The organism is Streptomyces sp. NPDC043996, assembly GCF_056435225.1.
In genome coordinates this window covers 147,354-344,718 of sequence record NZ_JBWKEY010000011.1, presented here as the reverse complement: position 1 = coordinate 344,718, position 197,365 = coordinate 147,354, and the positions used below count along the sequence as shown (strand labels likewise).

The 197,365-nt window shown below is 70.8% G+C and carries 121 protein-coding genes and 4 pseudogenes (1 of these 125 running past the window's edge); 74 read left to right on the top strand and 51 right to left on the bottom strand.

Going from position 1 to position 197,365, the window contains the following annotated elements; genetic code table 11:
• The first annotated feature begins 1,702 nt into the window (after window positions 1–1,702).
• The 15 genes from AC07A4_RS28295 to AC07A4_RS28225 all read left to right on the top strand — a co-directional run bounded on the left by AC07A4_RS28295 (window position 1,703) and on the right by AC07A4_RS28225 (window position 39,867).
• Entirely contained in the window at window positions 1,703–2,548 is an 846-nt protein-coding gene (locus AC07A4_RS28295) for a 3-hydroxyacyl-CoA dehydrogenase family protein (protein ID WP_478603663.1), read from the top strand.
• Window positions 2,549–2,617: 69 nt separating this feature from the next.
• On the top strand, window positions 2,618–3,682 hold the full coding sequence (locus tag AC07A4_RS28290; protein WP_478603660.1) for an HAD-IIIC family phosphatase: 1,065 nt from the start codon (window positions 2,618–2,620) through the stop codon (window positions 3,680–3,682).
• A gap of 13 nt (window positions 3,683–3,695) precedes the next feature.
• Window positions 3,696–3,968, top strand: coding sequence for an acyl carrier protein (locus AC07A4_RS28285; protein WP_478603659.1), 273 nt, complete (start codon window positions 3,696–3,698; stop codon window positions 3,966–3,968).
• Complete coding sequence (locus AC07A4_RS28280; RefSeq protein ID WP_478603656.1) at window positions 3,961–5,112, top strand: acyl-CoA dehydrogenase family protein; 1,152 nt, start codon at window positions 3,961–3,963, stop codon at window positions 5,110–5,112. Before AC07A4_RS28285 ends, AC07A4_RS28280 begins: the two co-directional genes overlap by 8 nt.
• Window positions 5,109–15,218 carry an amino acid adenylation domain-containing protein gene (locus AC07A4_RS28275; RefSeq protein WP_478603653.1) on the top strand — a complete coding sequence of 3,370 codons (10,110 nt, stop codon included), beginning with the start codon at window positions 5,109–5,111 and terminating at the stop codon, window positions 15,216–15,218. The genes AC07A4_RS28280 and AC07A4_RS28275 overlap by 4 nt, the downstream gene beginning before the upstream one ends.
• Complete coding sequence (locus tag AC07A4_RS28270) at window positions 15,215–16,456, top strand: ACP S-malonyltransferase (RefSeq protein ID WP_478603650.1); 1,242 nt, start codon at window positions 15,215–15,217, stop codon at window positions 16,454–16,456. The genes AC07A4_RS28275 and AC07A4_RS28270 overlap by 4 nt, the downstream gene beginning before the upstream one ends.
• A complete protein-coding gene (locus tag AC07A4_RS28265; protein ID WP_478603648.1) occupies window positions 16,453–21,030 on the top strand; it encodes a beta-ketoacyl synthase N-terminal-like domain-containing protein in 4,578 nt (1,525 codons plus the stop codon). Before AC07A4_RS28270 ends, AC07A4_RS28265 begins: the two co-directional genes overlap by 4 nt.
• A gap of 13 nt (window positions 21,031–21,043) precedes the next feature.
• Window positions 21,044–25,729, top strand: coding sequence for an SDR family NAD(P)-dependent oxidoreductase (locus AC07A4_RS28260; RefSeq protein ID WP_478603645.1), 4,686 nt, complete (start codon window positions 21,044–21,046; stop codon window positions 25,727–25,729).
• Window positions 25,726–32,550, top strand: a complete 6,825-nt coding sequence (locus AC07A4_RS28255; RefSeq protein WP_478603643.1) for an amino acid adenylation domain-containing protein — start codon at window positions 25,726–25,728, stop codon at window positions 32,548–32,550. Before AC07A4_RS28260 ends, AC07A4_RS28255 begins: the two co-directional genes overlap by 4 nt.
• 44 nt (window positions 32,551–32,594) lie before the next feature.
• Window positions 32,595–35,801 (top strand): non-ribosomal peptide synthetase, encoded by a 3,207-nt coding sequence (locus AC07A4_RS28250; RefSeq protein ID WP_478603640.1) that lies wholly within the window; start codon window positions 32,595–32,597, stop codon window positions 35,799–35,801.
• A complete protein-coding gene (locus AC07A4_RS28245) occupies window positions 35,776–36,555 on the top strand; it encodes a thioesterase II family protein (RefSeq protein ID WP_478603638.1) in 780 nt (259 codons plus the stop codon). Before AC07A4_RS28250 ends, AC07A4_RS28245 begins: the two co-directional genes overlap by 26 nt.
• Before the next feature lie 3 nt (window positions 36,556–36,558).
• The gene (locus AC07A4_RS28240) at window positions 36,559–37,233 is read left to right on the top strand and encodes a 4'-phosphopantetheinyl transferase family protein (protein ID WP_478603636.1); all 675 of its coding nucleotides are present in this window, start codon (window positions 36,559–36,561) and stop codon (window positions 37,231–37,233) included.
• A gap of 63 nt (window positions 37,234–37,296) precedes the next feature.
• Complete coding sequence (locus tag AC07A4_RS28235) at window positions 37,297–38,286, top strand: ABC transporter ATP-binding protein (RefSeq protein ID WP_478603635.1); 990 nt, start codon at window positions 37,297–37,299, stop codon at window positions 38,284–38,286.
• Entirely contained in the window at window positions 38,279–39,076 is a 798-nt protein-coding gene (locus tag AC07A4_RS28230) for an ABC transporter permease (RefSeq protein ID WP_478603633.1), read from the top strand. The genes AC07A4_RS28235 and AC07A4_RS28230 overlap by 8 nt, the downstream gene beginning before the upstream one ends.
• A 50-nt stretch (window positions 39,077–39,126) precedes the next feature.
• Window positions 39,127–39,867, top strand: a complete 741-nt coding sequence (locus AC07A4_RS28225; RefSeq protein WP_478603631.1) for a methyltransferase — start codon at window positions 39,127–39,129, stop codon at window positions 39,865–39,867.
• A 327-nt stretch (window positions 39,868–40,194) separates the two neighbouring features.
• Here the strand turns inward: AC07A4_RS28225 and AC07A4_RS28220 are convergent, their stop codons facing one another.
• A complete protein-coding gene (locus AC07A4_RS28220; RefSeq protein ID WP_478603628.1) occupies window positions 40,195–40,851 on the bottom strand; it encodes a response regulator in 657 nt (218 codons plus the stop codon).
• Entirely contained in the window at window positions 40,848–42,038 is a 1,191-nt protein-coding gene (locus AC07A4_RS28215; RefSeq protein WP_478603625.1) for a sensor histidine kinase, read from the bottom strand. The genes AC07A4_RS28220 and AC07A4_RS28215 overlap by 4 nt, the downstream gene beginning before the upstream one ends.
• A 62-nt stretch (window positions 42,039–42,100) precedes the next feature.
• Here AC07A4_RS28215 and AC07A4_RS28210 point away from each other — a divergent pair, with 62 nt between their 5' ends.
• The 4 genes and pseudogenes from AC07A4_RS28210 (at window position 42,101) to AC07A4_RS28195 (ending at window position 45,184) form a co-directional block, all read left to right on the top strand.
• Window positions 42,101–42,901: an ABC transporter ATP-binding protein gene (locus AC07A4_RS28210; RefSeq protein WP_478603622.1), complete on the top strand. Its 801-nt coding sequence runs from the start codon at window positions 42,101–42,103 to the stop codon at window positions 42,899–42,901.
• The gene (locus AC07A4_RS28205; protein ID WP_478603620.1) at window positions 42,898–43,686 is read left to right on the top strand and encodes an ABC transporter permease; all 789 of its coding nucleotides are present in this window, start codon (window positions 42,898–42,900) and stop codon (window positions 43,684–43,686) included. The genes AC07A4_RS28210 and AC07A4_RS28205 overlap by 4 nt, the downstream gene beginning before the upstream one ends.
• A gap of 103 nt (window positions 43,687–43,789) precedes the next feature.
• A pseudogene (locus tag AC07A4_RS28200) lies at window positions 43,790–44,157 on the top strand (transposase); the annotation flags it as partial.
• A gap of 745 nt (window positions 44,158–44,902) precedes the next feature.
• Window positions 44,903–45,184 (top strand): hypothetical protein, encoded by a 282-nt coding sequence (locus tag AC07A4_RS28195; RefSeq protein ID WP_478603618.1) that lies wholly within the window; start codon window positions 44,903–44,905, stop codon window positions 45,182–45,184.
• Between the two features lie 191 nt (window positions 45,185–45,375).
• Here AC07A4_RS28195 and AC07A4_RS28190 read toward each other — a convergent pair whose 3' ends face one another.
• The 4 genes from AC07A4_RS28190 to AC07A4_RS28175 form a co-directional block, all read right to left on the bottom strand.
• On the bottom strand, window positions 45,376–45,843 hold the full coding sequence (locus AC07A4_RS28190) for a MarR family transcriptional regulator (RefSeq protein ID WP_478603615.1): 468 nt from the start codon (window positions 45,841–45,843) through the stop codon (window positions 45,376–45,378).
• A 62-nt stretch (window positions 45,844–45,905) separates the two neighbouring features.
• Complete coding sequence (locus AC07A4_RS28185; protein ID WP_478603613.1) at window positions 45,906–47,216, bottom strand: SgcJ/EcaC family oxidoreductase; 1,311 nt, start codon at window positions 47,214–47,216, stop codon at window positions 45,906–45,908.
• 116 nt (window positions 47,217–47,332) lie between these two features.
• On the bottom strand, window positions 47,333–47,971 hold the full coding sequence (locus AC07A4_RS28180) for a hemerythrin domain-containing protein (RefSeq protein ID WP_478603611.1): 639 nt from the start codon (window positions 47,969–47,971) through the stop codon (window positions 47,333–47,335).
• A gap of 286 nt (window positions 47,972–48,257) precedes the next feature.
• Window positions 48,258–49,145, bottom strand: coding sequence for a LysR family transcriptional regulator (locus AC07A4_RS28175; protein WP_478603609.1), 888 nt, complete (start codon window positions 49,143–49,145; stop codon window positions 48,258–48,260).
• A gap of 215 nt (window positions 49,146–49,360) precedes the next feature.
• Between AC07A4_RS28175 and AC07A4_RS28170 the strand changes: the two genes are divergently transcribed.
• The gene (locus AC07A4_RS28170; protein WP_478603607.1) at window positions 49,361–50,488 is read left to right on the top strand and encodes an FAD-dependent monooxygenase; all 1,128 of its coding nucleotides are present in this window, start codon (window positions 49,361–49,363) and stop codon (window positions 50,486–50,488) included.
• A gap of 150 nt (window positions 50,489–50,638) precedes the next feature.
• On the top strand, window positions 50,639–51,622 hold the full coding sequence (locus AC07A4_RS28165) for a helix-turn-helix transcriptional regulator (RefSeq protein WP_478603604.1): 984 nt from the start codon (window positions 50,639–50,641) through the stop codon (window positions 51,620–51,622).
• Window positions 51,623–51,953: 331 nt separating this feature from the next.
• Here AC07A4_RS28165 and AC07A4_RS28160 read toward each other — a convergent pair whose 3' ends face one another.
• Window positions 51,954–52,994 (bottom strand): serine hydrolase domain-containing protein, encoded by a 1,041-nt coding sequence (locus tag AC07A4_RS28160; RefSeq protein WP_478603601.1) that lies wholly within the window; start codon window positions 52,992–52,994, stop codon window positions 51,954–51,956.
• An 853-nt stretch (window positions 52,995–53,847) separates the two neighbouring features.
• On the opposite strand from AC07A4_RS28160, the gene AC07A4_RS28155 reads away from it, so the two are divergent.
• From AC07A4_RS28155 to AC07A4_RS28115, 9 genes are all read left to right on the top strand, one after another.
• Entirely contained in the window at window positions 53,848–54,510 is a 663-nt protein-coding gene (locus tag AC07A4_RS28155) for an HAD family hydrolase (RefSeq protein ID WP_478603599.1), read from the top strand.
• Window positions 54,507–55,208, top strand: coding sequence for a ribulose-phosphate 3-epimerase (gene rpe / locus AC07A4_RS28150; protein WP_478603596.1), 702 nt, complete (start codon window positions 54,507–54,509; stop codon window positions 55,206–55,208). The genes AC07A4_RS28155 and rpe overlap by 4 nt, the downstream gene beginning before the upstream one ends.
• A gap of 50 nt (window positions 55,209–55,258) precedes the next feature.
• Window positions 55,259–56,092: a mycofactocin-coupled SDR family oxidoreductase gene (locus AC07A4_RS28145; protein WP_478603594.1), complete on the top strand. Its 834-nt coding sequence runs from the start codon at window positions 55,259–55,261 to the stop codon at window positions 56,090–56,092.
• Window positions 56,093–56,121: 29 nt separating this feature from the next.
• Complete coding sequence (gene tal, locus AC07A4_RS28140; RefSeq protein ID WP_478603591.1) at window positions 56,122–57,345, top strand: transaldolase; 1,224 nt, start codon at window positions 56,122–56,124, stop codon at window positions 57,343–57,345.
• Complete coding sequence (locus tag AC07A4_RS28135; RefSeq protein ID WP_478603589.1) at window positions 57,342–58,586, top strand: MFS transporter; 1,245 nt, start codon at window positions 57,342–57,344, stop codon at window positions 58,584–58,586. Before tal ends, AC07A4_RS28135 begins: the two co-directional genes overlap by 4 nt.
• A gap of 23 nt (window positions 58,587–58,609) precedes the next feature.
• Window positions 58,610–58,918 carry an antibiotic biosynthesis monooxygenase family protein gene (locus AC07A4_RS28130; protein ID WP_478603586.1) on the top strand — a complete coding sequence of 103 codons (309 nt, stop codon included), beginning with the start codon at window positions 58,610–58,612 and terminating at the stop codon, window positions 58,916–58,918.
• 294 nt (window positions 58,919–59,212) lie between these two features.
• Window positions 59,213–59,458: a hypothetical protein gene (locus AC07A4_RS28125; protein WP_478603584.1), complete on the top strand. Its 246-nt coding sequence runs from the start codon at window positions 59,213–59,215 to the stop codon at window positions 59,456–59,458.
• 1 nt (window position 59,459) lies between these two features.
• Window positions 59,460–60,653 (top strand): JmjC domain-containing protein, encoded by a 1,194-nt coding sequence (locus tag AC07A4_RS28120; RefSeq protein WP_478603582.1) that lies wholly within the window; start codon window positions 59,460–59,462, stop codon window positions 60,651–60,653.
• A gap of 182 nt (window positions 60,654–60,835) precedes the next feature.
• Window positions 60,836–61,447, top strand: coding sequence for a CAP domain-containing protein (locus AC07A4_RS28115; RefSeq protein ID WP_478603579.1), 612 nt, complete (start codon window positions 60,836–60,838; stop codon window positions 61,445–61,447).
• A gap of 123 nt (window positions 61,448–61,570) precedes the next feature.
• Here AC07A4_RS28115 and AC07A4_RS28110 read toward each other — a convergent pair whose 3' ends face one another.
• Window positions 61,571–62,041, bottom strand: a complete 471-nt coding sequence (locus tag AC07A4_RS28110; RefSeq protein WP_478603577.1) for an NUDIX hydrolase — start codon at window positions 62,039–62,041, stop codon at window positions 61,571–61,573.
• Window positions 62,042–62,219: 178 nt separating this feature from the next.
• Between AC07A4_RS28110 and AC07A4_RS28105 the strand changes: the two genes are divergently transcribed.
• The 5 genes from AC07A4_RS28105 to AC07A4_RS28085 all read left to right on the top strand — a co-directional run bounded on the left by AC07A4_RS28105 (window position 62,220) and on the right by AC07A4_RS28085 (window position 69,148).
• Complete coding sequence (locus tag AC07A4_RS28105; protein WP_478603574.1) at window positions 62,220–63,716, top strand: MFS transporter; 1,497 nt, start codon at window positions 62,220–62,222, stop codon at window positions 63,714–63,716.
• A gap of 200 nt (window positions 63,717–63,916) precedes the next feature.
• Window positions 63,917–65,152, top strand: coding sequence for a serine hydrolase domain-containing protein (locus tag AC07A4_RS28100; RefSeq protein WP_478603571.1), 1,236 nt, complete (start codon window positions 63,917–63,919; stop codon window positions 65,150–65,152).
• 180 nt (window positions 65,153–65,332) lie between these two features.
• Window positions 65,333–66,253, top strand: coding sequence for a trypsin-like serine peptidase (locus tag AC07A4_RS28095; RefSeq protein ID WP_478603568.1), 921 nt, complete (start codon window positions 65,333–65,335; stop codon window positions 66,251–66,253).
• A 259-nt stretch (window positions 66,254–66,512) separates the two neighbouring features.
• Window positions 66,513–67,922 (top strand): MFS transporter, encoded by a 1,410-nt coding sequence (locus tag AC07A4_RS28090; protein WP_478603566.1) that lies wholly within the window; start codon window positions 66,513–66,515, stop codon window positions 67,920–67,922.
• Window positions 67,919–69,148 carry an FAD-dependent monooxygenase gene (locus AC07A4_RS28085; protein ID WP_478603563.1) on the top strand — a complete coding sequence of 410 codons (1,230 nt, stop codon included), beginning with the start codon at window positions 67,919–67,921 and terminating at the stop codon, window positions 69,146–69,148. Before AC07A4_RS28090 ends, AC07A4_RS28085 begins: the two co-directional genes overlap by 4 nt.
• 60 nt (window positions 69,149–69,208) lie before the next feature.
• On the opposite strand, the gene AC07A4_RS28080 is transcribed toward AC07A4_RS28085, so the two are convergent.
• From AC07A4_RS28080 to AC07A4_RS28065, 4 genes are all read right to left on the bottom strand, one after another.
• A complete protein-coding gene (locus tag AC07A4_RS28080) occupies window positions 69,209–69,895 on the bottom strand; it encodes a response regulator transcription factor (protein ID WP_478603560.1) in 687 nt (228 codons plus the stop codon).
• Window positions 69,892–71,229, bottom strand: coding sequence for a sensor histidine kinase (locus AC07A4_RS28075; protein WP_478603557.1), 1,338 nt, complete (start codon window positions 71,227–71,229; stop codon window positions 69,892–69,894). Before AC07A4_RS28075 ends, AC07A4_RS28080 begins: the two co-directional genes overlap by 4 nt.
• A 7-nt stretch (window positions 71,230–71,236) precedes the next feature.
• On the bottom strand, window positions 71,237–73,477 hold the full coding sequence (locus AC07A4_RS28070) for an MMPL family transporter (protein WP_478603555.1): 2,241 nt from the start codon (window positions 73,475–73,477) through the stop codon (window positions 71,237–71,239).
• A gap of 216 nt (window positions 73,478–73,693) precedes the next feature.
• The gene (locus AC07A4_RS28065; protein WP_478603552.1) at window positions 73,694–74,719 is read right to left on the bottom strand and encodes a LuxR C-terminal-related transcriptional regulator; all 1,026 of its coding nucleotides are present in this window, start codon (window positions 74,717–74,719) and stop codon (window positions 73,694–73,696) included.
• A gap of 258 nt (window positions 74,720–74,977) precedes the next feature.
• Here AC07A4_RS28065 and AC07A4_RS28060 point away from each other — a divergent pair, with 258 nt between their 5' ends.
• Window positions 74,978–75,610 carry a hypothetical protein gene (locus tag AC07A4_RS28060; protein ID WP_478603550.1) on the top strand — a complete coding sequence of 211 codons (633 nt, stop codon included), beginning with the start codon at window positions 74,978–74,980 and terminating at the stop codon, window positions 75,608–75,610.
• 85 nt (window positions 75,611–75,695) lie between these two features.
• Here the strand turns inward: AC07A4_RS28060 and AC07A4_RS28055 are convergent, their stop codons facing one another.
• Window positions 75,696–76,607 carry a LysR family transcriptional regulator gene (locus AC07A4_RS28055; RefSeq protein ID WP_478603548.1) on the bottom strand — a complete coding sequence of 304 codons (912 nt, stop codon included), beginning with the start codon at window positions 76,605–76,607 and terminating at the stop codon, window positions 75,696–75,698.
• Between the two features lie 70 nt (window positions 76,608–76,677).
• On the opposite strand from AC07A4_RS28055, the gene AC07A4_RS28050 reads away from it, so the two are divergent.
• From AC07A4_RS28050 to AC07A4_RS28015, 8 genes are all read left to right on the top strand, one after another.
• The gene (locus AC07A4_RS28050) at window positions 76,678–77,751 is read left to right on the top strand and encodes an NAD-dependent epimerase/dehydratase family protein (RefSeq protein ID WP_478603545.1); all 1,074 of its coding nucleotides are present in this window, start codon (window positions 76,678–76,680) and stop codon (window positions 77,749–77,751) included.
• A gap of 14 nt (window positions 77,752–77,765) precedes the next feature.
• On the top strand, window positions 77,766–78,650 hold the full coding sequence (locus tag AC07A4_RS28045) for an aldo/keto reductase (RefSeq protein WP_478603542.1): 885 nt from the start codon (window positions 77,766–77,768) through the stop codon (window positions 78,648–78,650).
• Window positions 78,651–78,781: 131 nt separating this feature from the next.
• Entirely contained in the window at window positions 78,782–78,979 is a 198-nt protein-coding gene (locus AC07A4_RS28040; protein ID WP_478603540.1) for a hypothetical protein, read from the top strand.
• A 76-nt stretch (window positions 78,980–79,055) separates the two neighbouring features.
• Window positions 79,056–81,083, top strand: a complete 2,028-nt coding sequence (locus AC07A4_RS28035; RefSeq protein ID WP_478603537.1) for a PE-PGRS family protein — start codon at window positions 79,056–79,058, stop codon at window positions 81,081–81,083.
• Between the two features lie 14 nt (window positions 81,084–81,097).
• Window positions 81,098–81,370, top strand: coding sequence for a hypothetical protein (locus tag AC07A4_RS28030; protein ID WP_478603535.1), 273 nt, complete (start codon window positions 81,098–81,100; stop codon window positions 81,368–81,370).
• Window positions 81,371–81,582: 212 nt separating this feature from the next.
• A complete protein-coding gene (locus AC07A4_RS28025; RefSeq protein WP_478603533.1) occupies window positions 81,583–84,213 on the top strand; it encodes an AfsR/SARP family transcriptional regulator in 2,631 nt (876 codons plus the stop codon).
• A gap of 64 nt (window positions 84,214–84,277) precedes the next feature.
• Window positions 84,278–84,964: a hemerythrin domain-containing protein gene (locus AC07A4_RS28020; protein WP_478603531.1), complete on the top strand. Its 687-nt coding sequence runs from the start codon at window positions 84,278–84,280 to the stop codon at window positions 84,962–84,964.
• Between the two features lie 77 nt (window positions 84,965–85,041).
• The gene (locus AC07A4_RS28015; RefSeq protein WP_478603529.1) at window positions 85,042–86,343 is read left to right on the top strand and encodes an ATP-grasp domain-containing protein; all 1,302 of its coding nucleotides are present in this window, start codon (window positions 85,042–85,044) and stop codon (window positions 86,341–86,343) included.
• A 56-nt stretch (window positions 86,344–86,399) separates the two neighbouring features.
• Here AC07A4_RS28015 and AC07A4_RS28010 read toward each other — a convergent pair whose 3' ends face one another.
• From AC07A4_RS28010 to AC07A4_RS28000, 3 genes are all read right to left on the bottom strand, one after another.
• Window positions 86,400–87,599, bottom strand: coding sequence for a cytochrome P450 (locus AC07A4_RS28010; RefSeq protein WP_478603526.1), 1,200 nt, complete (start codon window positions 87,597–87,599; stop codon window positions 86,400–86,402).
• A 95-nt stretch (window positions 87,600–87,694) separates the two neighbouring features.
• The gene (locus tag AC07A4_RS28005) at window positions 87,695–101,392 is read right to left on the bottom strand and encodes an amino acid adenylation domain-containing protein (protein ID WP_478603523.1); all 13,698 of its coding nucleotides are present in this window, start codon (window positions 101,390–101,392) and stop codon (window positions 87,695–87,697) included.
• An 857-nt stretch (window positions 101,393–102,249) separates the two neighbouring features.
• The gene (locus AC07A4_RS28000; protein WP_478603520.1) at window positions 102,250–102,510 is read right to left on the bottom strand and encodes a hypothetical protein; all 261 of its coding nucleotides are present in this window, start codon (window positions 102,508–102,510) and stop codon (window positions 102,250–102,252) included.
• 255 nt (window positions 102,511–102,765) lie between these two features.
• Between AC07A4_RS28000 and AC07A4_RS27995 the strand changes: the two genes are divergently transcribed.
• The 4 genes from AC07A4_RS27995 to AC07A4_RS27980 all read left to right on the top strand — a co-directional run bounded on the left by AC07A4_RS27995 (window position 102,766) and on the right by AC07A4_RS27980 (window position 133,366).
• Window positions 102,766–128,205, top strand: coding sequence for a non-ribosomal peptide synthase/polyketide synthase (locus tag AC07A4_RS27995; RefSeq protein ID WP_478603518.1), 25,440 nt, complete (start codon window positions 102,766–102,768; stop codon window positions 128,203–128,205).
• Window positions 128,206–128,821: 616 nt separating this feature from the next.
• Window positions 128,822–129,526 carry a thioesterase II family protein gene (locus tag AC07A4_RS27990; RefSeq protein ID WP_478603515.1) on the top strand — a complete coding sequence of 235 codons (705 nt, stop codon included), beginning with the start codon at window positions 128,822–128,824 and terminating at the stop codon, window positions 129,524–129,526.
• Between the two features lie 19 nt (window positions 129,527–129,545).
• Window positions 129,546–130,376 (top strand): SDR family oxidoreductase, encoded by an 831-nt coding sequence (locus tag AC07A4_RS27985; RefSeq protein WP_478603512.1) that lies wholly within the window; start codon window positions 129,546–129,548, stop codon window positions 130,374–130,376.
• 38 nt (window positions 130,377–130,414) lie between these two features.
• Window positions 130,415–133,366 carry a non-ribosomal peptide synthetase gene (locus AC07A4_RS27980; RefSeq protein WP_478603509.1) on the top strand — a complete coding sequence of 984 codons (2,952 nt, stop codon included), beginning with the start codon at window positions 130,415–130,417 and terminating at the stop codon, window positions 133,364–133,366.
• A 62-nt stretch (window positions 133,367–133,428) separates the two neighbouring features.
• Here the strand turns inward: AC07A4_RS27980 and AC07A4_RS27975 are convergent, their stop codons facing one another.
• Together AC07A4_RS27975 and AC07A4_RS27970 are read right to left on the bottom strand one after the other, a co-directional pair.
• Window positions 133,429–134,130, bottom strand: a complete 702-nt coding sequence (locus tag AC07A4_RS27975; protein ID WP_478603684.1) for a response regulator — start codon at window positions 134,128–134,130, stop codon at window positions 133,429–133,431.
• Window positions 134,131–134,156: 26 nt separating this feature from the next.
• Complete coding sequence (locus AC07A4_RS27970) at window positions 134,157–135,392, bottom strand: sensor histidine kinase (protein ID WP_478603507.1); 1,236 nt, start codon at window positions 135,390–135,392, stop codon at window positions 134,157–134,159.
• A gap of 177 nt (window positions 135,393–135,569) precedes the next feature.
• On the opposite strand from AC07A4_RS27970, the gene AC07A4_RS27965 reads away from it, so the two are divergent.
• From AC07A4_RS27965 to AC07A4_RS27940, 6 genes and pseudogenes are all read left to right on the top strand, one after another.
• Window positions 135,570–136,547: a RimK family alpha-L-glutamate ligase gene (locus AC07A4_RS27965; protein ID WP_478603504.1), complete on the top strand. Its 978-nt coding sequence runs from the start codon at window positions 135,570–135,572 to the stop codon at window positions 136,545–136,547.
• 136 nt (window positions 136,548–136,683) lie between these two features.
• Entirely contained in the window at window positions 136,684–137,286 is a 603-nt protein-coding gene (locus AC07A4_RS27960; RefSeq protein WP_478603501.1) for an exonuclease domain-containing protein, read from the top strand.
• A gap of 176 nt (window positions 137,287–137,462) precedes the next feature.
• A pseudogene (locus AC07A4_RS27955) lies at window positions 137,463–137,636 on the top strand (alcohol dehydrogenase catalytic domain-containing protein); the annotation flags it as partial.
• Window positions 137,637–137,840: 204 nt separating this feature from the next.
• Window positions 137,841–138,026 (top strand): hypothetical protein, encoded by a 186-nt coding sequence (locus AC07A4_RS27950; protein WP_478603689.1) that lies wholly within the window; start codon window positions 137,841–137,843, stop codon window positions 138,024–138,026.
• Window positions 138,001–138,117, top strand: a pseudogene (locus tag AC07A4_RS27945) (hypothetical protein); the annotation flags it as partial. The gene AC07A4_RS27950 and the pseudogene AC07A4_RS27945, both read left to right, overlap by 26 nt.
• An 83-nt stretch (window positions 138,118–138,200) precedes the next feature.
• A complete protein-coding gene (locus AC07A4_RS27940) occupies window positions 138,201–138,398 on the top strand; it encodes a hypothetical protein (protein ID WP_478603687.1) in 198 nt (65 codons plus the stop codon).
• Window positions 138,399–138,457: 59 nt separating this feature from the next.
• On the opposite strand, the gene AC07A4_RS27935 is transcribed toward AC07A4_RS27940, so the two are convergent.
• The 5 genes from AC07A4_RS27935 to AC07A4_RS27915 form a co-directional block, all read right to left on the bottom strand.
• Entirely contained in the window at window positions 138,458–139,090 is a 633-nt protein-coding gene (locus tag AC07A4_RS27935) for a DUF2461 family protein (protein ID WP_478603498.1), read from the bottom strand.
• Window positions 139,091–139,104: 14 nt separating this feature from the next.
• Window positions 139,105–139,308, bottom strand: a complete 204-nt coding sequence (locus AC07A4_RS27930) for a hypothetical protein (RefSeq protein WP_478603495.1) — start codon at window positions 139,306–139,308, stop codon at window positions 139,105–139,107.
• A gap of 146 nt (window positions 139,309–139,454) precedes the next feature.
• Window positions 139,455–140,084: a DUF6629 family protein gene (locus AC07A4_RS27925; protein WP_478603493.1), complete on the bottom strand. Its 630-nt coding sequence runs from the start codon at window positions 140,082–140,084 to the stop codon at window positions 139,455–139,457.
• Window positions 140,085–140,140: 56 nt separating this feature from the next.
• Complete coding sequence (locus tag AC07A4_RS27920; RefSeq protein WP_478603490.1) at window positions 140,141–141,148, bottom strand: erythromycin esterase family protein; 1,008 nt, start codon at window positions 141,146–141,148, stop codon at window positions 140,141–140,143.
• A gap of 146 nt (window positions 141,149–141,294) precedes the next feature.
• Entirely contained in the window at window positions 141,295–141,690 is a 396-nt protein-coding gene (locus AC07A4_RS27915; protein WP_478603487.1) for an effector-associated constant component EACC1, read from the bottom strand.
• An 82-nt stretch (window positions 141,691–141,772) separates the two neighbouring features.
• Here AC07A4_RS27915 and AC07A4_RS27910 point away from each other — a divergent pair, with 82 nt between their 5' ends.
• Window positions 141,773–145,075, top strand: coding sequence for a caspase, EACC1-associated type (locus AC07A4_RS27910; protein WP_478603484.1), 3,303 nt, complete (start codon window positions 141,773–141,775; stop codon window positions 145,073–145,075).
• 33 nt (window positions 145,076–145,108) lie between these two features.
• On the opposite strand, the gene AC07A4_RS27905 is transcribed toward AC07A4_RS27910, so the two are convergent.
• From AC07A4_RS27905 to AC07A4_RS27895, 3 genes are all read right to left on the bottom strand, one after another.
• Window positions 145,109–146,668 carry a PTS ascorbate transporter subunit IIC gene (locus tag AC07A4_RS27905; protein ID WP_478603481.1) on the bottom strand — a complete coding sequence of 520 codons (1,560 nt, stop codon included), beginning with the start codon at window positions 146,666–146,668 and terminating at the stop codon, window positions 145,109–145,111.
• Window positions 146,669–146,698: 30 nt separating this feature from the next.
• Window positions 146,699–147,541: a PTS sugar transporter subunit IIAB gene (locus AC07A4_RS27900; protein WP_478603478.1), complete on the bottom strand. Its 843-nt coding sequence runs from the start codon at window positions 147,539–147,541 to the stop codon at window positions 146,699–146,701.
• A gap of 87 nt (window positions 147,542–147,628) precedes the next feature.
• Entirely contained in the window at window positions 147,629–148,321 is a 693-nt protein-coding gene (locus AC07A4_RS27895; protein WP_478603475.1) for a helix-turn-helix domain-containing protein, read from the bottom strand.
• Between the two features lie 281 nt (window positions 148,322–148,602).
• Here AC07A4_RS27895 and AC07A4_RS27890 point away from each other — a divergent pair, with 281 nt between their 5' ends.
• Complete coding sequence (locus AC07A4_RS27890) at window positions 148,603–149,967, top strand: cytochrome P450 (protein ID WP_478603473.1); 1,365 nt, start codon at window positions 148,603–148,605, stop codon at window positions 149,965–149,967.
• Between the two features lie 67 nt (window positions 149,968–150,034).
• On the opposite strand, the gene AC07A4_RS27885 is transcribed toward AC07A4_RS27890, so the two are convergent.
• Window positions 150,035–151,123 (bottom strand): ABC transporter substrate-binding protein, encoded by a 1,089-nt coding sequence (locus AC07A4_RS27885; protein ID WP_478603471.1) that lies wholly within the window; start codon window positions 151,121–151,123, stop codon window positions 150,035–150,037.
• A gap of 353 nt (window positions 151,124–151,476) precedes the next feature.
• Here AC07A4_RS27885 and AC07A4_RS27880 point away from each other — a divergent pair, with 353 nt between their 5' ends.
• The 3 genes from AC07A4_RS27880 (at window position 151,477) to AC07A4_RS27870 (ending at window position 157,895) form a co-directional block, all read left to right on the top strand.
• Window positions 151,477–153,513 (top strand): WD40 repeat domain-containing serine/threonine protein kinase, encoded by a 2,037-nt coding sequence (locus AC07A4_RS27880; protein WP_478603468.1) that lies wholly within the window; start codon window positions 151,477–151,479, stop codon window positions 153,511–153,513.
• A gap of 70 nt (window positions 153,514–153,583) precedes the next feature.
• A complete protein-coding gene (locus AC07A4_RS27875; RefSeq protein WP_478603466.1) occupies window positions 153,584–155,707 on the top strand; it encodes a WD40 repeat domain-containing serine/threonine protein kinase in 2,124 nt (707 codons plus the stop codon).
• Window positions 155,708–156,089: 382 nt separating this feature from the next.
• Window positions 156,090–157,895, top strand: a complete 1,806-nt coding sequence (locus tag AC07A4_RS27870) for an ATP-binding cassette domain-containing protein (protein ID WP_478603463.1) — start codon at window positions 156,090–156,092, stop codon at window positions 157,893–157,895.
• 11 nt (window positions 157,896–157,906) lie between these two features.
• Here the strand turns inward: AC07A4_RS27870 and AC07A4_RS27865 are convergent, their stop codons facing one another.
• Both AC07A4_RS27865 and AC07A4_RS27860 read right to left on the bottom strand, forming a co-directional pair.
• Complete coding sequence (locus tag AC07A4_RS27865) at window positions 157,907–158,410, bottom strand: DinB family protein (protein WP_478603460.1); 504 nt, start codon at window positions 158,408–158,410, stop codon at window positions 157,907–157,909.
• 32 nt (window positions 158,411–158,442) lie between these two features.
• The gene (locus AC07A4_RS27860; RefSeq protein WP_478603457.1) at window positions 158,443–159,069 is read right to left on the bottom strand and encodes a methyltransferase domain-containing protein; all 627 of its coding nucleotides are present in this window, start codon (window positions 159,067–159,069) and stop codon (window positions 158,443–158,445) included.
• 106 nt (window positions 159,070–159,175) lie between these two features.
• On the opposite strand from AC07A4_RS27860, the gene AC07A4_RS27855 reads away from it, so the two are divergent.
• Together AC07A4_RS27855 and AC07A4_RS27850 are read left to right on the top strand one after the other, a co-directional pair.
• Window positions 159,176–159,748: a helix-turn-helix domain-containing protein gene (locus AC07A4_RS27855; protein ID WP_478603456.1), complete on the top strand. Its 573-nt coding sequence runs from the start codon at window positions 159,176–159,178 to the stop codon at window positions 159,746–159,748.
• Between the two features lie 175 nt (window positions 159,749–159,923).
• Window positions 159,924–160,685 carry a hypothetical protein gene (locus AC07A4_RS27850; protein WP_478603681.1) on the top strand — a complete coding sequence of 254 codons (762 nt, stop codon included), beginning with the start codon at window positions 159,924–159,926 and terminating at the stop codon, window positions 160,683–160,685.
• A 49-nt stretch (window positions 160,686–160,734) separates the two neighbouring features.
• Here the strand turns inward: AC07A4_RS27850 and AC07A4_RS27845 are convergent, their stop codons facing one another.
• Window positions 160,735–161,859 (bottom strand): PLL family lectin, encoded by a 1,125-nt coding sequence (locus AC07A4_RS27845; RefSeq protein ID WP_478603454.1) that lies wholly within the window; start codon window positions 161,857–161,859, stop codon window positions 160,735–160,737.
• Between the two features lie 366 nt (window positions 161,860–162,225).
• Here AC07A4_RS27845 and AC07A4_RS27840 point away from each other — a divergent pair, with 366 nt between their 5' ends.
• Together AC07A4_RS27840 and AC07A4_RS27835 are read left to right on the top strand one after the other, a co-directional pair.
• A complete protein-coding gene (locus tag AC07A4_RS27840) occupies window positions 162,226–163,068 on the top strand; it encodes an endonuclease/exonuclease/phosphatase family protein (RefSeq protein WP_478603452.1) in 843 nt (280 codons plus the stop codon).
• 101 nt (window positions 163,069–163,169) lie between these two features.
• Window positions 163,170–163,940, top strand: a complete 771-nt coding sequence (locus AC07A4_RS27835; RefSeq protein ID WP_478603450.1) for an alpha/beta fold hydrolase — start codon at window positions 163,170–163,172, stop codon at window positions 163,938–163,940.
• A 26-nt stretch (window positions 163,941–163,966) separates the two neighbouring features.
• Here the strand turns inward: AC07A4_RS27835 and AC07A4_RS27830 are convergent, their stop codons facing one another.
• Together AC07A4_RS27830 and AC07A4_RS27825 are read right to left on the bottom strand one after the other, a co-directional pair.
• Window positions 163,967–164,311 carry a DUF1036 domain-containing protein gene (locus tag AC07A4_RS27830; protein ID WP_478603448.1) on the bottom strand — a complete coding sequence of 115 codons (345 nt, stop codon included), beginning with the start codon at window positions 164,309–164,311 and terminating at the stop codon, window positions 163,967–163,969.
• Between the two features lie 13 nt (window positions 164,312–164,324).
• Window positions 164,325–164,546 carry a hypothetical protein gene (locus AC07A4_RS27825; protein WP_478603447.1) on the bottom strand — a complete coding sequence of 74 codons (222 nt, stop codon included), beginning with the start codon at window positions 164,544–164,546 and terminating at the stop codon, window positions 164,325–164,327.
• Between the two features lie 495 nt (window positions 164,547–165,041).
• Here AC07A4_RS27825 and AC07A4_RS27820 point away from each other — a divergent pair, with 495 nt between their 5' ends.
• Window positions 165,042–166,052 (top strand): serine hydrolase domain-containing protein, encoded by a 1,011-nt coding sequence (locus AC07A4_RS27820; protein WP_478603445.1) that lies wholly within the window; start codon window positions 165,042–165,044, stop codon window positions 166,050–166,052.
• Here AC07A4_RS27820 and AC07A4_RS27815 read toward each other — a convergent pair.
• On the bottom strand, window positions 166,033–167,685 hold the full coding sequence (locus tag AC07A4_RS27815) for a PucR family transcriptional regulator (protein WP_478603442.1): 1,653 nt from the start codon (window positions 167,683–167,685) through the stop codon (window positions 166,033–166,035). The two genes, AC07A4_RS27820 and AC07A4_RS27815, sit on opposite strands and share 20 nt — an antisense overlap.
• A gap of 2 nt (window positions 167,686–167,687) precedes the next feature.
• Between AC07A4_RS27815 and AC07A4_RS27810 the strand changes: the two genes are divergently transcribed.
• Both AC07A4_RS27810 and AC07A4_RS27805 read left to right on the top strand, forming a co-directional pair.
• The gene (locus tag AC07A4_RS27810) at window positions 167,688–167,885 is read left to right on the top strand and encodes a hypothetical protein (protein WP_478603439.1); all 198 of its coding nucleotides are present in this window, start codon (window positions 167,688–167,690) and stop codon (window positions 167,883–167,885) included.
• Window positions 167,886–167,889: 4 nt separating this feature from the next.
• Window positions 167,890–169,257, top strand: a complete 1,368-nt coding sequence (locus AC07A4_RS27805) for a S41 family peptidase (RefSeq protein ID WP_478603436.1) — start codon at window positions 167,890–167,892, stop codon at window positions 169,255–169,257.
• Window positions 169,258–169,306: 49 nt separating this feature from the next.
• Here AC07A4_RS27805 and AC07A4_RS27800 read toward each other — a convergent pair whose 3' ends face one another.
• The 5 genes from AC07A4_RS27800 to AC07A4_RS27780 form a co-directional block, all read right to left on the bottom strand.
• Window positions 169,307–169,573, bottom strand: a complete 267-nt coding sequence (locus AC07A4_RS27800) for a hypothetical protein (RefSeq protein ID WP_478603433.1) — start codon at window positions 169,571–169,573, stop codon at window positions 169,307–169,309.
• A gap of 47 nt (window positions 169,574–169,620) precedes the next feature.
• Window positions 169,621–170,142: a P-loop nucleotide/nucleoside kinase family protein gene (locus AC07A4_RS27795; protein ID WP_478603430.1), complete on the bottom strand. Its 522-nt coding sequence runs from the start codon at window positions 170,140–170,142 to the stop codon at window positions 169,621–169,623.
• A gap of 75 nt (window positions 170,143–170,217) precedes the next feature.
• Window positions 170,218–170,727 (bottom strand): RICIN domain-containing protein, encoded by a 510-nt coding sequence (locus tag AC07A4_RS27790; RefSeq protein WP_478603428.1) that lies wholly within the window; start codon window positions 170,725–170,727, stop codon window positions 170,218–170,220.
• 316 nt (window positions 170,728–171,043) lie between these two features.
• Window positions 171,044–171,757 (bottom strand): GNAT family N-acetyltransferase, encoded by a 714-nt coding sequence (locus AC07A4_RS27785; protein WP_478603426.1) that lies wholly within the window; start codon window positions 171,755–171,757, stop codon window positions 171,044–171,046.
• Window positions 171,758–171,812: 55 nt separating this feature from the next.
• A complete protein-coding gene (locus AC07A4_RS27780) occupies window positions 171,813–173,876 on the bottom strand; it encodes an ATP-binding protein (RefSeq protein ID WP_478603424.1) in 2,064 nt (687 codons plus the stop codon).
• Window positions 173,877–174,048: 172 nt separating this feature from the next.
• Between AC07A4_RS27780 and AC07A4_RS27775 the strand changes: the two genes are divergently transcribed.
• Both AC07A4_RS27775 and AC07A4_RS27770 read left to right on the top strand, forming a co-directional pair.
• Entirely contained in the window at window positions 174,049–175,125 is a 1,077-nt protein-coding gene (locus AC07A4_RS27775; RefSeq protein WP_478603422.1) for a PP2C family protein-serine/threonine phosphatase, read from the top strand.
• 79 nt (window positions 175,126–175,204) lie between these two features.
• A complete protein-coding gene (locus AC07A4_RS27770; protein WP_478603419.1) occupies window positions 175,205–175,540 on the top strand; it encodes an SCO4225 family membrane protein in 336 nt (111 codons plus the stop codon).
• 36 nt (window positions 175,541–175,576) lie between these two features.
• Here the strand turns inward: AC07A4_RS27770 and AC07A4_RS27765 are convergent, their stop codons facing one another.
• From AC07A4_RS27765 to AC07A4_RS27750, 4 genes and pseudogenes are all read right to left on the bottom strand, one after another.
• The gene (locus AC07A4_RS27765; RefSeq protein WP_478603416.1) at window positions 175,577–176,665 is read right to left on the bottom strand and encodes a hypothetical protein; all 1,089 of its coding nucleotides are present in this window, start codon (window positions 176,663–176,665) and stop codon (window positions 175,577–175,579) included.
• A gap of 204 nt (window positions 176,666–176,869) precedes the next feature.
• Window positions 176,870–177,253: a peptidase inhibitor family I36 protein gene (locus tag AC07A4_RS27760; protein ID WP_478603413.1), complete on the bottom strand. Its 384-nt coding sequence runs from the start codon at window positions 177,251–177,253 to the stop codon at window positions 176,870–176,872.
• Between the two features lie 377 nt (window positions 177,254–177,630).
• Window positions 177,631–179,040, bottom strand: a pseudogene (locus tag AC07A4_RS27755) (S8 family peptidase); the annotation flags it as partial.
• Window positions 179,041–179,566: 526 nt separating this feature from the next.
• Window positions 179,567–182,347: a helix-turn-helix transcriptional regulator gene (locus AC07A4_RS27750; RefSeq protein WP_478603410.1), complete on the bottom strand. Its 2,781-nt coding sequence runs from the start codon at window positions 182,345–182,347 to the stop codon at window positions 179,567–179,569.
• A 148-nt stretch (window positions 182,348–182,495) separates the two neighbouring features.
• Here AC07A4_RS27750 and AC07A4_RS27745 point away from each other — a divergent pair, with 148 nt between their 5' ends.
• A complete protein-coding gene (locus AC07A4_RS27745) occupies window positions 182,496–183,068 on the top strand; it encodes an ATP-binding protein (RefSeq protein ID WP_478603407.1) in 573 nt (190 codons plus the stop codon).
• 24 nt (window positions 183,069–183,092) lie between these two features.
• Here the strand turns inward: AC07A4_RS27745 and AC07A4_RS27740 are convergent, their stop codons facing one another.
• The 3 genes from AC07A4_RS27740 to AC07A4_RS27730 all read right to left on the bottom strand — a co-directional run bounded on the left by AC07A4_RS27740 (window position 183,093) and on the right by AC07A4_RS27730 (window position 184,570).
• On the bottom strand, window positions 183,093–183,833 hold the full coding sequence (locus tag AC07A4_RS27740; protein WP_478603406.1) for a cation efflux transmembrane domain-containing protein: 741 nt from the start codon (window positions 183,831–183,833) through the stop codon (window positions 183,093–183,095).
• A complete protein-coding gene (locus AC07A4_RS27735; RefSeq protein ID WP_478603403.1) occupies window positions 183,833–184,168 on the bottom strand; it encodes an ArsR/SmtB family transcription factor in 336 nt (111 codons plus the stop codon). Before AC07A4_RS27735 ends, AC07A4_RS27740 begins: the two co-directional genes overlap by 1 nt.
• A 120-nt stretch (window positions 184,169–184,288) precedes the next feature.
• Window positions 184,289–184,570, bottom strand: a complete 282-nt coding sequence (locus AC07A4_RS27730) for a hypothetical protein (RefSeq protein WP_478603401.1) — start codon at window positions 184,568–184,570, stop codon at window positions 184,289–184,291.
• Here AC07A4_RS27730 and AC07A4_RS27725 point away from each other — a divergent pair.
• A complete protein-coding gene (locus AC07A4_RS27725) occupies window positions 184,500–185,708 on the top strand; it encodes a tetratricopeptide repeat protein (protein ID WP_478603399.1) in 1,209 nt (402 codons plus the stop codon). The genes AC07A4_RS27730 and AC07A4_RS27725 overlap by 71 nt on opposite strands.
• Window positions 185,709–185,738: 30 nt before the next feature.
• Here AC07A4_RS27725 and AC07A4_RS27720 read toward each other — a convergent pair whose 3' ends face one another.
• Both AC07A4_RS27720 and AC07A4_RS27715 read right to left on the bottom strand, forming a co-directional pair.
• On the bottom strand, window positions 185,739–186,293 hold the full coding sequence (locus tag AC07A4_RS27720) for a hypothetical protein (RefSeq protein WP_478603396.1): 555 nt from the start codon (window positions 186,291–186,293) through the stop codon (window positions 185,739–185,741).
• Window positions 186,294–186,425: 132 nt separating this feature from the next.
• The gene (locus AC07A4_RS27715; protein ID WP_478603394.1) at window positions 186,426–187,271 is read right to left on the bottom strand and encodes an alpha/beta fold hydrolase; all 846 of its coding nucleotides are present in this window, start codon (window positions 187,269–187,271) and stop codon (window positions 186,426–186,428) included.
• Between the two features lie 217 nt (window positions 187,272–187,488).
• Between AC07A4_RS27715 and AC07A4_RS27710 the strand changes: the two genes are divergently transcribed.
• Both AC07A4_RS27710 and AC07A4_RS27705 read left to right on the top strand, forming a co-directional pair.
• The gene (locus tag AC07A4_RS27710) at window positions 187,489–188,658 is read left to right on the top strand and encodes a serine hydrolase domain-containing protein (RefSeq protein WP_478603391.1); all 1,170 of its coding nucleotides are present in this window, start codon (window positions 187,489–187,491) and stop codon (window positions 188,656–188,658) included.
• 200 nt (window positions 188,659–188,858) lie between these two features.
• Window positions 188,859–189,521 carry a molybdopterin-dependent oxidoreductase gene (locus AC07A4_RS27705; RefSeq protein WP_478603388.1) on the top strand — a complete coding sequence of 221 codons (663 nt, stop codon included), beginning with the start codon at window positions 188,859–188,861 and terminating at the stop codon, window positions 189,519–189,521.
• A gap of 7 nt (window positions 189,522–189,528) precedes the next feature.
• Here the strand turns inward: AC07A4_RS27705 and AC07A4_RS27700 are convergent, their stop codons facing one another.
• The 4 genes from AC07A4_RS27700 to AC07A4_RS27685 form a co-directional block, all read right to left on the bottom strand.
• Window positions 189,529–190,371 (bottom strand): aminoglycoside 6-adenylyltransferase, encoded by an 843-nt coding sequence (locus tag AC07A4_RS27700; protein WP_478603385.1) that lies wholly within the window; start codon window positions 190,369–190,371, stop codon window positions 189,529–189,531.
• Between the two features lie 110 nt (window positions 190,372–190,481).
• Window positions 190,482–193,796 carry a S8 family peptidase gene (locus tag AC07A4_RS27695; RefSeq protein WP_478603382.1) on the bottom strand — a complete coding sequence of 1,105 codons (3,315 nt, stop codon included), beginning with the start codon at window positions 193,794–193,796 and terminating at the stop codon, window positions 190,482–190,484.
• A 358-nt stretch (window positions 193,797–194,154) separates the two neighbouring features.
• On the bottom strand, window positions 194,155–194,532 hold the full coding sequence (locus AC07A4_RS27690; RefSeq protein WP_478603379.1) for a nuclear transport factor 2 family protein: 378 nt from the start codon (window positions 194,530–194,532) through the stop codon (window positions 194,155–194,157).
• Window positions 194,533–194,553: 21 nt separating this feature from the next.
• Complete coding sequence (locus tag AC07A4_RS27685) at window positions 194,554–195,993, bottom strand: FG-GAP repeat protein (RefSeq protein WP_478603376.1); 1,440 nt, start codon at window positions 195,991–195,993, stop codon at window positions 194,554–194,556.
• Between the two features lie 259 nt (window positions 195,994–196,252).
• On the opposite strand from AC07A4_RS27685, the gene AC07A4_RS27680 reads away from it, so the two are divergent.
• On the top strand, window positions 196,253–196,837 hold the full coding sequence (locus AC07A4_RS27680) for a sigma-70 family RNA polymerase sigma factor (protein WP_478603374.1): 585 nt from the start codon (window positions 196,253–196,255) through the stop codon (window positions 196,835–196,837).
• On the top strand, window positions 196,834–197,365 hold the 5' portion of the coding sequence (locus AC07A4_RS27675) for an anti-sigma factor (protein WP_478603372.1). It continues 224 nt past the right edge of the window; 532 of the gene's 756 nt are visible here — the first part of the coding sequence; its start codon is at window positions 196,834–196,836; the stop codon falls past the right edge of the window. The genes AC07A4_RS27680 and AC07A4_RS27675 overlap by 4 nt, the downstream gene beginning before the upstream one ends.

The window sequence follows — 197,365 nt, the reverse complement described above, 5'->3', positions numbered from 1 at the left end:
CAACAACCGACTCATCCGCACTGCACCATGCACCTACAAGATCCCGCTCACCGAACTCTTGACATCGTCATCGGGGCCTTAACTTCGTGGGATTGGTCGATCGAGCGCCTGGGCTCGCACCCCGTCGGCCCCGTGTCAGCACCCGCAGGGTCAGGACGCCGGTCTCCCGACACGCCGAACGACAGGAGGACGACCGCCCCGAAACCAGCCGCACCGACACCAGCCGCACCGCCACACGCCTCGGCGTCACCATCCTCGAGCCCGCCGATCCCAGCCCCCACTGCCCGCCGCCTCCCGCGACGACCGGAACACTTCCCTGGTCAACGCCGTCGGCCCCGGCCTCTACACAGCCACCGAGTGGGTACCAACACCCCTACCAGCAGCGGAAATCCGTGGACTACCCGGCCGTGGGTCAAGGTCCCTCTGCTGAGACCAATGGTTCGCCCGCCCGGACCACTGGACACAACCGCACCGGAGCCCCCGCCCCCGACGAGGGGGTCGCCGCGGAAGACCCCTTGATCTCTACCGCCGGGCTCAACGGACTACCCGTGGCTTTTCGTGCTGGACGGAAGCGCCAGAAGTCCCGTCGCCGCAGTTCAGCAGGCACCCTTTCGCATTCCCTGTCCACGGGACGGCCGTCAATCGGTGGATCCAGGCTGATCAGCTCCAAGTGGTCTCATTTGGTGCGTCGCCGGCGGCAGAGGAAAGTGGCGGCGAGGCCGATGGAGGCGAGGGAGCATTCCGGTTTGCGTTCGTAGCATCGGTGTAGGGGGCGGGATTCGATCGGCCAGGTGACGTAGTCGTCGCCAGGTCTGCGTGGAGCTTGCCAGCCGCCCGAGGTGCCGGCCGCGCCGCGAGCGGATCGGCGGGAGGCCCTGCCTCCGCGGCTCGAGTGCCGGGTTGTCGTGGGAGGTTGGCGCCGGGAGTGCCCAGCGACACGGGTGGGCCGGTGCGTTCGGTGACGGGTCGGTCTTCGAGTCGATCACGCACCGCGACGCGACCGGTCCGGCTCGCCGTGGGTACCGAGGTCGTCCCGGACAGGCCGTTGCAGCTTGGCCCACACCCCGTTCTGGACCCTTCGGTGCAACGGCGGTGGGCGGTCGGACCGGAAGGCCCGAACATCGACGTCACCACCCTATGGAAACACTTCCATAACTCGTCCGGCACCAGCCGTTTCACCACTTCCATGCCCCTATTGCGAAGTGAAGCGGTCGCCAAATGAGATCAGTCCAAGCTAAGCGGAAGATAGTCCAACCCTTGCCCAATCCTTTGCGTTGTGCTTCTGTACGTCTTGGCTGCCGCGGACAATGGCATTGAAGAGGGTCCTCATTGGTGCGGTTGCGGCAGCTCCGTAGTCGGATGTGACTCAGTAGTTAAGGGGGTAACTCTGAGGTCATATGACACGACGCCAAGTGCGCCAAATCAGGTGCACGCGTCCTGCGTAACCGCGAAGTGGGCGAAGAACCGTCGCTGGTGCCGCCGCCAACGGCGCTGCTGTGCCACGTGATCTCGGCGGCGAAGTGACATAACCCCGTGCAGCACTGGTGGTCACCAGTGGCCGGGGAAACGGGGGAAGTACTCGAACATCGGGCCATGTCTCCGTTCCGTTGTGCGGAACAAAAAACTCCCCTTGAGACATCCAGCGCGGTGCGGTGCCTGGAGGCACGCGCGCTGCCGAGAGGCCCGTGAGGTGATGAGGAACATGTCGACAGTCGCAGTGATCGGCGCAGGCGTGATGGGCAAGGATGTGGCAATTACTTGCGCCGCCCACGGATACGACGTTGTCTTGGTGGACCGGGACGGCGGCGTTGTTGCCGCGGCGCCTCAGCAGATGCGGAAGTCGTTACGCCGGTATCGGATGATGTCGCCGACGGTGGCCGGCTGGGACTCGGCGGAGATCCTCGGCCGCATCCGCGTGACTACCGACGACGACGCTCTCGACGAGGCGGACTGGGTGGTCGAGAACATCGTGGAGAACGTCGACGCCAAGGAGCAGGTGTACAGCCGTCTCCGTGCGGTATGCCGGGAAGACGTGCAGGTCGCAGTCAACACTAGCTGCATCTCGATCACCAGGATCGCTGCGCTCATGCCGCGGCCGGACCTTGTCGTCGGCATGCACTTCATGAACCCGGTGCCGCTGCTCGGGGGCGTCGAGGTGATTCGCGGTGTGCACACCTCCGACCAGACGGTGAAAGCGGCAGAATCATTTGCCGCCACGATGGGCAAGCAGGCGATCGTAGTCAACGACTCACCTGGATTCGTGTCCAATCGCTTGTCCCACCTGTTCATGAACGAGGCAGCCTTTCTCGTCCAGGACTCGGTGGCTGGGCCCGAACAGATCGATGCCGTTTTCACCCTCGGCTATGGACATGCGATGGGCCCACTGGCCACTGCCGATCTCATCGGACTGGACACCGTCGTCGACTCGCTGGCCGTGCTCTACGACGAGTTCCAGGACTCGAAGTTCAGATGCTGCCCGCTGCTCAAGAAGATGGTCGCTGCGGGGCAGCTAGGACGTAAGTCCGGACAGGGCTTCTATGCCTACTGATTTTTTACCGTACCGATGAACCGAAAATTACGGGGGTCACGTGAATACGATGCGTCCGAGGTCGGCGCGATGACACAGTCGATCGCCGGCCAGTCGGCCGAGGCGGTGACGACGGTCAAGTGCGTCGTATGGGACCTCGACGACACGCTTTGGCACGGCACATTAGCTGACGGTGACGACGTAGTACTGAAGGACGGCGTGGCCGAACTCGTCCGGGCCCTCGATGCGCGCGGGATCCTGCAATCGATCGCGAGCAGGAACAACCATGACGACGCCGTGCGAAAACTGAGCGAGTTCGGCATTGCCGAGTACTTCCTGCGCCCACAGATCAACTGGAACAGCAAGTCCAGTTCGATCGCCGCGATCCGGGAGCAGTTGAACATCGGTATCGACACCATCATGTTCGTCGACGACCAGGCCTTCGAGCGTGACGAGGTGGCGTTCGTCCATCCCCAGGTGGAGACCGTCGACGCGGCGGAGTACCGCGGTCTCGCATCGGCCCCCCGGCTGTCGCCGACCGTGGTCACCGACGACGCGCGGCGACGGCGGCTGATGTACCTGGCGGACGAGGCGCGTACCGAGTCGGAGGTGGCGTACCAGGGACCGCGGGAGGACTTTCTGCGCAGCCTCGGCATGGTGTTCTCGCTTTCCCTGGCCACCCAGGAGGACCTGGCCCGACTGGAGGAACTGACTCGGCGGACCAATCAGTTGAACTCGACCGGCATCCACTATTCGTACGACGACCTCGAGCGACTGCTCGACGATCCCGAACACGACCTGTGGGTGTGCGAGCTGGTCGACCGCTACGGTTCCTACGGCAAGATCGGCATGGCGCTGGTGGCGAAGGACGACCACCGCTGGACGATCAAATTGTTGCTGATGTCCTGCCGGACAGTGTCCAAGGGCGTCGGGACCGTACTGCTGTCCGCGCTCATCCAGCGCACCTCCGAGCAGGGTGTCCGCCTCTTCGCGGACTTCCGTCGCACCGACCGGAACCGCCAGATGCTGCTCACCTACCAACTGGCGAACTTCCAGGTCGTGTCCTCCGACGGCGCGAACTACCTGTACGAGAACGACCTCAGTGTCCACCACGGATACCCCGACTACATCGTGGTCAACGTCGATGCCGAGTGAGGCGGTCAGCGATATGACGAGCGAAACGGAGACGGACGCAGCAGCCGCGATCCGGGCCTACGTGCGACAGCACATGTCCACGTTGGGCGAGGCAGACCTGCACGACGACGACAACATCTTCGAGAAGGGCTTCGTCACCTCGGTCTTCGCCATGCAGTTGCTGGACCATCTCGAAACCACGTTCCGAGTGGAGATTCCCGATGACTGCATCACCCTGGAGAACTTCAGTTCGGTGAACCGGATGGCCGTGATGGTCGGCACGCTGACGGATGGCAACGATGGCTGACACCACCGGGACCGTCGCACTGGCCCGCGCAGCGGCGTTCTCCGCCGCGCTGGCGCCGCGTGCCCAGGAGTTCGACCGCACCGAACGCCTCGCACCCGACGTGATCGACGAGATGGCCGCGGCCGGTTTCCTCGGCGCCGCCATTCCCGTCCGGTGGGGTGGGCTCGGTCTGGACCCGTTGGCTTACGGGGAGTTGACCGAGACGATTGGCAAAGCCTGCTGCTCGACGCGGGCACTCCTGACCGTCCACACCTCCCTGATCGGGGAGACGCTCGCCGCGCGCGGCTCGGACCGGCTCAAGGACAAGTACCTCCCGGACCTGGCCGCCGGGCGGCGCATCGGCTGCTTCGCGCTGTCCGAGCCCGGCGCCGGCTCCGACGCGGCCTCAGTGTCGACCACGTACGTGAACAAGGGCGATGTCTTCGTACTCAACGGCGAGAAGAAGTGGATCTCCTTCGCCGGTCTCGCCGACGTGTTCCTCGTCTTCGCTTCCGACAACGGCGCGGTCAGTGCGTTCATGGTCGACCGGGCCACCGACGGGGTCGAGGTCCACCCGATGTCGGGCCTGCTCGGCAACCGGGCGACCCATATGGCGCGGGTCTCGTTCACTGACGTGGCGGTGCCGAAGGAGAATCTCGTCGTCGGCATCGGCGTGGGGTTCGGGTTCGTCGCCAACACCGCTCTGTTCTTCGGCCGGTACAGCATCGCTTGGGCCGGGGTGGCCATCGCGCAGGCGGCGTTGGAACAGATGTGCGCGTACGCGACGAGCCGGGAGCAGTTCGGCGTGAAGATCGGCGCCCATCAGTTGGTGCAGAAGATGGTGGCCGACGCTGTGACCAACGTCGCCGCCGCCCGTGAGCTGTGCCGCCGGGCCGGCCGGTCGCGGGTCGAGCGCAGCACCGATGCCGTCATGAACACCAACGTGGCCAAGTACTTCTCGTCGACGATCGCCCAGCAGGTCACCTCGGACGCGGTGCAGGTGCTCGGCGGCAACGGGTGCTGGTCGGAGTATCCGGCGGAGCGCCTTTTCCGGGAGGCGAAGATCCTCGAAGTCATCGAAGGAACCTCGCAGTTGCAGCAGATTCTGATCGCCGACCACGGCTACAAGTCGTTCGCAGGGGGATACGGGGGCAGCCTGTCATGACGCGCACCGACGACGCGAGGGGCATACGCCCGCACGGCAACGTACCCCCACATCCCTGGATCCTCGGCGCCGAGACCGACGACACGCTGCGATCCTCGGCACGACGGCTGCGCCGGTACGTCGAACAGGCCGGCCCCGACCCGTGGGCCGTGGGCCGCGCGCTCGCGGCGACGGACCCGCCGCACAGGCATCGTGCGGTCGTGTGGGGTCACGGAGGTGACGTCACAGCCGCACTGACGGCGCTGGAGCACGGCCGGCCCCATGCGCACGTACTCCAGGGCACGGCCCCGCAGGAGACCGACCCGGTGTTCGTCTTCCCCGGTCAGGGTGCGGTGTTCCCCGGTATGGGCGCCGCCCTGCTCGAATCCTCGCCGGTCTTCTCCCGTCGGCTCGGCGAGTGCGCCGAGGCGCTTGAACAGCACGTCGACTGGTCGCTGCTCGACGTGCTGCGCGGCGAGGGCGCCGCTGGACAGGAAGCCGGCCCCGAAGTGGTCGAGCCCGCATTGTTCGCCGTCATGGTCTCGCTGGCCGAACTCTGGCAGTCCCACGGCGTCCGCCCCCGCGCCGTGCTCGGATTCAGCCTCGGCGAGATCGCGGCCGCCTGCGTGTCCGGCGCCCTGTCGCTGGAGGAGGCCGCACAGGTCGCGGTGCTCTGGAGCCGGGCGCACGTTCCCCTGGTGGGTCAGGGGTCGATGGCCATCATCGGGCTCACCGCGGACGAGGTCGCAAAGCGGTTCGGGCCCTCCGGGGCGGGCCTGGACCTCGCAGGACGGCTCGCACCGCGCTCCGTGGTCGTGGCCGGCACCACGCCGGCCATCGAGGAGACGATCGCGGTCCTGCGCGAAGAAGGCACCTACGCCCAGAGACTCTCGGTCGACTTCCCGGCACACTCGCCGCGGGTGGAGGGGCAACGCGAGCACCTGCTCGCCTCTCTCGGTGTCGTGGCCCCGCGCGCCACCGGGCTCCCGTTCTACTCCAGCGTGACCGGGGGGCGGATCGATACCGCCGGCCTGGACGCCGAGTACTGGTACAGCAATCTGCGACAGCCCGTGCTGTTCGAACAGGCGGCTCGGGCGGCCCTGGCCGACGGGCACCCGGCACTGCTGGAACTCAGCGCGCACCCGGTGTTGCTCACCGCGATGAACGAGATCGTGGGCGGTGACGCGACGCCAGTGATCGGCACACTGCGCCGGGACCAGCAGGGGCTGGACCGGTTCCGGGCGTCGCTGGCCGAGGCGTACGTACGTGGCGTCACCGTCGACTGGCGCCCGGTGTTCGAGGGACGCGGGGCAGAGATCGACCTGCCCGACCTGGGTACCCCAGCCATCGACGAAGCCCTCGTGGTCGAGGCCGGCCCCGAACCCGGCCCGGCGGGGGCGGGCGACCCGGTGGACACGGTGTGCGCGCACATCCTCGGTGAGCTGGGCTTCGGTGCCGCCGCGGAGCTGCCATCGCCGGCACCGGGTGCCGCCGCCGTGGCGACTGACGCCGCCGATCCGAGCCTGTTCGACCTGGGATTCGACTCGATCCAACTGGTCCGGCTGCAGACGCGGCTCCAGCGCCACCTCGACGTGACGCTGGAGAGCACCTGCATCATCGACCATCCCAGGATCGGGGCACTGGTCGGCGAGATCCGGCGGAGGCTGGATGGCCGGACCTCGGGCCTGTCCCGTACTGACGCGTCGGCGCCGGCCGCCGCACCGGTGCCGAGGAAGGCCGCGGCGTCGAGGGTGCCATCGACCGAGCGCGTAGCCGTGGTCGGGATGTCCTTCCGGCTGCCCGGCGGAATCCGGACCCGGGAACGGCTCTGGGACGTACTGAGCCGCCAGGAGGACGTGGTCACCGACATCCCGGCCGACCGGTGGCCGCAGAGTCCGCTGGATCTGAGCGAGGTGACCACCACTCAGGGCGGGTATCTGCCCGACGTCGACCAGTTCGACCCGCTGTTCTTCAACATCTCGCCGCATGAGGCCGAACAGATGGATCCGCAGCAGCGGCTGCTCCTCGAGCTGACGTGGGAGGCGTTCGAGGACGCCGGCATCGATCCGTACGCGGCGGGCGACAACGGCCGGGTCGGCACGTTCGTAGGCATCTACAACAACGACTACCGGCAGGTCGGCAAGGATCTGGGCTACTCGCACGAGGCATACGCCTACACCGGCAACATGGCGAACGCGGCCGCCGGACGGCTCTCTTACGTGTACGGCTTCCGCGGTCCGAGCATGGCGATCGACACCGCCTGCTCCTCGTCGCTGTACGCCCTGCATCTGGGTACCCGAGAGCTGAAACAGGGTAGCTGTGACCTGGTCGTGGCGGCCGGGGTGAACCTGATCCTGAGCCCGGAGGGCCACCTGTCGTGGTCCCGGCTTCGGGCCCTGTCGCCGTCCGGGCGGTGCCGGAGCTTCGACGCCGGTGCCGACGGCTACATCCGCAGCGAGGGCGGCGCGGTCGTCGTGCTCAAGCGGCTCTCCGACGCCGAACGGGACGGCGACGGCATCCTGGCCGTGCTCGGCGGTTCGGCGGTGAACCACAACGGCCACAACGGTGGGTTCACCGTGCCGAACGGGACTGCTCAGGCCGGGGTGATCGAGGAGGCCCTCGCCGAGGCGGGGCTCGGGATCGAAGACGTCGCCTATGTCGAGGCACACGGCTCGGGGACGCCGATCGGCGACCCGCAGGAGATCAACGCCCTGGCGCGGGTCTTCGCCGGTCGCTCGACTCCGCTGCGGGTCGGCAGCGTCAAGTCCAACCTCGGTCACCTGGAGTCCGCCGCCGGGATGGCGGCGCTGTGCAAGATCGTGGTCTCACTCGAGCATGGCCGCCTGCCGGGAACACTGCACTTCCGTGCCGGAAACCCGATGGTGGACTGGGCATCGATCCCGATCGAGGTCGTCGGCAGCGAGATGGCGTGGGAGCCCAGCGGTGGCCGCCGGCGTGCCGGCATCAGTTCCTTCGGCATCAGCGGGACCAACGCCCACCTGATCGTCGAGGAGTACGTCCGGCCCCAACCGGCCCTCGCCCCGCTCGACGCGTCGCCGCCCGACCTGCCGCGGTTGCTGCCGGTGTCCGCGGGCTCCGACCGGGCGCTGTGGACCGCCCTGGAGAACCTCGCCGAGTGGAGTTCCCGGACACCGGCTGAGGCGGCTGACATCGCCCGGACCCTGGGCGCCCGGCGAAGTCTCCGGCACCGCGCCGCACTGGTGTGCGCGGACGTCTCCGGCATCCCGGCCGCCGTCGGGACCGCGGTGGAATCCCGATCTTTGACAGCTTCCGGGCGCGGCGGTGCGCAGGAGGTGTTCGTCTTCTCCGGCCAGGGCACGCAGTACCCGGGGATGGCGCGGGAGCTGTACGACCACGCCGAGGCTTTCCGGCACGAACTGGGCGCACTTGACGACCAGTTCCGCAGGGCGGGCGACATCGCGCTGCTGGACATCATGTTCGGCGACGACGCGGACGCGTTCCGGTCACCGCTGTACTCCCAGCCGATGATCTTCGCGGTGGAACTGGCACTGGCCCGGTACTGGACGACGCTGGGGGTGACCCCGGTCGCCGTCATCGGGCACAGCATCGGCGAGTACGCGGCCGCCTGCTTCGCCGGCGTCATGGGGCGTGAGGACGCGGTCGACCTGGTGATGCACCGGGCCCGCGTCATGGAGGACACGCCGCGCGACGGCTCGATGGCGACCCTGCTGTGTTCGCTGGACCGCGCCGAGGAACTGCTCCGGCCGTTCCCGGACGTGAGCGTGGCCGCCGTGAACGCACGGGAGAACGTCACCGTGTCCGGGCTGACCGACAGCGTCAACGCCGCCCTGAGGGCTGCGCGCAAGCAGCGGATCTTCGCCGAGCGTCTGGACGTGTCGCATCCCTTCCACTCCGCCCAGATGGCCCGAGGCGCCGAGCACTTGCACGAGCTGATCCGCGATCGCCGCTTCGATGCTCCCACGATCCCGTGGATCTCCGCCCGGACCGGAGCACCGGTGGGACGCGACAGCACGATCGACGCCGCGTACTGGAGTCGCCATCTGGTCGAGCCCGTCATGTTCCGGGCGGCCGTCGGGTCGGCGTACGGCGCCGGTCTGCGCACCTTCGTCGAGATCGGCGCGATGGCGACCCTCGGTGGCCTGATCGCCCAGGAGTTCCCCGACGAGGTGCTGGTCCTGCCGAGTCTGCGCAAGGGACGTTCGGACGTCCGCCAGTTGCTCGAGAGCGCCGGCCGACTGTGGGAGCACGGCCGCGATCTCGCCTTCGACCGGCTGCCGGGAACGCCCGGACGGCTGGTGCGGGATCTGCCGCACACCCCGTGGGACCGGCAACGAATCTGGTATCCCGACCGCACCGGGAAGGGCTGCGACGTCGTGGAAGCCGACGCTCAGGAGGCAGAGACCACCGCACCGGGCCCCGCGGCCGATCGGGCCCCGGTCCTCGAGTTCGTCAAGCAGGCGCTGAACCAGGTCACCGGAGTCGCCATCGGGGAGATGGAGGAGTCCCTCGAACTGTTCTCGCTCGGGGTCGACTCCCTCATGCTCGTCCAGATGGGCAAACGCGTCGAGAAGGAGTACGACGTCGACATCCCGATCAGGATGTTCTTCGAGTCGCTGCACACCCTCGGTGCGTTAACCGACTTCGTCCTTCGGCACCGGCCCGTCGAGGCGACGGCGAGCGCGGCTCCTGAGCCGATCGCCGCGGCGGCGGCCGGTAGTGCGGCTCAGACCTCGGCGAGCGGTGCGGCGGCCGCCACGGCGGCCACCCCGGACAGCAGCGGTGCAGGCGGTGGAGCAAGTGCCCCCGTACCGGGCCTGGAGGGGGTCATCCGTTCCCAACTGGCGCTGATGGAGCAGCAGTTGCTGGCGCTGACAGGGGCCGCTGGCACCCCGGCACCCGACGCCGCGGCACCCGGTGCTCCGCCGGTACCGGTGCGGACGAAGCAGCAGCCGGCCAAGAAGGTGGGGACGTACTCGAACAACATCGCGCTCGCTGCCGACCGGCTCACCGACGAGCAGAGCCGGTTCGTCCGTGACTTCGTCGTGAAGTACACCGCCAAGACCCACCGGTCCAAGGTCTACGCAAGCGAGCACCGGGAGACCCTGGCCGACTGGATCGCGTCGCTCAACTTCGACCCGAGCCTGAAGGAAACCGTCTACCCGGTGGTCTCGGCCCGATCCCAGGGCGCCTTCTTCTGGGACCTGGACGGCAACGAGTACCTCGACACCGCCATGGGCTACGGGGTGCACTTCTTCGGACACCAGCCCGATTTCGTCGTCGACGCGGTGCGTGACCAGCTCGAGCGCGGATACGAGTTGGGGCCGCAGAACCGGCTGGCCGGCGAGGTGGCCGAACTCGTCCACGAGCTGGCGGGCGCCGAGCGGGTGGCGTTCTGCAACACCGGGACCGAGGCCGTCATGGTGTCGGTACGACTGGCACGAGCTGTCAGCGGCCGCGACCGGATTGCCCGGTTCACCACCTCGTTCCACGGAGCTTACGACGCGGTGCTCGCCGAAGCCGACGGTTCGGACAGCATGCCGATGTCGATCGGCATCCCGCAGTCGATGGTCAACGACACGATGGTGCTCGCCTACGGGAGCCCCGAGGCCCTCGCGCGGCTCCGGGAACACGGCCATGAGCTGGCCGCCGTCCTGGTTGAGCCCGTGCAGTCGCGCAACCCCGGCTTGCAGCCGCGGGAGTTCCTGCGGGAACTGCGGGAGATATGCACGGAACACGGGATCGCTCTGATCTTCGACGAGATGATCGTCGGGTTCCGGATCGAGCTGGGCGGCGCCCAGTCCTACTTCGGCGTCGAGTCCGACATGTCGCTCTACGGCAAACTCGTCGGCGGCGGCATGCCGATCGGCATCATCGCCGGGAAGAGCCGGTACCTGGACGCCGTCGACGGCGGTGCCTGGTCCGACGTCGACGACTCCAAGCCGGCCGTCCCAACGACCTTCTTCGCGGGCACGTTCTGCAAGCACCCGTTGACGATGGCGGCGTGCAAGGCGGTCCTGACCCGCTTGCAGAAATCCGGTGCCGAGGAACTGCCCAAGCTGAACCGGTTCACCGAGGAGTTCGCCCAGCGCGCGAATGACTACTTCGAGGCGGCCGACGTGCCCCTGAGGGTGGGCCACTTCTCCTCGCTGTACCGCTACGAGCCAATGGCCGCCGCGGACATGGCCGGGCTGTCAAGGACGCTGAACCTGTTCTTCAAGCTGATGTCCTACCACGGCGTCTACGTGTGGGAACGACGCACGGCGTTCTTCTCGTTCGCGCACACCCGGGAACACCAGGACCGGATTCTCGAGGCGATCCGCGTGAGCGTGGAGGCGCTGCGCGCCGGTGGCTTCGACTTCCGCCGGGCGGCGTCGTCGCCGGCCGAGGCGACACCGGCCGAGGCGACAGCGGCCGAGGCGACAGCGGCCGAGGCGACGTCGTTGCAGGAGAAGGGGGTCTACGTACTGTCCCGCATGCGCGGCGGCAACGAGGCCTACCAGATCCTCGCAGGACTGCGCTTCGCCGGCCCGCTCGATCCCGACGCGGTGCACCGGGCGTTCGCGGCCATCGCCGCCAAGCACCCGAAGCTGCGGGGCCGGTACGAGATCGACGGCGCCGAGATCCGAGCCCATGTCGAGCCGCACGTCACGGTCGAGTCCCACCTGTTCGACCAGCTCCGGTCCCCGGAGCTGAGCACCGAGGACATCAGGGCGGCGATGAACGCTCCGTTCGACCTCGACACGGCGCCGCTGTGGCGGTACGGCATCGTGATCGACACCGAGGGCTTGTACCACCTGGTGCTCTCGTTCCATCACATCATCGCCGACGGTGCCTCGCTGGAGATCATCCTGGATGACCTCGCCACCCACCTCACGCACGGCAGACTGGTCGAGGAGGAGCCCACCGCCGGGTACCAAGCGCTCGTACGACTTCAGTCCGAGGTGGCCGACCGGCCCGAGTACGAGCGGCACCGGCAGTGGTGGCTGCGACAGTTCGCGACTCCGCCGGAACCGCTGGACGTCCCGTCCGACGCGCCGTATCCCGTGGTGAGCGACTTCGCCGGCCATCATCACTACTTCGAGATCGACAGCGACCTGCATGAGGCGGCCACGGTAGTGATCCGGCGGCACAGGACGACGCCGTTCGTCTTCTACCTGTCGTTGTGGTCGGTGCTGCTGTCCAGGGTCGGCAAGAGCACGGACCTGTGCATCGGTGTGCCGATGGATCAGCGCATCCTCGGCTCGTTCGAGCGGACGGTCGGCATGTTCGCCCAGTCGCTGCCGCTACGGATCAGCCCGACGCCGGACACGCGGGTCAGCGAGCTGCTTGTGCGGGTCCAGGACACCAGTCTCGCCGCCATCGATCACTCACTGTACGCGTACGAGACGCTGGTCCAAGAACTGAATCTCACGCGTGACTACGGCCGCAACCCCCTGTTCGACGTGAACTTCACGTTCACCAACGCCCGTACGCGCGCACACCGGTTCGGCGAGGTCACCGGCACGACCGAGGACTTCGGCGGCGACCGCTCCATGGTGGCACTGAACCTCGAACTCACCGAGCGCGATGGCGGGCTGTACGGCGACTTGAGCTTCGCCGCCTTCTACGGCCGGCAGCGTGCCGCCGAGCTGATGGAGCAGTACCGGGCCCTCATAGCGCAGGTGGTCGCCGATCCCGACCGGACCATCGGGGAACTGCCGCTGCTTGACGACACCGCGCGGGACAAACTGCTGGCTTGGGGGGCCGGGCCGGTTCGCAGCGAACTGCCGGGGCTGACCGAGCTGTTCGAAGAGGCGTTCAAGAAGCACGCCCAGCAACCGGCGATCCGTTTCCGCAGCGAGGATCTGACCTACGAACACCTGGCGCAGCGGGTCGACCGCTACGCCGGACTCCTGCAGGCGCAGGGTGTGGGAACCGGGGACGTCGTCGGACTGCTGTTGCCGCCCTCACCGGACCTGGTCGTCGCGATGCTCGCGATCAACCGGGTCGGGGGTGCCTGGCTCCCGATGGACGTGACGAACCCGCCGGGCCGGCTCCGGTCGGTGATCGACATCGCCGCACCGGTGAAGGTCGTGTGCTCGACGGAGCTTGCCGTCGCTCTGGAGCTGGGAGAGCGAGCCTTGCAGGTCACCGAGGAGTACCTGGCGGCGGCCCAGCCACCGACGGTGGCCCCGGCCGAGGCCGAGGGCCTCGCTTACACCATCTTCACGTCTGGCTCCACAGGCGCTCCCAAGGGTGTCATGGTCACCAATTGCTCCCTGGCCAACTTCCTGTGCGGCATGCCCGACCCGCTCGGCTGGGTGGAGAGCCAGACGGTGGCGTGCCTGACGACGCCGTCGTTCGACATCCACCTGCTGGAGACCCTGTTGACCCTGACCCAGGGCGGCACCGTGGTCGTCGCCGAGGAGACCGATGCGCGCACGCCGACGGGCCTCGCGGCATTCCTGCGCGCCAACGAGGTCGACTACCTCCAGTTGACGCCCACGCGACTGCGCCTGCTGTGCAGCGATCCGCAAGCGGCCGCCGTCCTGGGCACCCTGAAGAAGATCTTCGTCGGCGGCGAGGCGTTCCCGGAGAACCTGCTGGCCGGCCTGAGGTCGCACGAGTCGTTGGAGATATACAACGTCTTCGGGCCGACGGAGACCTGCATCTGGTCCAGCGTCAAGGACCTCACCTCCGACACACCCGTAAGCATCGGGACGCCGATCGCCAACACGACCTTCTACGTGCTCGACGACAACCTTCAGTTGGTCCCGGAGGGCGCCGCCGGGAACCTGTGGATCGGCGGGCTCGGCGTCTCGCCCGGGTACCTCGACCGGCCGGATCTGACCGAGGACCTGTTCCGGGACGATCCGTTCACCGGCGGCCGGATGTACCTGTGCGGTGACCAGGCGTACTGGAAGGACGGCGAGGTCCATTGCCTCGGGCGCATCGACAACCAGGTGAAAGTCCGCGGCTACCGGATCGAGCTCGAGGAGATCGAGCTGGCGATGGCCGGACACGACCTGGTCGCAGGGGCGGCGGCGATCGTCCGGGAGATATCGCCCGGCAACCACGTCATGGACGGCTTCTATCAGGTGCGCGACGGAGCCGCCCTCCGTCCTGACGACCTCAAGCGGTTCCTCGCCCGAAGCCTGGCCGACTACATGCTTCCCGCCACGCTGACGGAGGTGCCGGACATCCCGACGACAACGAGCGGCAAGGTGGACCGGTCGGCGCTGGCACGCGTCGATGTGGCCGACGCCGCCGACGAGCCCGACGTCGGCAACGAAGGCACCCGGTCGCGCGTCGACGAGCCGGTGGTGGCCGCGTGGAAGAAGGTGCTCGGCAATATCCCGATCGGCTACGACGACAGCTTCTTCGACCTCGGCGGGAACTCGTTCAGCCTCGTACTCCTGCTGGAGGAACTGAACACCGCCTTCCCGGACATGCTCGACGTGAGTGACCTGTTCGCCAACCCCACGATCGGGCGGCTGCGCAGCCACCTGGCGACCGAGTTCGCCCGGCGCGCCGGCAACGACGGCCTCGTCGAGGCCGCGATCCCGGTCCCGGCCCCCTGGCAGGCCGACCAGGGGGCGGTCGCCGGACGGGTCGAAACGACCTTGCCGGACCGGATCCGCGACACGCTGAACCGGCTGCGGGACGCCACCGGCGACTCGGACGCCCCCTTGCACGCGGCGTTCGCCGTCACCCTGGGCAAGCTGCTGGACCGCGACGAGGTCACCCTCGGCGTTGTCCGGCCCGCCGGCGATGTGGTGCTGGCCCCGCTCGCACTGGCCGGCAAGACCGATCTGGGCGAGATCGTCAAGGAGTACCGGAGCCACGTCCACTCCGGCGGTCAGATGGTGGATCTGCGGCACGTGCCGCCCACCCGGCCCGGCGTCGGGGCCGTCACCGTCGCCTGCCGTACCAGCGGCACGCAGGCTGACACGACCGAGTTGCTCCGGCACTTCGACATCGTGCTCGCGGTGGACTCCCGCACCGAACGGGCCACCGCCAACATCTCCCATACCCGGACCGTCGACGCCGCACAGATGGAACTGCTCCTGAGCAGCTACATCAAGGTGCTCGGAGTCGTGGACGCCGCCGACTCGAACGCATCGAAGAAAGAGGACCGAGCATGAACAACCTGGTGATCGTGTTCCCCGGTCAGGGCTCCCAGTTCACCGGCATGGGCCGGACCTGGTTCGACACCCACGAGAGCGTCCGTGACCGTTTCACCCAGGCGTCGGAGATCGTGGGCTACTCGCTGGAGGAGCTCTGCTTCTCGGCGCCGCCGACAGAGCTGACGAAGACCCGGCACGCTCAGGTCGCTCTGCTGGTGCTCGGCTACTCGATGCATGAGGTTCTGACCGCGCAGCGCAAGCTCCCGGTCGCGGCCATGGCCGGGCACAGCCTGGGTGAGATCACGGCGCTGGCGTCAGCAGGGGTGCTGAGCTTCGAAGACGCGGTCCGGCTTGTCAAGGTGCGCGGCGAGGCGATGGAGGTCTGTGCCACCGAGAACCGCACAGGCATGATCGCGGTCCGGATGCCGGTCGCCGAGGTCGAGAAACACGTCGACGAGTTCAACGGCGCGAGCCACGACGTCCAGATCGCGAACTACAACGCCGAGGACCAGACGGTACTCTCAGGCACCCTGGACGACCTGAAAGCGATGACCTCCTACCTGGAGGAGCGGGACCACCGGGTCGTCCGCCTCAACGTGGCCGGCGCGTTCCACAGTACGTACATGGCCAGTGCCGTGCCCGCCTATGCCGAGGCGATCGGCGAGATCGAGTTCAGCGCGCCGCAGGTGCCGGTGTACTCCACCATCACCGGCCACGTCTACGGCAGCGCCCAGGAGATCCCCGACGCGCTCGCCCGCCAGCTGACCAGTCCGGTCCGGTGGAGTTCGGTCGTCTCGACGCTGGCCGCCCAGGACGTGAGCCTGTGGTTGGAGTCCGGACCGAAGAAGGTGCTGACGAAGCTGATCGGCGGCGTGGTCGGCTCGGAGGCCGTCTACAGCCTCGACGAGGACACCGCCGAGGCGTACGCGGCAGTTGACCGCCTGATCGCGGCGAAGAAGGCCGAACCCGGACTGGCGGGGTTGTGCATGGGGGCGGCCGCGGCGACGCGGAACCGCAACTTCGACGACACCGAGTACACCGCGGGCGTGCTGGCGCCCTATCGCGCACTCCAGGAACTGAACCGGATGGACAAGGACGAACTCACCGAGGAGCAGAAGCGTTCCGCCGTGGAACTGCTCCTGACGATCATGCGGACCAAGAGGGTTCCCGAGGCCGAGCAGAGCGACCGGATCGCGTCGATCCTGCGCCGGACCGGTGACGCCCTCGAGCCGACATCTGGAGGGTCCACCGCATGACGTCCCTGCTCGGTCTGGATGATCTGGACCTGTCCCGCACCGACTCGGACGACGAGGTGCGCATCACCCGCTCCGGCATGGAGCGGACGACTGCCCCGGTGGCCATCGTCGGGATGAGCGGCCGCGCCGGCGAGGCGGCGAACCTCGACGAGTTCTGGTCGATGGTCCTGCACGGCGAGCAGGGGTACCGCGCCCTGTCCAAAGAGCGCCGTGCCGACATCGACGCGTTCCTGACCGCCCGCGGTGCGCCACTGCCGGAGACCGACGAGCGCTACATCGGCGGCACGCGGATGCCGTCGGTGGCTGAGTTCGACCACAGGTTCTTCTCGTTGTCACCGCTCGAGGCCAAGACCATCGACCCCCATCAGCGGATCTTCCTGGAGACGTCGTGGGCCGCACTGGAGGACTCCGGCTACCTGAGCAAGGAGATCCGGGGCGAGAAGGTCGGCGTCTATGTGGGCATGTCGGCCGACTTCGGGATGGCCTACCGCGCGATCGTCCAAGGGATCGCGCCCGACGCCCCGGAGATCGCCGTCGCCGGCAACATCGCGTCGATCATCGGCAGCCGACTGGCCTACATGCTCGATCTACGGGGCCCATCGATGCTCGTCGACACGGCTTGCTCGTCCGGGCTGACGGCGGTGTACGTGGCCTACCGCGCGATCCAGGCCGGCGAATGCACCATGGCGCTGGCCGGCGCCGTGAACTGTGACCTGTTGCCGCTCGTGGCTGACGAGTCCGGCATCGGCATCAAGTACATCCGCGACAACGCCGCTGCCGACGGACGCACCCGGACGTTCGACCGACGCAGCGACGGCACCAGCGCCGCCGAGGGGTGCTTCGCCTTCGTCCTCAAGGATCTCGACCGCGCCCGTCGCGACGGAGACACCATCCACGCGGTCATCATGGGCGGCGCGGTCAACCAGGACGGGGCTTCCAACGGCATCACGGCTCCGAATGTGGCGGCGCAGGCCGACTTGATCGAGGCGGCCCAGGCCGACGCCGGTGTCACGGCCGACCAGATCAGCTTCATCGAGGCGCACGGCACGGCCACGAAACTCGGTGATCCGGCCGAGATCGGCGGCATCGAGCGGGCATTCTCCCGCCAGACCTCGCGGCGGCAGTTCTGCGGTATCGGTACGGTCAAGACGAACATCGGCCACATGGACAATGCCTCGGGCCTGGCCGGTCTTGCCAAGCTCGTGCTGTCCCTACGCCACCGGACTCTTCCGGCAAGCCTCCATTTCGCCGAGCCGAACCCGAACATCAACTTTCCGCAATCGCCGGTGTACGTCAACGACCGAACGGTCCCGTGGCCCGGCGGCGAACAGGAAACGCGCTACGCGGGGATCAACAGCTTCGGGCTGAGCGGCACGAACTGCCACCTCATTGTCCGCAGTGCCGACCCCGCCCCGGTCCGGGAAGCGCCCCGGCGGACGGGCGAGTGCTTCTTGCTGCCTCTGAGCGCTACGGGCCCCCGGGGCCTGAGCAGGCTCGCGCAGCTTTACCGTGACTTCGTTCTCAGCGCCGACGTGGAGCCGTCCGACTTGGCCTTCACCGCTTCGGTCGGCCGTCTGCACCATCGTTGCCGGGCCGCGTTCGTCTTCGAGGACCTGCAAGAACTCGCCGGCCATCTCGGTACGTTCGTGGACACCACCGGCATCCCCAGCGCCTGTGCCGACGTGAGCCAGGGCGAGTTCCGGCTGGTGCTGGGTGACAGTGAGAAGCGCGACGCGCGTGACGTCACCGAGAGCGAACGCGCGAAGCTGGACCGGGAGGCGACGGCCCTGGTGGCCGAGGTGGACGCCGGTCGCGGCCTGGTCCGCCGACTCGCCTCGCTCTATGTCCGGGGTGCGGAGATCGACTGGCGCGCAGCGATGTCCGAGGGGGCGCGCCGGGTGCCACTGCCGACGTATCCCTTCGAGCGGACCCGGTGTTGGATCGAGGCCGACCGTACGAGCGCCCGGAGTGGCGGGCTGCCGGCAGCGGCCGATGTCGTGCACATGTGGGATCGGGACGTCGTCATCCATCGGCTGCGCCCCGATGACCACTGGGAACTGGCTGAGCACCGGGTCCACGGGGTCAGCGTGCTGCCCGGGACGGGACTGGTGGAGATGATCGTCGCGGCCGCGCAGCAGCGGGGTCGCAGTTCCGCCGGGCTGACCCTGCGGAACGTGGTGTTCGAGACGCCGCTGGCGGTCGCGGACGGCGACGAGGCCGAGGTGCACGTCATCATCGCTGGTGATGACGACATCGCCGACGCCGTCATCACCAGCCGCTCCGCCCATGGCACGTGGGTGCGGAACGCGCGGGCCGAACTCGCCCTTGCCGACCCCGGTCCCGGCGAGCTCCTGCCAGTGGATGACCTACGGCGCCGGCTGAGCCGCTCGATCCCGGAGCCTGACGGGCCGGACCAGTCGAAGGGACTGAAGGCCGGCGAGCGCTGGAACGTGAGCCTGCACGACGCCCTGACCGACGACGAGTCGGCCGAGATCCTGTACGACCTGGAGCTTCCGGCGTGTTACCAGGACGAGATCGGCGACTACGTCCTGCACCCGGCGCTGTTCGACGCAGTCATCAACGCGCCGAGCAACCATGGCGACGACGAGCGGCTGTACCTCCCGTTCTCCTACGGCGCGCTAACCGTCCACGGCCCGCTCCCGGCCCGCGTCGTCGCACACTTCCGGAAGCGGCCGGAGTCGATCCCCGGTCGGTTGTACGCGTTCGACATCCGGGTCGCCGACCCTGACGGCCGCGTCGCGCTGACCGTCGACAACTACTGCCTCGTGTCCGCGGCCGACCTCGATCTGGGGGACTCCTCGGAGTACGGCTACGTGCAGGAGTACCGGCGGACGACGCAAAGCCCGGCCGCGTCGCCCGCAGGCAACGGCACGCGCGCCGTGCTCCTGTGCGGCGACTTCGGGGACGCGTCGGACGGTTTGGGGCGCGCGGTCGAGGCGGCCGGTTACACCCCCGTCCGGGTGGCCGGGCCCGCGGTCGGCGACCCGGACGAACCGCTGGGCGGGGTCACCGAGTTCGCCTTCGGACTGCTGTCGTCAGTCCCGGCGGCCGACACTTCGCTGGCCGAGCAGGTGTCCGGGCCGATCGACCGGGCGGTGTCCATGCTGGGCCGGATCGCGCAGGCCAAACCGGTCGTGCACGGCCACCTGGTGGTCGTGACCCAGGACGCCCTCGCGGTCACCGGCGACGAGACGGACCTCGATCCGGGCCAGGCCGGCGTGCTGGGCGCCATGCGGGTCGCCGCGCTGGAGTACGCGTCGTTACGGATGCGCTGCGTCGACAGCGACGCGCACACCGCGCCGGAGACCCTGGTCGCCGAGGCCGCCGCGATCGATCGGCCGCCGTTCGTGCTCTACCGCGACGGGCAACCGTACGAACCGACCATGAGCAAGCACACCCTCGCGGTCGAGTCCACGCCGTCGCCCGTCGCTGCCGCTGACGGCGTGATCGTCGTCTCCGGCGGCACGGGGGATCTCGGCACCGCGGTGACCGAGTACCTGGTCGGCCACGGTGCGCGCCGGGTTGTCCTGCTGGGATCGCCGGGCGCCGGCACCGAACGGGCGGAGTGGGAACGGTGGTCCGGCGAGCTGGACGCCTTCGAAGTGCTCCGGGTCGACCTCGGCGAACAGTCGGCGGTGCTGAACGCCGTTGACGGCGTCAGGCGGCGGCACGGCCGGATCTCCGGCGTCCTGCACCTGGCCGGTCGGCCCGGCAGCGGGTTCCTCTACGCCAAGAGCGCCGAGCAGTTCGCCGACGTCTACCGGCCCAAGGCGCTGGGGGGTGTGTACCTGCACGAGGCTACGCGCGCCGACGACTTGGACTTCTTCATCACGTTCTCGAGCATCTCCGGTCTGGATCTGGCTCCCGGGCAGACCGACTACACCGCCGCCAATCTCGTCCTGGACAGCCTGGCACAGTACCGGCGCCTGCACGGGTTGCCGGCGATGAGCGTCCAGTGGCCCGCTTGGCGGGAGACCGGGATGGCCTGGCGGCTGGGCGCGGTGGCGGAGGACGAGCGCTTCCTGCCCCTGGACACCGACGAAGCACTCGACGTGTTCGGTGCACTGCTGGCTCGGTCCGACCATCCGGCGATACTCATGCCCGGCCGGATGCGTGCCGCGGGGCCGGCGTCGCGGCCCGAAGCGCAGCGCGGGCCGTCACTGACGAGCACACGCACGGTGACGTTGCACGGCCTGGACACCATCGGCGACGTCGAACGCGCGGTCGCCGCGATATGGGGCGCCACGCTGGACATCACCGAGGCCGACGCCTTTGTGAACTTCGGCGAGTTGGGCGGTAACTCGCTGCTGACTTCGCAAATGTTCAGGCACTACGACGAGCGATATCCAGGAATTATGGATATAACCGACCTGTTCAGATTCACTACGATTGCCGAACAGGCAGCGTATATCAGGTCGCGACTCGACGTCGGGGGTGCTGGGGCCGGGGAGTCGCAGTCGGAGATCGCCAGCGATAGGGACAACATTGACCAACTGCTGGACATGTTGACCGAGGGAACCCTCTCTGTCGAAGAGTCCAAGGGTCTCCTTTAGGGGTGGGGTTCAGATGGACAACGTAAAGTCTTTTATCCTGCAGCAGCTCGTGAAGAAGCAGATTGGCAAAGCAGAGGCCAAGGCGCTGTTGGTCGAGTTGACCGAGGGAAAGCTGCACCAGGACGTCGCCGTGATCGGTTTGGCCGGACGTTTTGCGGAAGCTGATGGAGTCGATGAACTCTGGGAGCTGCTCAAGATCGGGAAGTCATCGATCCGCGACTATCCGCAATTGCGGAAGGATGATCTGAACCAGGTTCTGCGAGACCCGCGCTATTCTGAGCTGCTGCTCGGCAGGGTGATCGATGAGGCAGATCTGGACAAGATATATGCGCGCACCGGGTACTTGGAACGGATCGACCAGTTCGACGCGAGATTCTTCGGGATCCCGCCGATCGAGGCGGACTACATGGACCCCCACCAGCGGGTCGCCCTCGAAGTTGCCTACGAAGCGCTCGAGAACGCCGGATACGGCGGCACGAGTGTCAAGGGGAGCAATACGGGAGTGTTCCTCGGTCGTGACTACACGAACCACTCGTATTACCGCATGGTCTCCGAGGAGAATCCGATGCAGTTGTCCGGTTCGTGGGAAGGCCTGGTGGCCAGCCGGATCTCCTACCTGCTGGATCTCAAAGGACCGTGTCTCATGCTGGACACCGCGTGCTCGGCGGGCAGCGTCAGCATCCATCAGGCCATCCAGTCGTTGGTGCTGGGCGAATGCGACATGGCGTTGGCCGGCGGACTCAACCTGACGACGCTCGGCGAGACGACTGCGGAGTACGGCGCGGGGCTGAGCCTGGACAGCGTGATGTCCGATGACGCTGTGCGCACTTTCGACGCCCGTGCCTCCGGGACGCAGTGGGCCGAAGGCGCCGGCATCGTCCTGCTCAAGCCGCTGAAGCGGGCGCTGGCCGATCGCGATCACATTCGGGCTGTCATCAAGACCTCGGCCATCAACAATGACGGCGCCTCCACCAGCATCACCGCGCCCAACGCCCTGATGCAGGAGAAGGTGATCCTCGACGCGTGGGCGAAGGCCGACATCGACCCGGAAACGATCAGCTACGTGGAGGCGCACGGCACCGGCACGGTGCTCGGCGACCCTATCGAGATCAAGGGCCTGACCAATGCCTTCCGCCGGCACACCGCACGCCGGCAGTTCTGTGGGGTCGGTTCACTGAAGACGACGATGGGCCACATGGTGGCCGCATCGGGGGTGGCGTCCCTTGCCAAGGTCGTGAAGTCGCTGGAGACGCGCACCTTGGCACCCTCCGGAAACTTCGAGGAGCCCAACCCGTACATCAACTTCCCCGACAGTCCGCTGTACGTCAATGACCGGCTGGGGCCGTGGGAGGCCGGCGACGGTCCGCACCGTGCCGCCGTCAACTCGTTCGGATTCATCCGCACGAACAGTCACATGGTGCTGGAGGAAGCCCCCCGGTACCGCAGCGAGGAGCAGTCACAGGAACGCTACTTCTTCACCGTCAGCGCCAAGACCGACGCAGGGCTGCGGGAACTGCTGGACCGGTACGCCACCATGCTGGCCGACTCCCCCTGGTCACTGGCCGACATCTGCTATACCTCCAACACCGGACGCGGCCATTACGAGCACCGGGTACTGGTGGTCGCCGCGACGAAGGAGCAGCTCGCCGAATCCATAGACCGGCTGCGACGGCATGGCCTCGGAAGTTCCCCGGATCAGGGAATCTTCTACGGTGTGCACGCCGTTGTGAGCGAAAAGAAGGATGCCCCGGAGCCGGGTGACATCACCGCCAGGGACGCCCGGCGGCTCGCGAAGTCGGCGAACGCCCTGATCTCCGATATCCAGTCCGACGGGGCCGGCGTTGCCGACCTGGGCAATGCGTACATCCGTGGCGCCGATATCGACTTCGGACCGTACTACGACGGCGAGGCTCGGCGACGTGTGCCGTTGCCCACCTATCCGTACGAGAAGGCCCGCCACTGGGCCAAGCCGGTGAAGACACACGTCGAAAGAACTCCGACCGTCGAGCGGGCCCACCCGCTGCTCGGCGCGGAGGTCAGCCGGTCGGATTCGCGCGTCGTATTCGAGAACACGCTGTCGGTGGATCGGCACTGGGTGCTTTCGGACCACCGGATCGGACACACTTCGGTTATTCCGGGAACGACGTATCTCGAGATGGCCCGCGCGGCGTACGCCGCGGTGGAGAACACGCAGCGGATGCAGTTCGACAACGTCTTCTTTCTCGTTCCACTGGCCGTACAGGACGGGGTCGGTGCCGTCGTGCAGACCCGCCTCGTGCGCGGAGACAGCGACTATACGTTCCAGATCGCCAGCCAGCGGAACGGTGAATGGATCGCGCACGCCGAGGGCCGGGTCGGCCCGGTCGGCAACCACCAGCCCAGAACTGTCGACATCGAAGCGTCCAAGAGGGCGGCCGTCGAGGTCGAGGACCCGTACCCCTTCGCGGGAGACACCGGGGTATTCCAGTTCGGTCCGCGCTGGGACTCCGTCCGGACGGTGTGGAACCACGAGGCCGGCGCACTCGCCCTGCTCCGGCTCCCCCGGGACATCGATGCCGAGACCGAGGCTCTCGGTTTGCATCCGGCCAAGCTGGACAACGCGGTGAATCTCATCTCGCAGGACAGCGGGCACACCTACCTGCCCTACGTGTACAAGCAGTTGGTGCTCCATGGGCGCATGCCGGAGACGTTCTACACGTCGATCCGTGTCGCGCGGGACAACGGCGAGACGATCACCTACGACGTCGTCCTCGTCGACGAGGACGGTCGTCCGTTCGCCGAGATCACCGACTACACGGTCAAGAAGGTCGACTGGGAGAACTTCAGCCTCCAGGGCCCGAGCCGGTTCCTCAAGGTGGGCTGGAAGCCGACGTCGAACAGCGCCCCCGCGCCCAGCGCCCCCGGGAGCGAGAGCGTGGAGTGGGCCGTGGTGGTACTGGACACCACGGCAGGCCGGCAGGTGGTCGACGCGGTGAAGGCCGACGGACATCACGTCGTACCGTGCTACCTCGGCGAAGAGTCCGATCCCGACCGCCATCTGTTCGCGCCGGACCCGGACGGCGTGCGACTGCTGTGCGAGCGGCTGTTGCGGGAGCGGGTGCAGGGCATCGTGTTCGGTACGGACTTCGCCGCGGGCGCCGGACTGTCGCACGAGGAGCGCCGATCCTGCGGTGTCGACGCGCTGTTCGAGCTCTACCAGGGCCTCGGGGCGCATCGCGTGAAGCTGCCCCGCGGCCTGAAGGTGCTCGGAAAGAACGCCTGGTCGGTCGTGGCCGACGACGCGATGACCGACCCCTACTCCGCCGCCACGGCTTCCCTGGCGCTTGTCATCGGGCAGGAACACCTGCCGGTCGACGTGGTCGACGCACCCGCCGATGGGGACGTGCCGCACCTCGTGCGCGAACTCCTGAGGGGCGAGGGGCCGTCGCCGCGGGCCGTCCGCGGCTCGGAGACGTACGCACGGCATCTGGCCTACGCCGAGGCTGAGAAGGCCGTCGAGCCCTTCGAGGGCGGGACGTACCTGATCACCGGAGGTGCGGGTGGTCTCGGCCTCGCCATCGCCTCGCAGATGGCCCGCCAGGGCGCCGAACGCGTCCTCCTGGTCGGCCGGTCGGAGCTGAACGAGCAGAAGAGGAAGAGCGTCGAGGCCATCGGCGTGGCCGAGTACCAGCCGTGTGACGTGTCGCGGCCCGCCGCGGTCCGTGACCTGGCCGACCGCCTCCGCGCCGACGGGGTGCGGCTGCGGGGCATCGTGCACGCGGCCGGCGTCGCCGGTGACGGCTTCCTCGCGACCAAGAAGCGGGCGGCCTTCGACTCCGTTCTCGCGCCCAAGGTGGACGGGAGCGTGGCCCTGGTGGACCTGGCGAGAGAGCACCCCGAGGCGTTCCTGGTCTTCTTCTCGTCGATCACCGCGATCATGGGTGGCCCCGGTCAGAGTGACTACTGCGCCGCCAACGCCTTCATGGACTCGCTCGCCGTCCGGGCCCGCGCCGAGGGCGTCCCCGCGCTCTCGGTCAACTGGCCCACGTGGACCGACGTCGGGATGGCGGCCGACTACGGGATCGGGGCCCACGACGCGCCCTTCACCGCGGTGTCGGCAAAGGAAGGGGGGGTGTGGCTGTCCTACTTCCTCAAGAACCCCGCCGCCGGTGTCATCCCGGCGCAGTTCAACCTCGCTGTGTTGAAAGACCAGTTGGGCGGCCTGCCCTTCGAGATCCCGTTGGACGTGGCCGAGGCGGCCGAGAACTTCGGTACGGCCGCGGCGGCATCGGACGGGGCGCCGGTGGAGGTGCGTCTCACCGGCCTGTCCGACCCGTCCCCGGTCGAGTCCCGGGTGGGCGCGATCTACGGAGCCGTCCTCGGCCTCGCCGAAGTGGACGCCCATGCCGCCTTCCAGGAAATGGGCGGAAACTCCCTCATGTCGGCACAGGTGCTGTCGAGGATCGAGGAGGACTTCCCGGGCACGGTCGATATCGCGGACCTGTTCTCGTACGCCACCGTCGCCGACCTCGCCGGCCACATCAGCGGGCAACTCGGCGAGGAGTCGGCTGACATGGCAAACCAGGGATCCTCCGACGGCGGTCAGGAAGAAACGGCGGACGTCGGCACCGGCCTGGCACTCCAAGAGGCCCTGAAGGAGATCGGCGACTCGGAGCTGCTCTCGGTCTTCGGCGACATCGAAGGCGAGGAGCGGCCGTGACTGGTGCGACCCGGCAGGCGCGGAAGAAGGAACTCCTGAAGTACCTGCTCCTCCAGGTGCAGCGGAAGGAACTCGACGCGGATTTGGCGAAGGACTTCATTCGGGCCATCGGGCCGGCCCAGGAGGAAACGGATGACCCGATCGCGGTCGTGGGCATCGCCTGCCGACTGCCGGGTGCGCCCGACAAGGAGACATTCTGGAGCAACCTCGTCGACGGTCGCGAGTCGATCGGTGACTTCCCGGAGCTGCGGGTGGAGGATCTCCGGCGCATCGATGGCGGGGCCGCGTATGTGAAGAGGGGCGGCTACCTGGACCGGGTCGACCTCTTCGACCCGGAGTACTTCGGTATCCCCCCGAAGGCCGCCGAGGAACTCGACCCGTATCACCGGAACATGATGGAAGTCCTCGTCGAGACGATGGAGGACGCCGGCTATTCCAGGAGTGATCTGCACGGGTCGAAGACCGGAATCTTCGTCGGCAACGATCACACGCACCGGTTGATGAAGTCCTATCTGCCGTTCCTGCCGGAGATGGACTTCGCCGCGGTCTCAGGGTCGTGGTCCGGCATTCTGGCCAGTCGGCTGTCGTACCACCTGAACCTCCGAGGTCCGGCCACCGTCCTCGACACCGGGTGTTCGTCCGGTCTGATCGCGCTGGACGTGGCGACGAAAGCCATCCGGCAGGGTGACTGCGACACCGCATTCGTCTGTGCGATCAACCTCCTTCTCCAGCCGCTGGGCCTCGGGAACGAGACCGAGTCCGACTTCGCCCGGGTGCGGGCGTTCGACGCCGCAGCGAACGGCACGGTGTGGAGCGAGGGGGTGGCCGGTCTTCTCATCAAGCCGCTGTCACGCGCACTCGCTGACCGGGACCACGTCTACGGCATCATGATCGGCAACGCGGTCAACAGCGACGGCCGCAGCAACGGCATCACCGCCCCGAACGCCCGGTCCCAGCAGGAGCTGCTCATCAGCGCCTGGAAGCGGGCGGGCATCGCACCGGAGTCGTTGTCCTACATCGAGGCGCACGGTACGGGAACCTCCCTGGGTGACCCGATCGAGATCAAGGGACTCAAGGGCGCCTTCGGCGCCTTCACGAACCGCAAGCAGTTCTGCGCCGTCGGCTCGGTGAAGACGAACGTCGGTCACACCGTCGGGGCCGCGGGTCTGGTGTCGCTGATCAAGACCCTCCTGTCGTTGGAGCACGGCGTCATCCCGCCGTCACTGCACTTCGACGTACCGAACGCCTACGGTGATCTCGCCGACTCGCCGGTATACGTGAACGACCGCCTCGGCGTCTGGGAGGAGGGCGAGACCCCTCGTCGCGCCGGAGTGAGCAGCTTCAGCCTGACGGGGACGAACAGTCACGTGGTGCTGGAGGAGGCGCCGGCCGCGGCACGGCGGTCGGGCACCGGCCACGGTCCGAACCTCTACCCGATCTCGGCGCGGAGTGAGGACCTTCTCGTCAGGACGGTAGCCGTGCATCTGTCGGCGCTCGAGAACCACCCCGAGTACCGCCTCGACGACGTGTGTTTCACGATGCAGGTGGGTCGGGAGCACCAGCCCTTCCGCGCGGTCATCATGTGCGACGACCGCGCGGGACTCGTCGAAGGGCTGCGGCGCTTGCTGCGTCCGTGTGACGAGCGGGCGTCCCGCGACGACGTAGTCGTGCGGCGTGCCGACCTCGATTCCCCCGTGGCCGACACCGTGCCGTGGGGTCCGGGCGCTACCGCGCCCCAAACTGCCGGAACCAGTCGGCGGACCGATCTCCCCGACCGTTTCCGGCACCTTTCGGACGCCGCCCAGCGGTACCTCGAAGGCCGTGACCGCCCCTTCGCGGCTCTGGAACGGGACGCCGAGGTCCGCCGGGTGCCGCTCCCGCCCCAGATGTTCGACCACGCGCGGTACTGGAACGAGAGCGTGCGCGCGGCACCGGCCGCGACTCCCGTGGCTGAGCCGGAGTCCGGCGCGGACGACTGGGTCCGTGAGATCCTGGAGCAGCCGTCGCCGCTGGCGGGGGAACCGGACCCGGATCCGCACCGGCGCGTGATCGCGCGGGTCTGGTCCGACGTCCTCGGCTACCCGACCGTCCGCGGCGGTGACGACTTCTTCGCCATGGGCGGGGACTCGGTGTCGTCCATCAAGATCGCCAACATTCTGAACGCGCAGCTCGACCTCGACATCCCCGTCGGCGCGTTGCTGGCCGAACGGTACTTCGACGACTTCGTCCAGGTGCTCAGCCAGAGTTACGGGCTGACCGATGAGTACCTGCTCCAGCGGTCGAACAGCCAGTCCCGGAGCGTACCGCGGCGCGAGACCGTCGTCGGGACGTACGAGTTGCCCCTCACCGCGTCGCAACGCGGCATCTTCTGGTCCAGTCAGCTCGACGAGCAGTCCCTCGCCTATAACGAGACCGCGCTGACCATGCGGCAAGGCACCATCGACATGGCGCAGATGCAAGCCAGCATCCGTGCGCTGGTGCGCCGACACGACAGCCTCCGGTCGACCTTCCATCTCGTTGACGGTGAGCCGCTGCAACGTGTCCACGCGGAGGTTCCGGTGACGATCGACCATCGGCGGCTGGTCGGCCCCGCCGACGGGGAGACGCACGAGGACAGGGCGCGGGAACAGATGAAAGAGTTCGTGCGGCCCTTCCATCTGAGCGAGGGGCCCCTGTTCCGGGTCGGATACTTCGAGTTCGACGACGACGTGAGCTGCGTGGCAGTCGACTTCCACCACACGGTCATCGACGGCATGTCGATGGGAATCCTGCTCCGCGACTTCTCGATGATCTTTGACGCCGTGGAGCCCCCGCCGCTGGCACGGAGCTACCGGTCAGCGGTCCTTGAGCTCCGCGAACGGCAGAGCGGCACCGAGGTGGCCGCGCACCGGGACTACTGGGTGAGCAGGTTCGCCGACGGAGTGCCGACGCTCCAGCTCACCACCGACTGGCAACGGGCCGACGTCATCACGGGTTCCGGGGCGTCCCACTTCGCGGAGCTGGACGCGCGGACGCTCGAGGAGGTCAAGCGCTACGCGAGCGGGCACGACCTCACCCTCTACACCGTGCTCCTGGGCGTGTTCCAGCAGCTGCTGTCCCGGATGAGCGGGCACGACGACATCGTGGTCGGTGCTCCCGTCATGGGCCGGCCGGACCTGTCGTACCAGGACCTCGTGGGGATGTTCGTCAACACGCTGCCCCTGCGCATCACCGCTGTTCCAGAGTCGAGCGTCGATGAGTTCTTCACGGACCTGAGGTCCACGGTCCTTGGCGCCTTCGAGCACCAGATCTGTCCGCTGGAGTCGATCATCGAGGAGATCGCTCCGCCGCGGGAACCCGGACGCCGTCCGCTGTTCGACGTGTGCTTCGTGCACCAGAACGTGGACATGGGTCTGGACCGTGCGGACGGCCAGGTCATTCGCTTCGACGACGGCAGCACGAAGTACGACATCACCCTCAGTACCCGGGTGGTCGACGACCGGCTCCTGATGAAGTGGGAGTACGCGACCGACCTGTTCACGGAGGAGACGATTGCGCTGTACGCGGATCGGTACGTGACGCTGCTGCGCTCCTTCCTCTCCGCCCAGGACGATGCCGCGCTGGGCACCCTCGAGTTGATGCCCTCGCGGGAGGTCGAGCGCATCCAGCAGCTCGCGACAACACCGGCCTCGGCACCCGACACGGTGGGCGTGGTCGGTCTGTTCGAACGGCAAGTGGCGGCCGACCCGGAGAAGACGGCACTGATCATGGGCGATGAGCGGATGTCGTACCGCGAGCTCAACATCCGTGCCAACCGTGTCGCGCACGGCCTGACTCGGCAGGGCTCGACAACCGGCCGACCGGTCGCACTCCTGATGGACCGCTCCTTCGACATGGTCGTCGCGATACTCGGCGTTCTCAAGGCGGGCGGGCACTACCTGCCGTTGAGTACCGACTTCCCGGCCGAACGCCTCGCGATCATGGTGGACGACTCGGGCGCGGACACCCTCGTAGCCTCGGCCGGCCGGGTGGCCCAAGCCACTGGGCTCGCGTCCGAAGGGGTTCGGGTCACGGACCTCGACTCCTGCATGGGATCGACCGGCGAAACCCGTGACCCAGGCCTGCCGAGCAGAAGCGACGACCCGATCTACATCATGTACACATCCGGGACCACCGGGGTCCCGAAGGGGTCGGTCATCCGACAGCGAGGTGTACTTCGCGTCGCCCGCCCGTCGACCTTCGCCCAGCTCGACAGCAGCGACGTGTTCCTCACGCTGTCGGACTACTCGTTCGACGGTTCGGCCTACGACATGTTCGGCGCACTCACCAACGGTGCCTCCCTCGTGATCATGGACAAGGCGGATGTGCTGGATCTCGACCGGCTCAGCACGGCGATCGAGCAGCACGAGGTCACCAGCTTCTTCCTCACGGCCGCGATGTTCAACGCGTTGATCGACCACGCGCCGGAACGCCTTGGCAGCATCCGCATGATGATCTTCGGCGGCGAGATGGCCTCCCCGCCACACGTCAAGCGAGCGTTCGACATGCTCGGAACCGGACGGATCGCCAACGGATACGGTCCGACGGAGTCAGCGGTCTTCGCGGCGGTGCACCGGTTCGACAGCTTCGACGAACGGGACGCGATACCCATCGGCCGGCCCATCGACGACACCTCGCTGTGGGTCCTCAACGAGAAACTGCAGCTCCAGCCGATCGGTGCGCGGGGGGAGCTGTACATCGGCGGCAACGGGCTGGCTGACGGCTACCTCCGTCAGCCCGAGTTGACCGAGGAACGTTTCGTCACCTCGCCGGCCGTTCCGGGCCGGCGACTTTACAAGACCGGTGACCTCGTCACCCTCAAGAACAACGGGCTGCTCTACTACACAGGGCGCATCGACGACCAGATCAAACTGCGCGGGTACCGCATCGAGCTCGCCGAGATCGTCCATGTCGCGTTGGAGCAGCCGTACGTCCAACTGGCGCATGCCGGAACGTACGAGAGCGGTGAGGGCGGCCGCAGCCTCTGTCTGTGGGTGCGGTACGCGGAAGGGTTTGAACCCGACGACGCGCGACTGCGGTCAGCGCTGGAGCGGCACCTGCCGCCCTACATGGTGCCGGCGTTCACCGTCCCCATCGACGAGATCCCGTTGAACAAGAACGGCAAGGTGGACGTGGCGGCGCTGCCGCGTCCTGAGGTCTCGTCCAAGGCAGAGTCGAACGGCCCGACCACCGACGTGCAGCGGCGGATCGCCGCCGCCTGGTCCCACGTGCTCGGCAGTACCGTGGAAGATGTCGACGCCAACTTCTTCGCACTCGGCGGCGACTCGATCAAGGCCATCCAGATCGTCTCGGCGCTCAAGCAGGCCGACATCCCAGTCCAGGTCGGCGATCTCCTCGAACACCTGACGGTCCGCGGCTTGGCGGAAAAGGCCGCCGGCGGTCCGCGGGGTCGGCGTGAGATCCCGGTCTACGATCAGGCGCCGGTCACCGGTCGCATCATCCCGAACCCCATCCAGCAGCAGTTTCTCAGCGACATCGACAACCACGGCAGAGTATTCACCCAGTCGATGCTGATCACCTTCGCGGAACCGGTGCCCGAAGACCGGTTGGTGCATGCCGTGACGCGTCTGACGCGATATCACGACCTGCTCCGTGTCCGGATCGACGACCACGGTGGCCTCCTGATCCGGGATCCGGACGCGGAGCCGTTGGTTCATGCCGAAGCAGCACGTGAGGGACTGGCCGAGGACGGCCGATCGGAGTATCTGCGGGCGTTGCAGGCGCATGTGGAGGTGCGCGGCGGGCCGGCTGTTGCGGTGGCGACCGGGCTGGGTGAGCAGGGCGAGCAGTGCGCCTTGGCGGTACATCACCTCGCGGTGGACGTGGTCTCCTGGGGAGTCCTGGTGGAGGACCTCCTGGCGTGCCTGGCGGACCCGGACGTCGAGTTCGCGCCCAAGTCCATGCCGTTCTCGGAGTGGGTCGCCGAGCTCGCGAGGTATACGCAGGACGGCGGCTTCGGCTCGCAGGTGCCCTACTGGACCGAACTTGCCCAAGCAGCGAGTGACGTCGCCGACCTGTTTCCCGAACGGGAGGTCGTGCGCAAGGACACCGTCGCCGAGGTGATCCGCTTCGACGAGGCCGAGGTGGGTGGTCTCCTCGACATCGCACGGGACGTCTATCAACTCGATGCCGGCCAGCTTCTCGTCGCCGTCATGGCCCGTGCACTGGGCTCCTGGAAGGGACAGAACCGGATCCTGTTCACCCTGGAAGGTCATGGCCGCGAACCGTTTGCCGGTGACCACGACCTCAGCCGCACAGTGGGGTGGTTCACCAGTTCCTTCCCCCACCTGGTCAAGGTCGAGGACGGTGTGGACGGCACCCTCGATGCGATCCGACGTTCGTTCGAAAATCTTCCCGACAAAGGATTCGCGTTCGGCGCACTCCGGTGGTTCGACTCGAATCCCGGCGCGGAAAAGGGCCTGCTGGCCACTATTCGCCCACAGGTCAGCTTCAATTACTTGGGCGACCAAAGCAGGCACGCTGCCGATATCCAGGTCCTGCATCTCCCGGCGGACGTAACAGTTGCCGAGGACTACCGGTCGCCGTTTGTGCTGGACATCAACGCGTTCCGCAACGACGGGGACATTCTGGTAGAGGTCAGGTATCCGGCGACCTGGCGTGCCCGCGGCGACGGCCACGACCTGACTGCGGTCATACGGGCGACATTCCGCGAGATCCGCGACGCCGCCACGGCCGCTGATCGCATGGCCATGCGCACCTCGACGTCGGTTGACAAGAACGTTCTCGACAGCGTCCTCCTCGACGTACTCGGCGAGAACTGAGGTCCGACGACGATACGACACGGTGCACACAGGGAGCTTGATTCATGATTGAAAAAGAGAACATTCAGTCCATTTCGGGCCTGGCGGCAATGCAGAAGAGCATGTTCTTCAGCTATGCCGTGGACACGAAGACAGATGCCTACGTGGAGCAGTTCGACTTCACCGGCAGTGGCCCGCTGGACGTCGATTGTCTGAGCACCGCGCTGGGTGCGCTGTCTCAGCACTACAGCGTGCTGCGAACGGTCTTCTCCTTTCAGAACACCGACGACCCGTACCAGATCGTTCTCAAGGAGTGGGCGCCCACCCTCGAGGTCATCGACTACAGCAAGCTGCCTGACAGCGGACCGTCGATCGCGGCGTTCAAGAGGGCCGACCGCACCCGCGGATTCGATCTGACCAAGGATGTTCTGCTCCGGGCAACGTTGCTCAGGACCGGCGAGGAAAGCTGGCACCTGATCTTTACGTTCCACCACATCATCTTGGACGGCTGGTCGCTGGGTCCGCTTTTCGGCACTCTGTTCCGTTATTACGCCGAGCTGATTCGCACGGGCGAGTTTGAGCAGCGGTACGAAGCACGCCCGTACAGCGACTACATCACGTGGTACGAATCGCAGCGCAGCGACGACGCGCAGCAGTACTGGGCGGACATGCTCGAAGGCTACGAACGGACGGCATCGCTGATCCCGGATCAACCGCACCCTGGTCAGCAGCCCGACGGATACCGGGGGGTCAACCATCGATTCACTCTGACCGATGAACTCCGCGAAGGCCTCAAGCGGTTCGCCCAGCAGGCCCACCTGACGCAAAGCGCCGTATTCCAGGCAGCCTGGGGTGTCGTACTGCAGAAGTTCACGTACTCCGAAGACGTTGTGTTCGGCACCGTCGTGTCAGGCCGCAGCATCGACCTCCACGGTATCGAGGACATGCTCGGCCTGTTCGTGAACACTCAGCCGTTGCGGGTAACGACTCAGGCGAATCAAGACTTCATCGGCTTGTGTCGAGCCGTATACGACTCCTACCGCCGAGCCAACCCTTACGAGTACTTTCCGCTCTACGAAACACAGCGGCTGAGCCGGCTGAAGAGTGATCTGCTGGATCACTTCATCGCGTTCGAGAATTATCCCCTCTCGGACCAGATGCAGACGTTCGGCAGTGACCTGGCAGATGGCCTGCAGTTCGAGGGCGTTGATGTCATCGAACGGACCAGCTATGACCTCGCGATCACGGTCAACCCTGGTCACGATTTCGCGGTCACCTTCACTTACAACGCCAACCGCTACTCGTCCACGTTCATGAAGACGCTGGAGCGCAGTCTTGTGCGCGTGCTGTCGTCGGGCATCGTCAATCCGACCGTTCCCGTGCGGGAAATCGCGATTGCGGATCATGCCGGTCGATCCGTTCCGGCTGACCCAGCACTTTCTCCGCCGTCGATACCACTCGACTCATCGCTGATCTCCGTGTTCAAGCATGTCGTCGAGAGGCGCGGGGACAAGACCGCCCTCGTGTGGCACGACAAGGAGTACACATACCGCACGCTCGATCGCTGGTCCGATGCCGTGGCATGGCAACTCAGCGAGCTCGGAATGGGCGCCGGGCAGGGTATCGGTCTCCTTGCGGACCGCCGACCGCACATGATTGCGGCGATGCTCGGCATCCTGAAGATCGGTGGCCATTACGTGCCGATCGACACGAAGGACGCCACGTCTCGCGTCGAGTACATCCTGTCCGACGCGGGCGTTCCATTGGTGTGCACGGTGACGGACTTCGTTGAACAAGTCCCGGGGCCTGTGAAGTCGGTCCTGGTTGACGAACCCGCCGGGGAAGTTCCCGCTTTCCAGTGGTGTCACGAGGCAGATGCCGCCTACCTGATGTACACGTCGGGATCCGCTGGCAACCCCAAGGGCTGCGTGATCACACACCGCAACATCGTGCGCCTGGTCTCCGACCAGACGTACTTCGACTTCGACCACGAGCAGGTCATGCTGCAGAGCAGCTCGCCCGCATTCGACGCCTGTACGTTCGAGGTGTGGGGATCACTACTGGCCGGCGCGAAGCTGGTTCTCCCTGACGAGCTCGACATTCTCGACGGCGACCGGCTGCGCGAGCTGCTCAAAAGGCACCAGGTGCGAAGCATGTGGCTCACATCGCCGCTGTTCAACCAACTGTGTGACCACGATCCTACGACCTTCGCGTCGCTGGATCACCTGTTGATGGGCGGGAGTGCGCTGTCTGTTCCGCACATTGCGAAGGCTCGCCGGGCGTGTCCAGATCTGCGGATCACCAACGGGTACGGGCCCACCGAGAACACTGTCTTCTCCACGACTCACGCGATCGTCCAGGACGACCTGCTGGGGAGTCGCATCCCCATTGGACGCGCCTTGGCTCACTCGACAGCGTACGTCCTCGACTCCGGCCTCAACCTGCTTCCTCGCGGTGCGGTCGGTGAGTTGTGCGTGGGGGGAGAAGGGGTGTCCGCCGGCTATCACAACCGTGCCGACTTGAACGATGCCCGGTTCATCACCTCGGCGGCGCTGCCCGGCGAGCGGATTTACCGCACCGGCGACCTCGCCCGGATGTTGCCGGACGGGGCATTCGATTATCTCGGCCGTGTGGACGACCAGGTGAAGATCAACGGGTTCCGGGTCGAGCTGGGCGAGATCGAGAGCGTTCTGCAGTCCCTCGACACAATCGAGGACGGCGTCGTTATTGCCGTGGACAACGGCGGTGAGAAGCGGCTCCACGGATACTACGTTGCCGCCCGGCCCGTATCCTCCGAGAGGATTCGGCAGGAGCTGACACACGCGCTGGCCGGCTACATGATTCCCCCCGTCCTGGTTCCGATCGACCGCCTACCGCTCAACAAGAGCGGAAAAGTAGACCGTCACCGCTTGAAAGATCTGCGTCTCGAGCCCGACACCGAACAGGAAGCACCCGGATCCCGTGATTCGTCGTGGGCCGAGCAGCGGCTGCACGACATCGTGGCCGATGTCCTTTCCAGCTCAAAGGTCGACGTCCACCAGGATTTCTTCGATCTCGGAATCACTTCCCTGAATCTCCTGGCCATCAACAACCGGCTGCGCAAAACATTGGGACACAGTCTTCCGATACGACTCTACTTCGAGCACAACTCGATCTCCTCACTGGGAGCCCACATCGAATTTCTGACGAAGAAGAAAAGATCCGCCCCGGACTGGAACCCAGTGGATACTGAGGATGTAAAAGGTCATGGACAGAGGGATGGCGGTAAGTGAAATGGAAAAGATTCCGATGCTGTGCTTCCCGCACGCCGGTGCCGGCAAGCTCTACTACAGCAAGTGGCGCCCTGCGTTCACCGGCGTCATCGATTTGAATGTTGCCCAGTATCCGCTCCGGGAGCAGAAAATGCGAATCCCCATGCCTCCCACGGTTGCGGAACTGGCCGAGAACATATTTGCAGAATTTGCCGATGCATTCCGCCGGACGTATGCGATCTGGGGGCACAGCATGGGCAGCACCATCGGCTATGAGGTCGCTCGGTTGTGTCAGGACCGGTTGAACAATCCACCGTTGGCGTTCTTCAGTTCCGGCGCGTCAGCGCCTTCCAGGGCACGATTTGCGCACGTAGCGGAGCTTGATACGAGCGAGGGCTTCAGCGATGTCCTCTGGCGCTACGGCGGAGTATCGAAGGAGTACCTGCGGGACTCGGACTTCATGAAGTACATCGCACCGATCATCGAAGCCGACCTGCGGTTGATGGGTGGGTATCAGGATACGACGTTCGACAAGCTGCGCTGCCCGGTAGTGCTCATGATGGGCCGCAGCGATACGGCAACCACCGATATGTGGCAGCGCTACACAGATCACCCCCTGGAGGTCACGGAGTTCGACGGCGGGCACTTCTTCCTTGATGAACACCGGAGTGCGATGGCGTCGCTGATGGAATCCAAGGTCGTGTCCTTGTCTCCGGGCGGCGAGGGGGCGGCGGAGCGCGGGCGTGAAACCGCGGCCCTGCCAGAGATACGGTGACGGGTGCCTGACGTCCTTGCGTTTGACATCGGCGGCCTGCGGGACCAGGACCTCGAGCGGTTCGAGACGGCGGTGTCGGCAGAGCGACGCGCTCGCGCGGCGAAGTACTGGTTCCTCGACGACCGCAAGCGATGCCTGGCCGCTGGCGTGCTGTTGCGGTACGCGGTGAACAAGCGGCACGGTGTGCCGGTGCGCGAACTCCACGAAGCGAAGGGCGCACACGGCAAGCCGTTCCTCCCCGATCACCTGGGCGTTCATTTCAACCTGTCACATGCGGACGGGTGGGTGGTATGCGCAACGAGCGCGAATTCTGTCGGGGTCGATATCGAGCGAGTGGATGAGCGTCCGGTTGGAATCGCCCACAGGTTCGCGTCATCCGAGTATGCCTACGTCTGGAATGGTGCAGAAGAGGAGCGTCCGCGCCGCTTCACTCGGATCTGGACGCTGAAAGAGGCTTGCATAAAGTACGTCAGCCACGGTCTGCGTATACGCTTGGACTCGTTCAATGTGTCCGTGGATGACGTGCATCCGCAGGGTCTCGACCATTCCGGTAAAGAGCCCCCATTTCTGACGCAGGCGGTTCACGGCGACGACTACTACGTCGCGGAATGCTGCGAGGATGACACCGCACTGGCGATTGAGACGGTACCGCTTGACGAGCTTCTTTCGGTCTGCTGATGAGAATCCAAGGCTCCCACTCGATGTGGAAGTGCCATCGAGCCACGCGTGCAAAATGAGAACGTGAGGATCGCGATGAGTGATGTAGTACTTGAAGTCGGGGGCGTCACGAAACGGTTCGGCGATGTCGTCGCCAACGACGACGTGGGGCTTCGCGTCCGGGCCGGCGAAGTGGTCGGGTTGCTCGGCCACAACGGAGCCGGGAAGTCCACCCTGGTCTCGCAGATCGTCGGACTGCTCAAACCCGACAGCGGATCGATCCGGGTGGCGGGAGTGGATGCCGTCGCCAACCCGGGAACGGCGCGCCGCGCGGTGGCACTTCAGCCCCAGAGTCAGGCACCGCTCGACGGGATAAGTCCGGCCACGGCGATCGAGCTTGTCGCTCGGTTACGCGGACTTTCCCGCGCCGAAGCCAAGTCGGCGACGCTGGCACTGGCCACCGAGCTGGACATCAATGAATGGCTTGGCCGGCGGGCCATGCCCAACGGCGGGGGTATATCCAGTGGCGTCCGGCGGTTGACGGCATTCGCCATGGCGGCTGTCGGGCCTGTGCCGCTGTACGTCCTCGATGAGCCGACCAACGATGTTGATGCCGGTCGACGGCGACGCTTGTGGGACACGGTGCGCCGACTCGCGGACCAAGGGGCCGGAGTGCTGCTCGTCACCCATAACGTGGTCGAAGCAGAGCGCGTGGTGGACGAACTCGTCGTGCTGAACCACGGGAAGGTCGCCGCTGCCGGCTCGCCGAGTCAACTTCGCGGAGCGAGCGACGAATTCCTGAGGCTGGAGTTGTCATTGCCCCCGAACGGATCAGACCCTTCCGAGTCCGGCGATGGCATTCCGATTCCCATCACGCGTCGAGTACGTGCCGGACGGCGAGTACTGCTCACCCACAATGCTGCCGATGCCGAAGTCGCAGTTGCCTGGGCGACCACACTCCGCGCGCATCAGCGCATTGAGGGGTATGCCTTGTCCCCCGTCACTCTCGAGGACGCGTATCTGGCCATCACAAGCGCAGCCGAAGCCGTCACGGAGGAGCCCGCCCATGTCTGAGCAGACGGTTGCCGCGTCCGGTGAGCGAGTAGCTGTTGAGATCCCGGCGCAAATCAGCTTCGGAGCGATCAATGTGACCATTTTGCGTTGGACGCTGAGCGGGACCGGGGCGATGCTTCCGCTGTTCGTCGTAGCGCAGGCAGTCCTCGCCGCCGGTGTCATCATCGGCTTCGGTCTCCTTATCCCGAACCTTGACTCCGCCGCCGCGCAGTACTTGTCCTCGGGTGCGCCAACGGTGCTGATCATGGCTATCGGACTGGTCATGGTGCCTCAGGGCACATCGCAGTCGCGCATGAATGGGGCTTTCATGTACCAGCGCGCGCTTCCGGTGCCTCGCAGCATCCTCATGTTGAACGACCTGATCGTATGGCTGGTCATGGCGCTGCCTGGTGTTGCTGTCGCCGTGATCGTGTCGCTGGTGCGGTATGACTTCGCCTTTTCATTCAACTGGCCCCTTCTGGTGGGGGGATCGGTTCTGGCCGCGTTGATGGCGATTTCCATGGGTTACGCGATGGGTGTGATGCTGCGCCCGATGCCAGCCCAACTTCTCTCCCAGGTGCTGGTGTTCTTCGTGCTGCTGTTCTCGCCGGTCATATCTCCAGAGAGCCGGTTCCCCTCGTGGCTCCAGTCAGTCCATGAGGTACTCCCGATCCAGTCGGCCGGCGACATGATCCGCGCGGGTCTGTTGTCGGACACCTTCAGTACGGGATGGCAGGACGCGTTCGTCGTGGCCGCGTGGTGTGCGCTGGGGCTCCTGATCAGCGTTCGTGCCCTCGTCCGAAGGGGCTGACGTTCGGTTGTCAACGCTGGACCGGTGACGGCAGAAAGAAGGAGATTGCAGTGGAGAAGACACTCGCCGAGGAGATCGGCGCTTGGTTGCTGTCGGAGATGGACTCGCGGCCGAAGAAGCGATCCACCACGTATCTGCTCGGAAAGCATTGGGAGGTACTGCCCGAGGTATGGCCGCCGGATCCTGTGACCCGACTGTTCACCACGTGGTTGCCGTTCACCGCGGGCAGCCGGTTCCTTGAGGTGGGCTGTGGTGCGGGCATGACCTGTGTCGTTGCCGCAAAGCACAACTGCGCATCGGTGGTGGGCCTGGACATCAATCCCCGCGCGGCTGAGAACACCCTGCTCAACGCCCAGCGGCACGGCGTGGCCGACCTCGTGACGGCGCACACCAGTGACGTGTTCGACGCTCTCAACGGCAGTGCGAAGTTCGACATGATCTTCTCGAATCCACCGCAGATCAAGACGCCGATCGGGCGGGAGCACAGCACGGGGGCCGAAGCCGCAGCGCTCGACCCGGGATTCACGATGCACCGCCGGTTCTTCCGGGACGTGGGAAAGTTCCTGGCCCAAGAGGGCAGGATCTACATGGGTGCGAACGAGGCAGTGGGCGACGCACCCGAGCTGGAGCGCATCGCCGTCGAGGCTGGCTTCGTCGGCCGGAAGCTGCGTACCGAGCCGGTCCAGATACCGGCTGCTCTCATCAGCTCGGCTCCCGCGGTCAGGGAGGCCGCCGATGAGCACGGAATCCTGCACCTGGACGTCAGCATGTTCGAGTTCAGACGTCCCTGACTGCGCCTTGGTTCCTTGCAGGTCAGTAGTGAACGTGGGGAGGCTGTCCGATTCCGCAGGGCGGCGAGACGCAGAGGCGCCTGATGAAGCAGTGTTCACCCCTGCCGGGCAGGCATCGCATCCCTAGGGCCCTTCTGGTGGATCTCCGTGGGAGAAGGAGCGGCGTTCGGTGCGTGCTCTCGGCGTGCCGGACGGAAGTCCTCGAATGGGGCCTCCCCTGCTCGAGCGGAGCCGAGAGCTTGGGGAAGGAGCTACTTGGGCTTTCGTCCGGTGCGGCGAGAGGGCGTGCCGGGCGACGCGACGCCACGGAGATCCACCAGAAGGGCCCTAACCAAGCATTCCTTCGCGAATGGCTCGCAGTACGGCGTTGGTGCGGTCACGGGCTCCGAGCTTCACCAGGATGGAGGAGATGTAGTTCTTCACCGTGCCCTCGGCCAAGCGCACCAGTTCGGCGATCTGGCTGTTGGAGTAGCCTTCTGCCACTAGCCGCAATACCTCGATCTCACGGTCTGTGAGGTCTTCGACGACGACCCCGGCGGCGCCGCTGGGCTGTGCTCCGGACCGGATGAACCGCACCAGCCGATCGGTGATGGAGGGGCCGATGAAAGTACCGCCGGAGGCCAGCGACTCTACGGCCCGGGAAAGCTGGTCGACCGTGACGTCCTTGAGAAGGTAACCCTTGGCCCCGGCGCGCATGGCGTCGAGAACCAGGGCGTCGTCGTCGAAGGTGGTCAGCACCAGAACAGGGATCTCGATCCCCTGCTCGTACTGCTTCTTGAGAAACCAGAGCCCGTCATAGACCGGCATCCGGAGGTCGAGCAGGACGACGTCCGGGCTGTGGGCAGTGCATGCCTGAAGTGCCTCGGCACCGTCGCATGCCTCACCGATCACTGCGATGCCGGCAAGTTCAAGCAGGGTGCGGATGCCTTGGCGGACCAGGGTCTGGTCATCGACCACCAGTACGCGCGGATCGGTGACTGTCACTTCCGCGGTCGCCGATCATGTGTCGTCGGCAGCCGGGCCTCCACAGTGAACTGTGGTGTGTTGCGGATGGTCAGGTGTCCGCCGAGCGGCTTCAGGCGCTCTTTCAGCCCGGTAAGACCGTTTCCCATGGTGATGCTACGTGGCGTCGTACCGTCATTGACGCCTCTCAGGGTCAGCGTGCCGTCCTCCAGTTGCACCGTGAGTGCCAATTCAGCGGCCCTGGCATGCTTGATGGTATTGGTGATGATCTCTTGAGCCACTCGTACCAGGACTGCTGATTTCTCTTCGTCGGCTTCCACCTCGGCGTCAACCTCTACGTGTATCTCCAGGCTGGGCACAGCGCGGGCCAGCCGTTCCAAGTCCTGCTGCAGGTCGGCCTGGCTGGGCACCCGCAGCTCCCCGACCGAGCTGCGCAGATCGGCGAGCACGTCCTTGGCCATGCCCCCGGCGCGCCGGAGATGTTCCAGCACGGCAAGACCTTCGCCGTGCTGGGCGGGCTCCTTCTCCAGGCGGTGCTGGGCAGCCGTCAGTTCCAGGCTGAGCACAGTGAGCTGGTGGCCGAGCGAATCGTGGAGCTCCCGGGAGATGCGCAGTCGCTCGGAGGCGGCAGCGGACTCTTCCAGCAGCACTCCTGCCGCTTCCAGTTCCAGATTCTTCTGCTCCATTTCGGCCCGGAGCAGGGCTTCTCGCGACATCGCATAGGCGGTGGAGACCACGGCCAGATGAACTATGAGATAGAAGACCACAGACGCGATCGTCTTGATGAGATCCGCGCCGACGGACCACACATACGCAGAGGTCACCAGGCAGTTCAGCGACACCACACAGAGAACCCACCCCATCGGAACCAGATAGGTGCCCATCGCGGCGATCACGATCAGCAACGTCACGACCATGCTGCCGCTGGACGACACGGTCATCAGCAGCACCCAGGAGGTGAGCACAGCACACCCGTAGCACAGCAACTGGCCGGTGCGGCCGGGCAATCGGCTGACCGACAGGTTCGTGGCGACGAACCACGCCGCCAGAATGGTGGACCATATCCAGGCCGGTATCGCGAGTTCATCCATGGCCAGGGTGAGAACGCCAATGACCAGACTGAGCCCCACAATCGCGTGCCGAGCGAAGTCGTCGGCGCGGCGTCCGTCCTTGTGGCCGACAACCACATTGACCGGAGTGTGACTCATAGCGATCGAGCCTACCTGAGTCCGGGGACGGCCCACAGGTGCCGAAAGTCATGCTCGAGGTCATGACCGTCGGCACCTGCCTGCGGCAGACCAGGCGCACAAGACTGGTCAGCATGAGCAGCGAGACCAGGCCTCTGGCCATCGACGCACAACATCTGGTCAAACGGTACAAGAACAGGACAGTAGTCGACGACATCAGCCTGCAAGTGCCTGTAGGGGAGACCTTCGGTGTGCTGGGAACCAACGGGGCCGGCAAGACCACGACCGTGGAGATGATCGCCGGGCTGCGCCGGCCCACGAAAGGCAGTGTGCGGATTCTAGGCCTGGATCCCTTCAGCGACGGGGCCGAAGTGCGTCAGGTGCTCGGCGTCCAACTGCAGGAGGCCAACCTGCATGATGCCCTGACCACTCGTGAGCTGGTGGATCTCTACCGCAGCTTTTACCCCAACCCCCTGGCTGCCGACCGGGCCCTCGCCATGGTGGAGCTGCAGGACAAGGCCAAGACCAGATTCAGCAGGCTTTCCGGGGGACAGAAGCAGCGGCTCTCCATCGCCCTGGCGCTGGTCGGTCAACCTCAGGTGGTCATCCTCGATGAGCTCACCACCGGGCTGGACCCGAAGGCGCGACGCCGGGTGTGGGCGACCATCGAGTCGTTGAAGGATCAGACGGTGATCCTGATCAGCCACGCCATGGACGAGGTGGAACAGCTCTGTGACCGGGTGTTGATTATCGACGCCGGCCGCATCATCGCTCGGGGCAGCCCGGCGGAACTCAAAGCACAGGCTTCGGCCGCCACCCTGGAAGATGCCTTCGTGCGTCTGACCGGCAAAGCGCTTCTGGACGAGGAGGAAGAATACCGATGACCACCACCACGACGACACCTCCTGTCCACGCCATTCGGCCAGGGATCCGAGCATGGCTTCGGATGATCCAGGCCGAGGCAAGGATGACCACCCGGGACCCCGCGAACGTCATCATTCCACTAGCTGTTCCTGTGCTGCTCCTGGTGATGAATGGCCTCTCGCTCAAAAACCCCGACGAAGAGGTCCGGCCCGGTGTCACCGTTCTGGACTTTCACGCGGTGCCAGTGGTCCTGTCCCTGGTGGTGACCATGATCGCGGTGATGAACTTCCCCGGCTACCTGGCCACCTATCGCAAGACCAAAGTACTCCGCCGACTGGCCGTCACCCCGGCATCTCCCGCGATGGTGCTGGTGGCTCAGATGGTGGTCACTTTCCTCCAGATGCTCTTCGGCATCGCCATCGCTGTCGGGATCGCCATCCAGTTCTTCAACGCCGGCCTGCCCAGTGATGTGCTGGTGGCTGTGTTGGTCCTGCTCGCCCTGTGTCTGGCGATGTACTCCGTGGGCATGATCGTGGCATCAGTGGCTCCCACACCCAACGCGGCGGTCGCCCTTGGCTTGGTCGGCTTCTTCGGTATGGCTGCACTCGGCGGCATGTTCGGCCCCATGGAGAACCTGCCCGAGCGGCTGGCCGAAATCGGCTCCTGGCTCCCCTTCGGTGCTGCCGTCGAAGCCTTCCAGTCCACACGGGTGGGCGAGACCGTAGCTTGGGAGAACTGGGCCAGCCTCGGAGTCACGACTGTGCTCGGCGTCGCTGTGGCTTCCGCACTCTTCCGCTGGGAATGAGCACGGAGACGTCGCTGACCGAACGCCACCACCACCACGGGCCCAGTCTACTGCTCGAGTTGGTCTCGTTCGATGTGATCGTCGCTTCGCTGGGGGGGGGGACATGGAAGTGGTGGAACGGCTGGTGCCGGACGAGTTATGGGAATTGTTCATACGGGTAGTGCCGTCGGCACCGACGCGGCCGCAAGGCGGTGGCCGACGGCGGTACGGCGACCGGGAGGTACTCGCCGCGATCATCTTCGTGGCCACCACCGGGTGCGCCTGGCGGCAGTTGCCACCTGTGTTCGGGCCGTCCGGACCGACCGCGCACCGCCGTTTCACCGAGTGGTCCAGGGCCCGGGTGTGGACCAAGCTGCACCAACTGATCCGAGATCATCTCGGCTCCCACCGTGAGCTGGACTGGTCGCGGTGTGCGATCGACTCGGTGCACATGCGGGCACTGAAGGGCGGGAGCTGACAGGCCCGAATCCTCACCCCCTGGCCTCGATCTTTCGGGACGGCTCGTCCCTCTTGCCGGCGGGCTGTTTCGGATTGCTGGCGCCCATGCGGGCAGGGCGAGGGCCCGGCTGTCGCATCGAGTGGGCGGTTCCACAGCATCGGACAGGTCAGTCAAGTACGGCAGGCGTCGCTGCGAAGAGATCACGGCATGAAACGTGCAGGTCACCGCCCGGCCCTACGGGACACCGCTCTGGTTCTCCCGTCTGGTTCTCCCGCGCGACACCCGGCCGGACTCACGACCCAACGTCAGCCCGCGCGCACGCCCTTCGAAGCGGCAGACGAGGTCACGCGGGTCTCGTCCTCTTTGATCCCGCGACTCGTCCGGGTTCAATCCCGGGACAACCTTGCGCGTGGGTGGCGCGGCGCGGCATGTTCGCCGAGCGGGGGGGCGGCGTGTGGAAGGCGTGGAATCCACAACACCGAGTCCTCAGGGGACAGAACGAGTACGACATGCGTGTGCTGTCCCTGGTCTGCACGTTGAGTCCGTTGGGTCCTTCCCCCAAGAGGCACGCCCGACGAGGTGGCCCGCGGCATCGAACTGCTGCTGGACGCCGACTACATGGCCGGTCAGGTGCTGTCCGTCGACGGGATGTCGATCTCGTGACCCCCGTTTTCGGCGGGCTCCAGGATCGCCACACACTCCGCATGATGCGTCATAGGAAAGACGTCGACTTCTAACAGCGAGCTTCGAAGGCAGGCCCTGCTCAGGCAGCGTCAGGTGCGCCATCCGCTCCCACGCCACATCCGTCAGCTCACCGCGACGGCACTTCCTGGGGAGAATCTGGGGAGTTTCGACGGTGCTGGGGAGCGCGTGGGGAGAATCGACCGCGTAACGCAGCACTATCCTGGAAAGACGCTGAAAGACGTATCTGCCCATGTCAAGAACGGGTGCATGGGCATCAACGCTGGTCAGCTCCATCAGGAAGACGACTTCAAGAAGATCCCGTCGCCCACCAACGTCGCTCTTCAGGTGTCCTCACCAGCCCAGCAGCACACCTGACACCCCATCAAAAACATACGTCGGACGAGTGTCACGAGGGTCATGTCAGCGTCGAGGTATCGCCCGCCACGCCCGCACTGCATCAGCACAGGCCATCGCCCGCAGGCGGCACCTCGCCTCCGTCACGTGGTGAGAGCCAGCGCGCGGATGCCCGGCCCCGAGGGGCCGGGCATCCGGGCTTTGTCGGTGTGTCAGGGCATCGTTCCGCCCGCGTTGCGCATCAGCTGCTGGAGCACCTTCAGCGTGGTGACGTAGTCCGCGTCGTCGATGCCCTCGTGGAGGGCGGCGCGGATCGCGGGGGCGTTGCGCGCGAGGTCGACGCGGGCCTGTTCCCCCTCCTCGGTGAGCCACAGCCGGTCCGCCGCGTCCCGTCTCAGCCAGCCGCGCTCCACGAGCGCCACGGACTCCACCGCCAGGTCGTCCTCGGGCCTGATGTAGGAGGCCATGGCCGTGCGCAGCTCGGGCAGGGTCATCCCCTCGCCGTCGGGCGAGAGGTCGTTCGCCGACAGGTTGCGCAGCAGCCAGAACTGGGGCTGGGTGTAGCCCTTCTCCTCCTGCCGGGCCCGGGTGAACGCGATGAGCGCCTCGTAGGCCATACCGGTCCAGTAGGCGGCGGGCTGTCCGGCGAGTTCGGCGTCGGTCATCTGCTGGGTCGTCACGGGGTGGACTTCCTTCCTGGTACTTCGGGTTCGTATGCCTGTGTCGCGCGCCGTGCTGGTCGTCAGTCGACCGCGAGGGTGTTCTGGGCGGCGCCGACGCGCCACGTGCCGTCCTCCTTGACCAGGACGTAGAACGGGCGGCCCTCGGGCCGGTCGGCGATCCGGGTGCCGTCGGGGCTGACCGGCTGCTGGCGGACGTTCACCGCGGCGACGTCGGGCCGCAGGAACAGCACCCGCTCGACGTCATAGACAGCGGTGGACTCGGCCGTCGCGCCGGGCAGCACCTTCCCGGTGAAGGCCGCGATCTCCTCGTAGCCCGAAAGGCGCTTGCCGTGACCGGTGGTCCACACCGGGTCCTGCCGACGGAAGACACTCAGGAACCGGTCGACCAGCTCGTTCTGCTGGGCGTGCTCGACCTCGGCGACCAGACGGCGGATCGCGGCCACCTCGGCGTCGGTCTCCGGGCCTTCGGGGGCACCGAACACCTCGACCGGCCGGTACGAGCCCGAGGTCAGCTCGGCCACCGCGCTCGGCCGCTCCGGCCGCCAGCCGAGGGCGGTGCGGGCCGCGGCGCCGCTGACGCTCTGGTCGAGAGCGAGCGCGTCCGCGAACAGCGCGCCGAAGACCTCGGCGGCCTGCTCCACCGGCACCACCTGCGGGGCGGCGAGCACTCCGGCCGCGCGGCCCGCGGCCCGGGCGAGGTCACGGACCGGGACGGCCGCGTCGCCGACGCCGTGCCAGGTGGTGCCTGCATCGGCCCGCTCGGCGGCGGTCACGAATAGCGCGGCCAGGTCGTCCACGTGGACGGTCGGCCAGCGCACGCCCTCCTCGCCGTAGTACTCGGGCACTCCCTGCTGGCGGGCCCGGTCGGCCAGGATGGCGGGGATGCCGCCGCCACGGCCGTACACGATGCCGGGCCGGACGACGACCGCGCGCACGCCCTCGGCGGCCTCGGCGAGGACCCGCTGCTCGATCCGCGGGCGGTAGCCGACGATGCCGATCGGGTTGGTGGGGGCCTCCTCGCTGACCTCCTGGGCGTCGCCGGTGGCGCCGAGGACCCAGACGCCGCTGGTGTAGACGAGGGGACGGCCGGTACCGCGCAGCGGAGTGGCGAGCGCCTCGATGACGGCGGTGTCGACGTCCTCGTCGCCGCTCGGGGGAGCCAGGTGGAGCACGGCATCGATCTCGGGGGTCACCGCGTCGGCCAGCGATGCCGGGTCCGCGGTGTCGCCGACCAGCTGAGCGTGCCAGCCGCGGCCGGGCTGCGGCTCGGCGCCGCGGGTGACCGCGACGACCTGGTGGCCAGCGGCGATGAGGTGGTCGGTGACGGCGGAGCCGATGTAACCGGTGGCACCGGTGAGTAGAACGTTCATTACATTCCTGTCGTGAGGAACGAGATGCCGCATCTCGCTTGATGGTGTGCTGACTTGTTTCGAATCCGCGCGGGGACTCGTCTCAGAGGTTGGTCATTGGCGGGGGAACGTGGCGGTCAACTCGGCCCGGCACGCCATTGGTCGAGCCCCGCGTAGGCGGGCTGCCATCGATCCGCGTACGCGCGGTGCGCGGACTCGGGCAGGACCTGTGTCAGAACGGCGGTCACAGTCCGCTCGGCGGCGCCGTCCAGGAGCCACGGCAGGATCCGGGCGGCGTCGGCCTGGATCCACTGGGCGTGGAAGCGCCCGAAGCGCTCCCACTGCTTCTCCCCCAGGGCGGTCTGGACCAGCGGGAAAACGACCTCCTCCTCATGGCGGAGATGTCCGCGAAGGCCGGTGACCAGCGAGCCGGTGAGCTCACCGAACAGGTCCTGACCGACATCGGGGTCGGCCAGTGCCTGGTCGATCGCCGTGAGCAGGCGGCCGAGCACGGCGTGCTCGGCCTCGATCGCCTCAAGGCGCGCCAGGGGGAAGGGGCGGCCGCGCAGGGCCTCGCGGAGCAAGGGCCACAGTGCCTCGTCCTCGGCGGCGTGGTGGAGGTGCAGCGCCTCGCGGAACAGCTTCCAGCCCGTGGTGCGCACGACGTCCCGGGGATCGGGACCGGCGCGGGTGGTGGCGCGGGCGAGGCAGCGCAGCTCCCTTCGTAAGGCGTCGTGCGTCGCGTACATCACGGTCATGTCGAACCTGTCTGGCACGTCTGTCTGACTCCTGGCTCGGGGAACCCGATGAGCCCGCGTCAGGCAGTGGTGTCATGACTGTTTCCTCCAGAACAGGGCAGCGTGACGCCACGCCTGACGGAGCGGGGCATCATGGGAGAGGCGGCCGGGCGGGGATGGCCGGGGGAACCAACGCCCCCGACGAGCGGCCTGCCCGGGTGCCTCAAGCCTCCCGTGGGGGCAACGTCTGGATCAACACAGGTTTCGTGCGTTCATCGATAACTCGACGGTTATCGGAGTATGGCGGCGGTGCTTGAGCGGCGCCTCAGAACCGTGTGGGGCCCAGTTCGCGGACCACATCGGCGAGGGCACTGATCAGCTCGTTCTCTCCCTCGCTCCGCCAGACCAGAGCGTAAGACAGGGATGGCATGTCCGTGATGGGTATCCACCGGATGTTCGGCATGCCCCAGTACCGAGTGACATGGCCGGGAAAGCCGTGGATGATCTCGCCCATGCCGATCTGGTTGATCAGCTCCGCCGCGTTGTTCACGATGCGCCCGCGCTCGATCGGCCGCCCCTCGTGCGTGTGGAAGGGCAGGTAGCTGTCCTCCCAGTAGTCCGGCATTTCAGGGGCGACGGCGTGCTGGAAGTCGGCGAACACCTCCAGCCGCACCGACGTCCGCTGGGCGAGCTCGTGGTCGGCGGCCACGGCGAGGACGCGCGGGTCCACGCTCAGGACCGGGCCGACGGTGAGGCCCGGCTCCTCCACGGGCAGCCAGGTGACGAGCACATCCATCTCACCGTCACGGAGCCGGCCGAACGGGTCGACGTACGTCAGTTGGCGAACCTCCAGCGCCCACCGTGGATGACGCGCGCGGAAGGCCTTCCAGTACGGGTGTATGTCGACGATGTTGAACGGCATCATGCCGACGCGCAGCCTGCCGGTGACACCGCTGGCCGTCAGCCGGGCGCGTTCCAGGGACTCGTGCAGGCCCGCGTAGACCGGCTGCAGGTCATCGCGCAGCTGGCGGCCGACGTTGGTCAGGCGCACGGTGCGGCTGGTGCGCTCGAACAGCGGGGCGCCGATGCGCCGTTCCTGCTTCCTGATGGCCTGGCTGACCCGCGCCTGGGAGACCATGAGCCGTTCGGCACTCCGGCCGAAGTGCAGTTCCTCGGCCAAGACCAGAAAGATCTCGATGTCCCGCAGTTCCATCACACGCCCCCGTGTCCTTCTCCGCCGACGGCCTAGAGACCGCCGAGCCGCAGAAGTATATGTTGATCACCGCTGCGCACGCAGGCGCGGCGGTGGGACCCGCGCCCCCGCCGGACGACCGCTTGCCGACAGCGGATGACCGCCGCCCGACGCGGACAAGGCCGAGCGCCCACGCGCCCTACGGTTCCGGGGAAAACGGCGCTCTGGAGGCGTACATGAACAGCTGTGGCGATGCGCGGACGGCCCTGATCGTGGGTGCGGGAGTGGCCGGCCTGACAGCGGCCATCGCCCTGGCACGCGGCGGATGGCGGGTGGAGATCGCCGAGATCCACCCGCCTCGGGCGGATTCCGGCTGGGGCTTGTGCCTGACCGGACCTTCGCTGCGCGCGCTGGACGAGGTGGGACTCGCGGACGCGTGTCTGGCCGAGGGCTACGGCATGCGCACGGTCACGCAGGTGGAGGTGGACGGGGAGCCCGCGGGCGAGGTGCGGTTGCCGCGCCTGATCGGTCTGCGGCGCCCGGCGATGGTCGGCATCGCCCGCCCCGCACTGCACCGCGTCTTGTACGCGGAAGCCGAGCGGTGCGGGGCGGTGGTACGCCACGAAGTGACGGTCGCCACGGTGGATCAGGAGGGGGAGCTGGTCCGGGTGCGGCTGTCGGACGGGACGGTCCGGGAGGTCACACTCCTGGTGGGCGCGGACGGGATCCGCTCGTCGACGCGGGACCTGCTGCGGCTCGCAGCCCCGCTCGTCTTTCACGGGCAGATGGTCTGGAGGGCCCTGGTGCCCCGGCCGCCGTGGGCCACCGGAATCCATCACTTCGCCGGGAAGTCCGCCACGGCCGGACTCGTGCCCCTCTCCCCCAGGCAGGCGTACGTGTTCCTGACGGAGAACGGAGCGGAGCGGACCGCCCTGCCCAATGCCGCACTCGCCCCGCGCCTGCGCCAGCTCCTGCGCACGTTCCCCGGCCGGGTGGAGGAGATCCGCTCCCTGGTGTCCGCGTCGGAATCGGTGGTACGCCGCCCGGTCCTCACGGCACTCCTGAAGGGCGCCTGGAGCAGGGGCAGCGCCGTGGTCATCGGCGACGCCGCGCACGCGCCCGCACCGCAGCTGGCCAGCGGCGCCGCCCTGGCCATCGAGGACGGGCTCGTCCTGGCCCAGGAACTAGGACGGCACGGCTCCGTCGGCACGGCGCTCCGGGCGTTCACCAGCAGACGCGCGCGACGGTGCCGCACGCTCGTGGAGACCTCCGAGGCGATCGTCGGCCTGGAGCAGGCGGGGCGCTACCAGGAGACGTACGCGCTGACCGACTCCTGCCACCGGCTCATGGCCGAGCCCGTGTGACCCCCTCCGACGCCAAGTCCCACAACGACGCCGCCCCGGGGCTGTTCGCGCCCCCGCCGCCCGTCCGGGCCAAGCCGCTGCTCCGGCCTGCCTGTCCACACCCCGCGGGCATCCCTGACAATGGGCTGCCAGGGAGGTGACCCCACCGTCGTGCCGACGCCGCTGCGCAACCACCTCATCACCAGTTCCCCGAACCCCGCCGACCTCCTCAACGCCGCGACCCGCCTGTTCGGCGGCTCGATCACCAGATCGCCTCTGGACGAGCTCGGCGGCGACGGCGTCCACGAACTGCGCGGCGTCGCCGCGCACGACTTCGCGGTGGGCTATTTCGTCTCGCCGCTCGGCGTCCGCGTCGCCTCGGCCGGGAGCCGTGCCCGTCGCTCCTACTTCGTCAACATCGGTGTCTCCGGCGCCCTCTCGGCCTCGTGCGGCACCCTGCGGGCGACCCTCGACGGGGCGACGGCGGGAGTCGCCAACCCCGGCGACACGCAGGAACTACGGCCCCTGCGCGGTCGGCGAACCCGGTTCTTGGGCCTACGGATCGACGCCGCCCTAGTCGACCAGGAATACGCCGTGCTGACCGGGCATCCGCCAGTGTCCACCGTGCGCTTCGACTTCGCCCTCGACCTGGCCAAGCCCAAGGGCCGGGCGGTGCGGCTCCTCGTCCGCTCCCTCCTCGAACAGCTGGACTCCGAAGACCCCCTCTTCCAACGCCCGGAACTGCGGCGCAGCCAGCTGCGTTGCCTCGTCACCGCCCTGCTCCTGGCCCAGCCGCACTCCCACACCGGCGCACTGCACGACGGTCCGCGCCCCGGCTACCCGCGCCCCTTGCGGGAAGCCCTCGCGTTCATCGAAGCGAACCTCCCCGAGCGCATCAGCCTCGACGGCATCGCCGCCGCAGCGGGCTGCAGCCCACGCACGCTCAGCTCCGCGTTCCGCGACCGCCTCGGCCTCTCGCCCATGGCCTACGTCCGCAACCTGCGGCTGGACCGCGTCCGCCAGGACATCCTCGCCTCCACCGACCCCGTGGGCGCGATCGCCTACCGGTGGGGCGTCTCCCACCTCGGCCGCTTCGCCAGCCAGTACCGCGACCGCTTCGCCGAGCTCCCTTCCGACACCGCGCGCCGCAGGTAGAGAGCGGCAGCCTGCCGCCGCTCGCCATGCCGCCGTACGCACATCTCCCTGTGGTGAGACCGCACGTGCACCCCGCCTCGCCCCCGGAAGTCGGCGTGCTTCCTGGCACACCGGGTCCTCGACCAGGATCTCGTCGTCGGCGACGTCGAAGTGCTCGTGCAGCAGCGTGAGACCGAAGCGTCGCAGTGCGCCGTGCCGCTCCAGGACCACCCGCACCTCGTCGACGCACGCCTGATCGGCGGCTGAGGCGGGTTCAACGTCATCGATGTCGGGCAGCTTCGGCAGCGAGGTGTTCGCACGCACCCCGAGCCGAAGAGCGTGCAGCCGCCGCTCAGGAGGGCGGGCAGAAGACCGCCTCCACCGCCTTGCCCACGTCGAGCTCCACGGCGCTGGGGTTGGCGCTCAGGGTGAACGACACCGCGAGCTGGCGGCGGCCGTCCGCTGAGTAGAGGGTCATGGCGAGGGAGCCGGGCGCCAACCCGCCCGTGACGTAGAAATCGTCGCCGCAACCGCCGCGGCCCTTGCCTCGGGTCTGCGCGGCGCTGGGCAGCCGGTCGGTCAGTACGCGCTGGAGTTCCGGCGGCAGCAACTTCCCCTGGCTGAAGGCCCGGTTGAAGGCGCTCACGTCGTGCGCGGTGGAGACCACACCTCCGGCCGCACCGGTGAAGCTGGCGTTGAACCGGTCCACGTCGCGCAGCCTGCCGTCGGCGTCGGGGTAGTAGCCGTGGCCGTGCGGCCCCTTGACGCCGTCCGGCGGCTTGACCATGAGGTAGGTCTTGGTCATCCCGAGCGGGCCGAACAGGTGCGTGTCCAGCTCGATGGCCAGGTCACGCCCTGTCACCCTCTCGATGATCATGCCGAGCAGGGTGTAGTTGGTGTTGGAGTAGGACCACTTCTCGCCCGGCTCCCCGGTCCGGGGCCGACCACGGCTCCACCGCACCAGGTCCAGCGGCTGGTAGGGGGTCGTGAAGTCGAAGACGTCGAACGAGGGCTCCCCCTCGCTCCCGTCCGGGTTCGGCTTGCCCGCGTACCAGTCGGGGATGCCGGAGGTGTGCCGGAGCAGCTGCCGTACCGTGATCTCGTCGGCCCGCGCCACCAGGTCCTTCTCCACCACCACCGGCAGCAGGTCGCTGAGCTTGTCATCCACCCCCAACTCGCCCTTCTCGACGAGCTTCAGCACCACGGTGGCCACCATCTGCTTGGTCTGCGACCAGATCCGGAAGCGGGCGTTCGCGGGTATCCTCCCGCCCCCGCCGTCCAGCAACCGGGAGCCCGCGCTGCCAAGCCCGACGGACCTCCCGTCGACGTAGGCCCCGCCGACGACCCCCACCACCCCGGGAACCCTGGCCAACTCCTCCATCGCCTGCTGCACGCTCCCGACCCGCGCCGGGGCGGCCGTAGCAGGCCCGGCATGGGCGGCCATCATCAGCACCGCGACACTGGCGGCCAGACCGGCCCGCCTGAGTAACGGACGAACATTCCTGTACGGCACCACGCACCCCGTCCCGCGATCACCCTGTGGAGCCGGGGTCACCCTGCCCTCGGCACGGACCGCCGCGGCCCGTACCTCCATGGAAAGCCGGAGATCGTTCCGGCGGCGTATGCGCTTTTCGATACGCCCGCGATACGTCTGCGATACGCCTCCCTTACGCCCGCTGGTCCCCGGCGGGACACCCACAGGACGCCCGCGATACACCCAATCCCCGCCATCCCCACCACAGCGCCACCCCCACCGCCCACACCATCCCCAACCTCCAGACACAGCGGCACCGAGCTAAACCTCAAACGACCCACGGATATGTGGGAGTATCACCAAGACCCGCTGAGTAAGGGGCGGCGACGCTCCCCGCCTTCGTGGACAACGGCGCTGGTCAGCCCATAACCCGGCCCTCGCAAGACCGTTCGCCACGGCCCGCCCCGACAGCACTCAGAACAGGCGCCGTTGCCCCACCAGGGCCGCCATCGCTCCCGCAAAGTTGCTGCCCGTTATCGGGCTTTCGGAGCCCGCCGAGCCTCCGCGCGCGGCGGGCCGGGCGCCCGGATCCAGCCTTCTTCGAATCGGTCATAGCCGAAGAATCCGCTGTCGCTGATCTTGAGTTCGCAAGTCGGCGGCGTTGCACGGAGCAGAAGGGGAACGGCTGATTCCCCTACGCAAGATCAACAGCCGCCCCGCGTAGGGTGCATATGCCAGCTACCAGACCCCCCTTCCCCAGGAAGGCATGTGCATGGTCAAAAGCGCGATCTTATTCGATCTGGACGGCACGCTCGTCGACTCCTATCCGGACGCCGAGGACTGCTGGGGCGAGTGGGCCCAATCGGTCGGCGTGGGCGCGGAGTTCGACCTGAACCGGTTCTACGGGCAGAAGCGCAGCGACATCGTACGGACGATGCTTCCGCACCTGTCCGAGCAGGAGATCCTCGACCACGCGGAACGCGTGCGGCTCGCCGAGCGGGAGCGCGTCGCGAAGGTGGTGGCACTGCCCGGCGCGGCCGAGTTGCTCGACGCGCTGCCCCGCGACCGCTGGTCCATCGTCACCTCGAACGACACGGAGGTGGCACAGGCGCGGCTGCGCAGCGCGGGCCTGCCCCTCCCCGACGTACTCGTCAGCGCCGACGACGTCGCTCTGCCCAAGCCCGATCCGGAGGGGTTCCTGCTCGCCGCGCGGAAGATGGGCGTCGACCCCGCGTCCGCGGTGGGCATCGACGACTCCCCCATGGGCATCGCCGCGGCCAGGGCCGCGGGCCTCACGACGATCGCCGTGCGCTTCCGTACGCACGACGACAACGCACTGCGCGAAGCGCACGCCGTGGCGGACGGCGTGGGCTCCATCGCTTTCCAGGTCCTCCCCGACGGCATCTCCCTCAAGATCCCTGGAGCCGAGCTATGACCCTGCGCATCTCGCCGAGCGTCCTCGCGGCGGACTTCACCCGGCTCGCCGAGGAGGCGGACGCGGTGGCCAACGACGCCGACATGCTCCATGTCGACGTGATGGACAACCACTTCGTACCCAACCTCACGGTGGGGCTCCCGGTCGTCGAGTCCCTGGTCAAGAACGTGCGCTTGCCCCTCGACATCCACCTCGGCATCGCCGACCCCGACCGCTGGGCTCCGGACTACGCCGAGTCGGGGGCGGGCAGCGTGACGATCCACGCGGAGGCCACCCACTCGCCGGTCCGCACCCTGCGGGCCATCCGCGCGGCGGGCGCCCAGGCGGGCCTCGCGCTCAGCCCCGCCACTCCCTTCCTGCCCTACGAAGGGCTGCTCGGCGAGGTCGACACGCTCCTTGTGATGACCGTCGAACCCGGCTTCGGCAGCCAGAAGTTCCTCGAGTTCACGCTGGACAAGGTCCGCCAGGCGCGCGAGGCCATCGACTCCCTGCGGCGCGTGAGCGGCCAGGAGATACCCCTGTGGCTCCAGGTCGACGGCGGTGTCAACGAGTCCACCATCGCGCGCTGCGCGGAGGCGGGAGCGGACTCCTTCGTGGCCGGCTCGGCCGTCTACGCCGCGGAGGACCCGGCCGCCGCCGTGCGCGCCCTGCGCGCCAAGGCCAAGGACGCACGGCTGGTCACCACCGAAGCGTCCTGAGCACCCCCACACCCCCCCCACATATCCGGCACATTGGAAGGAACCATCGCATGGGACGCGTAGAGGGCAAGGTCGCCCTGATCACCGGTGCCGCACGCGGGCAGGGTCGCTCGCACGCCGTCCGGCTGGCGCAGGAAGGCGCGCACATCATCGCCTCCGACATCTGCCAGGAGGTCGGCAGCACCCACTACACGCTGGCCACCAGCGACGACCTGGAGGAGACCAGGCGGCTCGTCGAGAACGAGGGCGGGAAGATCCTCACCGTCAGCGCCGACGTGCGCGAGCCCGAGCAGGTGCGGGCCGCCGTCGACGCCGGTCTCGCGGAGTTCGGCCACATCGACGTGGTGTGCGCCAATGCCGGGATCGGCTCCCTCGGACGGGCCTGGGAGCTCTCCGACAAGCAGTGGAACGACATGATCGACGTCAATCTGACCGGAGCGTGGAACACGGTACGGGCCGTGATCCCGCACATGATCGAGGCCGACCGCGGCGGTTCCATCATCTTCACCAACTCGGTCGCCGGCACCCTCGGACGGCCCAACATGGCGCACTACGCGGCGTCCAAGCACGGCCTCGTGGGCCTGATGCGCTCCCTCGCCAACGAGCTGGCGCCCCACTACATCCGGGTCAACAGCATCCACCCGGGCAACGTCGACACCGACATGGTGCAGAACGTCACCGGGCGCAAGCTGCTGCTTCCCGACGTCGAGGACCCCTCCCGCGAGGAGTTCGCCGAGGCCGCCGCCGCGCTGAGCGTGATCCCCGTTCCCTGGGTCGAGTCCATCGACGTCAGCAACGCCGTGCTGTGGCTGGCGTCCGAGGAGGCCCGCTACGTCACGGGCGCGACCCTGCCGGTGGACGCCGGCGCCGCGATCAAGGCCTGAGACCGTACCGGCGAGGAGACAGCACGTCCATGACGAATCGATTCAGCGAATCATTGGGTGACCCCTTAAAGCAGTTGAGTGAGCACGGCGTGTCGATCTGGCTGGACGATCTCAGCCGCGAGCGTCTGGACTCCGGGAATCTCGCCGCCGTCATGCGGGACAAGGCGGTCGTCGGCGTCACCACCAATCCGTCCATCTTCCACCGGGCCATCGCGGGCGACTCCGGCTCGGCGTACGAGGAGCAGCTGCGCGACCTGGCCCTGCGCGGGGTCACCGCGGACGAAGCGGTCCGCGTGCTGACCACCGCGGACGTGCGCGCGGCGGCCGACATCCTGCGGCCGGTGTTCGACCGCACCTCGGGGCACGACGGCCGCGTCTCGCTGGAGGTCGACCCCCGCCTCGCCCACCAGACGGAGGCCACGGTCGCCGAGGCCCGGCAGCTGTGGTGGATGGTGGACCGGCCCAACGTACTCATCAAGATCCCCGCCACCCGGGCGGGACTCCCCGCGATCACCCGGGCCATCGCCGAGGGCATCAGCGTGAACGTGACGCTGATCTTCTCGATCGAGCGGTACCGGGCGGTGGCGGACGCCTATCTCAGCGGCCTCGAAGCGGCGCTCGAAGCGGGCCTCGACCTCTCCGGAATCGAGTCGGTGGCCTCCTTCTTCGTCTCCCGGCTCGACACCGAGACCGACCGGCGCCTCGAGCGGATCGGCGGCGAGAAGGCCCTCGCGCTGCGCGGCCGGACCGGCCTCGCCAACTCCCGTCTGGCCCACGAGGTGTACGAGGAGATCACCGCGTCGCCGCGGTGGCAGGCGCTGCGGGCGGCCGGGGCCAATCCCCAGCGCCTGCTGTGGACCTCGACCAGCACCAAGAACCCCGACTACCCCGACACCTGCTACGTCACCGGCCTGGTGACGGCGGGCACGGTCAACACCCTGCCGGAGCAGACCCTGGACGCCGTGGCCGACCACGGCGAGATCCAGCGAGACACCGTGCGGGGCCTGTACGCGGAGGCGGCGGAGGACTTCGCCGGTCTCGCGGGGGTCGGCATCGACTACGACGACGTCGTGGAGGTGCTTGAGGCCGAGGGGGTCGAGGCGTTCGAGAAGGCGTGGCAGACCCTCCTCGACAGCGTGGCGAGCACGCTCGTCCGCCTGGGCGAGGAAGCGGCCGCGCCCCGGCCGGATGGGGAAGCGTCCGCGCGCCGTGTACGACCGACCGGCAGTGGAACGGACGCGGGAGCACGATGACCGTAGCCGCATCGGCGGCTGAGACCGGGCCACGGGTGTCACGGGCATTCGTGGTCCGGCTCGGTCTCGGCTACCTCGGCCTGTACAGCGCGGTCCTGTCCGTGGCCCTGGTGACCCTCGCCCTGCGCGTCGAGGACGTCGACCCTGGGCACAAGGAGACCAGCCTCGCGGTGGTGGCCAGCCTCGGGGCCCTGGTGGCCCTGCTGGCCAACCCCCTGGCCGGGCGCCTCTCGGACCGCACGTCCTCGCGGTTCGGGCGGCGCAGGCCCTGGCTCGTCGGCGGGGTCATCGGTGGCACCCTCGGCCTGGCTGTGATGGCCGTGGTCCCGTCGATCGTCGCCGTCGCCGTCGGCTGGTGTCTGGCGCAGCTGTGCTTCAACGCGACCATCGCCGCGCTCGCCGCCACCGTGCCGGAGCAGGTGCCGGTCGCCCAGCGCGGCCTGGTCTCCGGCGTCGTGGGGTTCAGCCAGCGCCTCGCGGTTCCCATCGGCATGGGAGCGGCCGCCCTGTTCTCCGCGGGTGCCGCCGGGTTCCTGGTGCCCGCGGCGGTGGCGGTCGTCGTCATCACCCTGTTCGCCGTACCCCTGCGCGACGCGAGCGCGCCGGCGGGCCAAGCACCGTTCTCCACCCGGGAGTTGCTCGGCAGCTTCTGGACCGACCCGCGAAGCCACCCGGACTTCGGCTGGGTATGGCTGACGCGGTTCCTGGTGTTCTTCGCGGCGGTCGCACCCGTTCCGTACCTCGCCTACTACCTCACCTCCGAGCTTGACGTCTCCGATGGCGAGGTGGCGGGCACCGTCGCGCTGCTGACCACGCTCAACTACGGTCTCAGCGGCGTGACGGCGGTGCTGTGCGGCTGGCTGTCCGACCGGATCGGCCGCCGCAAGCCCTTCGTGACGGCGGCCGCCGTGTTCCTCGCCGCGGGCCTGGCCCTCCTGGCCACGTCCACCACACTGCCCTGGACGTACGTCGCCCAGGCCCTGTTGGGCGTCGGCTCCGGCTTCTACTTCGCCGTGGACATGGCCTTGGCCACCGCCGTCCTGCCCAACTCCGACGACGTCGGCAAGGACCTCGGCGTCATCAACAGCGCCGACGTCCTGCCCCAGTCCATCGGCCCCGCCCTCGCCCCGCTGCTGCTCGCGCTGGGCTCGGGCCACAACTACACGGCCCTTTACCTGTTCACGATGGTCGTGGGCCTCCTAGGAGCCCTCACGGTCACCCGCATCAAGACCATCCGCTGACCACCCCCCTCACTGGAGAAACCGTGATCTACGAATACGCCTACCTGTACATCACCCCCGGCCGGGAATCCGAGTTCGAGCAGGCCCTCCTCGCGGCGAGCCCCATCCTCAAGTCCGCGGAGGGCTGCCAGTCCGTCGAACTCCACCGCGATGTGGAGACCGAGGGCGCCTATCTGCTCCGCGTGGGCTGGGCGACCCTCGAGGACCACGTCGAGAAGTTCCCCAAGAGCGAGCAGGCCCCGAAGTTCGCCGCGGCCATCGAGCACTTCTTCGACCGCGAGCCCACCCTGCGCCACTTCGCCTCCCAGCCGGTGGGGACCACCGGCGGCTGAGCCCGGCACGCGAGTGGGGACGTCTCGCCGTCGGAGGCTCCGGCGGCGGGCCGGTCCCGGAGGCCGGCGCGCGGCAGCCGTGGCGCCTCTGCTCCGCCGGTGGTTCCAGGCGCGGTGGCCACGCCGCCGTCCCGGCCGGTCCCTGTCGGAGGTCGGCGCTCACCGCCGCCGCCCTGACAGCCTCCAATTCGACGCGCTCGCACGGTGACCACGCGAGCAACGGCACTTAGCATGGCATCAGTTGATCCTGCCGCTGCCTCCACAGGCCTCCTGCGATCCGACGGAGAGTTGACTGTGATCGATGTTCCTGATGTCCCACCCGCCGTGGTCCACGTGGTCGAGGGTTTGCAAGGGCAGCACACGGCACGTCCGGCCGGTCTGATCGACGGCTCGCGCAACGACGAGGTCATCACGGTCCATGTCTTCGGTCCGATGACCGTGACGACGACCCCGGGCATCGCGGACCTGTACGCCCACCGGCCCGCCTCACTCGTCAGCAACGTCGGCGAAGACGACTCGACGGACCCGTCGGAGGGGTGAGGTGACGACCAGTCACCCCTCGGCCGGTCTGGACTTCGACGACTGGTTCTCACCGCTGAGCCTTGCCGAATTCTCGCGGTCGGTCCTCGGCCGCGAGGCATACGTCACCCCGCCGCGCGAGGAGCTCGCCGAGCGGCTCCGGGACGCGTTGGGCGTGCACTCCGTCGCCGAGGTGCTTACCAAGCAGGTCCAGAAGGTGTTCGCCTGGTTCTACGCCCCCGACGGCCAGAACAGCTCCGCGGCGATCCCGGCGACGAGCGCGCAGCGCTTCTACGACGCCGGCCTCACCTTGTTCATCCAACAGGTCGCCGAGTTCGCCCCGTTCGAGCGCGAAGTCGCCCGTACGTTCCGGGTGACGGACAAGTCGGCGAAGTGCCAGCTGTTCTGCAACCGGCCGGGCGCCGCCACCAGGGTGCACTTCGATCCGATCGACGTGATCACCGTGCAGCTGACCGGCCGGAAGGTCTGGCGGGTGGCCCCCAACGCGTTCGCGCCGCTGCCGCTGGAGGGCTGGGGCCCCCACCAGCCGGTCTACCCCAACATGCGCAACTACGTACAGGGCACGCCGCCGGTCCGCATCCCGGATGACGCCATCGAGTACGTCCTTGAGCCCGGGGCGGTCTTGCACGTACCCCGGGGCTACTGGCACGAGACCACTTCGGACCAGGATTCGATCTCGCTGCACGTCCTGCTGATTCCCCCGCTGCGGGTCGACTTCCTGCTCGCCTCGCTCAAGAACGAGCTCCTGAGGCAACCGCTGTGGCGCGAGGCCGTGTACGACGTCGAGGCCCCTGAGGTGACAGCGGCCAGGCTGGCGGACGACCGGGAAGCCCTCCGGGTGGCACTGGACCGCCTTGACTGGCGAGATCTGTCCCGCACCCCCGTGGCCGAGCGTCCCGTCGGCCCCGGCGTCAAGTTCGTCCGCGCCGGTCAGGCCGCGTTCGGCATCGACGAGGTGACCGGGGACACCGCCACGATCTCGGTGACCGCCTACGGCTTCCACGAGACGCTGACGTCGACCACGCGGATCGACCGGCGGCTGCTCCCCGTCGTCGAATGGCTCGGCTCCATGCCGACCGGCGCCGCACTGGACCTCGCCGACGTGACACGGCGATCGCCGGAGCTGTCCGAGGCCGACGCGCGAGCACTGCTGCTCCTGCTGGAACGAGCCAGGCTCATACGCCGCGTGGTCTGAACGGGCACCGCCTCGCCAGCCCTCCCCTCCCCGGACATGCCCTCCTTCACCAATGCCCGCCACCACCACACCCCCCGCACGAGCCGCCCCGAAAACATCCGCGAAAAAGTGTTGTCCCCAGACCCTCCGCCCGGTCTCCCCTACGTCGGACCGACCGACGATCACCACAGAGCGGAGCGGACATGCACCTGGGCACAGACACCAACGACCACACCGGCGGGGAGCGCGGGCGGCACGGGCGGAGTCGTCGCGGACTGAAGGTTCGCGTCCTGGCGGGCGGAGCCGTCGCGGCCGCGGCCCTCGCGTCGGTGGGCACGTTCGCCCTCGCGGACACCACCGGTGACCAGAAGCCGGGCGCCGCCGCCCCGCAGGCCGAGAAGACGCCGATGCAGACCGCGTCGAGCAAGACCGCGCGGTACCAGAAGCGGCTTCTGGTCCTGGTCAACGCCGAGCGGAAGAAGGCGGGCTGCAGGCCGCTGCGCCTCGACCGGCGCGTGCAGGCCGCCGCGCAGGCCCACGCCAAGGACATGGCGGCGCGCGACTACTACGACCACACCAGCCCGGAGGGCAAGAGCGCGGGCGACCGCATGCGGAAGGCGGGCTACCGCGCCGGGGCGTGGGGCGAGAACATACACAAGGGGCCCAAGGGCCCCAAGACCGCCATGCGTGACTGGATGCGCAGCTCCGGGCACCGCGCCAACATCCTCAACTGCGCGTACAAGGACTTCGGCGCCGGAGTCAGCCTGAAGGCCAACGGCCCGTGGTGGGTCCAGAACTTCGCCACCAAGCTCTGACACCGCGACACTCAGGCCCGGGTGGGTTCGGGGGCTGGCCGTGCGGCCAGTCCCGAACCTGCCCGGGTCATCCGCTCCCCCGGCCAACACCCCTTCGTCGGCGCACGGTTCCGTCGGCGGCGGTCAGTGCTGGATCAGGCCACCGACCGGCACGGGAGCAACGCGGCCGGTTGCCGGAGCGGTCCGCGCCAGCGTGAGTCCGACATCAACCAGCGACGACCGGCACAGGTGGGCGACGTCGGGCAGCGGAGTCCAAACGGACTCAGCGGTGTCGCCGTTCGGCTCGGGCCGGAGTCGTCCGCCGGTGACACGGACCCGGTAGAACACGCCGATGTTCTGGTGCTCGGTGCCGGAACGGGCCTCCGCCGCGGGGATCACCCTTGAGTCCACGCCCAGCAGGCGTTCGACCACCGCTTCGCAGCCGGTCTCCTCGGCGAATTCCCGGAGCACCGCGTCGAACGGGTCCTCCGCGTGCTCCACCCCTCCGCCCGGAAGCGTCCAGTTGGACCCGCCCTCCGGGGGCACGTGACGCGCGAGCAGTACGCGCCCGTCCTCGATGCATACGGCGTACGCCGCCAGCCGGAAACTCCTCATTCCCACCCATCCCTCCGGTCTCCACGGCGCCCACGGTGCCCGCACGGTGCCTCAGTGACTTCAAAGTGCCTTCTTCCGTCTCCTGCCCCGCTGCCGCAGGATGCCATTGGTTACGAGAAGGAACTGGCCATCAATGGCGTAACCGCTACCGCTACCGCCACGCACCGAAGGAGTCTCCATGGGCGCCCGCGCCTGGGCACTACTGCTGGTCCTCTGCGGAACGATCTTCCTAGAGGGCGCCGACATCGCCATGCTCGCCGTGGCCATCCCCAGCATCCGGTCCGACCTGGATCTTTCGACCGGCACCGCGGCCTGGGTGATCAGTGCCTACGTCCTCGGGTACGCGGGCTTCACCCTGCTCGGCGGCCGCGCGGCGGACCTGCTCGGCAGGCGGCGGATGTTCCTGACCTGGCTCGGGGTCTTCCTCCTGTTCTCCGGGCTCGGCGGCTTCGCCACCGAGGGCTGGATGCTGGTCGTGGCGCGGTTCGTGACCGGGGTGGCCGCGGCGTTCATGACGCCCGCCGCGATGTCCATCATCACCACCTCCTACGCGGAAGGGCCGGACCGCGACCGGGCGCTGCTGATCTTCGCGGGGACGTCCGCGGGCGGCTTCTCGCTCGGCCTGGTCGTCGGCGGGCTGCTCACCGAGATCGGCTGGCGGTGGGCGTTCTTCGCGCCGGTGTTCGTCGCGGGCATGATCCTCGCGGCGGCAATCCGGCTCATCCCGAAGCAAGCGCCGAACGGCGCGGACAGAACCATCGGAACCACGCGCACGCGCGGCGCCCTCAAGGGCTTCGACCTGCCGGGAGCGGCCGCGGCCGCGGGCGCCATGCTGCTGCTCGCCTTCAGCATCGTCCAGCTCGAACACGGCTTCGACGACTGGCCGTTGACGGCCGCCGCTCTGGCCGCGGGCCTGCTGCTCGTCGCCGCCTTCGTGCGGATCGAGCGACGTGCGGCGCAGCCACTGGTGCGCCTGGGGATCTTCCGTACGGGGTCGGTGGTGCGGGCCGGACTCGGCGCGCTGCTGTACCTCGGGGCCTTCATGGGCTTCCAGCTCGTCCTGACCCTCTACCTCCAGGACCTGCGCGGCTGGCCGTCCTGGCAGGCCGCCATCGCGATGGTCGTGCTGGGCTGCGACGTGGCCCTGTCGCCGACGCTCACACCGCGCCTGGTGCGGCGGTTCGGCAACACACGCGTGATCCTCGGCGGCTTCCTGATGGCGTTCGTGGCGTACGTCCTGTTCCTGCCCGTCGGCATGGACTGGCCGTACCTGCTGATGTTCCCGACGCTGCTCCTTGCCGGAACCGGCTTCGCGCTCACGCTCGGCCCGCAGATGATCGCGGCGACGGACGGCGTGGCCGAGCGGGAACAGGGCCTGGCGAGCGGCCTGCTGCAGACCGCCACGCAGTTCGGCGCCGCGATCGGCATCTCCGCGGTGACGGCCGTCATCGGCCTGGTCTCGACGGGCTCCCACGCGGGCGCGGGCGCCGAGCCGGACCTCACGGCGTTCCGCTGGGCGCTGGTCGTCCCGGTGGTCATGGCGGCCCTCGGCGTGGTTGTCGCGGCGGTCGGGGTACGCAGGGGGACGGGCAGGGACGGCAGGGTTTCCCAGCCGGTCGCGGGCAGCACTCGGCCCGCCGCCTTGAGCGGGTCCGCGGCTTCTCGGAGTACGTGAAGTCCGTGGCGGCAGCGCCCACCCAGCCCGGAGCCACCGCGTGGGCAGAGTCCGCGAACGTACGCCAGGCGTGTGCGCCCTCTTCAGGTGCGCCGGGCGGCGTCGACACGAACGGGGTGCTCCGCTCGCGCCGTACCGGTGTGCCAACCGTCGCCGGGCAGCATGAGTCTCTCCGGTGAAAGGGTGAGAGGGAGGTTCCCATGGCCATGCGCACGCTATGGACCACGCTGGCCGCCGTCGTCGCGGCGGCCTCGGTGGTCGCCGCGACCGGGCTTGCGGCCCCATCGGCAGCGGCGGAGGCGGCGGTCGCGACGGCGGTACCTGCCGGTTCGGATCGGGCGGTACCCGGCGGATCGGATCGGGGGCACGAACAGACCCGGGCCGCACTGGACTTCGCCGTCCGGGAGGGGGTGCCCGGCGTCCTGGCGCGGGCGCACGACGCGCGCGGCACCTGGCGCGGCTCCGCCGGGGTCGCCGACCTCCGTACGGGGCGCCCGCCCTTGTCGGCCGACCGGTTCCGGGTGGGCAGCGTCTCCAAGGTGTTCATCGCGACGGTCCTGCTCCAGCTGACGGCGGAGGGCAGGCTGAGCCTGTCGGACACCGTGGAGAAGTGGCTGCCCGGCGTGGTCCGGGGCCACGGCCACGACGGCCGCGCGATCCGCGTCAGGCAGCTCCTCAACCACACCAGCGGCGTCTACGACTACACCGAAGACCCCGGCCTGCACCTTCAGGGCATCCAGTACCTGACCCACCGCTACGACACCTGGACGCCTGAACAGCTCATCGCGCTCGCCATGAACCACAAGCCGACGTTCGCCCCCGGAACCGGCTGGAACTACACCACCACCTCCTACGTGCTCGCCGCGATGATCATCGAACGGGTGACGGGCCACACCTACGCCGCGGAGGCCGGACGGCGGATCTTCACACCCCTCGGACTGCACGCCACCTCACTGCCCGGCACCGCCACGACGATTCCCCAGCCGAGCGGGCGGATGTACACCAAGTTCCCCGACGACCCTGAGCGAGCGGTCCACGACATCACGGAGTTCAACCCCTCCTGGGGCTGGTCCGCGGGCGAGGTCATCACAAGCCCCGCCGACCTCGACCGCTTCCTGACGGCCCTGATGCGCGGAAAGCTGCTGCCCAAGGCCCAGTTGGACGAGATGACGACCACCGTCCCCTCCCCCGACTTCGGCGACGGCCAGGAGGACGGCCTGGGCATCTTCCGCGCCACGCTGCCCTGCGGCGAGGTGATCTGGGGGCACACCGGCTTCATGCCCGGCTCGCAGAGCATGGCCTACACCACCCGGGACGGCCGGCACCGCCTGGTGGCCAACTTCAACACCGACTGGGCCGGGGACACCGATGCCGCCGCGTATGTGCTCCTCGCGGAATTCTGCGGAACGGTCCCGCCTGCCGCAGCGAACCGGTAACCAGTGACCCACCACCAGCGCCCAACAGACGGAGGCCGAGCCCACCGCCTGCCAGACCGTCGTACCCATGTGTCACAGAACGTCAACAGCGCCAACCGCACAGCCGGTTCGCCCCTCTTATCTCTCGCAGCGCGGGCGGACCGCCCGTTCACCACCGCATCAGTCGAGGAGACATCCGTCATGCCCGAGACATCCACGTCCACGAGCCGGACCCTTCGGCACCGGGCCGCAGGGCTCGCCGTGGTCACCACGGCCCTCGCCCTCGCCGCCCCGGTCCCGGCGATGGCCGCGGTCGAGCAGGCCGGGGCCGCCTCGGCCGACCCGGTCTCCGTCATGACGTACACCGCCAAGGAACGCCGGGACGCGCTCGCCTACTGGACGCCCGCGCGGATAGCAGCCGTCGGGAAGTCCGTGGACCTCGGGCCGACCGGGCCGAAGGCCAAGCCGTGGCGGGGCACCACCCTCAAGACGGTGGGCCGGCTCTTCTTCGTCAACGCGGGCGGCGCCGACACCTGGTGCACGGCCACCGCCGTGAAGAGCGCCAACCGCTCCGCGGTGATGACCGCCGCCCACTGCGTGCGCCGAGGCTCCTCGCCCTACAACACCAACACCACGATGGTGTTCGCACCCGCTTACCACAACGGCAAGACACCGTACGGCGCGTTCGCGGTCCGTACCGTCGCGTCCCCGCGCAGCTGGGAGACGGACTCCACCAACGACGTGTCCGCGCTGACCGTCGACGCCGACAAGAGCGGCAAGAAGCTCACCGACGTCGTGGGCGGTCAGGCCATCGCCTTCAACCGCCCGGTCGGCGGCGCCATCTCCTCCTTCGGCTACTCCGCAACCCGCCCGCAGCGAGGCGAGCGGCTCCTGCGCTGCGTGGGTACGGCGAAGAAGGAGCACGGCCAGCAGTTCATCCCCTGTGACATGTCCGGCGGCTCCAGCGGCGGCCCGTGGCTGGCCGACTTCGACGCCACCACGGGCAAGGGCGTCCTGGTCTCGGTCAACAGCTCACTGGACTCGCTGACACCGACCAAGATGTACGGAGAGGTGCTGCGGGCCACGGCCAAGAAGGTGTACGAGCGGGCGCAGCGACGCTGACGCGGGGGCGCGGGGGCCGGGCTCCCGGCCCGCGTCGGCCCGTAGTGCGTAGGCACCAGGACACCTGAAGTGCTGGTCCAGGCGCACCAGGAGAAGACGGGGGCGGGGAACGATGCCCGGCCGGACGCCGGGAGGAAGGGTGGAAGACGCGTGGATCTCACGCGTCTCCCCCTGTGCCGCACGGCGTCTGGAGTGATCAACAGATGGCTATGTTTCCCCGCCCGGCCGGGCAGGCCCCCGTCCATGCTCACCGCCCACGGTGAACGGCACGGCCCCGCCCGTCGCCGTGGTGTCCCCGGTCCGCGTCGGAAGGCTGTCGATCGGTGCCCTCGGCGTCCTGGCACTCGCTCTCGGCACCCTGCAGTCCGTGGTGGACCCCGCCCTCCCGCAGCTGCAACGTGAGTTGGGGGTCAGCCCGGCCGAAGGGGCGCTGATCGGCAACACCTTGCTCGTCACCGGCGCGGTCGTCGCACCCGTAGCGGGCAAACTCGGCGACCGCTACGGTGGAAAGCGGGTGCTGGTCTGGCTGATGGCCGTGGTGTCGGCCGGTGGTCTGCTGGCCAGCCTCGCGCCCAACCTACCGGTGTTGTTGCTGGGGCAGGTCTTGCAGGGCGTCATGGTGGGTGCGCTGCCCCTCACCTTCATCCTGGTGCGCGAACATCTCCCCGCACGAGCGTCACAGGTGGCGATCGGCCTCGTCATGGCGCTGTTCACGGGCGGCGGCATGGTGGGGACGCTGATCGCCGGGCCGCTCGCGGAAGGTCTTTCCTGGCACTGGATGTTCGCGCTGCCGACGCTCGCGGTCATCGCGACGACGCTGGTCGTGGCGCGGCTGATGCCACATGATCCACCGGTCTCGTCGGATCACCGGATCGACTGGCCCGGCATGCTGCTCCTGAGCGGCACCTTGCTGACGTTCATGCTCGGGCTCGTGCGGGTGACGGGCGCCGGCCTTTCGCCCCTCGCGGTCGCCGCCCTCGTGGTGACCGTGGCCGCGCTCGCGACCGGCTGGGTCGCCGTCGAGCGCCGGGCGGCCTCGCCCATGATCGATCTGCGCATGCTGGCGAAGCCCGCGATGTGGCACTCATGCGTACTGACCCTCGTCATCACCGCCAGTCTCGGGATGGTGACCTTCCTGCTCCCGCAGCTGTTGGCGCTCTCTGCCGACGGGTACGGCTTCGGGCTCAGCACCACCGACATCGGCCTCGCCCTGCTGCCCGGCGCCATCGCCGGGGCGGTGAGCGACTCGGTCGGCGGGGTCGCGGCGCGGCGTTTCGGTCTGCGGACCGTGCTCGTCGTGGGCGCCGTCGTCACGGCGGCCACGACGATCGCCCTGGTGTCGCTGCACAGCGCGGCATGGCAGCTCGTCCTCGCGAAGGCGCTCACCGCGATCGCCGCGGGCATCGCCGCCACGGCGCTGCTCATCCGCGCCGCCACCGCCGTCGACGCCAAGGACACCGGCATCGCCACCAGCCTGCTCGTGGTGACCCGCGTGATCGGCGTCGCCCTGGGCGTCCAGACCGGCGGCGCGATCCTCGACGCCGGGGCCGACGCGACGACGGGCCAGCCCACCGAGTCGGCCTTCGCCACCGGCTTCGCCATCGCCGGGCTCATCGCCGCCCTGTCACTGCTCGTCGTCCGCATCACGAAGAAGGGAACCCGGACATGACACGCACACCCACCAGTCCGTGGCCGATTACGCGCACGAACGAAAGGCGCAGGATTCTGATCTCGGGGGCCAGCATCGCCGGACCCGCCCTTGCCTACTGGCTGCACCGGTCCGGATACGCGGTCACCGTGGTGGAGAAGGCGGGCGCGCTGCGCGACGGCGGCTACCCGATCGACATCCGCGGTACCGCGACGGAGGTGGTCCGGCGCATGGGGATACTGCCGCGGCTGCGGGACGCGCACGTCGGCACGCGTCGCTCCACCTTCCTCAACGCCGACGGCAGCACGGTGGCCTCGATCTACGAGCGCGGCGCCGCCGACCGCGCCGAGGGACAGGACCTGGAGGTGCGCCGCGGGGATCTGGCCGCGACCCTCTACGCGCTCGTGCGCGACGACGTGGAGTTCCTCTTCGGCGACTCCATCGACACCCTCGACCAGTCCGGACAAGAGGTCGACGTCACGTTCCGCGGTGGGCGACAGCGCACGTTCGACCTGGTCGTCGGCGCCGACGGCATGCACTCCCGCACCCGGGAGTCCGTGTTCGGCCCCGAAGAGCGGTTCCACCACTACCTCGGCCACTGCTTCGCCATCTTCACCATGCCGAACACCTTCGGGCTCTCCCACGAGCTGATGATGTGGAACACCCCGGGGAGGGCCGCGGTGCTCTACGCCGTCGAGGACACCGACGAACTGCACGCCTTCCTGAACTTCCACCGGCCAGAACCGCCGCTGTACGCCCTCCGCGACCCCGACGCCCAACGGGACCTGGTCGCCACGGTCTTCACGGGCGCGGGCTGGGAGGTCCCGAACATGGTCAGCGCCATGTGCGTCGCGGACGACCTGTTCTTCGACACGGTCGGTCAGATCCGCATGCCCCGCTGGTCAAGCGGCCGCGTCGCGCTCGTCGGCGACGCCGCGTACGCGCCCTCGTTCCTCACCGGACAAGGCTCGAGCCTCGCCCTCGCCGGTGCCTACATGCTCGCCGACGCCCTCACCACGCACCGGGACCACACCACGGCCTTCGCCGCCTACGAAGGCAGCGTCCGCGGGTTCGTCACCATGAACCAGGCACTGGTCGACAAGGGCGAGGCCGCGCTCTTCCCCACCACGGCGCGGGCCCTGGAGCAGCGCAACGCCATGCTGCGCGGCCTCACCACCATGCCCGCCGCGACACCGCGACCGGCCCACTCCGCCCTCGCGCTGCCCGCGTTCGCCCCGATGCCGTGACCTGACACGGCGGCCGCAGGACGGGCGGCGTCGGCCAGCCGGGCCCACCGGTGGGTGGCGTCAGCGGTCGGCGCCGCCGTCGGGGGCGGCGTGGGCGAGGCCCGTCCGGTAGGCGATGACGACGAGTTGCGCCCGGTCGCGGGCCTCCAGCTTCGTCATGGCGCGCTGCACATGGGCGCGGACGGTGAAGGGGCTGAGGAACATCCGCTCGGCGATCTCCTGGTTGGACAGGCCGGTCGCGACCAGCGCCACCATCTCGCGTTCGCGCGGGGTGAGCACGGCGAGCTGCGCGGAGCGGTCCGGCGGGGCGCCTTCCGGCGTGGCCAGGAATCGGGCGACCAGGGAGCGCGTGGCGGCCGGGGAAAGGAGCGTGTCGCCGTCGGCGATCGTGCGTACGGCGTCAAGGAGGTCCTCGGCGCCGATGCCCTTGCCGATGAACCCGCCGGCGCCCGCGCGCAGCGCCTGGGCGACGTATTCGTCGGTCTCGTACGTGGTGAGGATCAGGATGCGGCTGGCCCGCAGTTCCGGGTCCGCGCAGATCTGTGACGTGGCGGTGAGGCCGTCCACCTCGGGCATGCGGATGTCCATGATCACCACGTCCGGGTGCAGCTCCCGCGTGAGTCGCACCGCTTCCCTGCCGTCGGCGGCCTCGCCGACCACGGTGATGTCGTCGGCGGAGTCGAGCAGCAGCCGGAAGGCGCCGCGCAGCAGGGCCTGGTCGTCGGCGAGCAGCACGCGGAGGGTCATGGCGCGCCCCCGGCCTCGCGGTCGCCCGTACTCCCGTCGTCCTTCGCTTCGTCCGGCATGCGTCCCTCGATGGTCGTGGCTCCGTCAGTCATGCGCGTCGTGTCCTTGGCGGGCGGCAGCGGCAGTTGGGTGGAGACGAGGAAGCCGCCCTCCGGGCGCCTGCCCGCGGAGAGGTGTCCCCCGACCGCCGTGGCGCGTTCACGCATCCCGATGAGACCGTAACCGGGCGGGCGGTCCCCCGCCGCGACTGCGCCCGGCGCCTCGGCTGAGGCTGAGGTCGGCGTCGTCCGGGCGCCCCGTCCGTCGTCGGCGACGGTGAGGGTGACGCGGTCGCGGTGCCAGGCCAGGCGCACCCGGGCGCTTCCGGTACCGGCGTGCTTGGTCACGTTGGTCAGCGCCTCTTGGACGATGCGGTAGGCGGTGAGGTCCACCCCCGGCGGCAGCGGCCTGGCCACGCCCTCCTGACGTACCGTCACCTCCAGGCCCGCGCGGCGGAAGGACTCCAGGAGCGTGGGCAGTTGGGAGAGGCCGGGCGCCGGTTCGGCGGAGGCGGCCGCGTCCCCGGACTGACGCAGCAGTCCGACGGTGGCCCGCAGGTCGTCGAGCGCGTCGCTGGTGGTCTCGACCAGCTCCTTGAGGCTTTTGCGGGTCTGTTCCGGGCGGGTGTCGAAGAGGTGGGCGGCCACCGTGGCCTGCGCGTTGGCCAGGGTGATCTGATGGGCCACCAGGTCGTGCAGTTCCCGGGCGATGCGCACGCGTTCCTCGGCGACCCTCCGGCGCGCCTCGCTGTCCCGGCTCTCCTCGGCCCGCAGCGCGCGCTCCTCCACGGCCGCCAGATAGGCCCGCCGGTTCCGCACCGAGCGGCCGAGCACCCCGGCCACCAGCGGGAACGCCGCCACCGCCCCCACCCTGCTGGCGTCCTTCCAGGAGAGGGCCCCGAACAGGGGGGTGGCGGCGAGGAGCAGCGCCCCGGAGACGAGCGACACCGCGGTCGCCACGCGCCGTTCGCTGCGCATGGTGAGCGCGTAGGAGTACGCGGTGATCACGGCGGGGGCCACGATGAGCGGGCTGAGCAGGAGGCCCAGGGGCGGCACGAGCATGCCGCACGCGGTCGTGACCGCCATGGCGGCCAGGGGCGCCCGGTGCCGCGCCAGCAGCGCGGCGCTGGACACCACGGCGATGACGTAGGCGGCGAAGGACGGCGGCGTTGGCGCGCTGTTGTCCTCCTTCAGCACGCCGCCGAGCAGGCAGAGCGAGAACGCCGTCGCCACGACCGCCGCCTCCCGCCATCGCGCGCCGCGTGGTCGCGGGCCGCCGCCCTCCGTGTGCGTCATGACCGGCTCAGGACCGGTGCCGGCCGGCGGGGAACGGCACCGCGGCTTCCGGCGCGGTCGCGGGGGCCGGGACGCGCGTGCTCAGCCTCTCGCCCTCGATGTCCACGTTCGGCAGCACACGGTTCAGGATACGGGGCAGCCACCAGGCCCGGTGGCCGAGCAGCGCGAGGACCGCGGGCACGATCGCCATCCGCACCACGAAGGCGTCGAAGGCGACGGCGGCGGCGAGGCCGACGCCCATCGTCTGGATGGTCGGGTTGCTCATCCCGATGAATCCGGCGAAGACGCTGACCATGATGACCGCCGCCGCGGCCACCACGCGTCCGCTGTGCCGGAACCCGCTGACGATGGCCTCGCCCGGGGACGCGCCGTGGACGTAGGCCTCTCGCATCCGGGTGAGGAGGAAGACCTCGTAGTCCATGGCGAGGCCGAAGACGATGCCGATGACGAGGATCGGCATCAGCGACATGACGGGACCGGTCTGCTCGATGCCGATGACGTCCGCCGCCCAGCCCCACTGGAAGACGGCGACGAGGACGCCGAAGGCGGCGCCCACTGACAGCAGGAAGCCGAGCGCGGCCTTGACCGGGACGAGGACCGAGCGGAAGACGACCGTCAGCAGGAGCACCGCCAGGCCGATGACCACGGTCAGATAGGGGATGAGGGCGTCGGACATGGCTTCGGAGATGTCGATGTTCATCGCGGTCTTGCCGGTCACCAGGACGCCCGCGCCCGTGTCGGCCTCGATGCCGGAGGCCGCGCCCCGGAGCGCCTGCACCAGGTCTTTCGTCTCGCCGCTGTTCGGCGCGGTCCGCGGTACGACGGTGAGGACGGCCGTGTCCTTGGTCCGGCTGAGCACCGGATCACCGACCGACGCGACGCCGTCCACGGCCCGTACGGTCTTGGCGACCCGGTCCGTGGTGGAGCGGGTGTCCCCGGAGTCCGAGGTGTCCACGACCACGGTCAGCGGGCCGTTGAAGCCGGGGCCGAAGCCCTCTGACAGCAGGTCGTAGGCGCGGCGCTGGGTGGTCTCGACCGACTTGGACTCGTCTCCGGGCAGGCCGAGTTCGAGGCTCAGGGTCGGCAGGGCGACGGCGCCGAGGCCGAGTCCGGCGATCATCAGGACGGCCACGGGGCGGCGCAGCACGAACCGTGCCCACCGGGTGCCGAGCCCGGGCCGTCCGGTCTCGGCGGCCTCCGGGTGCGGGCTTCCGGGACGGGCGGCCTTGCGGACGGCGCGGGACAGCACCCGCTCGCCGAAGGAGCCGAACAGCGCGGGGACGAGGGTCAGCGCGACGAGTACGGCGAGGGCCACGGCGCCCGCGCCGCCCAGGCCCATCTTGGTGAGTTCGGGGATTCCGACGACCCCGAGGCCGACCAGGGCGATGAAGACGGTCGCTCCGGCGAAGACGACGGCGGAGCCCGCCGTGCCGACGGCCCGCCCCGCGGCCTCCTCCGGTTCGCTGCCCCGGGCGCGCTCGTCGCGGTAGCGCGAGGTGATGAAGAGCGCGTAGTCGATGCCGACCGCGAGCCCCAGCATCAGCGCCAGGATGGCCACGGTGGACGTCAGGCCCAGCGGCACGGCCAGCGCGGAGACCAGGCCGAAGGCGATGGCCACGCCCACGAAGGCGGTCAGCAGCGACAGTCCGGCCGCGACCAGCGACCCGAGGGTGACGACGAGCACCACTGCCGCCACGACCACGCCGACGATCTCCGTCGTACCGCCCGGTGCTTCTTCCGCTTCCAGCGCCGAGCCACCGATCTCCACGGTCAGGCCCGTGTCCCGGCCCTGGCTCGCGGCGCCTTCGAGGGCGCTCTTCGTCGACGCGGTCAGATCGACGGCGTCCGCGGTGTAGGTGATCGTGGAGTAGGCGATGGTGCCGTCCTCGCTGATGGCGCCGGTCTCGTAGGGGTCGGCGGTCGAGGCGACCTGACCGCCCCGGTCCAGCAGGCCGAGCGCGTCCTTGACGGCTGCCTTGTTCTCCCCGGCCGTCACCCGCTGTCCGTCCGGGGCCTGGAACACCAAGCGGGCCTCGGCGCCTTGGGAGTTGCCCTGCGGGAAGCGCTCGTCAAGGAGGTCGAACGCCTGCTGCGACTCGGTGCCGGGCATGGAGAGGCCCTCGTCCTCCGCCGCCGGTGCCACGGCCGCGGCGACCATGGCCAGCAGCAGGGCGCCCAGCCAGGCACCTCCCACGAGCCGACGCCGCCGGAAGGCCCACCGTCCGATCCGGTACAGGAATATGGCCACTTGTCGATCACTCCAGACGCCGTGAGGCACAGGGGGAGACGCGTGAGATCCACGCGTCAACCACCCTTCCTCCCGGCGTCCGGCCGGGCATCGTTCCCCGCCCCCGTCTTCGTCTGGTGCGCCTGGACCAGCGCTTCAGGTGTCCTGGTGCGTACGCACTACGGGCTGGGGCGGGGCTTCACGGGGCCGAGGCGGACTCCCCCGGGCCGACGGCGCTCAGTAGGTGAGGCTCGCGATGAGTTCAGCGCGGCTGGTGACCCGCGTTTTGCGGTAGACGGCCTTGAAGTGGTCGTTGACGGTGTGCGCGGACACGTCCAAGCGGCGGGCGATCTGTTTGACGGAGAGACCTTCCAGCGCGCGTTCGACGACTGCCCGTTCTCGAGGGGTGATGCCGTACCAGGCGGCGATGGCGGGAAGGAGCACCTCGGCACGGGCCGGTTGGATGGTGACCGCCACCTCGCCGTCCGCTGGCTCCCCCAGAGGCTGGGCGTGCATGGCGACCCAGCCCCGAGCGGCGAGGCCCCGGCACACCACGGGCCCGCCGGTCTGGCGGGCCCGTTGGGCGATGTCCCACACGGGGTCGAGGATTTCCTCACCGCCGTGGGTTCGGTCGTGCGTCAGGGAGCGCACGGCTTCACGTCCGCTCGGAGTGATCGCTGTGATGCCGTTGTCGGGGCCGAGAACGATCAGGCCGGGTGGGAGATCGCTGCGCGCCGACCCGAGCGGGGTGGCGGCGACGAAGCGCCTGAGCAGGCCGGCGAGCGGCTGGGACAGGTTCGCGGCGTGTGCGGTGTCGGCGGGTGAGAAGGGTGTGCGGCCTCGTTCACGCAGCAGGATCAGCGTGCCCCAGGTCCGGCCGCCGTCAGTGAGCTCGACGCGTAGCTCGCTGGCGAATCCCTCGTCCCGCATGATGCGCAGCTGGGCGCTGTGCCGGGGGTCGGACATCCCGTGAGTGAGCACGCGGACAACACCGGTGTGCTCGCGCCCGCTGTCGGCGCGCCCGCTGTCGGCGCGCGCGGTGTCGCTGACGATCCGGCGCAGCGCCCGCGCGGAGTAGCAGTTGTTCGCGCTGCCGAAGCAGCCGGCGCGGGTGACGGGATCCATCCCGAACAGGATGTGTCCGTCGTGCGGGAGGACGCGCCCGACCAGGCCCGAGACCAGGTCGCCCAGTTCGGGCACGGTGCCGGCCTCTGCGGCTGCCGCCGTCGCGGTGCGGCGGATCGACTCAACGCCCGCGGTCATGCGAGCAGCGTGGCACAGGTCAACCCCCGAGTTCTCGGGATTCCCGGCTGTTGGGGTGCGAGGGATATTTGTCGACCAGCGGGCCTTGATGCCGTCTCGACCGTGTCGTTCGGCACCGCTCGGGGGAGTGGCTCGCCGTCCATCGGTACGTCGATCGTGCGCCGGTTCCTCCCGGCGCACGCCGGGAGAAGCCGCGCGCCGCGTGCGTGGATGCGCCACGCACGCGGAGGACGTACTGCCGTACAGACAGGGGGACATGTGATCAGCAAGACCAAACGCTGGTGGTCGTTCGGTGCCGCGGTGGCCGCGCTGGCGATGGCAGGGAGCTCGCTGACGACCGCGGAGGCGCGGGCGGTGGCCTTCCGTGACTTCCGGGTCGGCGTCCAGCTGGCCGATGACGCGGGCAGATCCGGCTTCGGGGTCGAACGGTTCACCAACTACGCCAACTTCGAGAACAGCGCCTCGCCGTGGGCCGGTGACAGCAACTACTACGACCCGGACGCGATGTCCATCAATCTGGACATGACACCGTTCAGGACCTTGCGGGACCTGGACTTCCGCATCGGGGCGCAGGCCAACGACAACAACGCCGAGGAAGGGCCGGTCCATTACACGCCCTGGGCCAGTCAGGGCGGCGGCCAGACGGACCTCGTCACGGACGCCAACGGGCACGATCCCGACGGCTACCGGGTCTTCCTCGACGTCCGCGAGTGGCCCGGGACCTACCGGCTGAACAACTTCCGGCTGTCCGTCGAGGCGTTCGACAACGGGCTCTACGGCGTACGGCAGTACACGCCGTGGGCCCACCAGCACGGCGGCAGGAGCCCGTACGCGATCGACGCCAACGGCTACGACCCCGACGGCTTCCGGTTCGGTCTCGAAGCCTACTGATTCCATGGTGCCCGGCCCCTGTGACGGGGGCCGGGCGTCGCCACGAGCGAGGCCGCGAGGTGGGAACCGGCCGCTCCGGGCGGGATCAACGCCCCAGGTGCTGCCGCGCGGCCTCCTCGCGGAGGGCTTGGATGAGCGTGGTGACGTGGGGGCGGTCGCCGCGGTCGGTCGCGGCGACGCCGATGTGCCGGATCGGCCCCGGCGGCTTGACCGGGACGGTGCGCAGGCCGGGGATGTCCGGGGTGAGGGCGATGGAGGGGATCAGGGAGATCCCCATGCCCGCGGCGACCAGCGAGCGGGCGAAGAAGTAGTCGGTGGTGGTCCCGCGCACTTCGGGGTCGAATCCCGCCCGCGCGGCGTAGCGGCGCAGGTACGCCTCGGTCTTCAGACAGCCGAGCACCCAGGGTTCGGCCGCCAGTTCGGCGAGGTCGAGCGCGTCGCTCGCGGCGAGCCGGTGCCGCCGGGGCAGGACGACGTGCAGGGGGTCTTCCAGGAGCGGTGTCCACTCCAGGCTGGGGCTTGGGCCCGGCCCCATGGGCAGGGGGCCGTCGAAGTGGTAGGCGAGCGCGAGGTCCACGGCGCCCTGGCGGACGAGCGGCAGGGTGTCCTCGGGTTCGCCTTCCCTGACGTGGAGCACGGTGTGGGGGTGGGCCGCCATGAGCCGGGTGAGCGCGGCGGGCAGCAGGAGTCTGCCGCCGCTGGTGAAGGTGGCGACGGTGAGCTGGAGGCGCCCCGTGCTGAGTTGGTCCACCCGCTGGCGCGCGTACTCGAGTTCCGCGGCGACGGATTCGGCGGCACCGACCATGATCTGACCGGCCTGGGTGAGGGTGACGCCGCGGGTGCTGCGGGCGACGACCTGGGCGCCGAGGCCGCGCTCCAGGGCGGCCACCTGCTGGGAGACGGCCGAAGGAGTCAGGCGCAGCGCCGCGGCCGCCCGGTTGAAGCTGCCGTGTTCCGCCACCGCCCGCAGGACACGAAGCCGCTGCACATCGATCAACAGTTTTCCTTCATACGTACCCAGTAAGTCATGACTTCCGCTGCGGACGGTAGGTCTCCAGGCTGGGGGCATGCAAGAGATCTGCGTCATCGGCGGAAGCCGGTACTTCGGGAAACTCCTGGTGGAGCGCCTGCGGGCGGTCGGCCACCAGGTCACGGTGATCAACCGCGGCTCGATCCGGCCGCCCGCGGGTGTCGAGCACCTCGTCGTCGACCGCGATGACGAAGCCGCCCTCACCGCCGCACTCGGCTCCCGCACCTTTGACGTCGTGGTCGATCAGGTCTGCTACACCCCCGTGCAGGCGGCGATCGCCGCCCGCGCCTTCGACGGCCGCACCCGGCGATACGTCATGACCTCCACGATCGAGGTCTACGACCCGGCGACCGCCGCGCTGCCGAGGGTGCCGGTGGGTACGCCGGTGCCAGAGGAGTGCGTGGACCCCGCCGCCTGGACGGTGGCCCTGGACCTGCCGTGGCACGACGACGCGTACCTTCAGGCGCACTACGCCGAGGGCAAGCGCCAGGCGGAGTCCCTCTTCACCCGCGCGGGCCGCTTCGCGTTCGCCAGTGTGCGCAGCGCCCATGTACTCGGCGGCGGAACGCGGGAGTTCACCGGCCGCCTCGCGTACTACACCGAGCGCATCGCCGAGGGCGAGGAGATCGCCGTGCACGCGAAGCCGCTGCCCACGGTCTTCATCCACTACGAGGAGCTGGCGGACCTGCTGCTGTGGGCGGCCACGGCCGACTTCACGGGTCCGCTCAACGCCTGCTCCGACGGACCGCTCGATGTGCGGGGCCTCGCCGCGGTCGTGGCCGCGCGGGTGGGCCAGGAGCCCGTCTACCGGACCGTTCCCGTGGGTGGGGCGGCTTCGGCGTTCTCCTTCGACCGCCACTACGCCATGAGCAACGCCCGCGCGAAGGAGTGGGGTTTCTCCTTCTCCCGGACCATCGACTGGCTGCCCGGCGCCGTCGCCGAGGCCCTGTCCACCGAACCGTCATCGACCAGGCCGTCGTCCACCGAACCGTCATCGACCAGGCCGTCGTCCGCCGAGCCGTCGTCCGCCAAGCCATCGTCCACCGAACCGTCATCCACCAAGCCATCGCCCACCGAACCGTCGTCCGCCGAGCCGTCGTCCGCCGTCTGAGGAGCCGAGCCTTCATGCAGTACCGCACCATCGCCGACACCGCCGTCAGCGCCATCGGCCTGGGCGCCATGCCGCTGTCCATCGAGCACCGCCCGGACGAGACGCGGGCCATCGCCACCGTGCACGCCGCGCTCGACGCCGGTGTCACGCTCATCGACACCGCCGACAGCTACCACTGGTACGCCGACGAGGCGGGCCACAACGAGCTCCTGATCGCCCGCGCCCTGGCCCGCTACGGTGGCGACACGTCCGGCGTCCTGGTGGCCACCAAGGGCGGCCGCGGCCGTCCCGGCGACGGCGGCTGGACCGTCGACGCCACCCCCGCCCACCTCAAGCGGGCCGCCGAAGCCTCCGCCAAGCGGCTGGGCGTGGCCGCGATCGGCCTGTACCAGCTGCACAAGCCGGACCCGGCCGTGCCCTGGGCGGAGTCCGTCGGCGCGCTGCGGGACCTGCTCGACGCCGGCACGATCCGCGCCGCGGGAATCTCCAACGTCACCAGCGACCAGATCCGCCAGGCCCACCAGATCCTCGGCGCCGGGCTCGTCTCCGTACAGAACCAGTACTCGCCCGCCGTCCGCGACTCCGAGCCCGAGCTGCGGCTGAGCACCCAGCTGGGTCTTGCCTTCCTGCCCTGGAGTCCTCTCGGCGGCATCTCCCGCAGCTCCCTCGACGGCCCCTCAGGACCCGCCTCCATCGGCACGGCCTTCCACCGCGTCGCGGCCGAGCACGGCGTCAGCCCGCAGCAGGTCGCCCTGGCCTGGCTGCTCGCCCGCTCCCCCGCGGTGATCCCGGTCCCCGGAGCCAGCCGCCCCGCCTCCATCACCGACTCGGCCGGGGCGACGGAGCTGACGCTGAGCGCGGAGGAGCTGGCGCGGCTCTCCGAGGCCGTCGCCGGGTAAGGCACCCCACCCCGCCTAAGGTGCCCCGCCCCCGCAAGATGCGGAACCTTCCCGATGTGCCGCACCCCCCTGGGAAACGAAAGTGGAGTCATCGCAGAGAGCGAGACACCAACACTCCAGGGGGACCCGAAATGTTCGACTACGAACTCCACCAGTTCCGCGCCGCCGAGCTCGCCCAGGAGGCCGCCCGCCAGGGTCTCGTACGGCAGGCGCTGAAGGCCGTGAAGACCCGGCGGACGCTCGGCCGCGAGGCCGCCGAGGCCCGTCTGGCAGCGGACCGCACCGAGCTCACCGCCCGCCAGGCCGAGCACTTCACCCGCGCGGCCTGAGCCCGGCCCGTCACGTACACCATCCTCCGCACCCAGCACAGCGAGCACCGCCCCGCATCAGGCAGGATGAACCCTCATGACGGGTGGGACAGACGGGTTCATACCGCTGCTGCGACGTGCCGGGCTGGCGATCGTGGACGACGCGCGAGCCGCGGGGACGCTGGCGCCGGGTGCCGTGTGGCGTCTGGCCGCCGCGGCCGACATCACGTCGGCCGTGATCGTACGGGCCGACGAGCGCGACCTGGTCGCCGAGATCAACGCGCGGTGGCACCGGCTCGCGACCGAGTGTCAGATCTTCGACAGGGACGGCGGCTTCCTCATCGATATCGCCGAGGAGGAGGACAGCGCCGAGGACGGGGCGGACCGCGCCGCGCGGCGCTGGACGCGGGTGCGGCTGGCCGACCAGTGGGACGTGACCGCGCTGCTGAGCGCACGGTCCGGGCGGCCGGAGTTCGCCACGCTCGCGGTGAGCGGGGACGCCGCGGTGCTGGTAGGCACCGGGGACGGGGGCGAGGTGCGGCTCATCGCCGTGGACCGCCTGCCGGAGCGGCAGGAGGCGGCCGCGTGGGCGGCCGTCCAGGAGAGTCCGCGGGAGCGGGCAGCCGCATGGGAAGCGCTGTTCCAGGAGCCGGGTCCTTCGCGGAGGGCGCGTGAGCGGTGGGCGGACGGCCTCGCCTTCAACCCGGCCGCCCCCGAGGACGTACGCGCCCGTCTCGTGGGCCTGTCAGATCACGCCCTGTTGCGTCCCCTTCCGGACGCGGCCATCGAGGCGGCCCTCGTCCACCCCGACTGGCTGGTCAGGCAGTTGCTGGCCGAATACCAGCCCCGCATCACTGCCGAGCAGTGGGAGCGCCTGGTCCTGGGAGAGCGGGAGGACCGGAACCGCTGGGTCCTGACCATGCTCGCGGCGGACCGGCGCGCCGGGCTCACCGACACCGCCCACCAGCGGCTCGCCGCCGACCCTTCCGCCCGCGTCCGCGCGGAGGCCACGCGCCTGCACCAGCTCCCGGTGTCGTTGCTGACCGCGCTGGCCGCCGACGACGATCCCTCAGTACGAGCCAGTGCCTGCCCGAGACTGTGGCCGCAGGCGGGCGACAGCGTCCGGCGCGCGCTCCTCTCCGACCCCTCCGGCACGGTGCGCGCCGTGGCGCTGTTCCACCACCACCAAGAGCACCCGCTGCCCCGGTCGGTCTTCGACACCGAAGACCTCACCGACCGCGCGCTGGAGACCTGCCGCCTGGAACGCGGCCTCGCCGAGCACCTGGCCCGCCACGGCGAACCCGCCCAGCGCCGCCTTCTCGCGGACAATCCGCACCTGGATCCGGACCTGGTCGCACTGCTCGCCCTGGACCCCGAGGAACGCGTCCGCTCCGTGGTGGCCACGCGCGCCGACCTCACCGAGGAACAGCGCGCGGAGATCGACATCGACTTCGACCCGCGCGTCCACCACCACGCGCTCGACTGGGTCGTGGCCCTGCACGAGGACTCCGCCGCCATGCGCCGCCTGGCCGCCTCCGCCCACCCCCTGGTCCGCAGGAGCGTCGCCCGCGCCCGGCACCTGCCGCCCGACGTCGTCGCGCTCCTCGCCCAGGACGACGACCGCGTCGTCCAGCTCTTCCTCGCGGAGTCCTGCGACGACGCACCCGCCGACATGCTGCTGCGGGTCTGGCAGTGGTGGTCCGGCAGCCTCAGCACCCCCGACCGCCCTCGCGGCCACCCCAACTTCCCCCGCCGCGGCCTGCTCCGCCACGCCGGCGACCCGGACCCGAGGATGCGTCAACTGGCCCTGGACGACCCGGAGTCGACCGCGGAACTGGTGGAGACGTTCAGCCGGGACAGCGATCCATCCGTACGGTACCGGGCCGCGTCCGACCCACGGCTGGCTCCCGCGGCGGCGGTGCGCCTGCTCGACGACCCGAACGACCACATCCGCGACATCGCCGCCCACCACCCCGCACTGCCCACACAGACGTTGTCCCGGCTGCTGCGCGACCCCGACACCGCACAGACAGCGGCCCGACACCCGGGGCTGCCCCTGCCCATCATGCGACGCATGGTCCACCAGATCGCGGCGACTCAAGGAGCGCGGCGCCAAGAGCGGTAAGGGTGTGCAGTGCCGTGTTGCGGTACCGGGTGGTGCGCACCAGTCCGGCACGGCGCAGGGTGGTGGCGTGCAACGGCCCCTCGACCGGGCACGGAACCTTCTCGCACCTGCCCGCGGACTTCTCCGGCGACTTCGACGCCGTGCACACCGTCGGCAACGACGTCCGCCTCTTCAACGAGAACCGGCTGGTGGTCATCGACTACGCCGACGGCAACAAGATCACTTTCGATGACCGCGCCAAGAACCACGGCACCTACAGGAACGTCCCGCGAGGCTGGCTGGACTGACCACGAGACAGCCCACTCGGCACCCAGCGCCGCCGCACGCGCACCCCGGGTGGGCGGTCTTGAGGGCTTCCCCTGCCGTGCTCTGCACTCCTTCGCGTCCGCCGCCCCCGCGCGAGCCGCATTCCTCGATCAACCTTCCGTGTTCTAGGGTCCAAGAAGGCACCTCGGCATGACACAGCCGAGGTCGTGGAACGGGGCGGCAGGGAAGTTCGGTGCACGATCAGCGGGGGAAGCTCTGTTTTCGGCTGCTTGGGCCCGTCAGTGGGCAGGCCGGTGACGAGCCGCTCAACGTCGGTTCCCCGCAGCAGCAGGCGGTTCTCGCCATGCTGCTGCTGCGCGAGGGCCGGACGGTTTCGAGGGACGAGTTGGTCGACGGTCTGTGGGGGGAGAACCCGCCGCGGTCGGAACACCGCGCGGTGCTCACGTACATCTCGCGGCTCAGGACCGCCTTCGATCCGGGGCGGCGTCCCGGGGACAGCAGTGCGGTGCTGCCGTCCGTGCCGGGCGGTTACGCGTTGCGGGCGGCGGGCGTCGAGGTCGACTCCGTGCTCTTCGAGCGGGAGGTGGCCGACCGGAGCGGCGGCACCCGCATCGTGCACGACCGCCTCGTCGCGGCGCTGGCGCGATGGCGGGGAAGCCCGCTCGTCGGGGTGCCGGGGCCCTGGGCGGAGCGCGAGCGGAACCGGCTTGAGGAAGTGCGCGCCACGGCGCGCGAGGCGCTGTTCGGGCACGCGCTCGACCTGGGGATGCACACCACGGTCCTGCCGGATCTACAGGCCATGGTCAGGGAGTTCCCGCTGCGCGAGCGCCTGAGCGAACTGCTCATGCTGGCCCTGTACCGGTGCGGGCGCCAAGCCGAGGCGCTCGCCGTCCACGGCGCCGCGCGCCGCGCGCTGCGGAGCGAACTCCAAGTCGAGCCCTCGGCGGCGCTCACCACGCTCCAGCGGAGAATCCTCGCCGGGGATCCCGGGCTCATGCCGCCCGCCCCCACGGCGACGCCCAGCAGGGCGGCGGTCTCCAGCGCTCCCCGGCCCGCGCCCGCGGGCCAGCCGCTGCCTCAGCAGCTGCCCGCCGCCGTGCCCGACTTCACCGGGCGCGCCGCGACGGTCGACGCGATCCGCGCCGCGCTGGTCAGCGGCAGCGCGGGCCCCGGCCACGCGGTCACGGTGTGCACGCTCAGCGGCACGGCGGGCGTGGGCAAGACCACCGTCGCCGTCCACGTCGCGCACACGCTCGGTGACGCGTTTCCCGACGGGCGGCTCCACGTGGACCTCGGGGCGGACAGTTCCCCCGCCGACCCGGCCAGTGTCCTCGCCGACTTCCTGGCGGCCCTCGGCACGCCGTCCGACCAGATCCCGCTCGACCTGGAGCGACGGGCCGCGCTCTACCGCACGCTCCTGGCGGACCGGCGCGCGCTGCTCGTCCTCGACAACGCCCGCGACGCCGAGCAGATCCGCACGCTCCTTCCGGGGACCTCCGGGTGCGCCGTCCTGGTGACCAGCCGCGCCCGTGACCTGGCGATCCCCGGCGCACGCCGCTTCGACCTCGACGTGCCGCCCGAGTCCGAGGCGCTCGCCCTTTTCACCTCGATCGTCGGCCCCGGGCGCGTCGCCGTCGAGCCCGAGGCCGCGCGTTCGCTGGTGGCGGCCTGTGGGCGGCTCCCGCTCGCCGTGCGGATCGCGGCGTCCCGGCTCGCGAGCCGCCCCGGCCGCACCATCTCCTCGCTCGACCGGCGGCTGCGCGACGAACGCGCCCGGCTCGACGAGCTCCGCGTCGGCGACCTGGCGGTCGCCCCGGCCTTCCGCCTCGGCTATGAGGCGCTGCCCGCCGACGCCGCCCGCGCGTTCCGGCTGCTCGCGCTCTGCGACGCGCCGGACTTCCCGCTGACCGTCGCGGCCGCCTTGCTGGACACCGACGAACGCGCCGCGGAGCGCCTGGCCGAGACGCTGGTGGACGCCGGCATGCTCGAGTCGCCCACACCTGACCGCTACCGCTTCCACGACCTGCTGCGCCTGTACGCCCGTCAACGCGCCGAGGACACCGAGAGCACGGCGGAGCGGAACGAGGCGGTGCTGCGCGTGGGAGACCTGCTCCTCGAGACGGTGATGCGGGCCGCGCGAACCGCCGCGGCCGCCGAGCCGCCGTCCGCGTGGCCGCGCCTCGTGCCGTACTCGGGTGCGGGCTTCACGGACATCGAGGAGATACGGGAGTGGTTCGGCGCCGAGCACGCCCTGCTGACCTCGACGGTGGCGCAGCTGCTGCTGTGCGGTCCGCACGCGCTGCGCAAGGCCATCGATCTGCTCACCGTCACCGCGGTCAGCGGGCACTTCATGGGCCGGGCGCACTACCTGGAGACCATCAGGATCACCGGCGTCGCCGCCGACATGGCCCTGGAGCAACAGGACCTCGACTTCCGGGCGCGCACCCTGCACACCCGCGCCTGGCTGGCCTTCCTCGCCGCGCGCTACGACGCGGCGGAGGCCGACCTCCGTGCCGCCCTTGACTGCGCCGCCGAGACCGGCACCGCCATGCGCCACTACATGTCCGGCATCCTGCTCGCGGTGGTGCTCTGGGCGACGGACCGGCCCGAAGAGGCCGAGCACACGGTCGCCACGGCCGCGCGCTACGCGGGCGACGCCGCGGATCCCGACAGCCCCGCGTCCTTCGGCCGTTTCGTCGCTCGGGTGTACCGGGCGCTAGGCTCCCGGCAACCCGATCTCGCGGCCGTGTCGCCGTTCATGCGGGTGGCCGATGCCACCGGTGAGTCCCTGACCACCGTGGAGGGGCTGAAGCAGCTGGGGTCGACGGTGCAGCGCCTGCCACGTGACCGGACAGAGCGTTGACCGTTAGTTGACCGTTGATCGTTCGTTGATCCGGCATTGATCACGGCACCGCACTGTGAACGGCATGATGAGAAGCGCCATTCCGCCGTCGGCCGACACGGCGTCGTCCCTGCCCGTCCTGCCCGACCTGCCCGACCTCACCGGCATGCGCCTGGTCCACCGCGCCATCCTGGTCGACATCGCGCGCCTCGCCGCGCTCCTGTCCGGCGCCGACGCGTCGACGATGCCGTCGGTCCGGGCGGGCGCCGTCGCCACGTACATCCACCGGTACAACGACGTCGTACGCCACCACCACCGCAACGAGGACGACCTGCTATGGCCCGTGATCGCGGCCGCGGCGGGCGAGGGCGTCGACCTCTCGGACTACATCGGGGAACACGAGGCCCTCGACCGGCTCCAGGACGCCGCTGACGAGGCCGCCACGCAGTTCGCCGAGGACCCGTCCCGCCACGCGCGGCGGCTCGCCGCGCTCCTGGCCGAGCAGCGCGATCTGCTCATCGAGCACATCGCCGCCGAGGAGCAGCGCCTCTTCCCCGTCATCCTGCGCCAGGTGAGCGCCGCCCGGTACGCCGCGGCCGAGGCCGAGATCCGCGACGCCACGCCGCCCGATCTAGCCCCGTGGATGCTGCCCTGGCTGTGGCGGTACGCCAACGCCGACGACCGTCGGCTGCTGCCGCCCGCCGCGGTCATCGAACCGCTCCTGGTCGCGTACGCCGCCCACGAGGCGCAGACGTTCGGCCGGGCCAGCTGACGGCACTAGACCAGCCGTCAGACCACCGCCGCGGCCGCGGCGGCTTCGAGAACACCACGGGGAAAGACACCACCACCATGCGCATCGCCATCGTCGACGGGTATCTGTCCGGCCGACATCTGACGCGGGAACTGCATGACCGGGGAGCCGAGTGCTTCCACATCCGCAGCCGCCCCCGCCTGCCGAGGACCGTCACCGCGTCCTTCGCGCCCCGCCTGTACGAGAAGGACTTCGGCTACATCGACGACTTCGCCCGCCTGGTCGCCACGCTGCGCGCCCTGCGGGTGCGCCGGGTCGTGGCGGGCGCCGAGACCGGGGTGCTGCTCGCCGAGAACCTCGCGAGCGCGCTCGGCCTGCCGGGCAACCCCCCGCTGAGCAGCGCCCTTCGCCGCAGCAAGCCCCTGATGTCGGCCGCGCTGCGGCGGGCCGGACTCGCCGCCGCCGCCGACACGGTGGTCGAGTCGCCCGACGAGGCGGTGCGGTGGTGCGAGGAGCAGGGGTTCACCGAGGTCGTCGTGAAGCCCGTCGACAGCTCCGCCTCGGACAACGTCTGGTTCTGCCGCGACGCCACCGAGGCCGCCGACGCCTGCCGTACGGTCCTCACCTCGCCGAACTTCTTCGGCGACGCCAACCGGCGCGCCCTGGTCCAAGAACGCCTCACGGGAGACGAGTTCTACGTCAACACCCTCTCGGAGGACGGCGTCCACTCGGTCACCGAGTCATGGCAGTACACCAAGCGCACCGTCTGGGGCCGCTTTCCCGTGTACGACTACGAGGAGCCGATCGACCCCGCGGACCCGCGGACCCGGGCCCTGCACACCTATGTGCGCGCGGCGCTCACCGCGCTCGGCGTGCGCCAGGGCGCGGCGCACACCGAGGTCATGCTCACCGCGCGCGGCCCGGTCCTGATCGAGGCCGGGGCCCGCCTCGGCGGCGGTGTCCTGCCGCAGGTCACCGCCCGGCACACCGGCGCGTCGCACGCGGGCCTGCTCGCCGACCTGATCCTCGGCTCGGGCACTCCGCGCGGCTACGAGCCGACGCTGCGCTGGCCCGGTCACGTCCGCTATGTCTCGCTGATCAACCAGGCTGACGGTGTCGTGCGCTCGGCGCACTGGGAGCGGCTGGTGTCGGCGCTGCCCACGGCGGACACCTTGGTGCCCCTCGTGCGGCCGGGCGAGCGCCTGCGTCCCACCAGGGATCTGGCGACGTCGCCCGGTTACCTCTATCTGACGGGCCCCGACCGGGCGGCCGTGGAGCGCGACTACGCAACCCTGCGCGCCTGGGAGGCCTCGGGCCTGTACACCGTGCCCGTCCCCGCCGTCACGGCCGGCATGCTCCGCCCGCTGCCCGAGATCGGCGGCTTGGCGAACGCCTCGTGACAGCGCGCGAGCGCGCCCGGAGCGGCGGTTGCCGCTCCGGGCGCGCTCGCGGCGGCTCAGTGGTTGAGCAGGGTCAGGGTCTTCACCCCCGTCAGGTCCGCCGACGGCAGGAACGTGGGCGGGTTGTCGGGGTCCGCGCGCAGGGCGGGGAAGCGGTCGAGGAGGATGTCGAGGACGATGCGGCCCTCCAGGCGGGCCAGGGGCGCGCCGACGCAGAAGTGGATGCCGCGGCCGAAGCCCAGGTGCGGGTTGGCGGCGCGGGCCGGGTCGAAGGCGTGCGGGTTCGCGAAGACGCGCTCGTCGCGGTTGGCGGCGCCGAGGCGCACCGCGACCACCTTGTCCTTGGGTATCCGGTGGCCGCCGATCTCCACCTCGGTCGTGGTGACCCGGTACAGGGCCGAGAACGGCGACAGGTAGCGCAGCGACTCCTCGATGACCTTCGGCAGGAGCGAGCGGTCGGCGCGCACGCGCGCCTGGGCGTCCGGTTCCGCGTCGAGGCACAGGAGCGTGTTGCCGAGCAGCATCGTGGTGGTGACGTGCCCGCCGAACAGCAGCGTGGTGCCGAAGTTGGCGACCTCGGTGGCGCTGAGGCGCTGCCCGTCGACCTCGGCCTCGACGAGTTTGGTCAGCAGGTCCTCGCGGGGCGCGCGCCTGCGTTCCTCCGCGCGGTCGTGCAGGTAGTCCTGCAGCTTCTTGGAGAGCGCGAGGGCCTCCTGGAGTTCGCGCTTCTGCTCCTCGGTGGGGTTGAGGGACACCTCCTGCTCGCTGTCGTAGATCTTGTCGATCCAGCCCTTGAACAGGCCCCGGTCCTCGGCGGGCACCCCCAGGAGCTCGGCGATCACGATCACCGGCAGGGGGTAGGCGAGGGCCGACACGATCTCGACCCGGTCGCGGCCCGCGACCTCGTCGAGGAGTTCGTGCGTGAGGGCGGCGATCCGCGGCTCCAGATCGGCGACCGTCCTCGGCGTGAAGGCGCGGCTGACCAGCTTGCGCAGCTTGCCGTGGAGCGGCGGGTCCATCTGGGCCGGGTTGCCCACGAACGCGTCGCCGAAGTCCACATCGGTGTCGGCGGCGTACACCCGCGCGGTGTTGGAGGAGAACGTCGTCGGATCCTCGAGTATCGCGAGGACCTCGGCGTGACCGTGGACGTTCCACAGTCCTGTCGGCTCGTCGAACTGCACGATCTCCCGCGGCGCTCGGCCGTGCAGCCAGAAGCGGTTCTCGTCCACGTTCCACTTGGTGGCGAGATCGGTCATGGTGGTTCCTTCCTTTCGATGCCGCGTGGAGCGGTTCGGGGGGTCGTTGTCCCTGGCTGGCTCGTCCGGGCGCGACGACGCGCGCACCCGCGCCGTCACTCCTCGGCCAGCTTGCGGACGATGACCTTCATGATCTGGCCCGCCGGTTTCGGCATATGCAGGTCCGTGTGCGAGGCGTCCACCTCGTGTACGTCGACACGACCGAGGGCGTACGACCGCCAGGCGGCCCCGTACCACGAGGTCTCCTCGTCCTTGTCCAGCGTCGCGCTGAAATAGAGCAGATCGCCGCTGAAGACCGGTGACGTGAACGCGGCCATCAGGTTCAGGTTGTTGGCGCCCACCCTCGACATGTTGCCCAGGAAGCCGTCCATGTTGTCGGTGTTCATGTACTGCACGAGGACCTCCTCGACGTCCTCGCGGTACTCCGCCTGGGTCCGGCCCACCACTTGCTTGTACGGGCTCTCCGGACCGTCGATCGCCGGCGGGGCGTCCAGGACGGCCAGGAGGGCCACCTCGTCGCCGTCCTGGTCGAGGCGCGCCGCGACGGCGTGCGCGACCGGACCGCCGAAGGACCAGCCGATGAGGTAGTACGGCCCCTCCGGTTGGGCCTTGCGGATCTGTGCGAGGTAGTCCTCGACCATCTCCTCCACCGAACCCGCCAACGGATCCTTGCCGTTGGAGCCGCGGGACTGCAGGGAGTAGGCCGGGCGGTCCAGGTAGGGCGCGAAGGTGTAGTAGGCCCAGCCGAGGCCGCCGCCGCCGTGGAAGAACCACACCGGCGGCTTGCCCGTGCCGGGGTCCCGGTTCAGCGGCAGCACGACGCCGTACGAGTCGGCCTTGTTGTCGGGAATGCCGCCGGCGAGCACCAGGCCGCCCAGCTCGGCCACCGTGGGGTGGTCGATGATCGTCCGCAGCGGCAGGTCGACGCGGAACGCCTCGCTGATGCGGGCGGTCAGCCGGGTGGCCAGCAGGGAGTGTCCACCGAGGACGAAGAAGTCGTCGTCGATGCCGACCCGCTCCAGACCGAGCAGCTCACAGAAGAGGGCGCACAGCTTCTCTTCCTGGGTGTTGCGCGGGCCTTGGCCGCTCACGGTGGTGGAGTGTTTCGCGGGCAGGGCCCCCCGGTCGAGCTTGCCGGAGTCGTTCAGCGGGAGCTCCGAGAGCGGCACGAGGACGGCCGGGACCATGTAGTCCGGGAGGCGCTCACGCAGGTACGCGGGCAGCCCGGCAAGGAGCGGACCGATCGCCGTGGCCAGAGCGGGGGCGTTCGCCCGGGCCCGCCCGGCCGTCGCGCCGGGAAGGAACCCGCCGGACACCATCGGCTGGTCTGCGCGCTGGTCCGTGTGCTGGTCGGTTCGTTGTTCGGGCAGGAGGATCGCGTCGAAGCTGCTGACGTCCTGGCCCGACCAGGTGATGACCGCTTCCCGGCCCCGCTGACGCGCCCATGCGGCGAGGTCCTCCGGGTCGAGCGGCTTGCCGGAGGGGGCGGCCACACCGGGTATGCCGCTGAGGACCGCCGCGTCGACCTCCTGCAGCAGGCGTGCGTTGGGGATCCCGGTCACCCGCACCGGGCCGCCGCCCGCCCGGTCCACACAGCCGTCCAGGCCGTCCGGGCCGTCCAGGGCGGACACCTCCCGGCCCCACGGCACGGCGGGCACACCGGTGAGGTCGAGGACGTCGGCCGGTTGCTTGTGGAGGACGACCTCGTAGCGGTGCCGGGTCAGCTCGTTGTGTGCCTGGCCCGCCTTGAGCCGGATGTCGACGCCTCCGGCGTGCTCACGCGCCCACTCCGCGAACCACTCCGGGGCGATGACCAGCTCCTGTTCGGCGAGCAGTGCCCTCTCCATCAGCGCCCGCACCTCGTCGCGCGAGGCATGGGGCTGGGACGTGCGCCACGCCGCGGCCAGCAGGACGCGGAGGGTGGTGGCGTTGCGGACGTCACCGACGATCACCCGGCCGCCCGGCACGAGGAGTTCCATGGCCTGACGCAGGACCCGGTCCAGGTAGTCGATGCTGGGGAAGTACTGGGCCACCGAGTTGAGTACGACGGTGTCGAACTGGCCGTGGGGCAGCCCGGAGACGTCGTCGGCCGCCTGGACGCTGAGCCGGACCCGGTCGCCGAACCCGGCCTGCTCGGCCTGTGCCCGGACGCGGTCCACGACGGTGGCGGAGATGTCGGTGCCCCAGTACTCGTCGACCTCACCCACGATCTTCGCGAGCAGCAGGCCGGACCCTACCCCGATCTCCAGGACCCGTCGGGGCGCGCGGCGCAGCACCTGGGCGACGGCCGCGTCGCGCCACTCCCGCATCTCCTCCAGCGGAATCGGCTCACCGGTGTACAGCGACTTCCACAGCTGGAAGTCCTCGCCCCAGGCCTCGTTGGCGGAGGCGGCGTAGCGGTCGTTGTAGAGGCGCCGCCACTCCCCCACCTGCGCGTCGGCATCGGCCACCGCGGCAGCGGGGTCGGGCACCACATACGCCACGAGCCGCTGGTCGTCCTTCTGGTCCTCGCGCGCCACGACCGCGGCCCGCGCCACACCGGGGTGTTGGCTCAGGGCGTGCTCGATGTCGCCGAGTTCGATGCGGTAGCCGCGGAGTTTGACTTGGTGGTCGGTGCGGCCGAGGTAGTCGACCTGGCCGTCCTTGGTCCAGCGGGCCAGGTCGCCGGTGCGGTACATCCGGGTCCCCGGCTCACCGAAGGGACAGGCCACGAACCGCTCGGCGCTCAGCCCACTCTGGCCGAGGTAGCCGCGGGCCAGACCGGCCCCGGCCAGATACAGCTCGCCCGCGACGCCGGGTGCGACCGGGCGCAGTGCCGCGTCCAGGACGTACACCTGGGTGTTCCAGATCGGCGCGCCGATCGGCAGCCGCTCCGAGCCCGGCACGTGCCGCCACGCGGTGACCTCCACCGACGCCTCGGTGGGCCCGTACAGATTGTGCACCGAGCAGCCGGGCAACAGGGCGCTGGCCTTGTCGGCCAGCGCGACGGGGAAGGCCTCGCCCGCGACCTCGATCCAGCGCAGGCTCACGCACTCTTGCGCCGACGGCTCGGCGAGGAACGCCTCAAGCAGCGACGGCACGAAGTCCGCACCCGTCACCCCCTCCCGCTGGATCAGCTCGGCCAGGTAGGCCGGGTCCCGGCGGCCATCGGGCCGCGCGATGACCACGGCCGCACCCACTTGCAGCGGCGCGAACAGCTCCGGCACCGACACATCGAAGCTCGCCGACGTGCTCAACAACACCCGGTCCTCGACACCGACCTCGAAGTGCTCAAGCCCCCACGCCAACCGGTTCATGATCGACCGGTGCGACACCGGCACACCCTTCGGCACACCAGTGGACCCGGACGTGAAGATGACATACGCGACATGGTCCGGCACCAGCACACGCTCAGGGTTCGTCTCCGGGTACGCGGACACATCCGGAAGGCCGTCGTCGAGCACCAGCAGCGGCCTCGCGCTGTCCAGCACATGCCGCACCCGCTCATCGGGCAGATCGGTGTCGACCGGCACGTAGGCCGCACCCGCCTTGACCACCGCATAGACGGCCACCAGCAGATCCACCGAGCGCGGGATGCGCACCGCCACCAGCTGCTCGGGGCCCGCCCCCTGAGCGATCAGCCAGTGCGCCAGCTGGTTAGCACGCCGGTTGAACTCCCCATACGACAGCGTCTCCCGCTCGCCGATCAGAGCGACCGCGTCCGGGGAGCGCTCCGCCTGGGCCTCGAACGCCGCGGGCAGAGTACTCGCGGCCACCGGGTGCGCGGTGTCGTTGACACCCCGCACCAGCCGGTCCCGCTCGTCCTCCGCGAGCACGTCGATCGCCCCGATGGGCGTCGACGGGTCGGCGACGACCTGCTCGATCACCCGCGCGAACCGGGTGGCGATGGCCTCGGCCGTGTCCCGGTCGAACAGCGCGGTCGCGTACTGGAGGTCGCCCCACACCGCCCCCGAGGCGTCCTCGGCCATGCTGAACACCAGGTCGGCGAGGGAGGTCCGCGTCAGGTGCTGCTCGAACCGCACCTCGAGCCCGCGGAGTTCCAGCTCCTGCCGCTCGAAGTTCTGCCAGGCGAACATCACCTGGAACAAAGGCTGGTAGGCCGCGGAACGCTTGGGGTTGAGGGCCTCGACCAGCGTCTCGAACGGCACGTCCTGGTGCTCGTACGCGGCCAGGGACTTCTCCCGCACCCACGCGAGGAGGTCGGCGAAGGACGGGTTGCCCGCGAGGTCGACCCGCAGGACCTGGGTGTTGACGAAGAACCCGACCAGATCGGAGAGACCGTCGTCGGTGCGCCCCGCGATCGGGCCGCCGATCGGCACGTCGTCCCCGCCGCCCAGCTTGCCCAGGAGCAGCCCCAGCGCGGTCTGCATGACCATCGCCATGGTCAGCCCGCGCTCGTCGGCCAGCTGCCGCAGTCCGGCCGCCACCCTCGGCTCCACCACGATGTCGACCACGTCGCCCCGCGGGCTGCGCACCACGGGCCGCGGCCGGTCCAGCGGCAGCCGCAGCGGCTGCGGCACCCCGGCCAGCTCCGCGCGCCAGTACGCGATCTGCTCCGCGGCCAGGCTGTCCGGATCCGCCGGGTCACCGAGGAGCTCGCGCTGCCAGGCCGCGTAGTCCTGGTACTGCGCGGCCAGCGGCTCCCACGCCGGTGCCCGGCCTTCCAGGCGCGCGGCGTAGGCCTCGCCGAGGCCCCGGGCCAGCGGACCGCCCGAGCTGCCGTCCGAGGCGATGTGGTGGATGACCAGGACCAGGACGTGTTCCCGGGCGGAGCGGCGCAGCAGCGTCGCCCGCAGCGGGATCTCCGTCGCCAGGTCGAACCGGTGCGCCACGGCTTCCTCGATCGCGCCGGCCTCGTCGTCGGCCGTCACCTCGATCACCGGCACCCGCACCAGTGCCTCCGCCGACGGCAGGATCCGCGGGCAGGGCTCACCGGTGTCGTCCTTCACGTACGTGGTGCGCAGGATCTCGTGCCGGTCGACGACGTCGCGGATCGCCGCCACGAGAGCGTCCTGGTCCAGCGGCCCCGTGAGGCGGAACACCGGCGAGATGTTGTACGTCGCCGCTCCCTGCTCCAGCTGGTGGGCCAGCCACATGCGGCGCTGCGCGAAGGACATCACCAGCGCGGCGTCGTCGTCCGCGCGCTTGGTGAAGCGGGGGCGGCGCGGGGCGGCGGCTCCCTGCTCCCAGGCGGCGACCGCGGCCACCGTCTGCAGCTCGAAGAAGGTGCGGATGGGGATCTCGACGCCCATCTCGGCGCGCACCCGGTTGATCAGCCGGGAGGCGAGCAGGGAGTGCCCGCCGAGCAGGAAGAAGTTGTCGTCGATGCCGACGCGTTCCAGGCCGAGCAGTTCACCGAAGAGGGCGCACAGCTTCTCTTCCCGGGCGTCGCGCGGGCCCCGGCTGCTGACGGTGGTGGTGTGCTTCACCGGCAGTGCCCGCGGGTCGAGTTCACCGGCCTCGTCCAGCGGCAGCTCCGCGAGGGCGACGACCGCGGCCGGGACCATGTAGTCGGGGAGACGCCCGCGCAGGTACTCGGGCAGCCCGGCGAGGAGCGGGCCGATCGCCGTGGCCAGGGCGGGGGCGTTCGCGTGCGCCCGCCCCGCGGCACCGCTGGGAACGAACGCGCCGGACACGGCCCGCCCCGTCGGCTGCGCGGGCAGGAGCACCGCTTCGAAGCAGTGGGCGGCCGTGCCCGAGCAGGTGAGGACCGCGTCCAGGCCCCGCCCGCGCGCCCACTCGGCGAGGTCCTGCGGGTCGAGCGCCTTGCCGGAGGGGGCGCCGCCGCGCAGGACGCCGACGGAGGCCGCCGCGGCGAACTCCACCGCCACGCGCGCGTTGGGTATCCCGGTCACCCGCACCGGGCCGCCGCCCGCCCGGGCCACGCAGCCCTCCAGGCCGTCCAGGCGGGACACTTCCTCGCCCCAGGGCACGGTGGGCACACCGGTCAGGTCGAGCACGTCGGACGGCTGCTTGTGCAGGACGACCTCGAAGCGGTGCCGGGTCAGTTCGTTGCGGGCCCGCCCCGGCTTGAGGCGGATGTCCACGCCGTCGGCGTGCTCACGCGCCCACGCGGCGAACCACTCCGGGGTGATGACCAGCTCCTGCTCGGCGAGCAGCGCCTGCTCCACCCGGGCCCGCAGCTCGTCGTGCGAGGCCTGGGGCTGGCTCGCGCGCTCCACGGCGCTCAGGAAGACCCGCAGTGTCGTGGCGTTGCGGACGTCACCGACGATCACCCGGCCGCCCGGTGCGAGGAGCTCCATGGCCTGGCGCAGCACCTGGTCCAGGTACTCGACGCTCGGGAAGTACTGCACCACCGAGTTGAGCACCACGGTGTCGAAGGTGCCCCGGGGCAAGCCGGTCACGTCGTGGGCCGCTTGGGGCGCGGTGAGGTGGACCCGGTCGCCGTAACCGGCCCGCGCGGCCTGTTCGCGGACGCGGTCCGCGATCGTGGCCGAGATGTCGATGCCCCAGTACTCGTCGACCTCACTGACGATCTTGGAGAGGAGCAGGCCGGTGCCCACGCCGATCTCCAGCATCCGTCGCGGTGCGAACCGCAGCACCTGCGCCACGGCCTCCTCGCGCCACTCGGCCATCTGGTCGAGCGGAATCGGCTTGCCGGTGTAGCTGGAGTCCCAGCCCTTGAAGTCCTCGCCCCACGTCTCCACGCCGGGTTCGGTGTACGTGTCGTCGTAGAGGCCGCGCCACTCCTCCACCTGCGCCTCGGCATCGGCACCGGCCACGGCGGCGTCCGGGTCGGGCACCACATACGCCACCAGGCGCTGCTCGTCGTTCTCGTCGTCGCGCACCACGACCACGGCCTGTGCCACGCCGGGGTGCTCGGTCAGCGCGTGTTCGATGTCGCCGAGCTCGACGTCGAAGCCGAGGACCTTGACCTGGTGGTCGGTGCGTGGGACGTACTCGACCTGGCCTTCCTCGTTCCACCGGACCAGGTCGCCGGTGCGGTACATCCGCGTGCCCGGCTCGCCGAAGGGGCAGGCCACGAACCGCTCGGCCGTGAGCGCGGTCTGCCCGAGGTAGCCCCGCGCCAGCCCGGCACCCGCCAGATACAGCTCACCGGCCACCCCCGGCGCGACCGGACGCAGCGCCGCGTCCAGGACGTACACCTGGGTGTTCCAGATCCGCGTACCGACCGCGAGGCGGTCCGTCCCCGGCTCGCGCTGCCAGCCGGTGACCTCGGCGGTCGCCCGCGCGCTTGTGCGCGGAGGGGCGAACAGCTCCGGCACCGACGCCTCGAAGCCCGCTGATCCGCTCAGCGGCATCCCGTCCTCAACCGCGGTGGCGTCGCACCGCTCAAGCTCCCACTGGACGCGGTTCATGACCGACCGGTGTGACACCGGTACGCCCTTCGGGCCGCCGGTGGCCCCGGGCGTGAAGAGGACGTAGGCGACGTTGTCCGGCGTCAGCGCGCGCTCCGGGTTCGTCTCCGGGTAGCCGGAGACGTCGGGGAGTTCCGCGTCGAGGGTGAGCAGGGGGGTGGTGGTGTCGAGGACGTGCCGCATCCGTGCCTCGGGCAGGTCGGGGTCGACCGGCACGAAGGCGGCGCCCGCCTTGACCACCGCGTACACCGCCACCAGCAGTTCGAAGGAACCCGCGGTGCGCACCGCGACCAGCTGTTCGGGGCCCGCTCCCTGTGCGATCAGCCAGTGCGCCAGCTGGTTGGCGCGCCGGTTCAGCTCGCTGTAGGTCAGCGTCGCGTCGTCGGCGGTCACCGCGACGCGGTCCGGCGTCCGCTCGACCTGCGTCTCGAACACCTCCGCCACGGTGTTGGCGGCCACCGGGTGCGCGGTGTCGTTGACGCCCCGTACCAGCCAGTCCCGTTCGTCCGCCGCGAGGACGTCGATCGCTCCGATCGGCACCGACGGGTCGGCGATCAGCTGCCGCAGCACGCGCACGAGACGGTCGGCCAAGCTCGCCGCCGCGTCCTCGTCCAACTGGTCCCGCTGGTACTGAAGGGCCATCTGCAGCTGCGGGCTGGTCGCGGCGGTCAGCATGACGGGGTAGTGCGAGCCCGCGAACGGGCGAAGGCCGGTGATGGCGACACCGGCCGAGGAGTTCGCCTCGACGATGGCTTCCCGGTCGACGGGGAAGGACTCGAACACGACCATGGTGTCGAACAGGGTGTTGAGGCCGGTGGCGCGCTGGATCTCCGCGAGGCTGTGCTGGTGGTGGTCGAGCAGTCCGCCTTGCCGGTCCTGCAGCGCGGTGAGCACGTCGGCGAAGGTGTCCTGGTGCGCGCACCGCACGCGGACGGGAACGGTGTTGATGAACAGGCCGACGATGTCGTCGACGCCCTTCACCGCGGGCGGGCGCCCGGACACGGTGGCACCGAAGACGATGTCGGAGCGCCCGGTGAGCTTGGCCAGGAGCACGGCCCACGTGCCCTGCACGAGGGTGTTGAGGGTGACGCCGAGCTGCGCGGCCCGCCGGGAAAGGCCTTGCTTGTCGTCGAAGACCACTTCGAGGTTCCTGATGCCCGTGTTGTCGTGCCGGGTGCGGGAGTGCGGTCTGAACAGCGTGGGTTCCCGCACCCCTTCGAGTTCCTCCGCCCACACGCGCGCGGATTCCGCGCGGTCCTGCTGGTCGAGCCAGGACAGGAAGTCGCCGTAGTCACGGGCCGCGGGCAGCCCGGACACGTCGCCGTCGGCGCCGTAGAGCAGCAGCAAGTCCCGCATGAGCAGGGGCGTGGACCAGCCGTCGAAGAGCACGTGGTGGGCGCTCAGGACGAGTTCGGACCGGTCGGATTCGAGGGCCACCAGGATGAGGCGCAGGAGCGGCGGGCTGCCCATCTCGAAGTGGGTGGCCCGGTCCTGGGTGAGGAACCGCTCGAAGGTCTCGGTCCGCTCCGGCTCCTCGACGGCGGTCAGATCCAGGTACTGCCAGGGCAGGGTCACCGCCTCCGGCACCACCTGTACGACCTCGCCGTCCGCCCGGTCGACGAAGGCCGCGCGCAGGGCGGGGTAGCGGTCCAGGAGAGCCTGTCCGGCGCGGCGCATGCGCTCGGGGTCGACCTGGCCGGACAGGTGGAACACCAGCTGCATGTGGTACGCGTCGAACGAGGCCCCGGCCAGCATCGACTCGAACAGCAGGCCTGATTGCGCCGGGGTGACCGGCCACACCGTCTCCAGCTTCCCGAAGCGCTCTTCCCAGGCGTCGATCTCGCCCTGGCCGACGGCGGCCAGGGGGGCGTCGCTGGGGGTCAGGCCGCCCGCTCGCGGAGTGGTGGTGTGGCGGGCCAGGGCGGTGAGGGCCTCGACCCACAGTCCGGCGAGCTCGGTGACCTCCTCGCGGGAGAGCACACCGGTAGGGAAGCCGAAGTACGCGGTCAGTTCCTCGCCGCCGCCTTCGGTGCTGGGGGTGGCGACGGCGTTGATCTCCAGGGCGGACAGGGCGGGCATGTCCGCGTCCGGGGCTGCGATCAGGTCGGCGTGGGTGGTGTCGGGGGCCCAGCCCAGGCCGCGCAGCTCTTCGGGGAGGTCGGCGCTTGACGCCTTGCCGAGGTAGTTGAAGCCGATCCGCGGCGACCGCTCCTTGGCGAGGGCGGTGGCGGTGGTGGGGTTGAGGTGGCGCAGCAGGCCGTAGCCGAGACCGTTGTCCGGGATCGCGCGCAGCTGCTCCTTCACGGTTTTGATGGCCTTGCCCGCGGCCTTGCCGCCGTTGAAGGCGTCGGTGAGGTCGATGCCGGTGACGTCCAGGCGGACGGGGTACATCGCGGTGAACCAGCCGATGGTGCTGGAGAGGTCCGCGCCGGGGACCAGGTGGTCCTCGCGGCCGTGGCCCTCCAGGCGGATGAGCGTGGAGTCGCCGGAGGTGCCGTGGGTCTGGCGCCAGCGGGCGAGCGCGAGGGCGAGGCCGGTGAGCAGTCCGTCGTCGACGCCGCCGCGGAAGACGGTGGGCAGCGTGTTCAGCAGGGTCTCCGTCACGTTGGCGGGGACCTGGACGCGGACGGTGTCCACGGTGGCCGTGACATCACGGGCCGGGTCCAGCTCCCGTGCACCGAGCACGGGCTCCGCGTCGTTCGACAGCAGCTCTTGCCATACGGGGAGTTCCGCGACCCGCTCGGGGCGGGCCGCTTCCTCGGCCAGGGCGTGCGCCCACCGGCGCAGGGATGTGCCCTCCGCCGCCGGTCGCGGGGTGTCGCCGTCGCGGACCTGCTGCCAGGCCATGACCAGGTCCGGCAGGAGGATGCGCCAGGACACGCCGTCGACGACCAGGTGGTGCAGCACGATCAGGAGCCGGTCCGCTTCGGTGGCGGAGGTGAGCCGCACGAACTGGGCCATCACGCCCGCGTCGGGGTCGAGGCGGTCGGCGGCGGCGTCCAGCTCGGCCTTCACATCGGCGCCGTCGTAGGCGACTTCCCGTACCAGGGCGTCGGCGTCCACACTGCCGACGGGAGCGATCTGAAGGCCCCGCTCGGCCCGGTCAAGTCGAGAACGCAGCACATCATGCCGGTCCAGCACGGCTTGCAGCGTGGCCGCCAGACCCATCCGGCCCATGCCTTCAGGCAAGGTCAGCAGCGCCGACATGCAGAACCGGCCGATGCCTCCGCCCAGGGCGAGGACGTGTGCGGCGGTCGGCGGCAGCGGCGCCCAGCCGACGCCACCACCGGGCAGCTCGGCCAGTACCACCCGCTCCTCGTCCGCGCGGCCCTCGACCAGCTCGGCCAGGCGGGCCACCGTGCGCTGCTCGAAGATCTCGCGCGTGGTCACCATGACACCGCGCGCCTTGGCGCGCGCGACCACCTGGATGGAGCGGATGCTGTCGCCGCCGCTGGCGAAGAAGTCGTCGTCGACGCCGACCCGTTCGGCGCTCAGGACATCGGCGTACACCTCGGCGAGGACCTGCTCGGTCTCACCACGAGGGGCCCGGTAGACCGTGCCGGTGAACTCCGGCTCGGGCAGCGCCGCCCGGTCCAGCTTCCCGCTGGCGGTCAGCGGCAGCCGGTCCAGGACGATGAGCTGCGCGGGCACCATGTAGTCCGGCAGCCGCCCCGCCACGAACCGCCGCAGCTCCGACAGCGACACGTTGGCGTCCAGGGCGAAGTCGGCCTCCGCGGCGCCGCTGTCCACGGGAACCACATAGCCGACGAGGCGACCGTTGCCGGAGGGGTCCACCCACACCTTCACCGCGGCCTGGCTGACCGCCGAGTGTCCGGCGAGGACCGCCTCGATCTCGGTCGGCTCCACACGGATGCCGTTGACCTTGACCTGCGCGTCGGCCCGGCCCGCGTACACCAGCTGACCGCCGCTGTCCCACCGCGCCAGGTCACCGGTGCGGTACATCCGCGTCCCCGCGGGCCCGAACGGGCAGGCCACGAACCGCTCGGCGGTCAGGGCGCCGCTCTGGTGGTAGCCGCGCGCGACGCAGCCCGCCACGTACAGTTCGCCGGTCACCCCCGGCGCGACCGGCGCCATGTCCGGCCCAAGCACGTAGGCCCGCATGTTCGCCAGCGGCCGCCCCACCGGCACCACGCCGCTTCCGGTGAACTCCTGAGGCACCGTGAACGTGGACGCGTAGAAACTCTCCGTCTGGCCGTACGCGTTGACGACACGCACTCCGGGCAGGGCGCCACGCACCCTGGCGACGAGGTCCGCCGACAGTGCCTCACCAGCGAACACCACGGTGTCCACATCGAGCGCGACACGGCCCGTGCCGTCGGTGGCGGCCTGGTCGAGGAGTGCGGAGAACACCGAGGGCACCGCGCTGATGGTGGCGCCCGACCAGCCGTCGCGCTCCGCGAGTTCAAGGACGTCACGGACGATCTCCACGCTCGCCCCTGAGGTGAGCGCGGTGAAGATCTCGAACACCGACACATCGAAGTTCACCGACGTCGCGGCGAGCATCCGGGAACCGGGCTCGATCCGCGCGATCCGGCGCAGGTCGCGCACCCCGTTGACCACGCTGGCGTGGGTGACCCCCACGCCCTTGGGGACTCCTGTCGAGCCGGACGTGAACATCACGTAGGCCAGGTGGTCCGGCCCCACGCGGACGTCCGGGGCCGCGACGGCGGGTCCTTCCAGGTCCACGTCACCGAGGAGCAGGACCGGCGACGGCCCCTGCGGCAGTGCCGCCGCTGTCTCCGCGTCGGTCAGCACCAGCGCCGGTTCGGCCGTGCTGAGCAGCAGATCGACGCGCGCGGACGGGTAGTTCGGGTCGATCGGCAGATACGCGCCACCGGCCTTGAGCACGCCGAGCAGCGCGACCGCCAGGTCCGCGTCGCGCGGCAGGGCCACCGCCACCAGGTCCTCAGGACCGACCCCGCGCTCGCGCAGCACCGCGGCGAGACGGCCCGCACGGGCCTCGAGCTCCGCGTACGAGAACGCCGTCTCCCCTGACACCACCGCCACCGCGTCCGGCGTCCGCGCCGCCTGCGCGGCGACGAGTTCCGGCACGGTCACCGCGTCCACCGGCGCCGACGTCTCGTTCAGGCCCTTCAGCCAGTCCCGGTCGCTCTGGGAGAGCACGTCGATCGCGTGCAGCCGCGTCCCCGGATCGGCGACCACCTGCCGCAGCACCCGCAGGAACCGGTCGACCAGGCGCTCGGCCGTGGCGTGGTCGAACAGGGCCGTCGCGTACTCGAGCAGCCCGTGCGCACCCCCGGACGGGCCCGGGATGAAGTTGAAGAACAGGTCGAACTTCGCGGTGTCGGTGCCCGCGGAGACGGGGGTGACCCGCACGCCCTCCATCTCGATCTGCGGCCACACGAACTGCCAGGCCAGCATCACCTGGAACAGCGGCGAGTAGGCGAGGGAGCGCTCTGGGCTGAGCAGCTCCACCAGCCGCTCGAAGGGCAGGTCCTGGTTGTCGTACGCGGCCAGGGCCCGGTCCCGCACCTGCTCGAGCAGTTCACCGAACGACGGGTCGTGCGACAGGTCGGCCCGCAGCACCCAGGTGTTGGCGAAGTACCCGATCAGGTCATCGAGCTGTTCATCGGCGCGCCCCTCGATCGGGCTGCCGATCGTCACGTCGTCTCCGGCACCCAGCTTCTGCAGCAGCACCGCGAGGACGGCCTGCGCGGCCATGGGCGCCGTGGCACCGCGCCGCGCGGCCAGCTGCTGCAACCCGGTCAACAGCTCGGGTTCCACTTCGAACCGGAGGTAGCCGCCGCGATGGTCGGACGTCGTCGGCCGCGGCCGGTCGAGGGGCAGCCGCACCGGTTGCGGCACTCCGGCCAACTCCTGCCGCCAGTACTCCAGTTGCTCGGCGGCGAAGCTCTCCGGGTCGCCCTCGTCGCCGAGGAGCTGCCGCTGCCACACCGTGTAGTCCTTGTACTGCACCGGAAGCGGCTGCCACTCCGGCGCGCGCCCCTGTCGGCGGGCGGCGTACGCCGCCATCAGATCCCGCAGGAACGGAGACATCGACGCGCCGTCCGCGGCGATGTGGTGGAACACGAACACCAGCAGGTGCTCTCGCGGGGAGATACGGAACACGGTGGTCCGCAGCGGCGGCTCCGTGTCCAGGGCGAACCCCGCGCGCACGGCCTCGCGCATCGCCGCCTCTACCGCCCGCGCGGCCACGTCGACGACCTGGAAGGCGACGGCCGCCTCCGCCGGCGGCAGCACCCGCTGCTCCGGCGTGCCGTCCGCGTCCTCCACGACCAGGGTGCGCAGGCTCTCGTGCCGGACGACCACATCCGTCACGGCCGCGGCCAGGGCCGCCGTGTCCAGCTCCCCCTCAAGGCGCAGCACGAACGGAACGTTGTAGGTCGCGGACGGGCCCTCCAGACGGTGGAGGAACCACAGCCGACGCTGGGCGAAGGACAACGGGATCATCGACGCTACTCCTAAGCGGTCATGTCGTTCAGCAGTGGGGGGCTTCGACGTGGTGGTCAACCCCTCGATCCGAGCTGCCGACTCGGCGACGGACCGATTGCGGAACACCGTCGCGACCTACACGCCGACGTCGAACTCATCGCGGATAAGGCCGGTCAGTGGGGCGGCCGACAGCGAATGCCCGCGATGAAGACCCATCGCGGGCGAGGAAACGACGTCCATGCAGCGTTTCCCATACTGATCAGCTCGACAAACAATGAACAGCGGATTTTGACGGCCCGGTTCCGCGCCCCCTCATCTCCTCCGCATCGCCCCGTCATCCGGGCGCCGATTCGAAGTGGTCAGGCGCGGGCAGCACAAAGAGCCGAAGGACGGAATGCGCACCCGCCCCGCGGTCACGATCCCGCGGTGGCGTGCGCTGTCCTGCTGGCAGGACAGCGCTTGCCACCGGCTACGGCTGTCCGGATAAAGGTCTCGCGTGGCTTGCTGGGTTTGTGATAGCGGGACATCACAGAGGGGGTCCCGCACTCGCCGGACAGCCTCCGGATACGCAAACGGAATTTCCGGCGACGCCCCTGGCGACGGCCTGTCGGCACGAGGGGACAAGCGCGGTGCGAGGCATTGGCACAGCCGGACCGGAATCCGCGGAACCGACCGCGCGAGATGCCAAGTGCCGCTATCGCACACCCCATTCCCGACAGGCCCGGGTTACGCGTGGAGAGAGTCGGCACGGCCACGTGTTGACGGGGCGTTCACCGGCGGGATAGGTAAAGCAGCCGACACTGCCAGCGGGCGGTTAACGACGCCGGTCCTCTTCCCCTCTCGGGGACAAGGCGTGCAGCTCCCGGCGCCGCTTTTCAGGCGAACGGGTCGCCCGCCACCCCGCTGAGGCGCACCAGTCCGGGCTTGCCCCCGTCGGTGACGCGCACGTACAACGTGTAGGCCGAGCCCGTCTCCTCCGCCTTGGCGCGGACCCAGGCCAGGACCTCCTCGACATCGGCGCCAGTCACCTCGTATTCGTCGGACACGGTCGACGTCCTGTCCCAGAAGTACGCCCGGTAGGTGGCGTCGTCGTGCTCCCAGGCGGTGTCTCGCGGATCCACTCCTTGTACGTGCATGGAGCAACGGTAACGGTCGGGCGGGGCAGGGTGGTCAGCCATGGTGGGGTGCGTCCTGCCAGCAGGACACCTCGGCGAACCGCTGCGGGGCGTTGTCAAACCTCCGCGGCGCCGCGCGCGCTCTCGCGCCGTCTTTGGGCGCTCACGCCTGGACACCGGACGCTTCCAGTCCGTTGACTCTGTCGGAGAGCGGCCGTTCGCTCTCGCGACGCGGGCGGGCGAGGACCCCGACACAGCCGAGGATGCCCTCTCCCGATGCCGCCTGGCGCTGTCCGGCGACCTCACGTGGAGATGGTCACATTGCGATCGTTCGGCGTTTCCGCCGCGCAACAAAGCCTCTGGCTGGCACAGAAGCTGACTCCGGACGTGCCGAACAACGTGGGTTCGCACTGGCTCATCGACGGGCCGGTCGACGAGCGGGCGCTGCTGGCCGCGCTGGGGGCGGCCCACCGCGAGTACACCGCGGCGCAGGTCAACTTCGTGCAGGTGGGCGAGGAGCTGCGGCAGGTGGTGCGGGAGGACGCCGTGGCGACCTGGCGTCCGCGGGCCCTGGACGTCAGCGCCGAGGACGATCCGGAGGCGGCGGCCCGGGCCCTCGTGGCCGAGATCGTGTGGCGTCCGTTCGACCTGGAGCGCGACCCGTTGTTCCGGGCGGGCGTCATCAAGGTGTCGGAGTCCCGGCGCGTGCTGTACCTGAACGCCCATCACCTGGTGATGGACGGCATCACGGAGTTCCGGCTGCTGCCGCGCCGCATCACCCAGCACTACCGGGCGCTCACCGCCGGCACCCCGGTCTCCAAGGCCTCCTTCGGCAGCCCCGAGCTGATCCACGAAGAGGATCTGCGCCACCGCGGCTCGCCGCAGTTCGAGCAGGACTCCGCGTTCTGGCGCGACTACCTCGCCCAGGCCCCCGAACCACTGCGGCTGCCCGGTCGGCGCGGCGCTTCGGTGGCATCCGTCATCGACTACTCCGCGACCGTGCCGCGCGCGGAGCTCGACGCGTGGCTGGAGACCGCGAACACCGGGCGTGTCCCCCTGGCGACGCTGCTGACCACGGCGGCGGGCGTGTGCTTCCGGCACCTCAGCGGGCACCAGAAGTTCACCATCTCCATGAACACGCCCGACCGCACCCGCTCCACCAGGAACTTCTACGGCGCGCACGCGAACGTCATCCCGCTGTGCATGGACATCCCGCTGACGTCGACGTTCCGGGAGCTGGCCGACACGGTGCTCCAGGAGATGACGGAGGTGTTCCGGCACGGGGCGCACCAGGTCGCCCGCATCCGGCGCGAGCTGCGCGGCGAGGATGCGGCCGGGGGCAGGGACGCGGCGTTCAGCCCGTTCGGCACCACGGTGAACATCATTTCCTTCGCCCAGCAGCTGGACTTCGCGGGCACCAAGGCACATCTGCTGCCCGACTCGCCCGCGGGCGCCATCGACGAACTCCAGGTCGCCTTGTTCCTCGACGGGCGGCCCACCAGCGACCTGTACCTGCGCATCGACGCCAACGCCACGCTGTACAGCACCGACGACCTGCGCGACTTGTCGGCCCAGTTCCTCGCCTTCCTGCGCGCCCTGCTCACCGAGCCCGACGTGCCCGTGGGCCGGATCGACGTCCTCACGGCCGAGCAGCGGCAGACGCTCCTGCACGCCGTCAACGACACGGCGGCGCCGGGCCCCGAGCTGACGATCCCCGAGCTGTTCCAGCGGCAGGTGGCCCGCACCCCGGACGCGGTCGCGGTGGTGAGCGGACCGGAGTCCCTGACGTACCGGGAGCTCGACGCGCGTTCCACGCGGCTCGCGCACGAGCTGGTGGGGCGCGGGGCGGGCCCGGAGACGCTGGTGGGGCTCGCCCTGCCGCGCTCGGCCGGACTCGTCGTGGGGATGCTCGGCATCCTCAAGTCCGGCGCGGGCTATCTGCCCGTCGACCCGGCCTACTCCAGCGGCCGCCTCGAACAGATCGTGTCCCAGGCGCGGCCCCTCCTGCTCCTGACCGACACCGGCACGGTGGACACGCTGCCCGCCACGGACGTGCCGTGCCTGTACGCCGACCAGCTGGACCTCGACGGGCCGGGCGCCCCGGAGCCGCTCGCCGTGCCGCTCCGGCGCGACCACACCGCGTACATCATGTACACCTCAGGCTCCACGGGTGTGCCGAAGGGCGTGACGATGTCGCACGCCACCGTCGTCAACGGCATCACGGGGATGGCCGGGGCGGTGGGTCTGCGCCCGGGCACCCGCGTATTGGCCAGCACATCGGTCAATTTCGACGTGTCCGTGTTCGAGGTCCTCACGACGCTCACCACGGGCGGCGTCCTCGATGTCGTCCGCGACGTCCTGGCTCTTGGGGAGGGCGACGGCTGGCACGGCGGTGTCGTCAGCACGGTGCCGTCCGTCTTCGCCGAACTCCTCGACCAGATCGCGGGGACGACGTCGGTGGAGACGCTGGTGTTCGCGGGCGAGGCGCTGCCCGCCGCGCTGGTGCGGCGCGCCCGCGAGGCCTTCCCCGACGTCCGGATCGTCAACGCCTACGGCCAGACGGAGTCCTTCTACGCCACCGCCTTCCCCGCCGACGGCGCCTCGGATACGGGTAGTACGCCGCTGGGTCGCCCGCTCGGCAACATGCGCGCCTATGTCCTCGGGCCCGGTCTCACCCCGGCGCCGGTGGGGGTGGCGGGCGAGCTGTATGTCGCCGGGCACCTCGCGCGCGGCTACCACCGGCGTCCTGGCCTGACCGCCGAGCGTTTCGTCGCCGATCCGTACGGACCGCCCGGGTCCCGCATGTACCGCACCGGCGACCTCGCCCGCTGGAACGACGACGGACATCTGGAGTACGCGGGCCGCGCCGACACCCAGGTCAAGGTGCGCGGCTTCCGCATCGAGCCCGGCGAGGTGGAGGCGGCGCTGACCGCGCACCCGGGGGTCGCGCAGGCGGTGGTCGTCGCCAGGGACGCGGCCGGGAGCAGGCAGCTCGTCGGGTATGTGGTGCCGCGTGGCCAGGTCGTGCGGGAGGACTCCGTCGACCTGATGGCGGGGATCGGCACCAAGGAGCTGCGGGCCGCGGTGGCGCGGCGGCTTCCGGAGTTCATGGTGCCGTCGGCGTTCGTGGTCCTCGACCGGCTGCCGCTCGCGCCCAACGGCAAGGTCGACCGGGCGGCGCTGCCGGAGCCTGAGGTCACCGGCGGCGCGTACCGGGCGCCGCGCACCGCTCACGAGAAGGCGCTGGCGGCGGTGTTCGCCGAGGTCCTGGGCGTGGAGCGGGTGGGGCTCGACGACGACTTCTTCGCGGCGGGCGGCGACAGCATCCGTTCACTTCAGGTCGTGTCGCGGGCGCGGGCCAAGGGCCTGGTGATCACGCCGAAGCTGCTCTTCGACTGCCGGACCGTGGCGGCCCTCGCCGAAGCCGCGACCACCGTCACCGCGCTCGACGGTCAGCCCGGGCTCGCCGACGACGGCGGGGACGATGCGCTCGTACCCCTGCTGCCCATCGCGCGGCACCTCCTGGAGGCGGGCGGCGCACACGAGCGGTTCGCGATGGCGCTGGCGGTGGAACTGCCCGCAGGCATGGACGAGGCGGGCCTGCACGCGACGCTTGCCGCCGTGTTCGCGCATCATCCGCTGCTGCGCGCGAGGCTGTCGGTCGCCTCGTCCGACGAGGCGGCGGCCTGGGACGGCGAGGGAGCGGCCTGGGGCAGCGAGGGAGCGGCCTGGCGCGGCGATGAAGGCGGGGGCGGCGACGGCGATCACCAGCCGGTTCTCCGTGTGGAGGATGCCGCCGCCTTCGACGTGAGCTCCATGGTGCGCCGTACGACGTGGGCGAACCCTGATGCGGAGGCCGCCTGGGAGGACCTGTGCGCGGCCGAGCTGGAGTCGGCGGCCGGACGCCTCGACCCGCACGGCGGGGTCATGGCCCAGTTCGTCTGGTTCGACCCGCACCCCGCCGCACAGCAGACCGGCGGGCGCGGACGGCTCCTCATCGTGCTCCACCACCTCATCGTCGACGGCGTCTCCTGGCGCATCCTGCTGCCCGACCTCGCCGCCGCCTGGACCCAGATCCACGACGGCCGCACCCCTCAACTTCCCACGCCGGGCACTTCTCCGGCCCGCTGGGCGCGCGCCCTCGCCCGCGAGGCCCACTCCCCCGAACGCCTCGCCGAACTCCCCCTGTGGCGCACGATCCTCGACGGCCCCGACCCGCTCCTCGGCGCCCGCGACCTCGACCCCGCCGTGGACACGCACACCAGCCTCGAACACCTGCGGACCAGCCTGTCCGCCGAGGCGACCGCGTCGCTGCTCACCACCCTCCCCGCCGCCTACCACGGCGGCGTCAACGACGTCCTGCTCACCGCCCTCGCCATGGCCGTCACCCGCTGGCGCCACAACCACGGCGTGGACGCGCCCTCGACCCTCGTCAGACTGGAAGGCCACGGGCGCGAGGAGGACGCCGTACCGGGCGCGGAACTGTCTCGCACGGTGGGCTGGTTCACGACCGTGTTCCCCGTGCGCCTGGACGTCACGGGGCACGATCTGGAGCAGGCGTTCGCGGGCGGCCCGGACGCGGGCGCGCTCATCAAGGACGTCAAGGAACGCCTGCGCGCCCTGCCCGACAAGGGCATCGGCTACGGCCTCCTGCGCCACCTCAACCCCCACACCGCCACCGAACTGGCCCCATACTCCACAGGCCAGATCGGCTTCAACTACCTGGGACAGTTCTCCCACGCGGACATGCCCGAAGACCTGCGCGGTCTGGGCTTCACCCCCATCGGCAGCCTGACCCGGCCGCGCATCATGGACTTCCCGGCCATGTCGACCTTGGAGATCAACGCGGCGGTGTTCCACACCGGTGCCGGGGACTGTCTGGAGACCTACTTCGCCTACCCGCCCGGCGTGCTCAGCCACGCCGAGGTGAGCGAGCTCGCCGACCTGTGGCAGGAAGCGCTCGAAGCCCTGGCCCGACACGCGACCGCGCCGGACGCGGGCGGGCTCACCCCCTCGGATCTACCGCTGGTCACGGCCACGCAGACAGACATCGACACCTGGGAACACCGCTACCCGGGCCTGGTCGACGTCTGGCCCCTGACGGCCTTGCAGTCGGGTCTCTTGTTCCACACGGAACTCAGCGGCGACACCTGGGACCCGTACCAGATGCAGCTCACGTTCCACATCTCCGGAGACGTGGACGCGGAGCGCATGCGCGCCGCCGGACAGGCCCTCCTCGACCGGCACGCCAACCTACGCGCCGCCTTCACCACCGACACAGCAGGCAACCGCGTCCAAATCATCACCCCCGAAGGCACCCAACTCCCCTGGCAGTACGTCGACATGCGGTCGTTGAGCGTCGAGGCGCGCGACGAGGCCGTGGCGGCCTTCCTCGCCGACGACCAGGCCACCGCCTTCGACCCACGCACACCTCCCCTGCTGCGGATGGGGCTGATCCGCGCGAGTGAGCAGCGCTCGGACCTGATCGTGACGGTCCATCATGTCCTGTTCGACGGCTGGTCGGTATCGCTGGTGATGCGGGAGTTGCTGTTCCTGTACGCCGCTGGCGGCGATGCGGCGGACATGCCGCGCGTCCGCCCGTTCCGGGACTTCCTGCGCTGGCTCGACCAGCAGGACAAGGACGCCACCGCCCGCGCATGGGCGGCGGAACTGGACGGCGTGAGCGAACCGACCCTGCTCCTGCCGGACGCCGCGACCAGCCCCGCCGACGGACGCGCGGCCGACCGCACAGGCATCGGACAGGTCGAGGTCGACCTGCCCCCGGACGAGGCGAGGGACCTGTCCCGGCGGGCCGCCGAACTCGGCGTCACCATCAATACCCTCATCCAGGGCGCGTGGGGCATCCTGCTCGGGCAGCTGACGGGCCGTCAGGACGTGCTGTTCGGCGCGACCGTGGCAGGTCGGCCGCCGCAGGTCCAGGGCTCCGAGGCCACGCTCGGGATGTTCGTCAACACCCTTCCGGTACGGGTCCGTTGCGCCCCGGGCATGCCTTTCGGCCAGGTCCTCACGGCGCTCCAGGGGCGGCAGGCCGGCCTCCTTGAGCACCATCACCAGGGCCTGGCGGAGCTGCACCAAACGCTGGGCCTGCCCGCGCTCTTCGACACCCTGGTGGTCTTCGAGTCCTACCCCGTGGACCGGGAAGAGATCGCGGCGGCGCACGCCGCCGCAGGCATCAAGGTCACCGGCATCCGTCCGGTCACGGGCACGCACTACCCCCTCACCCTCATGGCGGAGGCCAGCCCGCACCCGCGCCTCTTCCTCCACTACCAGCACGCCTTGTTCGAGCCGTCTGCCGCCCGCACGGTCGCGGACCGCCTGCTGCGGGTGCTGCGCCACATCGCGGCCGATCCGCAGGCTGCGGTTGGTTCCGTCGACGTACTGGGAACAGATGAACGTGCTTTGCTCCTTGGCGCGTTGAGCGGTGCGAGGACGACTCCTCCGGTGCCGCGAGTGACGGTGGCGGACCTGTTCGAGCGGCAAGCGGTGGAGACTCCGGACGCGGTGGCAGTGCTGCACAACGGCACATCAGCGACGTACGCGGAGCTCGACACCCGGGCTGATCGTCTCGCCCGGGAGCTGGTGTCGCACGGGGTGGGCGCGGAGACGGTGGTGGCCGTGTCCCTGCCCCGCTCCCCTGACTTGATCGTCGCCCTGATGGCCGTGTTCAAGGCCGGTGCCGCCTATCTGCCGATCGACCCCGCGTACCCCAGTACTCGCCTGGACTTCATCCTGCGCGACGCCGCACCCGTCCTCATCCTCACCGACACGCCGACGGCGAACGCCATCCCGGCCACTGCGGCGCCGCTCCTGCTGCTCGACGCCCTCGACCTCGCGGAGCGCCCGGCGACGGCCCTCACCGGCCTCCGCGAACCCGGTTCCCTGGCATACGTGATGTACACCTCCGGCTCCACCGGCACCCCCAAGGGTGTGCTCCTGGACCACACCACCCTCGTCAACGGAATCCACCACCTCGCCGACCGCACCGGCATCCAAGCGGGCTCACAGGTGCTGGCCGCGACCTCCGTCAACTTCGACGTCTCCGTCTTCGAAACCTTCACCACCCTGTGCCACGGCGGCACCCTCGACCTCGCCCAGGACGTCCTCGAACTCGCCGAACGCGACACCTGGACCGGCACCCACATCAGCACCGTCCCCTCCGCCTTCACCGAACTCCTCGACCAGATCACGGACACCACATCCGTGCAGACACTGGTGTTCGCGGGCGAGGCCCTGCCCTCCGTACTGGTGCGGCGCGCCCGCACGGCCTTCCCCGGCGTCCGCATCGTCAACGCCTACGGCCAGACCGAATCCTTCTACGCCACCACCCACACCACCGACGACACCGGCACCAGCACCACTCCCATTGGCACCCCGCTGCCGAACATGCGCGCCTACGTCCTCAGTCCCGGTCTCACTCCGGCGCCTGTGGGCACGGTGGGCGAGCTGTACGTCGCCGGGCACCTCGCACGCGGCTACCACCAGCGGCCGAGCCTCACCGCCGAACGCTTCGTCGCCGACCCCTACGGCCCGCCCGGCGCACGCATGTACCGCACCGGCGACCTCGCCCGCTGGAACGACGAGGGACACCTGGAGTACGCGGGCCGCGCCGACACCCAAGTCAAGGTACGCGGCTTCCGCATCGAACCCAGCGAAGTCGAAGCCGCCCTCACCACGCACCCCGACGTCCAGCAGGCGGCAGTCATCACCCGCACCCCGGGCGGCGACACCACCGGCGCCCGCCTGCTGGCCTACGTAGTGGCCCCCGGCACCCTCGATGTCACCGCACTGCGCGCCTACGTGGCCGCGCGACTCCCCGAGTACATGGTCCCCTCGGCGTTCATCGCCCTCGACCAGCTACCACTCACCCCCAACGGCAAGCTCGACCACAAAGCCCTCCCCGACCCCCACCTCGACGACGCCACCTACCGCGCACCACGCACCGCGGATGAGAAGGCGCTGGCGGCCGTGTTCGCCGAGGTCCTGGGCGTAGAGCGGGTGGGTCTTGACGATGACTTCTTCGCCTCCGGTGGCGACAGCATCCGTTCACTCCAGGTCGTCACACGGGCCCGCGCCAAGGACCTGGTGATCACACCGAAGCTGCTCTTCGACTGCCGGACCGTGGCGGCCCTCGCCGAAGCCGCCGCCCCCCTCACCGCGCTCGACACCCACCTCGGGCTCGCCGAGGACGGCGGGGACGATTCGCTCGTACCCCTGCTACCGATCGCGCGACACCTGCTGGAGGCGGGCGGCGCACACGAGCGATTCGCGATGGCACTGGCCGTGGAACTGCCCGCAGGCATCGACGAGGCGGGCCTGCACGCGACACTCACCGCCGTGTGCACACACCATCCGCTGCTGCGCGCACGACTCGTCGATGACGCCGCCACTGCCGATGACGCGCCCGCACACAGTGATAGTGCCCACCAACCGGTCCTCCTCGTCGAGGATCCGGCCGACCTCGGCGTCAGTGCTCTGGTACGCCGTACGGCATGGCAGGGCCCCGGCGAGGGAGCCGTATGGGAGGAGTTGGTCGCCGCTGAGGTGGAGTCGGCGGCCGGGCGGCTTGACCCGCGCGGCGGGGTCATGGCGCAGTTCGTCTGGTTCGACCCGCACCCCGCCGCACAGCAGGCCAGTGCGCGCGGGCGGCTGCTCATCGTGCTGCACCATCTGGTCGTCGACGGCGTCTCCTGGCGCATCCTGCTGCCGGACCTCGCCGCCGCCTGGGCACAGGTACGCGACAGCAACACCCCACAGCTGCCCGGAGCGGGCACCACACCCGGCCGCTGGGCACGCGCCCTCGCCCTCGAGGCCCACTCCCCCGCACGCCTCGCCGAACTCCCCCTGTGGCACGGCATCCTGGACGGCCCCGACCCGCTCCTCGGCACCCGTGACCTCAACCCCGAGACGGACACCCGCAGCACACTGGAGCACCTGCGCATCGGCCTGCCTGCCGAAGCAACCTCGTCGCTGCTCACTACCCTCCCCGCCGCCTACCACGGCGGCGTCAACGACGTCCTGCTCACCGCCCTCGCCATGGCCGTCACCCGCTGGCGCCACAACCACGGCGTGGACGCGCCCTCGACCCTCGTCAGACTGGAAGGCCACGGGCGCGAGGAGGACGCAGTACCGGGCGCGGACTTGTCACGCGCGGTGGGCTGGTTCACGACCGTGTTCCCCGTGCGCCTGGACGTCACGGGCCATGACCTGGATGAGGCGTTCGCAGGCGGCCCGGACGCGGGCGCGCTCATCAAGGACGTCAAGGAACGCCTGCGCGCCCTGCCCGACAAGGGCATCGGCTACGGCCTCCTGCGCCACCTCAACCCCCACACCGCCACCGAACTCAGTCAGTACTCCGCAGGCCAGATCGGCTTCAACTACCTGGGACAGTTCTCCGACGCGGACATGCCCGAAGAGTTGCGCGGTCTCGGCTTCACCCCCATCGGCAACCTGACCGGGCCGCGCAGCCTAGACATCCCGGCCATGTCCACCCTGGAGATCAACGCGGCCGTCCTGGACGGCGCGGACGGTGGCGCCTGCCTGGAGACCGACTTCGCCTACCCACCCGGCGTGCTCAGCCGCACCGACGTAAGCGAGCTCGCCGACCTGTGGCGAGCGGCCCTCGAGGCCCTGGTCCAGCACGCGACCGCGCCGGACGCGGGCGGGCTCACCCCTTCGGATCTACCGCTGGTCACGGCCACGCAGACAGACATCGACACCTGGGAGCACCGCTACCCCGGCCTCGTCGACGTCTGGCCCCTCACCGCCCTCCAGTCTGGCCTCTTGTTCCACACGGAGCTCAGCGGCGACGCCTGGGACCCGTACCAGATGCAGCTCACGTTCCACATCTCCGGAGACGTGGACGCGGAGCGCATGCGCGCCGCCGGACAGGCCCTCCTCGACCGGCACGCCAACCTACGCGCCGCCTTCACCACCGACACAGCAGGCAACCGCGTCCAAATCATCACCCCCGAGGGCACCCAACTCCCTTGGCGCGTCCTGGATTTCAAGGCGCTGCCCCAGCATGACCGCGAGGAGGCCGTCGCGGCGTTCCTCGCCGACGACCACGCCACCGCCTTCGCGCCCGGCTCCCCGCCGATGCTCCGCATGTCCCTGATCCGCACGGCCGAGCTGGAATCGGATCTGGTCGTGACGGCCAGCCACGTCCTGTTCGACGGCTGGTCACTGCCACTGCTGCTACAGGAGCTGCTGTTCCTGTACGCCGCTGTCGGTGACGTGGCGGACATGCCGCGCGTCCGCCCGTTCCGGGAATTCCTGCGCTGGCTCGACCAGCAGGACAAGGACGCGACCGCCAACGCCTGGGCTGCGGAACTCGACGGCGTGAGCGAACCGACCCTGCTCCTGCCGGACACCACGTCCGGCCCCGCCGACGGGCGCGCAGGCATCGGACAGGTCGAGGTCAACCTGCCCCCAGACGAAGCCAGGAGGCTCTCCCAGCGCGCCGCCGAACTCGGCGTCACCGTCAACACACTCATCCAAGGCGCGTGGGGCATCCTGCTCGGGCAGCTAACAGGCCGTCAGGACGTGCTGTTCGGCGCGACCGTATCGGGCCGCCCGCCGCAGGTGGCGGGCTCCGACGCGATGCTCGGCCTGTTCATCAACACCCTCCCCGTACGGGTCCACTGCGCCCCTGGCACCTCCCTCGCGCAGGTGTTGACCGATCTCCAGGGGCGGCAGGCCGCGCTTCTCGACCACCATCACCAAGGCCTGACGGAGCTGCACGAGACTCTGGGCCTGCCCGCGCTCTTCGACACCCTGGTGGTCTTCGAGTCCTACCCTGTCGACCAGGAGGGGATCGAGGCGGCGCACACCGCCGCAGGCATCAAGGTCACGGACATCCGCTCGGTCACGGGCACCCATTACCCGGTGACCGTCATGGCGGAGGCGAATCCGCACCCACGGCTGTCCCTCCACTACCAGCACGCCTCGTTCGAGCCGTCCGCCGCACGCACCGTTGCGGACCGCCTGCTGCGGGTCCTGCGCCATATCGCGGCCGACCCGCAGCAGACGGTCGACTCCGTCGACGTACTGGGACCGGATGAACGCGCTTTGCTGCTGGGCACGTTGAGTGGCGCGACGGCGACCGCTCCGGTGCCGCAGGCGACGGTGGCCGACCTCTTCGAGCAGCGAGCGGCCGAGACTCCGGACGCGGTGGCAGTGCTGCACAACGGCACATCAGCGACGTACGCGCAGATCGACACCCGAGCTGACCGTCTCGCCCTGGAGCTGGCCGCCCTCGGCGCGGGCCCGGAGACCGTAGTGGCAGTATCCCTGCCCCGCTCCCGGGACCTGATCGTCGCCCTGCTGGCCGTCTTCAAGGCGGGCGCCGCCTATCTGCCGATCGACCCCGCGTACCCCAGTGACCGCCTCGGCCTCATCCTGCACGACGCCGCACCCGCTCTGATTCTCAGTGAGACGGCGACAGCGGACGTACTGCCCGCCACCGATGTGCCGGTCCTGCTCATGGACACCATCGACTTCGCGGAGCCCGCAGCGACGGCCCTCACCGGCCTCCGCGAACCCGGTTCCCTGGCGTATCTGATGTACACCTCGGGCTCCACCGGCACCCCCAAGGGCGTCCTCCTGGACCACACCACCCTCGTCAACGGAATCCATCACCTCGCCGACCGCACCGGCATCCAAGCGGGCTCGCGCGTCCTGGCCGCCACCTCCGTCAACTTCGACGTCTCCGTCTTCGAGACCTTCACCACCCTGTGCCACGGCGGCACGCTCGACCTGGCTCAGGACGTCCTGGAGCTGGCCGAACGCGACACCTGGACCGGCACCCACATCAGCACCGTCCCCTCCGCCTTCACCGAACTCCTCGACCAGATCACGGACACGACGGCTGTGGAGACACTGGTGTTCGCGGGCGAGGCGCTGCCCGCCGCACTGGTGCGGCGCGCCCGCACGGCCTTCCCCGACATCCGGATCATCAACGCCTACGGCCAGACGGAATCCTTCTACGCCACTACCCACACCACCGACGACACCGGCGCCAGCAGTACTCCCATCGGTACCCCGCTGCCGAACATGCGCGCCTACGTCCTCGGCCCCGGTCTCACTCCGGCGCCCGTGGGTGTAGTAGGCGAGCTGTACGTCGCCGGGCTCATCGCGCGCGGCTACCACCAACGTCCGACCCTGACCGCCGAGCGCTTCGTCGCCGACCCCTACGGCCCGCCCGGCGCACGCATGTACCGCACCGGCGACCTCGCCCGCTGGACGGACGAGGGACACCTCGAATACGCAGGCCGCAGCGACACCCAAGTCAAGGTACGCGGCTTCCGCATCGAACCCACCGAAATCGAAGCCACGCTCACCACCCACCCCCACATCCGGCAAGCATCCGTCATCACCCGCATCACCGGCACCGGCACCGGCTTGGTCGCATACGTAGTGCCCACCGAAACCCTCGACGTCACCGCACTGCGCACCTACACGGCCGCCCGACTCCCCGAATACATGGTTCCCACGGCCTTCGTCCCCCTCGACCAGCTGCCCCTCGCCCCCAACGGCAAGCTGGATCACAAGGCCCTGCCCGACCCCCACCTCGACGACACCACCTACCGCGCACCACGCACCTCCCGCGAGAAGACCCTCGCGAGCCTCTTCGCCGAAGTCCTGAACGTGGACCGAGTCGGCATCGACGACAACTTCTTCACCCTCGGCGGACACTCACTCCTCGCCACCCGACTCACCGGACGCATCCGCGCCGACCTCGGCATGGAACTCCCCATCCGCGCGGTCTTCGACGCCCCCACGGTCGGCGAGCTGGCCCGGCAACTCGCGACAGACCTCGACATCCGCACACCACTACGGCGCCACCTCGACCGCCCCAACCCACTGCCCCTGTCATACGCACAACGCCGACTGTGGTTCATCGACCACTTCGAAGGCCCCTCCGCCACCTACAACATCCCCCTCACCCTGCGCCTCACCGGCGACCTGGACGTAAACGCGCTGACGGCGGCGCTGCGCGACCTCGTGGCCCGGCACGAAAGCCTGCGCACGGTGTTCGCGCAGGACGGCGACGGCAAGCCGTACCAGGTCGTGCTGCCCGTCGACACGGCACACCTGGACGTACCGGTGGTGGCGGTCGGCTCCGATGAGGTCTCTGAGGCCGTCGACGCGGCGGCCCAGCAGCCCTTCGACCTCGCCTCGGACCTGCCGCTGCGCGCCAGCCTCTTGCGCCACAGCACCACGGATCACGTGCTGTGTCTGGTGCTGCATCACATCGCCGGTGACGGCCAGTCGTTGGCGCCGTTGGCCCGCGACCTGGCCACCGCCTACACCGCGCGCCGCGCCGGCCGCGCCCCGGGCTGGGCGGAACTCCCCGTCCAGTACGCCGACTACGCGCTCTGGCAGCACGATCTCCTCGGCGACGCCGACGACCCGCACAGCGCGCTGGCCCGCCAGTCCGCGTACTGGAAGGCGGAGTTGGCCGACGTGCCGCAGCCTCTCGACCTGCCGACCGACCGGCCACGCCCCGCCGTGGCCAGCCACCGCGGCGACCAGCTGGACTTCACGCTCGACGCTCGCCTCCTGGAGGCCGTGGAGGCGCTGGCACGGGAGCGTGAGGCGACGGTCTCCATGGTGATGCAGACGGCGCTCGCCGTGCTCCTGCACCAGTTGGGTGCGGGCGACGACATCCCCATCGGCTCCCCTATCGCGGGCCGCACCGACACCGCCCTCAATGACCTGATCGGGTTCTTCGTCAACACCTGGGTCCTGCGCACCGACCTGTCGGGCCACCCCTCCTTCACCGACCTGCTCGACCAGGTCCGCGACAAGGCCCTGGCCGCCTACGACCACCAGGACGCCCCCTTCGAACGCCTGGTGGAACTCCTCAACCCGGAGCGTTCCACCGCCCACCATCCGCTCTTCCAGGTCATGCTCGCCTGGCAGAACCTCGACCGCGCGGGCCTCGGCCTGCCCGGCCTGCACGTCACCCCCCTGCCGACCAGCACCGGCACCGCGAAGTTCGACCTGTTCCTCAACATGGCCCCGGACGGGTCCGGGGGCGCGTCCGGGCGGCTTGAGTACGCGACTGATCTATTCGACCGCGCCACCGCCGAGGGCCTGATCGGCCGCTTCGTGCGCGTGCTGCGACAGGTGACCGCCGATCCCGGGACGCGGCCCGGTGAGGTGGATGTGCTCACCGACGACGAGCGGGACCGGCTGGCGCGGCTCAACGAGACGGCGACGGAAGTGCCCCCGGCTACGGTGCCGGAACTGATCGCCGCGTGGTCGGCGCGGACGCCGGACGCGGTGGCGGTGGAGTCCGGGGGGACGTCCCTGTCGTACGGGGAGTTGGAGGCCCGTGCCGGTCGCCTTGCGGTGGCGTTGCGTGCGCGCGGGGTCGGTCCGGAGGTCCTTGTGGCGGTGGCGCTGCCGCGCTCGGCGGAACTGGTGGTCGCGCTCCTCGGCGTACTCAAGGCCGGAGGCGCCTATCTGCCCATCGACCCCGCCTATCCCTCCGCGCGCGTCGATCTGCTGCTCAGCACGGCCCGTCCGGCGCTGGTACTCACCGATCGCGAGGCGGCGGAGACGGTGGTCGGCTGCGTGGCGCCCGTGCTTCACCTCGATGACCTGAACCTGAACTCGGACCCGGATGGTCGTGTTGTCGCGGTGCCGGATGTTCTGGTCCGGCCGGAGAACCTGGCCTATGTGATGTATACGTCCGGGTCGACAGGGGTCCCCAAGGGCGTGGGTGTCACGCACGTGGGTGTGGTCAACGGCGTGCGGGATCTGGCCCGGACCGTCCAGGTGCGAGCCGGGTCCCGGATGCTCGCGGCGACATCGGTGAACTTCGATGTGTCGGTGTTCGAGATCTTCACCGCGCTGACCTCGGGGGCGAGCGTCGAGATCGTCCGTGACGTGCTCGAACTCGCCGAGCGCGACCAGTGGTCGGGCGCCACCATCAGCGCCGTGCCCACGGTGTTCTCCGCGCTGCTCGACCAGATCGGCGCCGACGGGACGGAGGGCCTTCGGCTCGATGTGCAGACCGTCGTCTTCGCCGGGGAGGCGCTCCCCTCCGAACTGGTCCACAGGGTGCGCCAGGCCCTGCCCGGGGTCCGGGTCATCAACGCCTATGGGCAGACCGAGAGTTTCTACGCCTCCGCCTTCACCGTGCCGGGGCAGTGGACCGGGAGCGGTGCGGTTCCGGTCGGGCAGCCGCTGGCGAACATGCGGGCCCATGTGCTGGGTCCGGGGCTGACGCCGGTCGCGCCGGGTGTGGTCGGTGAGCTGTACGTCACTGGCCTGGTCGCCCGTGGCTACCACCAGCGGGGCGCGGCCACCGCCGAGCGGTTCGTGGCCTGCCCGTTCGGGCCCGCGGGTGCGCGCATGTACCGCACCGGTGACCTGGCCCGATGGGACGGCGAAGGGCGCCTGACGTACGTGGGCCGGGCTGACGCGCAGGTCAAGGTGAACGGCGTCCGCGTCGAGCCGACCGACGTCGAGGCGGTCCTGGCCGGGCATCCGGCGGTCAGCCAGGCGGCGGTGGCCGTGCACGGGAACGACACCGGCGGCGTGCGGCTCGTCGGCTATGTCGTGCCGGTGGACGTCGGCGCCAGTGACGGCGGCCACGGGGAGAGCAACACCGGTGTTTCGGAGGCGGAGCTGCGGCGGTTCGTCGCCGAGCGCCTGCCGGACTATCTGGTGCCCGCCCAGCTGATGGTCCTTGACCGGCTGCCGCTGACGGCGAACGGGAAGCTGGACCGGGCCGCGCTGCCCGAGCCCGAGTTCACGGCCGCCACCTACCGGGCACCGCGTGGTGAGACCGAGCGGGTGCTCGCGGAGGTGTACGCCGATGTCCTCGCCGCCCCCCGGGTGGGCATGGACGACGACTTCTTCGCCAGTGGCGGAGACAGCATCCGCTCCATCCAGGTGGTCGCGCGCGCCAAGGCGCGGGGTGTCGTGGTCAGCACGCGGGAGATCTTCGAGCACCGTACGGTGGCCCGGCTCGCGGAGCTGGTGGAGGACCGCGCCGACGGCGAGCGCGTGGTCCTTGCCGAGTTGCCGGGCGGCGGCACCGGCTGGGCGCCGCTGCCGCCGACGGCGGCACATGTGCTCGCCCTGGGCGGAGGTATCGGCCGGTTCTGCATGTCGGCGATGCTCACCCTGCCCGCGGACGTCGACCGGGCCGGGCTCGTCGCCACCCTGCAAGCCGTCCTGGACCGGCACGACGTGCTGCGCGCCCGGCTCGACCGTGAGCAACCGGGCCTGTGCATGGCACCGGTCGGCAGCGTCGACGCCGACGCCCTGGTGCGGGAAGTCGCCTACGACGGCGCCGATGTGCGGGCCGAGCTGGACGCGGCCGCCGACCGCCTCGACCCCGACGCGGGGGTGATGGCGCAGTTCGTGTGGTTCACCTCCGCCACCGACACGGCTCCCGACCGTCTGCTGATCGTGCTGCACCACTTGGTCGTCGACGGCGTCTCCTGGCGCGTTCTGGTGCCGGACCTGGTCGCGGCCTGGCAGCGTGTCCGCGACGGCGACACCCCTCAACTCACCGCGGAGGGGACGTCGTTGCGGCGCTGGACGCACGCCCTTGCCGATGCGGCGGCAAGCCCGGAGCGGGTGGCGGAACTGCCGGTGTGGCAGGAGATCCTGTCCGGCGCCGAGCCGGTCCTTGGCGCCCGCGAGCTGGACCCGGGCCGTGATGTGACGGCCACCGTGGACACCGTCCGCGTCCAGGTCCCCGCGGACGTCACCGGGACCCTCCTGAACACGCTGCCCACGGTGTTCCGCGGCGGTGTCGACGACGGGCTGCTGACCGGCCTCGCGCTCGCCCTGGCCCGCTGGCGTCAGACGCGCGGCGCCTCGGTGTCCTCGGCCCTGGTCCGCCTTGAGGGCCACGGCCGCGAGGAGCACCTGGTGCCCGGCGCGGACCTGTCGGGCACCGTCGGCTGGTTCACCGCGATGTATCCGGTACGCGTGGACGTGAGCGGCGTCGACCTCGACGACGCCTTCAGCGGCGGCGAAGCCGCGGGCCAGGCCGTCAAGGCGGTCAAGGAACAGCTCAGGGCCGTACCCGACAACGGCCTCGGCTACGGCCTGCTGCGCCACCTCAACCCCGAGACCGCCACCGCGCTGGCCGGACAGCGCCAGCCCCAGGTCGGCTTCAACTACCTCGGCAAGTCTTCCAGCGCCGACCTCCCCGAGGATCTCCGAGGCCTGGGCTGGGCCCTCGACACCACCCACCGGGAACTCGTCGCCGCTCCGGACGCGGACATGCCGGTGCTTTCGGCCTTGGAGATCAACGCCGTGGCCGCCGCCACCGCGGCCGGGGAGGAGCTCACCGCGTACTTCGGCTTCGCCACCGGTGTGCTGTCCCGTGCGGAGGTCACCGAGCTTGCCGGGCTGTGGGTCGAGGCCCTGACCGCCCTGGCCCAGCACGCCACCGCCCCCGGCGCGGGCGGGCTCACCCCCAGTGACGCGCCCCTGGTCGCCGTGGGTCAGGACGAGATCGACGCCTGGGAGGACCGCTTCGGCCGGCTGACCACGGTGTGGCCAGTCACCCCCGCGCAGTCCGGGCTGCTGTTCGAGTCGATGATGGCGGGGTCCTCGTTCGACGCCTACCACGTGCAGATGGTGTTCCACCTGTCCGGTGAGGTCGATCCGGAGCGGATGCGCCGGGCCGGGCAGGCCCTCGTGGACCGCCACCCCGCCCTGCGCGCGGCGTTCGTCCAGCGCGCCGACGGCGACACCGTACAACTGGTGCCGGAGACGGCCACCCTGCCCTGGCGGCACCTCGACCTGACCACCGGCACCGGCGGGGACGGGGATCGAGCCGAGGCCTTCGAGCGGTTCCTCGACCAGGACCAGGCCACCCACTTCGACACGGACACCCCGCCGCTGATCCGCCTCGCCCTGGCCGTCCTCGAACCCGGCCGCGCCGAACTCGTCCTCACCGCCCATCACGTGCTGTTCGACGGCTGGTCCATCCCCTTGCTCGTGCGCGACCTGCTGATGCTGTACGCCGGTGACGGCGACGCGGCCGGTCTGCCGGTGTCCCGCGACTACGGTGACTTCCTGTCCTGGCTCGCCCGGCACGACCACGAGGCGTCCGCGCGGGCGTGGGCCGCGGAACTCGACGGGGTGCGGGAGCCCACGCTGCTGGTGCCGCCCACGGCGGCCCGGCGCGAGGGGGCCGGAATCGGGAGCCTCGACGTGGGCTTCGAGGACAAGGACGGCTTGTCCCGGCAAGCCGCGCGGCTCGGCGTCACCGTCAACACCCTCGTGCAAGGCGCCTGGGCCGTGCTCCTGGCCCGCCTGACCGGCCAGTCCGACGTGGTCTTCGGCGCCGCCGTCTCGGGGCGCCCGGCCGCGGTGCGCAACGTCGACGACATGGTCGGACTCTTCATCAACACCATCCCCGTCCGGGTGCGCTGCCAGCGGCAGGACACCTTCGTCGGCCTGCTCACCGCGCTCCAGGACCGGCAGGCCGCCCTCCTCGATCACCACCAGCACAGCCTCGTGGAGATCCAGCGGGCCACCGGGCTGAGCACCCTGTTCGACACGCTCGTCGCGTTCGAGTCCTTCCCTGTGGACCGGGAGGCGATCGCCGAGGCCCACTCCTCAGCCGGTCTCGCCCTCACCGGCCTGCGTTCCCTCGCGGGCTCGCACTACCCGGTCACCTTGGCCGTCGGGACCGAGCCGCGGCTACAGATGGCGCTCAACTACCAGCGGGACGCGCTGGACGAGGGCGGGGCCGTCAGCCTCGCCGACCGCCTCGCGCGCGTGCTGCGGCAGGTGGTCGCCGACCCGACGGTTCCGGTCGGCGCGATCGAGGTCCTGTCGCCGGAGGAGCGCGACTGGCTGGTGCGGCGGGTCAACGACACCGCGCGCCCGGTGGCCGCGAGCACCCTGCCGGAGGCCTTCGAAGCCCAGGCGGAGCGGACCCCGGACGCGGTCGCGGTGATCGCCGAGCGGGAGACGCTGTCGTACGGGGAGTTCAACCGGCGCGCCAACCAGCTGGCGCACTGGCTGATCGAGCGCGGCGCGGGCCCCGAACAGCTCGTCGCCGTGCGCATCCCGCGTTCGGTCGACCTGCTGGTGGCCGTCTACGCGGTGGTCAAGGCCGGTGCGGCCTACGTGCCGGTCGACACCGATCTGCCTGAGGACCGGGTGCGGCGCGTGCTGGAGAGCGCGAAGCCGCTGCTGGTGCTCGACGAAGAGCTTCCTGACGTCTCCCCGTACCCGGAGACGAACCCGAGGACGGCCCCGGAGGCGAACCCGGAGCGCGTGCTGTCGCCGGACCACACCGCCTGCGTCGTCTACGCCCCGGGCCTCACCGACAGCCCTCAGGGTCTGCCGGTGACACACCGGTCGGTCATGAACCGGCTGGCCTGGATGCGGCACGCGTACGGGCCCACCTCCGAGGACCGGGTGGCGCCTTCGTCGTCCGACGTGCCGGTGTGGGAGTTCTTCGAGCCGTTGCACGCGGGCGCGGCGCTGCTGGTCGCGGAGCCCGACGGGCACGAGGCCCCGGCCCGCCCGGCCCGGCCCGTACGCGAACAGCCCCTCACCACCGGCCGCTTCGCCCCGGCGACGCTGCGGCTGTTCCTCTCCGGGCCGGACAGGGCCGCCGTCGGCGGGACGCGCCACGCCGGTGTGCCGGGGGATTCCGGTCCCGTGCCGCTCGGCGTCCCGATCTGGAACAGCCAGGCGTACGTCCTGGACGCGGCGCTGCGTCCGGTCGCGCCCGGTGTCACCGGTGAGCTGTACGTCGCCGGTGCCGGGCTCGCCCGGGGCTGCCTCGGGCAGACCGGAGTGACCGCGGAGCGGTTCGTGGCCTGCCCCTTCGGCGAGCCGGGGACCCGGATGCACCGCACCGGCGATCTGGCCCGCTGGACCGAGGACGGCCGGATCGAGTGCGTCGGCCACGCCGACTCCGACGTCGAGACCAGCGGTCACCGCATCACGCCGGATGACGCTCAGGCGCCGACGGAGCGCGCGCCGCGCGATGCGCGTGAGGAGGCGCTGTGTGCCCTGTTCGCGGAGGTCCTCGAGCTGGACCGGGTCGGCGTCGACGACAACTTCTTCCTGCTCGGCGGGCATTCCCTGCTCGTCACGCGGCTCATCGGGCGGATCCGCGCGGAGCTCGGCGTGGAGCTGCCGGTCCGCGGGGTGTTCGAATCGCGTACGGTCGCGGAGCTCGCGGGGAGAATCGCGAAGGACAGTGACGTCCGGGCGCCGCTGCGGCACCGGCCCGACCGGCCCGTCAGGGTGCCGTTGTCGTACGCGCAACGCAGGCTGTGGTTCATCGACCGCTTCGAAGGCGCGTCGGCGACGTACAACATCCCCCTGACGCTGCGCCTGACCGGCGACCTGGACGTGGCCGCGATGACGGACGCGCTGCGCGACCTGGTGGCCCGGCACGAGAGCCTGCGCACGGTGTTCGCGCAGGACGGCGACGGCAAGCCGTACCAGGTCGTGCTGCCCGTCGACGCGGCGCGTCTGGACGTACCGGTCATCGCGGTTGATGAGGCGCGCCTCGCGGAAGCCGTCGATGACGAGGTCCGGCGGCCCTTCGACCTCGCCACGCGGATTCCGCTGCGGGCGCGCCTGCTGCGCTGCGGGGCCATGGATCACGTGCTGTGTCTGGTGCTGCATCACATCGCGGGTGACGGCCAGTCGTTGGCGCCGCTGGCGCGCGACCTGGCCACCGCCTACACCGCGCGCCGCGCCGGCCGCGCTCCCGGCTGGGCGGAACTCCCCGTCCAGTACGCCGACTACGCGCTCTGGCAACACGAACTCCTCGGCGACGCCGACGACCCGCACAGCGCGCTGGCCCGCCAGTCCGCGTACTGGAAGGCGGAGTTGGCCGACGTGCCGCAGCCTCTCGACCTGCCGACCGACCGGCCACGCCCCGCCGTGGCCAGCCACCGCGGCGACCAGCTCGGCTTCACCCTCGACGCGGAACTCCTCCAGGCCGTCGAGGCGCTGGCGGGCGAACGGGACGCGACGGTCTCCATGGTGATGCAGACGGCGCTCGCCGTGCTCCTGCACCAGTTGGGCGCGGGGGACGACATTCCCATCGGCTCGCCCATCGCGGGCCGTACCGACACCGCGCTCGACGGACTGATCGGGTTCTTCGTCAACACGTGGGTGCTGCGCGCCGACCTGTCGGGCCGTCCCTCGTTCTCCGACCTGCTCGACCGGGTCCGCGACAAGGCCCTGGCCGCCTACGACCAGCAGGACGCCCCCTTCGAACGCCTGGTGGAGCTGCTCAATCCGGAGCGTTCCACCGCCCACCATCCGCTCTTCCAGGTCATGCTCGCCTGGCAGAACCTCGACCGCGCGGGCGTCGGCCTGCCCGGCCTGGACGTCACCCCTCTGTCCATGGGCACCGGCACCGCCAAGTTCGATCTGTTCCTCAACATGACGACGGTCGACGGCGCCGAGGGCCGCGAGGTGTACGGCGTGATCGAGTACGCCACCGATCTGTTCGACCGTGGCACGGCCGCCCGTCTCGTGGAGCAGTTCACGCGCGTGCTGCGGCAGGCCGTCGTCGACCCGTCGACGCCCGTCGGGGCGATCGATGTGGTGTCGGCGGAGGAGCGGGACTGGCTGGTGCGGGGTGTCAACGACACCGCGCACCCGGTGGCCGTGAGCACGCTCGCGGAGGCGTTCGAAGCCCAGGTGAAGCGCTCCCCGGACGCGGTCGCTCTGATCGGCGAGCGGGAGACGCTGTCGTATGGGGAGTTCAACCGGCGTGCTAACCAGCTGGCGCACTGGCTGATCGCTCAGGGGGCGGGCCCCGAGCAGCTGGTGGCGGTGCGCATCCCGCGCTCGGTGGATCTGCTGGTGGCCGTCTATGCGGTGGTCAAGGCGGGTGCGGCCTACGTGCCGGTCGACACCGATCTGCCCGATGAGCGGGTGCGGCATGTGCTGGACAGCGCGAGGCCGCTGCTGGTGCTCGACGACGGCCTTCCGGATGTGTCCGCGTACCCGGAGACGAACCCTGAGCGTGTGCTGGTGGCGGACCATGTCGCGTATGTCATCTTCACGTCCGGGTCCACTGGTGTGCCGAAGGGTGTGCCGGTGTCGCACCGGTCGATCATGAACCGGCTGGTGTGGGGGCTTGAGCACTTCGAGGTCGGTGTCGAGGACCGGGTGTTGTTGAGCACGTCGGCGGGTTTCGATGTGTCGGTGCCGGAGCTGTTCGCGCCGCTGCAAGTGGGTGCGGCCGTGGTCATCGCGCGCCCGGACGGGCGCCGGGACCCGGCCTACCTGGCCGAGCTGATCCGGCGGGAGGGGGTGACGGGTGCGGACTTCGTGCCGTCGCTGCTTGAGGCGTTCCTCGCCGAGCCGTCGGCGCAAGAGTGCGTGAGTCTGCGCTGGATCGAGGTCGCGGGCGAGGCCTTCCCCGCCGCCCTGGCCGACAAGGCCAGCACCCTGCTGCCCGGCTGCTCGGTGCACAACCTCTACGGGCCCACCGAGGCGTCGGTAGAGGTCACCGCGTGGCGGCACGTGCCGGGCTTGGACCGGCTGCCGATCGGCGCGCCGATCTGGAACACCCAGGTGTACGTCCTGGACGCGGCACTGCGTCCGGTCGCACCCGGCGTCGCGGGTGAGTTGTATCTGGCCGGGGCCGGTCTGGCCCGCGGCTACCTCGGCCAGAGTGGGCTGAGCGCCGAGCGGTTCGTGGCCTGTCCCTTCGGTGAGCCGGGGACCCGGATGTACCGCACCGGCGACCTGGCCCGCTGGACCAAGGACGGCCAGGTCGACTACCTCGGCCGCACCGACCACCAAGTCAAACTCCGCGGCTACCGCATCGAACTCGGTGACATCGAGCACGCGCTGACCGGGCATCCCGGTGTGGCGCGGGCCGCGGCGGTGGTGCGCGAGAACGACAGGGGCGACCAGCGCCTCGTGGCATATGTGGTGCCCGATCAGGATGCCGCGGTGGCTGACGCCGACGTTCAGGTGGGCGAGTGGCGCGACGTCTACGACGACACGTATGCCTCTTCCGGCGAGGAGGCGTGGGGTGAGGACTTCCAGGGCTGGAACTCCAGCTACACCGGTGAGCCGATTCCGCTGGAGGAGATGCGGGAGTGGCGCGACGCGGCGGTCGCCCAAGTGCTGCGCTGCGCTCCCCGACGGGTCCTCGAACTCGGCGTGGGCTCCGGCCTGCTCCTCGCGAAGATCGTCGGTGAGGTCGACGAGTACTGGGGCACCGACATCTCCGCCACCGTCGTGGACCGCGTCCGGGCACAGGCCGAGCAGGCCGGGTTCGGCGACCGGGTCCGGCTCAGCGTCCAGGCGGCCGACGACGTCTCCGGGCTGCCCCACGGCCAGTTCGACACCGTGGTACTCAACTCCGTCGTCCAGTACTTCCCCCACGTCGACTACCTCGACCACGTCCTGCGGCAGGCCATGGTGCTGCTCGCGCCGGGCGGTCGCGTCATCGTCGCCGACGTCCGCAACGCCACCACGCTCCGTCTGCTGACCACCTCCGTGCAGCGTGCCCGCCATCCCCACGCCTCGCGGCACGAGATCCGGGCACTGGTCGAGAAGGCGCTGCTGGCCGAGCGGGAACTCCTCATCGCCCCGGAATGGTTCACCGCGTGGGCCGCCGACCACGGGCACGGCGTCGACATCCGGCTCAAGCCCGGCCGGGCCCACAACGAACTCACCCGGCACCGCTACGAAGTCGTCCTCCACCAACACCCCACCGAGGGCCTCGACTTGACCGAGGCGCCCGCACTGCGCTGGGGCCGGGAAGCGTCCGGCCTGCACGGGCTCGACGACCACCTGGACCGGGCGCGCAGCCACCCCCTCCGCGTGACCGGGATACCCAACGCCCGCCTCACGCAGGAGGCCGCCGCCACGGGCACACCAGGTACGACCGCCCTCTCGGGTGAGCCGCTCGACCCGCGGGACCTCTCCGCCTGGGCGCGGCGACAGGGCCTGCACGCGGTCATCACCTGGTCCGGCGAGACCGTCCACGCCTTCGACGCCGTGCTCCTGCCCGAGCCGGGCACCGTCACCGGGGGATTCCTCCCGCACCCCACGGCCAGGCGGAGCCGGACGAACAACCCCGCCCTCGCCAAGGCCATCGGCCCCCTGCTCGCCGAACTCCCCCAGCACCTGCGCGACCGCCTGCCCGGCTATATGGTCCCGGCCACGGTCATACCGCTCGCGGAGCTGCCGCTGACCGCGAACGGGAAGCTGGACCGGCGGGCGCTGCCGCCGGACCTGGCTCAGGTGCCGCGGGGGCGGGCGCCGCGCACTGCGCGCGAGGAGACCCTGTGCGCGCTGTTCGCGGAGGTCCTGGGCGTGGAGCGGGTGGGTGTCGACGACGACTTCTTCGCCGTGGGCGGCCATTCGCTGCTGATCGTGCGCCTGCTCGCCCGGGTGGACGCCGCCCTCGGCGTGCGCGTCGGCGTGCAGGAGTTCTTCGGCGCTCCGACACCCGCCAGCCTCGCCGAACTCATCGAGAACGCGGCGGCGGGCCGCGCGGCCGACGCCCCCGCCGTGGTGCCGCCGTCGGAGGCGGAACTCGCGCCCGAGCTGCGCTTCCCGGACGCCGGGGGCTTCGCCGCGCCGCCCCGGCACGTCCTGCTCACCGGTGCCACCGGGTTCGTCGGCGCCTTCCTGCTGCGCGAGCTCCTCGCGCGGACCGACGCGGACCTCCACTGCGTGGTCCGTGCGGAATCGGAACGGGACGGACGCGCACGCCTGGACGCCGTCCTCGACTCCTACGGCATCACGCCGGACACCGGCTCCGGACGCGTGCACATCGTGCCCGGAGACCTCGGTCGCGAACGCCTCGGCGTCGACGCGGCCCGCTGGGACCGGCTCCGCGAAGACGTCGACACGATCGTCCACGCGGGCGCGTACGTGCACCACCTCAGGTCGTACGAGCGGCTCAAGGCGGCCAACGTGGACGGCACCCGGACCCTGCTGCACCTCGCCGCCGAGGGCAGGCCGAAGCGCTTCCACCACGTGTCCACGCTGGGGATCCTCGGCCACACCGGCACCTCGGAGACGTTCACCGAGGACTCCCCGATCGAGGACGCGCGGCACACCTACGCCGACGGCTACACGGCGAGCAAGTGGGTGGCCGAGCTGATGGTGCGGGAAGCCGCCGCCCGTGGCGCGTCCATCCGCGTGTACCGGCTCGGCCGGGTGTGGGCGGAGTCCGAGCGGGGCGCCATCAACCCCGGCGACATGTTCTGCCGCCTGCTGGTCAGCTCCGCCGCCCTCGGCTGCTTCCCGCGGGGCGCCGCGCTGGGGGCCGACCTGCTGCCCGTCGACATCACCGCCCGCGCCCTGGTGGCCCTCGCCCTGGCCGACGAAAGCCCGGACGCCGCGGCCGTGCACCATGTGCACCACCCCCGGCAGACCAGCACGGAGCCGTTCCTGCGCGTCCTCGACGAGCTGCGCGGCACCCGCTCGCTGCCACTGCCGCTCCCGGAGTGGCTGCGCCGCCTGCGGCAGGCGGGCGAGGCCGGGCGCGACCTGCCGTTCCTGCCCTACCTGGACGTCTTCCAGCAGTTCGAGGACGCCCTCGGGGACGCGGCGGCCGCTCCCCCCGCGACGCCGTACCAAAACGACCGCACCCTGCGCGCCCTGGAGCGGCTCGGCGTGGCCCTCCCCGATGTCGACGAGCGGATGATCCGGAGCTTCTGGCGACACCTCACGAACGTCGGGGAGATCGACTGACGTTCCGCCACCGCCGTCGTACCCGCCTGACGACGCCCCCCGCCGTGCGACAGGCGGGGGGCCGAACCGTTCGCGAAATCATTCCGGGAACGCGTGCGTTCGTCCGTACGGAATCCATGCGCCCGCTCCATGGCGGGGCCACGCGTGTGAGAGGCGGAAAGGCAATGGCGCGGCCACCGCACCCGATTCGACGGCGATACGAAGACGGGACGCGGGGACGCGATACGAAGACGGGACGCGAGGACGCGAGGACGCGTTACGGAGCCGCAATACGCAGTCGTGATACGACGTCGCGATACGAAGTCGACGTCAGCGATGTCCCGTCGCCGGGACAGCACACGGACTTTCCTCGCCCGAAGTAGTCCGGGGCTGTGCGAATTGGTGGCGCGCTGCGTAAAGTTGCCCCGCCGACGCGACGCCGACAGCGGCGGCGCCGGAATCCGTACGGGCTTCCCCGCGTGAATTCGGTGCCGGCCGAACCAAGAGGAAACCCGGTCGGAAACAACCCCCGCACGCTCGTGAACGCGTACGGGTTTCGCTCGCGCGAGCAGCGTCAATGCTCCATCGTGATGTTGCGGCGCCACCGCCGCCCACCGGAACGCCTTAGCGAGGACTCATGTCTGCAGCGCCCTTCCCGCTGGTCTGCCTCCCCTTCGCCGGGAGCGGAGCGGGGTTCTACCGAGAGTGGACCAAGCGGCCGGACCACGGTGTCTCTGTCACCGTGCTGCCCGTGCAACTGCCCGGCCGTGAGGAACTCTTCCTGGACGAGGCGTTCACCGACGTGACCGAGGCGGCGCCGAAGCTCGCCCTCCAGGTGGCCGAACTCGTCGCGGACGTCCCTCGCTTCGGGCTCTTCGGACACAGCCTCGGCGCCGTGCTCGCGTACGAGATCGCCCGCGAACTCGTCCGGCTCGGCGAGCCCGGCCTCGCGCACCTCTACGTCAGCGGCTCCCCCGGCCCCTGGGCGGGGCGTGACGACCGGGCGACGGGCCTGGACGACGAGCAGTTCCTCGCCCGGGTCCAGGACTTCGCCGGATACCGGCACGCGGCGCTCGACGACCCGGCCCTGCGGGAGCTCCTTCTGCCCTCGCTCCGCGTGGACGTGGCTATGCACGAGAACTACAAGCCCTCGTCGAACGAGCCTCTCGACATACCGGTGACCTCGCTGCGGGGCGCGGAGGACACCCTCGTCAGTGAAGAGCACGCGCGGCAGTGGCAGTCGGCCACCAATGGCGCGTTCACGTATCGCGAATTCCCCGGCGGGCACATGTACTTGACCGACGACCCCGATGCCGTACTCAAGGCCGTCGGTGACCGCTGATCCGGACGGGAACGCAGCCATGGGCAGGTCACTCGAAGGCAAGACCGTCGTGATCACGGGAGCCGCCCGCGGGATCGGCCGCGCGTGCGCCGTGCGGTTCGCCCGCGAGGGTGCCGACCTGGCGCTCCTCGACATCGCCGCGAACCTGGAGGGTGTGGACTATCCCCTGGGCAGCCGCGAACAGCTCGACCACACCGCGGAGTTGTGCGAGCGGGAAGGCGGCGCGGTGCTCGCCGCGGCGGTCGACGTCCGCGATCCACGGAGCGTCCACACGGCGGTGGCCGACGCGCTGACGCGTTTCGGCTCGCTCGACGGACTCGTCAACAACGCCGGGATCGCGGCGCCTTCAGGGGTGCCGATCCACGAGATCGACGAGCTCGACTGGGCGCTGATGCTCGACGTCAACCTCTCCGGCGCCTGGCGGATGATCAAAGCCGTCGCCCCGGCCATGGTGGCACGAGGGGCAGGCAGCATCGTCAACATCTCCTCGACCGCCGGAGTGGTCGGCTACCGCGACTTCGGCGGGTACGTCACCGCCAAGCACGGCCTGATCGGTCTGACCAAGGCGGCGGCCCTCGACTACGCGCCCCACCGCATCCGGGTCAACGCGCTGTGCCCCGGCTCCGTGCGCGACGACCCGCTGGTCGAGGGGCGGATGCTCGGGGAGATCGGGCACGCGCTGCGCCTGCCGGACGACGAGCACGAGCAGCTCTTCCTCCGCGACCAGCCGATGAACACCCTCGTCGAACCCACCGACGTCGCCGCCGCCGCACTATGGCTGACCTGCGACGACTCCCCGCGCGTGACGGGCACCACGCTCACCGTCGACGCGGGCTTCACCAGCCGGTGAGCCACCGGGACCACTCCGACACTGCAGGGGAGCCTCACATGGCGACAACGACGGGGGCGGCACCCCACGCGGAGGAGGGCACCAGGCCCGCGGCCTCGCTCCACGACCTGCCGCCCTACCGGCACTCCTGGCCGGAACAGGGCCACGCCTGCCACACCCTGATCGTGCGGCTGCCCCACGCGCTCCCGCGCGCGCAGATCCGCCAGCGAGCGGAGACGGCGCTGCGGCGCTGGCCCGCGCCGCGCGCGGCCCAGCTGTGGGAGACCGCCGTTCCGGCGCCGAGCGACGCCCCGGCCGCCCGCGAACGGCTGCGCCGCGAGGTGTTCCGTCCCCTCCATGACACCTCGTCGCCGCTGCGCGCGATCCTGCTGCGGTACGCCGACGACAGCGCCGACCTCGTGCTCGTGGCGCTGCGCTCCCGGGTCCCCCGCGCGGTGCTCGACCAGATCGCCGACCTCGTGACCACCGGCTCGGCACCGGGCGAACCGGCCCCGCTGCTCGACGAGGAGCAGGCCCCGTCGCCGCGGTTCGCCGCCCTCCCCTGGGGGCTGCCCGACCCCGGCCGCGCGGGCACGCTGCGGGTGCGCCCGCTCGCCCTGCCGGTGCCCGCCGGGCCCAGCGGCCGACAGTGCGTCCTCGGCGCTGTGACGCTCGTCCTCGCCCGCTACTCCGGCAGCGCGACGGCCGAGGTCGGCTGGATCGACGCGGGCGAGGACCGGTCCCGGGTCGCCGCCGTCACGGTGGCCGGCATCAGCGTCGACGTCGACGAGGACCGGGGCCTGGCCGACCACCTCACCCAGGTCGCCGCCGCCCTTGGTACCGCCCCTGACGCGACGGCGAAGGCCGAACGCCCCGCCCTGGGCATCGTGTTGTCCCCCGGGAGCGACGACCGGGTCCATCTGCCGTCCCAGACGCCGCCCTTCCCCTGCACGGTCCAGCTCGTGGAGCGGCCCGACGGCTCGGTGGAGGCGTCCTTCTGGTTCGACGAGGGCGTGCTCAGCGCTGCCGTCGCCGCCACGTTCTGCGCGTCCGTCGAGCGGCTGGCCGGACGCTTCGCCGAGGGCGCGGGCCCAGGAGACATGCCGCTGTCGACGCTTCCCGTCCTGGACGCACACGAGACAGCCCAGGTCCTGCGACTGGGCCGTACTGACACCGGCCACCCGCTTTCCGGCACCGGCGGCGTGCGCATCGAGCAGCGCTTCGAGGAGATGGCACGGCGGTGGCCCGACGCGGTGGCCCTCACCGTCGGCGGCAAGGACGGCGACGCGGGGGCTGCCGGTGCGGAGCTGACCTACCGGCAGCTCGACGAGCGCGCCGACGACGTCGCCGCGGGCCTGCACGCCCTGGGTCTGCCCCCGGCGAGCAAGGTCGGCGTCTGCCTGGACCGCGACGCCACCCTCGTGATCGCCCTGCTCGGCATCCTCAAGGCGGGCCACGCCTATGTGCCCATGGACCGCCACTACCCGGCGGAGCGGCTGCGGTACATCACCGAGCACGCCCAGGTCCCCGTGGTCATCACCGACCACGAAGAGTTCCCGGCGATCACCGATGTCCGCACGGTCAGGGTCGACGACCTGCCCCTGGGCGACGCCACCGCCCGCGCGGCACGGCCGCCACGGACCGCCGACGATCCCGCGTACGTCATCTACACCTCCGGGTCGACGGGCCGCCCCAAAGGCGTGGTCGTCCCCCACCGCAATGTCCTCTCCCTCCTCTCCGCCACGGCCCCGGATTTCTCGCTCGGCCGTGAAGACGTGTGGACGCTTTTCCACTCCAGCGCGTTCGATTTCTCCGTGTGGGAGATCTGGGGCTGTCTGCTGACCGGCGGGCGGCTCGTCGTGGTGCCCTATTGGACGGCGCGTGACACCGAGGGCTTCCGCCAGCTCCTGGCCGCGCAACGGGTCACCGTGCTGAATCAGACTCCGTCCGCGTTCTCGCAACTCGTCCAGGCCGAGCGGCGGGCGAAGGACGAGCTTCGCGTACGGCTGCTGGTTTTCGGTGGCGAGCCGCTCGACGTGAAACTGCTCGCGCCCTGGTTCGCCCGCTATTCCCCGGCGCGGTGCCGCGTGGTGAACATGTTCGGGATCACGGAGACCACCGTGCACGTCACCGCGCAGACGGTCACTCCGGCCGACCTGGCGCACGACTCCCGCTCGGTCGGCCGTCCCCTGCCGGGCTGGTCGGTCTCCGTACGCGATCCACGCGGCCGGGTGCTCCCCCCGGGGGCGGCGGGCGAGATCCACGTCGGCGGCGCGGGCGTCGCCGACGGCTACCTCGGCAACCCCGAGCTGACCGCACAGCGGTTCATCGTCGACGAGGCCTCCGGTGAACGGCTCTACCGCAGCGGCGACAAGGGCAGGCTGCGCCCCGACGGGCGGCTCGACCACCTCGGCCGCCTCGACGACCAGGTCAAGATCCGCGGACACCGCATCGAGCTGGGTGAGATCCGGTCCGTCCTCGCGGCCGACCCCCGCGTGGGCGGGGCCGTCGTCACGGTCTCCCAGGCCTCCGCGGACGACCAGACGACCAGCCGGATCGACGGCTATGTGGTCCTGGTCGAGCCGTGCGACCCCCGGGACGTCCTCGCCGACGCCCGGCGGCTGCTGCCGGACTACATGACGCCGACGACCCTCACCGAGATCCCCTCGATCCCGCTCACCCCCAACGGGAAGCCGGACCTGGCGCGGCTTCCCGTTCCCTCGCCCCGGTCCGAACAGCGCTCCGACACGGCGCGGGACGCGCGGCACGCCCCCGAGCCCGACGGCGTGGCGGCGCGGGTCCTCGACGCCTGGAGCCAGTGTCTGCACACGGAGGCGACGCAGGACGACAACTTCTTCGAGCTGGGCGGCAACTCACTGCTGATCCTGCAGGTCATCATCGCCCTGCGGGAAGCGGGACTGCCCCCGGTCGTCCCCCGCGACTTCTACCTCCACTCGAAGGCGAGCCAGTTCATCAAGCTGGTGGAGGAGCGCCGCGACGGCGCGGAGTGAGGCGGTCCCTCGCGGGACACGGCACGCGTGACCCGCTGGGTACGGAGCACCGCCGGAGCGCGTCAGCCGACGAACCGCGGCACCACCAGACCGGACTCGTACGCGATCACCACCGCGTGGGTCCGGTTCTGCGCGCCGAGTTTGGTCAGCACGTTCCCGACGTGCGTCTTCACCGTCTCCAGGCTCACCGTGAGCGAGGCCGAGATCTCCGGGTTGGACAGGCCGGTGGCCATCAGGCGGAGCACTTCCTCCTCCCGCCCCGTCAGCGCCGCGTGCGGCAGCGCCTCGGCGGAGCCGAGCGGGCGGGCGGCGACCATCCGGCGCAGGGCCGCGGGGAAGAGGACGGCCTCTCCCGCCGCCACCACCCGTACCGCCTCGGCGATCTGCGGGACCGGAAGCCGCTTGAGCACGAATCCGCTGGCCCCGGCGCTGAGCGCGGCGGTGACGTGGCCGTCGTTCTCGAAGGTGGTGATCATCACGACCTTCGGCGGTTCGGCCGACTCGGCGAGCAGCCGCCGGGTGGCCTCGATGCCGTTGCTCCGCGGCATCCGTACGTCCATCAGGACCACGTCCGGCCGCAGCCGCCGCGCCTGTTCGACGGCCTCGACGCCGTCGGCGGCCTCTCCGATGACCGTGATCCCGGGCTGCGCCGCGAGCAGCACGCGCAGCCCGCTGCGGGTCACCGCGTCGTCGTCCGCGATCAGGAGGGTGACGGGGGTGGCGGTGTCGGTCATGACGGCCGCACTCGCGTCGCGGCCGGTCATGACGGCTTCGCTCGCGTCTGTGCCGATCATGCCGACCTCCGTACCGGCAGCCGGACGGCAAGCCGCCAGTGCCGCGGCCCGTCCGGGCCGACCTCTATCTCACCGTGCAGCAGCCGCACCCGCTCGGCGAGGCCGGGCAGGCCGTGCCCGGACGTCGGGAAGGCCCCCGAGCCCGGGCCCGCGCTCGCCTCATTGACCACTGCCAGCTCCAGCCGGTCCGGCGCGGCGGCCACCCGGACCTCGATCGGCCCGCCCGTCCCGTGCCGCAACGCGTTCGTCAGACCCTCCTGCAGAATCCGGTACGCCGCCCGCGAGAGCGTCCCCTGCACCTGCGCCAGCTCGCCCGACAGCTCCACCTCCACCACCGCGCCCGCGTGCCGCAACCGGTCAAGCAGCTCCGGCAGGTCGGCCAGGGTCCGGGTCGGCGCCGTCTCCGCCTTCTCCTCACGGAGCACGCCCAGCACGTAATCCAGGTCCTCCAACGCGGCCCGGGATGACTCCTCGATGCTGCGCAGGGCGGCCCGCGCCGCCCCCGGATCGGCGCGGAGCACCTCGCCCGCCACCGCCGCCTGGATCGTGGTCGCCGTCAGCGTGTGCCCGATCGAATCGTGCAGCTCATGAGCCAGCCGGTTGCGCGCGGCCAGCGCCTGCTCCCGCTCCGCCGCAAGCGCAAGGCGCTCGGCCGACGACGGCCCCAGCAGCCTCGGCGCCAGCCACCGCAGGGCGTTCGCCACCAGCGCGCACACCACCGCCGCGAGCAGCAGGCAGCAGAGCGCCACCGCCCAGTTCCGCCAGCCGCCGTCGGCGCGCACCGTCCAGCCGAACAGGCTCAGCCCCGCCTCGGCCCCGAGCCAGTTGCCCGGCAAGGTCAGGCCCGCGAGGATCAGGACGCCGCTGACCAGGGCGCCCGTCCACCCCAGTGCCCCGTGGAGCAGCAGCCACAGCGGGGTGCGCAGGCGGCCGCCGGGCTGGTCCGCGGGCCCCCGGACAGCCGTGGGATCCGGCAGGGGCACCCTCAGCGCCCGCCGGGCGACCGCGACCAGCCCCCGCCGTACGACCCCGACCAGACCGACCGCGCCGACCAGGACCGCCCAGAGCGCCAGCGTCAGCACCACCCGCACTCCATAGGGAGCGGATGTCCACACCAGTCCCGGCAGCATCGCGAAAGGCAGCAGCGGAAGGCTCGCCAACGCACCGCAATAGGCGAACAGCATGCCCGTGTACGTGGAGCCGCGCAGCAGCGGCCGAAATCCCCTGATCATGATGCGCCCATTATGAACGGGCAGCTCAGCGCGGCCCTCCCTCGACCGGGGGAGCACACTTTCCCGCCTTCCCGCGAGGTGCGTGGAGCCGTGCGATCACACAGCTGTGAGACTGGCTCCTTCGACGGCCCGCGAGGGATGGGCGGCGAAGACACGGTCAAGGGATGAGGGGTCAGAGTGGACACAGAGCACGGTGCGCCGTCGGAGAGCGCGGCGTCCGCCGACGTATGGCTGCTCGCGCGGGCGCGACCCGCGGTGCTGCGCCGGTCCACTCGTGAGCTCGCCGAAGCGCTCACCGCCGCCCATGGCCCCCGCTTCGCGGTCTGGTACACCGACGAGCTGCTCTTCGGCGTACAGGACGGACGGTTGGTGCTGCGCACGCTGGGCGGCACGGACGTGGCCGCTCCGCAGGTGGTGTGCGTACGTCAGGTGGGCGGCCCCATGCGCAGTGACCGCGAGGTGACGTTGCTGCGGCATCTGGAGCGCATGGGCAGCACCCTCGTCAACACGGTGGACGCCCAGCTCAAGTCCCGCAACAAGGTCTGGCAGCTACAGGAACTCGCCCTCGCCGGCCTTCCGGTGCCCGACACCCTTTCCTACGCCACGGCCCCCTTGGAGGGCGTCGTGCGCAGCCCCTCCCTCGACGTGCCGTGCGTGGTGAAGTCCGTCAGCGGTGCCAAGGGCGGGCAGGTCTTCCTCGCCTCCGACCCGCTGCTGCTGCGCGAGGTGGCCGGCAGCCTCGCGCAGGAGACGCCGTTCCTCTTCCAGGAGCACGTGGCCCCTTCGCACGGCCGGACCCTGCGCGTGATCGTGGTCGACGGCGAGCCCGTGGACGCCGTGCTGCACCGTTCCCACGACGGCGGCCTGACCGCGAACATCGCCAAGGGCGGTTCCGCCACCCGGTGCGCGGGCCGCTATCCGCGGGCGGAGGAGCTGGCGGTGCGCGCGGCCCGCGCTCTGGGCCTGGACATCGCCGGAGTGGACCTGCTGTTCGCCTCCGACGACGCGTACACCCTCTGTGAGGTGAACGCCGTCCCGGGCTGGCGCCCGGAGATGACCTCGGTCATCCCCGCCATCGCCGCGTGCGTCGCTCGCCGCCTTTCCGCGCGCGGCGGCGCGACGCCACCGCCGAACGGGGCGATTTCGCGGGCTTAGATGTTAGATGATGGATAAGTGGTGGCGGTCGCGTGACGGGGGGCCGAATTCTCCGGGCGGGAAAGCCGCGGTGCCACCGCGAGCCGAGCGGAAGCGGCGTAGCCTGGCGGCGACCGTCGGCTGAGGGAGATTCGTCTTGTCCACGTTCGTTGTGTTCGACCTTGAATTCACCTCATGGCCGGGAGCACTGGAAAACGACTGGGGATCGCCGGGCCAGCTGCGTGAGATCGTGCAGATCGGCGCGCTGCGGCTGCGCGAGGACTGTTCCGTCGTCGAGGAGTACGAGGCTCTGGTGCGGCCCGTGAACAATCCTCGGCTGTCCGACTACTTCACTGGGCTCACCGGGATCGAGCAGGAAACGGTGGACCGCGAGGGGATCTCCCCGGCGGAGGCGCTCGGGGGTTTCCTGGGGTTCTGCCGGGATCATTCCGTTCTCTCCTATGGCAATGACATGGTGGTTCTCGGAGAGAACGTGGGCTGGGCGCGAGCCCGCGGCGAGGAAGTCAAGAACGGTTTTCTCGCCGCCCATTTCCTCAATATCCGCCCGTGGTTGAATTCCCTCGCGCCCGCGACGGCGACGGTCAACGTCGGCCGTCTGTGGCAGGTGCTCGGCCTGCCCAAGCCTGCGGCCGGGCAAGAGCACTCGGCGCTGTTCGACTGCTATTCCTTCGCCGCGGCGATCGCGCATCTGCGCGGCACCGGGGCCTCCTTGCCCGAGGGCTGCCTCCAGCGCCCCTGAGTCCTGAGGCCCTGCTCACCGCTCCGCGTCCGCCAGGTCCGCGAGGAGCACGGCCGCGATCTCGGACCGCGGCCGCGGGTCCATCAGCTCCTCGTGGCGGAATCCGATCCGGGAGACCCGGGCAGCGCCCCCGACATGGGGCGCCCAGAGCGCCGGGTGACATCCGCGTCGAGGAGGTGCCGGACCCGGTCGTCGAGCTGCCGACGGACGCCGTGGTGCGGCTCGTCGGCTCCTGCGTCTGCGGCAGCGACCTGTGGGGTTACCGCGGGATGGCCCGCACCCGGCCGGGGCAGCGGATGGGGCACGAGTTCGTGGGCGTCGTGGAGGAGACCGGGTCCGAGGCGAGCACTGCCGCGAGGGGCTGTACACCTCCTGCCCGCAAGGGGGTTTCTGGGGTGATGTGGGCTCCGGCGGCGGGCAGGGCGAGGTGGTGCGGGTGCCGTTCGCGGACGCGACGCTGGTGCCCCTGGAGCGGGAACTCGCCGCGGAGCAGAAGCTGTTGCCGGGCCTGCTCGCCCTGTCCGGACGTCCTGAGCACCGGCCACCACGCGGCGGTGAGCGCGGGTGTGCGCCCCGGTGCCACGGTCGCGGTGGTCGGCGACGGCGCGGTGGGGCTGTGCGGGGTGCTGGCCGCGCGGCGCCTGGGCGCGGAACGCGTGCTGCTGCTCGGCCACCACGAGCGGCGCGCCCGCCGTGGCCCGGGGCTTCGGTGCCATGGATGTCGTCTCCGTACGCGGTGAAGCGGCCGTGGCGGCGGTGCGCGAACTGACCGGCGGCCAGGGCGCGCACGCGGTGGTCGAGGCCGTCGGCACCGCCCAGTCGCTGGGCACCGCCCTGGCGGTCACCCGGGACGGCGGCGCGGTCGGCTGTGTCAGGGCGCCCTACGGCGGCGACGCGGGGGGGATCTGCGCCGGATGTTCGACCGCGACATCGCGCTGCGCGGAGGTATCGCGCCGGTCCGCGCCGACATTCCCGAGCTCCTGCCGGACATGCTGTCGGGCGCCCTCGGCCCCGGGCCCGTCTTCGACCGTCCCGCCCCTCTGGCCGGGGTGCCGGACGGCTATCGGGCGATGGACGACCGGTCGGCGCTGAAGGTGCGCGTCACCTTCTGAGCCCGCACGCCGAGGGTACGGATGCGGCCGGGCCCGTGCCGTGCGGGGCCCGGCCGCTGTCAGGCGGCGCGCTTCACGTGCCGGACGAGCCATCCCATCAGGGCGTCCAGGTCGGCGGCCGCGGCCAGGACGTGGTCGACGGCCTCGGGGGTGTGCAGCCAGTCCTCGCAGCCGAGGGGGCGGGCGGCGATGAGTGAGCGGTGGCGCAGCAGGTCCGTGCGGGAGTGGTCCGCCGGATAGCCGCGCGGGGGGCGTTTCATGACGTCCCCGGTGATGTCGTACCCCTTCTTCCGCACGTCCTCGATGATGCGGGACAGTTCGCGGCCGGGGCCCTCGGCCGCCACCGCCTTGCGGAACATGTCCACCTGGCCGGGGTCGGGATACCACCAGGCGCCTTGGATCCGCAGGCCGTCCAGGTCGAACCGGAGGCCGATCTCGATCTTGCGGCCGAGCCGGATCACCGCGCCTTGGTGCTGCCACCACCAGGAGTCGGTGCGGTAGTGCCAGACGGAGAAGTCCTCGTAGCGGGGGTCGGTGTCCGCGATCTCGTGCAGGAGGTCGATCATCGGCTGCCGGACCAGGCGCTCGCGGTCCGCGCGGCAGCGCTCGCGGGTCGTGTGACTCGGTTCGCCCTGCAGCTGCCACAACACGTCCATGGCCCGCTCCGGCCAGCCGGTGAACTGTCCGCGCATGCGCGGAGGATAGCTCACGCATGATCGGCGCGCGGGGTGAGTGCGACGGGCAGGGAGGCGTAGCCCCAGACGTGGTGGGAGGTGTCGCGGCGGGGCTCACCGGCCAGCGCGATGTGGCCTGTGCGGTGGGCGAGTTCCCTGGTCCTCGTCCCGCTGGCGCACGGACCGGTGTGGCTGGCCGCCGCCCTGGTGATCGTGGCCGAGTTCGTGTCCGGCATCGGCCTGATGGTGTGCGACATCTCCACGACCTCCCTCCAGCTGGCGCTCACCCCGCACCGCCTCCGGGCCCGGGTGCGGGGCGCGTTCATGCTGTTCAACAAGGGGTCCCGCCCGCTGGGCGCGCTCGCCGGGGGCGCCCTGCCCCTCACGGCCGCGGAACCGGCGGACGGCGCCGTGAAACCCAGAACAGCAGGACCACCGAACACACGGCGGCGAACGCGCACCACGTCGAGACGTACTCCCGCCGCCACAGCGCGAGCGACACCGCGGCGCCGACGGCCACCAGGACACCGAACAGGACGAGGCCCCGGTCACCGGAGAGGAGCAGGGAGCCGATGGTCGCGAGGAAGTAGCCGAGGACGATCAGCTCCACCTGGGGCAGCCCCAGGGCGTACCCGACGGTGTGCCCGCGGATCTCGGCCGTGACGGTGCGGGTCGCCAGCGCGTACGCGAGCGCGGCCGCCGTCACGACCCCCGCGGCCAGGGGGACCAGCAGTCGGCGGCGGGCGCCCGGCGGCGCGGCGCACAGCACGGCCGCCGGTACCCACAGCGCGAGCAGCGGGAGCGCGATGACGGCCCAGGCGACGGTGGCGGGCCCGCTGCCGCCGCCGTCGCGCCAGACCGCGGCCTCGATGATCTGATGCGCCCCGAGGAGGAGCGGCAGCGCGGCCAGCGGCAGGTCGCGGGGGCGCCGGGCCGCCAGGGTCACCGAGACGGCCCCCACGGCCGCGATGCCCACGCCCGCGACGAGGTCGGCCGTCGCACTCCAGCACATGGCGGCAACGCTACGGCCACCCCGGCGCGGCAGCGCGCCGGACGCCGCCGCGGAGCTCAGCTCCTCGGGTCGGACAGCAACCGGACCGGGGTGACCTCTTGGGTGTGGAGCACGGCGTCGAACCAGTCGGCGAGCGATCCGCCGGAAAGGTGGTGGGCGGCGTCGTCGCCGGGATCGTAGGCGGGGCCCACCAGGCGTGTTCTGGCCGGTGCGGCGAGCCAGGCCCGCACTGGGTGCGGCCTTTCGCCCCGCAGGTCCAGGAGGTAGGCGTCCAGACCCGTGCTCCCAAGCACCGCGTCGGCGAACTCCGTCGGCGGGGCGGGGGCGGGGTGGGGAGCCTTGCCGTGGTGGAAGGTCAGACCGATGGACACATAGCCGGCTCCGAACCGCTCGCGCAGATAGCTGCCCGCGTTCCGGTGTGTCGCTGGCCGCGCCGAGGGGGAAACGGTCCTCGGATCGCCGTTGGCCGTGTGCGCGAGACCACCCCAGTACACGATCTTGTCTGCGGTGTGTTCGTGCCACCGGATGACGTGCTCCGCCAGGTCCCGCTCGATGGCGGCGAGGCCGTCGAGCCGCGCGGCCCGGGGCTGAGACTGAGACTCGGGCTGAGGCTGGGGCTGGGGCTGGGGCTGGGGCTGGGGTCCAGAATGAGGGGCGGTCCCGGCGAACCGAACCGGGTCGTCCGGATGTCTCGTGTTGTACGAGCGCAGCCACTGGACGAGGTCGAGGATCTCCTCGGTCCGCCAGAACGACCGTGCCGTGGCGAGCAGCGCCCGCGGGTCACCCGTCCCGGATCTGATGTAGGCGTCGAGTCCGACCCTTGCCGCGTCGTCCCCTTCCAGCGCGAGTGAGCGGAAGCCCAGTTCCTCGACAAGCAGCCTGACGACCCGGTGCGAGACGGTGGACAACTCGTGGGCCTGGCGGTCCGAGGCGCCGACGGCCACGACCTTGGCATCGCGGGCGAGAGCGGCCAGCGGCCGGAGGTCGGTCAGCGGCGCCCGGGGGTCCAGCGTGGTGAGGCGATGGGCGCGGTCTTGGATCCACTGGGTGACCGCCTCGGTCATGGCGCACGCTCCTTGCTGCGGCGGCCGCGCCGACGGCGGCCGTACTCGGCTCCGGGGAACGACCCGGTCGCGGCCCGCGCCGCAGCAGCACTCTCAGACATCAACCAGGGTTGAGGTCAAGCGGACCCGCCCCGGGGCCGGTTCGGTCACAGCTGCGTCGTGGGCTCTCCCTCCGGGGCAGGCTGGGGTTCCTGTCCGTTCAGGGCCGCCGTCAGCACGTCGTTCGAGATCGCGTCCCCCTCGATCCGCACGACCTTGCCCGTCTCGCTCTCGGTGACGGTCACCGTCACCGAACGCCGCCGGTCGCGCTGGAGCCAGGCCTTCACGATCTGCGCGAACGCCGTGACGCTGCCCGCGCCGGTCAGGCCGATGACGAGCTCGGAGGCCACGCCCTTGGCCCCCTCGGCAGGGACGGCGCGTTCCGCCACCCGTCCCCCGGCCACGCTCCGCAGGTCGGCGATCAGTTCGGTGCGTGCGTCGAGGACCGCCGCGTGACCCGCGTCGAGTCCCGCGAGGCGGCCCTCGACGCTGACTTCCGCCATCGGTGACATGGGAGAGACCTTCCCGCTCTAAGCTGAGGCTCGGGTGGGTGACTGCTGGACAGCCGGGGGTGGACAGGATCGCATGTACCGGGCCCTGATCGTCTGCAACTCCCGTTATTCCAAGGACCCCGGCGCGCTCCCCGAGCTCAAGGGCCCCAAGGCGGACGGGATGCTGCTCCGGGACGCCCTCACGGACCCGGACACCGGCCTGTTCGAGCGCAGCGAGGTCACGTTGCTCGCGGAGGCCGACTCTCCGGAGATCCTCGGCGCCGCCGACGAGTTCTTCCACGCCGCCGAAGCGGACGACGTCCTGCTGTTCTACTACAGCGGCCACGGGCGCAGCCTCAGCCAAGAGCTGTTCCTGTGCGCGGCCAACACCCGGACGAACCGCCTTGAGTCCTCCGCCGTCGCCTCCAGCACCCTGTCCCGGATCATCACGCGGAGCTTCGCCCAGGTGAAGATCGTGATCCTGGACTGCTGTCACGGCGGCGGTTTCAAGGGCGGCAACGTCGCCGAAGGCCTGTCCGGCAAGGGACGGTTCGTCATCGCCGCGGCGTCGGCGGTGGACCAGGCGGGCGACGCGCCATCCCGAGGCGAGCCGAGCCCGTTCACGAAAGCACTGGTCGAAGGGCTGCTCACCCGGGCGCGGGACCGCGACGGCGACGGCTCGGTCGATCTCGACGACCTCTTCGCGCACGTGGCGGGCACCCGCTTCGACGGACACGAGCCGCAGCGCAAGTTCGACGGCGAGGGCGCGGTCCCCATCGCCCGCCGGGCCCTTGAGGCCGCGGCCGCCCCTGAGGACCCGCCGCCCTTCGCCGGGCCGGAAGGGCACTCGTCGACGACGCTCGTCCACCTGCCGACCACCGTCGCGTCACCCGCCCCTCAGCCCGCTCCCGCACGGGACAGCGTCGACGCCCTCCTTGAGACCGTCGTCCCGCACGCGGTCCTCGACCATGCCCGGGTCCAGGCGTTCCGGGACGAGCTGCGGGACGACGTCGCCGCCGCGCACCCTCCCCAGCTCACGACGAGCGAATTCCTGGCGCGCTCCGGTCTGGTGAAGGACGGCGGGCCGACGTTCTCCGGGGCGCTGCTCTTCGGCGAGAACCCGACCGCGGTGCTGCCCACGGCGGGGGTGCGGTGCGCGCACTTCCGGGGCACGGACAAGACCGACCCCCTGGTGAAGCAGCAGGAACTCCGCGGCACCCTCCCCGAACTGATCGTCCAGGCACGGGACTTCGTCGCCGCCGCCACCGTGCTCGGCGAACTGCCGACGGCGGAGTCCGCCCACACCGACGCGCTCCACCGCTACCCGATGATCGCGGTCCGCGAGATCATCGCCAACGCCGTGGTCCACCGCGACTACGCACGCGCCGACGCGTGTGTCTCCGTACACGTCTACGACGACAGGATCGAAGTGACCAGCCCGGGCGCCTGGGGCGGCGACGGCCACGCCGTGCCGGACGGCCAGCAGCGCCTGGGCACGCTGGAACGGCAGTCCCAGCCGCGCAACTTCCGCCTCGCGCGGGTCCTTTCCTGGGCGAAGCTGGTGGAGATGGTGGGTTCGGGGCTGCCGCGCTCGGTGGCGGACTGCCGTGCGGTGGGCGCGCCCGAGCCGGTGGTGCGCATCCGGCACGGCATGGTCACGGTGACCGTGTTCCCCAAGACCGGCCAGCCCGGCCGTATGGCGGAGCCCGTCCTGGCCCCCCGCGAGGCCACCGCGCCCACGGGTCGCGGGGAGCGGCGCAGCGGCATCGAACCGCCCAGGATCGCCGAGGTCTTCTGCCAGGATCCGAAGGGCAGGTTCACGCGCGGCACGGGATACCGGGTCACGAACGACACCGTGCTGACCGCCGCACACGTCGTGGCCAGAGCCGCCGTCATCAACCTGCGTTTCCCGGTCGGATACGCGACGTGGAGCACCACGGCCGAGGTGGCGGTGCGCGACGAGGCCAGGGACGTGGCCCTGCTGCGGTTCTCGCCCCCCAGTGAGGCCGAGGTCGTCACGTCCGTGCGCTTCGGACGGGTCACGTCGCGGCCCGCTCTGCTGCAGGTGGAGACGGTCGGTTTCCCCGAGTTCAAGATCCGCCGCGACGGCGGCAACGTGCCGCGGTCGGACCTGGCTCATCTCCACGGCACGACATCGAGTCTGACCAACGTCAGCAGCGGCACGCTGAGCATGCGCTTCACCCAGGCACCAGCTGAAGCGAGCGACGCGAGAAACCCGTGGGTAGGCATGGCCGGTGCTCCGGTGTGGGCGGACGGGCTGCTCATCGGGGTCGTCAACGCGATACTTCGCTCCGAAGGGCCGGGCACACTGATCGCCACCCGCGTCAACCGCTTCCTCGCCGACCCCGCCTCCGGCCTCCCCGGCCTGCTGGGCCTCCCCGAACCCCTCGACCTGCCCGAAGTCCCGGCACCCGAGCCGCAGCCCGTCTCGCCGTATCAAGCTCATGTGCACGACATCGCCCCGCAGCGGCTGACGCAGCGGGACAAGGAGCTCACGGTGCTCGGCGAGTTCTGCCGCGGCGACCTGCCCTACCTGGTGTTGCGGGGGCACCCCGGGTCGGGCAAGACGGCGCTGGCGGCGTGGTTCGCACTCCACCCTCCGCAGGACGTGGACGTGCTCGCCTTCTTCGTCACCGGCCGTCTGGCGGGCCAGAACGACAGCACCGCGTTCACCGACGCCCTCGTGGAACAACTCGGCGCCTACCTGGGCCAGGAACGCGCCGCCTCCGCGAGGCACACCGGGGCACTGGACGGGCTCCGCCGCCAGCTCCTGGCCGCCGCCGCACGCCAGGCCCACCAGGAACGCCGTCGGCTGCTGCTCGTCGTGGACGGCATCGACGAGGACATGGGACCGTCGTCCGGCCTGCCCAGCATCGCCTCGCTGATGCCGCCGAACCCGCCTCCCGGCCTGCGCCTGCTCCTCACGGGACGGCGGGTGCCGCTGCCGCACGACGTCCCGGCCGACCATCCCCTGCGGCTCTGCGCCGAGCAGCGCCTCGCATCCGCCTCCGACGCCACGTCAGCGGCGCGCGGGGCCAGCGCCGAACTCCTTGCGCTGCTCTCCGCTTCCTCGACCCAGCGCGACATCCTGGGCCTGGTCGCCATGGCCGACAACGGGGTCCCGCTGTCCGACCTGGCGGACCTGGTCGAGCTCGCGCCGTACGAACTGGCGCGGCTGATGAGCGGCCCGCTCGGCCGGTTGTTCGTCTTCTCCGACGCGGAGTCCCTCACCACTGGGCGGGTGCGGTTCGCGATCCCCACCTTGCGCGAGGAAGTGCGGCGGATGCTCGGGACACGGCTGATGGGCGCGTACGCACTGCGGGCCAGAGGCGCCCCCGCGCACGATCCGTGGGCGTCTCCAGAACCCCCGTTCTAGTACTCCCGCTCTAGTACTCCCGAACAGTCCGCCTCAGCCGTCGCCCGGCGGCGGAGGCGGCGTCGGCGCCCCCGGCGGCGGGGGGATCTTGCCGTACGCGGAGGTGGTCGGCGCCGGAGCGGCGGCAGGCGGCTCCTCGGACCCCAGCAGTGCCTCGCGTCGCGCGCCCGGGTCCCAGCCCGTCTCCACGACCCGCTTCTGCACGACGATGGCCCCCACCAGGATCACCGCGCCGATCAGCAGCATCAGCACGACCCCGGCCACGGTCCCGGCCTTCGCGGCGTTGCCGACGAGTGAGCCGAACCAGCCGAAGTCCGAGTCGCCGAACGTCGTGTTCTCCTTGCCGAACGCGCCGAGGACCTTCAGGAGCAGCGCGGGCAGGAAGGTGATGAGGACGCCGTTGAGGAACGCGCCGACGACGGCGCCGCGCCGTCCACCGGTGGCGTTGCCGTAGACGCCCGCCGCGCCGCCCGTGAAGAAGTGCGGCACAAGACCGGGCAGGACCAGGGCGAGCCCGAAGGCCGGATCGAAGATCCAGGTGAGCAGCCCGAGGCTGATCAGACCGCCGACGAAGCTGGAGATGAAGCCGATGAGGACGGCGTTCTGCGCGTACGGGAAGACGATCGGCGCGTCCAGCGAGGGCACCGCGCCCGGCACCAGTCTGTTCGCGATGCCCTGGAACGCGGGCACGAGTTCGCCGAGGATCGTACGGACACCGAAGAGGATCACCGCGACGGCGATGCCGAACTGCAGGCCCTGCATGACCGACTGCATGACGTAGGCGCCGACGTCGGGTGCCGCGGGCCCGCCGTCGGTGGCGAACGCCTTGAACGCGGTCTCCTTGCCCACCTTGGCGAGGAACACGAGCGACATGATCAGGTAGATGAGGACCATGGACAGCGCGGTCGCCACCATCGAGTCCCGCAGGAAGCGCAGGCCTTCGGGCAGCCTCATGTCCTCCGTGGAGCGGCTGCGCCGCCCGACGACCTGCCCGGTGGCTCCGGCGACGACATAGCCCGTGGTGCCGAAGTGGCCGATCGCGACGGTGTTGTTGCCGGTGACGCGCTTGGTCCAGGGGTGGGCGAAGGCGGGCATCGCGACGAGCATGACGCCGAGCAGGACGCCGCCGACGACGACCACGACCCAGGAGCGCTGCCCGGCCGTGGCGAGGACCATCGTCAGGAGCGTCGCCATGAACAGCATGTGGTGGCCCGTCAGGAAGACGTAGCGCAGCGGGGTGAAGCGGGCAAGGGCGAGGCTGACCGCGAAGCCGAGGATCATCAGCCAGGCCACCCGCGAGCCGTACTCGGCCTGGGCGATGCCCACGATGGCCTCGTTCGTCGGGATCACGCCGTGCGCGCCCGTCGAGCCCTGGATCATCTCGCCGAGCGGGGCGAGGGCGGCCACCACGAGGCCCGCGCCCGCGCCGATCAGCAGGAATCCGAGGGTCGCCTTGATGGCGCCGCCGAGGACCTGGCCCGCCGACTTGCGCAGCGCGACGAGACCCGCGGCGGTGATGAGTCCGATCAGGTACGCGGGCTGGCTGAGGATTTCGTTGACCAGGAACTTCGCTACGGATACCAGCCAGTCCACGGCGCCCTGCCTCTCGCTGTCGCGTGCCGGTCACACGTCGTACGTGTCACGCAGCACCTGGTCGGCCTCCGCCAGGGAGGTGAAGTCGTCGACGACCTTCACGGGGACGCCGACGTCGCCGAGGGTCCGTGCGATCTCGCGGGACGTGAGGATGGCGACGGCCTCCCCCGCCTTGCCCTTGGCGGAGATGGTGTCGGTCGCTTCCACGGTCACGTACCGGCTCCAACCCCAGTGGTCGAGGACCTGTTCCAGGGTGTTCTTCAGGAACAGGCTGGTGCCCAGGCCGTTGCCGCAGACGGTGAGGATCTTGTGTACGGTCCGACCGCCGCCACCGTCACGACCGCCGCGACCGGCGTGCGCCTCACCGGCCGCCGCCCCGCCCTCCGGTGCGGCACCGCCCGCCGCCGCTCCGCCCTCCGGCGGCCCGTCGCCCGCGAGCAGCGCCCACAGCGCCTGCGGCGTGGGCGCGTCGCGCAGCGCACGGCCGGTCTCCGGGTCGGCCAGGAGCCGGGCCAGCGAGGCCATCGCCTCGGTGTGCCGCGCGGCGTCCCGCGCGGCCAGTGCCACGACCAGGTCGACCGGGTCGTTCGTGTCGTGCCCGAACTCCACCGGCCGCGCCAGGCGCGCCCACGACATGCCCGTGCGAAGGACCGCGGGCGAGGGGCGGGCGTGGGCGAAGGCGAAGCCGGGCGCGAGCACGATGTACGGGCCGTTGTCGACGACGCTCTGGACCATCTCCGCGGTGTACGCCTCCGTAGCGCTGCCGGTCGTCACGAGCAGGTCCCCCGCGGCGCGGACGGCACCGCGCCAGTCCTCGACCGTGACGTCGAGGCGGATCGCCTCGACGGGCAGCAGCGCGCTCACAGACACCATGGACCTGATCGTTCCACAGGCCTCGGGGCCCGGCAGAAGTGCGGGCCGAACGAGGGCGACGCGCTGGTGAGGCCGAGGGCGGCGGCCTCAGCGCGGGCTCGCGCCGTGGAGCCTGCGCAGGTTGGCGCCGAGCAGGCGGGCCGCGCGCTGGGCGGAGGCGACGGTGGTGCGCAGCTGGCGCGCGTCGGGGACCCCCACCCCGACCGCGGCGACGACCCGGCCCGATGTGGTGTGCACCGGTGTCGCCAGGCACATGAGCCGCTCGTCCCCGTCGTACTCGTGGAACTCCGCGCCGTGTCCGCGCGCCCGGTTCAGACGGCGCGTCCACTGGGCCATGGAGTGGCCCGGGGCCGGATCACCGGGCGGCCCGAAGGCGCCGAAGACGACGTCCGCCGCGCTGTCGCGCGGCAGGGTCTGCCCCGGCAGGTGCGGGAACAGCTCAGGGACCTCCCCGGGGATGCCGTGGATGACGGTCATGCCCGCGGCGGACGGGGCGACCACGCAGACGGTGGCCCCGGTGGACGCCGTCAGCTGACGCAGCGGCAGGTCGGAGGCCCTGGCCAGCAAGCGGTGGGGGTGCCAGGAGCCGTCCAGGCGCGCGATCGTCGGGCCCATGCGGTAGCGGCCCCGGCGCTGCTCCACCGCGCCGAGGCCGCTGAGCTGGGACAGCAGCCGGTGCACCGTGGACTTCGGCAGGCCCGTGCCCACCGCGAGATCGGTCAGGCGTGCCTCACCGAGGCGACCGAGTTCCTCCAGTATCGCGAAAGCCCCCTCCAGCACCCCGCGCCCCGCTGGAGCGCCTGTCCCCTGGTGCTGGGGCTGTGTGCGCGAGTGCTCCACTGCCCTCCCTCCCTGCCGTCGGCCGAGGAGCCGCGGGTTCCGCTGGACGGAACCGAAGGTGCGGGAGCCGCCGCGGCTCCCGCACACTGAGCGAGCCGTATCACGGTAGCGGGCCAACAGCGTTACGCGCGTGGGGAGTTGCCCCGTAAACAGCGGAAACAGCGGAAACAGGACAGGGCAGCGGCCTCGCCGGACTGAACAGCAGCCTCCCAAGGAGACCCATGGCCACCCACACGATCGCCCGCGCCCCAGGCGCCTTGCCGCTGGCCGGTCACGCTCCCCGCATGCTGCGCGATCCGCTCGCGTTCTTGTCGTCCCTTCCGGCCCGAGGAGACCTGGTCAGCGTCCGGTTCGGGCCCATGGAGGTCATCGTGGTGTGCGAGCGGGAGCTGACTCGTCAGCTGATGCTCGCGGACCACGCCTACGACAAGGGCGGCCCCTGGTACGACCGCATCCGCGAAACCATCGGCAACGGCCTTGTCACCTGCCCCCACAGCGCGCACCGCCGCCAGCGACGGCTGATCCAGCCGTCCTTCCACCCCGCCCGTCTTCCCGGGTACGCCCACACGATGATCGACCGGGCCACGGCGCTCGGCGACGGCTGGCGCGACGGCCAAGTCCTGGACGTACCCTCGCAGATGCTCGCCCTCACCATGAGAGCGCTGCTGCGGAACCTCTTCTCCAGCGACCTCTCCCCGCGCACGGCCGACGCCGCGATGGACGACCTCGCCACCATCCTGCACGGCATCTACCGCCGCACCATGCTGCCATCGGCCCTCAACCGCCTGCCCACGCCCGGCAACCGCCGCTACCACGCGGCGGGCCGACGGCTGCGCCGCACCCTGCGGACGCTGATCGCCGCGCAGCGGGACAGCGGCACCGACCGGGGCGACCTGCTGTCGGCGCTGCTGGCCGCCCGGGACGACACCCGCGACACCGGCGCCGCGCTGGCCGACGCCGAGATCAGCGACCAGCTCATCACGTTCTTCGCCGCCGGGTCCGAGACGACGGCCACCACCCTTTCGTGGTCGTTGCATCTGCTCTCCCGGCATCCGGAGGCCGAAAGGCGCCTGCACGCCGAGGTCGACTCCGTCCTGGCCGGTGCCTCCCCGGCGGGCCTGGAGGACCTGGACCGGCTGCCGTTCACCAGCCGTGTGATCCGCGAGACGCTACGGCTCTATCCGCCGGTCTGGATGGTCACCCGCGAGGTGACGGCCGACACCTCGCTGGCCGGTCACCTCGTCCCCGCGGGCTCCGCCCTCATGCTCAGCCCGTACCTCCTGCACCGCCAGAGCGACGTCTACCGCGACCCCGAACGCTTCGACCCCGACCGCTGGGACAGTGCCGCGCACCCGCAGCCGCCCCGCCACGCGTTCATCCCCTTCGGCCTCGGCCCGCGCAAATGCGTCGGCGCCCAGTACGCCACGACCGAGGCCGCCCTGGCCCTGGCCACCCTCACCAGCCGCTGGCGCCTTTCCGCGCTCCCGAACGCGGAGGTGCGGCCCGTCGCGCACACCTCACTCAGCCCCAAGGCGCTGCGCCTGCGCGTCACCGCCCGCGCCCGACCGCGCCCGGAACGCCCGTGACCGGGCACGCCATGCCGCGCGGCCTTCCCCTGAACGACCCGGGCCAGGCCCGCCGCGGGACGCCCGCTCAGCCTGAGTGAAGGACCCGGAAGCGATCCGGCGCCGCCGGGTCCCGGTCGACGACTTGGAGGGGCGGACCGGCCCACTGCCAGGCGCTGACGCCCGCCACCCGAGAGAACTCGATCGTCCCACGGGTGCCTGCTACGGCGACGCCCGACCAGAATCCGGCCGTACGGGCCCGGTCCGTGCCGTGCGCGCGCAGCACATCGGCGAGGACGGCGACCGTGTCGTAGCCCTCGAAGGCGACGAAGGAGGGCGCTTCGCCCAACCGCTCGCGCAGGGCCGTCTCGACGCGTGCGCCGAGCGGGCCGAACCGCTCGGGCAGATACCGCAGGAACGGGACCCCGGCGCTGTCGTCGCCCAGCGCCGTCCGCCATCCGGTGAACTCCGGTTGCCCGGCCGGAGCACCCATCATCACGTGGGCGAGCCGCTGGTCGCGGCGGACGGCCTTGACGATCGGCACGGCCAGTTCCGGGGCGCCGACCAGCAGCAGCAAGGCCGTCGCCCGGTGGTCGGCGAGCGCGTCGCACAGGGCCGTGGGGGTGAGCTCGCGCATGTCGAGTTCGACGACGGTGCCGCCGCGGGCGGCGAGGTGGTCGCGCAGGATGCGGGTCCCGGACGCCCAGTACACGCTCGGCTGGGTGGCTATCGCGATGTGGCTGTGGCCCGCGCCGAGGAGGAAGTCGGCGTAGAGGCGCCAGCCTCGGGACTGCGGCGGGGCGAGGCGCGCGACCCAGTCCGTGGGCTGTTCGGTGAGCGCGTCGAGGACCGCCGAGGAACAGAGGAACGGCAGCCCGAGGGCATCGGCCCTGGCGGCAGCGGTACGCGCGACGACGCTGTGGTACTCCCCCGCCAGCGCGGCCACACCCATGCGGGCCAGTTCGTCCACGGCCGCGGCGGCCCTCTGCGGGTCGGCCGCGGTGTCGCGGACCACCAGTTCGAGCGGCCTTCCGCCGACCCCGCCACCGTCGTTGACGTCGCGTACGGCGAGTTCGAGCCCGGCGAGGAGATGCTGTCCCGCCTCGACCCAGCCGGGCGGGGTCAGCGGCACGAGAGCGCCGATCTGGACGGGCGATGGTGGCGTGTTCCTGCGCATGCCGGTCATTCCATACACCACCGCCGCCATCGGGCAACCGATTATCCGTACGGCATGGTGCCCCGGGCGCGGACGGGCTCCGTCGGCTGCTGAAGCGGGGGTGCCGGGGTGCCCGGCGCGATGCGGCTGGACGGTGCCGGGAATGTCCAGGGCAGTGGCCACGGCGGCCAGTTCGGCCCCGAGCCCCGAGCACCAAGCACCTGGCCACGAGCCCCAAGCCCCAAGCCCCACGGTCAGGCAGGTGTCAGCCGGTGCGGACCGGCGGGAGAATTCACGCTCCCGCCCCCTCCCGCATCCGATCATGGTTCAATTCCGTGCGTGATCACACGTATACCTGGAAGGCCCGCGTAGCCATGGTGGAGCCTCTGGCGCCCTCGGATCCCCAGTTCATCGGCCCGTACCGGCTCGAAGGGCGGCTCGGTGCGGGCGGCATGGGGCAGGTCTTCCTCGGGGCCTCGGCGGCCGGGCGCAAGGTCGCGCTGAAGGTCATCCGGCCGGAGCTCGCGGACACCGCGCAGTTCCGCGCGCGGTTCGCCCGCGAGGTCGAGGCGGCCCGGCGGGTCGGCGGCTTCCACACCGCCCAGGTCGTCGACGCCGACCCGGGGGCGGCATCGCCGTGGCTGGCCGCCGAGTACATCGCAGGACCCACGCTCCAGCAGGTCGTCACCACCCACGGCCCGCTCGCCCCCGATGCCGTGCTCCGCCTCGGCGCCGGAATCGCCGAGGGTCTCGCCGCGGTCCACCGCTGCGGTCTCGTGCACCGGGACGTGAAGCCCGGCAACGTCATCCTCGCCGCCGACGGCCCGCGCATCATCGACTTCGGCATCGCGCACTCCCCCGACGCCGGACCGATGACGCAGACGGGCACCGTCATCGGCACCTACTCGTACATGTCGCCGGAACAGATCCGCACCCCGGCCCAAGTGACGCCCGCCAGCGACGTGTTCTCCCTCGGCTCGGTGCTCGCCTTCGCCGCCACCGGCCGGGGCCCGTTCGACGCGACGACCGTCCCGGCGATCATCCACCGGGTGGCGAGCGAGGCGCCCGTACTGACCGGCATCGTCGAGGGCGGCCCGCTGCACGCCCTGGTCTGCCACTGCCTCACCAAGGACCCCGCCGGGCGCCCGTCGACCTCGGAGCTCCTCCACCGGCTCGCCGTCACGGCCCCCGCCATTCCTGCCGTGCCGCCCGTGCCGCCGGCCATGCCCCCGCTCCCGGCCACCACTCCCAGCGGCGGCCGTCCTGTCCGGCGCCGCTCCCTGCTGTTCGGCGGGCTCGGTGCCGCCGCGGGCGCGGTCGCCGTGCCCGTCGCCGTCGCGCTGTGGCCCGAGGACGAGCCGACGGCCTCCGACCCGAAGGGCGAGCCGAAGGCCAAGCCGAAGGCGAGCAAGCGCCCCGACCGGGACGTCACCAAGCCCGTCGGTGAACTCAAGGGCCACGACGGGGACATCGAGAGCCTCGCGGTCAGCAGGGACGGAAGGTTCCTCGCCACCGGCGGCTACGACAAGACGCTGAAGCTGTGGGACCTCACCGCGCGCCGCGAGAAGGCCACCTGCGAAGGCCACGCCGACGCCGTCCAGTCGGTGGTCTTCAGCGCCGACGGCGCCACCGTGTACTCCGGAGCCTTCAAGGAGCTGCTCGCCTGGGACACGAACAGCGGGGCGGCCAAGGACGAACTGGCCACGTACAAGGGCGAGTTCGACTACGTCAGCTGCCTGGCCATGAGCCCGGACGGCAAGACCCTCGCCGTGGGCGTCGGCAGCCGGATCGAGCTGATGGACCCGCGCTCGGGCCGGGTCCGCGAGACCCTCGAAGGGCACACGGGGAGCATGAACTGGGTCGCGTTCAGCCCGGACGGCAAGACCCTCGCCAGCGTCGCCGCCGACGTCGGCAAGAGCGGCATCCGGCTGTGGAACACGCGGAGCGGCCGCTCGCTGAAGACGCTGCGCGACGGCGGCGAGAAGAACTACTCCGAGGTGGCGTTCAGCCCCGACGGCAAGACCCTCATCGCCAACGGCCCCGGCATCCAGCTGTGGGACGTGGCCGCCAAAAAGCTCACCAGGAAACTCACCGACGACCACGAGTACCTCGCCAGCGCTGCCTACCGGCCCGCCAGCGCGGGGACTTCAGGCAAGGCGATCGTCGTGGGCGGCGGCAGTTACGTCGAGATCGAGGAGACCGACACCGTCGGCCGCACGGTGAGCGTCTGGGACGCGGACAGCGGGAAGCGCACCACCACCCTGGTCGTGGGCGATCCGAAGACCCCCCTGCGGGCCTCCGTCGAACGCCTCGTCTTCACCCCGGACGGCAAGACCCTGGCGGGCCTGTTCCTGCCCGCGGCCAACGAAGACGAGGCCAAGCCGTCGGTCCAGCTGTGGCAGCTGCCGTAGCAGGCGGCCCCGGACAGACCCCTCACACCCTCCGCCCCCTCCGCCCCACCCTTCGCACCGGACGGTACCCATGGACGCACTCAGACCCGACGACCCGCGGTGGGTCGGCCCCTACCGCCTGGACGGACGCCTCGGCGAGGGCGGCATGGGCTCGGTCTTCCTCGGTACGTCGCCGGGCGGCCGGAAGGTCGCGGTCAAGCTGATCAAGCGGGAGCTCGCGCTGGCCCCGCAGTTCCGGGAGCGCTTCGCGCGCGAGGTGGACGCGGCCCGGCGGGTCGGCGGCTTCCACACCGCCCAGGTCGTCGACGCCGACCCGGGGGCCGAGTCCCCGTGGCTGGTCACGGCGTTCGTCCCGGGCCCGACGCTGTACGAGGTCGTCGCCAAGGACGGGCCGCTGGACGCCACCGCCGTGCTGCGCCTTGGCGCGGGGCTCGCGGAAGGGCTCGCCGCGATCCACAAGTGCGGCCTGGTGCACCGGGACCTGAAGCCCGGCAACGTGATCGTCGCGGACGACGGGCCGCGCATCATCGACTTCGGCATCGCCCGCGCCGTGGACGCCAGCTCGCTGACCACGACGGGCACCGTCATCGGCACCTACTCGTACATGTCGCCGGAGCAGATCCGCGCCGACCGGGCGGAGGCGGCGAGCGATGTGTTCTCGCTCGGCTCGGTGCTCGCGTTCGCCGCGACGGGGCGCGGTCCTTTCGACGCGCCCACCCTGATCGAGGTCGTCCAGCGCATCCTGGACGAGGCGCCTTCACTCGACGGCATCGACGACGGCGCGCTGCGGGAGCTGCTCGACGCGTGCCTGGACAAGGAGCCCGCGGCGCGGCCCGCCGTCGACGAGCTGCCCGCGCGGTTCGCGGCACGGGCGGGCGAGGGCGGGGGTGCGGCCGCGGCGCCGCGCCCGGTGGGCTCCGGCCCGGCGGATCCTCGTATCCCCACGCCCACACCCACACCCACGCCTGTCGCGAGCACCCCCGCGGCGGCCGCACCCGCGCAGCCGACCCCGGCCGCCTCGGCCGCCTCGCCCCCGCCCTTGACCCACCCGCCGACCCTCGCCGCACCCCCCACCGCCCCGCCGCCGGGGTTCGGACCGCTGAGCACCACCGTCGGCGCGAGCGACGCGCCACGCCCGGGCAAGGTGTCGCGGCGCACACTCCTGTTCGCCGGTCTCGGCACGGCGGCCGCCACGGCGGTCGGAGTGCCGATCCTGATGCGAGGCGACAACAGCGACGACAAGTCGGGCGGCTCGTCCGGCGCCGACGACAAGCACGGTTCCCCGTCGGGCTCTTCGAAGCCGGACGGAGCCAAAGAGGCGCTGCGCCTCAAGGGCCTCCCGGGGGTGCGGGCGCTCGCCTTCAGCAAGGACGGCAAGATGCTGTACGGCACCGGCAACAACGCCATCTGGCGCTGGAACCCGATAACGGGCGACGGCACTCCCGTCCGTATCGGAACACCGGGGTTCTTGCAGCCCGCGGTGTTCAGCCAGGACCTCCGCCTCCTGGCCAGGGCCGAGAGGAACAAGGTCCGCATCTGGGACACCGCCACCGGAAAGACCGTGCGCACGTTCACGCTGCCCACCGAGAAGGGGCCGAGCCAGAAGGGCTGGCCCACGGGCCTGGCCATCAGCGCGGACGGCGAGACGCTCGCCGCGAACACCCCGGAGGGCCTGCACATCTGGGACCTGTCGTCCGGCGCGGACAAGGGCGGCTCGACCAGCGCGCCCGGTGGCCCCGTGGCGATCCGCGGCGACGGCCGGATGCTGGTCACCGGGCACCCCCTGCAGACGCTGACCCTCGCGGGCAAGGCCACCGGCACGGTCAAGGACAGCGACGGCGTCAACGCCGTCGCCTTCAGCCCCGACGGGAGTCTCCTCGCTTACGGAACGCTCGGCGGCAGCCTCGTGGTGTGGAACATCGACTCCCGCTCGGAGGTCTTCCGCATCGAGGACCAAGGCCACATCGCGGCCCTCGCGTTCCACCCGAAGGGGCGCCTCCTGGTCGGCGGCGGCGACTCCTCGATCGTCCGCGTGTGGGACACGGTCGCGGGGAAGGAAGTCCGCCGCCACAAGTGCCCCAACGCGGTGGAGACGGTGGCCGTCAGCCCGGACGGCAAGAAGATGGCGATCGGCCTCGACATGGCCGTCGACTACGACGCCAAGGACTCGGTCCTGCTCTGGGACCTGCCCTGAGACGGCTCTGATGCGGCTCTGAGTGTGGAGTGCCGAGTCGGTCGTGATGCTCCACGTCGTCTCTCGGCGTTTCGGCCACTGATCGTCACCGGCCGGGCCCGATGCCGTAACGGTCGGTGCATCCGGCAGTCGCCGCGAACCGCGAGTTAGAGCGCTCACCGCTCCGTCCGAAACACGTGTGTTCGAAATCCTGACGTGCGTCGTTGACTCCGGCATCCGCCCTTCGGGGCCCCAACGCCGTTCAGGAGGTACGCAGTTGAGCACGCGCAAACCCCCGAGCCCGACAGCCGCCACGAGCACGACAGGCACCACAGGCACGACCGTGACCGAGGGGCCGCCTCCTCCGCCGCCTCCGGCCGATCTCCGTCTGGACGCCAGGGACGTGAAGAACCGCCTTGAGGGCATCACGCTCGGCACGGTCGTGCGCCGTCTGCCCGGGGCGGTGGCGTGGACGATGAAGATGGCCTGGCAGGTCGACCGGGCGGCGGTGATCCTGCTCGGGGTGTGCCAGCTCGTCGCCGGAGTCTCCCAAGCGGTGCTCCTTGCCGCGACCGCCCGCGCCATGGGCCCGCTCCTCGGCGGCGCGGACGCGGGCGCGCGGATCGAGGCCGCGCTGCCCGCGCTCGCCGTGGTGGTGGCCGCCGCCGCGGTGGCCCGGGTGTTCACCGTCCTCGGCTCCTACGCCGCCGGCCGCGTCACGCCGAAGCTGACCACCGAGGCCGACACCCGGTTCGTGGAGGCGATCTGCCGGGCGGAGCTGACCGCGATGGAGGAGCCGGACTTCCACGACGAGAAGACGGCCGCGCAGGCCGGGGTGTCCCGCACGACGAGCCTGGTCACGGACGTCCAGCGGGGCATGTCGGCGCTCATGCAGATCATCGGCGCCGTGGGGGCGCTGACCGTGCTGCACCCGGTGCTGCTGCCGCTGGTCGTCCTCGCGGTCATCCCGGCCGGGGTCGGCGAGGTGCTCGCGGCGCGCATCATCTACCGCACGCACCAGGACAACCGGTCCGACCAGAGCGTGCGGCACATGGTGTGCTGGTGGGCCACGCACCCGAAGTTCGCCACCGAGGTCCGCGCGAACGGCATGACCGGCTACATCAAGTTCTGGTACGACGCGATCTCCCGGCGCATGGACGCCCGTACCATCGCGGTGGCCCCGCGCAAGGCCCGCACCATCCTGGCGGCCTCCGCGGTCGGCGGCCTGTTCCTGGCCCTGATCTGGGCGGTGCTCGCCCATCTCACCATCCGCGGGCACATCGGCCTGGCCGTCGCCGGAACCGCCGTCGTCGGCCTGCGCACCGTCATCGGCGCGCTGGGCGACGTGGTGAGCTACGCGGCCAACGCCCTCAACACCGGCATGTACCTGGAGGACCTGCACCGCTTCCTTCAGCGCGCCGAGAACGCCGCCTGGAGCCGGGGCACCCGCGTACCCGAAGCCCCGGCCGTGGTGCGGGTCGACACCGCGTCCTACAGCTACCCGTCCAAGGACCAACCCGCCCTCGACGAGCTCTCGCTCACTCTCAAGCGCGGCGAGGTCATCGCGGTGGTCGGCGTGAACGGCGCGGGCAAGTCCACGCTGATGAACCTGATCACCGCCGTCACCCTCCCCGACAAGGGCCGCGTCCTGTGGGACGGCGTCGACACCCGCGAACTCGACGCCGACGCCGTCTGGTCACACACCGGCGTCGTCACCCAGGACTTCGCCAAATGGCCGCTGCGCGCCCGGGAGAACGTCACCCAGGGCCAGCCGCGCACCCACCACGACGCCCCCGTGTGGGAAGCCGTCGACCAAGTCGGCCTGCGCGCGGCGATCGAGGAACTGCCCCACGGCCTCGACACCCTGCTGGCGCGGGAGGTGTTCGGCGGAGCGGAACTCTCTGGCGGCCAGTGGCAGCGCTTCGCCTGCGCCCGCGCCCTCTACCGCCGGCCCGCCCTGCTCATCCTGGACGAGCCCACCAGCCAGCTCGACGCACGCGGCGAGCACCAGATCTTCACCGCCCTGCGCCAGCTGCGCGCCGACCGCATCACCGTCATCGTCACCCACCGCCTCGACAACACCCGCCTGGCCGACCGTGTCCTCGTCCTCGACCAGGGCCGCATCGCCGAACAGGGCACCTTCGACGAACTCCGCGCCACTCCCGGCTCCCTGTTCGCCGAGCTCTACGCCCTCTCCCAGGACCGCTGAACCACCGTGTATCAGCGCCCGGTCGAGCCGTCGATCAGTTCGCGGAGGATGTCGGCGTGGCCCGCGTGGCGGCCGGTCTCCTCGATCATGTGGGCGAGCGCCCAGCGGACGGACGGGGCGGGTTTGCCGGGCTGGGGACGCGGGAGCGGCGCGTCGAGGTCGACGCACTGGTCGAGTACGTCGTTGGCGCGCCCGACCGCGTCCCGGTAGCGGGCCACGACGTCGGCCACGGTGTCCGCTGGCGCGGCCTGGAACGTCGCCTGCCAGTCCGTGACCGCCTCCCCGAGGAAGAGGGCCCGCTCGACGGACGTCAGGTGGTGGAGCAGGCCGAGCAGGTTGGTGCCTGAGGGGACCGCGGGGGTACGGACCTGCGGTTCGGCGGCCCCGTCGACCTTCGCGGCGATCGAGGCGCGGAGGTAGTCGAGGAATCCGCGCAGGACCTCGGCCTCGCCGCCGCCGGTGCGGGGCGGCGGAGTGTCGCGTCGGCCGCGGCGTGCGGGGGTGGGGGTGGGCATGGTGTCTCCTTCGTTGAGAGGCTCCGGTGGTGTCAGGTGGCGCGCCGGATCACCAGGACGTGGTCGGTGACGTCGGCGGTGCGCCCGTCCGGGCCTGTCGCGGTGCGGCGCCGCGCGTCGGCCCGCTCGACCGTCCATGCCCCGGGGTCCAGGGCCAGTTCCCCGGCGACCTCCCGCGGGGCCGGGTACCGGACGTCGGGCTCCTGGTTCCATGACCAGGGCGCCGTGGAGCCGTGGTCGACGACCAGCAGCCGTCCGCCCGGGCGCAGCGCGTGCGCGGCCGCACGCAGGACGGCCGCGCGGTCCAGGTCGAAGGGAGTGTGCAGGTAGTGGGCGCAGATCAGGTCGAACGCGCCGTCCGGGAAGGAGGTGCGCAGGTCGTGCCGCGTGGCGGTGACCTGGTCGCCGAGGCCGTGCGAGCGGGCGAGGGCGGTGAGCCGCTCGACCGCGACGGCCGATACGTCGACGGCCGTGACCCGCCACCCCTGGCCGGCGAGCCAGAGCGCGTCGCCGCCGCCTCCGCAGCCGAGGTCCAGGACGTCGCCGGGCGGCAGGCCCGTGACCGTCTCGGTGAGGCGGGCGTTGGGCCGTGGCCCGCTGGCCGCCGGTCGGGCCGCGTAGAAGCCGTCCCAGAAGGTGGCCGCTTCGGTGGTGTGCATCAAGACTCCTCTGCCGGGGTGGAGACTGCTCTGGCCGGGCGCGCCCAGTGTGGAAGGGGCCGCCGCGATCCGGCACGCGATCTTGCGGTTCTGGCAAGATGACCACGTGGAGCGGCAGCCGGACGACGACGTCCTTGACGCGGTGGGGCCGCGGCTTCGAGCGCTGCGCCGTGACCGCGGCCTCACCCTGGCCGACGTCTCGGCGGCGATCGGTGTGTCGGAGAGCACCCTGTCCCGCCTGGAGAGCGGGCAGCGCAGGGCGAGCCTGGAACTGCTGCTTCCGCTGGCCCGCGTCTACGACGTGCCGCTGGACGACCTGGTCGGCGCCCCGCGCACCGGCGATGCCCGCATCCACCTCAAGCCGGTCCACCGGTTCGGCATGACCTTCGTACCCCTGTCCCGGCGCCCTGGCGGGGTCCACGCGTTCAAGCTGATCATCCCCGCCCGGCCGGAACCGCTCGCTCCGACCCCGCAGACCCACGAGGGCGTCGAATGGCTCTACGTGCTCAGCGGCCGCCTGCGGCTCGTGCTCGGCGAGCGCGACCTGACGCTGCCGCCCGGCGAGACGGCCGAGTTGGACACCGCGCAGCCGCACTGGCTGGGCAGTGCCGACGGCGGCGCGGTCGAGTTGCTCATCCTGTTCGGCCATCAAGGGCTGCGGGCGCGGGGGCGCGCCTGACGCTCAGCACCCGGCTCGGGACCCGCTTGGAGGGTTCCGAGGCGAGCGCTGATGCCTGATCGTGATCCACGGGTGCACAACCCCGGAGGGACCCTGGCTGTCTGAAAAGCGCCGGAGGACGGCTCTCCGGTGCCTTTCAGTACAGAGATACAGGGATGGAAAGATCGTGGATCAGGTGGGCAAGAAGGTCTGGAGAGCTGTCGTGGCCGGTGGCGCGGCGGCGGTGTTCACGGGCGTGGCCGCGGTGCCGGCCGGAGCGGCCGAGGGCGGGGCCTCCTTCACCCGCGTCCAGGTGAACGGCGGCAAGCCGATCGTGATCGGGCTGAAGGAGGTCACGGTGCCCGCCTCCTTCCGGATGGCGACCACCCGCAAGTGGAAGGGGCCGGTGGTGTTCCTGTACCGCGGCACTACGGACAACTCACTGTGGCATGGCATCGGAACGAGCGACTGCAACGAGGTGAGCCGGGGCGTCTGCGACTTCGACGAGACGATGGACTTCGACCCCAGCATGTGGGACATGCGCAACAGCGATGTCGGAGCCTGGAAGGTCGCGGCCAAGGTGTCCTTCAACGGCGGCGACAGTGACACGGACCCCAAGGGTCTGACCGCCCACGTCAAGCGCGCATCGCGCCTGAGTGTGAACGCCGCGCCCGAGCCGGTGTCCAAGGGCAAGACCCTCACCGTGACCGGCAAGGTCACGCGGGCCAACTGGGAGACGAAGAAGTACGCCTCCTACGGAAGCCGCCTGGTGAGCCTGCAGTTCAAGCCGAGCGGGGCCACCTCCTACACCACGGTGAAGAAGGTTCGCGCAGGCGGCTCGGGGGCTCTCAAGACGACCGTGAAGGCGTCCAAGACGGGCGCGTGGCGCTGGGCGTACTACGGCAACACCACCACCGGTCCTTCGACTTCGGCCGCGGACAACGTCGTGGTGCGGTAGCACGCGGGCCGCCGGGCCGTGCCCGGCGGCCTGTTCGGTGGGTGCCGCCCTACGGCAGCGACCACCAGTTGACCCACAGGTCGGAGTCATCGGTGATGACGAACGCGTACGGACGCTGCGCGGCGCTGGGGTTGTCCTGCATGGTGAGCGCCTCCCCGGCGCGCTCGATGACGCGCCCTGGCGGGGTGTTCTGCGCCGCCCACTGCCAGGCCTTGCCGTCCCACCAGTTCACGTACAGCTTGGAGTCGTCGGCGATGACGAAGACGTACGGGCGGGTGAAGGCGTTCGGGTCGTCCTTCATCGTGACCACGCCGACCGAGTCGAGGATGAGCCGCCCGCTCGGCGCGCCCTGCGCGCTCCACTGCCAGGTGCTGCCGTCCCACCAGTTCACGTACAGCTTCGAGTCGTAGCCCTGGACGAAGGCGTACGGGCGTTGCTGCGCGTTCGGATCGTTCTGCACGCTGATGACGCCAACGCCCTTCTTCACCGGCTGGCCCGACGGCGCGCCCTGGTCGTTCCAGTGCCACGCGCTGCCGTCCCACCAGTTCACCCAGACCCGGGAGTCCTCGGTGATGACGAAGGCGTACGGGCGGGTGAAGGCGTTCGGGTTGTCCTTCATGGTGGTGACGCCGAGGGGGCGCGAGATGGTGTGGCCCGGCGGCACGCCGTGGTCGCTCCAGTGCCACTTGCCGCCGTCCCACCAGTTCACCCACAGCCGGAAGTCGTCGGTGATGACGAAGACGTACGGACGCTGCTTCGCGCTCGGGTTGTCCTGGACGGAGACCACCCCGACGCCCTCGCGCACCAGCCGCCCGCTCGGCGCGCCCTGGTCGGTCCAGTGCCACTTGCTGCCGTCCCACCAGTTCACGTACAGCTTGGAGTCGTCGGTGATGACGAAGGCGTACGGCCGCTGCTGCGCGGTCGGGCTGTCCTGGACCGTGATGGCCCCGACCTTCTCAAGGACGGTGCGCCCGGCCGGTGCCCCCTGGTCGCTCCAGTGCCACGCCTTGCCGTCCCACCAGTTGACGTGCAGACGCGAGTCGTAGCCACGCACGAAGACGTACGGCCGCCGCACGGCCTGCGCGTCGTCCTTCATGGTGACGGCGCCCACCGTGGCCCGGACACCGATCGCCGTGGTGGGCCGTGCCTGGTCGTTCCACTGCCATGATCCCATCGCGTTCCCTCTCCGGCCCTCGCCCGGCTGGAGCCGGCGGGGCGTGCAGAAGTGAGACGTGCTCTCAAGGCCCCGGCGCCGCGGCGGGCGGGCACCGGGATGCGGGGACGGGTCCGGCCGGGTCCCGTGACGTTTCTCGTGCGCACACTCTGGCATCGCCTCGATGAGCTGTCATCGCCGCAGAAGCGCAGAAGGCGGCTCACTGGCGTGTTTCGGACATGTCAGATGGCGACCGGGTATGCCCCGGGGCGGAGGCCAGCGGCGACGAGATCCAGTACGCCGCGTGTGCCGCCGACAGCCCCTCCCCTAGCCTCGCGTCTGGAGACGTCATGTGATCCTCTAGGTATTCACGGTGAGGAGGCGGCGGTGCTCGGAGTAGGTACGCGATGGCTCGCGGGCGCCCTGACCGTGGCGTGCGCGGTGCTCATCGGCCCCAGCGCGCCGAGCGGTTCCCTCTTCGTCAGGCCCTTGCCCGTCGACGCCGCGCGGGATGTCGTACCGCACCGCGTCATGACGTGGAACATCTGCAACCCCTGCAATCAGAGCGGTCACAACGCGGGCCGGGCGGCGGAGATCGCCACGTACGCGCCCCAGGTCATCGGGATGCAGGAAGCGTGTGTGCGGGACGTCGAGGAGATCCGGGACTATCTGGAGGGCCTCTACGGGCTGGTGTACCACGTCGAGTACGGGTCGGTCCTCGGGAACCGGGGCCGCTGCGGGGGCACGCCGTGGAATCCGGGGGGCTTCGGCCAGGCGCTGCTCTCGGCGGCGCCCATGACGGACCGCGTCACCGCGGAGTACCCCGACGGCGGCTCCGAGGACCGCGGGTACATGGCCGTCACGACCGAGGTGGGCGGCGAGCCCGTCCGGGTCTTCAACACGCACCTCGCCCAGCGGCAGCAGGAAGCCGTCCGAGCGGACCAGACCCGGGTGCTCGCCGCGGAGGTCGCCCGCTACGACCGCGCGATCGTCCTCGGCGACTTCAACGCCGTGCCGTACGCCCCCGAGCTGTCCCGCATGTGGGCACTGGCCGCGGATACGGACCCCCAGTGCCGCCCCGCTTCCACCGGCGCCTGCGAGCCGACCACCGACTGGCAGAGCAAGTTCGACTACGTCTTCCTGCGCGGAATCGCCTCGCGCGAGCACCGTGTGCGGGCCAGCCCGTACTCGGACCATCACCTGCTGTACGCCGACGTGGACCGGAATTAGGCAGCGCCTCGCCTTTCCCCTCATTCCTGAAAGGGAGCGGCAAAGGACCGCGGCGGATTATTCGTTGGATTCGATCACGGCGGCGGAGCTAGCGTGCGCGCATGCGTGACTTCTTCGCAGTTGATCAGCGGCGGTTGTCGTTTCTGGACTCCGGCGGTCCGGGTCTCCCGGTGCTGGCCCTCCACGGGCATTACAACGAGGCGTCGGTGTTCGCGGGCCTCGCCGAGGCGCTTGCGCCGCAGTGGCGACTGATCGCCCTGGACCAGCGCGGGCACGGCGAATCCGACCGCGCCGAAAGCTATCACCGGGCTGACTACGTCGCCGACGTCGCGGCCTTCCACCGTCATCTGGGGCTCGGCCCGGTGCCGGTCCTCGGCCACTCGATGGGCGGCGTGAACGCCTTTCAGTACGCCGCCCGGCACGCGGGCCAGGTCACCGCTCTCATCGTCGAGGACGTCGGCGCCGTGGTGAACGCCGACTCGACGCTGGCCGAGCAGCTGCCGCGCAGGGCGCCCTCCCGGGAGGCGCTGGCCTCGGCCATCGGCGCGACGGCGCCCTATCTCGCGTGTGTCTTCCGCGAGTTCGACGACGGCTGGGGGTACTCATTCGACATCGAGCACCAGATCCGGTCCCACAAGGCCCTCACCGGCGCGTACTGGAGCGACTGGGAGTCGGTGACCTGCCCGACCCTGCTGATCCGGGGAGCGGACAGCCCCGTCCTGGAGCACGAACACGCCCGGGAGATGATCGCCCGCCGGGGTGCCGGGGCCCGGCTGGTCGAACTTCCGGCCGGGCACGTCGTCCACCTCGACGCGCCCGGCCAGTTCGCGGCCGCCGTGCGCACTTTCCTGTCCCAACTGCCCAAGGAGTAAGGGGCGTCGGCGGCCGCGCGGGCGCCTCACGGAGTCAGACGGATGGTCCAGTTCGCCGCTCCGTTGATGTCCTTCTCCCGCATGCCGATGTTCATCGACGGGTTGCTGGCGACGTCCGGGCACCAGTCGAAGACCGAGTAGGGCACGTTCTCGGCGAAGGGCCCCGCCCACTGCGCGCCGTCCACGGCGAAGGCGTACCAGTACCAGTACCGGTTGACATCGGCGAGGTTTCCGCCGTACGCCACCTTGGACTCGCCCGGGGCGATGACCCACCAGCCCTTCCTGCGCCACGGGGTCGGCCGGCAGTTGCGGTCCAGGAACTCGATCATCACGTTGACGGTACTGGAGTACCCGTTCTCGAAACGCAGCACTGCGATTCCCCCTTCAGTCCGCTTCGCGGGGAAGCCGCCGGACCGCGGGCCCGGCCTCTTCCCCTTCCGGCCCCAGATCCGCGGGCAGGCCGGCCATGCCGGGCCGCTCCTCGCTCACCCCGGACACCTTCTCTTCCCGCGCCGCCGGGCCCACCTGGGCCAAGGCGGCCGCCAGTTGCTGGGGATCCACGTCCGAGGTGGGGTCCACTTCGGCGTTCGCCGAATCACCGGCCATGAGCTGACACTCCCTTCGCGTCACACCTGCACTGCGCCCTCTCGATTTCCCGGTGCGATCGACCGTTACCGGAATCGCAGGCTATCCAGGTGACGATAGGGGAAGAAAGGAGAGTTCCGTCCAGCGGAACACGTCAGGGAAATTCCGAGGGCTGCCGCCTCGCGCCGGTCACATAACTCTGATCGCACTCCAGTCCGACTGGCCCGCATAACAGAGCGAACGGCGCGGCCCATTGGCCGAGCGCACACATCGCGAGCGGAATCCCTGGATGGGCGCCGCATGCGCGCGGTCGGCCAGGCACCGACGCTGTGCCTATCCGGTTGAGCCGCACCTGACCGCGCCAGAGAAGCGCAAGAAGGAGAACTCATGCGACGTAGGACAAGCGCTGTCGCCGCCCTGGCGGTCGCGGTCCCTTTGCTGACCGCGCCCGCCGTTTCGGCCACTTCGCACGCTTCGGCCACTTCAGCCGCGGGATCGGGGTGTGACACGAGACCCGTGCAGGCAGCGCTCAAGGAGTTGAAGGGCGTCGGCGCCTCAGGGATCAGCGTGTCCGTGCGGAGTCCGCGCTGCGGCGTTCTGAACAGGGGGGTGGGCCTGGCCGACCTCACCACGGGCCGCAAGGCGGTCGGCAACGAGCACAGCCGCATCGCCAGCAACACGAAGACCTGGGTGGCCACCGTCGTGCTCCAGCTCGTCGGCGAGGGCAGGTTCAGGCTCGACGACACCGTCGACCAGCACCTCCCCGGCCTGATCCGCACCCGGCACTACGACGGGCGCGAGATCACGATCAGGCAGCTGCTCCAGCACACCAGCGGCCTTCCCGACTACCTGGACGCGCCGTTCTGGAAGGACGAGCTGGCGCACCGCTGGGACCACATCGAACCCTTGCGGACCGTCAAGCAGGCGCTGAAGCTGCCCCCGCCCGAGGACAAGCCCTTCTCGTACTCCAACACCAACTACAACCTGGCCGGCCTGATCGTCAGGAAGGTCACGGGACGCGGTATCGGCACCGAGATCGACCGGCGGATCGTCAAGCGCCTCGGGCTGCGCGACACGTACTGGCCCGGCGACCGGACCACGCTGCCGAAGCCGGACCTGCGCGGCTATGTGAAGCGGTCCGGGAGGCTCCTGGACTGGACGGAGTGGAACACCTCCGGCGCCGACGCGTCGGGTGCGCTGGTCTCCACCGGCGCCGACGTCACCGTCTTCTGGTCCGCGCTGATGTCCGGGAAACTGCTCGCCCCGGCCCAGCTGGCCGAGATGAAGCGGACCGTGCCCGACCCCACGGTCCCGGGCGCGCGCTACGGCCTGGGAGTCGAGCGCTACGAGCCCGCCGCGGGCCTGGTCACCTGGGGGCACAGCGGCTTCATGGAGACCGGCCACAAGCTCAGGAACGCCGTCACCGACGACGGCCGCCGGGCCGTGACCCTGCTCATCGGCTCGGAGGAGTTCAAGGAGGACAAGGTGGACTCCGTCCTCCGCGCGCTCATCCGCGACCTCCGCTGACCGGGGCGGGCGGCCCGGCCCCATCCGGCCGGGAGCGCTCGGACAGGACCCTCGACTGCAGCCAGAGGACGAGCCGTTCATCGGGGTCGTCCAGGTCGATGCCGAGCTGCCGGCCGATCTGCTTCAGGCGGTAGCGGCACGTGTTGGGGTGGATGGAGAGCTCCTTGGCCGCTCCGGCCACGTCACAGCCCGTGCCGAACCAGGCGGCCAGGGTGCGGGCGTAGTCGGTGCCGTGGTCGGCGTCCGCCGCGAGGACCTGCCGCCAGGCGCCCGCCCGCAGCGCCCGCCGCTCCCGCATCACATCGGCGAGGCGCAGCAGCGTCACCCGGGCACGCACCTCATCGACCGAGGCCACCGGCAGCGAGTCGTCAAGGAGCCGCAGCACGAGTTCCGCGTCCGCGCGGGATTCCGCCACTCCGCAGGGGTCCGCCACCTCGGCGAGGTGCGCCGTTCCGCCGAGGTCCGCCACCTCGCCGAGTGCCGCGCGTACGGGCGCCCGCAGGGACCGTCCGGCCCGGTCCGCGATGTCCTCCGCGAGGCGCCGGTGGCGCCGGTCGGCCGTCCGCCGTTCCCCCGGGGCGCGCTCCCCGCCGCGCTCCCCCGGCGCGGGCAGCAGCGCGTACACCGTCCCGTCCAGGAGCACGCACGCGTGCCGCCCGTAACGGGCCTCGCACTGCAGGCGTACGACGTCCAGGAGCCGCAGCGAGGCCCGCTCGGCGTCCGGCAGGCTCGCCGTCAAGTCCAGCGCGAACGCGGCCACGCGGACCGCGTCCCACCCCAGGCGGCGCGCCGCGTCCGAGGGGCTCGCCGAACCCTCCAGGAGGCGGCGCACCAGGTCGGTGTTCTGGTCGCGCACCAGCTCCTGGGCCACGCGGGCGCGCAGCAGCAGGAGCGCGGCCGTGGACGCTCCCTGGGCCAGGGTCTCCTCGGCGCCCTCGGCGAGCGTGCCGCCGTCGACGACCCAGATCGCGCCGAGGGTCTCGCCTCCGGCCCGCACCGCGCCCGCGAGCCGCGGCAGGGTGTTCGCGGTGAGCGGGGGAAGGCGTACCGGTCCGGCCGAGCCGAGGACCCGCCGGACCTGGTCGGCGTTGTCCACGCCGTCGGGGACCCGCAGGCCGAGGATGCCCTGGCGGCGGTCCTCGTCGACCGGCTGTCCTGGCACGGTGGAGTAGGCGAGGATGCGCTGGCGCGGGTCTTCCACGGCCGTCGCCCCGCCGGTCGCCGTCGCGATCGCGTCGGCCAGCGCGAAGAGGTCCCCCAGGCCGCCGTCGAGGGCCGAGCGGGCGCCGATCGCCGAGGCCAGCGTCAGGTGCACCTGGTGCCAGGACGCCTCCTCGTCCAGGGCCAGCAGCGCCACGCCGTGCGTCTCGGCCTCGCCTGTCGGCCCGTCCGCGCCCCGCACCACGACTCCGGTCATCCCGGCCCCGGCCGCGGCCCGCACCAGCGGTCCCGCCGCGGCCGCCCGCACGCCGACCGCGAGCAGCAGGGCCCCGGGGGCCCTGGGGAGCGGGGCGTGCGCGTCGTAGAGCAGCACGTCGGTGACCGGGGCGGCCCGTCCTGCGGGCGCGGTGCGCAGCCGCAACGCGAAGCTGCCGACAGCGTCCATCAGGGCACCGAGCGTACAGACGTCCACACGTGCTCCTCACCCGCGTCCACCGCCGTCTCGTGTACGAGACGGCGCGCTCGGGGCCGGGGTTCAGCGGCGGGGCGGACGTGGTGGAGGTCACGCCGGAGGGCGACGTACCGGGGATCAACGGCCCCACGCGCAACCGTTCACTGTTCGCCGCACCCCGCAGCCCGCACCTCTCCGCACGTCACGAACGCGAAGGATGAAACAGTGCGCATCGCTCTCTCCGCCGCCGTCGCCCTTGTCCTCGCCGCGGGGGCCGCTCCCGCCACCGCCACCGCCGCCGCCGCCGATCCGCCGTCCGTCGACGGCGTGTGGCGCGTGGACGGCTACGGCACCGTCTTCGCCCTGCGCGACGGAAACCTGCAGGAGTACCAGACGACGGCCGTGAGCTGCCTCAAGGGCTTCACCGCCCAGCGGACGCGCCCCGGTGTCTACACCACGCCGTACAACGCCGTCCTCACCGTGCGCCCCGGACCCGACCGTGACCGGGCCACCTTGGCGTTCGACGGCTCCTTGGGCCACCGGAACCTGCGGCGCCTCCCCGAGCTGCCGGACGACTGCTCGCGCCCGGCGGCCGGGGGCCCGCGCGCCACGTTCGACGTGTTCTGGCGGTCCTTCGCCGAGAACTACCCCTTCTTCGCCGCCAAAGGCGTCGACTGGAAGGCCCTGCGCGACCAGTACCGGCCCAAGGTGCACGACGGCACCACCCGCGAGGAACTCTTCACGATCTTCAGCGAGATGGTGGCGCCCCTGTACGACGCCCATGTCGCCGTCGGGGACGGCGAACGCTACTTCGCGCGTGGGCGCCCCGGCACCGTCCTCCCCACCGAGGAACTGGGCGAGCGGGTCAAGAAGTTCATCGTGGAGCGGGACCTCAAGGGCGCCGCGCGCCGTCAGGACTTCGCACGTGGGCGGATCACGTACGCCGATCTGCCGGGCGGCCGCGGCTATCTGCGGATATCCGGCTTCGAGGGGTACGCCGGGGACGGTGCCCCGCACTCCGCCCAACGGGCGGAGCTCGACAAGGCCTTGGACACCGTCCTGACCGGCGAGCGCGTGCGGCGGCTCAAGGGCCTGGTCATCGACGTGCGCGTCAACAGCGGCGGTTCCGACGCCCTGCAGATGCGCGTCGTCGAGCGCCTCACGGACACCCCCTACGTCGCGTACGCCAAGCGTGCCCGCAACGATCCGGACGACCCGTCCCGGTTCACCCGGCCCGAGCCGATCCGCGTCACTCCCGCCGGGGCTCCGCGCTACACCGGCCCGATCGCCGTCCTCACCAGCGGGTCGACGGTGAGCGCGGGAGAGACCTTCACCCAGGCCCTCATCGAACGGCCCGGCCGCACCGTGCGGATCGGCCAGCCCACCCAGGGCGTCTTCTCGGACATCCTGGGGCGCGTGCTGCCCAACGGGATGGGTGTGGTCCTGCCGAACGAGGAGTACCTGACGAGGACGGGCCACACCTTCGACGGCCCCGGCATCCCGCCGCACCTCACCGAGCCGGTCTTCACCAAGGAGGAGTTCGCCAAGAACCGGGACTCGGCCTTCGACCGGGCCCTGAACGTGCTGCGGTGACCGGGCGGCGCCACCCCGCGCGGGTGCGGCTGACGGCGGCGCGCCCTGGTCAGGGGGTGTCGCCGCGCCAGTCCCACAGCTGCGGCCTGTCGGCCCTCGGCCCGTAGTCGGCGTACCCGCCCGGCCCGTACCGGCCTATCTCGGTGGCGAGGAGGCGGCCCGCGGCGAGTTGCTCCCGGCTCCATCCGGTGACGTCGAGGAGCAGACCGTCCAGCGGGCCGCCGACCAGTTCGCGGTAGTCGCGGCCCGGCTGCGGGCCGGGGTCCGGGTCATCGTGGTCCGCGCCGTACACACGGCGCCGTATCACCTTGTCCATGCCCTCAGCCTCGCATCCAGCACTGACATCGGGCTCCGGCGCGGGCTTCAGCCCTTGACGGCCTCGGCGATCCGCAGGGCGGCCTCGGCGGGCGTAAGGTGCGTGGTGTCGACGACCTCGGCCTCGCCGTGCAGCCAGGTGCGGGCCGCCTCGGCGTAGGGCTCGAGGTAGGCGAGGCGGAACGCGGAGGGGCCGAGGACGGTGTCCCCCTCGATGCGTCCCCGCAGGGTGTCCTGGTCGGCGTGGAGGACGAAGTGCCGTACGGGGATGGCGTGCCGGGCGAGGCCCGTGCTGATCTCGCGCCAGTACTCCTCGACGAGGACCGTCATGGGCATCACCAGAGTGCCGCCGGTGTAGTCGAGCACCCGGCGCGCCGTCTCCACGACGAGCGGCCGCCACGGCGGCCAGTGCTGGAAGTTGTCCGTGCTGGGCAGCCCCGGCGTGATGTCCATCAGCGTCTCGCCGACCTTCTCGGCGTCGAACACCCGTGAATCCGGGAGCAGTCGCTGCACGAGCGCACTCGTCGTCGTCTTGCCCGCGCCGTGGGTTCCGTTGAGCCATACGATCATGGGGCCCCACGCTAACGCGGTTCGGCCGCCCCCGTTGACGGTCGAACCGCGAGCGAATGGCCCTTTCAGTGGCCCTTAACCGAAGCGCCAGTCCTGGGCGTTGCTGCCGTTGCACGGATACAACTGGACGGCCGCGCCCGGGTGGGGATTGCCGCCGGACAGGTCCAGGCACATGCCGCTGAGTACGCTGACGATCCGGCTTCCCTCCGTGCGCCACTGCTGGGCCTGCCAGTCAGGGTGACAGGTGAACATGTTCACGCCGGCACCCGTGTCGCGGTTGGCCCCGACGACGTCCAGGCACTTGCCCGACACGTCGTTGATGATTTGGTCGCCCACCTTCTGCCAGCGCTCAGAAGCGCCACCGTGGCATTCCCAGATGGTGACCATCGCCCCATTGCCCGGGTTGCCGTCCCGCACTTCAAGGCACTTATTGCTCTTCGCCGCTGTGATCGAGACTCCGGCCACGGCTCTTTGGGCCTTCCCGGCCGGGGCCGGATCGGCTGAAGCCGAGGTCGTGAAGGCGAGGCTGCCGACCAGGAGCCCTAAGGACCCCAGAAACCCGACCCTCCGGGTGGGCATGCGCATGTCTGTCTCCTCCGCTCGGAACGTGTAGACGGCAGACAGCGTGCAGAAGGCCCTCAGACAGCGACAAGTACGCGTTCCGCTCAGCGGGACGGGCTCTGTCGGCGTCGGCTGATTCCCGCCTGCCGTCGACAGCGCCGCCCCTCGCTCGTCGGGCTCGTACGCCAGGTGAAGGCCCGCGGACGCCGCAGCTGTACGCGCTCAGGGCCACGTGACCGCAGGGGGCCCTGCGTCACCGATGGCAACCTAGAACTGTTGACCGACTCGCGGCGGATGGCGCCATTTCGTCAGCTCCGCCGCACTCCCGCAGGGCGGGAACTCACGGCGTGCGAAAGCCCTGGAACGTGACGGTCCTACGGGTTTCGAAACCAAGGTGCTCATAGAGGGCGATGGCGGCGGTGTTCTTCTCGGCCACGTGCAGGAACGGCCGCTCGCCCCGGTCCAGGATGCCCGCGGCCACCGCGCGCACCAGGCGGGCGGCGTGGCCCTGGCCGCGCGCCTCGGGGACCGTGCACACGGCGCTGATCTCGGTCCAGCCCGGGGGCCGCAGCCGCTCCCCCGCCATCGCCACCAGGCGTCCTTCCGCGCGGATCCCGAGATAGGTGCCGAGTTCACCGGTGCGCTTCCAGAACGGGCCCGGCTCGGTCCGCGCGACGAGGTCGAGCATCTCGGGTACGTCGTCAGGGCCCAGCTCGACGAGGGCGGCGTCGGCCGCGGCACCGGGATCGCCGGGCCGGTCCCGGCCGGGCCAGAGCATCTGCCGCCCCTCGAGCACGAAGACCGGCTCCCAGTCGGACGGCGGGAGCGCCGGGTTGCTGAACATGTCGGCGAAACCGCCGCTCCCGAGCAGCCGCGCCAGGTCGGCCCAGTCCGCCGCGTCGGGCTCCGTCGGCAGCGCGCAGAAGGTCGCGACGTCGGGCAGGTACGTGGCTGCCCGGCCGACCCGCAGGGCCAGCGGTGCGTGCGCTCCGAGCAACGACTCGGCCACGGGGTTGTCGAGTGCGGCGGCATGACTGTTCACCTGCCTGATCATCGCATCCCGACGCTCGTCAGCGGCACCGAGGTCGAGGTGCGCGGCTCCGAGGCGCTCACGCCGTCAGGGCCTCCGCGACGACCGCGTCCAGGTCGCCCTCGTACCCGGCGCGGAACGCGGCGCCGTACGCGTCGTCGCCGATGAGCTCGCGGACCCGCGCCTCACAGGTCCGCCGCAGGGCGGCGAAGTCCTCGGAGCCGCTGCGCGCGCTGCCGATGGTCTGCCACAGCCGGTCGGCGGCGCCGACGAGGCGGGCGGCCCGCTCGGCGTGCCCGGAGGCGAGGGAGGCCGAGGCGAGCACGTCGAGGCACGCGGCGGAGCCGAGGCTGTCGTGGAGGTCGCGCTTGACCCGCACCGCGGCGCGCGCGTGGGTGGCGGCCTCCTGGGCCCTGCCCCGGCCGAGTTCGGCGAGGGCCAGCGTGAAGTCGCCGTACGCGCGCAGCCACAGCTCGCCGTGGCGTGCGCACTCGGCGCGCATTTCGGCGGAGACAGCGACGGCCTGGTCGAACTGCCCGAGGTAGATGTGGGAGAAGGCGCGGGCGCTGTGCACGAGCCCCCAGGCCGCGTCGTAGTGGCCGCGCGCGGGGCGACGGCGGGGCACCGTGTCCAACGTCGCGATGGCCCGGGTGTGCTCGCCTCCGATCGTGCGGATGAGTCCGCCCAGGTAGGCGGCGGCATGCGGCACGGTCTCGTCGTCCTCCCCGTTCGTGGCCTCCCGGAAGGCGGCGGCCGATCGGCGGGCCGCTTCGACGTCGCCCTGGCTCACGGCGACGAGGCAGCTGGCCCACAGGGCCTTGCCGTGGGCGGGACCGGGCAGCCGGTTCAGGGCCAGGGCCCGGTCGAGGTAGTGGCGGCCCTCCGTGGTGAGGCCGCGGGCGAACCAGACGAACCACAGGGCGCCCCCCAGTTCCTGCGCACTGTGCCCGTCGCCCTCGGCGAGGCAGAAGTCAAGCGCGGCGCGGAAGTTGGCGTGCTCGGCGGCCGCCCGGTGGAACCAGGCGCGCTGGCCGGGCCCTGACCAGGCGGCGTCGGCGGTGCGGGCGAGGTCCAGGCAGTGCTCCAGGTGGCGGCGGCGGACCTCGTGCTCCTCGCCGAGCCCGCGCAGCCAGAACATGCCGAACTCGCGGATGGTGTCCAGCATCCGGTAGCGCGAGTCGGACCCGGCCGGCACCCACTCCACGATCGAACCGCGCACGAGCGACGCGAGCAGCCCGGACACGTCCTGGACGGGCAGGCGGCCGTCCGCGCACACCCGGCGGGCCGCCTCCTCGTCGAAGGTCCCCGCGAACACGGACAGACGGGCCCAGGCGAGGCGCTGGGCGGGGGTGCACAGCTGGTGGCTCCAGCCGATCGCGGTGCGCAGCGCCTGGTGCCAGGGCGGGTCGGCCTCGTACACCGTCTGCCGGGTCTCGCCGAGCACTTCGAAGCGGTCCTCCAGGCGCCGGTTGAGTTCGGCCGTGGACATCTCCCGCAGCCGGGCGGCGGCCAGCTCGATGGCCAGCGGCAGCCCTTCGAGCCTGCGGCACAGCGCCGCGGCCTCGCCGTCGTCGGCACCGCCGAGGCCGCATCCGGGGGCGGCCTCCGCGGCGCGCAGGGCGAGCAGCGCCCTGGCGTCCGCCTCGGGCAGCGGGTCGAGCGCCACGACGTCCTCGGCGGGCAGGTCGAGCGGGCGGCGGCTGGTGGCGAGCACGCGCAGTCCTGGCGCCACCGTCAGCAGGGCCGCGACCGTCTCGGCGCACTCCCGGACCAGGTGCTCGCAGGTGTCGAGGACGAGCAGCAGCCGCCGCCCGGACACGTAGTCGGCCACGGCGTCGAGGACCGGCCGGGTGCTCTGGTGGACCAGGGGCAGCGCCTCGGCGATCGCGTACGCCAGCATCGCGCCGCCCTCCAGCGGGGACAGCTCCACCCACCAGACGCCGTCGGGGAAGCCCGGCCGCAGATCGGCTGCGGCCTTGCGCGCGAGGCACGTCTTCCCCACTCCGCCCACGCCGCTCACCGTCACCAGGCGGTGCCGGGCCAACCGGCCGGTGACCTCGGCCAGTTCGCTGCGGCGGCCGATCAGGGACGTGCCGCTCCCGTACGCCGCGTCCGCCGCGACCGGTCCGTGTGACTCCGCCACCTTCGCCTCCTCTTGAGTCCCTGCGCGAGGCGGTCCCCTTCCATACTGCCGACGCCGAGCGCGCAGGCTGTGGCGAATTGACCACGGACCGTCATCGAAGCTGGCACAGTACCCCGCACGCGGGAGTCGTGCGGGGGAAAGGCGGACTTCGCGGAACGACAAGGGGGAAGTGGTGGAAACACAGCGCACGTGGCTGGTGACGGCCGTGGGGGCACAGTTCGCCGTGGCCGCGGCCATGACCGTCACCGATCCGCCGCTGCACGGGCTGCCGCTGGTCGGGCCGCTCCTGGCCGCCCAGCGGCTTTCCCCCCGCGCCACCGCGGCCTTGGGGGGCACCGCCCTGGCCCTCACGCTCCTTGACTCGCCGCCCACGCAGCCGCGTGACCTGGCCTTCCTGCTGAACATCGCCGTGGTCTCGGCCTGGGCGACGATAACGGCGCACACCCGCGTGCGCGCCAAGCGCGCGCTGGACCGTATGACTCGACTCGCCGTCACCGCGCAAGAGGCCCTCGCCCGGCCGCTGCCCGACCGCGTGGGCCACGTCGGCCTCGCCGTCCACACCCGCAGCGCCGACCGGCACACCCGCCTCGGTGGTGACGTCCACGACGCCGTACTCACCTCGGCGGGCCCCCGCCTGCTGCTCGCCGACGTCAAAGGGCACGGCACCCAGGCCATGCGCGTCGCCGCCGCCGTCCTGGCCGCGTTCCGGCGCACCGCGGCGACCCAGCCCGACCCGGTCCTGCTCGCCCACGCCCTCGACGAGCGCCTCGGCCCCGAGCTCGGCCCGGAGGACTTCGTCACCCTGCTGCTCGTCGACTTCCACCCCGGCGAGGCCCACATCGTGAACTGCGGCCACCCGCCCCCACTGCGCACGGGCCGCCATCTGCGCCCGCTCCCGCCGCCGCGGCCCTCGCCCCCGCTGGGTCTGCACCCGGCGCCCCGTCTGCAACGCGTCCACCTCAACCCGGGCCGACGCCTGCTCCTCTACACCGACGGCGTCACCGACGCCCGCGACAGCGGCGACGTCCCCTTCCTCCTGGACGGCCCCGAGGTCCACGCCGCCCTGACCGCGCCCGCCCTGGCCGACGCGCTGCGCGACCTGACGGATCTGCTGCACCGCCACACCGGCGACACCCCCGTCAAGGACGACCTCACCCTGCTCCTCGCCGAGCCCGACCGCGTCCCGGCCGTGGCCGCGCCACGGCCGGACCTTGACATCCGCTCGCGCGTGGACCGCCGGGAGCGCTGAGTACGCGTACTCATGTCCGAGCGCGCCCCTCCGCCCACAGTGGAGGTCTCCGACCCGCACCGGCCCGAAGGACCCCGCGATGACGCACGCCTCCCGCCCACGCCAGTTGCTCGCGCTCGCCACGCACGCCTGGCTCGCGCGCGCGTATCTCGCCGTGGTCGCGGTGGCGCTGGGGTTCTTCCTGGGGGCCTGGTACGTGGGACCGGACCCGGGGCTCGCCGGGTTCTACCCGTTCGTCGTCACCATGCCGCTCGGGTTCCTCGCCTTCCTGCTGTCGATCCCGGCGGAGCAGTCCTCACTCACCTGGCTGGGCCCGACGGTCTTCGCCGTGGGTACGGCCCTGGCGGGAGTGTTCAACGCCGTGCTCCTCGGCCGGTTCGCCCGCGGCACGCGGAGGCGGGAACGGGCCGTGTGAGGGGATCTGGCCGCGCGCCGCTGCCGCCGCTCGCGCCTACGCCGGGTCGCGCCGCACCACTTCGCCACGCCCGTCGGCCACCAGCGAGGCCGATCCCTCGGGGCCGGTCACGCTGACCCTGACGGTGACGGAGCCGGTGAGGCGGTCGACGGTCAGCTGCCAGGAGCGCGGTCCTTCGACGCCGAGGGAGGTGGTGGCCTCCTTCACCAGGGCGGGGAAACGGTCGTAGGGCAGCGACCCCGGATCGAACCGCGAGGCCCGCGTGCCGGTGGGCGCGAACACCACCGACAGCAGACGTTCCTGTACGACGACGGTGAGCGCGGCGCGCTCGCCCTTGCCCCGGGTGAGCGCGTCGACGGCCCGGGACAGCTCGCCCTCGTCGAGGAACGACTGGCCAGGACCGAGGGCGACCGTGCCGGACGCCGACGACACGACCGTGGTCGACGACGTGGTGGACACGGACGGCCGCGGGGAGTCGGACCGCCGCGCGGCGGTGTCCTCGTCGAAGAGGTCGCCGCGGCACAGGACGACCACGAGGGCCGCGCCGAGCAGCAGGCCGAGCAGCCCGAGGCACCCGGCGGCGGCGCTCCCCCCGGCCTCGCTCACCAGGGCAGGACCGGGCACCGAGTCGAGGCGGGCCGCCGCCACGCGCTCCCGCCACTCCGGCATGGGCCGCTTCACGATCCGCGCCCGCCACGGCCGGTCCGGCGGGTACTGGACCACCAGGACCCCGCGCGGCCGGTAGTCGGGCAGGTCAACGAGGTTGATGTCCTGCGTGATCTTGACGCGGAACCCCGGCGCGTCGTCCGGTGCGACGGTGAGGTCGAACCGCACCGGAACGTCGCTCGACTCGCCGCCGACGGCCCGCAGGCTCTCGATCATCGCGAGTGCCGTGCGGGGCGCGACGGCCGCCTCCCGGGCCCGCCGCGGCGCACCCGTCAGGAAGAGGAGCAGGCCGAAGACCGCGGGCACCACGAGACCCGTCACGAACAGCGGCGCGCTCTCGATGACACCCCCCACGACGAGAGCGGCGAGCGACGCCCCGGCCACACCGCCCGTCACCAGCCCCCGGACGAGAGCGACGGGAGTGGCGTGCGTGGGCGGTGCGCCCTCGGTGATCGTCATGCGGGCGATCGTGCCGGGCCCCGGTAACGGCCGGTAGGCGCCAGCGTGACCTTCCGCGATCCCGTATCCCCCCTCCTCACCGGCCGTGTCACCGCCGCCGTGCGGTCCCCGCCGACCGGCTCCTGGACGATGCGCGCGTCCCCTGGTCGCGCGCATCGTCCGGCCAGCACGCTCCGACGGCCGTGGCGGCCCCGGGGCGAGGGGCTACTGCGGCCTGAAGGAGCGGATCTGGTAGTTGCCCTGGAGGTTTCCGGAGCCTCCCGCAGGGGTGGAGCCCACGCGGTCGTTGTAGTTCGTGCCCTTGTAGTACTGCTTCCGGTGGCCGGTGCTGTTGGCCACCGAGAGCACGTTCGCGCCGCGCTGGATGAAGCCGCAGTCGTCGGCGGTGTTGGCGCGCTGGTTGCTCGCCCATATGCAGCGCTCACCACTGCCGTTCCAGCCGCTGTAGATACAGAAGTAGCCAGTGCTGCAGTTGAACGCCTGCGGGGCCTTGGGTGCCGGGGCGGAGGACGCCGCCGCGAGCGGTACGGTGCCGAGGGCGGCGGTCAGGGCCAAGGACGCGACGAACAGCGAACGAGTAGTGCGCATGGAACGATGTCCCTTCTTCGACGACGGTTCCCGCCGTTCCGCGAGCGAACGGCATCGCCGTGCGTCGGGGCTGACCAGCCCCTCCCGCACGGCCTGCCCCCACTGTGTCCCGCCCCGGCCCCACGGGTCGTTAGCACCCAGCGCGAAAACCCTGTGCATCCAGCGCACGCGACCCGTGCACACCTCACAGCCGTGCCGCAGGTCGCGCGAACACCCGGAACAGGCGAACTCGGTTCCGCTCAACGGAACGGCGCTTCTCCGTTCCCTGGTTCCCCGCCACTGGCGCTCCCGGCCCCGCGAAGGGCCTGGTGCCGTCGCGGCACCAGGCCCCCAGAGGGTTGAGCGGCCTCGCGGGGCCGTCAGGTTCAGCGCGTCCCGAGTGCGGACAGCGTCGCGTCGGCGTCGGCGAGGCCCGCGCCGCAGCCGCCGGAGCAGGTGCCTGCCAGCGGGCGGGCGTTGCTCTTGATGGCGGACTCCACCTGGGCCGGGGTGATGCCGGACTTGGCCTGGTAAAGGAGCGCGGCGAGGCCCGCGATGTGCGGGGCGGCCATGCTGGTGCCCTGGTAGGCGACGTAGTTCTCGCCGCCGATGCTCCGGGTGCCGGAGTTCAGCGTGGACAGGATGCCGCCGGAGGCGCTCGGCGAGGTCTCGCCGCCGGGTGCGGTGATGTCCACGACGCTGCCGTAGTTGGAGTAGACGGCCCGGTTGCCCTGACGGTCGGCGGCCGCGACGGCGATGACGTTCTTGCAGCTGGCGGGGTTGAAGTTGGCGGCGTTGGCGTTCGAGTTCCCGGCCGCGACGACGACGGTGGTGCCCCGGCCCACGGCCGCGTTGATGGCGCTCTGGGTGCCCGCGTCGCAGGCGCCGCCGCCACCCAGGCTCATGTTGATGACGTCGGCGGGGTACGGGTTGCCCGCGACGCCCTGCACGGTGCCGCCGGAGGACCAGGTGATCGCGTCGATGATGTCGGCGGTCGTGCCGCCGCACTTGCCGAGTACGCGCACGGGCTGGACCTTGGCCTTGTGGGCGATGCCCGCGACGCCCTTGGCGTTGTCGCTGGTGGCCGCGATGGTGCCCGCGACGTGCGTGCCGTGCCAGGAGTTGTTGGTGTCACGGGACGGTACGGGCTGGCCGCCTGCGTCGGTGCCGCACTCGCCGCGGTTCATCCAGTCACCGGGGTCCGCGGGGCTGCTGTCCCGGCCGCCGCCGTCCTGCGCCATCCAGGGATCGGAGATGAAGTCGTACCCGGAGACCACGTTGGCGGCCAGGTCGCTGTGCTTGACGTAACCGGTGTCGATGACCGACACGTTGACGCCCTCGCCCGTCACGCCCCGCGCCCAGGCTCCGGGGACGTTCATGCCCGCCCGGTCCTCGAAGAGGTCCCACTGCTGGGAGTAGTACGTGTCGTTGGGGTCGGCCGCGGCGTACATACGGGTGTCCGGGACCACGTAGGCGACGTCCGGGTCGGCCGCGAAGGCGGACATGACGTCCTTGACGTCCTTGGTGCCCAGCTTGTCGCCGAGGTCGACCAGGGCCGCGCCGGTGCCGAGGCGCCGGTCGAATGCGAGGTCCTCGCCGACGTCCTTGCCCTTGGCACGGGCGTCGTCGCGCGCCTCGGCGTTGGACTTCGCCTCCTCGGCGCGCGGGGCGTAGCCGACGATGAGGCGCTCGGTGGGGGCCGCCTTCGCCACGGCCGCGCCGGGGGTCGCGGCGGAGTCCGAGCCCGGAGCCGCGAGGACGGTGGTCGCTCCCGTGCCGAGGAGGACCGCGGCCGTCGCCGCGGCCAGGAGGGATATGCGTGTGCGTCTGGAACCGCTCAAGGTGTGGCCTTTCCCGAGCCGGTCCGGGCAGGCCGGACCAGCGGTTCGTACCGTGCATGACAAATCACTCCGTGCCTGGCCGAATGGTGCGTTGTGGGAGGTGTGGGGGTGGCACAGGCAGAGCGGTGCGCGGGCGGCCCGTCGACGGGGCCTGGCGCTTGGCGGGAATCCCCGCGTGGGCACGCCGTTGCACGACACCGGCCGGCCGCCGCGCGTCCGTCACGCATGGCCCGTGATGGATGAACGTTCGACCAACCGGTGGCACGGAACTTATGGCCGGAACAACAGCACGCCTATCCGGGAGCCCCAACCTACGGATACGCAATTAACCAGGCCCGCGTGTCGTGTTGGTCTAGTCCTGACCTGGGGGTTCTTGTGTCGGCGTCTCGACGGGGAGGCCAACACGCCCTCGCTCGCGCGGCGTTGGGACCGTGTCGAAAAAGTGCGGGTCAGTGGAGCACGGAAGACAGGGTACGGATCCGGGGCGTGCGGGTCAGCTGCCCGGCGCCGCCGCCGGATCCGTGTCCGGGCCGCCGCCAACGGCTCCCAGGTCCTGCCGGGTCGCGGTGCCCAGTTTGCGCATGGCGCGGGCCACGTGCTGTTCGACGGTGCGCGGCGACAGGTGCAAGGTGGTGGCGATCTCGCGGTTGGTCAGGCCGTTGCCCGCCAGCTCCGCGACTTCGCGCTCCCGAGGGGAGAGCTGGTCGCGGTACGAGGGCCGTCCGGGCCTGCGCCGGTCCTTCTCCGGCTGGTGGGCGCGGGAGAGCGCGCGCACCCGGGCGGCGTCCCAGGCCGCCCCGAGGTCGCTGAACTGCCGGGCGGCGAAGGCGAGTTCGACGAGGCCTTCGTCACGCATCCCGTCGTGCGTCCCGTCACGCCTCCCGTCGGGCGCGCCGCTGTCGTCGCCGTTCGCGGCGGAGTTGGCCCACTCCAGGGCGCAGCGACCTGCACCCTCCGCCGTCAGCGCGCGGGCGTAGGGCCGGGGCAGGGCGGCGAACGCCGCCCCGGCCTGCTGGTAGAGGGGCACGGCCCGCGCCGGATCGCCGCTCGCCTCGGCCAGCGCGGCACGGGTCCACACCAAGGCCGCCTCCGCCGCAGGGGACTCAAGCCCGGCCAGGCCGAGGCGGAAGGCGTCCACGACCTGCCGGGCGCCCTCCATGTCGCCGTCCCTGGCCAGCGCCTCCACCACCCAGGGGGCCAGCTCCGCCGCCCATACGTACACACCCTTGGAGACGACGTTGCCCCACGCCTTGCGGGCTTCCTCGACGGCGCCCGCGAGGTCCTGCCGCGCGAGCGCGAGGCGGATGAGCGCACCGGCCAGGGTCGCCCCGAGGGGTGCGGCGGCGTGTTCGGCCAGGGGCGCGTCCTCGCCCGACAGCCATGCCGCCGCCGGGCCCCAGCCGCCCCGGGCGAGGTGGAGCAGCCCCAGGACGGTGCGGGCGTCGGCCGAGATGACGGGCATGTCGGCGGTTTCCCTGACGAACTCCTCGCAGCGCTCGACGAGTCCGTCCCACTGCCCGGTGGCCCACTCCAGCAGCAGCCGGGTGCCGAGCGCCGTCCGCTCGGTGTAGGGGGCGCCGCTGCGGGCGGAGAGCTCAAGGCCTTCGGTGAGCAGTTCGCGCGTACGGTCGTAGAGGCCGAGCCACACCGAGGAGTCCGCCGCGTTGCACAGGCCGCGCGCCACGTGGCGGCGGCAGCGGGGGTCGGGGCTGTCGAACGGGAGGGCCTTCAGGAGCTCCCACCCTTCGGGGTTGCCGTAGCTGAGGGCGAGCCCCGCCCGGTTCGCCGCGACCGCCGTCCGCACGACCTCGTCGCCGCTGTCCGCGCTGGCGCGCTCGGCGTCCCGCATCCAGGCCAGGTGAACGTCCAGGGAGTTGCCCGGCCAGTAGGGCATGGCAAGGGCCGACATCGCGCGGGCCGCCAGCTCCGGCCGCTCCTCGCGCAGCTCCGCGGCCGACCGCTCCAGCTCGGCCCAGCCGTGGGTGCTCATGCCGACCTGGTTGCACAGCAGCAGCCCCAGGTCCAGGCGCATCTCACCGCGTACGACCTGCGGCAGTTTCTCGTCCCGCACGATCTGCGTGAGCACCTCAACCGTCTGGTCGGAGCGCAGCGCGACGACGGCGCTGCTCGCGAGGACGGGGGCGAGGCGCGCTCGCGCATGCTGCGGTACCAGCGCCGAGGCGAGCGTGTCCTCAAGGAGCGTGATGGCCTCCTGGTGGCGGCCCTCGGCCGCGGCCTCCCGGGCCGCGTGTTCCACGGCCCGCAGCCACGCCCTCACCTCGCCACCGGCCCGGCGGTGACGGGCGAGGGCCGCCCACGGCACCGGCTGTCTGCGCTGGAGCAGCGCGGCGGCCCGGCCGTGCAGTTCCTGGCGCACGGGCCCGGGCACGGTTTCCAGGACGGCCTCGGCGGCCAGCGGGACGGGCAGGGCGTAGCGGTGCTCGGCGTCTTCCACCACCGCGGCCCCCGCCAGCGCGGCCACGAGGGCGCCACGGCCGCCCTCGCTGCCCTGGCCGCTTTCGGGCGCCGACTGCGCGTCCGCTCCCGCCACCGCCAGCAAGTCCTCGCCGGACGCCGGTTCACCCAGTACCGCCGCCGCCCACACCACGCGCCGCGCGGGCGCGGGCAGGGCGTGGGTGCGGCGCAGCATCAGCTCCGCGAGGCGCACGGGCACCCCCGCGGCGTCGACGTCGGCGGCGGTGCAGCGCCGCCCCGCGCTGTCCCGCAGCACGGTCAGGAGGTCGACCACCACCTGTGCCACGCCGCCCGACCGCTCGTGCAGCCGCGCCACCGCCTGCGGCGCGCACCCCTCCCCCAGGACCTCCCTCGCCGCCTCCGCCACCTGAGCGGCGTCCCACGGCCGCACCTGGTGGCGCAGCACCACCAGGTCGTCCGGGTAGCACAGCGGCGCCGCGCCGAACGGCAGGCCGGGGTGGGGCAGTTCTTCGGCGCGGTACGTGACGACGAGGGCCGTGCCCGCCGGTGGGCGCTCCACCAGGCCCCGTACCCAGGCCAGGGCGTCCTCGTCCGCCGCGTGGACGTCGTCCACCAGGATCAGCGCGGGGGCGGTGGGGGCGGTGTCCGGCGGCTGCCCGCCGCCGGTCCACGAGGTCACGACCCCGGCGGCCGCCGGCAGCTCGGCCAGGCGTCGCAGCAGTCGGCTCTTGCCGGTGCCCGCGGCTCCGGCGACCAGGACGAGCACGGCTCCGGCGTCCCGCTCCGTCAGCGTCCGCCGAATCCGGCCTATCCAGAATTCCTCACCCTGCGTGACCATTCCGCTCCTGAACGCTGCCTACCAGGCCTTCCGGCTTTCTTTGCGTATCCGTATTTGGCCCGGCACTGATTGTTTTTCGCCTACGAGGGTTGACAGCGTGCAGAGTGCCAGTGATGCGGCGCCACGGGCAGAGCAGCGGGAGGACCGCATGATCACCGCCCAGCACGAGCACCCGCCCAGAACGGGCACCGGTGCGATCCCGGCCGCCCCTCCGGCGCCCCCGGGCCTGGTCGCCGCGCCCCGTGAAGCCGTGTCCCGCGGAGCTCTGCCCCACGCGGCCCTGTCCCGTACCGCCGCGTCCCGCGAAGCACACACCACGCTCCCGGCGACGGCCGCCGCGGCCCCGGCCATGCGCCGCCTGGCGACGACGTCCGCGCGCGCCTGGCGGCTCGAGGCCGCCACGCGTGAGGCGCTGGCGCTCGTCGTCACTGAGCTGGTCACAAACGTCATACTGCACAGCGGCAGCCCCCGTGTCACTCTGCGGCTGCGCCTGCTGCCCGCCGCGCTGCTCGTCGAGGTCCACGACACCGGCCGCTGGCACCGCCGCGTGACGCGCCGCCCGTACGAGCGCCCCGCCGTCGGCGCGGACACCGCCGCCGCGGACTGCCCGCGCGCCGAGTCGGGCCGCGGCCTCGCCCTGGTGGAGGCCTATACGTCCCACACCACGATCCGCCCCTCCCGCAAGGGCACGACCGTACTGGCCGAACTGGCCCTGAGCTGACCCACGCGCCCGGGCGTTCGCCGGTCAGCCGCAGCAGTCGCAGCCCGGACGGCAGCCGCACGCGTCACCCGCGCCTCCCGTACCGGTTCCGGCGGTTCCAGCGGTCGCGGCCGTCGCGGCCCGGGGCGCGCAGCAGCCTTCGCCGCGCCAGGCGTCGCGGCCTTCCCTGACGGCGATGGCCGCGATGACGAGGGCGGCGACGGGGTCGGCCCACGACCAGCCGAGGGTGGCGTTGAGGAGCAGGCCCACCAGGAGCACGGCGGACAAGTACGTGCACAGGAGGGTCTGCTGGGAGTCGGCGACCGCGCTGGCGGAGCCGAGTTCGCGGCCCGCGCGGCGCTGGGCGGCGGACAGGAACGGCATGACCGCGAGGGAGAGCGCGGCGATGACGATGCCGGGCACGGAGCGCTCGGCTTCGCCGGTGCCCGTCAGGGCGCGGGCGGCGTCGGCGGTGACGTAGGCGGCGAGCACGAAGAAGGACACCGCGATGATCCGCAGGGTGGTCTTCTCCCGGGCCTCGCGCACGGAGTGGTCGCGGGCGGAGAACTGCCAGGCGACGGCGGCGGCCGAGGACACCTCGATGACGGAGTCAAGACCGAAGCCGATCAGCGCGGTGGAGGAGGCGAGGGAGCCCGCGGTGATGGCCACGACCGCCTCGATGACGTTGTACGTGATCGTCGCGGCGACCAGCAGACGTATGCGACGGGCGAGCACGTCGCGGCGAGCGGGGGCGGGGCCGATGCCGAGTGGCATCTCGGCGGCCATCAGCAGCACCCCTTCTCGTCGGCGTCCGGGCAGGTGCGGTCGCCGTCCACGGCCACGACCGCGGCGAGCAGGTCGTCAAGGGCGCGGCCGAGGCGCTCGTCGGCCAGCTCATAGCGGGTGCGGCGGCCGTCGGGGACCGTGACGACAAGACCGCAGTCGCGCAGGCAGGCCAGGTGGTTGGACAGTCGGGTACGGGAAACGCCGAGGGCGTCGGCGAGGTCGGCCGGGTAGGCGGGAGCCGCATGCAGGGCGAGCAGGACACGGCAGCGGATCGGGTCGGCGAGCGCGCGGCCGAAGCGGGTCAGGACGTCGATGTCGGAGGCGAGGGTCAGCACGCTCAGGACAATACATCTGATCCTGAATTCAGGGAATCCTGAATCAACCTCGTACCGGCGCCTCGGAGGCCACCCGCACCGGCGCCTCGCCGCCCGCCCGCCCCGCGGCTGGGGGCGCCGCTACGGCCGCGCCGCCCGCAGGCACGCCTCGGAGGCGACGTTCGAGACGACCCCCAGGTCCGACAGTTCGAGGTAGCAGTGCCGGTAGCTGATCGGGTCGCCGTCGGCCCCACGGAGGCAGGCCAGCCGGACGGCCTCGCGATCGGCATCGGGATACCGCTCGAAGACGTGGCTCTGGCAGGCCTGCGGGGTCGCGTGCGCGGCCGGGGCCATGAACGCGAGGCCGCCCAGGGCGAGGGTGGCGCCGCTCAAGGCGGCGGCGAAGCGGGGAACGAGGCGCATGGCGAACGTGGTTCCTTTCACGGGAGGCTCGAGTCCGGTGCCCGGTCTTGACGCCGGAATGTGGGCCATTCACCGCACGGGGACGGCCGTTCGCCCACAGCCATGGCCACGACCATTGCCATGGCCACGACCCCAAAGCCCAACGCCATTCCGAATCCCTGTCGTTATTCCGAATTCCGAGTCACCGGTGGAGAATTCTTCCTGCCCGATCTTCCATCGGGGCAAGGGGAGAGCGCAACGATCGTTCCGTTCACCGGAACAGAGGATTCAGCGCCTGTTCACACACGGAGACTGGCGTGGCCTTTCCGCTGGGCCGTCAGTTTCCACGGGAACACGGCCACGCCGCGAGCGGATACGAAACCACCGGCGGCGCCAGGCCATGTGGCACCCGGCGTCAACTCCGCCGCTGGTGCCCGCGCCAGGCCACGAAGAGCCCCGTGCCGACGGAGGCGATCGTGGCGAACGCCTGGGGTCCGGCCAGCAGGAACATCGTCGTCACCGCGGCGAGCAGACTCACCAGGGCCACGAAGTCGAGGGCGCGCTCGGCGAGTGCGGCGCGCTCCAGGAGGCCGCGGACGCGTTCGCCCGCGCGGTCGAGCTCGACGGCTCCGACGCGGAGACCTGGGCCACCCTCGGCGGCCTGCATCGCCGCCTGGCCAGCGGCGCCCCTGGTGATCCGTTCGACACCGTGGAGCTGGAGAGAGCCCTGCGGTGCTACCGCCGGGCGATCGCGCTGAGCGGCAACGACACCTATCCGCGCCTCAACGAGGCCCGGTTGGAACTGCTGCTCGCGGGCGCCCGCGGCAGCGACCCCTCCGCCGCCCTCGACCGCTTCCGCCGCCTGGAACACCTGGCCCGCTTCTCGGCGGAGGACACGGCGGAGACCGACCCGTGGCCCGTCTTCGACCTCGCGGACACCCTGTTGCTGACGGGCCGTGAGGCAGAGGGCCTCACGGAACTGCGGCGAGCGATCGGCCGGGTGCGCCCGCACGAACTCGAGTCGGTGCTCACCTCCGTCGTGGCACCTCTGCGGGACATCCTGTCCTGTGCCGGGCTGCTGCCCCCGGAGGCAGCCGGTGCCGTGAACAAGGCGGTCGCCGAGTGCCTACGCCAGCTGCCCCAGCGGGGTACGCCGTGACGGTCCGCACCGTCGTCACCGCGCCCCCCGTCAGCCGACCTTCCCGAGGCTCCCCTGCACGGACTGGTCCACTCCAGTGTCCTTCGACCCCGTGTAGAAGAACTCCGCTTCGTCCGCCGGCCGGATCTTGAGGACGATCCTTCCCCGCTTCACGCACTCACCCGCCTTGATGTACTCGCCCAGTTCGATCGTCTTGCTCGCCTCGTTCTTGTCTTGCAGGGTGACCACCCCGCTGCACTCCCTCCCCTTAAACTCATAGAAGATGCGGCCCACTTCCTCACCCCGCTTGCCTTCGCCGACTTCAAGCGTCACCCGGTAAGGGGTGTAGGGGTGCTCAAGCTCCCGCACGGTTCCCTGCCACTCCCCGACGAACAGGTCCTCCTGTTTCTCGCTCTCGGACCCCATATCGAAGAGTTCGGGGACAAAGGCGGCGGCAATCAGGGCGAGCGCGCCAATGACGGCGACGACTACCGCTGTTTTACCCGACGCTCCGGAGTTTCCCCCTCCCGAGCCCCGGGGACGCGGTTCGGGCCCAGGAGCGGGGGAAGTGGACTCAGGTCCGGATGGAGCCTGTGGAACTGACATGAAACACCTCAAGGGTACTGGCGTGACGTCGACAACATCCTTCCGTCTGGATTACGCGCCCGCCGGTCGTTTCCGAAGCTTGAAGTTATTGACCACGAGCACGCGGGCGCGATCAGTTTCCGGCAGTTCTGGTCACCCGAATTCCCCACCGTCATGCATTCCACAGACAGGCGCGACACCTGCCGACCGAGCGCACAGCGCCCCGAGGAACCCCTTGACGACTCCGGCGAACTCCTCCGGGACGGTTGCGTGCACGGCGTGTCCGGCGGGGAGTTCCACGAGTCGGGTACGGGGGCGGCGTTCCACCATGTCCTTCGCGTGCTCGACGCCGAGGACCGCGCTGCGGCTGCCGCGGATGAGCAGGGCGGGGCAGTCGGTGGCGAGCCAGTCGCTCCAATGGTTCCCGTTGAGCTGCCGCTGTGAAGCGTTCATATCCCTCGGATCGAAGGACAAGCCCCATCCGTCGGCGTACTCGCGCACGGCGTCCTTAAGGTGATCCGCCGACGGCCCGAGGTGTTCCAGGAGTCCGGCCCGGGTCGGCACCCGGGTCGGCCAGGACAGGCTGAACGACAGGTCGCCCTCGACCTCGGCGCCGACGTCCTCGACGATCAGCGCGTCTACCAGGCCCGGGTGCCGGGCCGCGAGCTGGTAGGCGTTGACACCGCCGAGGGAGTGGCCGAGTACGACCGCACTGTCGATGCTCAGGTGTTCAAGAACAGCCGCGGCGTCCTCGACGTAACCGGTGCGGGAGAAGTCGGCGGGACTTTCGGAGTGGCCGTGTCCCCGTTGGTCGGGCGCGATGACCCGCCAGGAGTCGCCCAGCTCCCGGGCCAGGTGTGTGAAGGTGCGGCCTGCCGCGAAGTGCCCGTGGAGGGCCAGCAGGGGGCGGCCCGGTCCGCCGAAGTCGAGGAAGGACAGCTGGCGCCCGGACAGCGTCGTGGCCGCGCGCCTCGGTTCGGGCGGGTTCGTCGACGTCATGCGCGTCAGTATGCGGGCCGCGTCGCCGCGACCGGTGGGGCGGACGCGGGATGCGTGGGCGTAGTGCGTCGTCGCCGGTTCGGTGTCTCGCGGTCGGGACAGGCCGTCGGGCGGCGCATGGCTCGAAATCGCTCAACCGGCCCGTGGGCGGGCAACCTTCGCGCGGGGTGTCGCGGTCCCTCCCGCCGATCAGCACCGGCGAAAGGGACGACGACACATGACACCCCGCACGATGAGGTTCGGTTTGGCAGGCACGGTGGCGGCAGCGGTCATCACGGCATCCGCGCTCGCGGCGCCCGCCGTGGCGGAGCCAGCCGCCGCCCAAGCCAGCGAGGGCGGCCACCACCGATCGACCCAGCGGGCCATGGACGCCGCCGTCAAGGACGGCGTGCCCGGAGTGACCGGGCAGGCGGTGGACGCGTACGGGACCTGGAGCGGCACGTCGGGTGTCGGCGACCTGAAGACGCAGCGGCCGCGCGGCGCCAAGGACCGCTACCGCGTCGCCAGCATTACCAAGACCTTCGTGTCGACCGTGCTCCTCCAGCTGGAGGCGGCGGGCGAGCTCAGCCTCGACGACACCGTCGAGCGGTGGCTGCCCGGCGTCGTCCAAGGCCACGGCCACGACGGCGCGAAGATCACCGTACGCCAGCTCCTCAACCACACCAGCGGCGTCTCCAACTGGACCCGGGACCCGGAGGTGCGACGGACGCTGTTCAGCAAGGAGTTCCTCAAGCACCGCCAGGAAACCTGGACTCCCGAGCGGCAGGTGCGGATCGCCATGCGCCATGAGCCGGACTTCGCGCCGGGCGAGGGCTGGAACTACTCCGACACCAACTACATCCTGGCCGGAATGATCATCAAGAAGGTCACAGGACACTCGTACGGGGACGAGATCCAGGAGCGCGTCATCAAGCCCCTCGGTCTGACGGCCACGAGCGTGCCCGGTACCGACCCGCGCCTTCCGAAGCCGAGCGGCCGGGCCTACTCGACGTTCCGTAATCCGCAGGAGAAAGAGGTGTACGACGTCACCGAGTACAACCCCTCCATCGCGGGAGCGGCAGGCGAGATGATCTCCAACTCGGCGGATCTGACCCGCTTCTTCAAGGCGCTCCTGGGCGGTGAACTGCTGCCCAAGCGGCAAATGGACGAGCTGACGACGACCGTCCCGGTCGACGAGGCACAGCCGGACGTCCGGTACGGTCTCGGCCTCCGGCAGTTCAAGACGCGCTGCGGCACGGAGGTATGGGCGCACGGCGGGGACTTCCACGGCACGGTCGCGGTCGCGGTGACGACCCGCGACGGCGGCCACACGCTGGCCTTCAACTTCAACGGCGACTGGGCGGGCGACTTCAGCGCGGTCATCGACGCCGAGTTCTGCGGCACGTGATCCTCGTACCAGAGCGGCCAGGGGCGCACGGTGTGTTCCTGGACGCGCGGGCGGGCCGCGCCGAGCAACCGGGGGCCGGGGCCAGCGGTCTTATAGGGCACTGAGCCGGACAGTCAGCCGACTCCGAGGCACCGAACGCCAGCTGTGATCCACCTTGGCACCCACATGCGCTCCGCGTACGCGCTTCATGGAGGACCGATATGACGCTTCCCCCGGGCCAACGTGCCGTCGACGGGTTCCCGCGCTTCGGTACGCACCTCCACCACCCGCCTCCGCCCGTCCCCGCCGACCCCGTGATCGAGATCGGCGGGGCCCTGGCCAGGTCCCTCACGCTGCCCGTGAGAGACCTGGCCACGCTGCCGCGGCAGGAGCTCGGAGCCGACTTCCACTGCGTCGCCGGCTGGTCGGCGACGGGCCTGCGGTGGGAAGGGACCTCGTTCGAGGCCCTCTACCGCATGCAGATCGAACCGCTGCTCAAGCCGGACGCGTCGATCAGCCACATCACCTTCGAAGGCCTCGACGGCTACCGGTCGATCGTGCTGCTCGAGGACGCCCTGGCCGACGAGGTGCTCATCGCCGACCATCTCGACGGGCAGCCGCTCGACGGCGACCACGGCGCGCCGGTGCGCCTGGTCAGCCCGGGGCAGTACGGCTTCATCAGCACCAAGCACCTCTGCCGCATCGAGTTCCACACCTCCGCGCCCCCGAACCCCGACCGGTGGTCCCCCATCGCGGCCCACCACCGGGCGCGGGTCTGGCAGGAGGAACGCCACCGCCGCCTTCCCGGCCGCGCGGTCCGGCCCTTCTACCGCGCGCTGATCGGTCCTATCCGCGCGCTGAGCGCCCGGGGCCGCCGCGCGTAGGGCGGGCTCAGGTCCTGGGCAGCTCGTCGAGGGTGGGGCGGATGACCTGCTCGGCCTTGTGCGGGTAGGGGAAGCCGTGGGCCGCGGCGACCTCCTTCGCGAGGCGTGCGAAGAGGTCGGCCGTCGCCCGCGCCGCGCGCAGGGCGTCGTCCGCGCCGAAGTCGCCGAAGGTCTCCGGCAGGCTGTCCCACACGCCGGGCGCGGCCCAGCGCCGCATGCGCGTGCCGCCGTACCAGACGTCGTGACCGGCGCCCTGGACCGTCAGGGCGTGCCACTCGATCACGCTCTCCAGGAGTTCCTTGGTGGTCCAGTCGCGGGACTTGGCCACCCACAGTTCGCCGCGGGCGAGATAGCGCGGCAGGTGCGCCACCTCGAACCAGAACTCCGCGCAGAGCTCCTCGAACTCCTCGGCGTCGGGCAGCTCCGCGGGGGCCGTGCCCGTGGCGGCGGGCAGCGAGGCGGTGGCGCCGTCCCGGTCCCACAGCACCTCGTAGCCGCGCTCGTGCAGGTCGTCCAGGCCCTCCGCGGCCATCTTCGCCAGGCGCTCCACCGGCACCACCTGGAAGTCGGCCTTGACGTCGCCTTCGAAGAGCACGAGCCGGGCCGGGTTCTCCCACGGCCCTTCGAGGCCGACCTGGACGACCACCGGGCCAAGCTCCGCCACCCAGTCCCCGTCCTCGTACCGGTCCGGGTCGGTGGTGTACAGCTCGATGTCGTGGTCGGAGAAGGCGTCCACGGTGCCGTCGCGCCGCGCGCGCGAGCCCGTGCGCAGGACGGCGCGCAGGTCGGGCTGAAGCCGCGCCCACGCGAGGACCCGCTCGACCATCCTGTCGTCGGTTTCAGCGATCATGCCGTCCACGATACGTGGGGTACGCGTGCGGCCGGGCCCCGGACCGCGGTCCGGGGCCCGGCCTTTGGCGACGGGGCCGGTAGGCGCCCGTCAGGGGTGAGAGGAGGCGCCTACGGGACGAGCCGGTAGGCGTTGGTGATCGTCTCGGTCATGGTGTTGCCCGCCGTGTCCTTGAGGCTCACCTGGTACGACACGGCCTTGGCCGTCGCCGGGTGGCGCACCGTCGCCGCGTGGGCGCCCTTGGCGTCGGTCGTGACGGGCGCCGGCCTCCAGGTGCGGCCGCCGTCGTAGGAGACCTTGACGGTCAGCTTGGCGACCTTGCCCTTGCCCGCGGCCGCCCCGGCCACCTTCAGCGGCACGGTCAGGGTGCCGCCCGCCGGGGCCGTCCCGTTCAGCGCCAGCTTCGGCGCGAGGCGGACGGTGGAAAGGGGCAGGTCGGTGGGCGGCTTGTCGGGCGTCTTGGCCGACGTGAACGTCCAGGCGACGGCCACCTTCGTGCTCGTCGTGGTGTGCTTGGCGGCGCGGCTCGCCTCCATCGTCAGGCGATACGGGGCGGACGCGGCCGGGAGTTCGGCGTTCACCGCGCCGGGGCCGCCCTTGGCGAGGACGCGGCCGCCCGACTCGAGGCGGGTGAAGCCCCCCGTCGTGGGGGACTCGCCCGCGTGCCCCGCGCCGTCGCTGAACAGCTGGACGTAGGCGTCCATGGAGTTGCCCGCGCGGCGCGCGCCCTGGCGGTCGTCGGCCTTCAGGTCGGGGCCGACGACGCCGGTGTTGAAGTTCAGCGTGTAGCGCTTGCCCGCCTTGTAGGCGGCCAGGTCGGTGCCGTAGCTGATGCTCGGCGTGCCCGCGTCGTCGAGCTGCGCCATGGACCAGCTCCAGCGCACGCCCTTGGTGGTGACGTAGCTCGTGGCGGAGGCGGGCAGGTTCAGCTTGGTCTGCGGCTGAACGACCGGGACGTAGTCGTTCGCGCCGATCGGCAGGGCGGAGAGCGTGCCCTTGCGCCGGGCGGCGGAGGCGCCGACGCCCAGCTTCACCTCGGCGAGTTCGGCCTTGGTGGTGGCGTGCTTCAGGCCGGTGAACCAGGTGCCGGTGCGGCTGAAGGCGAGGCGGTAGTCGACCTTCTTCGTCGCGCCCGGGACCTTCCAGAGGCCGTTGTACTGGGCGTGGAAGGTGGGCGCGTCCGGGCCGAGCCCGGCGGTGCGGATCACGGTCTTGCCGGTGAGGTTCCAGTCGCTGGAGATCCCGGCGGCCTGGTCCTCGTAGCTGACGTTCGCCTCCGCGAGGCGCGCGGTCCTGTCCGGGGTGGTGACGGCGAACGGCTTGGCCTTGCGGGAGTCCAGCGTGATCGACTTCTCCGCGCCCACCTTCAGCTTCGGCTGCACGAAGACCGCGAGGGCTCCGTCCGGGGCGTACACGGAGCTCTCCAGCGCGTAGGTGCCCTTGGGGACCCGCAGCGTGGCCTTGCCGCTGCTGTAGGGAACCAGGAACTTCTTGCCCGTGGCGCGAGCGGTGAGCGTGGTGACGTAGGTGGACGCGCTGTCGCCGCTGACGTCGCGGTGCCGGAACGTGAGGTCGTACGACTCGACCTCGCGCTCCACGAGCAGGCCGGTGCGCACGGACTGGCCGTCGCCGGCGGCCAGCAGGCTGCCGCCGTAGGTGCCGTCGGCGGTGCCGAGCTTGGTGTTGACCGTGACGGTGGTCTTCGCGGTGCCGCCCGCCGGGACGGTGAGCAAGGCGTCCTTGACGGTGAACAGGGCGGCCGGGCCCGGGCGGCCCGCCGGGTCCACGGCCGTGGTGGACAGGGCGAGGGTGACGGGCTTGGTGCCGTAGTTGCGGTAGGTGACGGTCTTGCCGACCGGCTTGTCGTCGGTGTGCGGCCACGCCTGCGTACCGAAGGCGAGCGTGCCCGGCTGGGAGCCGACGGAGGCGGTGACGGCGCGCGTCAGGTCCACGCGGCCCGCGCCCTGCTGGAGCGGGTTGAGCCTGGGGTTGGGCTTGGCGGAGCCGGTGAGCGCGGCCTTGAGCTGCGGCCCCGTCCACGTCGGGTGCTGCTGGAGGAGCAGGGCGGCCGAACCGGCCACGTGCGGGGCCGCCATCGAGGTGCCGGACATGGCGACGTAGCCGTTGCCCGTGGTCCCGCCGGGGGCGGCGGTGGAGGCCGCGGCGGTGATGTCCTCGCCGGGGGCGGTGAGGTCGGGCTTGGCGACGCCGTCGGCCGTGGGGCCGCGGCTCGACGTCTCCGCGATCTCGTCCCGCTCGTCGACCGAGCCGACGGTGAGGGCCGCGGGGGCGCTGCCCGGCGTGGTCAACGTGCCCGCGTCGGGGCCCTCGTTGCCCGCCGACGCGACGAAGAGGGCCTTGCCGGAGAGCCGGGCGACGGCCTCCTCAAGGGGTTCGGTCCCCGCCGTGTCCAGGCTGCCGAGGCTCATGTTGACGATCTTGGCGCCGTTGTCGACGGCCCACTGCATGCCCGCGGCGATGTCGGAGTCGTAGCCCGCGCCCACGTCCTCGGAGATGACCTTGCCGTCCATGATCCGCACGCCGGGGGCCACGCCCTTGTACGCGCCGCCCGACTTGGCGCCGGACCCGGCGAGGGTCGAGGCGACGTGTGTGCCGTGGCCCATGCGGTCCTTGGCGTCGCGGGCCGCGGTGAAGTTCTTCTCGATGACCTCGACGCCCTTGAGGTCCGGGTGCGTCTGGTCGACGCCGGTGTCCAGGACGGCGACCTTGATGCCCTTGCCGGTGTATCCCGCCTGCCACATGGCGGGGGCGCCGATCTGCGGCACGCTCTTGTCGAGCGCGGGGCGGACCTTGGCGTCCAGCCAGACGTGCGCGAGGGCCGGGGCGGCGGTGGCGCGGACGTCGTTACGGCCGCCCGTGCCGCGGGTGAGCGCCGACCACAGGCCCGCCGTGCGGGACTTGGGCGTGGCGAACGCCTCGCCGCCGACGGCGGGCAGGGCACGGCGGTCACGGGCGTGGCCCTTGAAGGTGTCGGCGGCCCGGAAGCCGTCGGTCTTGCCGGTCCGGTAGCCGACGATCAGCGGCAGCGAGGCGCGGTGCGCGTCGTCGTACTTGTCCTTGACGAGCTGGGTGACGTCGAAGAGCCGCCGGTCGAGCCTGCCCGCGCTGATCAGCGCCTGGGCGTCCTGCGGCACGACGAACACGTGCCCCGCCTCGCGCCGCACGGAGATCGTGACCCGCTCGCGCCCCTTGCCGCGCACCAGGCGGACGACCTTCTGGCCCCCTGCCGCGACGACCACCCGGTCGCCGGTGATCAGCGTGACCGTCGCCGTCTTCCCGGCCCGGTCCCCGCGGTCCCCCCGGCCGCTCTCGGCGCCCGCCGCCGCGGCGCCGCCCGGCCGTGTCCCGGTGTCGGCCGCTGCCGCCGCCCCCGTGAGCAATGTGCCGGACAGTACGGCGGCCATGGCCGCCGCCCCCACCCTTGATATGCCTGTCACCCGAATTGCCTGTCCCTTGAACGTGCTGATGCGACCGAACGTGTCGATACGGCTGTACATGCCGATACGACCGAACGCGCTGATGCGACCCCCTGTGAGACGCGATCTTGGCACGGCTGGTTCTCAGAAGACGATTCCGGCCACGCCAGGTCCCCGGCGCCCCTGGCGAAGGGCTTCAGCGGCGGTACGTATCCGCCGCGATCGGTTCGTCGCCTTGCGGATACGGCGGCAGGCAGCGGCGGCCGTCGTGACGAAAACGGCTGTCGCGGACGGCGGTTCGGGAGGGAGGCGGTTCGGGAGGGAGGCGGTTCAGGAGGGAGGCGGTTCAGGAAGAAGGCGGCTTGATCTCGCCCGCGAAGACGATGATCTGGTCGATGAGGCTGCGTCGCAGGTGTACGACGTCCGTGCCCGCGAGGCGGGGGCCTCCGTCCGGCGTGGTGAACACCCATTGGTAGCGGGCCCACTCGTCAGGCATGTCGACGGCTGAGCAGCGCACCATCGTGCCCGCGCCCGCCGGGTGGCGCCGGATGTCCAGGACGAAGCGCTCGACCGCTTCGATCCCCTCGCTGCGGCCCAACGGCCCCCAGAAGACGACGTCCGAGGTCAGGGCCTGGGACAACAGGTTCGTCACCGAGCTGTCCTTGGCGGCGTTGAACGCGGAGATGAACGTGTCGATCGCGGATCGCGCCGTCTCTTCCTGCATGCACCAGTAATACCAGGCGCTTCACGGGACGCGCGGGCGCAGGCCGAGGTCGGCCGGATCGGTGTAGCGGGAGGTGTCCGCGGCCAGGCCCTTGGGCGAGCCGGGGAAGTACCAGAAGCCTCCGCGGAAGACGCGGTACCCGGGGGCTGAGGCCACCACGTCGAGACGCTTGTCGCCGTTGATGTCGAGCAGGGGGAAGTCCGCGCCGAAGCCGTGGTGGATGGTGTTCTTGTGGCGGGTGGTGACGCCCGGGGTCTCCAGGTCGAACACGGCCGCCCCAGCCGTGGCGGGCGGGCCGTCCTTGGCTCCCGGCAGCACGGTGAAGCGGCCGTTGCCGTCGTCCTCGCCGGGGGCGTTGATCACCAGGTCGGGGCGGTCGTCGCCGTTCACGTCGCCGACGGCGGCGGGGCCGAAGCGGTCGCGGCCCTGGGAGTCGCCCGGCATGCCGGGGGTGTCCTGGCTGTAGACGGAGTTCGGCCGTCCGGTGCCGGGGCCTGACGCGGCGCCGTAGACGACGGTCAGCTGGCCCGCGCTCGGCTTGGGGGACTCCGGCGGCATGTCGCCGTAGGAGAGCAGGTCGTCGATGCCGTCGCCGTCCACGTCCCCGGCCCTGGGCGGGGTGGGGCCGTCGAAGGTGTCGTTGCCGAGCCCGCGCGGCAGCGGGGCGCGGACCAGGCCGTGGGGGCCGCCGCGGAAGTAGCCCTCGACCGGGGGCGGGGGCGGGTTCTCGTCCTCTTCGTCCCCCACGGCGAGGTGGATGATCAGCGCGTCGTCGAAGCCGTCGCCGTCGAAGTCGCCGGTGACGGGGCGGCCGCTCGCGGCGGCGTCGAGACCGGCCGTGCGGGCGGGCGCGCCGTCGTTGCCGAACGGCCCGTACGCCACCGCTCCGTGGCGCAGCGGTCCGGGGCTGCCCTGGCCCGGGGCGTGCCCGGGGTCGACCAGGTCCGACGCGTCGTCGCCGTTCACATCCGCCACGGCTCCCACGGCGAAGCCCTTCGGCAGTTTCAGCGGTTGGGGCTCGCCGAGGCAGCCCGCGCGTCCCTTGACCAGCACGGAGACCGGCTTGCCTGGGCCGTCGGGGTTCCGCTGCGCGACCAGGTCCGTGAACCCGTCACCGTCCAGGTCGCCGCGCGGGCCCGGCACCATGCCCAGGTCGTCGTAGACGCGTACGCGCCCCGTATCGAGTCCGCCCTGGGAGCCGTGGACGACCACGACCTTGCTGCCGACCAGGGTGCTGGAGGCGTCCCTGATCTCCACGGCCGTCGCGTAGTCGTCGTATCCGTCGCGGTCCAGGTCGCCGGAGCCCTTCGCGCCCCGGCCGTCCGGACCGGAGCGCTCCTCGCACCGCCCGGGCTTCGGCCCGCTCTCCGACCCACCGGAGCTCACGCAACCGGCCAGCAGCAGGGCCGCACAGCCCACGGCCGCCGCTCTCACGGCGAGGACGGGGATGTGCGTACGCAAGGTGCCTCCTCAGCCACGGGACAGCGCCCGGCGCGCGTCGTGACCACTGTTGTTGAGAGCTGATCTTTCCGCCCGTGTGACGGCCGGGACGGGGGAATGGTTGCGCGGCCGGGGCGATCATCGCGCCCCGGCCCGGCCCAGGTGACCGCTCGGAGTACGCGAGAGACACCGGAAGCAATCCGTCCGTCGGACCAATCCGGTACGGCGTCGGCCTCGGATCACGGGCGTACCTCAACCGCTGCCCTGAAGGGGTCACCGCGTGAAGGAAGTCGTGCACATCGGGCCACGGGCGACGCCGGGGCCCGGTCTTCAGGAGCTGATCGCCCGGGTGGCCCGCGGCGACCAGGAGGCCTTCTCGTCCGTCTACGACGCGGTGGCCGCCCCCGTGCTCGGCGTCGTGCGCGCCGTGCTGCGCGACCACGCCCAGTCCGAGGAGGTCACCCAGGAAGTCCTGGTGGAGGTGTGGCGCACCGCGCCGCGCTACCGCGAGGACCTGGGTACGGCCATGAACTGGATCCTCACGCTCGCGCACCGGCGCGCGGTGGACCGGGTCCGCTCCGTGGCGGCCGCCACCGCCCGCGAGCACAAGGCGGCGCTGCTCGCGCACACCCCGGACTTCGACGAGGTGAGCGAGCAGGTCGAGATCCGCCTCGAGCGGGAGCAGGTCCGCCGGTGCCTGCGCACGCTCACGGAGGTGCAGCGCCAGTCCGTGACGCTCGCCTACTACCGGGGCCTGACCTACCGCCAGGTCGCCGAGCTCCTCTCGCTGCCCCTGGGCACCGTCAAGACCCGACTGCGCGACGGCCTCATCCGCTTGCGCGACTGCCTGGGAGTGAGCGCATGAGCATCGGGTCGGACCCGCACACCCTCACCGGCGCGTACGCCACCGACTCCCTGGACGCGGAGGAACGCTGCGCGTTCGAGGAGCACCTGGCGCGCTGCGCGTCCTGCGCGCGGGAGGTGCGCGAACTGACGGCGGCCGCGGCCCGCCTGGGCCTCGCGGTGGCCGTCCCGCCGCGGCGCGGCATGCGGGACGACGTGCTGCGGCGCATCAGCACGGTGCGCCAGGAAACACCCCGGGCCAAGCCCGCCCCGCGCAGGGGCGCGGTACGGCGCCGGGCGCGCCGCGCGTCCCGGTGGGCGCTGGCGGCGTGCCTCGCCGCGGCCGCGGCCCTCGGCGGCACGGCCGTGTGGCAGCACCAGCGGGCCGATGAGGCGCGCGAGCGGGCCCGGCGGGCCGAGCAGCGCTCCGAGGACCTGGCGTCCCTGCTGGCCGCGCCGGACGCCCGGACCCGTACCACGCGGATCGCCGGTGGCGCGCGGGCCACGGTCGTCGTCTCCGGCGGCCGCGACCAGGCCGCGTTCCTGGCCA

Bases quoted from the DNA above. Each gene is read 5' to 3' on its own strand.
- AC07A4_RS27885 (WP_478603471.1), bottom strand. From the start codon at position 151,123: ATGCGCAGGAACACGCCACCATCGCCCGTCCAGATCGGCGCTCTCGTG.
- AC07A4_RS27980 (WP_478603509.1), top strand. From the start codon at position 130,415: ATGGCGACAACGACGGGGGCGGCACCCCACGCGGAGGAGGGCACCAGG.
- tal (WP_478603591.1), top strand. From the start codon at position 56,122: ATGACGAATCGATTCAGCGAATCATTGGGTGACCCCTTAAAGCAGTTG.
- AC07A4_RS28010 (WP_478603526.1), bottom strand. From the start codon at position 87,599: ATGACCGATCTCGCCACCAAGTGGAACGTGGACGAGAACCGCTTCTGG.
- AC07A4_RS28085 (WP_478603563.1), top strand. From the start codon at position 67,919: ATGACACGCACACCCACCAGTCCGTGGCCGATTACGCGCACGAACGAA.
- AC07A4_RS28275 (WP_478603653.1), top strand. From the start codon at position 5,109: ATGACGCGCACCGACGACGCGAGGGGCATACGCCCGCACGGCAACGTA.
- AC07A4_RS27695 (WP_478603382.1), bottom strand. From the start codon at position 193,796: ATGGCCGCCGTACTGTCCGGCACATTGCTCACGGGGGCGGCGGCAGCG.
- AC07A4_RS28175 (WP_478603609.1), bottom strand. From the start codon at position 49,145: ATGGAACTGCGGGACATCGAGATCTTTCTGGTCTTGGCCGAGGAACTG.
- AC07A4_RS27760 (WP_478603413.1), bottom strand. From the start codon at position 177,253: ATGCGCACTACTCGTTCGCTGTTCGTCGCGTCCTTGGCCCTGACCGCC.
- AC07A4_RS27740 (WP_478603406.1), bottom strand. From the start codon at position 183,833: ATGGCCGCCGAGATGCCACTCGGCATCGGCCCCGCCCCCGCTCGCCGC.
- AC07A4_RS28155 (WP_478603599.1), top strand. From the start codon at position 53,848: ATGGTCAAAAGCGCGATCTTATTCGATCTGGACGGCACGCTCGTCGAC.
- AC07A4_RS28105 (WP_478603574.1), top strand. From the start codon at position 62,220: ATGGGCGCCCGCGCCTGGGCACTACTGCTGGTCCTCTGCGGAACGATC.
- AC07A4_RS27745 (WP_478603407.1), top strand. From the start codon at position 182,496: ATGATCACCGCCCAGCACGAGCACCCGCCCAGAACGGGCACCGGTGCG.
- AC07A4_RS28045 (WP_478603542.1), top strand. From the start codon at position 77,766: ATGCAGTACCGCACCATCGCCGACACCGCCGTCAGCGCCATCGGCCTG.
- AC07A4_RS27705 (WP_478603388.1), top strand. From the start codon at position 188,859: ATGACGCTTCCCCCGGGCCAACGTGCCGTCGACGGGTTCCCGCGCTTC.
- AC07A4_RS27845 (WP_478603454.1), bottom strand. From the start codon at position 161,859: ATGGGATCATGGCAGTGGAACGACCAGGCACGGCCCACCACGGCGATC.
- AC07A4_RS28270 (WP_478603650.1), top strand. From the start codon at position 15,215: ATGAACAACCTGGTGATCGTGTTCCCCGGTCAGGGCTCCCAGTTCACC.
- AC07A4_RS28080 (WP_478603560.1), bottom strand. From the start codon at position 69,895: ATGACCCTCCGCGTGCTGCTCGCCGACGACCAGGCCCTGCTGCGCGGC.
- AC07A4_RS27800 (WP_478603433.1), bottom strand. From the start codon at position 169,573: ATGGACAAGGTGATACGGCGCCGTGTGTACGGCGCGGACCACGATGAC.
- AC07A4_RS28170 (WP_478603607.1), top strand. From the start codon at position 49,361: ATGAACAGCTGTGGCGATGCGCGGACGGCCCTGATCGTGGGTGCGGGA.
- AC07A4_RS28210 (WP_478603622.1), top strand. From the start codon at position 42,101: ATGACCGTCGGCACCTGCCTGCGGCAGACCAGGCGCACAAGACTGGTC.
- AC07A4_RS28250 (WP_478603640.1), top strand. From the start codon at position 32,595: ATGATTGAAAAAGAGAACATTCAGTCCATTTCGGGCCTGGCGGCAATG.
- AC07A4_RS27875 (WP_478603466.1), top strand. From the start codon at position 153,584: ATGGACGCACTCAGACCCGACGACCCGCGGTGGGTCGGCCCCTACCGC.
- AC07A4_RS27985 (WP_478603512.1), top strand. From the start codon at position 129,546: ATGGGCAGGTCACTCGAAGGCAAGACCGTCGTGATCACGGGAGCCGCC.
- AC07A4_RS27835 (WP_478603450.1), top strand. From the start codon at position 163,170: ATGCGTGACTTCTTCGCAGTTGATCAGCGGCGGTTGTCGTTTCTGGAC.
- AC07A4_RS27765 (WP_478603416.1), bottom strand. From the start codon at position 176,665: ATGACGATCACCGAGGGCGCACCGCCCACGCACGCCACTCCCGTCGCT.
- AC07A4_RS27795 (WP_478603430.1), bottom strand. From the start codon at position 170,142: ATGATCGTATGGCTCAACGGAACCCACGGCGCGGGCAAGACGACGACG.
- AC07A4_RS28005 (WP_478603523.1), bottom strand. From the start codon at position 101,392: ATGATCCCGTTGTCCTTCGCCCAGCGTCGGCTGTGGTTCCTCCACCGT.
- AC07A4_RS28100 (WP_478603571.1), top strand. From the start codon at position 63,917: ATGGCCATGCGCACGCTATGGACCACGCTGGCCGCCGTCGTCGCGGCG.
- AC07A4_RS28205 (WP_478603620.1), top strand. From the start codon at position 42,898: ATGACCACCACCACGACGACACCTCCTGTCCACGCCATTCGGCCAGGG.
- AC07A4_RS27940 (WP_478603687.1), top strand. From the start codon at position 138,201: ATGTTCGACCGCGACATCGCGCTGCGCGGAGGTATCGCGCCGGTCCGC.
- AC07A4_RS28185 (WP_478603613.1), bottom strand. From the start codon at position 47,216: ATGAACGTTCTACTCACCGGTGCCACCGGTTACATCGGCTCCGCCGTC.
- AC07A4_RS28290 (WP_478603660.1), top strand. From the start codon at position 2,618: ATGACACAGTCGATCGCCGGCCAGTCGGCCGAGGCGGTGACGACGGTC.
- AC07A4_RS28295 (WP_478603663.1), top strand. From the start codon at position 1,703: ATGTCGACAGTCGCAGTGATCGGCGCAGGCGTGATGGGCAAGGATGTG.
- AC07A4_RS28135 (WP_478603589.1), top strand. From the start codon at position 57,342: ATGACCGTAGCCGCATCGGCGGCTGAGACCGGGCCACGGGTGTCACGG.
- AC07A4_RS27710 (WP_478603391.1), top strand. From the start codon at position 187,489: ATGACACCCCGCACGATGAGGTTCGGTTTGGCAGGCACGGTGGCGGCA.
- AC07A4_RS28020 (WP_478603531.1), top strand. From the start codon at position 84,278: ATGATGAGAAGCGCCATTCCGCCGTCGGCCGACACGGCGTCGTCCCTG.
- AC07A4_RS27730 (WP_478603401.1), bottom strand. From the start codon at position 184,570: ATGCGCCTCGTTCCCCGCTTCGCCGCCGCCTTGAGCGGCGCCACCCTC.
- AC07A4_RS28280 (WP_478603656.1), top strand. From the start codon at position 3,961: ATGGCTGACACCACCGGGACCGTCGCACTGGCCCGCGCAGCGGCGTTC.
- AC07A4_RS27910 (WP_478603484.1), top strand. From the start codon at position 141,773: ATGTACCGGGCCCTGATCGTCTGCAACTCCCGTTATTCCAAGGACCCC.
- AC07A4_RS27915 (WP_478603487.1), bottom strand. From the start codon at position 141,690: ATGGCGGAAGTCAGCGTCGAGGGCCGCCTCGCGGGACTCGACGCGGGT.
- AC07A4_RS27785 (WP_478603426.1), bottom strand. From the start codon at position 171,757: ATGATCAGGCAGGTGAACAGTCATGCCGCCGCACTCGACAACCCCGTG.
- AC07A4_RS28260 (WP_478603645.1), top strand. From the start codon at position 21,044: ATGGACAACGTAAAGTCTTTTATCCTGCAGCAGCTCGTGAAGAAGCAG.
- AC07A4_RS27770 (WP_478603419.1), top strand. From the start codon at position 175,205: ATGACGCACGCCTCCCGCCCACGCCAGTTGCTCGCGCTCGCCACGCAC.
- AC07A4_RS28075 (WP_478603557.1), bottom strand. From the start codon at position 71,229: ATGACGCACACGGAGGGCGGCGGCCCGCGACCACGCGGCGCGCGATGG.
- AC07A4_RS28145 (WP_478603594.1), top strand. From the start codon at position 55,259: ATGGGACGCGTAGAGGGCAAGGTCGCCCTGATCACCGGTGCCGCACGC.
- AC07A4_RS28050 (WP_478603545.1), top strand. From the start codon at position 76,678: ATGCAAGAGATCTGCGTCATCGGCGGAAGCCGGTACTTCGGGAAACTC.
- AC07A4_RS27920 (WP_478603490.1), bottom strand. From the start codon at position 141,148: ATGACCGAGGCGGTCACCCAGTGGATCCAAGACCGCGCCCATCGCCTC.
- AC07A4_RS28040 (WP_478603540.1), top strand. From the start codon at position 78,782: ATGTTCGACTACGAACTCCACCAGTTCCGCGCCGCCGAGCTCGCCCAG.
- AC07A4_RS27725 (WP_478603399.1), top strand. From the start codon at position 184,500: ATGAACGCGAGGCCGCCCAGGGCGAGGGTGGCGCCGCTCAAGGCGGCG.
- AC07A4_RS28000 (WP_478603520.1), bottom strand. From the start codon at position 102,510: ATGCACGTACAAGGAGTGGATCCGCGAGACACCGCCTGGGAGCACGAC.
- AC07A4_RS28265 (WP_478603648.1), top strand. From the start codon at position 16,453: ATGACGTCCCTGCTCGGTCTGGATGATCTGGACCTGTCCCGCACCGAC.
- AC07A4_RS28285 (WP_478603659.1), top strand. From the start codon at position 3,696: ATGACGAGCGAAACGGAGACGGACGCAGCAGCCGCGATCCGGGCCTAC.
- AC07A4_RS27690 (WP_478603379.1), bottom strand. From the start codon at position 194,532: ATGCAGGAAGAGACGGCGCGATCCGCGATCGACACGTTCATCTCCGCG.
- AC07A4_RS28110 (WP_478603577.1), bottom strand. From the start codon at position 62,041: ATGAGGAGTTTCCGGCTGGCGGCGTACGCCGTATGCATCGAGGACGGG.
- AC07A4_RS28015 (WP_478603529.1), top strand. From the start codon at position 85,042: ATGCGCATCGCCATCGTCGACGGGTATCTGTCCGGCCGACATCTGACG.
- AC07A4_RS27935 (WP_478603498.1), bottom strand. From the start codon at position 139,090: ATGCGCGGACAGTTCACCGGCTGGCCGGAGCGGGCCATGGACGTGTTG.
- AC07A4_RS27970 (WP_478603507.1), bottom strand. From the start codon at position 135,392: ATGATCAGGGGATTTCGGCCGCTGCTGCGCGGCTCCACGTACACGGGC.
- AC07A4_RS27750 (WP_478603410.1), bottom strand. From the start codon at position 182,347: ATGGTCACGCAGGGTGAGGAATTCTGGATAGGCCGGATTCGGCGGACG.
- AC07A4_RS28230 (WP_478603633.1), top strand. From the start codon at position 38,279: ATGTCTGAGCAGACGGTTGCCGCGTCCGGTGAGCGAGTAGCTGTTGAG.
- AC07A4_RS27995 (WP_478603518.1), top strand. From the start codon at position 102,766: ATGCCGCCTGGCGCTGTCCGGCGACCTCACGTGGAGATGGTCACATTG.
- AC07A4_RS27700 (WP_478603385.1), bottom strand. From the start codon at position 190,371: ATGATCGCTGAAACCGACGACAGGATGGTCGAGCGGGTCCTCGCGTGG.
- AC07A4_RS27925 (WP_478603493.1), bottom strand. From the start codon at position 140,084: ATGTGCTGGAGTGCGACGGCCGACCTCGTCGCGGGCGTGGGCATCGCG.
- AC07A4_RS28115 (WP_478603579.1), top strand. From the start codon at position 60,836: ATGCACCTGGGCACAGACACCAACGACCACACCGGCGGGGAGCGCGGG.
- AC07A4_RS27930 (WP_478603495.1), bottom strand. From the start codon at position 139,308: ATGCCGGACACGAACTCGGCCACGATCACCAGGGCGGCGGCCAGCCAC.
- AC07A4_RS27790 (WP_478603428.1), bottom strand. From the start codon at position 170,727: ATGCGCATGCCCACCCGGAGGGTCGGGTTTCTGGGGTCCTTAGGGCTC.
- AC07A4_RS27825 (WP_478603447.1), bottom strand. From the start codon at position 164,546: ATGGCCGGTGATTCGGCGAACGCCGAAGTGGACCCCACCTCGGACGTG.
- AC07A4_RS27900 (WP_478603478.1), bottom strand. From the start codon at position 147,541: ATGGTGTCTGTGAGCGCGCTGCTGCCCGTCGAGGCGATCCGCCTCGAC.
- AC07A4_RS27865 (WP_478603460.1), bottom strand. From the start codon at position 158,410: ATGCCCACCCCCACCCCCGCACGCCGCGGCCGACGCGACACTCCGCCG.
- AC07A4_RS27880 (WP_478603468.1), top strand. From the start codon at position 151,477: ATGGTGGAGCCTCTGGCGCCCTCGGATCCCCAGTTCATCGGCCCGTAC.
- AC07A4_RS28035 (WP_478603537.1), top strand. From the start codon at position 79,056: ATGACGGGTGGGACAGACGGGTTCATACCGCTGCTGCGACGTGCCGGG.
- AC07A4_RS27720 (WP_478603396.1), bottom strand. From the start codon at position 186,293: ATGTCAGTTCCACAGGCTCCATCCGGACCTGAGTCCACTTCCCCCGCT.
- AC07A4_RS28065 (WP_478603552.1), bottom strand. From the start codon at position 74,719: ATGACCGCGGGCGTTGAGTCGATCCGCCGCACCGCGACGGCGGCAGCC.
- AC07A4_RS27890 (WP_478603473.1), top strand. From the start codon at position 148,603: ATGGCCACCCACACGATCGCCCGCGCCCCAGGCGCCTTGCCGCTGGCC.
- rpe (WP_478603596.1), top strand. From the start codon at position 54,507: ATGACCCTGCGCATCTCGCCGAGCGTCCTCGCGGCGGACTTCACCCGG.
- AC07A4_RS28245 (WP_478603638.1), top strand. From the start codon at position 35,776: ATGGACAGAGGGATGGCGGTAAGTGAAATGGAAAAGATTCCGATGCTG.
- AC07A4_RS27715 (WP_478603394.1), bottom strand. From the start codon at position 187,271: ATGACGTCGACGAACCCGCCCGAACCGAGGCGCGCGGCCACGACGCTG.
- AC07A4_RS28095 (WP_478603568.1), top strand. From the start codon at position 65,333: ATGCCCGAGACATCCACGTCCACGAGCCGGACCCTTCGGCACCGGGCC.
- AC07A4_RS27975 (WP_478603684.1), bottom strand. From the start codon at position 134,130: ATGACCGGCCGCGACGCGAGTGCGGCCGTCATGACCGACACCGCCACC.
- AC07A4_RS28215 (WP_478603625.1), bottom strand. From the start codon at position 42,038: ATGAGTCACACTCCGGTCAATGTGGTTGTCGGCCACAAGGACGGACGC.
- AC07A4_RS27860 (WP_478603457.1), bottom strand. From the start codon at position 159,069: ATGCACACCACCGAAGCGGCCACCTTCTGGGACGGCTTCTACGCGGCC.
- AC07A4_RS27990 (WP_478603515.1), top strand. From the start codon at position 128,822: ATGTCTGCAGCGCCCTTCCCGCTGGTCTGCCTCCCCTTCGCCGGGAGC.